Origin of the sequence: Streptomyces changchenzhani, assembly GCF_039766235.1 — a bacterium.
Classification (GTDB): domain Bacteria; phylum Actinomycetota; class Actinomycetes; order Streptomycetales; family Streptomycetaceae; genus Streptomyces.
In genome coordinates this window covers 1-229595 of record NZ_JBDHNH010000004.1, presented here as the reverse complement: position 1 = coordinate 229595, position 229595 = coordinate 1, and the positions used below count along the sequence as shown (strand labels likewise).

Here is a 229595-nt window from a genome sequence, read left to right as displayed (position 1 = left end):
GCGCGGCCGGGTCGGTGAAGTCCACCAGTGCCATGCCGGGCTGCCACAGGTCCCACTGCCAGATGTCGCCGTTGGGGCAGGTGACCAGGAAACCCCCGGCCACCGCCTCGTCGAACAGCGCGGATTTCTGGGCGATGTACGGGTTGATCCACATGCTGATCCTGAGGCCGCGCTCGCGGAGCCTGCGCAGCATGGCCTCCGGGTCGGAGAAGACCTCCGGGTCCCACTGGAAGTCCGACCACTGGTACTCACGCATCCAGAAACAGTCGAAGTGGAAGACGCTCAGCGGGATGCCGCGCTCCGCCATGCCGTCCACGAAGGACGTGACGGTCTCCTCGTCGTACGCCGTGCAGAACGAGGTCGTCAGCCACAGGCCGAAGGACCAGGCGGGCGGCAGCGCGGGGCGGCCGGTGAGCGCGGTGTAGCGAGTGAGTACGTCCTTGGGGGTCGGTCCCGCGACGACGTAGAACTCCAACGACTGGTCCTCGACACTGAACTGCACCTGCCCGACCGACTCGGAACCGATCTCGTAGGAGACCTTTCCCGGGTGGTTCACCAGCACGCCATAGCCGCGCGAGGAGAGATGGAAGGGGATGTTCTTGTAGGCCTGCTCGCTGCTGGTACCCCCGTCGGCCTGCCAGATGTCGACGCTCTGGCCGTTCCTGAGGAAGGGGGTGAACCGCTCACCGAGCCCGTAGATGTCCTCCCCCACCGCGAGCGCGAGTTGGCCGATCATATGGTGGGCGCCGTCAGCGGTGATGGCGAAGGCCGTGCCCTTGCTCTCGATCGCGGTCAGCCGCCGGCCGTCCGCGTCGAGGAATTCCAGGCCCCAGGGCCCGGCGGTGTCCAGGCGCACGGTGAGCGGGCCACTGATCAGTTCGGTGACGGTGCCCGTCCGCCGGACCTCCGCGCCTGCGGGTGCGGCGCCGGGCAGTTCGAAGTCGGGGCCGCGGTGGGCCCGGCCCGCATGATGGGTGGCACGGACGCCGATGACCCCCGGGGCCGGGGAGAAGCAGTCGACGGTGATGAGCGGTGTGTTGAGGGTGTCGCCCCGGTCCTGCACGTGCTTGACCGCCGCGTACGCGGTGAAGTGGTCCTCGGCCGTGCGCAGATCGCGTACCTCGGTCGCGTACGAGGCCCGCACACCGTCGCGCATGAGCCAGAAGCCGTCGGTGAACTTCATCGCGTGTGGTCCCTCGGGGTCGGTGCGGAGGTGAAGGTGAGCCGCGCCAGGCGGACTCGGCCGCGCAGTCGCACCCGCAGGTCGCGCACCCCGTCGACGGCGAAGGGGGCGCTGCGGGCCGTGTAGTCGTAAGGTCCGCCCGCCGGGGACACGGGGACGGTGGTGGCCGCGGCTCCCGAGACGAGCTCCACGGAGCCCTCCCCCGACACCTCGGCCGTAACGGACAAGACGCCGTCACCGAAGTCGCAGTCCCGGTAGAGAAGCAGCCCGCCGACGCCGCCGGCCGGGGTCATCGCGTCGCCTGCGGACCTGGTGCGGTCGACGATTGCGGTGCCGCTCTGCTCGTCGTACGCGACTGCCGCGAGCCCGGCCTCCCTCACCGGCCTGGCGGTGAGCGGATCACCCTCCACCTCGACGGACGCGGTGAGCCTGATGTCCGCACTGGAGGCCCCGACCAGCAGGTCGTACGTCCCGGGCGACGTGCTCCACCGGTCGTGGGTGACGTCCCAGAACCCCAGCTCCGAGAGCGGCAGCCGGAACTCGACGCGCTGTGCGGCTCCCGGCGCGAGGGGCAGGCGTCGGTGGGCCGCGAGCTGCCGGGACGGCCGGGCGACCGGTGCGTTCATGGCCCGGGTGTAGAGCTGCGCCACTTCGTCGGCGGCGACAGGCCCGGTGTTGGTGACCGTGAACGCGACCCTCAGTGTCTCCCCGTCGTGGTCGGCCGTCATGCCCTCGTACGCGAACGACGAGTACGCCAGGCCGTGCCCGAAGGGATACAGCGCGGCTCCGTCGAAGTACAGGTACGTCTGGCGGGAGCCGATGATGTCGTAGTCGAACAGGTCCGGCAGATCGGTGTCGGCCGCGTACCAGGTCTGCGGCAGCCGCCCGGCCGGCGAGACGTCCCCGGCCAGCACCCGGGCGAGCGCGGTGCCCGCGGCCTGACCGCCGTGCGCGGTCCACAGCAGGGCGGGCAGCGCCGTGTGGGCGTCCGCGACGGCGTACGGGTAAGCGGAGACCAGAGCCAGCGCGGTGCGCGGATTTGCGGCCCGGGCCGCACGCCACAGCCGTTCCTGGTGGGGAGGCAGAGCCAGGGTCGTGCGGTCCTGGGTCTCCCGGCCGTTGATGTGCGGGTCGTTTCCGGCGACGACGATCACCGCGTCGGCGGAGGCCGCCACCCGGGCCACGGTGTCTTCGCCGCGCTCCAGGAACTCGATCGCGAAAACTTCCCCGTCGGCGGCAACCTTCACGCCGTCGGCAGCAACAGACACGTAATCACCCGTTCCCAGGTGCCTGAGGAGGCAGCCGTCGACGCCGTCCCGGTTCTCCAGCGCGAAGACCTCCTGGACCACCCAGCCTCCCGGCCGGTCCGCCGACGCACGGACGAACCCGTCGTCGGCGACCGACAGATACCGGCCGTCGGGAGCGCGCAGAGTCCACGTGCCCTCGCCCCAGTCGACCAGGGCGAACTCGGTCGGTTCGACGCCCGTGGTCAGCGGCGGCAGATCCGTACGCCCGGTGAGCAGGGCCGGGTCCAGAGCCCCCTCGACGCCGCGCACCCGGCCGCCCCCGCCCGCCTCGGGCACCTGGAGCCACCCGGCGGCGGCCTTCAGGCGCACCCGGTCCACGCCTTCGGCGAAGGTGATGTGCGCGTCGCCGAAACGCTCTTGCAAGCCGTCGAGCACGGTGGAGCGGCGGATCGGGGTTCCGCTGTACCAGTCGGTCTTGCACTCGTCGGCGAGCAGCCCGGCCACCGCTATGCGTGTCCCCTGCGCGAGCGGCAGCATGCCGTCGTTCTTGAGCAGTACGACCGCCTGCTCGGCGGCCTCCTGGGCGAGGGCCCGGTGCTCGGGGGTGTCGAACTGCCGCAGGGACACATCCGCGTACGGGTCGAGGCCGGGGTCGAACTCCCCGAGCCTGAACCGTACGGACAGCTGGCGGCGTACCGCCCGGTCGATGTCGGTCTCGTCGATCAGGCCCTGCTCCAGGGCTCCGCGGAGCCGGCCGCGGACGACCGTCGCGTCGGTGCCGTGGTCGGTGAAACTGTCGACTCCGGCGACGAGCGCGGCGGCGGTCGCCTCCTCGTGGGTGTCGAAGTACTTCTCGGACTCGACGAGGTTGGTGGGCGCGCCCGCGTCGGAGCACACCAGCAGTTCCTCGTCGGTCCAGGTGCGCAAGTGGTCGCGCAGATGAGGCGATACGTGGTTGGGGCGGCCGTTGACCAGGTTGTACGCGGGCATCACGCCGGCGACGGCGCCCGCCTCGACGGCCCCCCGGAAAGCGCGCAGGTCGTACTCGTGCAGCACCCGCGGACGCACGGACGAGGACGAGGTGTCGCGGTGCGTCTCGTTGTTGTGGGCGAGCCAGTGCTTGAGCACCGGCGCGGTGCGCCAGTAGACCGGGTGCTCACCGCGCAGCCCGCGGGTGTACGCCACGGCGATGGCCGCGGTGAGCCCGGGGTCCTCCGAGTAGCCCTCTTCGTTGCGCCCCCACAGCGGATGACGCAGCAGGTTCACGGTCGGGGCCCAGACGTTGAGGCCGACGCGCTCGTCGCGGGAGCGCATGGCCCGCGCTTCGGTGCCGACCGCCGCTCCGACCCTGCGCACCAGGTCCTCGTTCCAGGTCGAGCCGAGCCCGACCGCCTGCGGAAATACGGTCGCAGGACCCATCCACGCGACGCCGTGCAGGGCTTCCTGTCCGGTGCGGAAGGCGGCGATGCCGAGCCGCTCCACGGCGGGCGCGAACTGGTGCAGCATCGCGATGCGTTCGTCGAGCGTCAGCCGGGCCAGCAGATCGTCGATGCGCTCACCGAAGGGCAACTCGGGGTCGCGGAACGGCGGTGGGCTTGTCGTCACGTGGCAGATCCCCTTGAAGTACTGGCCGAGTGAATCTTCGAAGCGCTTCGATGCTCCGCGCTGATGAGTTCACATGTCAAGGAGGTCGCCGAGACATCCCGGCAACAGCAAACAGCACCGGAAGACCCCCACATCCTTTCCATGGAAAGGAATATGAGGTGCGAGCCTTGTTACGTCGGACCCCTTCACTTAACCTCGCAGCAACATCGAAGCGCTTCGAAAGCCGACCGACGATTTCCGTCGTGTGTCCTGGCGCGCCACGAAGGGTTGACGCAATGACGCCGAACTTCCCCTCCCCCAGCTCTGCCCTGAGCCGGAGAGACCTCCTCTCCTCCACTGCGGTCGCCGCGCTGGCGGTGACCGGTGGAATGCCGCTGCTCGCCGCCTGCGGCAGCAGCGGCGGGGCGAAGAACGAGGGCACGACCACGGGGAAGAAGCTGAAGGACCTGCTCCCGACCCATGTGGCGTCCGCCCTGGTCGCCCCCGACTTCCCCAGCGAGAACGGCTCCGCGGCCGGCTTCATCACCGCGCTCCCCACGGACAGGCTCGCCGTGTCGGTGCCGAAGAAACTCGGCAAGGGCGGTGAACTCACCATCATGTCGCCGATCTACGGCACCGCCCCGAAGGCGGGCAACCCGTACTGGACGGCGATGGACGAGGGGGCCGGGGTCCGGGTCAAGTGGCAGAACCAGGACGGCGCCACCTACGGTCAGAAGCTGGGCGCGGTCCTCGCATCGAGTTCCATACCGGACGCGGTCGTCGTCCCCGGCTGGGAGCTGATGGGGAAGATCCCCAGCGCCGTCACCAACAAGTTCGCCGACCTCGGCCCGTATCTGACGGGTGACAAGGTCAAGGACTACCCGAACCTCGCCGCGATCCCCACCGCGGCCTGGCAGCGCGCGGTCTTCGGCGGCAAGCTGCGCGGCCTGCCGATGCCGGCTGCCGACACCCCGAACATCGCGCCTCTCTACCGCGCCGACCTCTTCCAGGAGAGGGGGCTGTCCGCTCCGTCGAGCACCAAGGAGTTCTTCGACCTCTGCAAGGAGCTCAACGCCCCGCGGAGCAAGGTGTGGGCCTGCGGTGACATGACCTGGGCGGCCTTCAACTTCTTCGGTGTGCTGCCGGAGAAGCCGCACTACTGGCAGCTCGACGGCGACAGGCTGGTCAACCGCTACGAGACCCCCGAGTATCTGGCGGCCCTGGACTGGTCGCGCTCGCTGTACTCGGCGGGATTCGTCCACCCGGACGCCAGGTCGGAGAGCGGTGACATCGGCAATCTCTTCGCCGGCGGCAAGGTCATGATGTACAACGCCGACATCTCCGACTGGTACGGGAAGACCGCGGTGCAGCGCGTGGAGAACAAAAAGTTCTCGATGGCGGCGATGGACTACTTCGCCCATGACGGCGGCAAGCCCACCCTCTACGCCGCGGCGCCCTCCAACATGTGGTGCTTCGTCAACAAGAAGGCCGACGCCGACACCGTCCGCGACCTCCTCGCGCTCGCCAACTTCAGCGCCGCACCGTACGGATCCAAGGAGCAGCGGCTGCGGCAGTTCGGTGTCGAAGGCGTCCACCACACCCTCGAGGAGGGCGTGCTCACCAAGAACGGCAAGGGCAACAACGAGGTCTTCGGGACCTACGAGTACATCGCCTCCCCCGCGGCCTTCCTCACCTATCCCGACCAGCCCGATGTGGTGAAGGGCATGACCGAGTGGCAGCGGCGCATGGGCGCGTTTCTCGAGAAGCCGCTCTTCTACGGCATGCAGATCCAGGAGCCCACCCGGTACACCGAGCTCAACAGCCAGTTCGAGGACCTGGAGAAGGACATCGTGCGCGGCCGCAAGAAGATCGGCGACATGCAGCGGGCGGTGTCCGACTGGAAGTCCGGCGGTGGCGACAAGCTGCGCGACTGGTACCGAAAGCTGCTCGACGAGACAGGCACCTCGGCCGGCTGATCAGCGCCGTACGCGGGACCGGGGAGAGACGATGGAGCACAGAAATTCGCCCGGAGGAACGAGAATCGGCTCTGCGGACAGCGGGGCGGGCCTGACCGGGGGCCCCGGGGAATCGGAGCAACCACCGCCGGACAGTACGGAACCGGTAAGGAGGGAACCGCCTCCCACCGGCAAAGCCCCGAACGGCATCCGCCTGCGGCACCGGCTTCGGCGTGACGGCGTCCTGCTCCTGATGGTGCTGCCCGCCATCGTGCTTCTGCTGGTCTTCAACTACGTACCGCTGATCGGCAACGCCGTCGCCTTCCAGGGCTACGACCCGTATGTCGCGGACAACGCCTTCCAGGCGATGATGCAGAGCCCCTGGGTCGGGTTCGAGCATTTCCGGCACATGGTCGAGGACCGCCTGTTCTGGCAGGCCCTGCGGAACACCCTCGCCATCTTCCTCATTCAACTGACGCTGTTCTTCCCGGTCCCGATCCTGCTCGCGCTGTTCATCAACAGTTTTGTACGCCCCCGGGTACGCGCGGTCGCCCAGGCGATTCTGTATCTGCCGCACTTCTTCTCCTGGGTCCTGGTCGTCACGATCTTCCAGCAGATGTTCGGCGGCGCCGGTCTGGTGGCGCAGACACTGCGTGACCACGGCCACGACGGGTTCGACCTGATGACCGACCCGGGGCTGTTCAAGTTCCTGATCACCTTCGAAATGGTCTGGAAGGACGCGGGCTGGGGGGTCATCGTCTTCCTCGCCGCACTGGCCGCCGTCAGCCCCGACCTGTACGAGGCGGCGGCCATGGACGGTGCGAACCGCCGGCGGCGTATGTGGCACATCACGCTGCCTGCCATGCGGCCGGTGGTGGCGCTGCTGCTGGTGCTCCAGGTCGGCAACGCGCTCACGGTCGGCTTCGAGCAGATCCTCCTGCAGCGCACCGCGGTCGGACCGACCGCCGCCGAGGTCCTGGACACCTACGTCTGGAACATCGGTATTCAGAACGGCAACTTCAGCTATGCGGCGGCCGTCGGGATCGTCAAGGGAATCTTCGGGCTCCTGCTGGTGCTCGCGGCCAACAAGGTCGCCCATCTGATGGGCGAGCAGGGGGTGTACAAGCGATGAGCGCGCTCACCGGAACCACCCGCAGCCGCTTCGTGCGCGGCCGGCCTCGCCCGGCCTGGGAGGAGGAGCCAACCCGGGCCGGGCTCGCCACCAAGGGTGTGACTCTGGCCCTGGTCTGCCTGGGTGTACTCTCCCCCGTCTGGGTGGTGCTCGTCACCAGCCTCTCCTCGGTGAGGACAATCACCGAGACCGGTGGGCTGGTGGTGATACCCCGGGGTGTCACCCTCGTCGCCTACCAGGAACTGCTGAGCGGCGGTCAGGTCACGCGGGCCGCGGTGGTCAGCGCCGGTGTCACCGTGGTGGGCACGCTCTTCAGCATGACGGTGTCCGTCCTGTGCGCCTTCGGGCTCTCACGTTCCGGGTCCGTGCTCCACCGGCCGATCCTGGTGTTCCTCGTCGCCACGATGTTCTTCGGGGCCGGGCTGATCCCGACGTATCTGGTGGTGCAGGGCCTCGGACTCACCAACACGTATCTGTCACTGATCCTGCCGAGCGCGCTCAATGTCTTCAACATCCTGGTCCTGCGTGCGTTCTTCATGAGTACCGCACAGGAACTGATCGAGAGCGCCCGGATCGACGGGGCAGGTGACCTCCGCATCCTGTGGCAGATCGTCATGCCGCTCTCGCGAGCGGTGATCGCTGTGATCACGCTGTTCTACGCGGTCGGCTACTGGAGCGCGTGGTTCAACGCCTCCATCTACATCAGCGATCCCGACATGCTGCCGCTGCAGAACATCATGCAGCAGCTGGTCATCAAGCAGACCCCGCCCACCGGCCTGGCGCAGGCCATGAACACCGGCCGACTGTCGCCACTCGCGGTCCAGATGGCCGTGATGGTGCTGGCCCTTATCCCTGTCGCCGTGCTGTCGCCCTTCGTGCAGAAGCACTTCAGGCAAGGCATGCTCACCGGCGCGATCAAGGGCTGACCCGCACGTCCCCACCTGCCTCGTCCGGTCCACCCGGCCGGACGCACAGACCGCCGTCGCGCGCGGACGGGCCTGACCCGTCCGCGCGCGACGGTCTCCCCGCCCAGCGCTCCTCCTCATCCCCCATCTGAAGGAGACCGCCATGTCCAGACCCGTCCCCACGCCCAGCAGACGCGCTGTGCTCGCCGGCGCCTCGGCCGCGGCAGCACTCACCGCGCTGCCCGCGCCGGCGGGCCCTGCCCACGCCGCGAGCGCCGGTCCCGCGGCCCGGGCGCCGTATCGCTGGCGCAATGTCGTCATCGGCGGGACCGGGTTCATCACCGGGGTGCTCTTCCACCCCCGGGTGAAGGGGCTCGCCTACGCCCGCACCGACATCGGCGGCGCATACCGCTGGTCCGACTCCACCGGTGTGTGGACCCCGCTGACCGACCACCTCGGCTGGGACGACTGGAATCTGCTGGGCGTCGAGGCGATGGCCGTGGACCCCGCCCACCCCGACCGGGTCTATCTCGCCCTCGGCACCTACGCCCAGCCCTGGGCCGGGAACGGCGCGGTACTGCGCTCCTCCGACCGGGGCGCCACCTGGTCCCGCACCGACCTGACCCTCAAGCTCGGTGCGAACGAGGACGGCAGGGGCACCGGCGAACGGCTGCTCGTGGACCCCAACAACAGCGACACACTCTGGCTGGGCACCCGCCACGACGGGCTCCTCACCTCCTCCGACCGGGGTGCGAGCTGGAGCGCGGCGCCCTTCCCCGCCATCCCGTCCACGTCCGGACAGGGCATCACCCTCCTCGTCGCGGCCGGGCGCATGCTCTACGCCGGCTGGGGCGACGGCGGGACCGCGAACCTGTACCGGAACTCGGGTTCCGGGTGGGAGGCCGTCCCCGGACAGCCGGCCGGCGCGAGCGCCAGGGTGCTGATCCGTGCCGCGTACGACACCAGCACCCGGGCGCTGTACGTCACGTACGCCGATGCCGCCGGGCCCAACGGCCAGACGGACGGTTCCGTCCACAGGCTCGACACCGCCACCGGCCGGTGGGCCACCGTCACCCCCGAACCGACCGGTGGCGCCTTCGGCTACGGCGGCGTGGCCGTCGACGCGAAGAAGCCAGGCACAGTCGTCGTCTCCACCAACAACCGCTGGTCGCAGATCGACACCCTGTTCCGCTCCACCGACGGCGGCGAGACCTGGACGTCCCTGAAGGACACGGCGGTGCTCGACGTCTCCGAGACTCCCTTCCTCAAGTGGGGCGAGGACAGGCCCAAGTTCGGCTGGTGGATCCAGACCGTCGCCGTCGATCCGTACGACTCGAAGCACATCGTGTACGCGACGGGCGCCACCCTCTACGGCACCCGTGATCTGGTGCGCTGGGCGCCGCAGATCCGGGGCCTGGAGGAGAGCGCCGTCCGCCAACTGATCTCACCTCCGGTCGGCGAGGCTCATCTGATCAGCGGCCTCGGGGACATCGGCGTGATGTACCACGAGCGGCTGACGGCCTCCCCCTCGCGGGGCATGGCGTCCCACCCCGTCATGGGTTCGTCCACCGGACTCGCCCAGGCCGCGCTCGGACCCTCGTACGTCGTGCGCACCGGCTGGGGCGACCACGGCAACGGCGCGTACTCCAACGACGGCGGACGGGCCTGGGCGCCGTTCGCCGCCCAGCCTCCGATCGCCAAGACCGCACCCGGCCCGATCGCCGTGAGCGCGGACGGCAGCACCCTGCTGTGGTCGTTCGTCCACTGGGACGGGACCAAGTACGCCGCGCACCGCTCCACCGACAGCGGCGCCTCCTGGAGCGAGGTGTCCTCCTTCCCGAAGGGCGCCACCCCGGTCGCCGACCCGCTGGCACCGGCCCGCTTCTACGCGTACGACACCGACGCGGGGACGCTGTACGCCAGTACCGACGGCGGTGTCTCCTTCACGGCTCGGGCGACCGGACTGCCTTCCAGCGACGCCCGGTTCAGGGTCGCGGCGACGCCCGGCCGCAGCGGTGAGCTGTGGCTCTCGGCGAAGGACAGCGGGCTGCACCGCTCGAAGGACGGCGGCGCCACATTCGGCAGAGTCACCAGCTGCGGGGCCTCGCACAGTCTCGGGTTCGGAAAGGCCGCCCCGGGCGCCACCCACCCGGTGATCTTCCAGGTCGGCTCGTTGGAGAACGTCACGGCGGTCTACCGTTCCGACGACGAGGCGAAAAGCTGGACCCGTATCAACGACGATGCCCACCAGTGGGGCTGGACCGGGGAGACGATCACCGGTGACCCACGCCTCCACGGCCGGGTCTACCTCTCCACCAACGGCCGCGGCATCCAGTACGGAGATCCACAGTGATCGGCGGCCGTATTCTCTTCGGCGGCGACTACAACCCCGAGCAGTGGCCCGAGGAGGTCTGGCCCGACGATGTACGCCTCATGAAGCAGGCCGGGGTCAACTCCGTCACTCTCGGGGTCTTCTCCTGGGCGAAGCTCGAACCTCGCCCAGGCGCCCGCGAGTTCGGGTGGCTGGACCGGCTGATGGATCTGATGCACGAGAACGGCATCGGTGTCGTCCTCGCGACCCCCACCGCGTCCCCACCGCCCTGGATGGGCAAGCTGCATCCGGAAACACTGCCGATCGACGAGGACGGCCGGACGGTGTGGTGGGGCTCGCGCCAGCAGTTCTCGCACTCGAGCGTGGTCTACCGGCAGTACGCCGCCGCCATCACCGAGGACCTCGCGGCCCGGTACGGCAGCCACCCCGCGCTCACCATGTGGCACATCAACAACGAATACTGCACCCACGACTGGGGTGAGGAAGCGGCCCGCGCCTTCCGCACCTGGCTGCGCGCCAGGTACATGTCGACCGACGCGCTCAACGAGGCCTGGGGCACCGCGTTCTGGAGCCAGCGCTACGACTCCTGGGACGAGATCATTCCGCCCCGCCGCGCCCAGTATCTGAAGAACCCCACTCAGGTACTGGACTTCAAGCGCTTCACATCCGCTGCGCTCATGGAGTGTTACCTCGCCGAGCGCGACATCGTCGTCCGGCACACCCCGCGCATCCCGGTCACCACCAACTTCATGCCGCTGTGGACGGGCCAGGACGCCTGGCAGTGGTCCCGCCACGAGGACATCGTCTCCGTCGACATCTACCCGGATCCCAAGGACCCGCTGGCCGGTCAGTACAACGCGATGATCGGCGACATGACGCGCTCACAGGCGCGCGGCCCCTGGATGCTGATGGAACAGGCGGCGGGTCCGGTCAATTTCCGCGGTGTCAACCACCCCAAACCACGCGGACTCAACCGCCTCCTGTCCCTCCAGTCCGTCGCACACGGCGCGGACGCCGTCTGCTACTTCCAGTGGCGGCAGTCCCGGCAGGGCGCGGAGAAGTTCCATTCCGGGATGGTGTCGCACGCGGGCGAGCACGGCCGTACGTACCAGGAGATCAAACAGCTCGGCGCCGAACTGGCCCTGCTGGCACCGGAGGTCGGCGGCACCCAGGTGTCTTCCCAGGTAGCGATCCTGCACGACTGGGAGTCCTGGTGGGCCGACCAGCAGGACGGCCGCCCGTCGACCGGGGTCGAGTACCCGGAGATCGTGCGGGCCTGGCACCGCGCCCTGTGGGAGGCGAAGATCCCGGCCGGCTTCGCCCATCCCGAGCACGACCTGGACTCGTACGCGCTTGTTCTCATCCCGCATCTGTACCTCCTCACCGACAGCGCGATCGACGCCCTGGTGGCGTATGTGCGCGACGGCGGCACCGTGGTCTGCGGCTTCCACACCGGCGTCGCCGACCGGGACGACCGCATCAGGGACGGTGGCATGGACGCGCGGCTCCGGGAGCTGTTCGGCATCCGCACGATCCATGAGTGGTGGCCGCTGGACGCGGGCGAGACAGTGGACTGCGGGGCGTTCCGCGGGCTGCTCTGGTCCGAGGAGATCGAGGCGTCCGAGACCGCGGAGACGCTCGCCGGCTACAAGGGCGGCGAGCTCGACGGGCTGCCGGCCGTACTGCGCAAGGGCCGTGCCCGGTACCTCTCCACCCTGCCCGAGCCCGACGCGCTGCGCGCGATCATCTCGGGCGTCGCCAGGGACGCGGGCGTGCGCCCCTCCCTGGAAAACCTCCCCGAGGCGGTGGAGGCGGTGCACCGCGGCGACCTGCTCTTCCTACTGAACCACAGCCGCGAAACGGTCACCTTCGACATCCCTGGCGACCGCCGCCACGACCTGCTCACCGGCACCGAGGTGAGCGGCCGGGTGGAGCTGGAACGGTACGGAGTGCGAGTGCTCCGGTCATGACCCGCTCGCGCCCCCAAGAACCCCCATGCACCCCACTGCGAACCACAATGGAGGGAACACCCATGGCACGTCGTACGCTCGCACGCACCCTCGCCACACCCGCTCTGGCCCTGGCGGGCCTGATCGGCCTCGCGTCGGCCCCCGCCCAGGCCGCGGTCTGGAACACCTGCGACCAATGGGGCAACACCAGCCTGAACGGCTACACGCTCTACAACAACATCTGGGGCTCCGGCGCCGGCCGCCAGTGCGTCTGGGCGAACTCCGGTACCAACTGGGGCGTCAACGCGAACCACCCGGCCACCAGCGGCATCAAGTCCTACCCCAACTCCAAGAAGGTGATCGGGAAGTCGATCACCTCGCTCTCCTCGCTCACCAGCAACTACAACGTCGCTGTCCCCTCGTCGGGCGACTACAACACGTCGTACGACATCTGGGACACCGACTACGACTACGAGATCATGCTCTGGGTCAACCGGAACGGGAACGTCGGCGCGCTCGGCACCCCCCAGGGCAACGCCACCCTCGGCGGTCACACCTGGGCCGTCTACAAGGGCAACAACGGCGCCAACGAGGTCTTCTCCTTCCTGCGCACCTCGGACTCGAACGCGGGCAGTGTGAACATCCTGCCGATCCTTAAGTGGATCAAGGACACCAAGGGCTGGATGGGCAACGAGACCATCGGTGACGTGCAGTTCGGTTTCGAGATCAGCGGCTCGCCCGGCGGCCTGGACTTCCGGACGAACAACCTCACGGTGTCGGGCGGCTGATCGAGCGGCCGGTGCCCCGCGGGGCACCGGCCGAAGTGGGCGCCGGCACGTCGGGGCCGCTGTTGGCTCGTCCCCGGGCACAGTCAACTGCCCCGCCGTCGAGCCGAGTCTGCCCGCCGTCCCCGCCTCCGCCCGGGCCGAGATCGACCGCAACCTCACCCTCCTCGACACCCAGATCGCCGAGGCCAACAAGCGCCTCATCGACACCGTCGGACAAGGCGGACCCAACTTCATCCAGAACGCCATCCTCGGCCCCCTGGAAGACAAACGCGTCGCCACCATCAACCGCATGGCCACCGCCATCGGCCGCACCGCCGCCAAACCCCAAGGCCTCGACAACCTCGCCCCCTGCACCCTGAACCCTGAACCCTGAACCAGTGACCCACTGACACCCCGAGAGGGGCGACGTGATCCGGGCCGTGCGGCAGCGGGGAGCGGTTTCCTCGTTTCGTCGGGCCGCTCGCCTGGCTGGGGATCCGAGCATGTCGGGATCGCGCCTCGGAACCAAGGTGTATGTCTGCATGAACATTTAACAGTTGAGGCCTGGGGGCGGCCAGTGAACAGACTGACCATTGCGACGAGGGCTCTTCACCCCTAAGTTGCTTTGCACCATGGCGCCTGACCCAAGGCGGTGTCTCCGACCACTGCCCGTGCCGCCTTGACTGGGCCCCAGCTGTTGGCATGTTCTGACAGACCCTCAAGGAGCTCCCCCACCATGCGAAAGTTCATCGGCGCCCTGGCCGCCGGCGTGATAGCGCTTGCCGGTATTGCCACCTCGGGCGCAACGCCCGCCGCCGCAGACGACACCTCCGGCACCCTCAATGTCCTCACGTACAACGTCGCCGGGCTTCCGCTCGGACTCGGCGACAGCAACCCGGAGAAGAACACCCCGCTGATCGGCCAGCGCCTCGGCTCGTACGACATCGTCAATGTCCAGGAGGACTTCAACTACCACGCCTCGCTGTACGCCAACGACAACCACCCCTACCGCACGGCCACCAGCGGGGGCGCGGGCTTCGGTGACGGCATGAACACCCTGTCCGACTACACCTTCGATGACTTCCAGCGCGTCGGCTGGAAGGACTGCACGAACGCCGACTGCCTCACCCCCAAGGGCTTCACCCTCGCCCGGGCGCAGCTCGCCGAAGGCATCTTCGTCGACCTCTACAACCTCCACACGAACGCCGACTCCACCGACGCCGCGATGGCGGCCCGGCGCAAGAACATCGAGCAGCTGTCGGACTTCATCCAGGCCAACAGCAGCGGCAACGCCGTCATCGTCATGGGCGACACCAACACCCGCTACACACGGATCGGCGACAACATCCGCACCCTCGTCAGCGAGAACGGACTCACCGACGCCTGGGTGCAGCTGGTCCGCGGCGGCTCCGCCCCGGCAGCCGGGAGCGACGCCCTGGTGTGCGACGCGGCTGCGCCGACCAACGTCTGCGAGGTCGTCGACAAGGTCCTCTACCGTCCCGGCCCGCTGGTGAACCTCACCGCCACCCACTACGACAACGAGTGGCACACGTTCCTCGACTCCAGTGGCAAGCACCTGTCGGACCACTTCCCGCACGCCGTGGACTTCAACTGGTCGCTGCCTTCCGACCGGCGCTCCAGCGACCACTTCGGCGGCCCGCACGGCACCGCCTTCAACGACGCCGACAGCCTTCCGGCCACCCCCGTCGCCCGGACCCTCACCCTGCGGGGCGGGTCCCGGCTGGACGCCGTCTCCCTCTCCCTCGACGGCGGTACCGTCCTCAGCCACGGTCGTACCGGCGGCACCCCTGTCTCCCTCACCCTGGCCTCCGGCGAACACCTCACGTCGGTCACGCTGACAAAGGGCAAGAAGGACGGGCGCACCAGGATCTTCTCCGCCGCCTTCTCCACCGATGCGGGCCGCACTCTCTCGGCCGGCAGCACCACCTCCGACGCCGTGACCTACACCGCGCCCGCCGGCTGGCAGATCATCGGCTTCACCGGCCGCTCCGGCGGCGAGATCGACAAACTCGGCGTCATCTACGCACCGAAGTAGCCCCACCACCGTGCCATGCGGGTGCGCCCGGACGTTCGCTATTCCGACCGATGGCCAGAATAGCGAACACCGTGCAAGCGCAGCCGCTCGCCGACAATCACCCTGCCGCACACTGGCGTTGCTCGTTCCGGAGATCACCCAACGCGCCCCATTGACACCACAGGTAGCACCTGTCTACATACCCGGGCCACAGGCCCTCAACACGACTCCGCTGCCACCGTTTTAGCTGGTCAACCGGGCCGTGAGTCGTGTACCACCAGCAGACGAAGAATCTTCTCGTGTCCTACTCGCCGAAGAAGCTCGGCTTCTTCTAGGAGCACCAAAAGGGCGCCTGAACTGGACCTTTTCCCGTCAGGCGCCCTTCGGTCCGCTCGCTCACGCACCAGAGAGATTTCCGCGGTTCCTCCCGATACATCCCATTCTTGCGTCACCTCCGACCAGCGGTTCCGAGGCATTTCCGGGCCGGATTGAGACTCAGCCGCCACCGGCCGCAATGGATCCTGCGCCCCAGCCGGGAACTTGACGTAGTGCTGGACAGAACCTGGATGCTCTGTCCAGCCCGGCGGGCGCACTCAGCCGGGTCGACTCCATAGGCCAGCCAGAAGGAAAAGCCGGCGTGGCGGCGGTCGTAGGGCCGTTTAGCCAGCACGCGAGCGCTGATCGCTCCCCGGAGTTGCCGCGGTCGTCAGTCGATCTTCCGAGCACTGCGCAGTAGTGCGTCAAAGTTCTGTTGATTGCGTGAACCGATCTGGGCCGATTTCCGTTTTCCACCCGAGAGGGTTCCGCAGCAGACTGGAACCCTCAGCCTTCGTGGCATCGCGGGCGCGAACGCGTGTGCGGTCCCACGTAGCGATCGAGAGGCAGCGATGATAGCGACGCGTTCACCTGTGCGGCGAAGAACTGTAATACCGGTCGTTGCGGCGCGGAGGGCGCTGTGGATGTTCGTCATCGTCAACGTGGCGATCGTCGAGTTCCTCTTCATCACCGTCGGAACCGGCAAGAACGGGATCCTCAGTGTCGCCAAATTCTTCGGCCTGCACGCCGCTCTACTGATCGTATTCCAGCTGCTGCTGGTGGCCAGGCTGCCGTGGCTGGATCGCCGCCTCGGCATGGACCGGTTGACGGTGTGGCATCGGTGGGTCGGATTCACCCTGCTGTGGACCATCCTCACGCACGCCGCTCTGGTCGTGCTCGGGTACGCCAGACTCGACGACGTGTCGATGGCGAAGACCTTCTTCGCGTTGAGCGGAGTGCCGGCCTCCCTGCTGGGCATGCTTGCTGCCACCATCGTCGTCATAGTTGGCACGGTCTCCGCCCGACCTCTCCGGCGGCGATTGCAGTACGAGACCTGGCATGGCCTGCACCTGCTTCTGTACGTGGCGCTGGGGCTGGCGTTCGTCCATCAGCTGCTGGAGACCACGACCTTCGGGTCCTCCGCGTTCGCGATGACCTACTGGTGGGCCCTGTGGTTGCTCTCCTTCGGCGCTCTCGTGGTCGGGCGGATTGCCGTCCCCGTGTGGCGCAACTACTATCATCAGTTCCGGGTCACGGCTGTGGTGTCGGAATCGGACAACGTGGTGTCGGTACACGTCACCGGCCGCCACCTTGAGCGGCTCCCCGCTCAGGCCGGACAATTCTTCATCTGGCGATTCCCCGGGCACAACCACTGGTGGCTGGCGAACCCGTTCTCCCTGTCTGCGGCACCCAACGCACACACACTGCGCCTGACGGCAAAGGCGTCTGGTGCCACCAGTGCCGGCCTGCGACAACTCCCGGTCGGGAACCGCGCGTTCATGGAGGGCCCCTATGGAGCGCTCACCTCATTGCACCGAACGCGGCCCGGTGCACTGCTGATCGCCGGCGGTATGGGCATCACGCCCATCCGGGCCCTCCTGGAGGAGGAACCGACCGGCGACGTCATTGTTCTCTACCGGGTGCGTACCGAGAAGGATGCCGTGCTGGGCGATGAGATGCGAGACCTCGTCGCGGCTCGCGGCGGGCGGCTCCACCTGCTTACCGGTCAGACGCGAAAGGGGGCAATGCCGTTCGAGCCGGACAACCTCCGTGTCCTGGCCCCCGACATCGTCGAACGCGACGTGTACGTCTGCGGCCCACCTGCCATGACCTCGGCCGTGCTCAAGAGCCTACGAACACTCAAAGTGCCCAACGGGCAAGTGCACGCCGAGAAGTTCAACCTGGCCTGACAAGCAATAGCTCCACACAGCATAGGAAGATCTCTCACCGCCAGTCAGCCCTACAGTCGGCCCGCCCACCACAAGCCAGGCGATCACAGCCATGGAAAGGAACCCGGAGAGCGCTGTTGCGCTCTCCGGACCGCGATCTTGAACGGCCTCACGCTGCGAGGGGAAGTCGCTCGGCCAAACCGAGCTGTTCGGGCCGGTGGCCGCTGATCCGACCATCCCGCGGCTGGTCGAGATCCTGGCTGGGGCTGGCCCTCGCGCACTGATGACGATCCGTCGGGCCATGGCTGAAGTCCGCTAGCAATGGTAGAAGTTGGCCGGTCCCACGCGTAGCAGACGGTGCCCGCCGACGTATGGCTGGCGGGCACCGTCGCCCGATTCCAGGGCGTCGCTGTACCGGCAAACCTCACGGCGACCAACGAAGACCGTATGCGTTATGCCAAGCCGTACAATCGGCATGCTACCGACAACAGGAAGGGAACCGTGCACCAGGCAAACCGCTGCACGCGAAGGTGGCAGAGGCGATAGATCTCTGTCGGACCTGTCCGCTCGTTAGCGCCTGCCTTGTCTGGTCGATAGCGAATCCAACCCGAGCCAATGACGGAAGCTGGGGCGCCACGACTCCTCCGCAGAGAAGAATACTGCGAAAAGAACTTGTCCGACGTGTCGGAGAAGGCAGTGTGGACCAAACTCTGCAAGAAGAGTAGCAAAATGTCAACGAAGGGACAGGAAAGAGATGACGCGACAGAGGAAAGAAAGTTCACTCAGTCTGCTACCTGGCGACACAACGGACGATACACTCGCACAGAATGCCTATGTAGCCGTCCTACCCATCGGAAGTTTCGAACAACACGGACAATTTCTGCCGCTGGCAACCGATACGCTCATCGCCTCTGCGATCGCGCACGAGATTGCGCAGGCATATCCCGTTCTGCGCCTGCCACCACTCACGGTTTCTTGTTCCCACGAACATGAGTCATGGCCCGGCACTGTCAGTATATCGGCAGCTACGCTTTACGCCGTGGTACGCGACATATCCCAGTCCCTACACCGGCGCGGGATAGACCGATTGGTTTTGCTGAACGCCCATGGCGGAAACTATGTGCTGCGAAATATTGTGCAGGAATCCGCGCCGGGCCCTGTCCGCATGGCCCTCTTCCCCGGCCCGGTCGACTGGGATACGGCGCGGAGCATATCAGGGGTGAAGACGTCGGCGCACAGTGATATGCACGCCGGTGAAGTTGAGACATCCATTCTATTGCATGCCTTTCCCGAAACCGTTCGCCCCGGCTACGAGAACGCAGATCACATCGAGGACGATCGTAAACACCTACTCACTCTAGGAATGGCGGCGTACAGCGCCTCCGGTGTGATTGGCCGGCCATCGTTGGCGTCTGCAGCCAAGGGCCGGGAAATGCTGGCTGCACTCGTCGAATCTTTCGGTGAATACATGACCCTGCTGGCGAACGAGGAGGACCGGTGAACAGCTCAGAAGAGGTACTGGATGAAGCAGCCGCCTGGAAGCGCCTCCTCACTGTTCGTTCGGCCGCGGATGCCGAAGCCGCCGGAATTGTCGTAAGCAGTAGTCGCACAGCAGGATGGCGAGGGCGTGCCTCGTCAGGCGCCGAACTGCTTGCACAGCTGTACTCGACACTCTGTATCGCCGGACCACAGCTGGCTTTCGCACAACTCGGGCAGAGCCTGGACGGCTTCATCGCAACCCGTACCGGAGACTCGGACTTCGTCACCGGCGAGGAGGACCGCCGTCACCTGCACCGGCTGCGCGCCCTCGCGGACGCCGTAGTCGTCGGGGCGGGTACCGCGGTGGCCGACGACCCACTGCTCACGGTGCGCGCCTGCGAGGGCGCCAATCCTGTACGGGTCGTCCTCGATCCGCGGGGCCGTGTGCCACTGGACCGTCAGGTGTTCAGCGACCCGTCCGCACCCACCCTGTGGTTGGTGGCAGCAGGCGAGGGCCGTCACAGGAGTTCCGCCGCCGCTGGGGTCGGCGGCCATGTCGAAGTACTGGAGCTGTCCGGACTCGACGATTTCGCGCCTGCTCAGTTGCTGAAGGTGCTTGCCGCACGCGGCCTGGGCCGCGTACTGGTCGAAGGAGGCGGTGTGACGGTGTCGCGTTTCCTGCACGACGGGGCACTGAGCCGCCTGTATGTCACCGTGGCGCCGGTCCTGATCGGTGACGGTGTTCCTGGACTCCGCTTCAACGGCACGACTGTCATGCGGGATGCGCTTCGACCACCGCTGCGTCGCTTCGAACTCGGCGCCGACAGCCTTTTCGAGTTCGAGCTGGGAAGTCCTTCCGCATGAAGAACTCGGCCAGCAGCACGACCATGCCCGGCAGGCTTGCGGCGAAGGTCAGAACGCCGTACATCACGGCCACAGTGAGCCCCTGACCTGCACCGAGCCCGGCCGCGCCGAAAGCCCAGGCGCTGGCCCCCTCACGGGGACCCCAGCCGCCGATGCTCAGCGGCAACGCCATGGCGAGCAGCACGATGAGCATCACGGGCGCCAGTTCGACGACGGGCGTCATGGTTCCTGCGGCTCTGGCAGCCAGCAGGAATACGCCCAGGTATCCGGTCAGAGCGATAAAGGACGCCAGGAGCACGCCGGGCCACGTGCGACGCCCCAGCAGCCCGAGTCGTACTTCCGCCAGCGCGGTGCGCACGGCCCGGCGAGAACGAGCGATGACGGCGCTACCGCGCGAAGGAATGACGGCCACCGCTCCAACACAGGCCGCTGCGCCGACTGCCAGCAGTACGACCGATGACAGCAGATACTCGCGGACCGGGGACGGACGCCCGAACAGGAACGCGCCTCCGACTGCGAGGAGTACGAGTTGGCCGGCAGCGCGTTCGAGGACCACGGCCTGAAGGCCGCGCCGAACGTCCCCCGCATCCCGCCCGTGTCTGGCCCCGCGGTAGACGTCGCCGAGCACACCGCCCGGCAGCGCCGCGTTCAGGAACAACGCCCTGTAGTAGCCCACGACAGCATGTCCGAGAGGCAGAGGGACCCCCAGACCGCGGGCCACCAGGCACCATCGCCAGGCGCTGAACACTGTGCTGAGCAATCCGAGCCCGAGCGCGCCCAGCAAGGTGGCGCCGTCGATGCGGCTCAGTCCGTCAAGGAGAGCCTCGGTCCCCAGCTGCCACAGCAGAGCCACCAGAATGATCGCGCCGGCGATCTTGCCGCCCTGAGACCGTATCTGCGCTCTCATGACGTGGTGATCCGCGTCCCGGGCAGCGCCAGCAGGTCGGTGTGGTGGACCACTACGTGCAGCTCCCCGGCGGCACACGTGGCCAGGCGCCGCCGCACATACGATGCGGCGTGCGGCACGAGATCGGGGCTCTGCTGACACGCCGCGTCCACCCAGCCGCGCAGCCACTGGGCAGTCAGTGCCCGCTCGTCATATCCGAGCTTCCAGGGACTCTCGAACGTGCTGACCGTGGCACCCTCACGTATGAAGGCCTCGGAGGCTACAGACACCGCATTGGGCCCCAGTAGTCCACCGCGTCGTTGATGGAGGTCGAAGGCGCTGCCGATCACCGAGTCCATGGGGTCGGCGGGGGTCAGATCGACCCGTCCCACCACTGACAGCGTCAGCAATGCCGGGACACCGGCATCGGTACAGGTCCGAACGAGCCCTTGCACGGCCTCCGCAGTCAGTACGTCGAGCAGCGCCGACGCCGTCACGAGTGTGGCTTCGGCAAGGTCGCCGGCCGTCAGTGACGCGAGATCACCGCATTCTGTGCTGACTTCCACCCGGCTGCCGCCGGGTGTATCGCGAGGTGCTCGCTCGGCGGCCAGGGCGAGCAGGTCGGCATCATGGTCGTGCAGTACCCACTTCTGTTTCCCGGGCAGTTGGGGAGCGAGCCAGCGCATCATCGAGCCCGTGCCGCAGCCCATGTCGTGGATGACCAGGGGTTTCTGATCCAGGTGCGGCAGAAGGGGGTGCAGGAGCTCGCTTGCCCGGGCGGCACCGTCCGCGGACTCGCGCAGATCCAACCATCCGGAAGCGAATCGCGGTACGTCAGTCATGGAGACACCCGGTCTTCCGCGCGGTGGACGGCATCGATTCCAGCGCGGCGGTCAGATGCCGCGCTGTCGTCCCCCACGGATCCAGCGTCTCGCGACGCGCGAGGGCAGCTTCCTTCAGGCGGCGGCGGAGTGGGGAATCGTCAAACCAGCGCCGCATCGCGGAGGCGATCTCAGCCGGGTCGCCGGTGGGGAGAAGCATGCCGGGAACGTGTCCGTCGGGCGCATGCCCAACAGCCTCCCGCACTCCGCCGACGTCGACCGCCAGGACGGGAATTGCCCGCGCGAGCGCTTCGGTGAGCGCCATCCCGTAGGTCTCGGCGTACGAGGTGAGAACCATCAGATCGGCGGCTGCGAACGCGGCCTGGAATTCCGGTCCGGTCCTGGCCCCCGTGAAGTGGACCCGGCCGCTCAGCCCGGACTTCTCCACCTCTGCTCTCAGCCCGGCCACGTATGCGGAGCTCTCATCGACGGCGCCCACGAAGAAGCACTCCCAGGGCAGATCGGCAACGGAACCCAGCGCCTGCACAAGCCGGTCGTGCCCCTTTCGCGGAGTTACCGATGCCACGCACAACAGGCGTGAAACGCCGTCAGTGCCGTGGGCGGGATCAGCGGGGTCGGTGCCTGGTGCGGCGACATGGACTCGTGCCGCGACGAGCCCATGGTGGGCGGCGATCTGCCGCGCCGTCCAGGTGCTGGTGGCGACGACGGCCGGCACGGCACGCAGCGTCTCGCGCTCCCGGGCGTCGAGCTGAGCTGCCTCGTGGGCACTGAGGCCGGTCTCGTCCGCAAGAGGCAGGTGCACCACGACGGCCACCCGCAGCCGTTCGACTGCGGGAACAATCAACTCGGGCACCGCGCACGCGACCAGCCCGTCCAGCAGCACCACGGAGTCATTGGGCAGGCTCGCGACAAGCTCTGCGAGTCGGGCTCGGTCCACCGGTCCTGGCTGCGGCCAGTCGCCGGGCACAGAGTGTCCGTGGACCTGCCACCCGGCTTCGGTCAGCTCACGGCAGAGCCGAAGGTCATAGAGGTTGCCGCCGCTCGGTGCGGCCGCGTCGTCCACTCCCCCGGGCATCACGAAGTGCACTGGCCTGCCGACGGGTTGCGTATGCGGAGCGGCCACGGGGTGCGTACGGGGAGCGGTCACAGCGTGCGCTCGTAACTGGCCCAGGCGATGTGGGACTCGTGCAAGGTCACCATGATCCCGGCAAGCCCCTGGGCATGCGGGCCCAACCCACCGCCATGTACTCGATCGGCAAGCCGATCCGCTATGACCTTCGCCAGCACCTCCGTGGATGTGTTGACGGCCGCGAAATCAGGCTCGTCGTCGAGGTTGCGGTAGTTCAGGGCGCCGACGATGACGCCCAACTCCCGTGTGGCCAGACCAATGTCCACGACGAGGTTGTCCGCATCCAGCTCGGCTCGGCGGAATGTGGCATCCACGATGTAGGTCGCGCCGTGCAAGCGCTGCGCGGGGCCGAAGATTTCCCCCTGGAAGCTGTGAGCGATCATGAAGTGGTCACGGACGGTGAGAGTGAACAACTGGCTAGGCCTCTCCGGTGCGGGCTTCTGGCTTTCCGAGAGACGCGATTCGTCCCTCATACAGATACGGACCGTCCATCGTCCCAGTTCATGGCGAGCGGATCACGACTCGTACCGAACACACAGGCAGAGCGCCGAGAGATCACCGGAGGCGAGCTGCCGCATGGCCGAGGGCAATGCGTCGAAGGAACACTCGTCCGTGATCAAGGCGTCGAAAACGGGGTCGGCCAGTAGCTCAAGAGCCAGCGAGAGCCGTCCGGAGAAAGTCCGCCGGGAGCGGCGGGCAGGAGAGACCATCCCGACCTGGCTACTGCGTATGACCAGGCGCCGGGAGTGGAACGCCTCACCCAGCGGCAGACTGACGCTCCGGTCGCCGTACCAGCTCATCTCCAGGACCGTCCCCTCGATGGCCAGGAGATCAAGCGAGCGGCGCAGTCCTTCCTCGCTGGCGCTGGCATGGATCACGAGATCGCAGTCACCCTCGGCATCTTCGGGTACGGCGAAACGCACCCCGAGAGCATCGGCGACATGCGCACGCCGGGGGTCGGTGTCGATCAGCTGTACACGGACACCGGGATAGCGCGCCACCAGGGCGGCGACCGTGGACCCGACCATGCCCGCCCCTACGACAGCCACCTTGTCCCCCAGCAGCGGCGCCGCGTCCCACAGCGCGTTCACGGCCGTTTCCACTGTGCCGGCCAGAATCGCCCGCTTCGCGGTGACACCGTCCGGCACCGGAGTCACGGCGGCCGCCGGAACGACATATCTGCTCTGGTGCGGGTAGAGACTGAAAACCGTGCGTCCAAGCAGGTGACGGGGGCCCTCCTCGACGACGCCGACGTTGAGGTATCCGTATTTGACCGGTCCGGGGAAATCACCCTCCTGGAAAGGGGCACGCATGGCCGCGTACTGACTTTCAGGCACACGCCCCTGAAACACGAGGGTCTCGGTCCCACGACTCACGCCGGAGTAGAGCGTACGAACCATCACCTCGTCCGCGGCAGGTTCCCGCAGCTCGACGTTCCTGATCTCACCGTGGCCGGCCGAGGCGATCCAAAAGGCACGCGCTTGCTGCATGAGCTGAACCTGAACCAATCATCTGAAATGTGCCCACACCTACCGCAGCGGACCGTAGGACCCTCTGTGCACTTTGTGGGCGTGGAAGCGTGGTTGCTGCCATCGCAATGTCTGCGCAGAGCGTGTCAGAACCTGGCCGGGGACGGCAGGCCATGCCCGGTGGGCCGCCCCGAACGTCGCGATGCGTACGACACCGGTCCGGCTCGCGATGTGGGTGAAGTCGGCCACGCGGCGCGTCGGACGGGGAGGATGGCGAAGCGGTGGGTGAACACGACTGAACTGGAGCCGCGCCCAATCCGTAGTGGAGAGAGTCGTGGCTGCCCGATCTCTACCCGGGTCCGCCACACCACCACTGAGCTTCACAAAGAAGGGCCCTCGGGTTGTCGCTCTGGACGCGGTCTCGCCGCCTGCCACACACGGACAATGAAGACATTGGCGAAATCCGCGCTCCGGACCGCCGAAAGGAGGCTACGCCCAACGCCCCCGCAGGTGACACCCCGCCGAGTCGGGCGACGCCGCACGACACCGGCAGTGGCTCCACCGCGGAGGACTGTGGTCTGCCCGCCGGGCGCCGGACTTCGATGCGGGCCCGAGCACAAGTGTCCAGCAGCCTGGCTGCTCTGCTCCTGCTCGGCGCCTTCCTCCTGCCCAACGAAGTCACTGGCCTGACGCCCGAAACGTTCGTCCGCATCCCTGTGGAAGCGCTGCTCGGGGTTGCGACACTGCTCATTCTGCCGTCGCGGGTGAGGCGGGTGGTGGCTGCGCTGGCCGGGTTGGGTGTGGGCCTGCTGACGGTTCTGAATCTCCTCGACATGGGCTTTCACTCAACACTCGACCGGCCGTTCGACCTTGCAGTCGACTGGGTTCTGCTCGATGACGCCAAGTCCTTCGCCGGAGACACGGTCGGCGATGTCGGCGCGCTCGCCGCAGTGATCGGAACATTGGTTCTGGTTGTCGTTCTGATCATCTTGATGACGCTGGCAGCTCTCAGGTTGAGTCAGGTGGTTGCCCGCCACAGCGCCGCAGCGACCCACAGCGTCATCGTGCTCGGAACCGTCTGGATCACGACCAGCGCCCTCGGCGCCCAGATCGCTGATGTGCCGGTCGCCTCCCGGAGCATGGTGGATCTCGTCCGCGACCACACGGGTCTGGTCAGAGCAGGGCTGGCGGACGAGCGAGCGTTCGCAGAAGAGACTGCCGACGATGCCTTCCGTGATACGACGCCGGAGCAGTTGCTGACAGGATTGCGCGGCAAGAAGGTCATTTTCGCGTTCATCGAGAGCTACGGCCGTAGCGCGCTTGAGGACCCTGAGATCGCGCCAGAAGTTGGCGAAGTGCTGGCGAACGGCACCAGCAGGTTGCGCAAGGCCGGCTTCTCTTCCCGAAGCGGCTTCCTCACGTCACCGGTGGCGGGAGCCGGGAGTTGGCTGGCGCACTCCACTTTCCTTTCCGGCACGTGGGTCAACACCCAACAGCGCTACGACCGCATCACGTCAAGCGACCGTCTCACTCTCACCGGCGCCTTCCAGCGAACCGGCGCTTGGCAGACGGTCGGCATCATGCCCGGCGTCACGCAGTCTTGGCCGGAGGGCGAGTTCTTTGGACTCGACCACATCTACGACTCTCGACAACTGGGTTACGAGGGGCCCAAGTTCGGCTGGTCCCCGGTGCCCGACCAGTACAGCCTGGCCGCCATGGAACGGATTGAGCAGGAAGGCTACGAGAAACCGTTGATGACGGAGATCGTCCTGACCTCCAGCCACAGCCCCTGGGCGCCCGTTCCCAAGATGATTGGCTGGGACAAAATCGGGGACGGCACCGTTTACAACAGCATCAAGGAGGCCGGGAAGCGTCCCGCCGACGTCTGGAAGGACGCCGCGAAAGTCCGTACCGAGTACGGGCGCGCCATCGCGTACTCGGTCAGCAGCCTCATCTCCTACGTGGAGGAATACGCAGACAAGGACACCGTGCTTGTCCTTCTCGGCGACCACCAGCCCAACTCGACTGTCACTGGCCCCCACCCCAGCCACGACGTACCGATCTCGATCGTCACCGATGATCCTGCCGTGCTGGACCGGATATCCAGCTGGGACTGGCAGGACGGTCTGAGACCCGGGCCGACAGCTCCAGTCTGGCGGATGGACACCTTTCGCGACCGTTTCCTGACCGCCTATGGTCCGCGTCCCGAAGCTGCCCCGACGTCAAAAGAAACACGGTGATCCATCCCCGGAGAGCACCATCGTCACAATGGAAAGGAAAAGTGCACCTTCTCCGGTGGACCGTGCGCCACATAGCCACACTCCTATACGGGCGACAGCAAGGCCCTTCTCCGCCAGAGCCACCGGATGTCCCGCCCGAACGACCACATCAGCATTCCAAGTGCTGACGCGGCCATCGCCGTCGCGGGTACCCGCGGGTATATCTCCGTAACCACAACGAGCAAGAGGATGCCTTGCAGAGCTGCCACCGACTTGCGGGCGGTACTCGATGGCAGCGGGTGACTCAGCCACGGAAAGAGGCGGGCCGCTCCCACAAACCCGTAGCGCATCAATCCGATCAGTAGCACCCATGCCCCCAGAGAAGCCGCAACATGCGCACTGAGTACAAGAATCAGGAACGCATCAACCTCCATATCGAAGCGCGCCCCAAGCGGGGACGACGTTCCCGTGCGCCGGGCAACCTTGCCGTCGACCGCATCGAGTATCAGTGCCGCTGCTGTAAGCACCACCAGCGCCATGACCGGCGGCGGGCTCTCAAACGAATCCGCGACCAGTGCGGTCACTCCGCCGACGAGCGTCGCCCTCACCAGCGTGACACGGTTGGCGGGGCCGAACGACGTGAGCCACGACCGGTGCAGAGCTCTGGTAAGTACGGCCCAGGTGGCGAGCACGAAGACAATCCCTGTCAACCATCCCGTCGGTCCCAGACCGAAACCAATAGCGAAGAGCGTCAACACCAATATCTGCGCTCCCGCTCCGACGCTTGGCTCGTGCCGGAGCAACCTCCCGCCATATACCTCGCTCAAGGCCATTGTGTGTGCTTCCTCCGGCTGTGACAGGTTCCAAAGGCCGCGCACCGTAGGCGCACAGCCATGCAGAGGTAACTACGGCGGCCGTTGGGCGATTGTTCACAGGACGTGCCGGCCCCCGCCGTGACCATGCCGTCCGACGGCCCGCGACACAGCACCCGTCGCCCGAGAAGATGCCGCCGGTGGTGATCCGGACCGCCGACGCCAGGCCTGGCGGTCGACACCGATGCGACGCCTGCCGCCCTGCGGTCTTCCCGCCCACGAGCCGGGAGAACAGCCTGGGGGACGTGTAGCGATGCAGCACAGGCGAGGAACACGCCGATCTGCCAGCTCTCCGTACGCCAAGAACTGCGGCTACCCGCTGACAGCAAGACGCTGTGCGCACGCCGTACCCCGGAGGCACGGCAGCCCGACGTCCGCTCACTGTGCTGCCCAATCGGACCGACAGCCCTTTCCCTGAAGATCCTGCTGCCCAGGACTGAACCAGACCCAACAGTACGGACGTAGTACACCGCAGGGCCCCGTATCAGTTCCACGGAAGGATTCGTTCCGCACCGGTGCAGGGAGTATGCGGGTCCGTGCACCGGTGCCGCAGGAGAGGCCGCGCCACAGCAATTCACTGGTCGATGTGTCATGGAGGCAGGGCAAGAGATGCTCGGCGCAGGAAGATCGAAGACTGGGCGGTCACGCCCTGTCACTACCCCGGATCAGCCACCAGGTCGGCCACCAGGTCGGCCACCGACGGGAAAAGTACGCCATACGAAAGCAGGACATCCCCTGGGAATGACGTCGACCTGCGATCACATCGCCGATGCGCCCTCTATCTACTCATGCCCGTCCGGGACTATCATTCGCACGATGAGGATCCAGCTATGACGAAGATTGACAGTTCGTTCGGCGAAGGCGTACGCCCTACGACTACTGAACGTGCGGTGAGCGTCAAACTCAGTACCACGCACGGAGAATTCCTGGCTATCGGTTACCTCGACCACAGGCGTGGCGACGAACAAATGGTGCTGGTTTATGGAGACATCGAGCAGGATGGTGTTCTCACTCGACTGCACTCGGAATGTTTGACCGGGGATGTTTTCGATTCTAAACACTGTGAATGCGGAAGTCAGCTGTCGGCCGCACTCGATGCAATCGTTAAGAGGGGAAGCGGCATCCTCATCTATCTTCAGGGGCACGAGGGGCGCGGCATCGGACTACTGGCCAAACTTCGGGCGATGAAGCTGCAGTCCGAGGGAATGGACACGGTCGAGGCAAACATCGCTCTCGGTCTCCCCGTCGATTCGCGCGACTACAGCGTAGCAGCGGAAATCTTGCACGATCTCGGCGTGCGTTCGGTGCAACTGCTCTCCAACAATCCCCGCAAAAGCGAATCGTTGCGGAGTAACGGCATAGGAATAGAATCCCTTGTGCCACTACTCATACCCCCCAGCGCGGAGAACAGGTTCTATCAATGGACCAAACGCGATCGTCTCAATCATCATCTGCCCCACCTGGACGTTATCGAAGACTGACCTGATGCACATGACGAAGGTTTACGTCCGGTGTTCTGACCGATCAGCACAGCAGCATCGGCGTACGACTTCGCAACCCAGCCGGGCAGTTCCTCCGCGAAGGCCGGCAGATTGGCTACGCCCCGGCGGGCCGGGCCACGTCCTTCGGCTGGACCGCGACCATGTAGGACCAGCCTCGTTTCTCCCAACGTCATCGCCAACATCCTGAACGAGACGTCCAGCGCCGAGGCAGCCGAAGTGCGACGATCACGCGATCACAGCAAGGGGGAACCGGGATGTGGCGGGACGTGACCAGGAAGATCGTTGGCGTACTGGGCGAGCTTGTTCGGCAGCCAGGCCAGTTGCGCTGATTCCTGAAACGGCCCGCCCCCCTCATGGTCGTTGAAGGCGTACACCTCTATCTCCTTATCGGCGTGGCTGTAGGCATTGAAGGCGGCGAACACCGTCGAAGGCGGGGAGGTCAGGTCTTCCAGCGCCACGGAGAACAGAGCGGGTACTTGTCCACGTGCGGCGAAATGCACCCCATCGAAGTAGGCGAGCGTACGGGCCACCTGTTCCACCCGCCCTCGATGCGCCTTCAGGTAGTGGCCTACCTCGCGGTACGGGATGCGCTCCGCGAGCGTCACTGCTCGCGGAAAGTCGCAGAGGAACGGCACGTCGGGCGCTACTGCTGCCAGGTCCGGCACCAGTTGTCGCCACCGGTGGAGGGGTGCAGGTCGATGCGGTAGCCGCCGACCCCGATCGAGTCGCGGTAGCGGGTGCCACCGCGCGGTCCGACGAGGTCGATGGCCACGTCGTGCTCGGTGATGGTCGTGACGGCCTTGATACGGCGTGACTCGCGCACGTAGGCGGACTTGGCCAGGCCGTCGGCGGTACCGGTGATGTCGGGGCGGATCCGCAGGCCCGGGAACCCCTTGCCGCCGTTCGCGCGGGGCGCCTCCGTCTGAAGCCAGTACAGCAGCGAGAGGGACAACTGCCGGGCTTCGTGCAGGGCTTGCGCCTCCTGGCCGATGTACGGCTTGAGCCAGTAGTCGTTGAGTGGCCAGTTCACGAGCGTGATGTCCGAGTCGAAGGCGCCGGGCCGGTGCATCTTGCGGGCGAGGATGCGGTGGAAGCCCCACAGTTCCTTGTCGCCGGCGTCGGTGCTCTGGTCGGCCGAGACGCCCAGTGGGTCGAGCTCAGGATTCGGGACCAGGGTGCGCGGCACCGATGCGAGCGAGCGCGGGTCCGGTGCCTGGAATCCGAGCAGCGGACCGGGCCAGAAGTCGGGACGGTAGGAGCGCCAGAAGTCGTAGTCGGCGGGGCGCGCGATGGTGTGGTCCTCGCCCTCGTGGTGCGAGAGTGCGAAACACACGGTGATGCCCTGCTGGTTGGCGGGGTCGGCCACCTCGGGCGCGTGCGGCTCGTTGAACTCCTCGCGTGCCTCTGCCCCCAAGGCGTACTCCACACCGGCGAGTTCGAGCAGTACACCCGTTTCCGTGGCGTCGATGACGTAACGGGCCCGGATCGTGCGCCCGTCGTCGAAGGTCACGCTCCGTACGAAGTCGCCCTCGACCGTTGCCGCGGTCGGGCGGACCTCCGTGACCAGGGTCAGCAGCCCGGCGGACCGATAGGGCGCGATCATGCCCTCCAGCACGGCGAGTGCGGCACGCGGCTCCGCGCACAGCTTGCTGACCTGGCCCGCGCCCGGATTGAGGTCGCCCAGGGCGAGTGCCTCCGAACGCATCGGGTACCACTGCCGGTAGTAGGTACGGATGCCCTCACGCAGGGCCCGGTACGAGGCGGTCGTGCCGAACTGCTCGACCCAGGGGTGCTCGTCCGGCGGCACGGCCTGGGAGGTGAGCTGGCCACCGATCCAGTCGGTCTCCTCGGTGAGCACCACCGTACGGCTGGCGCGGCAGGCGGCGAGCGCTGCGGCAACGCCGCCCAGGCCACCACCCACAATAAGAATGTCGGCTTCGGGTATCACGAAACTCCTTGCGCTGTGCTGTTGGCGGGCCCGGAAGTAGTACCGGGCCGGAAGGTGCAGGCCACCAGGGGTTCAGGGGCAGGATCGCCCGCGACCAGAGAGGCGAGCAGGCGTACCGCCGCAGCGCCCAACTCGCGCCTGGGGATGTCGAATCCAGTCGGAACCGGGTCCGCGGCGAGATCCGACGGCGGGCTGCCGAGCAGGGCGAGCGATACCTCGCCCGGCACATCGAGAGCGGCAGCACGCACCGCCGCGACCAGTCCGCGCCACGCGCCTCCCGTGTCGGTCTCCTCGGCCACGAAAGCAGTGACACCGTTGTCATGCCAGGCGCGCATACGCGCGGCAGTCAGCTCCTGGGCGAGGTCGTCCGTGCGGACGACCTCGCCGGTGAGACCTTCCGCCGCCAGGCCTTCCCGGAATCCGCGCTCACGATCGGTGGAGGCCGGGGCCTCGTCGTCCTCACGGACCAGCATGACCCTGCGGTGCCCCAGCCGGGCAAGGTGTGCGATGACGTCCTGGGTGGCGCTGGCGTAGTCCGCACCCACCCAGGACAGCCCCTCAAGCTCGTCCCGCCGTCCGATATGCACGGCGGGAAACCCCTCGGCGACGAAACGTCGTAGCTGATCGGTGGGAATGTGTCGGCCGAGGAAGAGGCAGCCGTCCGCCAGGCGCACACGCCCGAGCGCCTCGGGTGCGCCGGCACCGGCGCCCCCTGGACTCGAACCGGTGAAAAGCACCAGGTCGTAGCCGCGCGACGCCGCCTCCTGCTCGACGCCGACGAGGAACGGATAGTACGAGTGCTGCACTTCCGTCGGGAAGGTCGCGGTGAAACTGAAGACGCCCAGCAGGTTGTTGTGGGCGGCGGCCAGCCGGCTGGCCGCCGGGTCGGGGACGTAGCCCAGCTCGCGGGCGGCGGCCAGGACTTTGCGACGGGTTTCGTCCGAGATGGTGATGCTCTTCTGCTTCTTCGCCAGAACGAGCGAGACGGTCGCCTGGGAAACGCCCGCCAGCCTGGCCACCTCCGCCTGCCGAGGCCGGGCCGCGCGGCCGCGGGGGGCGACGGAACGGCCCCGCCGAGGTTGCGCATCGGGATGCTCCACCATTGACTCCTTACGAGCTAATGCGCATTACTGATGCGCATTAGTGGGTCGCTTTGAGGCCGTGACACGAGGAGGTCAAGAGTTTCAGCCAGATTCTCTCCGGCGAACAACCACTGCAGCCGCACGCCAGTCGGCCAGGAGTGGGCCTGGCCACGGTCCCCGACCCGACCCTGCCGGTCGAGCGCAAGCACGACTACGACGCCCGCCGCCGCTCCCCGGTCGACCGGCACACGCAGGCGCTTCTCGCCGAGGACGAGATTCCGCACCAGCGTGTGACCAGCGACCCGACAGCCAGGCCCGGGCGACGATCCTTTCCTGGTGTACGAATTGGGGCCGGGACGCGGGTCGTGCGTCCCGGCCGGCCAGGGTCGGTCAGAGGAGCCAGCGGTTGCGGCGGACGAACGGCAGTCGCTCCCATACCCTGCCCAGGCCCCAGGTGCGGCCGGCGTATACGACGGCGAGAGCGATCAGTACCGCGGCGTACACCAGGTGGTAGTCGAGCAAGGGGTTGGTCGACATGCTGGGGGCGCCGTCGGACAGGTGCTTGGCCGGCGGCCATTCGGCCGCCCACATCAACGCCATCATCGCGGTGCCCGCTACGGCGGCGAACCGCAGGGCGACGCCCGCCATGAGTGCGGTGCCGATGGCGAGAAGTCCGAGCATGAACAGCCAGTTGGCCCAGGCGTCGCCGGCCCAGGCGTGGAAAGTCGACTCCATCGGCCCAGCGGCAACGCCGCTCAAAAAGCCCTTGGTCGGTGAGCCGCCGTCGATCCACGCCTTCGCGGCGGGGGTCGCGTAGCCCCAGCCAAAGGCTTTGTCGAAGAACGCCCACAGGAAGACGCCACCGACGATCAGACGTATCGCAGCGAAGGTCCTCGCCGCGACTGTGGTCGCCACCGCCTGGGTGGCGTCGGCGGTGGTTGCCTTCTGACTCCTGTGCCACGGGCGGGAGTTCTGCAGCGGCGGGTGCGGGTGAACGGCCATGGTGCTCATCCCTTCAACGAATGCTGGTCATGCAGGGGCTGTGGTTGTTGGTTCAATATCCCGCCTACGCAGGTGGTCCCGCTGGTGACATACAGCCCCCATCAGTGGGCCGAACGTCCCTGCCTGAAGGGCCTGTTGGGCTGCTGCACTACAGGCGGTCCAGGTCCAGGCGCGACCCCACCGCCGTTCGCCTGCTGTTGAGGGCCTTCCCTGCACCGTGGCACCGGTGGGGCAGCGCGGTGAGGGCAGCGCGGCCCGTACCGGGGACCTTCGGCCCTGCCCCTGTGCCCCGAGCAGCCCCTGGGGCGGCCCGTCGGGCAGTCGGAGGCTGGAGGTGAAGAACCTTCACGGAAGGAACACAAATGTCCGAGTGCCCGCGACTGGTGCACGCACTGCTCCTGGATGGCGTCACCGTACCCATCCGGCCCGGCCGCCCCGCTGTCCATGGCGACACCGACGGTCGGCCCTCGGTTGCACGACCACACCGGGCGCTCCCCCACGAGGTCCACCCGGCTGACGCCGTGCACGGCCCCGGCCCTGCGCGGAGAAGGAAGGAACTGGCATGAAGCACACCCAGATCGGCACCGTCATGGTGAGCGATGTGATTACGGCCCGGGCGGACACCGGGTTCAAGGAAGTGGCCCGTCTGCTCGGTGAGAACCGCATCAGTGGCCTGCCGGTCGTGGACGACGACGACAAGGTCATCGGTGTCATCTCCGAAACCGACCTGATATTGCACCAGGCCGCCGAGCCGCTCCCCGGCGAGCGCGCGCCCCGGCGCCGCCCACTGTTCACCCGCGTCGCGCGGGCCAGTGCGGTCAAGGAGCGTGCCGAGACCGCGGGGGCACTGATGTCGACGCCGGCCGTCACCGTCCGCGCCGAGGAGACCATCGCCGCAGCCGCCCGCACCATGGCCCAGCAGCACATCGAACGGCTCCCCGTCGTCGACGAGGAGGACCGCCTGGTCGGCATCGTCACCCGCCGCGAGGTGCTGCGGGTCTTCCTCCGCCCGGACGAGGACCTGCGCCGGGAGGTCATCCGCGAAGTCATCGTGGGCGCCTTGTCGCTGGCCCCTCGGAGCATCGACGTCAGCGTCGGGGACGGGGTGGTGACCCTGAAGGGAGGGCTTGAGCGGCTGAGCGAGAAACCGATCGCCCTGCACCTGACGCGCCGAGTCGACGGTGTGGTCGCCGTCGTCGACCGGCTCACCTATCGCATGGACGACTCTCATCTGCAGCCGACCGAGCAGGCCTTGCACGGCATCGGCGAGCAGTGGCTGCACACGCGAAAGGACAAAAGGTCATGACCCTGGACGTGCTGGTCGCCCATGCCGGCAAGAACGGCTCCACCGCGGAGATCGCCCATTGGATCGCCGAAACCCTCAGGACCGACGGTGTGTGCGTACACACCCGGCCTGCCGCCCTGGAAGGCGCTCCGGAGCGGTACGACGCCGTCGTGCTGGGCAGCTCACTGTATGCGGGGCGCTGGCACCGTCAGGCTCGCCGCTTCGCGCACCGCCACGCCAGGGCGCTGGCCGTTCAACCGCTGTGGCTGTTCAGCAGCGGTCCGTTGGACACCTCCGCGGCCGACCGGGACCTGCCGCCGGTGCGCGGGGTCGCCCGACTGGCCTCGCACCTTCACGCACGCGGGCACGCCACCTTCGGCGGCCGGCTCACGCAGGACGCCGAGGGCCCGATCGCCCGGATGCTGCTCCGGCAGGGGCGGGGCGGGGACTTCCGCGATGAGCAGCAGATCCGGACCTGGGCACACGTGATCGCCAGGGAACTGACCGCCGCCCGGCCCGCCGGAGCGATCCGGCCATCCGCTGAGAGGACACCATGAACATCAGCCCGCACATCGTGAGCGACGTCATGACCCAGACCGTCGTCTCTGTCGGCCGCCAGGCCACGTTCAAGGAGATCGTCGAACTGCTCGGGCAGTGGAGAGTCAGCGCGCTACCCGTCACCGAAGGCGAAGGCGTGGTCGTCGGGGTGGTCTCGGAGGCCGATCTGCTGCCCAAGGAAGAATTCCGCGACAGCGACCCGGACCGCCACACCCAACTGCGGCGGCTGTCCGACATCGCCAAGGCGGGCGCGGTCACCGCCGAGGAACTGATGACCGCACCCGCAGTCACCATCCGTGGCGGCGCGACCCTCGCCGAAGCATGCCGTGTGATGGCCCACCATCAGGTCAAGCGTCTGCCCGTGGTGGACGCAGTGGGCCGTATGGAAGGCATCGTCAGCCGTGGCGACCTCCTCAAGGTCTTCCTGCGGTCCGACGAGGACATCGCCGAGGAAGTCCGGCGGACCATCGTCGCCTACCTCTTCGCCACCCCGGCCGAGCCGATCGTGGTGACCGTCACCGACGGCGTCGTCACACTCGCCGGAAAGATTCGCGACACCTCCCTGATACCGGTCGCGGCACGCCTGGTGCGGGCCGTCGAAGGCGTGGTGAGTTTCGAGTACGAGCTCCACGGCGCCGCCCACGGACAGGCGTGAGCACGGTCCTGCTGTGCGGCGTGGGGGTCTGCCGCGGTCATCCGGTCCCGCCGTCGGCCGGCGAGAAGGGTCCATCGGCTCTGATCGCGTGGGGCCCACCGGCACAACGCTGCGCCCGCTGACCGTGTTCAGGGCGGCGGTGGGGCCGAGCGGTGCGTCCGCGAGGCCGAACGGCCCCCTGCCGTCGGCGACCACTGCCGCGAGGGTGGAGGAAAGACGCAACAGGTGCGCGGTGTGCGCACCGCGAAGGAGAGGCTGGGCATGACTCGCACAATCGTGGTCGGGGTGGACGGATCCAAAGAGAGCCAGGTGGCGGCCGATTGGGCAGCCCAGGAAGCGGTACACCGCCAACTGCCGCTACGCCTTGTCCACGCGTGGCTCTGGCAACCCATCGACGTACCAGCCGTCCAGGACCGTGAGACACAGGCCCAGGCGGCCAAGAACATGCTGCAGAGCGTCGAGAACGAACTCACCGAGCGGTATCCGACGGTGCAGGTGTCGTCCGAAGTCGTCAGCGATGGCGCGGTATCCGCCCTCCTGCACGCCACTGAGCCGGCCGAGATGCTCGTGGTGGGCTCGCGGGGGCACGGCGCCCTGCTGGGCTTCCTGCTCGGTTCCTGCGGACTGCAGGTGATCAGCAGAGCTACCCGGCCGGTGATCGCGGTCCGCACCGGGGCCGGGGACCGCCCGGCGCGCGAGGAGGTCGTCGTGGGCCAGCAGGGCGGGGCCGAAGACAGCCACGCGACGCTGCAGTTCGCGTTCGAAGCGGCGGCCGCACGAGGAGCATCCCTGCGCGCGGTACGGGCGTGGAGTCTGCCGCCGGTCTTCGCCTACAATCCGGCCTCGGTGTTGCTCGCCAACGCTGCCGGAGGGCTACAACCGTTCGAGGAGGCCGCGCTGGAAGAAGCACTGGCCCCGTGGCGCGCACGCTTCCCCGATGTGCCGGTCACCGAGCATGTGGAGATCGGAACCGCGGGGCAGGTGCTGCTGTCGGCCTGCGGGGGAGCAGCCCTCCTCGTCGTCGGCCGCCATCGGCGCCACTCCCCCGTCGGCGCTCGCATCGGGTCGGTCGCCCATGCGGCCCTACATCACGCCCGGTGCCCGGTCGCCGTCATCCCGCACAACTGACACACGCCGGCCGGCACCTGGTGCGAGGGGCGGCTGTGGGACCGGCGCCGACCCCGGTCCCACAGCCGGCATGAAGGACAGACGCGATGCGCCGCGCAAGGGGGGAGGCGGGGGCGGAAGACGCGTCCAGTCGTGCGCTCCAGCACGCCTCGACGACATCCACCCGCCCTCCTCGGCCCGATCGGCTGCCCGGGGCCTGGGCCTGGGCCTGGGCCGTACAGCTTGTGGGCGGTTCAGCGCCGCGGCCGGCCGCCGTACCTGGAAGGCTGCGCGGGGTGGTGCTCATGCTGTGCGGCGAGCGCCTGGGTAGCGATCACGGCGGCTTGCACGCGGCGCTCCACGCCGAGCTTGGCCAACAGGCGCGAGATGTGATTCTTCACCGTCTTCTCGGCCAGGTAGAGCCGTTTACCGATCTCCCGGTCGGGCTCTCGGGGATGCGGCGCCGCAAGGGAGGCACACGCCCTGCGCGGGAGCACGCGGCGAAATGGGACCTTCGGCCCCGTGCTGAGGGCCTGCGGACCTCCCGCACGCAGACGCCCTACTGATGGTGTTGTCGCACCGCCCACACCGCGCGGTACTGCGGCCGTCCACCGCCCTGCGAGAGGCTGCCATGACCAACCCGATCTCTGTGACGATGCGCCCCTGGGAGCCGGTTCCGGTTGTTGCCCTGAGTGGTGAGCTCGATCTCGCGACCGTCGGGCAGGTCGAGCCCGCTCTTGTCGGACTCGCCCTGGACAGCGGCCACGACCTTGTGCTGGATCTGGCCGGTCTCACCTTCTGCGACAGCACGGGCGCTGCTCTCTTCCTGCGCCTGGACCGGCGCTGCGCGGATGTCGGCACCCGACTGCGGCTGCGCCAAGTACCTCGGATCCCGGCCCGTGTGCTGCGTGCTCTCGGCATTGACCGCTCCGTGACCTGCTCGTTTTCCTAACGCTGACGGTCTGCCGTCGGACTTCGGATCGAACATCCGCCATGGTGACGCCGCCCAGAAACCTGCTGAGGTCCATGGAGGACAACCTCGGGCCCAGTTGCCCCGCGCCGGGGTCCGTTCGGCCCTGTCGTCGGTGCGCTCCGGAAAGAGACGCTGGCAGTCTGGCAGCGATGGCCCTGCCCAGTGCAGGAGCGAGGGTGTACACCATGGGTGAGAATGTCAGAGGGCCGCTGGGCGGCCCCGTTGGGACCGACCCGCCGAGGCGGCGTATGCAACCTCTGGAGCGCGGAGAAGCCTTGCGGCTGCTGGGCTCCGTCTCCCTGGGGCGCTTGGTCTTCACCCAGCAGGCTCTGCCTGCCATACGTCCGGTCAACCATGTCCTGGACGGTGAGGACATCATCATCCGGCTCAGCGACGGGGCCGCTCTGGCCTCTTTGACTCGGCCCGCCGGCGGGCCGAAGGCCGTCGTCGCCTACGAAGCCGACGTCATCGACCCTGACCGGCACCTGGGCTGGAGTGTGGTGGCGACCGGCTACGCGCAGTTCGTTGACGACCCGGCCGACGTCGAGCGCTATGAGCACCTGCTGCGCCCCTGGGTGGCACGGTCCATGACGGCGGCCTTGCGCATCAGGCCGGAGCTGGTCACCGGCTTCCGCCTCACCGACGGGCCGACGGACGTCCCCTCGGTCGCCTCTCCTGAGTGACGTCCGGCAGCCCACCCGCCGTGGGCCGCCGGGCATTCCCCCCGGCCGTCACCTGGGCAGGTGAACCCGCGCGGCAGCAGACCACGCAGCAGGCAGGCCCGCGGTCCAGGCTCAGCGAATCAGCGGGGCACGCCACACCAGCCGGCTTCCGCCGTCGGCGGGTGTGCTGATGATGAACGAGCCGTTCACGCTTCTGGCTCGTTCGTCCAGGTTCTTCAGACCGCTGCGTCGGCCGTCGACGGGGATGCCGCGCCCATTGTCGCTGACCGTGAGGATGACTTCCTCGGGTGTGGCCTGGAGATTGATTTCCGCCCGGGTGGCATGGGCGTGCCGTGCGATGTTGCTGAGCATTTCCCCCAGGGCCGCCAGCACATGGTCGGCCACCGGCAGGGGCACGTCGGTGTCCAGAAGGCCTTCCATGCTCAGCCGGGGCGGGTAGCCGAGGGCCGGTGCGGCTTCGCCTGCCGCGCGGGCGGCGCGGGCGCGCAGGCTGGTTCCTGCCTCTTCGTCGCGGACTCTCAGGCCGAAGATCGTACTCCGGATGATCTTGATGGTTTCGTCCAGGTCGCTGACCGCACGGGTGACCCGCTCCGCGGCCCCGGCGTGTTCCACCAGGCGGGCCGCGCTCTGCAGGGTCATACCGGTGGCGAACAGTCTTTGGATCGCCAGGTCGTGCAGGTCGCGGGCGATACGGTCGCGCTCTTCCAGCAAGGTCAACTGCTCGGCGTCGCGGCGCCGTTCGGCGAGTTCCAGTGCCACGGCCGCCTGCCCGGCGAAGGCGAGGAGCGGCTCGATCTCCGTATCGGTGAATACCGGCTCCCCCACGGCCCGGACCAGCAGAAGCACGCCTCTGCCGTCCACGGCGGCCCCCAGGGGGACAGCGACGGCCGGTCCCAGACCATCGAAGTTGCAGGGTCCTGCGGTGTAGCGGTCGTCGTCGGTGAGGCCGGTGGTGGTGACGGGGGTGCCGGTGCGCTGGGCGGCGCCGGACAAAGTGCCGTCGACGGGGATGACCAGGCCCAGGCGCTTGTCCTCCTCGGCGCCGATGGCAAGGTCGACGACCAGGGTGTCGGTGCCGGGGACGGGGACGGACACATCGGCGAGTACGGCTCCGGTGATGTCGCGCGCCCGGCGGGCGATCAGGTCCAGAACGTCCAACCGCGGGCTGCCGGAGAGCAGACTGTTGGTGATCTCCGCATTGGCCTGCAGCCACTGCTGCTGACGCTGGGCTCCTTCATACAGGCGGGCGTTGTCGATGGCCACCCCGGCCGCCACCGACAAGGTCGAGATGACGCTCTCGTCCTCCGCGTCGAAGTCCTGCCCGCCTCGTTTGTCGGTCAAGTACAGGTTGCCGAACACTTCGTCACGGATGCGGATGGGCACGCCGAGAAACGTGTGCATCGGCGGGTGGTGGGGCGGGAAGCCGTAGGAGGCCGTGTGCTCGCCCAGGTCGGTGAGCCGCAGCGGTTCGGGATTGCGGATCAGCTCGCCGAGCAGGCCGTGCCCTTCCGGCAGGTGCCCGATCTTTGCGATGTCCTCGTCGCTCAGGCCGACGGTCAGGAACTGCGACAGGGTGCGCCCGTCCGGGCCGATCACTCCCAGAGCCGCGTACTGGGCCTCCACCAGCAAGGCTGCGGCCTCCACGATCCGGCGCAGCACCTGAGCGAGGTCCAGTTCCCGCCCGACGGATACCACGGCCTCCAGCAGGCTGTGGACCCGGTCGCGGGTGCCGCGGGCGGCGTTGATGCGGCCCTGCAGCTCTTCCAGCAGTTCGTCCAGACGCATCTTCGGGAACTGCGACAACGGCTTGTGCTCACCCACCGGGCACCTTCTCCGTGACGACGCTGATCCGCCCATCACCCTATCGGCCCGGACAGGCGCCCCGCTCCCGCTCGCGCGCGGGGCCGGGCGTGGGGCGGCGTCACCGGTCATGGCACAGCCCAGACGACCGGCCTCGCCAGGCCAGGTCAGCGGGCCAGGTCAGCGGGCCAGGTCAGCGGGCCGGGTCAGCGGGCCGGGTCACGGGAGGGTGCCGTCGCGGAGGTCGTACGGTCGAGCAGGCCGTGCCGGGCCGACTGCAGCCGGTGTGCGATCACTTCGGCGATGCAGCGGGTGAGTGCCTGCCCGAACACCGGGTCCTCCTCGCACAGGGCCAGCACCTGCGCGGCGTCGAACTCGACGGCGCGTACCGGGGTGGCTGCCTGGGCACCGAGGTGCCAGGTGTGCGGCGCGAAGAGCCAGGACCAGCCGAGCAGGGCACCGGGGCCCAGACTCTCGACAACGACGGCACGCTGCCCTGGGACATGCAGGTCGAGGTCGACGGCGCCGGTGCGGATGATCCAGAACTTCTTCGCCCGGTGGTCCTCCTCGAAGATGCGGGTTCCGGCCGTGAAGTCCCGCTCACGGGACAGGGCCATCAACCGCTCTCGTCCCTCGTCCGGCAGGGCCTTCAGCAACGGGCTCATGGTGCTCATGGTCGTCTCCGTCCCTTCACGGCCCCGGTCGCGGTCCGGGGCACCCCTAACCTTGTATGTCCACCCTGCCGCGGCCGCGCGGGGCACGGCAGGGGCCTGGCGGCTCTGGCACAGGGCCGGAGGGCCCTGTGCCTCAGTTCACTGTGGGCGCTGCGGCAGTGCCCGTCGCAGCGGTACGGCCCGACGGGCCCCGCCCAGGGGGTGTCGTTTTGGACGCGGCCAGGGACCTGTGACGGGATCGGGCAGGTCCTCGCCAGGGCCGGCCTGCGCTGCCCTGGACGGCTGCCTCCCGAAGCGGGCCCCGCCCTGCACCGGCCCACCGGGCGCCGCCGACTCACAGACCGACATCGCGGGCGCGGAAGTCGTCCAGCGTTTCGCGCCGTACGAGCAGCCGGGCGCGGCCCTCGTCCACCGCGACCACCGGGGGACGTCCCACCAGGTTGTAGCCGGATGCCATGGACAGCTGGTAGGCCCCGGCGACCGGGACGGCGAGCAGATCCCCTGGCCGGATGTCGCCCGGCAATTCTATGTCGGCCGCGAGGATGTCGCCCGCCTCGCAGTGCCGGCCGACGACTGTGGCCGTGCAGGCCTCGGCAGTCGAGTGGCGACCGATCAACCGGGGCGCGTAGCGGACTCCGTACAGAGCAGGTCTGGGATTGTCACTCATGCCCCCGTCCACCGCGATGAACGTCCGTTCGCCGGTGCGTTTCACCGCGAGCACACGGTAGAGCGCGACACCCGCGGGCCCTGCCACGGCGCGGCCCGGCTCGATGATGAGATGCGGAACGGGCAGTCCGGCGGCTGCGCAGCTCTCACTCAGTTCGGCACGCAGCCCGCGAGCGAGTGCGGTGACGTCCAGGGCGGCCTCTCCCGGCCGGTAGGCGATGCCATGGCCGCCGCCCATGTCCAGCTCGGCCAGGACGACACCATGCGTGTCCCGCACCTGGGCCATCAGCCCGACCATGCGCCGTGCGGCCACAATGTATGGCTCGACATCGGAGATCTGTGATCCGATGTGGCAGTGCAGGCCAGTCAGTTCAAGCTGCGGCTGCCCAAGGACGCGGGCGATCGCCTGGTGAGCCTGTCCGTCCGTGAGTGACAGGCCGAATTTCTGGTCGTCCGTTCCGGTACGGATCTTCGTGTGTCCACCGGCGGTTATCCCCGGCACGATACGGATCATGACTTTCTGGCTGCCGTTCCGTCCCACCGCGGCCGCCAGTCGGGGGATCTCGGACAGGCTGTCGATAACGATCCGTCCGACACCGAGCCGCAGCGCCGCATCAAGGTCGTGAGGTGACTTGGCGTTGCCGTGCAGCACGATCCGGTCGGCCGGGAACCCTGCCGTCACGGCGAGTTCGAGCTCCCCGGCCGAGCACACGTCCAGTCCGAGACCTTCCTCCTCCATCCAACGCACCATGGCGCGGGAGAGGAACGCCTTGGCGGCGTAGAGGACTTCGGTGTCCCGGAAGGCGCTCCGGTACGTCCGGCAACGCTCGCGCACCTCGCCCTGGTCCAGGACGTATGCAGGGGTGCCGAACCTCTCGGCGATCTCGGTCAGATCCACCCCGCCGACGGCGAGATGGCCGTGGGGGAGCCGGGTCGTTGAGCCGGGCCAGATGGACAGGTCGTCCCCGGCGGCTCGTTCGACGGCGAGAGCAATGGTCGTCATGATGTCGGCTTCCCTCTTACGCGGCACGGGTTGAGGTTTCGGGCGCCCCGAGCGGTGCCACGGCACTGGCCGCCGCGGTGGCCGTCCGGACCGCCGGAAGAGTGAGCATCGGGTCGAGCGTCAACCGGTTCACGCCGAGCGGTGCGGCCATCGCGCGCAGAGCGGGCTCGGAGAGCACGATCCAGTCCTGGTCGCGGCCCAGGGCCGCGGCGAGCATGGCGGGGTTGGTGAAGCCGACGGTGGTGCGAGCGCCCAGTGGGGTGCGGAACAGCCGGAGTGCGGCATGGGCGGGTCCCGGCCGGACCGGTACATACAGAGGTCCGGCCGGGACCCGTTCCTCGGGCTCAGGATCGTCGTCGTACAAGAACAAACACATGGGAATCTCCTGGAGGAACCACGAGTGGCGGGTGGTGCCCCGGGTGCGGGGAGGCACATGGGGACCTGGCGTCGAAGGTATTCCCCACCCACGCATCTACCGGCGCTCCATGATGCCCCTCTGACGTCGGTCGGCCGAGTCATGACGGATCACTGATGGCCGGCCCGTCATGGCATGGGGGCTATGTCTTGGCCTGTGGATCCGGTGTCAAAGGGACGTCAGCAACAACGCACCGTCGACGGCGACGGCGACGGCGATCTGCGGTGGGTTCTCCGCCTCCGACGCCACGCCTGTCGCCCCCGGCCGTGAAGTCCGTGAGCCGCCGCAATCGCACACGTACAGATCGGTTCCCGGTTCAGGGAACCCGACGCCCTCGCCATCCGACTACTGCCGGGTGGAAGCGCGGGTGCTGCGCCGTACCGGCGCGGCAACGTACCGATGAGGGGCGTGTGATGGGCGGGCTGGATGTACGCATGCGGGAGGTCGTCTGCCGCCATGGCCGGGTGGAGGCGGTCACCGACGTGGACCTGGTGATCGCGGCCGGCGAACGTGTCGCGCTGACCGGGACCAACGGTTCGGGCAAGACCACGCTGCTGCGCGCCGTCCTCGGCCTCCACCGGCAGTTCACGGGCTCGATCCTCGTCGGTGGCCGGGACACCCGTTCGCCCGCGGAATGGGCGTGGCGCCGGCAGGCCTGTGCCTGGGTCCCGCAGAAGCCCGCGGCCGGCCGGTTCCCGCTGCTGGGTGAGGAGTTGCTGGCCAGTAGCGCCGCGCCGCGGGAGGCCGTCGCGGCGGCGACCCGGCTCGGTGTCGGACCGCTGACCCAGCGGCCCCTGCACACCCTCTCCGGCGGGCAGTTGCAGCGCATGTACCTCGCCCGGGCGATCGGCTGCGTCGCCGCCGGAGCCGAAGTACTGCTGGCCGACGAGCCCACTGCTGCCCTCGACTTCAGCGGCCAGGAGGAGGCGGCGGAAGTCCTCACCTCCCTGCCGGTGACGCTCGTCGTGGTCACGCACGACCGGTCCCTCGCGGAACGTTGCGACCGGGTCCTGGAGATGGCCGCAGGCCGACTGCGGGAGGTCCGGTGACCCTGGCCACCGCCGACCTCGGGGAACTCCTTCAGCTGCTCCCCGTGCAGCGGGCAGGGCTCGCTCTGCTGCTGGCCGCGATCGGACTCCCGGTCATCGGTGTGATCATCGTCGGTCTCGACATCATGCCGGTGCGGTTCGCCATGATGCACGTCGCTCTGCTGGGCATCGCGATCGGCCTGCTGACCGGACTCGACCCGATGATGTGCGCCCTGCTGGCCTGCGCCCTGGCCGGCGCGGGAGTCGCCCCGCTCGCCCGTACCCCGGACGGCTTGTCCGGGGCGATGGGTCTGCTGATGAGTCTCGCGATCGCGGCAGCGCTGCTGGTTCTCGCGGTCTCGGGTATCAACGCCTCCGGGGCGTTCGCGCTGCTCTGGGGGTCGATCCTGTCCGTGGGCACCGCCGACCTGGTGGTGCTCGGCGCGCTCGCCGTGGCCGTACCGGCTCTGTTCTGGTGGCGGCGACGCGGTATCGCGCTGCTGCTGTACGACCGGGAACTCGCCCAGTGCTCGGGCGTCCCGGTCCGCGGACTGACCCTGGTGCTGCTGGTACTGGTCGCGGTCGCGGTCGCCGGAGCGATCAAGCTCACCGGCGCGCTGCTGGTCGACGCCCTGACCCTGCTGCCCGCCCTCGCGGCCCGCCGCCTGGGCACCTCACTGAAGTCGATCACCCTGTGGGCCGTCGGTATCGGCATCACCGTGAACCTGACCGGGTTCCTCATCGCACTGCGGCTGGACTGGCCGCCCGGGCCCGTCCTGGTCCTGACCGCGGGGGCAGCCGTCCTCGCCGTCCATCTCATCCCCGAACGGAGAATCAGCTCATGGCGCGCACCCGCGGCCGTATCACTCCCCTCCTCGCACTGAGCGCGGCACTGGCTCTGGTCACCGGCTGCGGAAGCGACTCCTCGTCAGGAGACGCCAAGCAACCACCCTCCGGGAAGCCGACGGTGGTCGTCACGACCACCTGGGAAGGCGCCCTCGCCAAGGCCGCGGGCGCCGAGAAGGTGAAAGTCATCGTCCCCCAGTCCGTGCAGCACGCGCCCGACTACGACCCGAAGCCCTCCGACCTGGCGGCCGTCGCCGACGCCGACTTCGTGCTGTACGCGCCCTTCGAACCGTACGCAGGGAAGATCAAGGAGGCGGCTGGTTCAAAGGCCGAGCTGGTCGAGGTGAATCTCGACAACGACGCCGACAACGTCAGGGCCGAGGTGACAAGGCTGGGGAAGCTGTTCGGCACCGCAAAGGCCGCCACGCAGTGGAAGACGGCTTTCACCACCGAGTACGCCAAGCTGTCGAAGGAGCTCAAGGCCGACTGGCCGGCCGGGAAGAGCCCGGCCGTCGTCAGCCAGGTCTTCACCACATGGGCCGCGAAACTCGCGGGCGCCACCAGCGCAGGCACCTTCGGGCCCGAGGCCGTCACCCCGGCCCAGCTGGCCGAGCTGTCCAAGAAGAAGCCTGCCCTGGTCCTGGACAACGCCCATATGTCGACCGGCACCGTCCTGCCCGATTCCGGTGCCAAGCAAGTCAAGATCGTCAACTATCCCGGTGAGGACCTCGATCTGCTGCCCGTGTACCGCAACGCGGCAGCCGAACTGACGAAGGCGATGCCCGCGTCCTGAACCGCTGGGTGCACAGGGGCCGGGCGGCCGGTACGACAGGCCGCCCGGCCTCTCCGCGTCCTGCGTCAGCCCGCCTTCACTCGCTGTACCGCTGTCGCCTCACTGGGGCCGCTGATCCCGCTCAGACGCTCACGCAGCGCCACCCGGTCGGGCTTGCCCGCCGGAGTCAGCGGCAGCTCGTCCAGCACCAGAAGGCGCTCGGGGTGCTTGCGCTGCTCCAGCCCCCGCCGTGTCAGGTGCTCGCACAGGGCCTCCAGGGTCAAGCTCTCCGTGGCGCGCGGCACCACGCACACCGCCAGCCGCTCCCCCATCACCTCGTCCGGGACCCCGACGCACACCGTGTCGCGTACCCAGGGGTGGGCGGCCAGCTCCCTTTCGACCTCGGCGGGGCTGATGTTGGCGCCGCCCCGGATGACGATGTCCTTGAGGCGCCCGACGATGTGCAGGAGGCCGTCGCCGTCGAGGAAGCCGAGATCTCCGGTACGGACCCAGCCGTCGGGGGTGCGGTAGCGCGCGTCGAGGTCCGGAGAGGCGACGTAGCACATGGGAGTCATCGGGCCGCGCGCGACGATCTCGCCGATCGCGCCGTCCGGCAGTGGCTCGTGGTGCTCGGCGTCGGCGATGCGTATGTCGGCGACCCGAGGGTCGGGACGCCCTGCCACCACGCCTTGGCCGTCCGCCTCCAGAGGGGCACCGTCCAGCCCGGTATGGCAGTTGACGCCGTCAGCCGACCCGTAGAGGTTGACGACCGGGCAGCCGAACGCATCGGCTGCCTGTTTCGCGGTGGTCGGGTCCAGGGCCGATCCGCCAAGCACCACAGCGGTGGGAGTGGGCAGTTCCTCCCCCGTTCTGTCCAGCTGTTCGAGCATCATGCGCACCATGGTGGGCACGCCCAGGATGTGGGTGGGCTCGTGCTCGCGCACCGCTGCGAGCGCGGCTTCTGGGGTGAAGTGGTCGAGGAGGATGAGGGTCCCGCCGTGCCGGGCGAGGGTGACCGCGGTGCCGTTGGAGCCGAAGGCGGAGGCGAGCGGCACCAGGAACAGGCAGCGGGGCGGGGTGTGGTCGGGCATCAGTGAGGCGAAGAAGTTGCCGCGCCCGCCGGCGAGTGCGTTGTGGGAGTACGCGACCATTTTCGGCTCCGCCTCGGAGCCGGACGAGACGAGGATACGGGCCGCGCTGTCGGGATCCGGCCGCGCGGGAACGAAATCGCTCGCGTCGCAGCGCAGCAACCCCGAGAACGGAACTGTTCCCTCCGGTGCGCTGCCTGGCCCGACGGCAATGACGTGGCGCAGAGCGGGAAGAGCCGCGGACAGGGCCTGGAGCCCCGCGGCGTGGTGGTTGTCCCGGTGCTCGATGGCGGCGATGACGGCGACGGCCTGCGCACGGCGGAGCAGGCCTTCGGCCTCCAGGCTGCCGCGGCCGACGGGGAAGGGCAGAGCCACCGCACCGAGGGCGGCCAGGGCGAGATCGGCGATGACGGCGTTGCGGCTGTTGGGCAGTTGAACGCCGACCACGTCTCCCGGGCGTACGCCGAGGTCTTTGAGTCCCATGGCCAGACATCGGACTTTGCGGTCGAGGGCGGTGTAACAGAGCTTGCCCTTGGCATCCAGGATCGCGGTGCGGTGCAGGTCTGCGATCTGGCGGGCCCGGAAGAGGCTGTAGAGATCGAGGTCGGGGCAGGTGCCGTCGATCACCCAGGAGCGGCGGAGGCCGGCGGGCAGCAGGTCGTGCAGGGCGACAGTCACGTAAAGCTCCAGGGGTCGGCAACAACGGGGGCACCGTGCGCGTCGCGGCTGATCAGGCCGGCGAAGCGTGGGTCGTGATGCAGGTCGGCCAGATCGGTGGTGACGGTGGTGGCGGCCAGGCCGGCCGAGCGCAGCTGCGCCAGCGCGTCCTCGGTGGGCAGAGCCCTGAGGTCGTGTGCTGCGGCGGCGGCAGCGCAGGCATCGGCGGGTGCGATCCAGCCGTCCGCCGTACGCACGGGGCGGCGGAACCCGGCAGGGCGCCTGGCACTGCCACCGGTCGCGGCCCGGCGCAGAGCGGTGGCTGTGAGGGTATCGGCGGCGCCCAGCAGCGAGGAGTCCACCCGCACCCCCTGGCCGGTGCGCTCGCGCAGCAGGAGTCCGGCGAGCACGGCCTCGGCTCCCAGGAGTCCCCCCAGGACGTCGAGCAAGGTCATCAGGGACGGTGCGGGCGCCTCGTCCGCCGGGCGGACCGCTTCCCCGACGCCGGTGCGTGCCTGGACCATGAAGTCGGTCCCCATGGGGGCGTTGGGCATCCGGCCGGCCCAGCCGCTGGTGTAGGCGTAGATCAGCGCGGGATTGACTGCGGCCAAATGGCTCGCGTCCAAGCCGAGTTGAGCGGCTTTGCCGGGGGCCCAGTTGTGCAGGAAGACATCGGCCTCAGCTGCCATCTCCCGCAGTCGGTGCCGGTCCGGCGCCGCTTTGATGTCCACCTCCACGGCCTTCTTGCCCCGGTTGAGCGCGAGCCAACGGGCCGAGATGCCGGAGCAGGTGGGCGGCATCCCGCGCAGCGGATCGCCGCCCGGTGGCTCGATGCGGATCACCTCCGCGCCGAGCAGGCCCAACAGGTGTGCGGTGAGCGGTGCCTGGATGCGACGGCCGGCTTCCAGTACGGTCAGCCCCGCCAGCGGCCTCGCGGCGGCCGGGACGGCCGGCTGCGCTCGGTGCCCGGATCCGTGGAGCGTGAGCGACCAGGGCGCAGCGCCCTCGTATTCGGCGGCGCGTTCGGCCAGTGTCCGCAGCGGGCAGACTTCGGCGCCGGAGACCGATGCCGCTCCTTGGATGCGCGGCCAGGAACGGGCGCGCGTCGTCGCGTGCAGAGCTTGCGGGAAGGGGGCGCAGGCCGTGGCGTAGCGGAATTGGAAGGGCCGCCAGCCCGCCCGTATCGCGTCATCAGGCGCTTCCAGGGCCCGCCAGAAGGCAGCCCATACCCCCGGGTCCAGGGTCTCCAGCTCGAAGAGTGTGCCGTCGGCATCGGTGAACGGCGGTCCGCCCGGGCCGATCTCGGCGGCCTCGCCCTCGTCGGCTCCGGCGGCGGCGAGGTACTGGGAGACGGCCAGCAGCCCGGCCCGGTCGGCGCTCGTGCTCACCCGTGCGGCCGGGACGCCGCGGATCTGCCCCAGCAGTCCGGCCAGGATGCCCTGGACGGTGAGTACGGAGGTGGCAGTGGCGGCGTAGTCGGCGGCCAGGCCGCGCGGCGCGCCGTCGCGTCGGCCGTGCACGGCCATGATGCCGGTGGCCGCCTGGACGGTGGCCTCGTCGGTGATCCCGCTCGCCGGATCCGCCCAGCTCGTTTCGGCTTCCAGCGGCCAAAAACCGCCGCCGGTCAGTGTGATCCGGGCGGTTCGTGCGATGTTCGGGTCGGCCTGGACCGTCCCCGTCCGGGCTCCCAGGAGCTGCAGATGTTCAGCGGCGAGCCCGGTGAGCGGGGGTGGTCCCGAGGTGTTCAGGTGCAGCCCGTCGAGCGGCCGGACCGTCTGTGTGGTGACTGGTGACGCCATGCCTCTCCTCTCCTGGCGCGGCGGTGGCCGGCGCCGGGAATGTGCCGAACGCGGGAACCAGGACACCGTTGCGCCCGACCAGTTCCACGGAGAGGCAGTCGGACTGCCGCTGCGACGGGTTCCCGACAGACTGGAGCAATGTGGTGGAGGACCGAGACCGGGTTCCTGAAGGTGGTACCGGCACCGCACAGTTGAGAGACCGGGTGGCGGATTTCGTACGTGCCCGGGTGATGCCCTGCGAATCAGTCCTGGACGCGGGCGGCCCGAGTGCCGCTGCCACCCTGCGTGACCTGCGCGCCCAGGCGAGAGAACGAGGGCTGTGGGCCATGCCGTTGCCCGTCGAACTCGGCGGTCAGGGTATTCCTCTGCTGCGGTACGCCCAACTGGCCGAGGCCGAAGGGGCGAGCGACCACGGGCCTGCCGCCCTGGGGTCCGCGCCACTGCTGGACATACGGATGCTGCAGCACCACGGCAGCGCGCGGACAGGCGACTTGTACCTCAGGCGACTCACCGCCGGGGAACTTCGTATCTGTTACGCGATGACCGAACCGGATGTCCCGGGATCCGAGCCCTTCATGACCCGTACCCATGCCGCGCAGGAGGCGGACGGCAGTTGGACCGTCAGTGGCCGCAAGTGGTTCACCTCGGGGGCCGCCGACGCCGACCTGGTCACGGTCCTCGCCCGCACCGACGGAGCGGCTCCGGACCGGGACGGGCTGTCGATGCTGCTGGTCCCCACCGACTCCCCCGGCTTCCGTGTCGTACGTGAGCTGTCGGTGCTCGGCGCGGGCGGCCAATGGGAGATCGAACTCGACCGGGTCACCGTCCCTGGCGACCATCTGCTCGGCGAGCGTGGCCAGGCTCTTGCCCTCGCGGGAGAACGGCTCCAACTGGGCCGTACCCTGCGCTGCTTGCGCTGGCTCGGCCAGGCCCAGAGAGCCTTCGACCTGATGTGTGAGCGCGCCAACACCCGTACCGGCTCGCGCGGCCCGCTCGCCGGCCACCAGCTGGTGCAGCAGCATGTCTTCGAGTCGCTGCTGGCCCTGCGTACCACCCGCCCCCTGGTCCACGAAGCCGTGGCCCTGCTCGATGCCGGGCGCGACGCCCATGTCGAAGTGGGGATGGCCAAGGTCGCCTCTGCCCGCATGCTCCAACAGGTCACGGACGCGGCCATTCAGGTCCACGGCGCGGCCGGCCTGGGGCCCGATACTCCGCTGCCCGCGCTCTTCCGTACGGGTCGCGCCGCCCGGATTCTGGACGGCCCGGACGAGCTGCACATCACGTCCGTCGCACGCCGCGTGCTGCGCACCTACAGCGTCTGAGCCGTCGGGGCCTGGTCTACACCCTCCGGATGTCGACCAGGCCCGTGAGAGCGGCCAGGCCTTGGGCCAGGAAGAAGTCGCCCCAGATCAGCTCGTGGCGCTCCGCGATCCCCCGTCCGGCGTCGTAGCAGCCGTCCAGCAGCATGCCGGCCGGCCGGGCCCCGTTCCGCCCGGTGAGATGCGCGGTGACCAGCGCCTTCAGAATCGCGACAGCTCTGGAGGAATACTCCGCGGCCCGCGGGCCCGGGAGGTGAGCGAGCTTCAGCAGGGCGACCGCCGTGATCGAGGCGGCCGATGTGTCGCGGGGACCATCGGGCCGAGCAGCATCGGCGAGGGGAACGAGCTGCGCGGCGGCCCCCGCCACTGGGACGGCCAACTGTGCCGCGACGTCCTCCAGCCGGTGCGCGCCGAGCGCAGCGACACCGGGGCGGTGCAGCGCGTCGGCCACGGCAAGGAGCAACCACGCGCTCCCCCTGCTCCAGCCGGGTGGCGGGTCGGCGCACGCCTGCCAGCCCCGGTCCGGCTCAAAGCACAGCGTGGGCGTCAGCGGGTGGCCGCCGTGGCACAGGTCGATGTGCCGGTGGAGATGCGACGCCGCGGCCCCGGCGCCCTCGGTGCCCGCCGAGGCGAGAAGCGGCACCATGCCGGGTACTGCGTCAACCCGGGCCAGCAGCCTGGGCCCGCCGAACGCGGATCCCCAGGGGACCAGGCCCAGTTCGGGGTCGAACGCGTCCAGGCAGGCCAGGGCGGCCCGGTTACGCAGCTCTTCCGCCCCGGCGTCGTCGACAGCGTGCCCGGTCCCGTACCAGAGGATCAGACCTCGGGTGGCGGTGTCGGCGTCCACCCAGGCGGCCAGCCGCGCCGTGCAGGCCGAGGCCGCCGCGCGGTCGGCCTCGGCACCGGTGTACCGGGCCCGGAGCCAGAGCAGACCCGCCCAGAAGCCGCCCGTCCACGCACCCCGCCCAGTGGTCTGCCAGCGGCCCGAGTCCGGGTCGGCGAACAGCGGGAACCGGCCGCCGACTTCGGCTCCGGTGACAGCGACCCGGCCCAGGATGTCCGCCAGCGCGTTGTCGGCCCACTCCTCCGAGGTCATGCGGCAACCACGGTGCGCTGCCTTCGCTCCCGCACGGCCCATACGAGAGCGACGGCACAGGCCGCCGCGAACTCCCCGGCGACCAGCAGCCACCCGGTCCCGTAACGGCCGGCTTCGGCGAGCACGCCGAAGGCCGGTGGGCCCAGGGCGAAGCCCGCGAAGAACCCGGCGGATACGAGCGCCGAGTCCTGTCCCGCACGGCCGGGAGCGGCACGCTGCATGACCAGCACCATGGACACCGCGTTGCCCGACACGGCGAACACACCTACAGCCACCGCAGCCACCCATACCAGCGGATGCACGGCCAGCGCGGCCGCCAGCAGCAGGGCCGCCCCGACGGCGCCGGCCGCGAGTACCCCGGGCAGCCATTCGGCGCGTCCCGGCCGGGCCGCCTTCGACCAGCCCACCCGGCCGACGATCCCCGCCACCCCCAGAACCGCCACCAGCGCGCCGGCCGCCGAGGGGCTCATCGCCAGCTCATGAGCGCCGAAGAGCGCCAGGTAGGTGTTGACCGAGGCGATGCCGCAGCCCAGCAGAACCGAGAAGCCCGCCAGCCAGGCGACAGCGCCCCTGGGTACCAGCGAGGATCTCGGCGTCGCCTCCTTGACCGGGGCATCGGCAGGCAGGGTGCGCACGGCCCAGCCGGCCACCGCCACCGCCACGGCGGCTGCTGTCCACATCGCGCCGCGCCAGCCCACTCCTGCGGCGAGCGCCGTCAGGGGCAACCCGGCCGCGAAAGCCCCGAGTTGTACGCCCGACTGCTTCAGCCCTGTCACCGCGCCCCTGCGGGCCGGCGAAACGGCGGCCAGAATCGCCTTGTTGGTCGCCGGGTTGGCCAGGGCCTGCGGCAGACCGCCCAGGGCAACCGCTCCGAGGAGGAATCCGGCACCGGGCGCCGCACCGATGAGCACCAGTGCGGCGGCGGACACCAGCAGAAGGGCAACGAGCGCGCGCCTCGGGCCGATCCGGTCCACGACCCGCCCGCTCATGGGGGAAAGAGCCGCAGCCGTACCGAACCCGATCGTCGTTGTCAGGCCGAGCACCGAAGGTGAGATCCCCAGGTCGTCCACCAGTCTCGGGCCGAAGGCGCCGAGCAGGAAGAGCTGCAGCATGGAGAATGCCATGGCGCAGGTGAGCAGCGCCGTCAGCCGGCCTTCCGCCCCTGCCTCCGACGCCATCTGCGCCCCCTGCTTCGTCCCCACCGATGTCTCCGTTCCACCCCATGGAAGCTGCTCGGGCCGGGTCAGAAGTCGGGCTGGACGGCGCGGGAGTTCCGCGCAGATGCTGTGCTGTGAGTCACACAGGCCGAGTTGAGGCCGTCACCGGAACATTTCGTACCCACCCCTGGCGATCACAAGGGGGATGCAAGGATGGGCCCGCCATGACTCCAGGCCGATGTTGTCGCGCGGTACGCGCTGCGGTGTTCGCAGCCGCCTGTGTGCTGCTCGCCGCCCTCGGCCACGTCCTCATGTCAGGAACGGCCGTCCCCTGGTGGGCCATGGCTGCCGCCGTCGCGACAACGGCCTCGACGGCCTGGTTCCTCGCTCACCGTCAACGCGGCGTTCTCACTGTGACCTCGATGACCGTCGCCGCCCAAGCGGCACTGCACACCGGGTTCTCCCTGGCGCAGGCAGCGGTCCACCCCGCGGTGACCGACGCCGCGTCCTTCGGCCGGCAATGGGCACAGTTCCTGCTGTGCGGCGCAGCCGGCTCCAACACGGTCACCTCTTCGCAGACCGTAGGCGTCGGCGCCCGGCCCGGCAGCAGTTCGCACCAACAACTCACCGGCGCAACGGATATGGCGGCGCCGGGGGGTACGCAGTACGCCCATGACGGCATGCAGGCGATGACGGACCACTCGGCGCTCATGCCCACCGGGCATGACATGGGGGGCATGTCTCCGGCCGGGATGCTGGCCGCCCACCTGCTGGCGGCGGCGCTGTGCGGCATCTGGCTCGCGTACGGAGAACAGGGCGCGTTCCGTCTGCTGCGCGCCTTCGCCGGGTGGATCATCGCCCCGCTGCGCCTGCCTCTGCGACTCCCCACGCCGTCCCACCAACCACGCGTCCGCCCTCGCCGGGGCCACCGCGCCCGCGTTCTGCGGCAGTTGCTCCTCGCCTACGCCATCGCCTCACGGGGACCACCTTCCGGGACCGCTGTCATCTGACAGCTGGATTCCCGACGCACCGGTGTTGCACCGAACGCGTCGGGCATCGGCATCCGCCATCGGCGGTGCCGTACCTCTCACCGGTCGGCGCACGCGCGGACCGGATCCCGGATCCCAGAAGGAACACAAGCGATGGCCCTTGCTCTGCCCTCACGCCCCGCCACCGCCACCGCCGAGAACGGCACCTCACGCCACATCCACGGCCCCGACGAGCCCGTGACGCGACTGGCACTGGCCGCACGCGACGGCGCCCCCGACGCCGTCGACCGGTTCATCCGTGCCCTGCACCGCGACGTCTGGCGCTACGTCGCCTACCTCAGCGCCGACCCCCAAGCAGCCGACGACCTCACGCAGGAAACCTTCTTGCGCGCACTCGGCAGCCTGCACCGCTTCGAGGGACGCTCCTCCGCCCGCACCTGGCTACTCTCGATTGCCCGCCGCACCGTCGTCGACAGCCTGCGCCACTCCGCCGCCCGGCCCAAGATCTCGGACAGGGACGACTGGCAGTCCGCCGCCGAGAGGAAACAACCGCGCGACCTACCCGGCTTCGAGGACGGAATCGCGCTCGCGGACCTCCTGGCGACCCTTCCAGCAGAACGCCGCGAATCCTTCGTGCTCACACAGCTCCTGGGGCTCCCCTACGCCGAGGCCGCAGCCGCCATTGGATGCCCCATAGGCACTATCCGCTCTCGTGTGGCCCGTGCCCGCAGCTCACTGATCGAACTACTGAAGGACGCGGAGGCCCCCGCCACTCACAGCGAAAGCGAATCAGCGCTGTCGATCCCCACTGATCCCAACCCCGCCAGAGGATCAAACCTCGTCCCCGCAGTCGCCTGAACAGCGGGGAAGCCCCCCATGCACGAGGGTGCCCGGCACAGGACCCCTGCTGCGCCAGGCACCCTTGACGACGGGACGGGCCCGCTCCGACGGATCGGTTCAGCAGGTCTTACGGACGTACTCGTTGTTCCCCGGGGCGGTGACGTCGAGATCACGCAGAACGACACTGACCCGGTCGCCGAACCCGGAGCAGGTCTTCCTGAAGGCCTGCTCCTTGTACTCGATCACGATCACGTTGTCACCGAATCCCTCGGTGTAGTCACCGCACTCGTCCCACTCGCCGCACTCTTCCGTGATGGCGAAGTCGAGACCCGTCTCCTCATGAGCGGTGGACAGGCCCAAGGTGTTCTTCTGCGCGATCGCCAGGCCCTTGCGGTGGGCGTGATCGGAGAGCAGCCTGATGAACGCCTTCGCGTTGGCCTCACTGATCAGATCGGTCCGCTCGAAGGTATCCAGGTTGTCCGGCTCGACAGCCTTGAAGCCCTTGTCCGCGCAGGTGTCGATCCAGGGGTTCACCTTGGCGGCGATCCGCTGCCGCTTGCTGTCGGTGCGGATGTCCAGGATGGCCTCGCCCCAGTCCTCGTCATAGACGATGTCCCGGCGCGCGTCCCGCAGCAGCAGATCACCCCACTCCTCTTCGGCTCCCGGCTGGGCCTGGAAGGCGTTGACGTAACAGATGTTGTACAGGCCCGCCGCCGGCGAGGCGGTGTAGTCACGGCTGACTACCTTCACACCGGGCGGGGGTGTGTAGGGCTTGCCGATCTGGTAGTCGAAATCGGCATGGGCCGGCGGGAGGGACACCGTCGGGGCCGTCGCGCACGCTGCGGAGAAGGCCAACAGTGGGACGACCACCGCCGCCGCCACGGAAACGTACCGACGAGACAGAACACGGTTGACGGAGAGCATCACAAGATCCAGGAGATGGGGGGCACGTCCCCGCCTCGGACTCCGCGGTCTTCGCGCGAGACCTGGCGACTCAGTCCGGACTTACGGCGCGTGGACCGCTTCACCGGCTGGGCGTACCTCTGGCGCCGGGTGATCAACTCTGGCGTTGTCCTGAGTAAAGCGAGCAAGTTTCGGCATGTCAACAAACCGGGGCGGTACTCTGCGGGGCGATGACAGCCAACTTCGTCCTGCGGCCCGGCGCCCCTCGGCCGTGGCCGTCCGCGTCGGCCTCGGACGTTTCGGCGGCCATGGGTTCCAACGGTCCGCCCGGATGAAGAACCGGTCGGCTCATCGAGCCGACCGGTTCTTCCGGCTGACCGGGCTGCCGCAGAGCAACACCCCTCAGATCTTCGCCTGTCTGGCCGTGTCTCATATCACGGTCCGGAATGTGAACAGTGGCGCGCGAGGAGCTGCACGCCCCTCTAACCTGGCGCGTGCAGCTGGTACGCCCTGTCCGCCAGACAGACGCGTCGTAAGAGGGAACCCGGTGGGAATCCGGGACTGCCCCGCAGCGGTAAGTGGGAACGACAGTCGTCATAAGCACTGGGTCCGGTCGGATCTGGGAAGCGACGGCCAGTAGGAGTCCGCCCCGGCGGATGTGCCCGCGAGTCCGAAGACCTGCCCGTTGCCCGTACGCGACCGATCGTGTGCGGAGATCCCGGTGACCTCGTGGGCGGGTCGGCGTACATACCAGACGGAATGCAGCGCCGATGGCGTGCATGGGATCCGTTCGGTTCGTCATCCCTTCGCGTCCGTGTCCCGTCTCCGGGATTTTCAGGAGTCATCTCGCGAAGGAGATTTCCGTGAACACCAAGCCCGCAGCCGCGGCAGCACGAGCCACCGTGTACGGCTACCCCCGCCAGGGCCAGAACCGCGAACTGAAGAAGGCCATCGAGGGCTACTGGAAGGGCCGCGTCACCGCGGACGCCCTGAAGGAGACCGCCGAGGGCCTGCGCCGTTCGAACTGGCAGCAGTTGGCAGACGCCGGCATCCACGAGGTGCCCACCGGCGACTTCTCCTACTACGACCACGTCCTGGACACCAGCGTCATGGTCGGCGCGATCCCCACCCGCCACCGCGCCGCCGTCAACACCGACGCGCTCGACGGCTACTTCGCCATGGCGCGCGGCAACCAGGACGTGGCTCCCCTTGAGATGACCAAGTGGTTCGACACCAACTACCACTACCTGGTGCCCGAGCTCGGCCCCGACACCGTCTTCGCGGCCGACTCCACCAAGCAGGTCGCCGAGCTGACGGAAGCCCTCTCGCTCGGCCACCCGGCGCGGCCCGTCCTCGTCGGCCCCGTCACCTACCTCCTGCTGGCCAAGCCCGCACCGGGCGTCGCCGCCGACTTCGAGCCGCTGACACTGCTCGACCGGCTGCTGCCCGTGTACGCGGAGGTCCTCGCCGATCTGCGGTCGGCCGGTGCCGACTGGGTACAGCTCGACGAGCCCGCCCTGGTCCAGGACCGCACCCCGGCCGAGCTGACCGCCGCCGCCCGCACCTACCGCGCCCTCGGCGCCCTCACCGACCGGCCCAAGATCCTCGTCGCCTCGTACTTCGACCGGCTCGGCGACGCCCTGCCGGTCCTGGCAAAAGCCCCGATCGAGGGCCTGGCGCTCGACTTCACCGACGCGGCAGCCGCCAACCTCGACGCGCTGGCCTCGGTGGGCGGACTCCCCGGCAAGCGGCTCATCGCCGGAGTGGTCAACGGCCGCAACATCTGGATCAACGACCTTGAGAAGTCCCTGTCCACCCTCGGCACGCTCCTCGGCCTCGCCGACCAGGTCGATGTGGCCGCCTCCTGCTCCCTCCTGCACGTTCCGGTCGACGCCTCGGCCGAACGCGACATCGACCCGCAGATCCTGCGCTGGCTCGCCTTCGCCCGGCAGAAGACCACGGAGATCGTCACCCTCGCCAAGGGACTGGCCCAGGGCACCGGCGTCATCACAGCGGAACTCGCCGCCAACCGGGCCGACCTCGCCTCCCGCGAGAACTCCCCGATCACCCGCAACCCGGCCGTACGAGCCCGCGCCGCCGCTGTCACCGACGCGGACGGCCGCCGCTCCCAGCCGTACGACGAGCGCACGGTGGCCCAGCGCGCCCACCTCAACCTGCCGCTGCTGCCCACCACCACCATCGGCTCGTTCCCGCAGACGACCGAACTGCGCACCGCCCGCGCCGATCTGCGCGCCGGCCGCATCAACACCGCCGCCTATGAGCAGCGCATCGAGAACGAGATCCGCGACGTACTCGCCTTCCAGGAGAAGGCCGGCATCGACGTCCTGGTGCACGGCGAGCCCGAACGCAACGACATGGTGCAGTACTTCGCCGAGCAGCTCACCGGCTACCTCGCCACCCAGCACGGCTGGGTCCAGTCCTACGGCACCCGCTATGTCCGCCCGCCGGTGCTCGCGGGCGACATCTCCCGGCCCCACCCGATGACGGTGCGCTGGACGTCGTACGCCAACTCCCTCACCGACCGCCCGGTCAAGGGCATGCTCACCGGCCCCGTCACCATGCTCGCCTGGTCCTTCGTGCGCGACGACCAGCCGCTCGGCGACACGGCCCGCCAGGTCGCGCTCGCCCTGCGCGACGAGGTCAACGACCTGGAAGCGGAGGGCACTTCGGTCATCCAGTCGACGAGCCCGCTCTGCGCGAGACCCTTCCGCTGCGCGCCGCCGACCACGCCGCGTACCTCGCCTGGGCCACCGAGTCCTTCCGCCTCACCACCAGCGGCGTACGCCCGGACACCCAGATCCACACCCACATGTGCTACGCCGAGTTCGGTGACATCGTCCAGGCCATCGACGACCTCGACGCCGACGTCATCAGTCTGGAGGCCGCCCGCTCCCACATGCAGGTCGCCCGCGAACTGGCCGCCCACGGCTACCCGCGCGAGGCCGGACCCGGCGTCTACGACATCCACTCCCCCCGCGTCCCGTCCGCCGAGGAGGCGGCCGCGCTCCTCCGGAAGGGACTCGAAGCCATCCCGGCCGAGCGTCTGTGGGTCAACCCCGACTGCGGCCTGAAGACCCGCGGCTGGCCCGAGACCCGTGCGTCGCTGGAGAACCTGGTCTCCGCGGCACGCACGGTTCGGGCGGAACTTCCGTAGCCCTGCGGTGAGTTGAGGTTATGGAGAGGGTCGAGAGAGGGTGTGGAAGCACCTGCCTCTCGGCCCTTTCCGCATGGGATCAGTTGCGGCGCTGTGGGGTGACGCGCCGATACGCGGCACGGGCATTCAGTACGCGGCCCGTCGCCGTACCGACGCAAGCGGCGGCGGGCAGCACGCCAATACTTTCCGACGGGCGAGTGAGCCTGCTGAACCGCTGCGACGCCCGCTGAACGGCCCGCTCGCCGGTGGCACGCATGCCTCGACGGGGCCTAACTTCCGCCCCCGCGACGAAGCTGCGCCGCGAGGTGGTGTTGCAGTGGCTGACCGACCGCCGCGAGGTCGTGGACGAAGTCGAGCGTGTCCCCGTCCGTCAGGGTGTAGCGGCGTCGGGTGGCGTCGACCTCCTTCGCGGTGGGAGCGAGAGCGACCTGATGGGTGGTGAGGTCGAGCGCGCCGTCGACCGCGCGGCCGATCGAGATCTCCGCGATACCGGTAGGCTGGGTGATCAATGCCTCGACGTATCCATCGGGTTGCAGCCGCCACCAGCCGCTCTCCCGGGCCGACGGCCGCAGCGGGGTGTCGGCGGCGTCGAGCAGCCAGGCGCGCGCCTCGTAGTGGAGGAAGGGCCGCCCGTCGTGGCTGAAGGTGACCTCCTGCGCGTACGTGAACTCCTCGGCGAGCGTCGGATACGTGCCGCGCCCCCGGCCGACCCAGGTACCCAGGAATCCGACCAGCGGCGTGAGCAGTGCGTGCGGCGCGGGTGCTTCGTCCGCCCGGAAGGCGTCGGGATACGGGTGTTTCTGGACGGGGTCGAACATGATGTGCGCTCCTGGATCGAGACTGCCGGTGCTGGGTGGCAGCCTAGGGCGTCGATCCACCGGCGCGGGGCAGCGGAGGGTGCGCCGACCGGCGACTCCGGAGACCGCGCCCCACGGCTCACATCGCGGCGGAAAACATGGGCCGGCGGGCCTGCCGCGGCTCGGGCGGCACCGCCGGGAGTTCCCCGGTCGGCGGCAACGGGTGCGGCGACGAGTGCGGCAACGGGCCTTCGGTCGATCCGGGGCAGTGCGCGCGTCCGGCGACCCCCGCAGGCACCCCCGGACAGGGAGAACCCGGAGACTCAAAGTAAGGTAAACCGGCGCTGCGACAGCTTCCACAACATCCTGTCCGCCACTGCCCGGCGGCCCTCCGCCGCTCGGGCGTGTGGTCGCCGGAGACGTGGGAGCGAACCGCCGAAGGGGTCCCGGCCTGAGTCGGGCCGGGACCCCTATGAATACCGATCACTCGTAGCCGGACGGTCGCGCTATCTCTCGGCCTTGGACCGCCAGAGCAGCCAGCCGAAGTAGGGGGCGCCGATCACGGCCGTGATGACTCCGACCGGGATCTGGGCGGGTGCGATGACCGTACGGCCGATCGTGTCGGCGACCACGACCAGCAGCGATCCCATCAGCGCGGCCACCGGGAGCACCCGTGTATGCCGCTGGCCCACCAGGGCGCGCGCCGCGTGCGGTGCCACGAGCCCGACGAAGCCGATGACGCCGACCGCCGCCACCGCGGCCGCGGTGAGCACGACGGCCATGGCGAGCAGTCCCAGACGCGTCGTACCGAGCCGGATCCCGAGCAATCGCGGTGTGTCGGCGTCCAGGCCGATGAGGTCGAGCTCGCGACGCTTCGCGGCGAGTATCGGCAGGATCACCGCCAGCGCGACGAGTACCGGGACGATCTCCGGGAACGAGCGCCCGTAGGTGGAACCCGAGAGCCAGATGAGCGCCTTCGTCTCGTTGAACGGATCGGTCAGCACGATGAGCAGGCTGATGAGCGCCGCCGCGCCCGCGGAGACGCCGATTCCGATCAGCACCAGCCGGTTCTGCTCCAGTCCGTGCCGTGCGGCCAGACCGAAGACCAGCGCGGCCGCGGTCGCGGCTCCGGCGAGCGCGGATCCGCCGACCGCCCAGAAACTCGCGAGCGGGACGACCGTCAGCGTGATGACGGCGCCGACGCCCGCTCCCCCGACGACTCCGAGGATGCCCGGCTCGGCGAGGGGGTTGCGTGAGACGGCCTGCACCCGGCCCCGCTACGGTCCCGTGACTGGAATCGAACCACCTGAACGAACCACCCGAGCCACCCGAACCACCCCTGTCACAGCGGCGGACGTCAGCCGATCCCGCCGGGCAACGGCACCTAGCGGCGAGCGGCGCTGTTTGAGAGTGCGACCCGCAGAAAGGCGGACAACTCCCGCCCATGGTGGGAGTCTTGAGGGAGGTTCCGGCCGGGAGAGTCGCGCCGGGCGGCCGCCGCCAAGCTGTGGCGGCGACCGCGGGCGCGAGGATGCGAGGCCCCCTCGCCGTGCCCCCCGGCGCCGCCGCGGGAGCGCGGATCGCCACCGGCTCCGCCCGCTACCCGCTCCGCGCCCCCAACGGCCGCCACCGGCCCCCGAGCCGCCTCAGCACGACCGCCCTGATCACCTAGACTCGGCGAATGGCGAAGTATTTCGACGTGCACCCCGAAAATCCCCAGCGACGCACCATCAGCAGTGTGGCCGACAGCATTCGGTCGGGCGCGCTCGTCGCGTACCCGACGGACTCCTGTTACGCACTCGGGTGCCAACTGGGCAGCCGTGACGGCATCAGCCGGATCCGGTCCATCCGGAACCTCGACGACCGTCACCACTTCACCCTCGTGTGCCAGAATTTCGCGCAGCTGGGTCAGTTCGTACACATCGACAACGATGTGTTCCGCGCGATCAAAGCAGCGACACCCGGCAGCTACACCTTCATCCTTCCCGCGACGAAGGAGGTGCCTCGCCAGCTGCTGCACCCGAAGAAGAAGACAGTCGGCGTCCGGATTCCCGATCATGTCGTCGCCCAGGCCCTGCTCGCCGACCTCGGTGAGCCGCTGCTCTCCAGCACCCTGCTCCTGCCCGACGAGGAAGAGCCCATGACCCAGGGCTGGGAGATCAAGGAGCGGCTCGACCACGTCGTGGACGTCGTGGTCGACGCGGGCGACTGCGGCACCGAGCCGACCACGGTCATCGACTTCTCCAACGGCGAGCTTGAGATCGTGCGCCGAGGGGCAGGCGACATCACGCGGTTCGAGTAGGCGCGCCAGGAGCGGCAGCCGCTGCCGCCACACCGCACCCGCAGACCCTCTGGGCCGGGCTCCTCGTCGTGCCGCGCACGATCGCGCGTCGAGACCCACCATCCGGGCTTCAACACCCCCGTTCGTTCCTGGTCCGGGCGCGGCGCCGGGAGTGAACAGGGCCACAGGGCCGCACGTATGGATGGAGGGCATCTCTTTCCGTGGGCCCCGCGCGCCAATGGCGCCGTGTCGAATCGACTGTGAGGGTGACGGATGAGGCACGCACGACGCAGCCTCCAGAGGATCGTGCGGCTGGCAGCTGTCGGCGGACTCCTCTGTGGCGGGCTGATGACGACGACCGCCATGGCGAGCGATCCGAGCGGCGAGCCATCCCCCGGGAGAGACACCAAAGGCACGGCTCGGCCCGCCGACCTGGGTGCGAGTCTCGTCGCACAGCTCGGCGCGTCCAGAACCGCGGGCAGTTGGATCGGCTCCGACGGGCGCCCGGTCGTCGCGGTGACCGACGCGGAGGCCGCCGCCGAGGTCGATCGGGCCGGCGCACGCGCCAAGGTCGTCCGCCACAGCATGGACCGGCTCCGCTCGGCCACCGACGCGCTGCGGGCCGCGCCCCGGGTGCCCGGCACCGCGTGGGCGATGGACTACGCGTCCAACGAGATCTCGGTGCGCGCCGACAGCACCGTGTCCGCCGGGGACTGGTCACGCATGTCCGGCCTCGCCGAGCGGATCGGCGGCTTCGTGGACATGCAACGGACCGCGGAGCCGTTCACCACCCGGCTCAGCGGCGGCGACGCGGTCTTCGCCCGCAGTGGGCGCTGTTCCGCCGGATTCAACGTCACCGACGGCCGGCGCAACTTCATCCTCACGGCCGGGCATTGCGGCGAGCTCGGCACCACCTGGTTCCGTGACACGCAGGGCACCGAACGGGTCGGCACCACAACGGCGGGCGAGTTCCCCGGCAGTGACTTCTCCCTCGTCGAGTACGAGAACCGCGACGCCTCCGAAGCACGGGGCGTGGTGGACATCGGTGACGGCCGGGCGGTACGGATCACCGCGGCGGCCGATCCCGTCGTGGGCCAGCAGGTCTTCCGCAGCGGCAGCACCACGGGGGTGCGCTCGGGCCGGGTGACCGCGCTCAACGCGACGGTGAACTACCCCGAGGGCACGGTGACCGGGCTGATCGAGACGACGATCTGCGCCGAGCAGGGGGACAGCGGCGGCCCGCTGTTCTCCCAAGGGCTCGCACTCGGCGTGACCTCGGGTGGCAACGGCGACTGCACCTCCGGTGGTCTCACCTACTTCCAACCGGCGACCACGGCCATCGCGGCCCTCGGGGTGCGCGTGACCGGCGCCACCACCGCCGCCGAAGTCGACCGTGGCGCGGCGCCCGCGCCGCCGGCGGCCGGAGGGGCCTCCGTACCGGATACGTCGCAAGGGCCGACCCTGACCGCCGGCATCCTCAGCAGCCGGACCCTCGCACCGGGGCTGCTGGTCATCGCCGCGAGTCTCCTCGTACTGATGGCCACCCACTGGATCCGGTCGGCGCACGACCGCAGGAGCTACCGCAGGTACTACTCCCGGAACTGGAGCTGAGCTCCACCGCCGGACACGGACGCGGGGCCCTCCTGAGGAGGGCCCCGCGTCCGTGTCCGGGTCCGGGTCAGCCCAGCGTCGCCGCGGCCCCTCTGAGCAGCAGTCCGCATCCCAGTACGAAGACCACGGCGGCCGTGCCGAACGGGGCCACCCGGTGTACCAGTGCGAAGAGTTGGCCCTGCGGACGCCGCGCGAGCCTGCGTGTGGTGCTCTCCCGCAGGCGCACCGCCGCGAACCCGGCTCCCGTGAGGGTGAGGGCCAGCCCGGCGCCGTAGGCCAGCACCAGCAGGAATCCGAACCAGGCCTGGCCGAGGGCCGCCGCGCCGACCAGGACCACTACGGCGGACGGGCTCGGGACCAGCCCGCCCGCGAAGCCGAGGAGGACGACGCCACGCAGTCCGGGGGCGGGCGGAACATGGCTGTGGTGGTGGGGATGGGGCGTTTGGTGCTGGGGCAGTTGGGGCCGGGACTGCGTCCGGGCCGCCGGCCGCTCGTGAAGGTGATCGCCCGCGTGGACGGGGGTGCGCGGGTGCGCCTGCGCGTGACCCTCCGCGTGGTGCTCGCCCGAGTGCGCGGCCACGAGGACGGGCACCCGTTCTTCGTCGTACGTGGCGCCGGGGCCTTCAGCGTGCGCTGGCTCGTGGGGATGGGTGTGCGGGTGGCTGTGGCTGTGCGCGCGACCGTGCTTGTGGCCGTCGTCGTGACCGTGACCGTGCCCGTGCGCGGAGCCATGCCCGTCGTCGTGGCCGTGACCGCCGTCGTGACCATGCCCGTGCGCGGCCCCGTGCCCGCCGTCGTGACTGTGGCTGTGACCGTGCACGGCATGGCGCCGCCGCCACGCCCTGCACAGCAGCATCGCCCCCGCGCCCGCCACCAAGGTGCCGCTCGCGATGCCCAGCCACGACACCACGGTGGGCGCCGCCGCCGAGCCCGCGGTGATCAGGGCGCCCAGGGCAAAGACGCCCAGCGTATGGGTGAGCGTCACCGAAGCCCCCAGGGCCAGTACGTCGCGCAGTGAGCTGCGGCCGCCCGCCGTGGCGGCGGCCGCCATCATGGTTTTGCCGTGTCCGGGGGCCAGGGCGTGCATGGCACCCAGCACCAGCGATACGCCGAGGGCGAGTGCCGCGAAGCCCACGGTCAGCTCGTGCCGGGCGACCAGCGCGGTCAGGGCCTGCGCCCAGCGGTCCGCGCCGCGCGGCAGCACGCCCGCCGTCGGTGAGCCGCCCCTCTCGTCCTCGCTCCCGGCGAGCGCCGGTCCGCCGGAGCGGGCGGTGAACCCCGCCGAGCGGAGTTCGGGCGGTGAGGAGAGCAGGTCCTGGGGATATGCCGTCAGCCGCCGGGAGACCGACTTCCCCGGTACGTCCGACGCCGACAGCGTCATCCGGTCGCCGCGCGCGGTGATCTCCCGCCACCCCGGTCCGGTCGCGGCACCCGCCGGGCGGTACGAGAGCCGGGTCTCTTCGTCACGCGGGAGCGGCGCCGTCAGCTCACAGGTGACACGCAGTGTCTGCAACCCGGCCTGCCCGGGAAGCGCCTGCGCCCTCGACTCGCCCACCGACAGGGGTACCGGCTTGCCACCCCCGACCTCGACCCGGGCGTTCCGAGCGGCCCCGTCGCAGCGGGTCCGGGCCCATGCCGACAGCTCGGCCGGCGCCAGCCGGTCGTCCCCGTCCGCATCGATACGCTTCCTCTGCTGCGCAGCCGGAATCTCCGCCAGATCTTCCACATGGTCCACATCCAGCTTCCCCGGAGCGACGACCAGGCCGTCGTACTGATTGACGGTGAAGTTGCCCAAGGGGTGCGCCTGCGCGGACTGGGCCGGGAGCAACGCGAGGGCCGCCCCGGCCGCGAGCGTGGCGACGGCCGAAGCGACGGTACGGCGGTTCATGACGTCCTCCGGATCCCGGACAGCGCGGACTTGGCTTCGCGGGCCCCGGTGGGTGAGAAGCCCGGGTTCAGCGCGAGTGCGGCGCCCAGGTTCCGGCGCGCGGCCCTGTCGTCGCCGAGGGCGCGCTCGATCATGCCCCGGTGGAAGAGGAACGAGGCGCTGCGAAAGCCGGGCGACGGCGCCGTCGCCTTCTTCGCATGGGTCAGCGCCTCGCGGTCCTTGCCGTTCGCGTGGAGCGCCCAGCCGAGCGCGTCCGCGGTGTGGACGCTTCTGCGACGGGACCATTCGGAGCGCGCCGATTTCAAAGCCTGGGCGGCGTCGCCGTGGTCCGCCTCGACGAGAGCGGACTCCAGGTCGGTCGCGACGCCGTTGGCACGGGCCAACCGGGTCCAGGTGCTGATGAGTTCGTACTGTTCCGCGGCCTCTTCACGCTGCCCGCCGGCCTCGCGCAGTTCGCCGAGTGCGGCGAGCTGGCCGGGCAGCGGGTAGCGTCGTACGACCTCTTCGAGATCACTGAGCGCGCGTTTGGTCCCGCCTTGCGCGGCATACGTACGCCCGCGGCCTTCCAGCGCCGGCACGTACTGCGGATCGGCGCGCAGGGCCTTTCCGAAATGGTCCAGCGCTCGCTCGTACTGGCCCTGATTCCAAGCCAGTTGGCCGAGCGAGGTGGCGACATAAGCCACGTCGGCGGGGCTGAGCGCGGAGTCCAGCGCACGCAGCAGCACCCGTCGGGCCCCCAACACGTCGCCGCGCAGCTCCAGTACATAGGCGTACCGCGTGGAGACCGGGATGCCGGGGCGCCGCCGGTCGGCGAGCCGTACCGCGCGCAACGCCTCTTCGTAGCGGCCGAGTTCGACCAGGGCGTCGACGCGGCTGGACAACGCGCGCTCGCTGTACGGGTTCACTCGCAGCGCCCGGTCGGCATGGCCGAGCGCCGCCCTGAAGTCGTGCCGGGCCGCGGCCAGTGCCGCACGCCCGGCGAGCGCCGCGTCGTTCTTGTCGACGGGCCGCAGCTTCAGCGAGCGCCCGAACGCCTTCTCCGCCTGCGGGTAGCGCGTCGGGTCACCGCTGGTCCGCGCCTGCTCGACGTACGCCGCACCCAGCGTCGCCCACCCCGTGGCGTCCTTGGGCTGCGCCCTGAGGTGCTTCTGCAGGGTGGTGATGCCGTGTGTGAGGTCCCCCGATGCCAGCTGCCCGCCGGCCATGTCCGCCGCGACGACGGGCGCGGCCGAACCGGACGGATCCGGGTCGCGGTCCGCCCCGATGACCACGGACGTCGCGGTGAGCGCCGCAGCCACCGCCACGACCGCGACGGTCCGCCACTGCCCCGGCCCGCCGCCTCCTTCACGCCGTCGCACGAACTGCGGCTTCCGTACGAGCATCGATTCTCGCCTTCCTCGGGGATCGTGCCGGTGGCCTGCCCGGCCGGGGTTCGGGGGCTCACATCGCCGGCCGTCGGCAGCTGCCGACGGCCGGCGATCGGTGGTCAGCCGAGCCAGGAGCTGCGGGCCGGGTGGCGGCGGGAGCGCAGCCAGGTCACGCCGAGGACGACCAGCAGCACGCCGGCGGCACCGGACGCCGCCGAGACGAGCATCACCGTGTTGTCGTCCCACGAGGCAGTGATCGAGGACATGCCGCCCGTCAGCCCCGTGGCGGACTTGGTGGCCTTGCCTGCCGCCTCCGTGTCGGAGCCCGCGGTGGGCAGGGCGACGTACGGGAAGGCCTTGCCGAACTCCTTGTCGTTGGCGTCGACCGCGTCGCCCAAGTCGTTCTTCGAGCCGACGAGTTCGCCCTCGACGACCTGCAGGGCGATGTCCAGTACGTCGTCCGTCAGCCGACGCCCGTTCGGGAAGCCCGCGTTGTCGCCGTCGAGTACGCCGAGGCGCTTCGGCTTGGCGACCGGCTTGATCCCGGTGTTGAGGCGCAGCATTTCCGATGCCTTGACGTTCGGCGGCTGGTTGAGGTCCTTGACGCCCGTCAGGAACACCCCGACGAGGTCGTCGCGCGGCTCCGCGGGGGCCTTGATCTTGTAGATGCCCTCGACGAGCTTGGGCAGTTCGGGTTCGGTGACGTTCTTCAGGAAGTCCCCGTCGTTCTCGGGCGAGGACGCGTTGAACTTGTCCTTGTCCTTGACCGGGTTGACGACCTCGTTGACCAGCGGCATGCCGAGCCGCGACACCCGGGTCCAGTCGCCCTCGGCGTTCTCGCGCTCCGTCGTCGAGTAGATGCCGACGACCGGCTGCTCCTTCGACTCCTGGATGTAGGTGTTCGGCACCTGGAGGGCGATGGTGTTGACGTTGTAGCCCTTGGTGGTGTCGTTGCCGACCTCCGAGAGGTCACCGCCGTACAGCAGGTCGAAGACGCGCAGGTCGACGAAGAACGGGTCGTCGGCCTGACCGGCGAAGGCCTTGAGTCCGCCGGGGACCTTCTGTACCGCCTGGTCGCGCAGCGCCTGGTAGTCGGGCATGGATGCCTTGCCGACGTTCGACGGGGCGACCGGCAGGTTCTCGGCCACTTTGTGCTCCGAGACAACCTTGTTGTGTTCCAGCCGCAGCAGTTCGATGTCGTAAGTCTGGGTGAAGTTGAGGTCCGGATCGTCGAGGGCCTCCACCGCACCCGTGTTGTAGAGGAAGGTGTTCTCGTTCTTGCGGTGGTCCTTGAACGTGAACCGGTACAGCAGGTCGTCCTGTGCGTCACCGTCGCTGTCGATGTGTATGTCGTAGCGCGCGTCGGTGGCGAAGGTGTAGAAGTTCGGGCCGCCCGCCGGTTCCTGGAACGGCAGCCAGTTCGCCACCACCGTTGTCGTGTCGGGGTGGTCGGGGCTGACGAACGCGTAGACGTCCGTGTTGTCAAACTGGGGCTGCCCCGAGATCAGTGGTGCTTCCCGGTGGCTGGAGGCGGTGGCACTCTGCGGCTCCAGCACGGCCACACCGGCGGCTGCGAGCCCAGCGGCGGCCAGCGCACCACAGGCGAGCAGTGCGACGCTCCCGCGCCCTCGCCCGGTCCGCCCAGTTCTGGTGATTGCGGTCATCTCGTCCGTCCTTGGTCCGTCGTGCCATCGGTTCCGGCTTGCTTGTACGTCAAGTACGTGCGCGGCAGCCGTCTTACTCGGTCTTTCGGAAACTTGGCCGCGCCAACCTGCTCGCGGAGGGTCAGACCCGGCCGACCAGGCGGTCGACCGCCGCGGTCCCCGAGGTGTAGCCGAGCCCCATCGCCCCGGGCAGCGCGGCGCTCGGGTACTGGCCCTGCGGCCGCACCGGGGCGAGGCCGCCGGCGGACGCCGCCCGCTGCCAGTTGGGGGTGGGCGTCACTGTCGGCGCGTACGCCTGCGCGGGCGGCCCGTACAGCACCTGCTCCAGCGCCGACTGGAGCAGGTCCACATCCTGCTGGGGCCGCACCACGAGCCGGAGGAACTGACTGGAGCTGCCGACCTTGTTGGCGCAGTCGCGCACCAGCACGCCGTGCTCGGTGAGCAGCCGGTCGCGCAGGACCGCACCGTCCGCGCCGTCCGGCAGCCGTACAAACACAAAGTTGCCCTGGGAGGGATAAACGGTCAGGCCCGGCAGGGTGGAGAGGCGCCAGGTCATCGCCGCCCGGTCGCGGCGTGCGGCGAGGAGGCTGTCGGTGTACTCCTGGCGGTGTTCCTTGAGCATGAACACCACTGTTTCCGCGAAGGAGTTGAGATTCCATTTGGGCAGTGCGGCGCGTACTTTCCCGGCGAGACTCGGGTTCGACACCAGGTATCCGAAGCGCACTCCGTGCAGTCCGAAGTTCTTGCCGAGACTGCGCAGCACGATCACATTGGTCCGCAGTACCGCTTCGGCGGCGACGCTCGGTGCGGGTTCGGCGTCGGCGAATTCCAGGAAGGACTCGTCGACGATCACCAGATCGAGGTCGGCGAGTGCGTCGAGCAGCCCGATGACCTGTTGTTTCGGCAGAAATCCGCCGTCGGGGTTGTTGGGGTTGCAGATGACCGCCACGCGGGAGCCACGGGTGCGGATGAACCGTACGAACGCCTCCGGATCGAGGCCGAAGCCGTGGTCCTCTCTCAGCAGGAACATGTCGACGCGCTTGCCGGTCTCCATGGGCTGGTCGGTCCACCGGCCGAAGGTGGGGACGGGTATGGCCAGTGACTCGTGGACGAGCAAATGGTCGATCCACGTGATGAGTTCCGTGGAGCCGTTTCCCATGGCGACGGTCTGTGGATTGAGACCGAGCACCTGGCACAGCTCGGCGGTGATGGTGTCCGCGCCGCTCGGGTAGTACGTCAGTATCTCGCGTATGCGGCTGCCGAGTTCGGCGAACATCGCGGGGGTGGGGAAGTACGGGTTGCAGGGAATGCAGAAGTCGGTGATTTGGCCGGCCTCGCCCGCCCCCGCCCGGTTCAAGGTGAAGTACGAGGGACTGTGCGCGGTGGACGCGCGGAAGAGTGCGGTGACATTGCTGCCGGCCATGAACATGCCTCCCCTGCCTGCGAGGCCCGTACATGTCCGCAGGGGCCGCCCAGGTATACGGGTGACAGTGGGGCGGTGTTCATCGCTCGGGGCGTGTGGGGCGGCGGTCGTGCGCGCAATACCTTGACAACCATATTGGTCTGGACCATCTTGAGCGCACCGTTCCCCCACGCCTCGGAGGCAACTGACCGGCTTCCCGGTCGCCGGAGACCAGAGCAAGGTCTTCCCGGCGCTGCGTCCCGAACAGGTCGCGATCGGGCCGCCGCCCTCCGAGTCCCGACCGGCGATGAGCGGGGTTCGCATCAGTGTGGTCATCGACTACTTCATCGCGCAGCCCCTGGGCATCGCGAAGGCCTCAGGAGCCCGTCCCCGCCCCTTGAGCAGGGGCCTCGTGCGCCCCGCCCCCCTGGAGACGCTCCAGGTCGGCGGGGCGCACCTGGATGACCAGCAGGGCGACCAGCGCGGCGACGACGGCGAAGATGGCGGCGACCACGAACGCGCTGGACACACCCGACGCCAGTACCTGATCGCCCCAGTGCGCCGGGAGCTGCCCGGTCCTGCGGAACTCAAGCAGCTGGGCCGGGCTCGCGTCCGCCATGAAGCGGGGGACCTGATCGGCCGCCTCGTTGCGGCTGGCCGTACCGAAGACCGTGACCAGGATGGACAGGCCGAGCGAACCACCCACCTGCTGGGTGGCGTTGAGGATCCCGGAGGCCGCTCCCGAGTCACTCAGCGAGACACCCGACACGGCCATCAGCGTCAGGGACACGAACTGCATGCCCATGCCGAAGCCGAAGACCAGCATCGGTCCGAGGATGCTTCCCAGGTAAGAGCTGTCAACATCGGTCAGCGTCAACCAGCCGAGTCCCACGGCTGCCAGGACCGCGCCCGCCACCATGAAGGGCTTCGGGCCCCACTTGGGCAGCAGCTGTGAGGCGACCCCCGCTCCCAGGGCGATGATCACGCTCACCGGGAGGAAGGCGAGACCGGCCCCCAACGGGCTGAAATTCAGGATGTTCTGCACGAAGAGCGTCAGGAAGAAGAACATCCCGAACATCGCCGCGGCCAGACTCAGCATCATCGCGTAGACACCGGCGCGGTTGCGGTCGCGGAACATCCACAACGGGGTGATGGGCTGCTTCGACCGGCTCTCGACCGCGATGAACACGCCGAGAAGCACCACGGCCGCCGCGAATGCCGCGACCGTCACGCTGTCGCTCCAGCCGTCCTCCGAGGCGCGGATGAAGCCGTACACGAGCAGCACCATGCCCAGGGTGGACGTGAGCGCGCCGACGATGTCGAAGTGCCCCGAGCGGCGTTCGGACTCCCGGATGTACCGGGGGGTCACCACCGCGATCAGCAGTCCGATGGGCACATTGACGAAGAGGATCCAGCGCCAGTCGAGCCATTCCACGAGCAGTCCGCCCGCGAGCAGACCGATCGCGCTGCCGCCGGCCGACACGGCGGCGAACACCCCGAACGCCCTGTTGCGCTCGGGTCCTTCGGGGAAGGTCGTGGTGATCAGCGCGAGGGCGGTGGGGGAAGCGATGGCGCCGCCGACGCCCTGCAGCGAACGCGCGGCGAGCAACTGCCACGATTCCTGCGAGAGGCCGCCGAGCAGCGAGGCGAAGACGAAGAGCAGGACACCGAAGATGAAGACCCGGCGACGGCCGAGGATGTCGCCCAGGCGCCCGCCGAGCAGCAGCAGACCGCCGAAGGTCAGGGTGTAGGCGTTGATCACCCAGGACAGGTTCTCGGTGGAGAAGCCGAGCGAGGTCTGGATGTGCGGGAGGGCGATGTTCACGATGGTGATGTCGAGGACCACCATCAGCTGACACGAAGCGATGACGAGAAGCGCGATTCCGCTGCCTCGCCGTCGCGTATCGGCGCTCGTCGAAGGGGTCGGATGAGATCCCGTCATGGGGTGCTCTCGTCTCCAGTCGGCCGTGAACGTGATCGTTCACTCCATCGACGCTAAACCCGGCCGTGCGGCCCCGCCAATCGATCAACGACTACGAGCGCGGCTCTACGGCGCCGGGGGAAAGCCCGTCCGTCCAGCGGGCGGCGAGCAGGAGCGCGATGTCGTCGGGGCGGTCGTCGGCCCGCTTCGCATCCCCGATCACCCGGTCCGCGATGTCGGCCAGCGGCGCCGGGCCCACCGAGGCGATCGTGCCGCGCAGCCGCTCGATGCCCAGATCGATGTCGACTCCGGCCTGCTCGACCAGTCCGTCGGTGAACAGGGCCAGCATCGCACCGGGGGCGAGGCGCAGTTCGGTGACCGGGTAGGACGCTGTGGCATCCACCCCGAGCACGATGCCGCCGGGCAGATCGAGCACCTCGACCGTGCCGTCGGGGTGGCGCAGTACGGGCTGCGGATGCCCGGCCCGCACGGCCTGCGCGATTCCCGTCGCGGGGTCGAGGACGATGTAGCAGCAGCTGGCGAACTGGCCGGGGTCGAGATCGATGAGCAGCCGGTTGGTGCCGCTCATCACCTCTTGCGGGTCGTGCCCGCTCAGGGCGAAAGCACGTACGGCGCTGCGCAGTTGACCCATGGTCGCGGCGGCCGGGACACCGTGCCCCTGGACGTCCCCGATGACCAGAGCCAGTCCCCGGCCGGTTTCAACAACGTCGTACCAGTCGCCGCCGACATCCATGCCCTGGGTGCCCGAGAGGTAGCGTCCGAGGGTGTCGACACCCTTGACCACGGGCAGCCGGTGCGGCAGCAGGGCGTCCTGAAGGCCGCGGGCCAGGGCGGCCTCGGTGTCGTAGCGCTGGGCCCGCTGGAGGGCCTGCGCGATGAGTCCGGCGAGGGCCGTGAGGACCGTGCGCTCCTCGGGGCTGAAGCCGCGCGGCTGGTCGAAGCCGAGGATGCACGTGCCGACGGGCCGTCCGGAGGCGATCAGCGGGAGGAAGGCCCGGGCGCCGACATCGGCGTCGATGGGAATGCCGGGGTACGCGGCGGCCAGGCGTTCCATGGACTCGAAGAAGATGGGGCGGCCCGAGGTGAGTGCCTCGACGCCGGGGATACGGGCGTCGAGGCCGACGCCGTCGAAGCCGTCCAGGAAGCCCTGCGGGAAGCCGGTCTCCCACGCCAGGTAGAGGTGTCGCTCGCTCAGCAGGTAGATCGCCAGCTGCCGGCCCCCGAAGGCGGGCAGCAGTTCCTCGGTGACCACGGCGGACACCTGGCGGGCGGTGACGGCCTCCGTCAGCGCGATGGCCAGGGCGACCGGCCGGTACAGCGCAGCGGACCGGTCGGCCGAGGAGCCCAGTCCCACGCCCGGGGTGACGACCGACCCCGGTGTGTAGGCGGGCCGGTCGGTGGCGGCGAGCGTGATCGTCACCCCGTCGTGGCCCGGGTACATGGACACCGACAGCCATTCCTTGGGGGTGCGGCGGGCGAGGAAGTGCACGGGCGCGTCGGAGAGCAGAGCGGCACGGTGGTGGTCCTCGTAGGCGGGGTGCCCGAACCACGGCAGGACCTCCCACAGGACCCGGCCGACGAGCTCCTCACGTACGCGGCCCAGTAGACGCTCCGCCAGGTGGTTGACGTAGGTGATCCGGCCGAGCCGGTCCAGCGAGAAAATGCCGCGCGGGAGCCGGTCGGCCGCCTCCACGACGATCGGCCCGGCGCCCAGGTCCACCAGGAAACCGGTCAGGTGGCTCGCCGCCCGGCCGCCGGAGTCGTCACCGGGCGAGTGGGCCCAGCGGCCCGTGAGTTCGAGCAGGTGGGACCGGCCGTCGGGGCCGCGCAGCCGCATCCTACGCACGACCGGCACCTGCGACCCCACTGCCGCCCTGGCCAGGGCCCACAGTCCGTACACGTCCTCCGGCGCCAGTCGCTCCGCCAGGGCGTCGATGGTGCCCGGGAAATCCGCGGGCCCGATGCCGAGGATCGCGTGCAGCTCTTCGTCCGCGGTGACGGCGCCGCTGTCGAGGTCCCAGTCGAAGTGGCCGATCCGTACCGGCATGGCGGTGACGGTCGGCAGCTGCACGGGCAGCGGGTCATCGTCCCATTCGGCCGGTGTACCGTCCGATCCCAGCTCCGCGAGGGCGGTGCCGAGCCGCTGGGCGATGTGCTGGAGCCGGTAGCGGTCGGGCGGGGCGACCGGCTCCCCGGGAGTGGCCGGGCGCAGCACGACCAGGACCCCCACCCGGTCGTTGCCGCTGACGATCGGCACATACATCGACCCGAAGGGGAACGGCAGGCCGGCCATCAGCTGCGGGAATCGGCGCATGGCCTCCTCGGCGTCGGCGAGGTTCACCGGGCGGCCCGAGCGGTAGGCCTCGGCCACCGGGAAAGGCCGGTTCACATGCATACGCCACCAGGGGCGGAACAGCCGGCCCGGCAGCCCTGCGAGCACCGCAAGACGCAGCAGGCCCGGTGTCCGGGAGCGCAGATAGATACCGCCGGCGTACCCTCCGGCGGATTCGGTCGCGCTCACCACGGCCTGCGCGAGCACCAGGGACAGTTCGTCCGGTACCCGTCCGCCGTCCGCTGCACCGGCCGCGGCCCCGGGCTCGCCGAGGGGGGTGGGCCGGGTCGCGCCGTGCCAGGTCACACCCTCAGGATGCTCACGGGCGGCGCACCGCGCGACTCAGCGGCGCCGGGCCGGCGTCATGAAGCGGGCGGGCTGTCCCGCTGCGGGGCGGCCGGCAGTGTCTGTTCCGTCCAGATGACCTTGCCGTCATTGGTGTAGCGCGTACCCCACCGGGCGGCGAACTGAGCGACGAGGAACAGCCCGCGGCCCCCCTCGTCCATGGTGGCCGCCTGGCGCAGATGCGGCGAGGTGCTGCTGTGGTCGGAGACCTCGCAGGTCAGCGAGCGGTCATGGATCAGCCGTACGCGGATGGGTCCGGTGGCGTAACGGATGGCGTTGGTGACGAGTTCGCTGAGGATCAGCTCCGTGGTGAATGCCTCGTCCGACAGACCCCACTCGGCCAGCTTGCGGGACACGTCGGCCCTTACCCGGGACACCGCCGCCGGCTCGGACGGCACGTCCCAGTCGGCCAAATCCGCGGCGGCCAGCCTGCGGGTGCGGCCGACGAGCAGCGCGATGTCGTCACGGGCGGGCTCGGGCACAAGAGCGCCGAGGACCGCCTCGCAGGTCTCCTCGGGTGCCCGCTCGGCGTGGTCGGCGAGGGTGCGGCGCAGCAGAGTCAGCCCCTCCCCGATGTCGCGGCGGGGGCCCTCGACGAGCCCGTCCGTGTAGAGCACCAGACGGCTGCCCTCGGCCAACTGCACCTGCAGGGTCTCGAAGGGCAGGCCGCCGAGCCCCAGCGGCGGGCCGCCGGGCACATCGGCGAATATCACGGTGCCGTCCGGGTGGACGATCACCGGCTGGGGGTGGCCTGCCCGTGCCATGGTGCAGCGCCCGGACGCCGGATCGTAGATCGCGTAGAGGCAAGTGGCCCCGGTGACTCCCGCTCCGGCGCTGTCGACCGCCTCGTCCTGGTCGATCCGGGCGACCAGCTCGTCGAGGTGCCAGAGGAGTTCGTCGGGCGGCAGGTCCAGGGTGGAGAAATTGTGGACCGCGGTGCGCAGCCGCCCCATGGTGGCGGCGGCGTGCAGCCCGTGCCCCACCACGTCGCCGACCACGAGCGCGACGCGGGCACCTGGCAGCGGGATGATGTCGAACCAGTCCCCGCCGACCCCGCCGAGCCCGCCGCGTCCGGCGTGCGCGGGCAGGTACCGGTAGGCGACGTCGATGGCGTTCTGCTCGGGAAGTACGCGGGGCAGCAGGCTGCGCTGGAGCGTCACCGCCATGGTGTGTTCCCGGGTGTAGCGGCGGGCGTTGTCGATGCTGACCGCCGCGCGGGAGACCAGTTCCTCGGCGAGGGACAGGTCCTCGTCCTCGAACGGCTCGGGCTTCGCCGAGCGCCACAGCATCGCCACGCCCAGGATCACGCCGCGGGCCCGCAGCGGAACCGCGATCATCGAGTGGATTCCGTACTCGACGAGCTGCCGGGCCCGTTCGGGGTGCTGCTGCTGCCAGCCGGAGAAGGTCACCAGATCCGCTTCGAGGACCGCCTCGCCCTTGAGCAGGCCGGATCCCATGGGGGTGGTCGACACAAAGCGGATCATCGAGTCGAGCGGGTAGAGGCCCGTGTCCTTCGGGGTGCCGCTGAAGGCCGTGCGCCGCATCTCGACGCCTGCGGTCATGACCGTCGGTTCCTCGCCGCGCAGCACGCTCTCCACCACGTCGACGGTGGCGAAGTCGGCGAAACGGGCGGCGGCGAATTCGGCGAGCTCCTCGCAGGTGCGCACCACGTCGAGGGTGGTGCCGATCTCGGTCCCGGCGTCGTACAGCAGCTTCAGGCGCCCCCTCGTCAGGTCGACGGTGCCGGTGAGCGCCTGGAGCTCGGTGGTGTCGCGCAGGGTCGTGACGCTGCCGGCCGGTCCGCCGCTCTGGTCCGTCGAGCGCTGGTTGAGGGCGAGCAGGCGGTCGCCGACGGGATGCACTTCGTCGGTCGCGATCCTCCCCGAGACCAGCAGTGCGGTGATGACCGGATCGAGCCCCAGATCGGTGACCGCCCGCCCTTCGACGTCGGCAGGCAGGCCGAGGAGCCGGCGTGCCTCGTCGTTGGCGAGCAGCAGCCGGCCGTCACCGCCGACGATGAGTACCCCCTCCCGCACGGCATGCAGGACGGCGTCGTGGTGCTCGTACATCCGGGTCATCTCGGTGGGGCCGAGACCGCGGGTCTGGCGGCGCAGCCTTCTGCTCACCAGCGCCGTGCCGCCCATGGTGAGGAGCAGGATCGCCCCGGCCGAGCCGAACAGCAGCGGGAACTGGTCCTCGACCACGCCGCTCACGCGCTCGATGGTGATCCCGGCGGACACCAGACCCACGACGGTGCCGTCCCGGCCGACGACGGGCACCACGGCCTGCACGAGGGGGCCGATAGTCCCGGTGATCTTCTCGGTGACGACGCCGCCGGCCAGCGCGCGCTTCAGCTCGCCGACGAACTTCTTTCCGATCCGGTCGGTCAGCGGGTGGGTGTAGCGGATTCCGTCCGGGTTCAGTACGACGATGAAGTCGACCTCGGAGCGTTTACGGGCCTCTTCGGCCCGGGGCTGGAGCACCTTCGTCGGGTCGGGGCTCTCCAGGGCTTCCTCGATGCCGGGTGCGTTCGCAAACGTCTCGGCCACGGCGACCGACCGGTTGCGGGCCTCTCTTTCGCTGTCGGCCCGCGACTGCAGCACGAGCGCGGCCATGGCGGCGGCGACGAGCAGCACCACGATCGCCAACTGCAGGAGGAAGACCTGGCCTGCGAGGGTTCTCATCCTCAGAACCGAGCGCGGGCGGCCGTTAAGTGCGGCCATGCCCTCTTCTTACACCCTCCGCATACGCCCGGCGAACCGTGTGGCACGCGTTGCGTTGCGGATGGGAGGGACAGGGAGGGTTTGTCCCCATGGGAGCCGCAGCGCATGCAACCGCATCGCAACCTTGCGGGGAGTCAGCTGGGTCACCACATCGTTTTTCGCCGGCCGAGAGGGACAAGACGTGTACCGACCTGAGAGCGGGCCGACGACCGACCCACCGCGCGTGGAGTTCACGGACGCGGCCGCCGACATGGTGCGCACGCTGCGGGCGGCCCACGGCCCCTTGATGTTCCACCAGTCGGGCGGCTGCTGCGACGGCAGCGCGCCCATGTGCTACCCGGACGGCGAGTTCCGTACGGGCGGCTCCGACGTCCTGCTGGAGTCGATCGCCTTCGACGGCGTTGATGAGGCCGTCCCGTTCTGGATGTCGGTCCCCCAGTACGAGGCGTGGAAGCACACCCGGCTGATCGTCGATGTCGTCGAGGGGCGCGGCAGCGGTTTCTCCCTGGAAGCCCCGGAGGGGGTGCGGTTCCTCATCAGATCCCGGCTGATCTGACGCGCGCCGGATCCGAAGCGCGCCGGTGGCCGGTCGCGGCGGTGCGCGACCCGGCCGTCAGTCCCGGTCGCGCACGGCCACGATGCCGTTGAAGACACCGGCGTAGGCGGTGCCGTCGGGGCCGATGGTGATGGGTGCCCAGTTGTTGTTGTACGCGGGTCCGGTGCCGGTGAGCTGCTTCCAACGGGTCTACCCAGTACGGAAGTCGACGGCTGTCAGGTACCAGGCGTCGATGCCGAGCCGGGTCACCCACCAGATGCGCCCCTGCCAGTCGGGTGATGGCCTCAACGGTCGGGGAGCGCTGCGGGCGGGCCCGGTCGGCGAACCGACAGCCCGTCAGACCGACAGCCCGTCAGCCCGGTGAAGCCATGCCCAGGAGCCAGGCGAACCAGACCAGCGCGGCCACCAGATTCAGGAACACACCCCAGCCCGCCATGCCGTGCCTGCACGCGGGACCGCAGCCCGCGCGGGCCAGGACCCGGGCCGCGCACACCAGACCCACGATCGCGACGGCTGCGGCGGTCAGCGCCACGGCCACCACGGGGGGCTTCGCCACTCCCTGTTCTGCGAGGTTGTAGAGGGCGGCGAAGAGCAGCGGGAATCCGGCCAGGCCCGCCCAGAAGGCGAATCGGGAGGCCCGACGCCCGTGCGGCTGTGGCGGGTACGGGCCCGGAGCCGTGGCGGCCGGGCGCGAGGAGGCGGCGATCCGCCCCCGCCGGACCGGCGCACCCGGTGCCACGGGGAGCGGGCCGGGCACCCCCGCGTCCACCCGGCGTTGTACGTCCGCCGTCACGGACTGCGTCCGCAGGCCGCCGCGTTCAAGGATCCGGTCGATCGCCACCGTCATGCGGTAGGCGTCCGCGAAGCGGTCCCTCGGGTCCGCGGCGAGCGCCCGGGTGATGACTTCCTGTACGGAGCGAGGCACGCGTACACCCACCTCGGCCAGGGTGGGCGCAGCCTCCCGCGGAGGCGCGTCCGCCGAGGTCCGCACGGCCGCTTCGCCGAAGGGTGTCCGACCGCTGAGCAGCTCGAAGAGGACGACGCCCACTGCGTAGACGTCCGTACGCCCGTCCGTCGCACCGCCGTTGACCTGCTCCGGCGCCAGATAGGAGGTGCAGCCGGTGACCCGGGCGGCGCCCGGTCCGGGTGATCCGTCACCCGGACGCGCGATCCCGACACCCAGGACCTTGCACCAACCGCCCGTTGTGATCATCACGTTGGCCGGTTTCACGCCCCGGTGCACGATGCCCTGCCCGTGGCTCGCGCCCAGGCCCTCCAGCATGTCCCCGGCGCAACGCAGGGCGTCGGCCGTGGGCAGTGGGCCCCGGCCGAGCCGGTCGAGCAGTGACTCCCCCTCGACGAACTCCATGACGAGGTACAGCAGGGGCTCCTGCCCGCCGGGCTCCCGCTGTTCGCCGATGTCGTGCACGGCCACCACATGCGGGTGGTTGAGCCCGGCGGCAAGCCTGGCCTCGCGGCGGAAGCGCTGCCGGAACGCCGGGTCCCTCGCCAGTTCGGGATGCATCACCTTGACCGCGACCGTACGGTCCAGGGCGTCGTCGTGCGCCCGGTAGACCCTGGCCGTACCGCCGGCACCCAGCTCGGTCTGCAAGCGGTAGCGGCCGGCGCCCAGTTCGGTTCCCTCGGTCAGGTCGTACACCGGCGTTCCTCCCGTGATCGCTGCCGCCGATCGTAGGAGACGCCTCGTCGCATGTCTGCCCCGAGGTACCCCGCGGTCCACGGGGTACCTCCCGGGGTCAGAACTTGATGCCGGCCACCATGTCGGTGGTGGCGGCGATGCCGTTCTGGATGGTCGGCGCCATGCTCGTGCCGGCGAGGAAGAAGCCAAGCAGTACGCAGACCACGGCGTGCGAGAGCTTCAGTCCCCCGCCCCGCAGGAAGACGACCGCCAGGATCAGCAGGAGCAGTAGCAGTGAGATCGAAATGGCCATGGCCAACCTCCTCCGCCGCGCGCACAATGCGGCATTCGGCCGCCAGTGTCGCGTAACGGATGGGTCGTCCGGGCTTAAGACGTGTACGCCGTACGGGTGTTGACTGGCTGTGACGGCCGGCTACTTGTGACGCGTACGCAGAAAGCGCTCCAGGCCTGCCAGGTCGTCGGTGTTGATGTGGTCCACGTCGGCGGCGAGCAGCTCGGCCCATACGGCGTCCCGCGCCGGTCCCGGCAGATCCGGCGTCGCCCAGAAGCGGACGCGCTGCCTCTGCGCGTGGGCGGCGGACACGACGGCGTGCAGTCGGGTGCGCTCGGCTGCGGGGAACGGGCCCACGCCCAGCCAGGTGAAACTCTGCGTCCAGTTGCTGCTGATCAGCGGGATGAGCGAGGCCGGGGCGTCCGTACCCAGATCATCCAGACGCCCGTCGTAGAACGCGTACCGGACGCGCTGTGCCTCCACAGGGACGCGGGCGGCGCGGTCCCCGGAGACGACCGGGATCACCGCTCCGTGCCGGACGCGCCCCTGTGCGTAGGTGCTCAGCATCCACTGGTAGCGCCGCAGGTGGCGGTGGAGTTCGAGGTAGGTGGCGGCGCCCTCGGTCTTGATGTCGACGAGCAGTTGCACGGGTCTGTGGTAACCGGGGTGGACGGTGCCGTGATTGGCCCTGACCCTGGCCATCAGCGGGTCCAGATAGAGCGATTCGAGGGTACGGGTGGGATCGAGGTCGACGGGGTCGTGGGCGACGAGCAGTTGTCCGTCGACGAGGTAAATGTCGGCTTCCACGCTGGTGAAGTGGTGGGAGAGCGCGTCCAGGAGCGGGCGCGGGTGTTCGTAGTCGTTGTGCGCGTGGGCACGGCGCAGCGGCCTCGGGTGTCTGGAGTGCTTCTGCGCATGCTCCGCCGCTGCCGGGGCGTGCTCGGCGGCCTGGGCGTACGCGGGCACGGCCGCAACTCCCGCCAGGGCGGCGGCCAGGGTGGTGACGGCTCTGCGGCGCGTGGGCGCGGGGACGGCCATGGGTGCCTCCGGAGGTGTACGGGGCGGTTGCGGACTCCGGGTGAGTATCCGCCCCGTAGCGCCGCGATGGGCAGGCCCCCGCCAAGAGTTCGGCCAACCGCCGCTCCCGGTTCAGGACGCGGCGACGTCCTCCCAGCGGATCGTGCGGTCGCACCAGCGCTCAAGGAGGACATGGTCGTGGCCGACGGCCAGCAGGCCGGCGCCGCGCTCGCGCCGGTACTCCTCGACCACCGCGACCAGGGCTGCCGTCGTCGAGGCGTCCAGCATCGCGGTCATCTCGTCGCAGACCAGCCAGCGCGGGCGCAGCACCAGCGCGCGGGCCAGGCAGGCGCGTTGCAGCTGGCCGTCGCTCACCTCGTGCGGGCGGCGGCCGAGCAGTTCCTCGCCGAGGCCCACGGTCGCCGCGAGTTCCCGTACGGCGGCTTCCGCGCCGGCGCGTTGTCCTGTCGCACGCAGTGGCTCCGCGATCAGGTCGCGCAGCCGCAGCCGGGGGTCCGCGGAAAGCCGGGGCTGCTGGAAGACGACACCGATGGCGGTGCGCTGTTCGCGCGGGGCCCGGTGGCGCCAGCCGTCGACGACGCGGCCGTCGAGGGTGACGGTCCCGGTGTCCGGGCGGTGCAGCAGGGCGGCGACCTTGGCGAGCGTGGACTTGCCGCAGCCGCTGGGGCCGAGCAGGCCGACCGATTCACCGGGCCTAACGGTCAGGCGCGCGTCCCGGACGACCGGCGCACCGCGCTCGTATCCCGCGGTGATCGCATGAAGCTCAAGCACGGGCGGTCTCCTCGTCCGGTACGGGAACGGACCCGGGCATCAGCGTCAGCGTCGGCGTCAGCGGGTGGTGGCAGGCGACGCCCCGCACCAGCTCCGGCCGCACGGCGCAGGCCTCGGTGGCGTGCGGGCACCGGGCCGCGAAGGCGCATCCGGAAGGCAGGTCGCCGAGCTCGGGCGGCATACCGCGAATCGGCGTGAACTCCCGCTCCGGCAGGGCGTTGAGCAGGCCTCGGGCATAGGGGTGGCGGGGGCCCGGGTCGCCGAAGAAGCTCGCGGCGTCGGTGAGTTCGACGATCCGCCCCGCGTACATCACGGCAACACGGTCGGCGATGCGCTCGGCCGCCGCGAGGTCGTGGGTGATCAGCAGGAGGGCGTGGCCGGCGTCGACATGGCGGCGGAGTTCGTCGACGGTGCGGTCGATGAGGTCGCGGTCGAGGCCGGTGGTCGGCTCGTCGGCAAGCAGCAGGGGCGCGTCGCCGACCAGTGCGAGCGCGGTCGCCGCACGCTGCGCCAGTCCGCCGGACAGCTCGTGCGGGTAGCGGTCGAGGTGGTCCACGGGGAACGCGGCGCGTTCGGCCGCCGCGTGGGCCGCCTCACGCACGTCCTGCTTGCGCGTCCCGGTCAGTTCGCGCAGCGTCTCCTCAAGTTGCGCCCCCACCGTCCGGACGGCGGTGAGGTGCGCGGCCGGACTCTGCGGTACGAGTCCGATGCGGCGGCCCCGCACCGTACGGGCGAGCGTGCGCTCGTCCGCGGTGAGCAGGTCGATGTCGCCGAGGCGCGCGGAGCCCGCCGTCTGCGCGTTGCCGGGGAGCAGCCCGAGGAGCGCGGAGGCGAGCACGGACTTGCCGCACCCGCTCTCGCCGACGAGGGCCAGGCACTCCCCCGCCGGCAGGTCGAAGTGCGCGTCGGCGACGGCGGCGATGTGCCGGTCGCCGCGCATCCGGAAGCGGACACTGAGCCCGCGCACGGACAGGACGGGCGCGGTGTCCGGGCCGGTCGGCGCCGTGTCCAGGCCGGTGTCCGGCGCCGTGTCCGGGCCCGTGCCCGGCGCGGGAGCCGCGCCGACCTCGACGGCGGCGTCGGCAGGGCCCGCGACCCGGGTGGCCGTGTTCCGGGGCGTGGTCACAGCATCAGCTCCGATCGGCGGCGGGGGTTGATCCGCTCCCGCCAGGCGCCGGCGAGGCCCGCGATGGCGAGGGTCGGGATGATCAGCAGGAGGCCGGGGAAGAGGGTGGGCCACCAGTCGCCCGCGAGCAGCGAACCGCGCGCCGACTGGATGAGGTTGCCGAGGCTCGCCTGATGGGTCGGCAGGCCGAGGCCCAGGAAGGACAGGGCCGACTCGTGCCACATGGCGTGCGGCACCATCAGCACCGCCGCGAGTCCCGCCTGTGGCAGTACGCCGGGCAGCAGGTGCCGCACGGCGACCCGCCACCGCGAGGCGCCGCCGGAGACGGCCGCATCGATGTACGGGCGCGAGCGCAGCGAGAGGACTTCGGAGCGGACGATCCGGGCCGTGGAGAACCAGTGCGTGAGCGCCACCGAGACGATGACGGGCCACACCCCCGGCCGGAACATCGCGACGATGAAGATGCCGAGCAACAGGTGCGGGACCGAGGAGAAGGTGTCGACGAGCCGCATTACGACGCGGTCGGTCCAGCCGCCGAACGCCGCGGCGGCCGCGCCGACCGCTGTTCCGATCACGGTGGCGACGACCGCCGCGACCAGGCCGACGAGCAGCGAGACACGCAGCCCGTAGACGCAGCGCAGCAGCAGATCGCGGCCGACGTCGTCGGTGCCGAAGGGGTGCGCGAGGGACGGCGCCCGGAGCTTCATCGACAAATCGACGGCCTGCTGGTCGAGATTGACCAGCGGCGGTACGACAAGGACGGCCAGCGCGACCACCACCACGATCACCGCGGAGGTACGCACCCGGACCGTGCGGGTGGAGCGGCGGGTGCGCCCGTGGGAACGCCACGCGGGGGCCGTGTGTGCGGCACCTTCGGTGCTCGAAACGCGTTCTGCCAGGTCAGCCTGGTCAGCCATCGAAGCCCACCCTCGGGTCGGCGAGTCCGTACAGGAGGTCGGAGAGCAGGTTCCCGGCGAGCACCGCGAGCGTGGCGAGCACGGTCAGCGCGGCCAGGAGCGGGAAGTCCACGGCGGTCGCGGCCTGCACGGTGGCGGCGGCGATGCCCGGCCAGCTGAAGACCGTCTCGACGAGCAGCGCGCCGGTGATCAGTTCGGGCACCCGCGAGCCTACGAGGGTGAGCGTCGGCAGCATCCCGGAGCGCAGGGCGTGACCGAGCAGCACCGTGCGTTCGTTCAGCCCACGCGCGCGTGCACCGCGCACGGGGTCCTGCTCCAGCGCGTCGGCGACACCCTGGCGTACGTAGAGGAAGAACCACGGCAGTTGCGAGATGCCGAGGACCGCCGCGGGCAGCACCAGATGCGAGGCGACCTGCCCGAAGGTGATCACGTCGCTTCCGGTGTCGGTGAGCCCACCGGCCGGCAGCACGCCCAGCTTGAGCGCGAACAGCCACATGGCGAGCAGGCCGAGCCAGAAGGCGGGCGCCGCTTCCAGGGTGTACGCCGCGGAGCTTGCCGCCCGGTCCAGCCAGCCGCCCTGCCTGCGCGCGGCCAGCACGCCCAGCGACGTACCGAGCAGGATCGCGACGAGGAACGCCGTGACGGCCAACAGCACGGACCAGCCGAGGCGTTCGCCGATCACGTCGGTGACGGGCTGGCGCATCACGCCGGAGTCGCCGAGGTCGCCGCCGAGCGCCGAGGTCAGCCAGTTCCACCAGCGTGCGACGAGCGGCTGGTCGACGCCGAGGTTGGCGCGGAGCTGGTCGAGGTTCTCCTGCGAGGCGGTGAGTCCCGCGTTTCCCGCGTAGGCCTTGACGGGGTCGAAGGGCGAGGCTGCGGCGACGGCGAACACGCCGAAGGTCACCACCAGCAGAACGGGGGCGGCGAACAGGATCCGCCGCCCCGCCATCCTCACCATCGGCCCCCAGGGGAGCTTCCGGTTCGGGGGTATCACTTCTTCGGGGTCCAGTCCTCGACGTTCCACCAGGGGCCGGAGGCCAGGCCGTGGTCGTGCGGCTCGATCTGCGTCGAAAGCCCGGTCCACTTGTCGTCCACGACGTACAGGTGGTCGATGTGGGTGAGGAAGGTGTAGCCCGGGTTCTTCACGAGTTCACGCTGGACGGTGTCGTACGCCGCCTTGCGCTCGGCCGGCTCGCCGCTCCGGCGGCCGTCCTTGAGGGCCTTGTCGACAGCCGGGTTGTCGTACTGCGCCATGTTGTTGAAGCCGTCACCGGCGAGCGTCGACTGCAACAGGCTGTACTGGTCGAAGTCCGGGTCGCCGGGGGCGCCGCCGCCCGCGAGCACCGCGTCGTGCTTCATGCGCGGCATGATGACCTCCCAGGTGCCTGCCTGGGTCCTGATGTCGATGCCGGCCTTCTTCGCGTCGGACGCGTAGGCGAGGGCGTGGTCCTGGCGGAGCTTGTCGCCGGAGAGGTACCAGAGCGGGAACGCGGCGGTGACGCCGTCCTTGACCCGGATGCCGTCCTTGCCGGGCTTCCAGCCCGCCTCGTCGAGGATCTTCTTCGCCGCGTTGAGGTCGTGCTTGCGTTCGGTGCCCTTGGCGAACCAAGGGCTGTCGGTCGGGACCGGTCCGTAGGCCGGCTTGCCCGCGCCTTCCAGGATCTGGTCGACCATGGCCTGGCGGTCGACGGCGACATCGAGGGCGCGGCGTACGGCGGTGTCGCCCGCGACCTTGTTGTGCGTCGGCAGGGTCACCGTGCGGTAGTCGAAGGACTTGGCGGCGTACGACTTCCTGCCTGCCTCGTCCTTGAAGGTCTTCGCCAGGTTTGGCGGCAGGATGGCGCCGTCGAGGTCGCCGGTGCGCAGCCGCGTCGCGCGCACGTCGTCGTCCTTGATGATGGCCATGGTGAACTTCTTCACCTTCGGCTCGCCGCCCCAGTAGCCGGGGTTGGACTTGAGGCTGAGCTTCTCGCCCTTGGACCAGTTGGTCAGGACGTACGGTCCGGTGCCGACGGGCCTGGTGGTGAAGGCGCCGGTGTTGACGTCCTGCTTGCCCGCGATGTGCTCGGGGGCGATCGGGAGGACGGTGCGCTCGGCGAACGGCGCGTACGGGTACTTGAGCGTGAAGACGACCGTGTGGTCACCGGCGGCCTTGACGTCCTTGATGGCGTCGAGCTCGGTCTTGGAGGCGTTGTTGGTCTTCTTGTCGAGGATGGTCCTGTAGGTGAAGACCACGTCCTTCGACGTGAAGGGCTTGCCGTCGCTGAACTTCACGCCCTGGCGCAGGGTGTACGTGTAGGTCCGGCCGTCGTCGGCGACCTTCGGCAGCTCGGCGGCGAGCGCGGGCCCCAGCTGCATCTCGTCGTCGAAGGTGAGCAGCCCGTCGAAGATCTTGGAGTTGCCGTCCTTGCCGTAGCCGAGGAGCGGGCTCAGGCTGTCCGGCTCGTAGGCGATGCCGACGACCGCGGAGTCCTTCGTACCGTTGCCTGCCGCGCCGCTGCCCGGGTTCGAGCAGGCAGCCGCGCCGAGGCTCAGCGCGGTGGCGAGGGCCGCGGCGGCCGGCACCCGTATCGATCGGGCCTTCATCCTCTGCACATCCCTTATTGAAGATCCACTGTTATTGCGATGACTGCGCAATTAAACAGCATGTAAAGGGTGCAGTGGGCCTGAGGGTAGTACTCGGAAGGGGGAGTAACGGGCGGGGCGGGATCCCCACGGACCCCGCCCCGCCCCCGTGCCCGAACTCCCTTACGGTGCGCGCAGATCCATCAGTTCCGCCAGGGTTTCCTTGTGCCGGCCAGGTGCGCCCAGCGCGATCGAGTCGGACTTGGCGCGCTTGAGGTACAGGTGCGCTGGGTGCTCCCAGGTCATCCCGATGCCGCCGTGCAGCTGTACGCACTCCTCGGCCGCGTGCACCGCGACCCGGGAGCAGTAGACCTGCGCGACGGCCACCGCGAGCCGTACATCGGCGCTTCCGGTGGCCAGGGCGTCGGCCGCGTTGCGGGCGGCGGCCCGCGCCGAGACGACCTCCAGCCACAGCTGCGCCATGCGGTGCTTGAGCGACTGGAAGGAGCCGACGGGCCGGTTGAACTGCTTACGGTCGCGGGTGTAGCGCACGACCTCCTCCAGGCACCATTCGGCGAGACCCAGTTGCTCGGAGGCGAGCAGTCCGGCCCCGGCGAGCAGCCCGCGCCGCACCGGCTCGGCGGCCGATTCCGCGAGCCGCTTGCCGCGTGCCCCGTCGAAGGTGACGGTGGCGAGCGGGCGGGTCAGGTCGAGCGGCGTCAGGGACGCGACGGTGACCCCGGCCGCACCGGCCTCCACCGCGTAGAGACCGTCCTGGGCCGGCACGAGCAGCACGGTGGCGGCGGCCGCGTCAGCGACGCCGGTGACGCGCCCGCTCAGCGCCCCGTCGGCGTCGGCCCGTACCGCACCGGACAGCGCGGTGTCCGGTGACGCGGCCAGCGGCGCGACGAGCACAACGACGGCCCGGCCGTCGGCGAGCGGGGCGAGCAGCTCGGCCACCGCCCCGTCCCGCGTGTCGCAGGCCAGCAGCGTCTCGGCGGCGACGACGGCGCTGGTGAGGTACGGGGCCGGGGCGACACTGCGCCCCAGCTCCTCCAGCACGACCGCGGCCTCGCGGTGCGTGGCGCCCTGGCCGCCCAGCTTCTCGGGCACGAGCAGCCCGGCCAGGCCCATCTCCGCGGTGAGGGAGACCCACAGCTGCGGGTCGTACGGAGTGTCCGACTCGGCGCGGGTCAGCACGGTCGGGGCGTCGCAGCGGTCGGCGAGCAGGGACCGTACGGCCGCCCGCAGGTCGTCCTCCGCCTCGGAGTACAGCAGGTCGGCCGGGGCCGCCGTGCCCGTGGTCTGTGTCGTCGGCTCCGTCATCGGGCGAGATCCTTCCAGGCGATGTCCTTGTCGCTGCGCGGCTCGGAGGGCAGCCCGAGGACGCGCTCGGCGACGATGTTGAGGAGCACCTCGCTCGTACCGCCTTCGATGCTGTTGCCCTTGGACCGCAGGTAGCGGTATCCGGCGTCACGCCCGGTGAAGTCGACAAGCTCGGGCCTGCGCATGGTCCAGTCGTCGTACAACAGACCTTCCTCGCCGCGCAGTTCGACCTCCAGGCCGCTGATCTCCTGGTTGAGCCGGGCGAAGGCGAGCTTCATGCCCGAGCCCTCCGGGCCCGGCTGTCCCGCCACCAGCTGCTGGCGCAGCCGCTCGCCCGCGAGGCGGGCTACCTCGGCGTCGATCCACAGGTCGAGCAGCCGCTGGTGCAGGTCGTGGGTGCGCAGTTCGGGCCGCTCGCGCCAGGTCCGTGCGATGGGGCCGATCATGCCGCCCTCGCGTGGGGTGCGGGAGCCGCCGATCGAGACGCGCTCGTTCATGAGGGTGGTCTGCGCGACCTTCCAGCCCTCGCCGACCGCGCCGAGCCTCCGGCTGTCGGGGATGCGCACATCGGTGAGGAAGACCTCGTTGAACTCGGCCTCGCCGGTGATCTGGCGCAGCGGTCGCACCTCGACGCCCGGGTCGGTCATGTCGCAGACGAAGTACGTGATGCCCTGGTGCTTGGGCAGGTCCGGGTCGGTGCGGGCGATGAGGATCGCCCAGCGGGCCACATGGGCGCTGGACGTCCAGACCTTCTGCCCGTTCACCACCCAATCGTCGCCGTCGCGCACCGCGCGGGTGCCGAGCGCGGCCAGGTCCGAGCCGGCGCCCGGCTCGCTGAACAGCTGGCACCAGACCTCTTCGCCGACCCACAGCGGTCGCAGCAGGCTGCGCTTCTGCTCGTCGGTGCCGAAGCGCAGGATGGTCGGCGCGGCCATGCCGAGACCGATGCCGATGCGCCGCGGGTCGTTGTCGGGCGCGTCGGCGGCAGTCAGTTCCTCGTCGACGACGGCCTGCAGGGAGCGCGGCGCGTCGAGCCCGCCGAGACCGACGGGGTAGTGCACCCAGGCCAGTCCGGCGTCGAAGCGGGCCTTGAGGAAGTCCGTGGGCGCTGTGGTCGCGGGCGGATTGGCCGCCAGCAACTCCCGCGCGAGGACGCGCACTTCGGCGTCGTCGGTCATCGGCTCTCTCCGTTGGTTACGACGGTGGGCGCGGCGTCGGGTGCCACATCGGGTATGACGACCACGCGTCCGGTGGTCGTGCCGTCCGCGACGCGCTGGACGGCGTCCGCGGCGTGCTTCATCGCGACGTGCTCACTGACGAGCGGCTTGATCGCACCCTCGGCGGCCAGCCTGGTCAGCTCCTGGTGGCAGGCGAGGATCGCGGCCGGGTCCTTCGCGTTGTACAGGCCCCAGTGCAGGCCGACGATCGAGTAGTTCTTGACGAGGGCGTGGTTGAGGCCGGGCGAGGGGATCTCACCGCTCGCGAATCCGACGATCACGATCCGGCCCTCGAAGGCGACGCACTTGACGGACTTGGCGTACGCGTCGCCGCCGACCGGGTCGTAGACGACGTCCGCGCCGCGACCGCCGGTGGCCTCCTTGACCTTGGCGACGATGTCATCGCCGCGCCGGTCGATGACCAGGTCGCAGCCGAGCTCGCGGGCGATGCGGGTCTTGTCCGGGCCGCCGACGACTCCGATGACGGTGGCGCCCGCCGCCTTGCCGAGCTGCACGGCGGCGCTGCCGACGCCGCCCGCCGCCGCGTGCACCAGCAGGGTCTCCCCCGCCTGGAGGTGCGCCCTGCGGTGCAGGCCGAACCAACCCGTCTGATAGCCGATGTGCAGGGCCGCGGCCTCGGCGTCGTCCAGCGAGTCGGGGGCGGGCAGCACGGTGGCCGCGTCCACGGTGACGTACTCGGCGAATCCGCCGTGCGGCAGCGCAGGGGTCGCGATGAGGCGACGACCGTCCTCGGACTCGCCGCAGACCTCGACGCCCGGGGTGAAGGGCAGCGGCGGCCGTACCTGGTACTGGCCGCGGCAGAGCAGGGCGTCGGGGAAGTTGATGTTCGCGGCAAGGACCCTGAGCAGGAGCTGCCCCTCGCCGGGCACCGGCTTCGCGACCTCTTCGAGCCGCATCACCTTGCCGGGCTCGCCGTTCTCGTGCACTCGCCATGCCCGCATCCGAGATCCTCCACAACACCGTAGGCAGTACCACGCTCGGAGCATACTAAGCGGTCGCTTGTCGCCAGGGGAACAGTTTCGCGGCCATCAGCCCGCACCCACTCCCGGTCGCCCCTTCTCAGCCCTCTTCTCAGCCCTGGGTCGGCTTGGCCCGTACGTGCATGCGCTCCCCCTGCGGCCCGAAGAGGCTCAGAAACTCCACGGGTGCCTCGGTCGCGGGCCCGAACCAGTGCGGAACCCGGGTGTCGAACTCCGCCGCTTCCCCGGGCCCGATCTCCAGATCGTGCGGCCCGAGCACCAGACGCAGCCTGCCCGACAGGACGTACAGCCACTCATAACCCTCGTGGGTACGCGGCTCCGGATCGATCCGCATCTGCCTGGCCACCACCTTGAAGGCCTGCAGGCCGCCGGGCTGCTGGGTGAGCGGGAAGAAGGTCTGACCGTGCCGCTCGATGGGCTTCTTCGCCCGCACCCGCGGGTCACCCACCGGGGGCGCGCCGACCAGCTCGTCCAGCGGCACCTGGTGCGCGCGGGCGATCGGCAGCAGCAGTTCGAGGCTCGGCCGCCGACCACCCGACTCCAGCCGGGACAGGGTGCTCACCGAGATCCCGGTCGCCTCGGCGAGCGCGGCCAGCGTGGACCCGCGGTCCTTGCGGAGTTCGCGGAGCCGTGGACCCACCCCGTTCAGTACGTCGTCCAGCTCGTCATCGCTCTCGTCGCGCCCCGTGCCGGTGCCCATGTTCTTACCCATGCGGACATTGCAGGATCGGCAACGAGGTTTGTCAATCCCGGCCGGCCGGGCGGGCCCGGAAACGACCGTGGCCACCGGGCGGTCCGCCCGGTGGCCACGGTCGCTGAAGGCCAGGTCAGCGGACGACCACCTCCGCGATCCGCGGGGCGGTCGTGCCGTCGCGCCAGAGCAGACGTACCGCGGAGAAGGCCGCGTTGCTCACCTTGATCTCCTGGTAGCCACGCACCAGCTGCCCCACCGTGCGCCAGGTGCCGTTCGCCGCGCGCACCTGGACGGCGGCCCGTGCGGCGGCGGCGCCCTCCGGCTGGAGCACGACGACGGACTTCGCCGTCCGGGCCCCGGCTAGATTCACCTGGAGCGCCTCGCCCGACTGCGGCTTGCGCGCCGCCCGGTAGACGCTTCCGACGTCACCGTCGGCCGCGGCGCGCAGGCTGCTGCCGGTGACGGCGGGCGGGCCGCCGCTCACGGCCGAGTCCCGGGTCTTGACACTGAATTCGCGCACGACCAGCCAGTTGGTCTGGCGCGCAGTGGCCCTCGCCCGTACATAGCGGGCCTTGGTGCCCGCCGGGGCCGTCACGGTGACGTCCGGCGTGGCCGTGACGGCAGTCAGCTGCTGCCAGTTGGTGCCGTCCGACGAATACTCAAGCACTCCCTGGCGCAGATAGTCGTTGACGTTGCCCGGCTTGGCCATCGCGAGGCGGATGTCGCCGATCTCGCGCTCCTTGCGCAGGTCGACCGTGACATGGTCGCCGACGGCCACGGCGCGGCTGCTCCAGAAGAACGTCGTGTCGCTGCCGTCGAGCATCCGGTCGATGCCGTTGCCCTGGTAGACGGGCAGATTGGTGAGGCCCTTGATCCGGCCGGTCGCCCCGAGCAGCCGGTCGTGCTCGGCCGCCGCGTCCTCGACGAACTTGTCGAGCACACCCTCGCCGACCGTCACCGGGATCCTGTCCCCTTCGAGGTCGACGTAGACGTAGGACTTCGCCTTCGCGACGAGGGCGGGCAGCCGCTGTCGCAGCTTCCATGCCTCCTCGCCCTTACCGTCGCGGGCCTCCTCGACCAGTTTCAGCGCGGCGCGCGTCGCGACGCCCCAGGCCTCGGCGGAGTCGAGCCAGGGACCGCTGTCGTTGATGAACTCCTGCTCGGGGAGGCGCTCACGCAGCATGTCCGGGGACCGCTGGAGGTTCGCCAGGGCGCCGTCGAGCGGGACCTCGTTCCCCGACTGCCAGAACCGCGCGATCTCGGCGGCCAGCTCGGGGGCCTGCTGGGACTGGATCCGGGAGCTGTAGTTGACGTCCGAGAAGACCCGCAGGGCAGCCACGGTCCGCGCGTCCCCGCCCGCGTACTCGTCGATGGCGGTCAGCCAGGACCGGCGCGGGTCGTACGCCGCGTCGTTCCAGCTGTAGTCGGCGACGGTGATCAGCGGGATCTTGGAGGCGTACGCCTGGTTCATCGGGTTGGCGGTGATGCCGGCGCCCAGCTCCGCGGGCATCCCCTTCTCGCGGCCGTTGTACGGGCCGAGGAGCAGCCGGTTGGTGACGTAGTCGTTCACCGGGTAGTTGTCCCAGAGCAGGATCGGGTGCGCGAAGACCCGACGGGCGGTCCTCGCCTGCGCCACGGTGATCACCGGCGCGATGACGCCGACGCCGGTCCACTCGACGACGATGTCCGGGTCGAGCTGTGCGGCGATCGCCTGCTTGTAGGGCGACGCGTTGATGCTGGCGTACTCCGTCGGCACCATTTGGAGGGGCTTGGCGCCCGGGTGGGTGGCGATGAAGTCCCCGTTCACCCGGTTCAGGAAGTACGACTGGGCGGCGCCGGCGGCGGCCGCTCCCGTTCCCCACTTGTCACGGTCCGCCTGACAGTTCCAGGTGGTGTGGTTGATGTCGTCCAGCGGCACGACGAAGGTCCGCGCGCCGAGGGCCCAGACCGTCTGGAACTTGTCGGTGAGCGCCTTGATGTCGGCCTCTGAGCTGTAGCAGGCGGAGAGTCCCGGCGAGAGCGCGTAGGTGAACTCCACATGGCGTGCGCGGGAGCGGTCGACGAGCTGGCGGATCTTCGCGAGCTGCGCCTCGGGGTAGGGCTCGCGCCACTGCTCGCGCAGATACGGGTCGTCCTTGGGCGAGTACACGAAGATGTTCATCTTGTGCTCGCCGTAGAAGTCGAGCTGGTCGAGTCGGGCCGCGTGGGTCCACGGGATGCCGTAGAACCCTTCGATGACCCCGCGGATCGGGGTGGTCGGCCAGTCGCGGACCTCGATGCCGTCGACCCTGGAGCCGGACTGGCTGCTCTCGGGCAGCACCTGACGCAGCGACTGGGCCGCGTAGTACGTGCCGGTGGCGTCCTTGCCCGCGAGCACCATCGCGCGGTCGCCGATGCCCAGGACATATCCCTCGGCGGGCAGTGCGGTGGGCCCTGCGATACCGAGGGCGGTCAGTGCCGCCGCGCTCTGCGGGGTCTCGGCGGGGCCGCCCACGTAGACGGTGAGCCTGTCCTGGACGGGGAGCGCGCCGCGTACGACCTTGGTGGCCCCTGCGTCGCGCAGGGCCTTCTGGGCCACGGCCAGGGCGCCGGCGTCGGCCTTCGCGCCGGCGACGAGCGTCACCGTGGCGGTGACGGTGGCCCGGTCGGTGCGTGCTTCGCGGTCCTGCGGGGTCGGGGTGATGACTGAGGTGGATCTTCGGACGTTGCCGTCCGGTGGATCGGCGACCGCCGAGACCGCCGGAACACCGAGTACGAGGGCAAGAGCGGTGGCGAGCGTGGCGAGTCGGCGCCGTCGGAGCATCACACGTCCTCCAGGGTTCCCATTGAGCACCGTGGTCATTCGCGCATCACAACTTCACAGAATCCATCAGGCGCCTGACAGACTGTCAATGGCGCGCGCGGCGATTGCGGACGATTCGGCAGATGCATTCAACTTTCGGCCGGATAGCGGTATCGATACGGCCATGACAGAGCCAGCGAAGACGCACGCGCGGCCCGCCGGGCTGCCGGGTCCGCCGCCGGCGGGCGCGAGCGCGCTGCCCCCCGGTACGTACGACGGCAGCACGGTCCTGGTCACGGGCGGTGGGACCGGTCTGGGCAAGGCCATCGCGGCGGAGTTCGCGCGGCTCGGGGCCAGTCTGGTGATCGCGAGCCGCAAGGCCGAGCATCTGAAGGCCGCTCAGGACGAGCTGGCGGCCATCGGCTGCGGCCGGGTCATGACCGCGCAGTGCGACATCCGGGACCCGGAGCGGATCGCCGAGGTCTTCGACGCGGCCACGGCGGCGTCGGGGCTGCCGGACGTCCTCGTGAACAACGCGGCGGCAAACTTCCCCGTACCGGCCGAAGACATGTCGCCCAACGCGTGGCGGGCGGTCGTGGACATCACCCTCACCGGCACCTGGTTCATGACGCGTGAGTTCGCCCGCCGCCATCTGTCGGCCGGGACGCCCGGTTCCGTCGTCAACATCGGCGCGTCGTACGCCTGGACGGGCGGCCCCGGCTTCGCGCACAGCGCCGCCGCCAAGGCCGGCGTGAAGAGCCTCGTCGAGACGCTGGCCGTGGAGTGGGGCCCGTACGGCATCCAGGTCAACGGCCTGGTGCCGGGGCTCGTCCCGCACGAGGACATGACCGACGACATCCGCGGCCACCTCGACCGGCAGCGGGAGAAGGCCGGCCGGCAGCCCGCGCTCAGGGTGGGGCTGCCGCGCGAGGTGGGCTGGGCCGCGACCTTCCTCGCCTCCCCGTACGCGCGGTTCATCACCGGCCACACGCTGGTCGTCGACGGTGCGAACTGGCAGCGGCGCGCACTGGTGAGCCCACCGGTGACGACCGTACGCGAGCAACTGGGGCGGGGGGCGTTCGGGGACGGGGCGGGGTAGGCGGGGGCGCCGCCCGGCGGGGCAGGGCAGGCGGGGCGCCCGCCCCTACTTGCCCTCGAAGACCGGCTTCCGGCGGGCCGCCTTCGCCCCGTACCCCTCGCTCGCGTCCTCGGAGGCGAGGGTGAGGGCCGCCGTCATCGCCGTGCGCTCCAACGCGCCCGCCATCGCCGCGTCGGCGTACGCGTCGATGGAGCGCTTGATGCCCTGGACGGCGAGCGGCGCGTTCGCCGCGATCTCCGCCGCCACCCCGCGCGCCGCCTTCTCCAGCTCGTCCACGGGGACCACGGATTGGAGCAGCCCCAGGCGTTCGGCCGTCGCCGCGTCGATACGGCGCCCGGTCAGCGCCAGGAGCTTGGCCCAGCCCGCGCCCGCGTCACGCGCGATCCGCAGATCGCCGCCCGCGTCGACCGCGACCCCGAGCTGCGCCTCGGGCAGTGCGCAGACGGCGTCGTCCGCGGCGATGCGCAGATCGGCCATCAGGGCCAGCTCGAAGCCGAAGCCCAGGCAGTAGCCCTGGACGGCGGCTACGACGGGCTGTGGGAGACGGGCGAAGGCGGCGAACCTCTCGTGGGCCCAGCGCAGGCCCTCGTGATAGTTGCGGGTCCGCTCGGCCGTCGAGCGGCCGGTGATCGCACCGCCCGGCGCGGTGAAGTCGATGCCCGCGCAGAAGGCCCGTCCTTCGGCCCGCAGCAGCACCACACGCACCTCGGGGTCGAAGCGGATCCGGTCCGCCATCAGCCCGAGCTGGCGGGTGGACTCCCAGCTCCAGGCGTTGAGCTTCGCCGGGCGGCAGAGGGTGAGGGTGCCGATGCCGTCCTCGATGTCGAGGCGTATCCGCTCCTCGCCATCGGCGACCTCCGTGCCGATCGTGTCGATCATCGTCCCCGTACCCCTCTCAGCCATCTGAGATCTGACGTTGCGTCAGAGTACGGGTCGGGGCTCAGCGGTTGAAGACCTCGAAGGTGGGTGGGTGACGAATGACCCATTCCGGCCGCTGTCAGCCACGCTGCCTGCCGCCCGTCACCCGTCGCCGCGGGCGAGGGCGAGCAGCCGGTCGAGGACCCGCGGTCCGCTCGCGCGCAGCCCGTCGTGCTCGTACTCGTCGGTGACCCAGGTGCGCAGCCCCTTGATGCTGCGGGCCGTGGCCAGTGCGTGCTCGGTGTCGACGTACATGTCGTCGTGGTAAATCGCGGCGGCCACCGGCACCTCGTTGGCGGCGAGGCGGTCCGCGTCGTACAGGGCGGGCCAGTCGGTGCGGTCGGCGAGCAGCCCGGCGGTGTCACGCAGCGGGCGCAGCGCGGGGTCGCAGTCGAAGTGCCAGGGGTGGATGCTCTCCCCGCTGAAGAGCACGGGCCTGTTCCCGGCGAGCGATGCGGCGGCGTCGAACTGCGGGAACTCGGCGCGGACCCGCTCGGCGCCCCAGGCGGTGGGGTGCACGCCCTGCGCGTAGATCGCCTCGTGCAGGACGGCGTACAGCGGGTGGCCCGCGTAGGACAGTTCGGCCTGCACCGCTTCCAGGAAGGCGTCACTGGGCGCGGGCCCCTGCGGGGTGCGGAGGAAGGCGTCCTCCAGGAGGTAGTGCAGGCGGTGGCTGCCGTCGCCGGAGCCGAGCAGGATACCGAGCGACTGGAACGCCTCGGGGGTGAGTGTGTAGCCGCCGGGCAGCACCGCCCTGTGCTCGGCCAGGTGGGCGGCGATCCGGGCGGCCCGCTCAATGTCCTGGGGGTAGCGCGCGTAGTGGGCCGCGTTCTTGCGCTCGATACGGGCGAACGCGGCGCGGTAGACGTCCTCCACGCATGCGTGCAGCGAGGGCAGGCCGCCGGTGATGAGGACCGTACTCAGCCCTTCGGGGGCGGCGCTGAGGTAGTGGACGGCGCAGAAGCCGCCGAAGCTCTGGCCCAGTACGGTCCAGGGCGCGTCGCCGGTCAGCCGGGGGCGGATGGTCTCGCAGTCCCGGACGATCGCGTCGGCGCGGAAGTGCGCGAGGTAGTCGGCCTGTTCGCGCGGTCCGCCGCGCAGTGGCAGGGTCTGCCGGTTGGCGGGGGTGGAGCGCCCGGTGCCGCGCTGGTCGACGAGCAGGACCCGGAACTCCTGGAGGGCCCTTCCCAGCCAGGCCTGCTGCCCGACGAAACGCCGGGCGCCGAAGCCGGGGCCGCCCTCCAGGTAGACCAGCCACGGCAGGTTCGCTTCGGCCTGGGAGCTCGCCACGACCTCGCGCGCGAACAACTCGATGCGCTCCCCCGAGGGGTTCGCGTGGTCGAGTGGCACGGAGAACCTGTGGTCGGTGAGGACGGTCCCGGGCTGGCGATAACTACTCAAGTCTGCTCCCTTTTTGATCACTCCTGAATAGTTCAGCACACTCGTACAGTCGCGGCCCGTGTGCGAGAAGACTCCGGCGCTTCTAGCGTGGCGTACATGATCCGGTTCGAGCAGGTCAACAAGGTCTACCCGGACGGCACTGCCGCCTGCACGACCTGTCCTTCCAGGTGGCGGAGGGCGAGCTGGTCACGCTCGTCGGCCCCTCGGGCTGCGGCAAGACGACCACCATGATGATGGTGAACCGGCTGATCGAGCCGACCTCGGGCCGGATCCTCATGGACGGCGAGGACATCGCGGGCGTGGACCCCCGTGAAGCTACGTCGCCGCATCGGTTACGTCATCCAGCAGGTGGGCCTCTTCCCGCACCGCACCATCCTCGACAACACCGCTACCGTCCCCTTCCTCACCGGCTGGAAGAAGGCCAAGGCAAGGGACCGGGGCGAAGCGGGCGGGGACGGAGCCGACGGGGTCGCCCCCGTCGGCACGCCTCTCGATCAGGGCCAGGCGACGTTACGACGCTTCACCGGACGGCGAGCGCCTCGGTCGAAATCAGGACCGGGGCCGGTGCCCAGGCCGCCGGTTCGGTCCCGGCGGCCTGCCCCTGCGGCCGCGCCGCGACCGTGTCGGTGGGCAGGACGACGAGCCCATCGAGCGGCAGACCGGCGGCGATCTCGGTCCGGAGGGTGAACCAGACAACCTTGCCCTCGGGCGTCCGGTGGGTCCCCCAACTGTCGCTGAGACTCGCCACCATGGCCAGACCCCGCCCCCGGGCCCGGGCCGCCTCCGGCTGATCAGTGCGCAGCTGCGGGAGGCGCCGGTCCTGGTCCAGCACGGCGGTGGTCAGACTCCGGCCGGTCCAGCGCAGTTCGAGCGTGCACCGCTTGTCGCCGGCCGCGTGCCGCTGGACGTTGGTGAGCAGTTCGCACACGCCGAGGCTGACGGGCTGGATGAGGGTTTCGAGCCCCCAGTGGCGCAGGTGTGCGGCGACGATCCTGCGGGCCTGGGGAACTCGGGCCGATACGGCCTCCATGTCCAGCGTGTACTCACGATCCGCCTGAGTGCTCACGACGAAAGCTCCTGGTGTGTGCGGTGACCCCTGGCCTACTTTCCACGCCCGACCGGACACCCCGGACGAACAGAAAGTAGCCGGGAGATCACATACGGACGCCTTCAGGTTCACCCCGAATGGCGCAACCCGCAACACAGGGCGGGATCCGGGGACGCGCCCCGCGCTGAGTCAGGCCGAGCCGCGCCGCACCAGTTCGGTGGGGAGGATCACCGCGGACGGCTGCTCCCCCGCGATCCGGGCGAGCAGTGTCCGTACCATCTCGGTGCTGATCCGGTCCCAGGGCTGACGGATCGTGGTGAGCTGAGGGCGTGCCGACAGTGCGGCCGGTGAGTCGTCGAAGCCGCCCACGGCCACGTCCTCGGGCACCCGCCGGCCGGCCCGCCCCAGGGTGTCGAGGACCCCCTGCGCCATCAGGTCCGACGCCACGAAGACGGCGTCGACATCCGGGGCCCGTTCAAGCAGCAGCTCGGCCGCCGTCTCACCGCTCGCCCTGCTGTAGTCGCCGGGCACGATCAGTGATTCGTCGACGGGCAGGCCGCATTCGGCCAGTACGTCGCGGTAGCCCTCCAGGCGCTCGACGCCGCCGGGGGTGTCCGGCGGGCCGGTCACCGTGGCGATCCGGCGGCGCCCGGACTCGTACAGGTAGCGGACTATCGTCCGGGCCCCGTCCCGGTCGTCGGCCGCGACATAGCCGACCTTCGCACTGCGCCCGAGGGGTTTGCCGCAGGCGACCACGGGGACGCCGGCCGCGTCCAGTTCGCTGCCCACGGGGTCCCCGGAGTGGCTGGAGACCAGGAGCACTCCGTCGACATGGCCGGCCTCGATGTAGCGCAGATTGCGCCGGCGTTCGGCCTCCGTGCCCGCGATCATGAGCAGCAGCGGGATGTCCTGGGCGGCGAGGGCCTGGGTGCAGGCCCTCAGCAGCACATTGAAGTTGGGGTCTTCGAAGAACCGCTCCTGCGGCTCGGTCAGCAGGAACGCCACCGAGTCGGACTTCCCGGTGATCAGCGAGCGGGCGTGCCGGTTGACGATATAGCCCGTCCGGCGGATCGCGGCGTCTACGGCCGTCTTCGACTGCGGGCTGACGTAGTGCCCGCCGTTGAGCACGCGTGAGACGGTGCCGCGCGAGACGCCCGCCTCGCGGGCCACGTCGTGGATCGTCACCGACCGACGCTTGCCGTCCGTTCCGCGGTTCATGATCTGTCCCCTCGTGTTTCTGCGTTCAGGACTTTACGGCCCCGGAGAGCAGATCGAGGCTCCAGAACCGTTGGATGACGAGGAACAGGGCGATCAGCGGCACGATCGCGAGGAGGGCGCCGGTGATCACCAGGGTGTAGAGGGCCGGGGTGTTTGAGCCCTGGGCGAGCAGCGTGAACAGGCCGACGGTCATGGGGAACTTCGTGTCGTCGCCGAGCATGATGTACGGCAGCAGGAAGTTGTTCCAGATCGCCACGAACTGGAACAGGAAGATCGTCACGAGGCCCGGGGACATCATCGGGACGGCGATCCGCAGGAAGATCCGCCACTCGCCGGCGCCGTCCATCCGGCCGGCTTCGACCAGTTCGGTGGGGACGGCGGCGTCGGCGTAGATACGGCCGAGGTAGACGCCGTACGGGGAGAGGATCAGCGGCAGCAGCACGGACAGGTGAGTGTCCGTCATATCTGCCTGCGCCATCAGCAGATACTACGGAATGGCGAGGATGACGGGCGGCACGAGGACGCCCGCGAGGATCACATGGAAGACGGTTTCCCGGCCCCGGAACCGGTAGAGGGCCAGCGCGTAACCGGCGAATGCCGACACCACCGTGGACAGGATCGCGCCCACGCCCGCGTAGAGCAGGGAGTTGGCCATCCACTGCCAGTAGATGCCGTCGCGGTAGGCGCCGAGGTCCGCGACGTTGTCGGTGAAACCGCTGCCGGGCAGGAAGGTGAAGGTGGAGAACAGCTCCGTGCCGGACTTCGTGGATGCCACCAGCACCCAGGCCACCGGCAGCAGACAGTAGACCGCGCCGAGCACCAGGGCCGCGGTGGGCAGCAGGGCGGTCCGGCGGGGACGCGGCGGCCCCTGGGCGGTGCCCGGTGTGGTGCCCGCGGCCGGTGGGCGCCGCCGCGACGACGCGGGGGTGGTGAGCGTGCTCATCGCTTTCCTCCTTGCGTACCGCGGGAGTTGAACACCTTCAGCAGGGTGAAGGACAGGACGAAGGTGGCTGCGGCGAGGAGCACGGCGGTGGCGGAGGCCCCGTACGCGTTCCCGCTCACGAAGGCGTCGTTGTAGACCTTCATCAAGGGGCTCCACGTGGTGGAGATGCCGTTGGTCAGGGGCTTGAGGGTGGTCGGTTCGCTGAAGACCTGGAGGGTCGCGATGACCGAGAAGAAGAAGGTCAGCACCAGGGAGGGCGCCACCATGGGGATCTTGACGCGCAGGGCGATCTGCAGCGGTGTGGCGCCGTCGAGCTTCGCCGCCTCGATGACCTCGGCCGGGATGGACCGCAGCGAGGTGTAGATGACGATCATGTTGAAGCCGGTGCCGCCCCAGACGGCGATGTTCGCCAGGGACAGGAAGAGCGGTCCGCCGTCGAGGAGGTCGGGGTGGGGCAGCCCCAGCCGGTCGAGGACCTGGAGGAAGGGGCTGACGTCCGGCAGGTAGAGGAAGCCCCACAGCAGGGCCGCGATGACGCCGGGGATGGCGTACGGAAGGAAGATCGCGAGCCGGGAGAAGGCGCGCGCGCGGACCCGCTCGGTGTCCAGGAGCAGCGCGAACAGCAGCGCGAGGCCGAGCATGACGGGGACGACGATCGCGCCGTAGCCGAGGATGCGCAGGGCGCCGTGGCCAAGCTCGGTGTCGGTGAGGGCGGCGGTGTAGTTCTCCAGACCGGCCCAGACCTCGGAACGGGCCCCCTTGCCGAGCCCGAGGCCCTTCACCTCGACCTTGTGGAGGCTGAGCCAGAGCGCGTATCCGACGGGCAGGGCGAAGAAGAGCGCGAAGAGAACGGCGGCCGGCGCGAGGAAGCCGTACGGGGCGGCCTTGACCCGGTACGTCGTCCCCCGGCCCCGGCCGCTCGCCGTTCTGTGGGTCCTGCTCACGGGGCGACCTCGAAGCCCTGCTTCTTCAGGTCGGCGACGGTGGCGTCCTGCATTCCGGTGAGGGCCGCGCCGAAACCCGACCTGGCCTTGGCCTTGGCAGCCTTGCCGAAGCGGTCCTTGAACGCCGAGTACGCGACGTTCACATTGGGGCCCCAGGCGGCGGGAGCCGTGGTCTTGGAGATCTCGGCGGCGAGGGTGTAGAAGTCCGGCTGATTGGCGAAGTAGTCGGGGGCCTCGGCCAGTGCGCCACTGGTCTGGGCGGCGGTGGCGGCCGGGTAGATGCCACCCTCCTTGACCAATGCGGCCAGCGCCTTGAGGTCGGTGTTGAGCCAGGTCGCGAACTTCGCCGCAGCCGCCTTGTGCTTCGAGTCGGTGGTGACTGCGGTGGTGGAGCCGCCCCAACTGCCGGTGGACTTACCGCCCTTCGACCACTGCGGAAGCGGCGCCATGGCCCACTTGCCCTTGGTCGCGGGGGCGGCGGTGGTCAGGGTGCCGGGCGCCCAGACGGCGCTCACCCAGGCAATCTGCTTGCCGGTGTTCAGCGCCTTGTTCCAGGCGGGCGTGTACATCGGCTGGTTGTCGACGGCGCCCGAGTCGACCAGGTCGCCCCAGAAGTCGGTGACCTTCCTGGTGGCCGCGTCGTCGATGCCGACCTTCCACTTCTCGCCCTCGACGGTCCACCACTTGGCGCCGGCCTGCTGGGCCAGCCCCGCGAAGAGACCGGAGTCGTTGGAGGAGAAGGTCGTCAGCGACTTGTCGGGGGCCTTCTTCTTCAGCGCGGGGGCCGTGTCGGCGAACTCGTCCCAGGTGGCCGGGGGCGTCAGGCCGTACTCCTTGAAGAGGTCGGCCCGGTAGAAGAACATCATCGGCCCGGAGTCCTACGGCACCGCGTAGACGGCGTCGGTGCCGAGGGTGGTCTGCTGACAGACGCCGGGGGCAAACTTCTTCTCGGCGTCGCCGACCTCCTCGGATATGTCGGCGAGCGCGTCATTGCTGACGAGGGTGGGCAGCGCCTGATACTCGGCCTGGACCAGGTCGGGGGCCTTGTGCGCCTTGGCCGCCGTGATGATTTTGGTGACCAGGTCGTCGCCGGACGCCTGCTTCTGCACCGTCACCCTGATGTCCGGGTTCTGCTTGTTCCAGAGGTCCGCCACCTTGTCCATGCCGGGCGCCCAGGCCCAGTAGTTGAGCGAGACGGGGCCGGATCCGGCGCTGTCGTCGCCGGACGATCCGCAGGCGGTGAGCGCGGTCGCGCCCAGGGCGACGGCTGTTGCGGTGACCGCGAGGCGGCGGTGGAGCGTGTGGGACATGAGGGCTTCTCCCTGACCGAAGGGGCCTCCGTTCCGACACGGAGACCGACCACGCATCTGTTCATGCGTCTGTGAGCGTTCACAGTAGAGAAACGTTCCAGACACTTGTCATCTGCGCCGCTATGTCGAGAACGGCGGCACCCTCGTTGTCTCCTACTTCTCCGGGATCGTCGACGAGCACGACGCCGTGCACCCCGGCGCGCACCCGGGCGCCCTGCGCGAAGTGCTCGGCCTGACCGTCGAGGAGTGGTCACCGCTGGGTGAGGGCGAGAGCGTACGGATCAGCGGCCCGGGAGGGTCGTCGCTCACCGGTGACGTGTGGACCGAGTTTGTGGTGCCGCGCGGGGCGGAGACCGTCTGGTCGTACGCCGACGGGCCGGCCGCGGGCGGCCCCGCCGTCACCCGGCACCGGCTGGGCCGGGGCACCGCCTGGTACGTCTCCTCCCGGCTGGACCCGGTCGCCCTGGCCACGATCCTCGACGCCGCCTGTGAGGACGCCGGTGTCGCGCCCCGCGCCGAACTGCCCTGCGACGTCGAGGTGGTGCGCCGCACCGGCGACGGCGGCACCTACCTCTTCGCCATCAACCACACCGCGCACCCCGCGAAGGTGCCGCTGGACGCGCCGGGCACCGAACTGCTCAGCGGTGAGCGTGCCGCCGGACAGCTCGCCGTTCCGGCGGGCGCCGTTCGGGTCGTACGACTCGACGCCTGACCCCAACAGGACTGCCCGGGGTGGTTGTCGAGCCGACGGCCGCCCCGGGTGCACCGAATCGAACCGCCACCCAACCGCACCACCCGTCTCCGCCCTCCACCGTCGAAGGGACCCGACGATGTATGCCCTGCCACGACGCACCCCCCTCACCCTGCTCAGAGCCGCCGCTGTCCCCCTCATCGGCGCTCTGCTGATCACCGCGCTTCCCGGCCAGATGGCTCAAGCCGCCTCCACCCTCACCAACACCGGTTTCGAATCCGGCACTTCGGGCTGGTCCACCTACTCCGCCACGGGTCAGGACGCGGCGGCGTACGCCGAGGCGGGCGGGCACAGCGGCAGCAGCCGGCTGACCCACTGGTCCGCGTCGGCCTACAAGGTGGAGACGTTGCAGTACCTGTCCGGGCTGGCCAACGGCACGTACACGCTGAGCGCCCGGGTCCGTTCGAGCGGTGGCCAGAACGCCGCGTATCTGGCGCTGCGCAACTGCGGTTCGCCGGAGCAGCGCACCGACCTGCCGCCCACGTCCGACGGGAAGTGGCTGCGGATCGTGACCTCGGTCAAGGTGACCGGTGGTCAGTGCACGATCAGCATCAACTCCGATGCCAGGGCAGGTAATTGGCTCAACGCCGACGACCTCGCCTTCGCCCCGGGCGCGACCGGAGTGCCGGTCAAGGGCGTCGACGTATCGACGCTGAAGAAGAGCGAGGACCTCGGCGGTGTGTACCGCACGACCGGCGGTACTGCCGGTGACGGGCTGGGCATCCTGCGGTCCGCGGGCGCCAACTACGGGCGGCTCAAGGTGTGGGTGGACCCGGCCGACGGCTACAACAACAAGGCGCGCGTACTGGAGATGGCCAAGCGCATCAAGGGCCAGGGCATGAAGCTCCTGGTCGACTTCCACTACTCCGACATCTGGGCCGACCCGGGGGCGCAATCCAAGCCCGCCGCGTGGGCCTCGCATTCGTACACTCAGCTGAAGAAGGACGTGTACGACCACACGCACGAGGTACTGGGCGCGCTGAAGGCGCAGGGCACCACGGCCGACATGGTGCAGATCGGCAACGAGATCAACACCGGCATGCTCTGGCCGGAGGGCTCCACGACCAACTGGGAGCAGACCGCCGGTCTGCTCAAGTCCGGCATCTCCGCGGCCAGGGCCGTCTCCTCGACCACCCGCGTCGCCCTGCACCTGGCGCACGGCGGCGACAACAGCCTGTACCGCTGGTGGTTCGACAACGCGATCGCGCAGGGGGTCGACTTCGACGTCATCGCCCTGTCCTTCTACGGTTACTGGCACGGGCAGTTGTCGGATCTCCAGGCCAACCTCGACGACATCTCCGCCCGCTACGGCAAGCAGGTCCTGATCGCCGAGACCGCGTACGCCTTCCGGCTGGACAGCAAGGACAGCAAGGACAGCCACGAGAACATCATTGACACCACGGCCGAACTACTCCCCGGCTACCCGGCGAACACGACGGGACAGGCGGCCTGGCTCCGCGACCTGACGAGCATCGTCGAGGCCGTACCGAACGGCCGCGGCCTGGGCGTCGTCTACTGGGAGCCCACCTGGACGGCCGTCACCGGCAACGGCTGGGACCCGGCCGACCCCTCGTCCGGCAACGGCTGGGAGAACCAGGCCCTGTTCGGCTACGACGACAGGCTTCTCCCGTCGGCGGCGAGCTGGTTCGGCCACCGCTGAGCCAATGGCCTCGGCCGTCGCGAACCACGCCTGCCCGTCAGCGGATCAACGCACCCGTCCCCGCGGTTTCAGGACCACCGGCGGGAGTTCGGGGGCGGGCAGGCGGTCGCCGTCGTAGCCGTGCACCTCGCCGAAGCGGTCGCCCTCCATCCAGGCCTTGCGGGCCTCTTCGATGTCCTGCTGGGAACGGCCCACGAAGTTCCACCACATGACCAGCTCCTCCTCGAAGGGCTCGCCACCCAGAAGCATCAGGCCCGCGTCCGTCCCGGCGCGCAACGGGAGTTCGGTGCGGCCGCAGCCGAGGTAGAGCATCGAGCCGGGCAGCACCGGCACGCCGTCGACGTACGCCTCGCCGGACATCGAGAGCACGGCGTACTCGAAGTCCGGGTCGAGCGGGAGCCTGGCCTCGGCGCCGCTCGCGAGTGCCAGGTCCGCGCCGACGATGGGGGTGTACGTCGTCCCGGGCGACGCCGCGCCGTCGAGTCCGCCGAGGATGACGGTGGCGGTGAGGCCGGGGGCGGTGACGGCGGGCAGGTCCGCGTGATGCTGGAAGTGCGGCTCGGCGTCGCGGTGGGCGTCGGGCAGTGCGACCCACAGCTGGGCTCCGTGCAGATACCGGGCGTGCGGGCGCGGGCTCTCCTCGGAGTGGCTGATGGCGCGACCGGAGGTCATCAGGCCCAGTTCATGGGGCCTGATGGTCTGGAGGCTGCCGAGGCTGTCGCGGTGCAGGACCTCTCCGTCGTGCAGCCAGCTGACGGTCTGCAGGCCGAGGTGCGGATGGGGAGCCACCTGCATGCCGGACCGGTCGGCGATGTCGTCGGGCCCGTAGTGGTCGACGAAGCACCATGCGCCGACCATGCGACGGCCGAGGTTCGGCAGGAGGCGGCGTACCTCGGTGGACTCGCCGAGCTTGACGCGTCGGGGGCTGAGGAGTTCGCGTACAGGCTCCGCGACGACGAATCCGCGGCCGCCGCAGAGGGAAGGCACGGCCTGGCGCTCGAGATTGCTCATGGTGCTCAGCCTATTTGCGAGCCGTTGAGACCCGTCGGCATTCCGCGCCCGGACTCCACGGAATGTTTATCCTGGCGCACGACGACCGGCTCGTCGTGGAGGACCTCGACCTGACGGTCCCGCCGGGAAAAATCACCGCCATCGTCGGCGCGAACGCCTGCGGCAAGTCCACCCTGCTGCGCGCCCCGGCCTGGCTGATGGCGCCCAAGCGCGGCGCGGCCACCGTCGAGGACGTCTTCGGCCTGCGCTGCCGGATCACCACGGCCCCGGTCAGTGGCACCCCGTGGGTCATCCCGGTCGGCCGCCACCGCGGACTCTTAAGTCGTCCGTGAACGCACCCGGCACCGGAATCCGGACGAACACCACCGCATAAGCCGCCCTTTGGGAATCACATAGCTCCAATATGGGAGCAAATCACGTCAGATGCCGGGCACTTGCTCGCTGCGTATGCCCGACGTTCCCAAGGCCACGAAGGTGCGCATCCTCGCGTAAAGCACTTTTCCGGCCCATCACCAATATCGGCACCTTGCGGTGACCGCATAGCGAGAAGACGATCGCCTCGTTCCGGCGTGCCACCCGGCGAACTCCCCGGGTCACGCCCGTCTTCGAGGAGGCCTCAGTGAACGATCGACTCGCTCTCAGTCCGGATGCGGCACGGCAACTCGCCAGCGCCACCAAGACCACTCCGCAGATGCGCGGCATCACCCCGCGCTATCTGCTGCGCGCCCTGCCCTGGGTGGACGTCGAATCGGGTGTCTTCCGCGTCAACCGGCGCCGCACGTACGTGCTGGGCGACGACCGCATCAGTACGCACGAGCAGAACGGCAGCCCGAGCATCGTCCCGGGCGACTTACGTGAGGTGGCTTATCTGCGCGACGCCGACGACGCGTCGCTCGCCCGACTCGCCGACTCCTTCACGGAAGTGACCTTCGAGCCCGGTCAGGTGCTGCTCCAGTCCGGCGAGCCGGCCGACCGGCTGTGGGTGCTCGTGCAGGGGCGGGCCGAGAAGCGCGTGTCCGGCCGTCATGGCGAGGACGAGCTGCTCGAAGTGGTGGGTGACGGCCAGTTCTTCGACCTCGAATCCTGGACCCGCTCCGAGCCCATGCCGTACCGCGTCCAGGCCCTCACCCGCGGTGTGGCTCTCTGCGCCGACCGCAGCGCGCTGGGCGAGCTCGCGGACCGGGACGAGAACCTGCGTGCGGCGATGGACGCGTACGCCGCCGGGGACAACACCGTGCCTGGCGGTGAGGTGCCGGTGGAGCTCCGCGACGGGCACGTGGGTGAACCCGACCTGCCGGGAACGTACGTCGACTACGAGGACGCACCCCGCGAGTACCACATGACGCTCGCCCAGACCGTGCTGCGCGTGCACACACGCGTCGCGGACCTCTACAACGGTTCCATCGACCAGACCCGCGCCCAGGCGAACCTGACCATCCAGGCGCTGCGGGAGCGGCAGGAGGCCGCGCTGCTGAACCACCCGGGCTTCGGGCTTTTCAACAGTGTCCCCGCCGGGCAGCGGGTGCAGGCGCGCACCGGTGCACCGACCCCCGACGACCTGGACGAGCTGCTCACGAAGGTCTGGAAGCAGCCGGGCTTCTTCCTCGCGCACCCCCGGGCGATAGCCGCGTTCGGCCGCGAATGTACCCGCCGGGGGGTCCCCCCGGTGATGGACACCCGGTTCGGCAGTCCGCTGCTGACCTGGCGCGGAGTGCCGCTGCTGCCCTCGGACAAGGTGCGGTTCACGGGCGCGGGCCTCGGCACCACCGAGATCCTGCTGATGCGCATGGGCGAGGCCGAGCAGGGGGTGGTGGGGCTGCGCCCGTCGGCCGTCCCGGACGAGGTCGAGCCCGGCCTGTCCATGCGGAACATGGGGGTCGACCAGAAGGGCATCACCTCGTACCTGATGACGGCGTACTTCAACACCGCGGTCCTTGTGGAGGACGCGATCGCGGTTCTCCAGAACGTCGAGGTGGGCAAGTACCATGATTACTCCTGACGTTGCGCGGCTGACGGCGACACCGGCGACACCGGTGAAGACGGTGACCGACGCGGTGGCACCGGTCACGGCGGCACCGGGCACAGTGTCATCGGCCACGGCGGCTCCCGGTGCCGCGGCACCGGCGGTGGGCACCGTGGCACCTGGTGCCGCACCACCGGCAGCCGGCACTGCGGCGCCTGGCATGGGTGCACCGAGTACGGCCGCGGCCGTACCGAACACGGCCACCCCCGTCGCCGCCGCCCCTGGCGCCTTCTCGCCCGAGCTCGTGCGGCAGGACTTTCCGATCCTGCACCGGACCGTCAACGGGCACCCGCTGGTCTGGCTGGACAACGGGGCCACCACCCAGAAGCCGCGTCAGGTGATCGAGGCACTGGCCGCCTTCTACAGCGCCGCCAACTCCAACATCCACCGCGGCGCACACACCATGGCGCGGGAAGCCACCGAGATGTACGAGGCGGGCCGGGCCGCCGTCGCGCAGTTCCTGGGCGCACCGGCCCCGGAGAACATCGTCTTCGTACGCGGCACGACCGAGGCGATCAACCTCGTCGCGCAGAGCTGGGGGCGGGCCAATCTCGGCCCCGGCGACGACATCCTGGTGCCCGTCCTTGAGCACCATTCCAACATCGTGCCGTGGCAGCTGATCGCCAAGGAGACCCGGGCCCGGGTGGTCCCGGTCCCACTGACGGCCGACGGCGCGATCGATCAGGACGCGTACGCCGACCTGCTCTCCTCACGCACCCAACTCGTCGCGATCAGCCATGCGTCGAACGTCCTCGGCACCGTTCCTCCGGTGCGCGAGATGACGGCACTGGCACACCGCTACGGGGCCAAGGTGCTGGTGGACGGGGCTCAGGCCGTCGCTCATTTCCCGGTCGACGTAGAGGAGTTGGACGCCGACTTCTACGCGTTCTCCGGGCACAAGCTGTTCGGTCCCACGGGCATCGGCGCCCTGTACGGGAAGCCGGAGCTGCTGGAGCGCATGGCGCCCTGGCAGGGCGGCGGCAACATGATCGAGTCGGTCGACTTCGCCCGGACCACCTTCGCGCCAGTGCCCCACCGCCTGGAGGCGGGCACGGGTCATATCTCCGGGGTGGTCGGTCTGCTGGCCGCGCTGAACTGGCTGATGTCGTTCGACCGGGGCGCCGTCACCGCGTACGAGCAGGCCCTGATGGCGTACGCGCAACAAGCCATGGCCACCGTCCCCGGCCTCGATCTGGTGGGCTCGGCGCCGGACAGGATCGCCGTACTGACCTTCACCCTCGCGGGCCAGGATCCGGCCACGATCGCCGACTGGCTGGACCGCGACGGCATCGCCATCAGGGCCGGCCATCACTGCGCCCAGCCGGCGCTGGCCCACTACGGTCTCGAAACGGCGGCGCGCGCGTCGCTCGCCCTCTACAACACGTCCGGGGAGGTGGACCAACTGGTCGCGTCCCTGCGCCGACTCGCCGAGAGCTAGGGCGTTGGCGACGCTACCCCCGGCGGCCGGACAGCCTCCTCGCCGGGCCGGTCCAGCCGGGCTACGACGAGGGTGCCCCGCCCGCCGCTGCTGAGGGCGAACGCATCGGCCAGCGCCTCGACCAGCCGCAGGCCACGCCCGTGCTCCGCACTCGGCGACACGGCCCGCGCCGAGGGCGTCAGCGGCAGGGTGCCCGCGTCGTGCACGGCGACGGTCAGCGCGGCGTCGCCCTCACGGTCCAGGCGCAGGAGGATCGGTGCGGCGCCGTGCTGGACGGCGTTGGTCACGAGTTCGGTGACCAGCAGGGCGACGGTGTCCACCGCCTCGGCGGCACACTGCCAGCGACTCAGACAGGCGAGGACAAGATGTCGCGCGACCGTGGCGGCCTTCGGCGAGGCGGGCAGATGCCACACGGCGTGGTCGGCGTACTCGACCCGGTCGACGGCCGCCAGGTCGGGCGCCTCGGCAGGCAGGGGCAGGACGGGGCGGCGAAATGCAGACGCGGGGTGGAGGTGCATGCGGCTCTCTTCCCGATCGAGGGGAGGCCCAAGGCGAGGAGATGCCCTTCACGCACGCCGTCCGGCCCCTTCGGTGACGAGACCGCCCGAAACACATGTCCCGCAGCGCCCCTGGGGAAGCACTGCGGCGCCGGGCCGTCCCGATCCGTACTCACTACGGAACACGCAGATGGTGCGGCAAATACTCATACGGCAGCGATCCGAGTCGCAGGGGTGGCCTCGGTCCGGGGCACGTCAGTTCGACGCCCTCATCTGTTGCACGAGGCGTGACGCACGGCTCGGGCCCCGTGCGTCACGCCTGCTGCTCCTGCTCCTGCTCCTGCTTCTACTTCGCCGTCTCCGCGCGGTACGTCTCCAGCAGCCGCAGCCACACCTCGCTGATCGTCGGATAGGCCGGAACCGCGTGCCACAGGCGGTCGATCGGCACCTCGCCGGCGACCGCCACCGTGGCGGAGTGCAGCAGTTCACCGACCGCTGGTCCCACGAACGTGGCGCCGATCACGATCTCGCGGTCCAGGTCGACGACCATGCGGGCACGGCCCCGATAGCCATCGGCGTACAGGCCGGAGCCCGCCACCGACGCCAGGTCGTAGTCGACCGCGCGCACCCGGCGCCCCGCCGCCTCGGCCTCCGCGAGGCTGAGGCCGACGGCGGCCGCCTCCGGGTCGGTGAAGACCACCTGGGGGACGGCGGCGTGGTCGGCGGTCGCCGCGTGCGCGCCCCACGGACCGGTGGCCAGGGGCTCGCCCTGCGCCCTGGCGACGATGGCGGCGCCCGCGATCCGGGCCTGATACTTGCCCTGATGGGTCATCAGGGCCCGGTGGTTGACGTCACCCACGCCGTACAGCCAGTCGCTGCCCCGGACCAGACAGCTGTCGTCGACGTCCAGCCAGTCACTGGCCGTCAGGCCGACCGTCTCCAGGCCGATGTCGTCGGTGCGCGGGGCGCGGCCGGTGGCGAAGAGGATCTCGTCCGCCTCGATCCGCTCGCCGTCCTTGAGCACCACGGTGACCGGTCCGGTCCCGCCGTCGCGTTCGACGGAGGCCACCGAGACGCCGGTACGTACCGTCGCGCCGCTCTCGATGAGCCCTTCGGCGACCAGCTCGCCGGCGAAGGGCTCCATCTTGGCCAGCAGGCCCTCTCCCCGTACGAGCACGGTCACCCGCGACCCGAGCGCCTGCCATGCCGTCGCCATCTCCACGGCGACCACTCCCCCGCCGACGACCACGAGGCGCCCGGGTACCTGCTGGGCGCTGGTCGCCTCGCGGCTCGTCCAGGGCTTCGCGTCCGCCGCGCCGGGCAGGCCGGGGACGACGGCCCGGGTGCCGGTGCACACGGCGACGGCGTGCCTGGCGGTCAGTGTGTGCCGTTCGCCGCCGGAGCCCTCGACGGTGACCTGCTTGGGTCCGGCGAGCCGGCCCTGGCCGCGGTAGATGTGTGCGCCGACCGACTCCAGCCAGTCCACCTGGCCGTCGTCCTTCCAGTGCGAGGCGTACGCATCGCGATGGGCGAGCACCGCCCGCACATCGAGCGGGCCCTGCACGGACTGCCGCAGCCCGGGGACTCGGCGCGCGTCGGCGCGTGCGGTCACCGGGCGCAGCAGGGCCTTGCTGGGCATGCACGCCCAGTACGAGCACTCGCCGCCGATCAGTTCGCTCTCCACGACCGCCACGCTCAGCCCGGCCGCCCTCGCACCGTCCGTCACGTTCTCGCCCACCGGCCCGGCACCAACCACCACGACGTCGTACTCAACAGCGTCCACAGCGTCCACAGCACCCGTCGCAACCACAGAATCCACAGAATCCACACGTCCAGTCATAGGGTGCAGTCTGGTCGGGGGTGTGCGCCGTGGCCACCCGGGCAGGCGGAATAGGTCGGACCCGTGCGTCGTTGTGCGGGACGGCTACGCCCGTTGTGCCAGGAAGAGGAGCGCCGCATGTCCACCGTTGAGCTCACCAAGGAAAACTTCGATCAGGTCGTCTCGGAAAATGAATTCATCCTGATCGATTTCTGGGCTTCCTGGTGCGGTCCGTGCCGCCAGTTCGCACCCGTCTACGAGAGCGCCTCCGAGCGCCACCAGGATCTGGTCTTCGCCAAGGTCGACACGGAGGCTCAGCAGGAGCTGGCCGCGGCCTTCGAGATCCGTTCGATTCCGACTCTGATGATCGTGCGCGAGAACGTAGCGGTGTTCGCCCAGCCCGGCGCGCTGCCGGAGGCCGCCCTGGAAGACGTCATCGGGCAGGCCCGCAAGCTCGACATGGACGAGGTCCGCAAGTCCGTCGACGACGCGAAGGAAGCCGGCGAGGCGGGCGGGGCGAATGAGTCGAGCGGGGCGGCGAACGAGACCAAGGACGCGGGCTGACACCACAGTCCGCGTGCGGGGCCCGGCCGCGCCCGCCGTTGTTGGGGCGCCCGGCGGCACCCGGGGGCCGGGTCAGTCGAGGGGCAGTCCCGTGTAGTTCTCGGCGAGCTCGGCGGCGGGCCCGGGGGCCACGAGGCGGTGCAGCCGCGCCAGCTGGACACGTTCGTCGAAGGCGTCGTCGTCCGGCCGGCTGTGCAGCATCGTCGTCATCTCGTACGAGAACCGGGTGGCTTGCCACACCCGTCGCAGGCACAGGTCGGAGTAGCCGTCGAGGAGTTCCGCCGATCCGGTGCGCCGGTGGTGCCCGAAGGCGCGGGCCAGGATTCGCACGTCGGACACGGCCAGATTCAGCCCCTTGGCCCCGGTGGGCGGCACGATGTGCGCGGCGTCCCCCGCCAGGAAGACCCGCCCGTACCGCATCGGCTCGGTGACATGACTCCGCATCGGTGTCACGGACTTGGCGGTGACCGGGCCGCGCGCCAGGCTCCAGCCCCCGTCGACGGCGAATCGCCGGTCCAGCTCGTCCCAGATCCGCCCGTCGGGCCAGTCCGCCGGGTCGGTGCCGTTCGGGACCTGGAGGTAGAACCGGGAGACGGTGGGCGAGCGCATGCTGTGCAGGGCGAAGCCGCCCTCGCCCCGCGCGTAGATCAACTCGTTGCAGGAGGGCGGGACATCGGCCAGGATGCCGAGCCAGGAGTACGGATAGGAGCGCTCGTACGTACGGCGTACGGCGGCCGGGATCGCGGAGCGGGCGATGCCGTGGAAGCCGTCGCAGCCGATGACGTAGTCGCACTCCAGGGTCTGCTCCCGGCCACCGTGGGAGAAACGGACCACGGGGTGATCGGACTCCGGCTTCTCGATGGCCAGGGCTTCGGCCTCGAAGAACAGCGGTGGCCCTTCGGTGAGTTGGAGCGCGACGAGGTCCTTGACCACCTCCGTCTGCGCGTACACCGTCACGGATCGCCCGCCGGTCGCCGCCGGGAAGTCGATGCGGTGGCTCTGCCGGTCGAAGCGCAGCTCGATGCCGTGGTGTACCAGACCTTCGGCGTCCATGCGGGCGCCCGCGCCGCAGGCACGCAGCGCGTCGACGGTGCCCTGTTCGAGAATCCCGGCGCGCTGGCGCTGTTCGACGTAGTCGCGCGTGCGGCTCTCCAGGACGACGCAGTCGATTCCCGCGATGTGCAGCAGTCGCGCGAGCAGCAGTCCGGCCGGGCCGCCCCCGATGATCCCCACCGTGGTCCGCATACGGTCAGCGCTCCAGTACGAGGGCGAGGCCCTGGCCGACCCCGATGCACAGCGCGGCGAGGCCCGTACCGGAGCCGGCGGCGGCCAGCTGGTGGGCGACGGACCCGGCGAGGCGGGCTCCGGACGCGCCGAGCGGATGGCCGATGGCGATGGCCCCACCGCGCGGATTGACGACGGCGGGGTCGAGGTCCGGCCATTCGGCGAGGCAGCCCAACGACTGGGCGGCGAAGGCCTCGTTGAGCTCGAAGGTGGTGAGGTCGGCGAAGGACCGGCCGGCCTTGGCCAGTGCCCGCCGGACCGCCTCGACCGGGCCGAGCCCGAAGAGCTGCGGCTCGATGCCGGTGACTGCGGAGGCACGGATCCGGGCCAGCGGCTCACGGCCGGTGGCGCGCAGCCCCTCGTCGTCGACGAGCAGCAGCGCGGCGGCGCCGTCGTTGAGCGGTGAGGCATTGCCCGCCGTGACGCTGCCGTCCTTACGGAAGGCGGGCTTCAGCCTGGCGAGGGCCTCCATGGTCGAGCCCTCGCGGATGCACTCGTCCCGTTCGAGATCCACTCCGGTGTACGGCGCGACCTCGCCGTCGTAGAGTCCCGCGGCCCAGGCCTCGGCCGCCTTGCGGTGGCTGGCGAGCGCGAAGGCGTCCTGCTGCTCGCGCGTGATGCCGTGCTTGTCGGCGATCAGCTCGGCGCCCTCACCGAGCGGCACCGTCCACTCGTCGGGCAGCCGCGGGTTGGTCATGCGCCAGCCCAAGGTCGTCGAGTGGAGCTGCTGGTGCCCGGCGGGAAAAGCGCGCTCGGGCTTCTGGAGCACCCAGGGCGCGCGGGACATCGACTCGACGCCGCCCGCGACGGCCACCGAGGCGTCGCCGAGCGCGACGGCGCGCGCCGCCTGGATGACGGCTTCCAGGCCCGAGCCGCAGAGCCGGTTCACCGTGACGCCCGGGACGCTCGCGGGGAGCCCGGCGAGCAGCACGGCCATCCGGGCCACGTCGCGGTTGTCCTCGCCCGCGCCGTTGGCGTCGCCGAAGTAGACGTCGTCGATGCGGGAGGGGTCGAGGTCGGGGGTGCGGTCGACGAGCGACTTGACGACGTGTGCGGCGAGGTCGTCGGGGCGTACACCGGAGAGCGCACCGCCGAACTTGCCGATCGGGGTGCGGACGGCGTCGACGATGTAGACGTCGCGGATGCTCATCGAATTCTCTCCCGCAGTGGTGATGTGTTCGCCGAGTGAACTATCGTTCATATTTGACTTCGCCCGAGTCTCTGCCGGGCGCCGCCCGCTGTCAACGATGTCCAACGGCGTCAGCGCCCTGCCAGGAGGAATCCCATGACGCGTCCCGCGCCGAACAGCGCGACGCATGCCCCGCCGCCCGCCGAGTCCGTGGGCCCGCTGGAGCGCGGGCTCGCCGTGCTGCGCGCGCTGGCCGCGCCCGGCGCCGACGACCGGACGCGGCACAGCGATCTCGTACGGTCGACGGGCCTGGCGCGTTCCACCGTCGACCGGGTGGTGTCCACCCTGGAGCGGCTCGGCCTCGCGCGCGGCGACGGACGTGAAGTGGCCCTGGCACCAAGGGTGTTGGAGCTGTCCGGGGCCTATCTGGCGGCCTGTGGGATCCCGGCGGCGCTCGGTCCTGCGGCGGAGCGGCTCGCGGACGAGTTCGACGAGTCGGTATCGGTGGCGGTGCCGGACGCCGACGGCGCGGGGGCGCGGTTCGCCCTCCAGACCACCCGGCGGCGCACCATGTCCCTCGCCCTGCGGATCGGCGATCTGCTGCCCGCCGAACGGTGCGCCCCCGGCGCACTGTTCGCGGCGGGGTGGGACGCGGCCGGGTGGGCGGCCTGGCGCGCACGGAGGGAAGCGGCTGCGCCTGCCGCGGACTTCACCGCCCTGCCGACGCCCGCCCGGCCGCAGGACCCTGGCTCCTTCGAGGAGCGGGCCGCGCGGGCGGCGAGTGACGGCTGGGCGGGCGACGACCAGCTGGTCGAGCCGGGGTTGGTCGCGGTCGCGGTTCCGGTGCGCGACGCGGCGGGCCGGACGGTATGTGCGATGAGCGTCGTCAGCCACACCAGCAGGCACACCCTGGACTCGCTGCGGGATGCCGTACTCCCCAGGCTGCGCGCGGTGCGCGGCGAGTTGGAGGCGGCGCTCGCGGCGCCCCGCCCCACGCCGGGAACCACAGCCGGGGAGGCAGGCGCTTCGCCCGTCGCGGCGCCGGACAGCGCGGCGGACCCCTCGTCGGCGGCCAAGCGCGAGCTCGGGCCCGGCTTTCTGCAGTCCCTGGCGCGCGGCCTCGCCGTGCTTGCCGCGCTCGGCGCGGACCGGGGCAACGGAATGACCTTGACGGAGGTCGCCGGGGCGACCGGGCTGGCCAGGGCGACCGCCCGGCGCTCCCTGCTCACCCTGGAGCACCTGGGGTACGTGGGGTACGCCGCGGCGGACCGGCGGCGGTTCCGGTTGCTGCCACGGGTGCTGGAACTGGGCTGCGCCCGCCTCTCGGGCCTGGGCCTCGCCGAGATCGCACAGCCCCATCTGGCCGCACTGGCAGGGCTCGTGCACGAGTCCGCGTCGCTCGCGGTGCTCGACGGATCCGACATCCACTATGTGGCGCGCGTCCCGACGGTACGCATCATGAGCGTCAACATCACGGTGGGGACGCGCTTTCCGGCGTACGCCACCTCCATGGGCCGGGTGCTGCTGGCCGGGCTCGCCCCCGGGTCCCGGCCCGTTCTGCCGGACGCGCTGCCCGCGCTGACCCGGCACACCGTAACGTCGCGCGCCGCGCTCGGCCGGATCATCGAGCGGGCTGCCGCCGATGAACACGCGCTGGTGGACCAGGAGTTGGAGGAGGGGCTGCGTTCCATCGCGGTGCCGGTGCGGGACGGGAGCGGGCGGGTGGTGGCCGCTGTCAACGTGGCCGAGCACGCGGGGCACGGCACCCCGGAGGAGATGCGCGCGGCGCTGCTGCCGGCGCTCCACGAGACGGCGAGGCTCATCGAGGCGGACCTGCGCGCGGCATCCTCGATCGCCGGACGGGGCTGAGCGCAGGGTCGCCCCCTTCACCCCACGCGTCCCGTCCGGCCCGTCAGCTGGACTCGCGGGGAACGGCTTCGGCGCCCATCAGGTCATGCCGTTCCGGCTCCGCGCCCGGCGTCCGTACCACCCGGTCCAGGAAGTCCGCCAGGTACTGCCCGGTCGTCATCTCCACATGCACCGTGCTCAGTCGGGGCCGCAGCAATTTGCCGAGCAGCAGATCGTCCGCGCCCATCACCGCCGCCTCCCCCGGTACGTCGATCCCCTCGTCCTGCAGGGCCCGCATCAGCAGTTGGGCGTACTCGTCGTTGTACGCGAACACCGCGTCGAGACCGAGCGTGCGCCAGCGCCCGGCGAGCTCCGCCGCGGACTCCTCGTCGTACCCCATCTCCAGCTGCTCCACGCGCACTTCGCTGCCCGCCACGGCTCCCCGGACGCCCGCGAGGCGCGGCTTCGAGAAGAGTTCGAGGCCCGGCTCCCTGGGCATCACAACGCCGATGCCCCGGTATCCGCGCTCCCGCAGATGCGCTCCGGCGACCCTGCCCACCTCCCGCTGGTCCATGACCAGCGCGTGCGCCCCCTCCACCCGCTGGGGGCCGAGCGTTATCACGGCTTTGGCGCCCGAGCGCTTGAGCACCTGGACCCCCTGGACCGTGAGGGCGATCTCGCCGAGCGAGAGGACCGCGACCGGGCGCAACTCGGCCCAGGCGCGGGCCGCCTCGTCACCGCCGAGGCCGAGGCTGGCGTACTGGACGACGGTGTAGTCGAGCCGGCGCAGCGCCCACTGGAGCTCGTTGAAGAACTTGCTGTAGAGCGGGCCGACCGGGACGTGCGCCGTGGGCAGGAGCACGATCCGGGTGTGCCCGGCGCGCAGGCTCCGGGCCGCCGCGTGCGGCACATACCCCAGCTCCTCCGCGGCCTCCCGGACGCGGCGGCGAGTGGGCTCACTGATCCGCACGGCCGAGGTGTTGTTCAGAACGTACGAAACCGTCGCGCGCGATACGCCGGCCAGGCGCGCGACATCGGTGCTGGTCGGGACAGGTTGTTCCGCGGTCTTCTTCGGTGTCTGACTCATCGCGTTCGGCATCTTTCCAGACCGGTGCGGCTCAGGGTCTGGCGGATGGCCTGAATTGAGTGCTACACAGTGCCTACACGCGTCACTGACACGTGTAACCACCTCTGGATCACTCCATTCGCTCGTCTCCGTTCCTGTCCCCCGGAGACACTCCCCTGGAGGGCAATGTGGCCCTTTCCTCCCCCGGCGCCGGCACCACCGATGCCGGCTCCCCCGTCTCCCCGCGGCCCGGCCGCGGGCTGCTGCCGCTGCTCCTGGTCGGCAACACCGCCATGTACGCCCTGTACATCGGGGTCGGCGGTGTACTGCTCGCCCTTCAGGTCGAGGCTGTCGACCCGGCCGACAAGGTGACCAATCTCGGCCTCGTCGCCGGTGTCTCCGCGATCTTCGCGACGGTCTTCAACCCGGTGGCGGGTGCGCTCTCCGACCGCTCGGGGCGGCGCAACCCGTGGATTCTCGGCGGCGGCCTGCTCGCCGTCCCCGCGATGTTCCTGCTGGGCAGCGTGCACACCATCCTGCTGATCACCATCGCCTGGTGTGTGGGCCAAGCCGTGATGAACGTCTACCAGGCCGCGATCACCTCGGTCGTCCCCGACCGCGTCCCGATGACCGCACGCGGCAAAGCCTCGGCCGCCGTCGGCCTCGGGCTGCCCTTCGGCAGCACCCTCGGCGCACTCATCGGCGCGGCCTTCTCCGACGACTACCGCACGGGCTACCTCATCTTCGGCGCACTCGTCGCAGCTGCGGCCGTCCTGTTCACCACCTGCACCCGCGAGCAGCGCATACCGGCCCGCGAGTCCCTGCCGCTCCGCAAGCAGCTGGCCGCGTTCGCCGGCGCGCTGAAGTCCCACGACTTCCGCTGGGCCTTCATCGGCCGCGCGCTGCTGGTCCTCGGCTACTTCGCGGTGAACGGTTTCCTGCTCTACATCATCAAGGACCACACCGTGCTGCCCGCCGGGCTGAGGGCCGAGGAGGCGGTGGCGATCCTGATGCCGGTCAGCAGCGTGGCCATGGTCGTCTCGACCGTCCTCGGCGGCTACCTCTCGGACCGGTTCGACCGGCGCAAGCTGTTCGTGGGCGCGTCGGCGGCGCTGTCCGCCGTCGCGCTGGTCATTCCGGCGGTGTCGACGAGCTGGACCGCGATGCTCGCTTTCGCCACCGTCAACGGCCTGGCCTTCGGCTGCTACATGGCAGTGGACACGGCGCTGGTGACGATGGTGCTGCCGAAAGCGGAGAACGCCGCCCGCGACATGGGCGTACTCAACATCGCCAACGCGGGGCCGCAGATCGTCGCCCCGTTCATCGCCTCGGTGGTCGTGAGCGTCGGCGGCTACACCAGCCTCTTCCTGGTCGCTGCGGCGCTGGCGGTACTGGGCGCACTGGCCGTACGCCCGATCCGCACCGTCCGCTGACCCGGGCGGCGACCGGCGATACCCGCACCGTCCGCCGACCCGGCAGCGCCCCCGTTTCCCGTACCGCAAGCACCAGACACCAACAAGCACCAACCAACACCACAGGAAAGGCACTCACCGTGCAGCTCCACACCCGCACCTGGGGCGAGGGCGACCGCCTCGCGCTCCTGATCCACGGCATGATGGCGGACCACCGCACCTGGCGTCGCGTCGGTCCGGCCCTCGCCGACAGGGGCTACCGGGTCGTCGCCGTCGACCTGCGCGGCCACGGCGCCAGCGAGCGGGGCGCGTACAGCCCCGAGCTCTTCGCCGACGATGTCGTCGAGACCGTGCCGGCCGGCGCCGAACTGGCCATCGGCCACTCCCTGGGCGGCCTCACCCTGTCGCTCGCCGTGGACCGGCTGCGCCCTGAGCGGGCGGTCTTCTCCGACCCGGCGTGGCACCTCGCCGCGCCGGGCGAGGGGTTCGGTCCCGATGTGTTCGCGCAGTTCAAGACGGCTCCCCGGGAGCGGATCGCCGCGATGAACCCGCGTTGGGACGAGGAGGACATCGACATCGAGCTGGAGACGGTGCGGATGTGGGACGAGGCCTCGGCGCTCGGTCTCGCGTCGCTGTCCGGCGTCGATCTGCTGCCCGCGAAGCCCGTGGTGCCCTCGCTGGTGCAGCTCGCCGACCCGAGCTTCCTGATCGACGCGGCGAAGGCCGCGCTGCTGGCGGAGCGCGGGTTCGAGGTCCGTACGGTCCGGGGCGCGGGTCACACGATCCACCGTGACGACTTCGACGCGTTCATGGCGTCGCTCGACGGCTGGGTCTGACCCGGCGGGAGGCGACCGAGCCGGATCCGGCCGAAGCAGGCGGGCGGGCCGTTCCCCCTTCCCCGGGAGAGAGCGCGGCCCGCCCGTCCGGCCGCTCAGCCCTTCAGCTGCGCGAGTTCCTTCCAGAGCCCCGGATCCTCGAAGTTCAGCGCCCAGAGCCCAGTGTTCTTGATCCCGTACCGCTTCAGCACCGGCAGATGGGCCGCGACCCCCCGCGCGTCCTGGTACCAGACCACGCGCTGCTGCTTGCCGTCCAGATAGGTGAAGTACGGCGTTTTGGACACCGGATCGAACTGGTACGCCGCCTTGGTCCTGAGCCGCAGCGCCTCCGCCTCCCTCCAGGTCACATGCTTCGCCCGGCCCCCCGTGCCGTCGGCCGCCCAGTCCCAGCCGTACGCCGGAAGCGTCAGCTCGATCTTGTCGCGCGGGACTTCGGCGACGGCGTGGCGCAGCATCTCGTCGTACCAGGCCACAGAGGCCAGCGGGCCCGGTTTCCCGCTCGCCCAGTGCAGGTTGTACGCCATGATGCGCAGCCGGTCCGTGGCGCGGCCGAGCGCGGTGTAGTCCCAGATCCGGCCGGTGGTCGCCGTCTTGGGGAAGACCGTGATCACGCATTTCTTGCGCAGCGCGTGCAGGCCGTCGCAGAGGCCGTCGACCAGCTTCGAGAAGCCGTCGCGCACCTGCTGGTACGTCGCGTCGCCGGTCGCGGCGATGCTCTCGTAGTCGAGGTCGAGACCGTCGTAGTCGCGGCTCTTCGCAAGGGCCAGGAGCGTGCGGATGTGGGTGGCGCGATGCTCGGGGGTGGTGACGATCGCCGCCAGGGCGCCGGGCTTCATGGTCTCCATGACGGTCGGTACGACGGCGATGCGGGCCCGGTGCAGCCCGTCGATGACGCGCTTGTCCCCCGCGCCCGGATGGGAGTCGACACGCCCTGCCGAAACGGCCTGGTACCAGAAGGGGCTGACGGTGTGCAGCTGGTCGGCGTGGCGCAGCGCGTCCTGGTAGGCGCCCTCCTGGTCCCAGTAGGGGAGCCAGGCGGAGACGGTACGCGGGACGGGAGCGGGTTCCGCTCGCGGGGCCGGTCGGGGGGCACCGCCGGAGACGTGCGGAGACGTCACCGCCGTGCCCATCAGCGCGGCCGCGACAAGAATGCCCAGAAGTCTTGGTGCCATGGGCCGATCCTGGCCTCCGACCGGCCGGGCCGCCCCGTGGACTGGGCCGTTTACCCCCTACCCTCGTCCGGATGACGACACTTCATGATCCGGCCGACTCCTCCGCCGACCTGCCCGGACGCGGTGGTCCCACCGCGACGACCGAGGCCGGACCCCGCGACATCGGCCCTGTGCGCACCAGCTACGCCCCGGACCGCGACGGGGACCCCGACCCCGGCGAGATCGTCTGGACCTGGGTCCCCTACGAGGAGAACGACGGGCGGGGCAAGGACCGGCCGGTGCTCGTCGTCGCCCGGGAGGCCGCGGGCACGCTGCTCGCCGTGCAGCTCTCCAGCAAGCGGCACGACCGGGACCACGAGTGGGTGCCGATCGGCGTCGGGCCCTGGGACGCGGCCAGGCGCGAGTCCTGGGTCGATGTGGACCGGGTGCTGCGGGTCCACGAGGACGGCATGCGGCGCGAGGCGTGCGCCCTGGACCTGCCTCGCTTCGACCGGGTCGTCCAGCGGCTCAGGGAGCGCTACGGCTGGAGCTGAGCGGCTCGGGGGTGTGCGGTTGCCGTCCGTGGGCACATGTGCGCGCGTGACCCACCGCGCCACGAAGATCCACCGGACACCCTCCTGCAGTGGCTGCTTCTCCGCCGGAGGGGCACTCTTGTGCGAGGCGATCGCAGTGGCTTAGGTGGTGTGCAGTGCCCGTCCCGGATCCGGGACGGGCTCAGGCACGCTCTCCCACAAGGAGGAAAAATCCATGCCCACAGGGCCCACAGGGGATTTCAGCGAGGGCGACCCGCCTGTCACGGAGACAGAGGCCGAGGCGTTCCTGCGCGGCATCTGTTTCAAGACGGGTCCACCTCGCGCCGTCGGCGTCGAACTCGAATGGCTCGTCCACGAGCTGCATCTCCCCCAGCTCCCCGTAGAGCCCGCCCGCATCGAAGCGGCCCATGCCGCTCTGCGGGCACTGCCGCTGGATTCGCCCCTCACCTTCGAGCCGGGCGGCCAGGTAGAGCTCAGCTCGCTCCCGGCCTCGTCACTGATGGCGTGCATCGACTCGGTCGCCGCCGACCTGGACGCCGTACGCGCCGAGCTGCGGGCCCGCGATCTCACCCTCAGCGGCGTCGGAACCGACCCCTGGCATCCGCCGCAGCGGCTGCTGTACGAGCCCCGCTACGACGCGATGGAGTCGTATCTCGACCGGGCGGGGCCTGAGGGGCGCGCCATGATGTGCTCGTCCGCCTCCGTGCAGGTCTGCCTGGACGCGGGCCACGAGGAGCCCGGTCCGCTCGGGTACGGGCGGCGCTGGCTGCTCGCTCATCTGCTGGGCGCGGTGCTGCTGGCGGCCTTCGCGAATTCTCCGTTCCACCATGGGCGGCGCACCGGCTGGCGCTCCACGCGCCAGGCCCTGTGGACGGAGATCGAGCCCGGCCGTTCGCTGGCGCCGCCACCGGATCTGGAGCCGCGTCGCGCGTGGACACAGCATGCGCTGGACGCTCCGGTGATGTGCGTCCGGGGCGAGAACGGGAAGCCCTGGGACGTGCCGGAGGGGCTGTCGTTCCGCTCCTGGATACGCTCCGGCACGCCGAGGCCGCCGACCCGCGAGGACCTCGAATACCACCTGACCACACTCTTTCCGCCGGTACGGCCGCACGGTCACATTGAGCTGCGGATGATCGACGCGCAGCCGGGCGAGAGCGGCTGGATCGTTCCGCTTGCGGTGACCACCGCGCTCTTCGACGACCCGCAGGCGTCGGAGATCGCGTACCGGACCGTGAAGCCACTGCAGGAGACGGCCGGGTCGATGCCCGCGCCGCGCAATCCGCTGTGGCTGAACGCCGCCAGGTACGGGCTGGCCGACGCCGAGTTGCGGGCCGCCGCCGAGATCTGCTTCGAAGCGGCTCTCGACGCGCTGCCGCGGCTCGGCGCGTCCACCGCCGTGCAGTGCGCCGTCGCCGAGTTCACCGAGCGCTACGTCGTCCGCGGTCGATGTCCCGCCGACGATCTGCTCGACTCCGCTCCCGGGAAGGACATCCGCACATGAGCGACCCCACCGGCCCCACGGAATCCGACGGCCAGGGCGGCCCGGACGGCCTTCGGGCCCGCGCCGTCGATGCGCTGCTCGCGGCCCGCGAGCGCACCGCAGTCCTCACCTCGTGCGTCGACGACGGCGAACTGGCCGCCCAGCACTCGCCGTTGATGTCGCCGCTGGTCTGGGACCTGGCGCACATCGGCAATCAGGAAGAGCTGTGGCTGCTGCGGAACGTGGCGGGGCGCGAGCCGATGCACCCCGAGATCGACTCCGTGTACGACGCCTTCGAGCATCCCCGGGCCGCTCGCCCCTCGCTGCCGCTGCTGGCTCCCGCAGATGCCCGGCGGTACGCCTCGGACGTACGCGGGCGGGTGCTCGACGTCCTGGAGCGCACCCCGCTGGAGGGCACCCCGCTGCTGGACGCCGGCTTCGCGTTCGGGATGGTCGCGCAGCACGAGCAGCAGCACGACGAGACCATGCTGATCACCCACCAGCTGCGGCGCGGACCCGCCGCCCTCACCGCTCCCCGTCCGCCGGGCCCGGCGGACGGGACGACTGCGGGCAAGCCGGATGAAGTACTGATCCCCGGCGGCCCGTTCACGATGGGCACCTCCACAGAGCCGTGGGCGCTCGACAACGAGCGGCCCGCGCACCACCGCTTCGTCCCGGCGTTCCACATCGACACGGTACCGGTGAGCAACGGGGCGTATCTGCACTTCATCGAGGACGGCGCGTACACCGAAGGGCGCTGGTGGACCGACGAGGGCTGGGCCCAGGTCCGGACGAACAGGCTGGCTGCGCCGCTGTTCTGGCACCGCGAGGGCAGGCAGTGGCTGCGAAGGCGCTTCGGTGTCGTGGAGCCCGTGCCGGAGGACGAGCCGGTCATGCATGTGAGCTGGTACGAGGCCGACGCGTACGCCAAGTGGGCGGGGCGGCGGCTGCCTTCGGAGGCCGAGTGGGAGAAGGCGGCCCGCTACGACCCGGTGTCGGGGCGCTCGCTGCGCTATCCGTGGGGCGACGCGGACCCCAATCCCCGACGCGCCAACCTCGGCCAGCGCCACCTCCAGCCGGCCCCGGTCGGGTCCTACGCCGACGGCGAATCCCCCTTGGGTGTGCGGCAGTTGATGGGTGACGTCTGGGAGTGGACGTCCAGCGACTTCCTGCCGTACCCCGGTTTCACGGCCTTCCCGTACCCCGAGTACTCCGAGGTCTTCTTCGGCAGCGCGCACAAGGTGCTGCGCGGCGGTTCCTTCGCCGTCGACCCGGTGGCCTGCCGCGGCACCTTCCGCAACTGGGACCTGCCGATGCGCCGCCAGATCTTCTCCGGGTTCCGTACGGCACGTGACGCGGACGGCATCTGATGTGCCGTCATTTCGCGTGCCTGGGCCCCGAGGTGCCGCTGGGCGACCTCCTGGTGAAGCCCGTGCACGGCCTGTACCGCCAGGCGTGGGAGCCGCGCCTCCAGCGGTACGGGACGGTCAACGCGGACGGCTTCGGCGTGGGCTGGTACGCCGAGGGCGACCCGGTGCCGGCCCGCTACCGGCGCTCGGGGCCCATGTGGGCCGACGCGCCCTTCGCCGACCTGGCCCGGGTCGTTCGCTCCGGGGCGCTGCTCGCCGCCGTCCGCGACGCCACCGAGGCGAGCCCGGACGGGGAGGCCGCGGCGGCGCCGTTCGCCGCCGGACCCTGGCTGTTCAGCCACAACGGGGCGCTCAAGGGCTGGCCCGGGTCCGCGGCGGCGCTTGCCTCGGCCCTGCCCGCAGAGGAGTTGCTGGCCCTGGAGGCGCGCTGCGATTCGGCGCTCGTGTGGGCGCTCGTACTGCACCGGCTGCGCGACGGTGACGAGTTGGGGCAGGCCCTGGCCGACACCGTCGTCGAGCTGGCCGCCGCCGCCCCGGGGTCGCGGCTGAACCTGCTGCTCACCGACGGCGAGACGGTCGCGGCGACCACCTGGGGCGACACCCTGTGGTACTTCGCCGAGCCCGGCCGCCGCACCATCGTGGCCTCCGAGCCCTACGACGACGATCCGCACTGGGTGGAGGTCCCCGACCACCACCTCCTCGCCGCCACCCGCACCGATGTCCTGCTGACCCCGCTCAAGGAGCCCACTGCGTGAGCCCGTTCCTGCTGACCCGCACCCTGCCCGAGGACGCGACGGACGCCGATCTGCGCGCCGACGTGCTGCACGGACTGACCCGTACGCCCAAGGAGCTGCAGCCCAAGTGGTTCTACGACGCGCGCGGCAGTGAGCTGTTCGAGGAGATCACGCGGCTTCCCGAGTACTACCCGACGCGGGCGGAGCGGGAGATCCTGATCGCCCGCGCGCCGGAGATCGCGGCGGCCACGGGTGCGCGCACCCTGATCGAGCTGGGTTCCGGGTCCTCGGAGAAGACCCGGCACCTGCTGGACGCGCTGCCCGAGCTGCACAGTTATGTGCCGGTGGATGTGAGCGAGAGCGCGCTGACCTCGGCCGCCGAGTCGCTGCTCACCGAGCGTCCCGCCCTGTCCGTGCACGCGCTGATCGCGGACTTCACCCGGGGCCTGGCCCTGCCCGGCACGCCGGGGCCGCGGCTGGTGGTCTTCCTCGGCGGCACGATCGGCAATCTGCTGCCCGGCGAGCGCACGGCGTTCCTGGCGTCCGTACGCTCCCTCCTGTCACCCGGGGACGCGCTGCTGATGGGCACGGACCTGGTGAAGGACGAGGCCACGCTCGTCGCCGCGTACGACGACGGGCAGGGCGTGACCGCGGCCTTCAACAAGAACGTCCTGTCCGTCATCGACCGTGAGCTCGGCGCGGACTTCGACGCGGCCGACTTCGACCATGTCGCGGTGTGGAACAGCGAGAACGAGTGGGTCGAGATGCGGCTGCGGGCCCGCAGGGCGCACACCGTGAAGATCCCGGAGCTGGACATCGCGGTGTCCTTCGAGGCGGGCGAGGAGATCCGCACGGAGATCTCGGCGAAGTTCCGCCGCGAGGGGGTACGCGGCGAACTCGCGGCGGCGGGAATGGAGTTGCGGCATTGGTGGACCGACGAAGCGGGGCGTTTCGCGCTCTCGCTCGCAATGGCCTCCTAGAGGTACGGGTCAACGGGCGGCCGGCATCCGGGTGATCTCCTCGGATGCCGGCCCTCGCGGCCCGCGCCGGGTCGCCGCCGGTCAGGACCTCCGGCAGGGAACCACCCTTTTCCCACCGGTTCCCCATCTCGCGCACAGGCAGCGGGTGGGGCACGGTGGGTACGAGCATCGGCGGAAGGGCCCCTCGGGGCAGGAGCAGCAGAAGCAGAGGGAGAGCCGCATGACCGACCACACCTACCGGGTCACGGAGATCGTCGGCACCTCGCACGAGGGCGTCGACCAGGCCATTCGCAACGGCATCGGCCGGGCGTCGCAGACCGTGCGCAATCTTGACTGGTTCGAAGTGACGCAGGTCCGCGGCCATATCGTGGACGGCGAGATCGAGCACTACCAGGTGGGCCTGAAGGTCGGCTTCCGCCTGGAGGCGGGCGACGACGCGGGCGAGGGCACCGACGCCTGACAGCGAAAGCTCGACAACTGCCGATCGGGTGCGCCCTGCGATCGGGAACGCCCCTGATCAGGTACGCCCCTCACGCTCCTGCGCGTCCTTGAGGGCCGCCGACGCGGCGCCCCACTGGGCGCGCACGACCGTGAAGCCCGCCTGTCGTGCGGCGTCGCAGACCAGTTCGTCGTCGTCGACGAGCACCCGGATCTCCCGGTCGCGGGCCAGCCGCTTGAGAACCTCCAGCTTGGTTTGCCGGGCGGGCCGCCGGTCGTTGTCGCGGCGCATCCAGATCCGCCCCTTGGGCAGCCCCTGCTCGCCGAGCCAGGCGAGGGTGTCGCGGCGGCACCGCTCGGGGCGGCCCGTGAGGTAGACGACCTCGCACTCCTCGGCGCTGTCCAGGGCCATCCGCACCCCCTCGGGCAGCGGCGGATCCTCGGAGGCGGCGCCGAAGAAGCCGTCCCAGTCGCGCGGCTTGCGGTCCAGGAAGCGCTGGCGGTGCGCCGTGTCCGCGAGTGTTCCGTCCAGGTCGAATACGGCCAGGGGCCTGCTGCTCAGCTTCACCCGGCCACCCTAATCCGCGTACAGGACAGTCCCGGCCCCGCCCCGGACGCGCGCTCCGGGAATCCTGCGGCGCGAAACGCGTTGGACCAGGTGTGAGCTCAGTGATCGCGCAGACCCGGTTTTCCGTACTCGACCGTTCCCGTACCCGTGAGGGGTACGACGGCCCGCAGGCGCTGCGGGACACCGTGGAGCTCGCCCGGCGGATCGAGGGCCTGGGCTATCACCGCTTCTGGGTGTCGGAGCACCACAGCGTGCCCGGCGTGGCGGGCTCCGCGCCCACCGTGCTCGCCGCCGCCGTCGCCGCGGCGACGTCCACGATCCGGGTGGGTACCGGCGGCGTGATGCTCCCCAACCACCAACCCCTGGTCGTGGCGGAGCAGTTCGGGGTGCTGGAGTCGCTCTTCCCGGGCCGGATCGACATGGGTCTGGGCCGCTCGGTGGGGTTCACCGACGGGATACGCAGGGCGCTGGGCCGCGACAAGGAGGCCGCCGGCGACTTCGCCTCGCAGCTCACGGAGCTGCTCGGCTATTTCACCGGCGACCAGAGCGCACACCCGCAGGTCCACGCCCATCCCGCCGAGGGCCTGCTGCCGCCCGCGTTCGTGCTGGCCACCGGCGCCGGGGCGCAGGTCGCGGCGGCGGCCGGGCTGCCGCTGGTGATCGCCGCGGCGCGCGGCGACGAGGAGATGCTGCGGGCCATCGACGGCTACCGCGATGCGTTCCGGCCGTCCGCCTGGGGTGAGCGGCCGTACGTCGTGATCTCGGGCTCGGTCACCGTCGCGGAAACCACCGAGGAGGCCGAGCGGCTGCTGGTGCCCGAGGCGTGGGCATCGGCGTACTCCCGCACCCGCGGCGCGTTCCCGCCGCTCGCGCCCGTCGACAAGATCCTCGCCCTGCCGATGAACGACCGCGAGTGGGAGCTCTTCGATGAGGCCGGGCGCGGCCATCTGCACGGCACCGCGGACGAGGTCGCGGACGGTCTGGAGAAGCTGCTCGGCCGCAGCGGCGCCGACGAGTATCTGGTCGCGAACAGTACGTACGAGCGCGACGCCCTGCTCGACTCCTACCGGCGGCTGGCCGCCCTGGTGGGGCTCCCGCACCCGGGTGCGTAGCCGCCTGGAATCGGGGCGTTTGTCCCCCATGCCTCCTCCATGTCGACGTCGACACCACCCGTGACGCGCTCGTCGTGTTCACCCTGTCTCCCGCACAGGGCGGCGTACGGCGCAATCCCCGTCGTCCCGAAGGCCGGTCAGCGCCGGGACTTCATGGTCGCCCGCAGCCACTCCTTGTTCATCGCGGCGATGGACGGCAACGGAATACCCTTGGGGCAGGCGGTGGCGCATTCGCCGGCCAGGGTGCAGCCGCCGAACCCTTCGTCGTCCATGCTCGCAACCATGTCCAGGACCCGCGTCTCGCGCTCGGGCGCACCCTGCGGCAGCACATTGAGGTGGTTGATCTTCGCGGAGGTGAACAGCATCGCGGAGCCGTTCGGGCAGGCCGCGACACAAGCGCCGCAGCCGATGCACTCGGCGTGCTCGAAGGCGAAGTCCGCGTCGGCCTTGGGGACCGGGGTGGCGTGTGCGTCGGGGGCGGCGCCGGTGGGGACGCTGATGTAGCCGCCGGCTCCGATGATCCTGTCGAACGCGGACCGGTCCACCACCAGGTCCTTCACCACCGGGAACGCCCCGGCGCGCCACGGCTCGACATCGACGGTGTCACCGTCGTTGAAGTGCCGCATGTGCAGCTGGCAGGTGGTGGTGCGTTCGGGGCCGTGCGCGTCGCCGTTGATGACGACGCCACAGGCCCCGCAGATGCCCTCACGGCAGTCGTGGTCGAAGGCGACGGGCTCGTCGCCCTTGAGGATCAGGTCCTCGTTGAGGGTGTCGAGCATCTCCAGGAACGACATGTCCTCGGAGATGCCGTCGATGTCGTACGTGACCATGGCGCCGGTGGCGTCGGCGTTGCGCTGGCGCCAGACGCGCAGGGTGAGCCTCATGCGTAACTCCGCTGGGTGGGGTGGACGTAGGCGAATTCCAGGGCTTCCCTGTGCAGGACGGGCGCGGTGCCCGTACCGGTGAACTCCCAGGCGGCGGCGTACGAGAACTCCTCGTCCTTGCGGGCCGCCTCGCCGCCCTCGGTACGGCTCTCGTCGCGGAAGTGGCCGCCGCAGGACTCGGTGCGGTGCAGGGCGTCGAGGCAGAGCAGCTCGGCCAGTTCCAGGTAGTCGACGACGCGGTTGGCCTTCTCCAGGGACTGGTTGAACTCCTCGCCGGTGCCCGGCACCTTGATCCGGCGCCAGAACTCCTCGCGGATCTCCGGGATCCGGCCGAGTACCTTGCGCAGGCCCGCCTCGTTGCGGGCCATCCCGCAGTGCTCCCACAGGAGTTCACCGATCTCCTTGTGGAAGAAGTCGGGGGTGCGGTCGCCGTCGACGGCCAGCAGCCGCTCCAGGCGGTCGGTGGTCTCGGCGACCGCGCGGACCGCGTCGGGGTGGCTCGCGTCGATCTCCTCGTGGTGCGGGTTGCGGGCCAGGTAGTCGTTGATGGTGGACGGCAGCACGAAGTAGCCGTCGGCGAGGCCCTGCATGAGCGCGGACGCGCCAAGACGGTTCGCTCCGTGGTCGGAGAAGTTGGCCTCGCCGATCGCGAACAGGCCGGGCACGGTGGTCTGCAGGTCGTAGTCGACCCACAGTCCGCCCATCGTGTAGTGGATCGCCGGGTAGATGCGCATGGGCACCTCGTACGGGTCCTCGGCGGTGATCCGCTCGTACATCTCGAAGAGGTTGCCGTACTTCTCATCAACGGCCTGCCGGCCCAGGCGGCCGATCGCGTCGGCGAAGTCGAGGTAGACACCCTGCCCGCCGGGGCCCACACCTCGTCCCTCGTCGCAGACGTTCTTCGCGGCGCGCGAGGCGATGTCGCGCGGCACGAGGTTGCCGTAGGACGGGTAGATCCGCTCCAGGTAGTAGTCGCGCTCGTCCTCGGGGATATCGGCCGCCGTACGGGTGTCGCCGTGCGCCTTCGGGACCCAGATCCGGCCGTCGTTGCGCAGCGACTCGCTCATCAGGGTGAGCTTCGACTGGTGTTCCCCGGAGCGCGGGATGCAGGTGGGGTGGATCTGGGTGAAGCAGGGGTTGGCGAAGTGCGCGCCGCGCCGGTGCGCCCGCCAGATCGCCGTCGCGTTGGAGTTCTTCGCATTGGTCGACAGATAGAAGACATTGCCGTAACCGCCGCTGGCGAGCACCACCGCGTCCGCGAAATGGGTGTCGATGCGGCCGGTGACCAGGTCACGGGCGACGATGCCGCGGGCGCGGCCGTCCACGACGATCAGGTCGAGCATCTCGGTGCGTGCGTGCATCTCGACACTCCCGGCGGCGATCTGCCGCGACAGTGCCTGGTAGGCGCCGAGCAGCAGTTGCTGGCCGGTCTGGCCACGGGCGTAGAAGGTGCGGGAGACCTGGACGCCGCCGAAGGAGCGGGTGTCGAGGAGTCCGCCGTACTCGCGGGCGAAGGGCACGCCCTGGGCCACGCACTGGTCGATGATCTCGACGGAGATCTGGGCGAGCCGGTGCACATTGGACTCCCTGGCCCGGAAGTCGCCGCCCTTGACGGTGTCGTAGAAGAGCCGGTGGATCGAGTCGCCGTCGTTGCGGTAGTTCTTGGCGGCGTTGATGCCGCCCTGCGCGGCGATGGAGTGGGCGCGGCGCGGCGAGTCCTGGTAGCAGAACTGCACGACGTGGTAGCCCTGTTCGGCGAGGGTGGCGCCGGCGGCGCCGCCCGCCAGGCCGGTTCCGACGACGATGACGGTGTGCTTGCGGCGGTTGGCCGGGTTGACCAGCTTGGCCTCGAAGCGGCGGGTGTCCCAGCGCTCGGCGACGGGTCCGGCCGGCGCCTTGGTGTCGGCGATCGGCTCGCCGGTCGTGTAGTCGGCGTACTCGCTCATGTCAGTTCACCACTCCAGTCATGACGGCGACCGGCACGGAGATGAATCCGGCGGTCAGCACCAGCGCGAGGACGTTCGCCGTGATCTTGAGGCTCCGCTCGCGGGCCGCGCTGCCCACGCCCAGCGTCTGCGCCGCGCTCCAGAACCCGTGCTGGATGTGCAGTCCGACGGCCAGCATCGCGACGATGTAGATGACGTTGCCGTACCAGGTGGAGAAGGTCGCGACGACGTTCTCGTACGGCCGGCCGTGCTGCGCGTTCTCGTTCACGGTGAGCGTGGTCAGGTCGAGCAGGTGCCAGACGATGAACAGGGCGAGGATGATCCCGCCCCACCGCATGGTGTGCGTCGCATAGCTCGCGCGGCGCCGCTTGTGCACGTACTTGCTGGGCCGCGCCCCGAGGTCGCGCCTGCTGAGCTGGTACGCGGCCACACCGTGCAGCACCACCGCGGCGAGCAGCACCACGCGCACGACCCACAGCCCCCACTCGTAGTGCAGGACGGGCGCCCCGAGGGTCCGCAGCCAGTGGGCGTAGCCGTTGAACTCCCCCGCGCCGAAGAAGATCTTGAGATTGCCCGCCATATGGGCCACCAGGTACATGAGCATGATCAGACCGCTCACGGCCATCACCGTCTTCTTGCCGACGGTCGATGCCCAGAGCGAGCGCGTGAGGGACGGCCTTCGATCCGTCCGCGTAGCCAGTGCCATGGTCACGACGCTAGGGCCGAACGACCCCATTGGTCCAAGACATGGTCCAGCTCATGTCGATAGCCATGCCCTATCGTGAGGTCTATCGTGGTGGGTATGCAGTTCCAGCAGCTCCGCTACTTCGTGGCCGTCGCCGAGACCCTGCACTTCACCCGGGCCGCCGAGGAGGTGCATGTCGCCCAGCCCTCCCTCTCGCAGCAGATCCGTTCCCTGGAGAAGGAGTTGGGCGCCGATCTGTTCACCAGGGCCCGCGGCAATATCGCCCTCACCGAGGCGGGCGAGGCACTGCTGCCACTGGCCCGCCGCATCCTCGCCGACGCCGACACCGCCCGCCACGAGGTGCAGGAGCTGGCGCAGCTGCGCCGCGGCCGGGTCCGCCTGGGTGCGACACCGAGCGTGTGCACCGGGCTGCTGCCGGACGTCCTGCGCACCTTCCACGATCTGCATCCGGGCATCCAGCTGCTCATTGAGGAGGGCGGCTCGCACGATCTCGTACGGGAGCTGGCCCGCGGCGGCCTCGATCTGGCCCTGGTGGTGCTGCCGCTGCCCAGCCCCTCCCCCGCGCTGACCACCGTCGAGCTGCTGCACGAGGACCTGGTGGTGGTCTCGGCGGCCTCGGCCCCGCGCCCGGGTCGCGGCAGGTCGGTGCGCATCGCCGAGCTGCAGGGCGCGCCGATGGTGATGTTCCGGCACGGCTACGACCTGCGGGAGCTGACCGTGGCGGCCTGCCGGGCCGAGGGCTTCGAGCCAACCTTCACGGTGGAGGGTGGCGAGATGGACGCCGTCCTCGGCTTCGTCCGGGCGGGCCTGGGCCTCGCGGTCGTACCGCGCATGGTGGCCGCCCGTGCGGGGCGCGACCTGCGGGTCACGCCCCTGGCCCGGCCGGGCCTCAGCCGTACGATCGCCCTCGCGCACCGCAGCGACGTGGCTCCGCCGCGCGCGGCACGCGAGCTGCAGAGGGTGCTCCTCGCTTCCCACGCGGCTCCTGCAGGCTCTGCTCCTCAGACCGTGTCGGCCAGCAGCAGGGAGTGAATCCGGTCCGGCGCGCCCGGCCTGGCGTAGTACCAGCCCTGGGCGGTGTCACAGCCCAGCTCGCGCAGCTGCGCGGCCTGCGCACCCGTCTCCACTCCCTCCACCGTCACGGACAGCTTGAGGCTGTGCGCGAGCGAGACGATCCCCTCGACGATGAGCAGGTCGACGGGGTCCGCCGGGTGGCGCTGCATGGACTGGGTGAAGGAACGGTCCAGCTTGAGGACGCTCACCGGCAGCCGGCGCAGATTCGCGAGGTTGGAGTAGCCGGTGCCGAAGTCGTCGAGGGCGATGTCCACCCCCATCTCGGCGAGCTGGCGCAGCGGCTTGAGCAGATCGTCGTCCGCGCCGATCAGCGCCGACTCGGTGACCTCCAGGCACAGCGCGCCCGGTTCGAGCCCCGCCTTCTCCAGCACGTTGACCGTTTCGGCGACCAGGCCCGGGTGGTAGAGCTGGGTCGGCGAGAGGTTGACATTGATCCGCAGCGGGCCGCCGTCCGCGTGCCTCTCCTGCCAGAACCTCGCCTGGCGTACGGACTCTTCGAGCACCCAGCGGCCCAGCGGCACGATCAGCCCGGTGTGCTCGGCCAGCGGTATGAAGTGGTCGGGCCCGAGCACTCCGTGCTGCGGATGGCACCAGCGCACCAAGGCCTCGGCGCCGTGCACACTGCCGTCGCCCAGATGCACCAGCGGCTGGTACTCGATGAAGAACTCGCCGCGCGCCAGCGCCGCAGGCAGGGCGTTGGTGAGCCCGTGCCTGGTGATGGCGCGGGCGTCCGACTCCGGGTCGGCGAGCTCGCAGCGATTACCACCCGCCGACTTGGCCCGGTACATGGTGATGTCGGCGCTGCGCAGCACCTCGGCGGGTCCGCGCTCGCCCGCCGGACCCTCGACGATGCCGATACTGCCGCGCACCGTCAGGTCCTTGCCGTCCAGGCTGATCGGCGAGGACAGCGCGGACAGGATGCGCGCGGCGAGCTCGTCCACCTCCTGGCGGGTGTTGGGCCCGGTGGTCAGCGCCACGAACTCGTCGCCGCCGAGCCGGGCGACCATCTCGCCCGGCGCGGTCGCGCAGCTCTCCAGCCGGTCGGCGACCTCCACCAGAAGACGGTCACCGACGGAGTGGCCGAGGCTGTCGTTGATCGCCTTGAAGCCGTCGAGGTCGAGGTAGCACAGGCCGAAGCGCATACCGTCGCCCGCTGAGAGCGCCTTCTCCAGGCGCTCGAAGAACAGCGTGCGGTTGGGCAGCCCGGTCAGAGCGTCGTGGGTGGCTTCGTAGCGCAGCCGCAGATTGAACAGCCTGCGCTCGGTGGTGTCCTCCATGAGGGCCAGCTGATACTGCGGATTGCCCTCCGTGTCGCGCAGCAACGAGACCGTCAGATTGGTCCACACGACGGTGCCGTCATTGCGGTAGTACGGCTTCTCGGTGCGGTAGCTTTCCCGCTCGCCCCGCACCAACTCCGCGTACAGCCGCCACACATGGGGGCTGTCCTCGGGGTGGACCCACTCGCTCACCTTCTTGCCGCGCGTGTACTGGTCGAGCCCGCCGAACATCTGGGTGAGCGCTTCGTTGACCTCCAGCACATTGCCGTCGAGATCGGCGATGCCGATGCCGATGGCGGCGCCCTCGAAGACCGCGCGGAAGCGGGCCTCGGTGGTGTGCAGGGCCTTCTGCGCATCGGATCGTGCCGTGAGCGCGGAGCGGGCGATGGCCTCCTGCTCGACGAGGGTGCGTTCGCGCAGCGCCTGCGCGAAGCCGGCGGCCATCGCGTGCTGGAGCCGGGCGCAGTGCGCCCGGTTCTCCTCGGCGTCGGCGGGAGTGTCCTCCTCGGCCGCGCAGTACAGCACCAGGTACGAGTCGACGACTCCGAGCGTACGGACGAGGGCGTCCGGGTCGGTGCAGTGCGCGGCGATCAGGGCCACGCCGACCTCGTGCCCGGGAGCCGGGTCGAAGGGCCGCCGGTGCAGTGCCTCGCCCAGGCGGTGGGCGAGCGGCAGCAGTCGCTGCTCGAACTCCGGGCGGGTGAGGGAGGTGGCGGTGGCGGGGAAGATGGCGCGGCTCCAGATCGTTGCGAACCGCCCGAGTCTGTCCTCGATGCTGCTCGTCGCCGAGTCGGTGGCCGTGGCTGTCCGCCCGGCGCTCCGTGCGGAACCGGACCTCGGTGCCCGCGATGGCACGTTCACGCCTTGCGCCCCACCCCTGCGAAGCCCGAGAAGGCGAATGGATCCTCCTGGGCTACGGGCGCCTCCGGCCGCCAGTGCGGCATCGACACCAGGCCGGGCTCGACCATCTCGAATCCGTCGAAGAACCGCGAGACCGCTTCACGCGGGCGCATGACCAGCGGGTTCTTGATGTCCTTGTAGACCTCGACCGTGCCGCCCGCCCGTTCCTCCGTCAGCGGGATCCCCTCGAACGAGGCGTGAGTAAGGATCACGATGCTGCCGGGCGCGAGGGCTTCGCGCAGGGTGGCGACGGCGGCGTGCGGTTCGTCGGCGTCCTCGATGAAGTGGAGTACGGCGACGAGCAGCAGCGCCACCGGCCGGTCCAGGTCGAGGAGCCTGGTTATCTCCGGGTTGTCGAGGATCTCCTGCGGCTTGCGCAGGTCGGCCGCGGCTATGACGGCCCGGTCGTTGCCCGCGAGCACGGCCTCGCTGTGGGCGACAGCCACCGAATCGTGGTCGACGTACGCCACTTTGGCCTCGGGGCTGGCGGCCTGCGCGACCTCATGGACGTTCCCGAAGGTGGGGATGCCCGATCCGATGTCCAGGAACTGGGTGATTCCCTGATCCGCGGCGAAGCGCACGGCCCGGCGCATGAAGGCCCGGTTCGCCTGCATGATCTTGGGGAGTCCCGGCATGAACTCCATGGCCCTGCGGGCTGCTTCCCTGTCGACCTCGAAGTTGTGCGAACCGCCCAGGTAGTAGTCGTAAATACGGGACACACTCGGCACCGAGATGTCGATGCCCTGCGGGGCCCAGGCGGGACGCTCCATCAATGTCTCCAACTCATCGCCACGGGACGTGCGGTCCTGACCAAGACCGGTGTTCGAGCAGAGGCTACTGACCCACTGGCAACAGAGCGAGCAAAAACGGAAATTGGGCGTCCGTTCTCGGTCACACGCCTGAGGAATGTGCCACTCAATAAGGTATGACGCATACGAACGGCCCGTCCCTCCCGCACGAGGCGGAGAGGACGGGCCGGCCGGGCCGGAGCGCCGCAGCGTGGGGACGCCGCTGATGCTGCGTACTACTTGGTCGCTCCCACCATCTTGCCCTCGGGCGAAACCGCGTACCAGGTACCGCCGACACCCTGTCCGTTGGTGTCACCCGGCTTCGCGTCACCCGAGAAGGTGTAGACGGGCCAGCAGTCGATCGTCTGCTGCTTGATGCCGTCGGGGCGGTCGAAGACGACGAAGCCCTTCTTCAGGATGCCCTCGGTGTCGTTCTTCTCGACCGGCGGGACCGCCGGCCACTTCTCCAGGCAGGCGCCGGTGCAGGCGGTCTTCATGGGCCAGGCGGAGTCCTTGTTGAAGCGGTAGACCGTCATGCCGTTGGAGTCGACCACCACATCGCCGAGCTTGGCGTCCTTGCGTACGGACATCCCGGCGAGGTCGGCAGGAGCGCCGGCCTCGGCACCCGCGCCTTCCTCCTCGGCGCCGCCCGGAGCGGCCTTCTTGCCGTCGGCCGCCGAGGCGAACCAGGTGCCACCCACGCCCTGGCCCTTGGCGTCGCCGGCCTTGGTGTCCTTGGCGTAGCGGTACATCGGCCAGCCGCCGAGCGTCAGTTGCTTGCTGCCGTCGGCCCTTTCGACCTCGCCGACCATTGAGGAGTCGGTGCCGGGGGCGGCGGTGGCGCCGCTCGCCGGCACGACGGGCCAGGCATTCGCACAGTCACCGTCGCAATTCGACTTGGGCGGTTCGGCGGTGTCCTTGTCGAACCGGTAGAGGGTGAATCCCGCGCTGTCCGTCACGACTTTGCCGAGCTTCTTGCTGTCCCAGACCGCGAGTTGCCCCGCGGCCTTGGGGGCGGCCTGGGCGGCGGCTTCGTCGCCGTATCCCTTGTCTGCCGAACCGTAGCCGTTGTCCGCGGGCTGCTCCGCGGGGTTGGCAGCGCCCACGGACTGGCCGTTGGGGGACTGGGAGCCGCTGTCCTGACCGCACGCCGTCGTCAGCGCCATCACAGCCGCCGCCGTCACCGCGAGCGAGGCGTTCCGCCAGGTCTTCATGTCAACTCCTGTGTACCGAAGGATGATGTCGACGCCGTAGTGCGTCGCTCATGGCCCTAGGTACGGGCGGGAGGTGCGCCCGTGTTCAATGCGGCCGAAGAAATTTCCCCCGCCCCCTGTCGACCGGCGTCAACGTCTCAACCGCAAACGGGTCGAAGTCCCACTCATTCAGGGGAATCAGAGGCAGTCACGGGCGCCGCCGGACACCCCCGGGTCATGATCCCCACCGTGTACTCTCCGCCACTCGGCCGCCTACTGGCGGCCTCCACTCTGCTCTGGCTGCTGCTGGGCCCGGTGCCGGCGACAGCCGACGCCTGTGCGTACGCCTCGATCTCCAACGGGGAAGTGGCGGACTCGGCAGTCGCCACCGCCGGAGGCGCGGACTGCACGGCGGGCCCGAAACCCGAACCACTACCGCCCCCGGAGCCGCCGCCCCCGCCACCTCCACCACCACCGCTCCCTCCGACGCCGCCCCCGCCACCTCTTCCGCCGCCGCCGCCTGAGCGAGCACGGCCCGCGCCCCCGGCGCCACCGACTCCCCCACCACCCCCGCCGCCGGCTCGCACCTTCACTCCGCCGCCTCCACCACCGCCGCCACCCCCGGCATCGCCCCCGCCCCCCTCACGGCCCCCGGTGGCCCACCCCGGGCCGAAGGGCACAGCGGTCGCTCTCCCCACCTACCGGCGGGCCACCCGCGAGGAACCCCAGGGCGGCCCGTCCCTGGTGTCCCTCACCCTGCTGGTCACCGCCCCCGCCGTATTCGCCGCAGCCGTGCTGCGCCCCCGCTCCCGCTAGCCGACGGAGGATCCCGTGTCGGAATGGCTTGTTCTGAGCATTGCAATGGCGTCCGCCTGCGCGGTCGTCCTCACCATCACCGTCATCAACCACCGCCGCGTGGGCGATGACGACGACCCGTCCGAGACCCCGGACGTCATCGAGTACATGGCGATGATGATCGGCGTGATCTACGCGATCGTCCTGGGCCTCGCCATCGCCGGCGTCTGGGAGGGCCGCAGCGCCGCCCAGGAATCGGTACGCCAGGAGGCCCAGGCCCTGCACGAGGTCAGCACCCGGGCCGAGGTCTACCCGCCCGAGGTCCGCGACCGTATCCGCGCCGACGTCGATGCCTACGTCACGTACGTCATCGACACCGAGTGGAACTACATGAGCGACAACGGCTCCCTCGCCCCGCGCGGGACCGCGCTCCTTGAGCAGGTACGCCGCGACGTCACCGACTACGAGCCGAAGACCGACCACGAGGGCCAGGCGTACCAGCCCCTGGTCGACCAGGTGGCCCAGGCCGACGACGCACGCGGCGCCCGGGGCCAGGGCGCCTCCGCCACGATGCCGGGCGTCGTCTGGTTCGGGCTCATCATCGGAGCCGCGATCGCGGTCGGCCTGATCTTCACCCTCCAGATCCGCCGCACCCCGCGCGAACTCCTCCTGGCGGGCTTCTACAGCGCCCTCATCGCCTTTCTGCTCTTCCTCATCTGGGACTTCGACGCCCCCTTCGGCCGAGGCATCTCCGCCACCGCGGGCCCCTTCCTGGACCTCTTCCCGAACGCCCACAAGTGACACCGGACGGTCCGGGGGGCCCGATGCCCCCGGACCGTCTCAGCTCATGTCGGCGCCCAGGAGGTGCCCATGAGGTGCCCATGACTACCCGAATAGCAGTCGAACACCCTGAAAACACCCTCCCGACGCGGCAGACTGGTGCGGTCCGCAAGGGGAGGGGTTCCTCATGTCCGTGTTCCAAATCTCTTGCCCAGCAAGGGTGTTGTTTCTCGACAGCGAGCTCGCCGAGCTGCATCGCATCGAGGGCGGCGGCTTCGAGGTCGAATCCGCGCTGTACTGCTCGCTCCAAGCCGGTCACGCCGGTCTGCACCACGCGTACACGCAGGGAATCAGGGGCACGAGCGAAGTGCCGCCCCAGAATCTCTGGACCCGCTGGTCGTCCCAGGACGAATACGGCCCGCTGCGCGAGACGCTCGTACTGCCCCGCTGCCCGGCCTCTTTCCTGGAGGGCACCATCGCCGCCGAGTGCTGCGGGCTGCCCCTGGAGCACGAGGGCAGGCACGGGTTCGAATACGGTCCACCCATCACCGAGGCCGACCTGCTGCCCGACTGGCTCTTCAGGCTCTTCTTCCCACCGGAGGAGTAGACGGGAGCCGTCACGGTGAGCCGAGTGGGGGACATCGATGCCCCATTCGCGCGACTGTGATCGCGCGTCGGCGCCACCGCTCCTAGCGTTCCGGGTATCGAGGTGCATTTCCCGCTATGTGTGGATATAAGTTCCGCCGCTGCTCCTCGGGGACCCGGAGGATTGACCATGCGCGCGATACGTCTCGCATCCGCCGCCGCGCTCGGCATTGCCGCTCTCTCGCTCACCGCTCCCGCCGCCTCGGCCGACGGTCACAAGGCCGCGGCCGCGGTGGCGCCGGTCGGCACCGTCACTCCCTCCACCATCGCGGCGGGCGGGCAGGTCACGCTGGCTGTGCCCGGCTGCGCCGTAACCGCCAGCGCCGACTCGGGGGTGTTCGACACCACGTCCATCCCCACGGGAACGACCAGAGCGGCCACCGTCTTCACGGACGCCAGGCCCGGCGCCGTGTACACGGTGACGTTCACCTGCAACGGCGTGACGAGCACCGCTGATCTCACGATCGCCGGCGGCGCCCCGACCACCAGCTCCACCATCATCCCCATCACCCCCATCACCCCCACGACCACCCCGACCGGCCCCGCCACCGGCGGTCTCGGTGGCAGTGTCAGCGGAATGGACGCCAAGGAGATCGCCGCCGGTGCGGCGATGGTCGCCGTGGCCGCCGGTGCCACCATCTACGTGGTGCGCCGTCGCAGCGGCAGCCGGAAGCACTGAAGTCGAACCCGCCCCACACGCCCGTCGCCCCGAATCCGGACCAGGATTCGGGGCGACGGGCGTTATGGCGGGTGGCGCGGTACCGGGCGCGATCAGATGCCCGCACCGTTCAGGCGACGGCGGCGCGCGATGAACAGGCTGCCGCCGAGGGCCGCCGTGGCGACCAGGCCTGCGCCGGCCAGCATCTCGGTGTCGGACGGGCCGACCGATCCACCCAGACCACCCTGCGCGCCACGCCCCGCGAGCACGGTGAACTGGTGGGTGGAGACCATCGAGTTGTCGCTGCACTTGACGGCCAGGTTGTAGTGGCCCGGCGTGGCGTTGTGCTTGATCCTCGCGGTGGCGTACCCGGTGGCGCCCGCCGACAGGTGCGCCTGGGGGAAGGCGTTGGACGTGACCATGCCGCCGTGACCGCACCCGGCGGCGCTGACCTGCATCGTGCTGCCCTGGTGGACCGAGTACGGGTTGACGGTGACATTGCTCGGGCCGTTGGTCGCGGCGGCCGTGGGAGCAGCGAGAGCGACGGCCGCACAAGCCGCCGCAGTCACCGCAAAGGCGCGTGAAGTACGCATCGTAAAACCTCCATGGGACGACGCCCCGGAGCGGTGCCCCGGGAAGATCGACGAGAACGCCTCCCATGACGAACACTCACCGGACCCCGCAAATACCGCATTTCGGGACTGGTCCACCCCGGTGAGGCGACACGCCGGTGCAACGGGTCCGAATCTGACGGACCCGCAGGTCACAGACCGCCAGATAGTTTGTACGATGAGCTACCCGGATGGGTCACTGCGGGCTCCCGCACCACCCGTTCGCCCTCCACGTCTCGCCGCCCCCGGGCCCCGCGCATAGCGTCCCTAGAGACGCGACGAAGGGAGCACCATGGGCCAGGAGTACAGCGGCTCCGCGCCGAGGAGACGCTCGCCGTGGGGAGCCGTTGCCCTCGTGATGCTCACCGGCCTCGCGCTGATGCGAAACGGCGTCGATGTGTCGCTCGGCCCACCGCAGCCCGCGTCCGCCGCGGCCCTGGACAGTCGGGCCGACACCACCGCGGTCGCCGCCGCGCCGCGCGCCGTCGTCGAGCCGCTGCCGTTTGCCCCTGCCGCACGGGTGCGCCTGCCCGACATTCGGGTCGACGCCTCCGTCGTGGATGTGGGCCTCGACGCGAACGGGTGGATCGACGCACCGCCGCCGCAGGACCCAAACCTGGCCGGCTGGTACCAGAACGGCATCTCCCCGGGCCAGCAGGGCACCTCGATCATCGTCGGCCATGTCGACAACGCCGCCGGGCCCGCGGTCTTCTTCGGGCTCGGCTCGCTCAAGAAGGGTCACCGCATCGAGGTGACCCGCTACGACGGCAGTGTGGCTGTCTTCGAGGTCTACGGCGTCGAGGTCTTCTCCAAGGAGCAGTTCCCGGGCGCCCGGGTGTACGGCGACACCGGGCAACCGGAGCTGCGGGTCCTCACCTGCGGCGGCGGCTACTCCAAGGCGGGCGGCTACGCCGGGAACGTCGTCGTCTTCGCCAGGCTGGTCGCCACCCGCTGACGAGCACGGCCGCCGTACCGGATCCCCCGCCTCAGGCCCGGGGCATCCCCCGTGGCACGGAGCTCGGCACCGTGATCCGGTACCCCGCGTCGAGCAGCTCCGGCAGATACGTGCGCAGCGCCACCACGCTCTGCCCCCGGTTGCCGCCCGCGTCGTGCGAGAGCACCACCACACCGGGCCCCGCCCCGCCCCGCACCCTGCGGATGATGGTGCCGGTGCCCGGCTCCTTCCAGTCCAGGGTGTCCACGGTCCAGCCGAGCGGCTCCATGCCGAGCTCCGCGCCGATCTGGAAGGAGGCCCGGTTCCAGGCTCCGTACGGGGCGCGGTACCAGGTCGGAGCGTCGCCCAGGGCCTTTTCGATGACCTCGCTGGTGCCACCCAGCTGATCGCGGATCCCGGCCCGCGACAGGCTCGGGATCAGCGGATGGGACCAGGTGTGGTTGCCGACGACATGCCCGTCGGCGGCCATCTCACGCAGCAGGTCCCCGTGGTGGACGGCCATCTCCCCGCACACGAAGAACATCGCCCGCACGTCGTAGCGCCGCAGCGTGCGCAGGATGTCCGGGGTGTAGCGCGGGTCGGGCCCGTCGTCGAAGGTCAGCACCATGGCGTGGCCCAGCTCCGGCATCCGCAGGAACGGCCGCCGTCGCACCGGGGGCCGCGCGGGCCGGAAGGAGGGCGGGGCGTTCGCCGTCATGGGCTGCAGCCGGTACGCCGAGGACTTCACGGGGGTGCTCGCCTGGGGGCCGGCCGCCGGGGGCGGACCTCCCGCGGGGAAGCGTCCGGGGGTCTGCGCCGGGTCCGTGTTCAGCCCCCGCAGGACGGTGGCGGCTCCCAGACAGGCGGTGAACCGCAGCATGGCCCGGCGCCCCGGCAGGATCTGATCCCTTTTCATGACCAATAGCTCGCACGGCGGCAGGCCCAAGTGGCTGATCAACACCGGCAACGGGCCACGAAGTACCCGATGGGACGAGCCAATGTGCGCTTCACTGACGGCGCACCAGCAGGAACGGCAGCGTTTCCCCCGACGGTCTGCCCGGTACGGAACATGACGAGCCGGTCTCCGCCGACACCCAGGCCCCTGGTCCGACACCCAGACCCCCGGTCGGCGGCATCGCGTACTCCAGGGAGGGGGCCGCCGCGGCGCCTGTCGGGCCCGATAGCCTCGATGCTGTGACAGATCAGCGAGGACACCAGTTCGAGCGCGGCACCGACGGGCCCAAGGTGATCGTCGCCGGCCTGGACGGATCCGACTCCTCGATGCGCGCGGTGGCATACGCGGCAGGCCTCGCCCGGCGGCAGAACGCGCTCCTCGCCCTGGTGTACGTCCAGCCGGTGATGGCGGCCGGGGCCGCGCTCGGAGTGCCGGTCGCCGGGACCACCGAGGAGATCGCCGAGGAGCTGATGACCGAGATCCGCACGGCGGCGCACCGGGTGAAGGACACCTTCGAGGTCCGCTGGGAGTTCCACACCTTCCGCGGCGACCCGTACAACGGCCTGGTCACCGCCGCCGACGAACTCAAGGCGGACGCGGTGGTCGTCGGGGCGTCGGAGTCGGCGGGCCACCGGTTCATCGGTTCGGTGGCGTTGCGGCTGGTGAAGGCCGGACGCTGGCCCGTCACGGTCGTACCGTAAACCGGGTACACCGCGAACCGCGCGAGCTCCTCAGTCCGCGAGTCGAGTCGTCTTCTTCATCCACTTCGGCGTACCCGTACCGCGAGTCGGAGCCGGCGAAGCGCTGCCGCACAACGCCCCATGGCGCGAAAGCGGGCTACTCGCCCATGAGCAGGCCGTCCTTGGCCGCGCCGCGGCTGAGGACGACATTGCGGATACGGTCGCGTACGCCCTTGTAGTCGGCGCCGCGGGACATCGCGGCGTTGAGGATCACCGCCCGGCCCTCCTCGGTGTCGAACCACTGCGGGATGAACTCCGCCTTCTTCACCACCCAGCGCTCTCCGGGCCGGGCGGGCGGCGCGAAGGTGAAGCGGCCGAGGGTGCCCTGGTTGCCCCGCGCGTCGTTCTCACCCGAGTAGTTGATCATTGAGCCTGCGATCTGGTCGCCCATGCCGTAGATGACCCAGGTGCCGTTCACCTTCTCGTACGCCTGCGGGACATGGGCGTGTGTACCGAGGATCAGGTCAATGTCGGGGCGTCCGCCGGTCTTCGACGCGGTGAGCGCCTTGCCGAGGCGCAGCTGCTGACCGTCGGGGGCGTCCTGCCACTCCGTGCCCCAGTGCAGCGAGACCACCACGACGTCGGCGCCCGCCTTTCTGGCCGCCCGGGCGTCGGCGAGGATCTTCCGCTCGTCGATCAGATTCACCGCCCACGGCCGGCCCTTGGGCAGCGGGTAGCCGTTGGTGCCGTAGGTGTACGCGAGCTGGGCGACCTTGGCGCTGCCGGCCTCCAGCAGGGCGGGCCGCCGGGCCTCGGGCGCGGAACGGGCCGAGCCCACGTGCTTGATGCCCGCCTTGTCGAGCGCGGCCAGGGTCCTGTCGATGCCTTCGGTGCCCGCGTCCAGGGTGTGGTTGGACGCGGTGGAGCAGGCGTCGTAGCCGGTGGCGCGCAGCCCCTCGGCCACCTGCGGAGGGGACTTGAAGTCGGGGTAACCGGTGTACGGGCCGCCCTTGGCGCCGTACACCGTCTCCATATGACAGATCGCCAGGTCGGCCCGGGAGACGACGGGCTTGACCCCGGCGAGCATGGGCGCGAAGTCGTAGCCGTTGCCCCCCGCGTCCGCGCTCGCCTGCCGGATGATCGACGCGTGCGGCAGTACGTCCCCGGAGGCGACGAGGGTGAAGCCGCGCCCGGCGGACGCCGCGCCGCCCGCGGCCGAGGGGGCCGCCGGGCGCTCGGAGTCCTGGGGCGGGACCGGCGTGGGGGCCGCCGCCCGCTGTCCGGCGCAGCCCGTGACACTCCCGATGAGCAGGGCGGCCACGGCAACCGCGCCCTGCAGCTTGCGCTTCGTCATGGAACCGACTTCCGTATGAGGATTAATACGTATATATGAATCCATACATGGGTCGGCTCGATGTCAAGGATCAGGGCCGCCGCGGTCGCTGGAACGGACGCGATGAAGGGCCGCGGCGAAGGACCCGGCGTCGGACGCGGTGACGGACCCGGTGACGGACGTCAAGACGGACGCGGTGACGGGACCGTTCGTCGTGCCACTCGTCGCACCGTTCGACCGCTCACCGCACGCCCCTGCCGCCCGTTCGGCCGCGCGGCGCCGCACCGCCGCATTCCCGCCAGGTGGCGGATATCTTCGCGGCCGTCCGGCCAACGGCCAACCGGTCTCGCGAAGGAGCGTTTACGGTGACTTCCTCCCTCCTCCAGCAGCAGCACACCGACGAACGAGAGCTGGCCGATCTCCAGCGTGAGCACGGCAAGGCGCTCTACGGTTTCCTGCTCGGCCTCACCTACGGGGACAGGCAGCGGGCGGAGGATCTGCTGCAGGAGACGCTGGTACGGGCCTGGCAGCATCCCGAGGCGCTGGCGAGCGACCACGACTCGATGCGCCCCTGGCTGTTCACCGTGGGCCGCAGGCTCGCGATCGACGCCCGGCGCGCCCGCCGGGCCCGGCCCCACGAGGTCACCGCCGACGTTCTTGAGCAGTCCTCGATACCCGGCTGCGACGACCACACCGAGCGTTCGGTCACCGCTCTCGATGTGCGGGAGGCCGTCAAGGCACTGCGGGGCGAGTACCGCGAGGTGCTGACCCAGGTCTACTTCCGCGGCCGGTCCGTGGCGGAGGCATCCGAAGCTCTCGGCATCCCGGCGGGGACCGTCAAGTCCCGTACGTATTACGCTCTGCGCGCGTTGAAGAAAGTTCTGCCGGGCTACGGTCTGGATACCGCCTGAGGCTCGCACGTCCCAACTGCACCGCTGACCCCCTGTTTTCCCTCCAGCACCCGTGCAGACCAGGCCGAATTCGAAACCAGAGCGCCAAGTTGAGTAAAGACACCCCGCTGTGCGTCTGTGAGAGTGAAGGCTCGAAGATGTCTCGAAATGCGGATTAGGACTGGGAGAAGGTGGGAAGCCGTGCGGCCCGAAAGTACGAATGGCACCAGTGGAGGCAGGCTCGCGGTACCGATGGCTTGGCTGTACGCCGAGTACATCGCCGACGAGGTGCTCCGCACGGGCAATCTGATTCCGCACGGGACGCTGGAGTTCCGGGCCGGCCGGGAGACGCTGGCGCTCACCATCTACCTGTCCGACAGCTCCGACGAACTGTCCGGCATCCGGGTCGTGGCCGGCCTCGACGAGTGGCTTTCCCTCACGACGTACGGCCATCCCTGGGAGGAGTGGGTACGTGAGCGGATCGCGGAGCGCACCGCCCGCGCCGACGAACTCACCACGGGAAACCCGGACCTGGAGCTCGCCCTGGCCTCCTGGCAGTGGCTCAGCACCACCGAATTACTCGCCACCGACCTCGGCGGCGCGACGCCCTGGCACCAGGCGGAGGATCTCGGCGTGGACGAGAGCGAACAGGTGTGGACCCCTGCCTGGCAGCTGGGACTGCCGCTCGGTCATCTCGCCATCCACCTCTTCTGATCACGCCCGGCGGGCGTCGAGGAATGCACTCCTGCCCGGTACTTGGGGAATCTCAGGGTGATCTTCATACCTGCGCCCGCGCCCGTCTCGATGACCAGGCCGTAGTCGTCGCCGTACACCTGGCGCAGCCGGTCGTCGACGTTGGAAAGACCGATGCCGGAGGACGCGGTGTGCTCACCCGCGAGAATCCTCCGCAGCAGGGCCGGGTCCATACCGACGCCGTTGTCCTCGATGACGACCACCGCCTCGGCGCCCGCGTCCTGGGCCGAGATGGTCACCTTGAACGCTTCCCTGGAGTCCTCAAGACCGTGCTTGACCGCGTTCTCGACGAGCGGCTGAAGGCACAGGAAGGGCAGCGCCACCGGCAGGACCTCCGGGGCGACCTGCAGTGTCACCGCGAGCCGGTCCCCGAAGCGGGCACCCGCCAGCGCCAAGTACTGCTCGATGCACCGCAGTTCGTCGGCGAGGGTGGTGAAGTCGCCGTGCCTGCGGAAGGAGTAGCGGGTGAAGTCGGCGAACTCCAGAAGCAGTTCACGGGCGCGCTCGGGGTCGGTGCGGACGAACGAGGCTATGGCGGCAAGCGAGTTGAAGATGAAGTGCGGCGAGATCTGGGCGCGCAGGGCGCGGATCTCCGCCTCGATGAGCCGGGTGCGTGAACGGTCCAGCTCCGCCAGCTCCAGCTGTACGGAAACCCAGCGGGCCACCTCGGTGGCGGCCCTGACCAGGACCGCCGACTCCCGTGACCCGTACGCCACCAGTGCGCCGAGCACCCCCTCCTCGCCGGTCAGCGGCGCGATCACCACCCAGCGCAGCGGGCACTGGAGGTCCTCGCAGCCGGTCCGCACGCTCTGGCTGCGCCCGGACTCCAGCACCTGCCCGACCTGGCGCATCACCGCTTCCCCGTGGTGGTCACCGCCCGGCCCGTCCCAGGCCAGGAGCGCCTCGCGGTCGGTGAGGCACAGTGCCTCGGTGCCAAGCAGGGAACGCAGCCGACGGGCGGCCTTGCGGGCGGTGTCCTCGGTGAGGCCGGCCCGCAGCGGCGGCGCGGCGAGCGACGCGGTGTGCAGGGTGTGGAAAGTGGCACGCTCGACGGGCGTACCGAGGTCGAGGTCCTCGCTGCGCCCGCGCCGGGCGGTGACCCGGCCCAGGGCGATGCCCACGGCGAGGAGCACGGCGCCCGCGGCGGCCAGTGCCGCCAGTTCCATCCCGGTCATCGTTCCACTCCCCCCGGTCGGCCGGGGCCGGCCTTCGCCATCAGGTCCTCGGGCAGATGCAGCCGCGCCAGGGTCGCGGCGGTCCCGGCGGGTATCCGGTCGCGGGTCGCCAGCGACACCAGCACCATCGTCAGGAAGCCGAGCGGTACCGACCAGACTGCGGGCCAGGCCAGCAGGGTGTGCGCCCAGCCGCTCGCGGACAGCCCGGCCCTGGTCACCATCACCGCGGTCAGCGCGGCCCCGCCACCGACGACAAGACCGGCCATCGCGCCCGGCGGAGTGAGCCCCCGCCACCAGATGCCGAGTACCAGCAGCGGGCAGAAGGAGGACGCGGAGACGGCGAAGGCGAGCCCGACCGCGTCGGCCACCGGCACATTGACTGTCACGATGCTCAGCGCCAACGGCACCGCCATGGCCAGAACGGTCGCGAGCCTGAAGTGGCGTACGCCGCGGGCCGGCAGCACGTCCTGGGTCAGTACGCCCGCGACCGACATGGTCAGCCCGGACGCGGTGGACAGGAACGCCGCGAAGGCCCCGCCCGCGAGCAGCGCGCCGAGCAGTTCGCCGCCGACGCCGCCGACGAGCCGCGCGGGGAGCACCAGGACGGCGGCGTCCGCCTCCCCGGTCAGGGACAGCTCGGGGGCGTAGATCCGGCCGAGCGCGCCGTAGATGGGGGGCAGCAGGTAGAAGGCGCCCACCAGGCCGAGCACCACGAGGGTGGTACGGCGGGCGGCGGTGCCGTTGGGGCTGGTGTAGAAGCGCACGGCGACGTGCGGCAGCCCCATGGTGCCGAGGAAGGTGGCGAGGATCAGCCCGTACGTCGCGTACAGCGGGTGCTCCTCCCTGCTGCTGGACAGCGGCTGGGACCAGCTCGAAGCGCCCGCCCCCGGCGTGGCGGCCTTCTCCGGGACCTGCGCGTGGGCGGGGAAGCCGAGGGTCGTGCCGGCGCCGATGCGGTGGGGGCCCGCGTCGAGGGAGACCGGCTCCTTCTCGTACCGCCGCTTGTCGACCAGACCGCTGACGGTGACGCGCAGCGGCTCGGCCAGGTCGATCCGTACCGTGTCGTCGATCCGTACGGCGGTGTGCTCACGGAAGGTCGCGGGCTCGTCGAACCGGGCGCGCGGTGCGTCGTCCCCCAGCCAGGCCACGACCAGGAAGAGCGCGGGAACGAGCAGCGCGGTGAGCTTGAGCCAGTACTGGAAGGCCTGGACGAAGGTGATGCTGCGCATCCCGCCGGCCGCCACCGTCCCGGTCACCACGACCGCGACGACGAGACCGCCGACCCAGTCGGGCGCGCCGGTGAGGATCTCCAGCGTCAGGCCAGCGCCCTGGAGCTGCGGCAGCAGGTAGAGCCAGCCGATGCCGACGACGAAGAGGCTCGCGAGCCTGCGGACGTGCGGGGATTCGAGCCGGGCCTCGGCGAAGTCGGAAAGGGTGTACGCGCCGGAACGGCGCAGCGGGGCGGCGACCAGCACCAGCAGAACGAGGTACCCGGCGGTGTAGCCGACCGGGTACCAGAGCATCTCCGGGCCCTGGAGCAGGACCAGGCCCGCGACGCCGAGGAAGGAGGCTGCGGAGAGGTACTCGCCGCTGATCGCGGCGGCGTTGAGGCCCGGCTTGACGCTGCGGGAGGCGACGTAGAAGTCCGAGGTGGTACGCGATATGCGCAGGCCGAGCGCGCCGATGAGGACGGTGGCGAGCACGACGACGGTGACGGCCGCCACCGCGTACGCCTGGTTCAAGGAGGTCAGCGCCCTTCGACGAGCTTGCTGAAAGCACGCTCGTTGCGCTCGGCGCGCCGGACCTGCCAGAACGCGATCAGCCACATGACCGGGTAGACGGCGATGCCGAGCACGGCCCACACGAAGGGTGCGGGTGAGGGGAGGTCGGAGTCGGTGAAGACCTGCGGGAGCGCGAACAGCAGCGGCAGGGAGCCGACGAGCAGCGCCAGGGCGCCGAGGGAGATCAGCGCGGTCCGCAGCTGGCTGCGCATGAGTGAGCGCACATAGGTGGCACCCAGTGTGGTCTGCTCGGTGATCTCGGACCGGGCCGGGGCGTGGCCCGGGGGCCGCCGGGTACCGCGGGGCACTCCGGTGACGACTTCGCGGCGGGGCGGCTGCTGAGCGGACATCGGTGGACTCTACCTTTGGTCTTGGCCAGTGCTCCGCCGTTTGCCGCGGAGGTGAGGCCATCCTCGAATTGGCGCGGGGTGCCGGAGTTCGCCAGGGTCTTGGGTGACCTCAGCGACAGCCGAACTGGAGTCGCTGAAGTACAGCATGACGTGGGTGAGTCTTGCACTCGCCGCGGCGGCCGGGAGGGTCGTCGTCGGACAGGCATAGCCTGTCAAACCCGTCATCGCAAGGTACGAGGGAATCTCCCGGCTTCTTCAGCCGGGAGAGAGCTTCAAGCAGCAACGATTACCGACCCTAGGGCCTGAGGCCGAACCCCGGCCCTAGGGTCGGGGGCCTGCCGGTCCGCCGCAGTCGGCGAGCGCGAATTCCAGCTCGACGTACGACTCCTCGGCCCGGCGGCAGGCGGTCTCCAGGGCGGCCGAGGTACGCGGCCCCGCAAGGCTCCGGGCGGAATCCTGCACCTCGTAGAGCACATCGGCCCAGCGCCCGGCCGCGCTCTTCACCTTGGTCAGGAGCTTTTCGAGGTCGTGCGCATCGGACGGCCGGGTCGGCGGCAGGCTGCGGAGTTCCGCCAGCAGTGCGTCGAGTTCGGACATCCGGGCTCCTTCGGGTGGGCGCGTCCTCCGCCGCGATCGAGTGACCCGGCCGAGCCTAGGGGGCGGTGCACGGCGGCACGGCCCGTTCGAGGGGCCGGTCGCCGGGCGGCGGTTGTACGGCGGCGAACGGCACGCCGGGAACGATCAGCGGTCGGGGGCCTGGCGGCGTGCCCCCGCACCCCGCCTCCCCCGGGGCCTGGGGGCACGCCCCTGCACACCACCGCCTCCGGGGGTCTGGGGGCGTGCCCCCAGTTTCGGGAAGGGACGGGGAGGGGACAGCCCCGCGCAGCGGCCCACCCGCACCCGCACCCAGCCCTGACCCGCCCCGCCCCGCAACAGCCCAGGCAGCAGCCCCGGAGGCACAGGGCCGGAGATCAGCCGCGTGCCTGCCGCATCAGCAGGTCGCGGAGTTCGCGGGCATGGCGGCGACTGACCGCGAGTTCCGCCTCGCCGATCCGTACGGTCGTCGCCCCCGCGTCCAGCCGCAGTTCGTCGATGCGGCTCAGGGCGACCAGATGGCGACGGTGTATGCGGACGAATCCGCGGGTGGCCCAGCGCTCCTCAAGGGTGGAGAGCGGGATACGGACGAGGTGGCTGCCCGCGCCCGTGTGCAGCCGGGCGTAGTCGCCCTGCGCCTCGACGTACGCGATGTCGTCGATCGGGACAAAGCGGGTGACTCCGCCCAGCTCAACGGCGATCTGGTCGGCGGTGCCGGTCTGCGGTGCGAGGGCGGCGGCGGGCGCAGGGGGCTGCGCGGCGGTGGAGGCCGCTTCGACCTGGTCGCAGACGCGACGTACGGCCTCGGCGAGGCGCTCCCTGCGGACCGGCTTCAGTACGTAGTCGACGGCCTTGAGGTCGAAGGCCTGCACGGCGAAGCCCTCGTGGGCGGTGACGAAGACAATGTGCGGCGGCCTGGCGAACCCGGCGAGCAGCCGGGCGACGTCGAGGCCGGTGAGCCCGGCCATGTGGATGTCGAGGAAGACGACGTCGATGGCGTCCGCGCCGTCCGGGCCCGAGTCGAGCGCGCGGTTGATCCGGCGCAGTGTCGCGGTGGCGTCGGTGGCCCCTTCCGCGCTGCGCACCCGGGGGTCGGCGCGCAGCAGGTAGAGGAGTTCCTCCAGCGCCGGTCGTTCGTCGTCGACAGCCAGTGCACGCAACATGCCCCGGAGTTTAGGGGGTGTCATTCGTCGCGGTCCGGCGCCAGGTCGTCCTCGGAGAACAGGGCGAGCAGCGCGGGGGCGTCGGCCACTTCCAGGTAGGCGGCGCGGCACACGTCGCACCGGCCGAGGTGGAACGCGACCTCGGCGTCCTCGCCCGGCGACAACGCGTCCAGCACGTACGCACCCAGCTGCAACCGGACATGCGCGCCCCCCGAGGGCGACGGCACCGTCATGCGGGGTTCGTCTCGCGGGCTGTCACCCGCCCAGTGTGCGGGCCCCGCCCCGTGGCCACAAGAACGTCCGGACTGTGGGGAATCCGGTGGGATTACCGCACACCCTGAGCAGAATCCGGGTCAAGTCCGTACCTGGTGGAGACCCACCCATCACGCCCCGTGCATCGCGCGAGACCCACGAGGAATTGCCCCATGAGTCCGAAGCAACGGCATCAGGACGTCGGCGCGTACGCGCTCGGCGTCCTGGATCCAGCAGATACGTTCCGCTTCGAGGAACACCTGTCCGACTGTCCCATGTGTGCCGTGCGGCTCAGCGAATTCGCCGGACTCGAATCGATGCTGGCCACCTTCGCCCACCCCGGCGGGGGCCCCGGCGTCCTCCTGCCCCAGCCGCCCGTGCCCGAACTGCTCGACCGGCTGCTCGACCGCGTCGAGGTGACCCGGCGGCGCAGTGGCAGACGCCGTATCCGGCTGGTCGCGGCGGCGGCGGCCCTGATCATTGGCGGGCCCGCTGCGGTGCTCGGCCTGCAGCTCCAGGGTGGGGGCGGTGACGGGGGTGGCGCGGTGCGCCGGCTGGCCGCCACCGACTCGGCCACCGGGGTCTCGGCGACCGTGGCGCTGCGAGAACGCGGCTGGGGGTCGGGGGTCGGGCTCGAACTCGCCCGCGTCGACGGGCCGTTGGCCTGCAAGCTGATCGCGGTGGGCAAGGACGGCGAGGAGCAGACGGTGACCACCTGGGCGGTGCCTCCGGGGGGCTACGGCAATCCGGGCGTGGCGGGGCACGAGGAGCCGTTGCGCACGGAGGGTGGGGCAGCGCTGAGCGGGAACGAGATCGACCGCTTCGAGGTCCGCACACTGGACGGGAAGCGGCTGGTCACCATCAAGGCCTAGGCAGTGTCTGATGGCTCTTGTCCGGGCGGTGGATCTATCGCTGTTCAGGGCAGGAGTCGGTCATGGTGCGTCGGCATGAACTGACAAATGCTCAGTGGGAGCGGATAGCTCCGCTGCTGCCGGAAATCGGCGGGCCGGGTGGACGGTGGGCCGATCACCGCACCGTGGTCAACGGTGTGTTCTACCGGACACGGACCGGGATTCCCTGGCGTGACCTGCCTGAACGCTACGGAACCTGGCAGACCGCCTACGAGCGACACCGCCGTTGGTCGGCCGACGGCACCTGGTCAAAGATCCTGCGTGCCTTACAGGCCGGCGCGGATGCCACCGCTTTGGATACAGACGGCGAGTGGGCGGTGAACGTCGACTCAACGACATGCCGGGCCCACCAGCACGCGGCTGGAGCCCGGCATACTCCTCCGACCGACCATCCTGAAAAAGGGGCGGCATTCGTGTGGACGAAGATGGGCGTGAGGCCCTGGGACGCTCCCGGGGCGGACTGACCAGCAAGATCCACCTGCTGGCCGACGACCGCTGCCGGCCTCTGGTCTGGCTGACCTCGCCCGGTCAGCGCGGGGACAGCCCGATGTTCATCCCGCTCATGCACGCCCTGAACGTGCCCCGCACCGGGACCGGGCGTCCCCGCACCCGACCGGACCGGGCCCGCGGCGACAAGGCGTACTCCAGCCGCGCCAACCGCGTCTACCTGCGCAGACGCGGGATCAAAGCAACGATCTCGCAGCCCGACGACCAGCGCGCGAACCGCCACCGACGCGGCCGGGCCGGCGGACGTCCACCAGCCTTCGACCGCGACCAGTACCGCCGACGCAACACCGTCGAACGCACCATCGGCAAACTGAAACAACACCGGGCCGTCGCCACTCGGTACGACAAACGCGACTACATCTTCAACGGCACCCTGGCCACCGCAGCCATCGTCATCTGGCTCCGCGACCTCATCAAAGAGCCATCAGACACTGCCTAGGCCTGGGCCCAGGTCCGGGCGCAGATCTACGCGTAGGGCGGGCCCCGCACCGGCCCGATCGGCCCGGCCCGATCCGCCGGCCTACTTGAGCAGGCGCGACATCCGCCGGTCGGCGAGCGGCTTTCCGCCCGTCTGGCACGTGGGGCAGTACTGCAGCGCGGAATCGCTGAAGGACACCTCAAGGATCGTGTCGCCGCAGACAGGACAGATCTCACCGGCCCGGCCGTGGACTCTCAGCCCGCTCTTCTTCTCCGCCTTCAACCGGCCCGCGGCGACCCCGCGCGAGCGCTCGACGGCCTCCTTCAGGGTGGTCCGCAAGGCCTCGTACAGCGTCGTGGTCTCGGCCCCGGTCAGGTTCGCGGTCGGTTTGAAGGGTGACATCTCCGCGGCGTGCAGGATCTCGTCGCTGTACGCGTTGCCGATCCCCGCGATCAGGCTCTGGTCACGCAGCGCGCCCTTGATCTGGCGGCGTTCCCCGGTGAGCAGCGCCGCGAACTCCTCGCGGCCGAAGCCATCGGCGAGCGGGTCGGGGCCCAGCCTTGCGATGCCGGGCACCTGCGCCGGGTCGCGCACCACGTACACCGCGAGCCGTTTCTTCGTACCCGCCTCGGTGAGGTCGAAGCCCGCGCCGCCGTCCAGTGCGACGCGCAGCGCGAGCGGACCCTTGCCCGGGCGGGGCGGCTCGGTCGGCAGGTCGTCCTTCCAGCGCAGCCAGCCCGCGCGGGCCAGATGGGTGACCAGGTGCAGGTCCCCGGCGGTGATGTCGAGGAACTTGCCGCGGCGGTCCACGGCCGTGACGGTGGCGCCTTCGAGTGCGGAGGGCGGCGGGTCGTATGTCTTGAGGACGTTGATCGCGACGGGGAACACCCGGCCGATCTCGCGGCGGACCAGCTGTCCGTCAAGGAACTCTCGCAGCGCTTCGACCTCCGGCAGCTCAGGCATACCTCCAGCGTGCCTCAGGCCGCGGCGGCCCGCAGCAGCTCGGCCAGCTCGTCGGACATGCCACGGGCCAGCGGGTCCAGGTCGGGCACGGCCTTGGCGTCGGCGACGAGGCCGACATGGACCTGTCCGCCGTACGTCGACAGCGCCACGGCCAGGGACTGGCCGCGGGCCAGGGGCGCCATCGGGTAGATCTCGCGCAGCGGGCAGCCGCCCAGCGAGAGGGTGGAGCGGGGCAGCGGCACGCTCGTGACAAGGACGTCGAAGAGTATCCGGGCCGCGCTGCCCGCGAGCGGGGCACCGAACCGGTGGGCGAGCGAAGGCAGTTGGTCGGCCAGTACGGCGACCGCGCCCGCGCCGCGTCCCGGCCCGCCGGCCTTGTTGCGGTCCATGGCCGCGCGGACCGCGGTGAGCCGCGCCCAGGGATCGGGTTCGGACACGGGCAGGCTCAGGAGGTAGGCGGAGAGCTTGTTGCCGGAGCCCGCGGGGCTGCCGGGGCGGCGCCGGGAGACCGGCACCAGGGCGCGCGGGTCCGTGCCGGGCAGTGGTTCGCCGCACTCCAGCATCCAGCGGCGCAGCGCACCGGCGACGACGGCGAGCAGCACGTCGTTGGCCGTGCCACCGGCCACCCTGCGCACCTTCAGTACGTCGCCCTGGTCGAGCACGGCGGTGCCGAGCCGCCGCGTGCCGCTGGAACCCGCCGCGAGGGCGCTGGCGCCCCACAGGTCCAAGCGTCCGGCCCGCATCACGGACGCGCCGATGCCGACGGCCCGGCCCAGCTCCTCGATGCGGTCGCGGGCGAAGCCGACGGCCTGCCGGGGTCCTGGCAGCCAGGAGCGGGGCGGCACAGTGCGCTCACGCCCGGCGCCGGCCTCACGGGCGCCGGCGATCTGGTCGAAGATGCCCGCGCCGATGCTGACCGCGCGCATGCCGTCGGCCAGGGCGTGGTGAAGCTTGACCAGGATGGCGAAGGGGCCGCCGGGGGCGCCGGCCAGGACGTACATCTTCCAGGGCGGCAGGCCGCGTTCGAGCGGTCGCTCCATCAGTTCCCCGGCGTGGTGGACGGCGTGGGCGGCGAGGTCGTCCTCGGGCAGCCGGATCTGCTGGACATGGCGGCGTACGTCGAAGTCCTTGGCGGCGACCCAGGCCGCGCCGCCCACCGGCAGCCAGACGTCACGTACGCGCATGCGCAGCCGTGGGATGGCGGCGGCCCGCTGGGCGAGCAGTTCCGCGATCGCGGTCGGGTTCGTGTCGGCCGGGTCGCCGCCGTCGAACAGGGCGAGCGCGCCGAGGTGCATGGGGTGTTCGGTGGATTCGAGGTGCCAGAACGCCAGATCAAGAGGTGCCAGAAGCTCGGTGCTCAAGAAGCCCTCACGTCATCGGATGCGGTGGAAGTGCAAGGGAAGAGCGCAGTCAATCCCGAACGTTGGTTACGGTCAAGTGCGTTCACATGACGGACAGTTACTGTCCGGTATGATCAGGCCTGCCGGTCAAACCGGTCAGGGATGTCAAATTCGCACCACACACACTTGCCGCTGCCCCGCGACTCCACACCCCAGCCGACCGCCAGCAGATCCACCAGCATCAGTCCACGCCCGGAGACCCCGGACTCCCCCGCCTCCCGGCGCCGCGGCAGCACGCTGGAGGTGTCCTCCACCTCGATGCGCAGGCGCCGCCGGTCCCCGGTCAGCACCCGGGCCGTGACGACCGCCCCGCCGTCGGTGTGCATCAGCGCGTTGGTCATCAGCTCACCGGCGGCCAGCTCGATCTCGTCCTCGCGCTCCTCGGCACCCCAGGCCCGTACCGCCGCACGGATCATGTGCCGCGCCGAACTCAGCGCCTCCGGGTCGTTCTGCGCGACATGCTGCTGAAGACGCCCGCCGCCTTGCGGTACGTCCACGCCCCGGCGGCGCAGGAGCAGCAGCGCCACATCGTCCTCGCCGCCCCGCTCGTCGACCACCTCGCACAGCCGGTCGGCCAGCTGCTGCAGGTCGCTGGGGCCGGTACGGACCAGCGCGGCCAGCTTCTGCATGCCGTCGTCGAGGTCGGCGCCCGGCTGCTCCACCAGACCGTCGGTGCACAGCAGCAGGGTCTGTCCGGGGTCCAGCTCGATGGTGGTGACCGGGTAGTCGAGCCGCCCGAACTCAGCGGAGAGCCCCAGCGGCAGGCCGCCTTCGACGGACACCCGGCGGCAGGATCCGTCGGTGTGGCGCACCATCGGGTCGATGTGCCCGGCCCGGACCAGCTGGACGACTCCGGTGGTCAGGTCCACCTCGGCGTAGGTGCAGGTGGCGAATCGTTCGGTGTCCAGCTCGTGGAGGAAACCGGAGGCGCGGGCCATGACGGTGGCGGGGGTGTGGCCCTCGGCGGCGTACGCGCGCAGCACAATGCGCAGCTGGCCCATGACGGCGGCGGCGTGGGTGTCGTGGCCCTGCACATCTCCGATGACCGCGCCGACCCGGCCGCCCGGCAGCAGGATCACGTCGTACCAGTCGCCGCCTATGTCGCGGCCGAGACGGGCCGACCGGTAGCGGACGGCAATCTGCGCCCTGGGGACGGCGGGTATCCGACGCGGCAGCATGGCCTGCTGAAGCCCCTGCGCGAGGTCCTTGTCCTGCTCGTAGAGCATCGCCCGCTGGAGGCTCTGCGCGATGCTGCTGCCGAGGGCGATCAGCACATTGCGTTCGTCGGCGGTGAACCCGACCCGGTCGCTGTAGAGCAGGCCGAGCGCGCCGATGGGGCGGGCCTGGGCGATCAGCGGCAGATAGGCCGCGGAAGTGATGCCGAGGCGGCTGATGTGCGGCCACAGGACCGGGTAGGAACCGGCGAAGTCCTCGCGCGACTCGATGAAGCGCGGCGCGAGGGTGCGGACCACCTCGCTCATCGGGTACTGCTCGTCGATCCGGGTGTAGCGGGTGCCCGGCACGAAGGAGCCCTCGGGCCCTTCGGCGACGAGGTGGATGCGCCCGGACTCGACCAGGCCCATCACCAGGCTGGTGGCGCCGAGGTTCTCCAGGCCGTGGGAGTCGTTGAGCACGTCGATGACGTCCCGCACGGTGCGCGCGTGCGCCAGAGCCGCCGTGGCGCTCTCCACGACGCTGGTCCTGCGCCGCCGCGCGTCGTCCCCTTCGATCCGGGCGCTCGTGTCGGAGAGCTCCTGAGTGGCGTCGCGCACGATGCCGATGATGCGGTGCGGCCTGCCGCTGCTGTCGCGTCGTACGAAGCCCTGCGTATGGGTCCAGCGCAGGGAGCCGTCCCGGCAGCGGATGCGGAAGTACGCGCCGTAGGTGGTACTGCCGTTCTTGAGGGCTTCGGAGACCATGGCGTCCAGCCGGGTGCCCTCGGCGCTCGGCACCCGCGCGGCCAGGTCCTCCGGGCGGCCCTGATACTCCTCCCGGCGCAGCTCGAAGACGTCGAGCGCGGCCTGATCCATGTGCATCAGCCCGCTGCCGAGGTCCCAGTCGAAGCTGCCCATCCGGTTGAGGGAAAGGGTCAGATCCGAGTGGGCCGGCCAGTCGTCCGGAAGCGACAGGGCACGCACTCCCCGATCAGCCATGCCGCCACTCTGCCACCATTCGCCTTATTCCTCGACCGGTCAGGGCTGATCGACGGACGGCGCGGACGAGGTCACGGTGGGCGGCGGGGGCGGCGTCGGACAGCCCGGCGGGACGACCGACGGGACCGCTGTCGCGGGACGTCCCGGCGCGAGGGAGCTGAGGGAGGGACAGGGCGGGGAGGCGGGGTCGGTGGTGGTACCGGTAGTGGTACCGGTACCGGTACCGGTAGTGGGGGTGTCGGTGCTGGTGGTGTCGGTGCTTGTGCTTGTGCCCGGGTCCGTACTCGACTCGTCGGCGCTCTCCGATGCGGACTCGGACTCCGATTCCGTCGCCGGGTCGGACTCGGTTTCGGTTTCGGTTTCGGGGTCGTCCGGGTCGGGACTCCCGGTATCCGGGTCGTAGCCGGAGTCGGTCGGCGTGGGCGTGACGTCGGGTGTCCTGTCCCGGTCGCCGTCGTCGCCCGTCTTCCGCTCGATCCAGGTGTTGTTGACGATGTTCACGATGACCAGATTGGTGATCACCTGCGTCACGGGCCTGATGACGACGACCTGGCCGGGCCGGTATCCGGACCACGGCTGTCCCCGGTGCGCCACCGTCCCCCCGGCGACTTTCGGCGGCAGCAGCGGGTTGCCGCAGGCGCACCGTACGCGCGGCGCGCCGTGACTGTCCACGAGGACGGCGGTGCCTGCCTGCAGTACGGACTGGAAGCTGGTGGCGGAGCCGTCGCGATAGCCGTGGTTCGTCACACGCGAGTCGGCCCGCAGGAGCACCGGGGTGAGGCCGCGCAGATAACCGGCGACGGCACCCTGGTCGATGCCGCTCACGCGGGCGAAGGCCCGGCCTTTCGCCCGGTCCGCGGTGAGGAAGCGCACCTGCTGGTCGACATCGCAGCTGGCGACGGAATGCGTACCGCCGTACAGACCGGGCTCGGCGCCCGAGACGCTGCGCATCGCCTGCGTCGTGGCGGACGGGCTGCCGGTGACGCTCGGGCTCCTGGTCGCGTCCGAGGGGAGCGCGGCGGCGCTCTTGGCCGTCGATTTGGTGAACGGGTCGGGGCCCTGAGCTGCGACCGGCTGGAGCAGGACGTCCTGGGATCCGGTGACGTCCTTGCCGTCGCTGCCAGCACAGCCCGCGGCGACGAGTCCGACAGTGAGGGCCGCCGCGGTCAGCGCGTACCGGCCTGTGGGTGAGCGCACCAGGATCTCCCGCCTGTTGACCCCGAGGTGTCGCGTGGAGGTATCGCGTGTCCCATTGTTTGCCGCACCCCCGGGAACACCGCTACTTGAACGCGTTCAAAAAAGGCCATAGGGTCAGCGTGGACTTGAACATGTTCAAAAAATCAGGGGGTGGGTCGTGTTCGTACTGGTCAACCTGATCGTCATGCTCGGCATGCTGGTCGTCGTGCCGATGGGGCTGCGCCTCATCGGCTCACCGCACCTCAACCGGATCCGGCGCCTGTGGCCACTGCTGGCAGCGCCGGGAGCCGTCGCGCTGTGGCTGCCGCGCGGTACGGTCGCGACCGCGCTCGCCGCGGTCTACGCCCTGGGCACCCTTGCCCTCGCCCTGCATGCCCCGGGGCGGCTGGCCCGTACACGCTCGCTCGTCCCGGCCGAGATCGCGGTGCTCACCGCGCTGGTGGCACCCTCGGTCGCCGGGCTCGCACTGGTCGCCGAGCGCGGGGGCCACCAGCTCTTCGGCTTCGACCTGGACATCCTGGCGCTCACCGTGCCGCACTTCCACTTCGCCGGTTTCGCCGCGGCGCTGGTGGCCGGGCTCGTCTGCCGGGCCGCCGACGGGCCGACGGGGCGGTTCGCCGCACTGAGCGTGCCGCTCGGCACGCTGCTCGTCCTCGCCGGCTACTTCGTCGACGACTGGGCCGAACTGGCGGGGGCGCTCGTCCTGACCGCGGGCATGTGGGCGGTGGCGCTGCTGACCTGGCGGGACGTCCGCGACGACGGGCAGGACAGGACCACCCGGTTCCTGCTCGCGGTCTCGGCCTCCGTGCTGGTCGCGACCATGCTGCTCGCCCTGAGCTGGGCACTCGGCGAGGCCACCGGAATCCCGCACCCCAACCTGACCTGGATGGCCGCCACCCACGGCCTGGGCAACGCCCTCGGCTTCGCACTCTGCGCGGTGCTGGCCTGGCGACGACTTGAGGAGACTGCCGCATGAGCACGCTCAACTACCCCGAGGTCGGGGCCACCCGGCAGGAGCTTCTGCCCGCCGGGTACAACCACCTCCACCACCGCGCCCTGATCGGCCGGGGCCGCGCGTCCTTCGAGGCGGCGGGCCGGGCGGTGACCACCTGGCGGCTGCACCGCGCGTCGGGCGTACGCGTGCGGTCGGACGCGGAGCGGGCCGACCCCGGCGTGACGGTCGAGTGCGCGATCGGCATCGGGCCGCTGCGGGTGCCGGCGCCGTGCGAAGTCGTCTGGACGGCGTACGAGAACGACCGGATCGGTTTCGCCTACGGGACGACCGGTCGTCACCCGGAGCGTGGCGAGGAGTCCTTCGTCGTCGAGCTGGCGGCCGACGGGGCCGTGTGGTTCACCGTCACCGCCTTCAGCCGAGCGGGCCGCTGGTACACACGGCTGGCGGGGCCCTGCGTGCCTGTCGTCCAGCGGTGGTACGCCCGGCGGCTCGGGCGGACGTTGCGGAGGATTGTGGGGTAGGGCGGGGGTGCGGGTGAACGGGGGCGAGGGTGGTTGCGGCGCGGGTGCGGGTTGCCTGTGCGGGTTGCCTGCGGCGCTTTCCCCCTACCCGCCCCGTCCCACAACTGGGGCTCCGCCCCAGACCCCGGTCCTCAAACGCCGGACGGGCTGAATTTCAGCCCGTCCGGCGTTTGAGGACACGCCCGCAGGGCGTCCCGGGGGCGAGGGGGCGGTACGCGCTTTCCGGCCACCCCCCGCCCCCTCGACGCGCGCCAGCGCGACAGGCACAGTTGCGCAGGTGACGAACTGGACCGGCCTGACCGCCCATGAAATAGCCGCCGCCGTGCGGGACAAGCGTGTGACGCCGAGGGAGGTGGTGGCGGCGCATCTCGCCCGGATCGCCGAGGGCGATGCCCGTGTCGGGGCATTCCGCACCGTACGCACGCAAGCCGCTCTCCAGGAGGCGGAGGAGCTGGCTGCCCACCCCGACCTGGCCGAACTGCCCCTCGCGGGCGTGCCTGTGGCCGTCAAGGACAACCTCGCTGTGCGGGGCGAGGCCACCCGCAACGGCACCGGGGCCTCCTCGGCGGCACCCGCCACGGCCGACCACGAGACGGTGGCCAGGCTGCGCGCCGCCGGAGCCGTGGTCGTCGGCCTCACCAACGTCCCGGAGCTGTGCGTCTTCGGCACCACCGAGGGCGTGCACGGCACCGCGCGCAACCCCTGGGACCCGACGCGCACCGCCGGTGGCTCCTCGGGCGGCAGCGCGGCCGCCGTCGCGGCGGGGCTGGTCCCGATCGCGCTGGGCAACGACGGCATGGGCTCACTGCGCATCCCGGCCGCCAACTGCGGGGTGCTCGGCCTGAAGCCGGGGTACGGCCGGGTGTTCGCCGGGATCGGGAACGGCGACTGGTTCGGCATGGCCGAGAACGGTCCGCTCACCACAACGGTGGCCGACGCCCGGCTGATGTTCTCGGTGCTGGCCGGGGAGCAGCCCCAGTCCCCCACCGGTTCGCTGCGGATCGCCGCCTCCTCGTGCAGCCCGCTCGTCGGCGCCGGCATCTCCCGCCCGTACGCCGACGCGGTCCGTGCGGCGACCCGGCTGCTCATCGACGACGGGCAGGACGTGGAGCACGCCGACCCGCCGTATCCGCTGAGCCTGGGGCCCGCCTCGCTGGCCCGCTGGACGGCGGGCACCGCGAAGGACGCCGAGGGCATCGATCCCCGGCGGCTCGCCCCGCGCACACGCCGGCATGCCGCGGCCGGCCGGCTGTTCGCCCGTACACCGCTGATGCGCACCGATCACCGGTCGCTGCTGCGCGAGCGGCTGGCGCCGTTCTTCGAGCGGTACGACGTGCTCATCATGCCCGCGCTCGCACGGCGCGGGCCCGCTGCCGCGCCCTGGGACGAGCGCGGCTGGCTGCACAATGTGCTGGTCAACACCGCCTACGCGCCGACGACTCCGCCGTGGAACCTCACCGGGTGGCCCGCGCTCTCGATGCCGTTCGGGTCCTTGCCCGGCGGCGCCCCCTGCTCCATACAGCTGGTGGCCGCGCCCGGTGGCGAGTACCGGCTGCTGGCGCTGGCGGAGCGGATCGAGGCGCTCCGCCCGTGGCAGCGAACCGCTCCTGCCGGGTCGGCGGCCCGGTAGCCCGCCGGGGAGGGCGCCGGATGACGGCCGTACGCGCTGTGCGCAGGCCGGTTGTCAGAGCCGGCTGACAGAATTGGCCCTCCTGGATCCGGGAGGCGGTGATGACGATGACGGCCGGAGCATTCACGGCGGCCACCGGTGACGGGCCGGCGCCCATCGCGCCGGCCCGCGAGCGGGCCGCCGAGGTCCGGGTCGCGTTCGAGGGGCTGATGCAGATCCGGCGCCTGACGAACACGGACGCCGGGGACCCGCGGGCGATACCGGCGCTCTGGGAGCGCAATCAGGTGGCGCGCTCGGTCGCCCTGACGCTGGAGGCGGCGGGCATCGCGGACTCCGCGGTCGATGCGGCGGGGCTGCGGACCGCGACGGGGTATCGCGTCGGTCCGGGCGAGCGGCCCGGGACGGTGCGGGTGGAGTGGCTGGGGCCGCCCGGCGGCGGCGCGGCGCACGAGGAGCAGGACGCCCTGACCGGGTGCGCCGACGCGCTGGAGCGGGTGGGCTGGACGGCGCTGCTGTACATCGGGCCGCGACGCAGACGCTTCCTGGAGGTCGAGCCGCCGGCCGCGCCTGTCGGGCGCTGACGACGGCGGCTCCCCCGGCCCGTACGGCCTCAGTGAATGACGTGGACCAGCTGCGAGTTGAGCTCGTAGCGGGCCCCGACGATGGCCAGTGCCCCGGTGGCGACCTTGGCCGCGAGGTCCGGCTCCGCGGCCAGCTGCCTGCGGACGAGGCCGACATTGCGGTTGACGGTGGAGTCGACGCGGGCGGCGCCGTGCTGGCTGTGGTCTATGGCCGGGCGTATACGGTCGGCCAAGTACTCGATGTGCGCCGGGAGTTCCTCACCGGTCTCGTCCGCGTGGACCGCCGCGGCCACCGCGCCGCAGGACTGGTGCCCGAGGACCATGATCAGGGGAACGCCCAGCTCCAGGACACCGTACGCGATGCTCCCGAGGACGGCTTCGTCCAGGACCTCACCGGCCGAGCGCACGGTCATCAGGTCGCCGAGGCCCTGGTCGAAGACCAGCTCGGGAGGTACGCGCGAGTCGATGCAGCCCAGGATGACGGCGAAGGGGTGCTGGCCGGTCACCAGTGCGTTCCGCACGGAAGGGGACTCGTCGGGGTGCTGCTGCTGGAACGTCCGCCAGCGCCGATTGCCCACGCTCAGCTCGTGCAGGGCCTGCGCGGGGGTGGTGGGCCGGGTGCGGGAGATCATCGACGGCGGGGCGGCCGATGCCGGGATCGCCCCGAGGGCCAGACCGCCGGTGGCCACCGCACTGCCGGCGACCGCCACCCGGAGCAACGTACGACGTCCTGTGCCGGCCAGTGGATCCTTTTGAGGTCTCAACTTCAGCTTCACGGACGGGAAAGTATCCCCCGCACGCGACGCGGTGAACATTCTTGTACATGATTTGCAGAATGTTGAACAAATTCGCACCGCTCCATGAACAAGCCTTTGGTGTGGGGCGAGTTCACCGACTAGCCCCGGCTCGGAGTGCGAGGAGACGGACGCCGTCCGCCACCCACGGTCGGCCGCACAGAACGGTGGGGCGGTGGCGTCGTGCGCCACCGCCCCACCGGGCAGTCGTTCAGCCGTCGGCCGGCGGGCCGGTCAGTCGATACCAGGCAGGATGTGCGGCTCCGCCAGATCGTCCTCGTAGCCCGCCAGCCGGATCGGCGCGGACCTGGACCAGACCTCCAGGCTGCCGAGTTCGCCGGGCCGACGACGTCTGGCCTGACCGGCCATGTCGCCACGCTCATGCGACCGATTGTCCTGCTTCGCCAAATTTGGTGTCACCGCGCACTCCTTTATGTCGCGTAACCCTTCGGACCTGATCACCACGGCTCTCGCCGGCAGCGACCTGTCGCCCGACAGGTCAGGAAAAATGGGGCAGTTCGGTCGCGGTGGCGCCGGTGTTCACTCTGGATTGGCCTTGGTGGGGCTGTCCGTGAGCAACAGAGTACCCATATGAGCGGGCTTCCGCTCGATGGATTTCGTCGTCTTTAAGCCTGCCTCCCTTCGCGCCCCGTTCAGCCGGAAGTCGACGCCTCCGTGATCTGCTCGGGAGTACGCACCTCAGGTCCGGGAAACGACAGCGAGGAACAGGGATGGAACTGCGCAGCGTCGAGGAACTGATGTCCCTGCTGCACGCCTGCCGGGGCGCCTGGGACGCCCCCGACCGCAGCGGCGATCCGGTGGACCTGCACGACCACGCCCTGCAGACGGCGCACCTGCTGCGCCGCTCGCACCCCAGCGACAAGGAACTCCAGGTGGCGGGCCTGGTGCACGACCTGGGGCACTTGCTGCACCCGGGTGACGACGCAGGTCACGCGCACCACGCGGCCATCGCCGTGCACCCGCTGCTCGGCGACCGGGTGGCCCGGCTCGTACAGCTGCACGTACCGGCAAAGCGCTATCTGGCGACGGCCGAGCCGGGGCGTCCCCTGTCGCCGCAGAGCGCGCTGACCCTCGGGCTGCAGGGCGGGACGATGACCCCGCGGGAGGCGGACGCCTTCGCACGCGACCCGCTCGCCGAAGCGGCGGTGACGCTGCGCCAGGCGGATGACGCGGGGAAGGTCGTCGGTCTCGACGCCGGGGTGATGGACGACTGGCGGCCGGTGCTGGAACTGGTGGCAGCCGCACACACGTCCGGCGGGTGACCAGGGCGAACAGCGCGCAAAGCGCTCCGCGGAACCGCTACCCCGACCGTGCATCCTGCCCGTACTGGCTACGGACGGAACGTCGAGTTTGCCGCCGAGGTTTGTGCACGGTGGAGCAGGACCCCGTGTACGTCCGCCCCTAGCCTCGCCGCAACAGCACCAACGAGGGGCGGCACCGGTGAATTGGCTCATCCACGACTACCGCGAGAGTGATCTCGCAGCGGTGGTCCACCTGATCGACACGACGGCCGAACTGGGGCAGGAGTCGGTCTTCTCGCTCGCCGAGTGCATCGGCGCGCTCACGTCCCGCCAGCCCGCCGTCGTCGCGGTCCACCAGGGCGTCCCCATCGGGGCGGCGCTCGCGGGAGTGGCCGGGGAACGCGCCTGGGTGATGCGGATCGCCATCGCGTCGGCCTGGCGCGGCCGGGGGCTGGCCAGCGCGCTCCTGGTCGAACTGGAGCGGCGGCTCGTCGCGGCCCGGGTGGGGCGCATCGCGTACGTACTGCCCGAGGAGGACCTGTTCGGCGAGGGGCTGCTCAACGCGGGGTACACGCGACAGCCCGCAGTGGCCTACTTCGAGAAGGTCGAGCCGCTGCACGGCCCCGTGGCCAGTCTCCTTGAGGACCTCGGCGGGCGGTTCCTGCCCAGCGACCTGTGGGCCAAGGTGGCCGGCATGGAGGCCGAGAAGGACCTCATCGAGCGCCGGATCGTACTGCCGCTGGCGGAGCCCGAGCGCGCCGCGAGACACGGGGTGCGGCCACCGCGGGCCGTCGCGCTGTTCGGCCCGCCCGGCACCGGCAAGACCACGTTCGCCCGGGGCATCGCCTCCAAGCTCGGCTGGCCGTTCGTCGAGCTGCTGCCCTCCCGGCTGGCGGACGAGGGGAACCTGGCGGCGGCGCTGCGCAGCGCGTTCGCCCGGATCGCCGAGCTCGAACGGGTGCTGGTCTTCATCGACGAGGTCGAGGAGATCGCCCCGGTCCGCACCGAGCCCGCGCAGCCCGGCGGAATGCACGGGGTGACCAATGAGCTGCTCAAGCTCATACCGGGCTTCCGGGAGCGCGACGAGCGGCTGCTGGTGTGCGCCACCAACTCCATCCGCTCGCTCGACCCGGCGTTCCTGCGGCCGGGCCGATTCGACTATCTGATCCCGATCGGCACACCGGACACGGCCGCGCGCACCGCGATCTGGTCCCGCTACACCGAGGGCCGCTCCGATGTGGACGTGGCGGTGCTGGTGGCGGCCAGCGAACTGTTCACTCCCGCCGACATCGAACACGCGGCCCGCAGCGCGGCCCAGGCCGCGTTCGAGCGGGACCTGGAGGAGGTCGGCGCGGTGCCGGACGGCCGGCGGCTGCCCGGCGCGGGCACGGAGGACTATCTGGCGGCGATCGCCCAGTGCAGGCCCACGGTGACGCCCGCGATGATCGACCAGTTCGGCGCGGACATCACCGCGCACGCACGGTTCTGAGGCGCCTTTTCGATGAAGTGCCCGCCGCCGCCTACCAGTTGGCGGGCGCGTAGTCCTTGAGGAAGACCCCGTACAGGTCTTCGCCGTCCTCGCCGCGCACGATCGGGTCGTAGACGCGGGCCGCGCCGTCGATCAGGTCGAGCGGGGCGTGGAAGCCCTCCTCGGCGAGGCGCATCTTGTCCGGGTGCGGGCGCTCGTCGGTGATCCAGCCGGTGTCGATGGCGGTCATCAGGATGCCGTCGGACTCCAGCATCTCCTGGGCGCTGGTGCGGGTGAGCATGTTCAGCGCGGCCTTGGCCATGTTGGTGTGCGGGTGGCCCGCGCCCTTGTAACCGCGGCTGAAGACGCCCTCCATCGCCGAGACGTTCACGACGTACTTGCGCTTGGCGGCCGACGCCGCCATGGACGCGCGGAGCCGGCTGATGAGGATGAACGGCGCGGTCGAATTGCACAGCTGTACTTCGAGCAGCTCGACCGGGTCGACCTCGGAGACCGTCTGGATCCAGCTGTTGGTGTGGTCCAGGTCGGGGACCAGACCGCCGGCGTCGATCGCCGTGCCCGCCTCGATCCGGGCGAGCGAGGTGGAGCCGGTCACCAGCGCCAGGTCGGTGACCTGCTGGGCGGTGAGGCCCTCCGGGCGGGCGGTGGGCAGCGTGAGCTGGGCGCCGGAGCCGAAGGCGCCGATGACCTCGGAGGCGGGCAGCTCACCGGCGGGCAGCGGGGCGGACTCGGCGCCGAGCAGCTCGCTGTACGCGCGCGGGGAGCGGCGTACGGTCTGCGCGGCGTTGTTGATCAGGATGTCGAGCGGGCCGTCGGCCGCGACCGAGTCGGCGAGCGCGACGACCTGCGCCGGGTCGCGCAGGTCGATGCCGACGATCTTCAGGCGGTGGATCCAGTCGGCGCTGTCCTCCATCGCCTTGAAGCGGCGGATCGCGTCACCGGGGAAGCGGGTGGTGATGGTGGTGTGGGCGCCGTCGCGCAGCAGTCGCAGCGCGATGTACATGCCGATCTTGGCGCGGCCTCCGGTGAGCAGGGCGCGCTTGCCGCTCAGGTCGGTGCGGGCGTCGCGGCGGGCGCGGTTCTCGGCGGCGCAGCTCTGGCAGAGCTGGTGGTAGAACGCGTCGACCTCGACGTACCGGGTCTTGCAGATGTAGCAGGAGCGGGGGCGCTTGAGTATCCCGGCGATCTCGGCGGTGGCCGACGAGGACGGCAGGACGCCCTGCGTCTCGTCGTCGATGCGCTCCGCGGAGCCGGTCGCGGTGGCGTGCGTGACGGCCTGGTCGTGGGCGGTCTTGGCGGCGCGGCGCTCCTGGCGGCGGCGCTGCTTCACGGTCCGGTAGACGCCGGCGGTGGCGCGCCGTACCGCAATGGCGTCGGGGTGGTCGACGTCGAGCTTGTCCAGCTCGTCGAGCACGCCCAGGCAGACGGCCATGCGCTCCGGATCGATGCCCGGGCCGTACACCAGGGTGTCCGGGTTCTCGTCGTACCCAGGACTGTCCTCTGTCACCGTCATCGCCGCTGCCGTTTCTCGTTCACTCGTGCCGCTGAAAGTCCTCAAAAGCAGAACTTTAATTGGCCCTGGTCCTCCCAGCCAAACCGCCCGCCCCCGGAGCGGGGGCGGGCGGCGGGCCGGACGGATTCTCCTGGGGATTCAGCGCAGGGCGGGCGGGGCCGCCGAGGCCGCTGTTCCCCAGCCCGACGGCTTGTCGCCGACGGTGAAGGAGAGCGAGCGGCCGGACCGGATCTCCTCGGTTGTGAGATACGTCGCTGCGTGATTCTTGCCGTCGATCCGGGCCGACTGGATGTAACGGTCGGTGTCCGAGGTGCCCGGCGCTGTCACCGTGAACTTCCCGCTCGGGTAGTAGCGCCGGTCGAGCTTGAGGTCCACGCGCTCGAAGACGGGCGTGGACAGGCCCCAGGTGTCGGTGCCGGGCTGGATCGGGAAGACACCGATGGACGACAGGACGTTCCAGGCGGACATGGTGCCCAGGTCGTCGTTGCCGGTCATGCCGGTGGGGGTGTCGGTGAAGAGGGTGAGCGCGGCGTGCACCACGTCGGTGGACTTCCATGGCTGCCCGGTGGAGAGGTAGGTGTACGGGGCGATCAGGTCGGGCTCGTTCTGCGGGTTGTACTTGTCTGCGTTGTAGTAGTCGTACGGGCCGTTGACCCACACCTCGCGGGCCGTCTTCGCCGGGTCGGCGAGCAGCTTGTCGTAGGCGAAGAAGGAGTCGAGGCGCTCGTTGGCCGCGGCCTTGCCGCCGATCAGGCCGACCATGCCGGGCAGGTCCTGCGGCACCAGCCACTGGTACTGCCAGGCAGTGCCCTCATGGAAGCCCTCGCTCTTCGCGGGGTCGGCGGGTCCGGTGAAGGCGCCTGCCGCGTCACGGGCCCGGAAGAAGCCGGTCGACTCGTCGAAGATCTTGCGGTAGTTCTGCGCGCGGCCCGCGTAGCGCTCGGCGTCCTTGTCGTGGCCCAGGTCGCGGGCCATCTCGCCGAGCATGGCGTCCGACAGGGCGTACTCCAGGGTGGCGGACGCCCCGTGGTCGTAGTCGGAGTCTCCGGGCTTGGCGTGCGGACGGCCCTTGATGTACGGGGCGTAACCGTCCTTCAGATAGGGGACGTTGGCCTCGCGGCCGACCGCGGCGGACTCGGCGGGCGGGACGCCGTCGGCGTTCTTCTTCAGCGCCCGGTACGTCCGCTCCTCGTGCCCCTTGAGCAGTCCCTGCTGGTAGGCGTTGGTGAGGAACGGCGTGACCGGGTCGCCGGTCATGATGTTCGTCTCGACCGTGCCGTAACCCCACTTGGGCAGCCAGCCGCTCTCCTCGTCGATCTTCAGGACCGAGAGGGCCATGTCACGGGACTCGTGCGGGGCGAGGAGCGACAGGAGCTGCGCCTGGGTGCGGTAGGTGTCCCACAGGGACCAGTTCTGGTAGTACGTGAAGCCCTTGGCCCGATGGGTCTTCTGGTCCCAGCCGGTGTAGCGGCCGTCGGTGTCGCTGCCGATGTTCGGGGCGAGGAAGGACCGGTAGAGGGACGAGTAGAACGTCCGGCGCAGGTCCTCGCTGCCGCCCTTGGCCTGTACGTCGCCGAGCCTGTCCTCCCAGGTGGCGCGCGCGGCGTCCGCGGTGCGGTCGAAGCCGTGGCGGCCCTCGGCGCGCAGGTTGCCTGCGGCGCCTCGGGCGTCGACGTAACTGAGCGCTGTGGTGGCTTCGACGGTGCGGTCGCCTGTGGTGTCGAAGCGCAGCCAGGCGCCGTTGCGGCCGGTGCCGGTGGATGCCTTGGAGCCCTCGGTGACCTTGTCGCCGTTCCAGGTCCCCGACGTCTTGAAGGGCCGGTCGAAGCGGGTGATCGTGTAGACCGTGTACGGCTTGGTGTCCTGGCAGAAGCCCCGGCCGGTGATGGCGGTTCGTACCGTGCGGGAGTCGAGGATCTCCACGCTGGTGGAGACGGCGCTGTGCAGCGACTGGCCGGCGTTCAGCAGGACGTTGGCCTTGCCGGTGGCGGGGAAGGTGTAGCGCTGGACGCCGGTGCGCTGGGTGGCGGTGAGCTCGGCGGTGACGCCGTACGTCTTCAGGCCGACCTTGTAGTAGCCGGGGCTCGCCTTCTCGTCGTCGTGGCTGAACTCCGAGGCGTACTGCGCGTAGTCGGTGGTGGTGATGTCGCCGGTGGTGGGCAGCACGGGCAGGTCACCGCCGAGGCCGCAGCCGACGCCGGACAGATGCACGCTGCTGAAGCCGCGGATCTGCTTGTCCTCGTAGTCGTAGCCGGTGTTGTGCCCGGTGTCCGGGGAGAGCTGGACCATGCCGAACGGCACGGACGCGCCGGGGTAGGTGTTGCCCTCGTTCTGGGTGCCGATGAACGGGTTGACCAGGTCGGTGAGTCGCTCATTGCGGGGCCCGGCCTGCGCCGTCGGCCCGGAGAGGACGCCGCCGAGGAGTGCGGCGGCGGCGACGGCCGCAGCGGGTCCGCGTGCTCCCAGCAGTCGGTTCCAGTGCATGGATCAAGACCTCCGGAGAGTGGGGCAGCGATGTCCCGGGCGCATCCGCTTGGACAACGTTGTCAGAGCGCGCTCATTCTTGGTCCGCGAGCCGCCCCCGTCAAGGGTCCGGACGTGGCCGCCGCTGCCTTGAGCCGCGGTGCCGGTGCGGCGCTGTTCCCCACCCCGCCCCTTCCCGATGTTCAGAAGTACGTGTTCTACGGGGAGCCCGTCCGGCATCCGGTCCGGGCGGGGCGCGCGCTCGCTCCACCCCGGTACGCCCACGCCGCACCGGGGCTGACCCATGTTTGGGCGGGCAGCGCCCGCCCCTGGTGAGTTCGGGGCGGCGCGGTACCGAGCGCGGCGGGTGGGGCCTACGGGGCGCCTCCAACCCGCCAGGACTGACGCCACAATGAGTGGCAGGATGGTCACGCATAGCCCAATCGAGTCAAGTGAGCTTGGGCTCTACGGGTCATGCTCGGGAGTGCGATCGCAAGCCAAGATGGAGGGCGGCAGCGCCGGACTCTCCAACTGCTCTGCCTTCCCCTTGCCATCCGGAAAGGCCGGCTGTGTCGAAAACCCCTGAAGAAGCACCCTTCTTTGAGCTGCGGGTGGGCGGTTTGCACGTCGTGGTGCAAAGAGTCCCAACACGGTTCCTCTCTGTGGCGGCGGCGTTGGGATGTTCGTCTTTCACCGCGTGGTGGATGGCCCGGTAGTCAGGCCGCGTTGAAGTCCTCGCCCACATGTGCGAACGCTGCGCATGGTCCACGTCCGCGAGGGCGAGCGAACCGCGCCGGGCACCACCACGGGCGCCGGCCAAAGCACGGAATCGCCCCCGAGAAGACCCGGACTACGCATCGACTGAATCCCGCGCGGCCTCACGGTCCCGCCGTCCGGATTCCCGTTCGGCAGCCGCACAAGGACACGGCGTGAAGGGGCGGGTGGGGGACCAGCCCGCCGCAGGCGCCTGTCGCCCCCGGCCCCCTAAGGCACCAACTGGCCCTTCCCCAGCGCGATGACCCCGTTCCGGGACATCGTGTAGAGCTCGCCGTCCCGCTCCGGATTCACCCCGACCGTCGCCCCCGGCGGCACCTCCACGTTCTTGTCCAGGATCGCCCCCCGGACCACCGCCCCCCGCCCGATCCGCACATTGTCGTGGAGCACGGACCCCTGCACCACCGCACCCTCCTCCACGATCACCCCCGGCGACAGCACGGAGCGGGTGACCTGGCCGCGGATGATGCAGCCCGCGCTGACGACCGACTCGCCCGCGATGCCGCCGGCCACGAAGCGCGCCGGGGGCAGCTGCCCGGGGTGGGTGTAGACGGGCCAGCGGCGGTTGTAGAGGTTGAACTGCGGCTGGTCCGAGATGAGGTCCATGTGCGCGTCGTAGTACGTGTCGAGCGTCCCAACGTCACGCCAGTAGCCGTGGTCGCGCGGCGTCTCCCCCGGCACATGGTTCTCGTCGAAGTCGTACACCTGGGCCACCCCCCGCTCAGTGAGCATCGGCAGGATGGAACCACCCATGTCGTGCACCGAGTTGTCGTCCTCGGCGTCCTGCAGGAGCGCGTCAACGAGGGTTTTGGTGCTGAACATGTAGTTGCCCATGGAGGCGAAGACCCGGCGCGGGTCGCCGGGCAGCCCCGGCGGGTCGGTGGGCTTCTCCAGGAACTCCTCGATCCTGGTTCCGTCGGAGGCCGGTGTGATGATGCCGAAGGACGACGCCTCGGCGCGCTGCACCCGGATACCGGCGACCGTCACCCCCGCGCCGCTCTCGATGTGACGTTGCAGCATCTGCCGCGGGTCCATGCGGTACACGTGGTCCGCGCCGAACACCGCTATGTAGTCGGGCTGTTCGTCGTGGACGAGGTTGAGGGACTACAGGATCGCGTCGGCGCTGCCCAGGTACCAGCGCGGGCCGAGCCGCTGTTGGGCCGGCACGGGCGTGACGTAGTTGCCGAGCAGGCTGGACATGCGCCAGGTGGTGGTCACATGACGGTCGAGCGAGTGCGATTTGTACTGGGTGAGCACGCAGTTGCGCAGGATGTCACCGTTCACCAGGTTCGACAGGACGAAGTCGACGAGCCGGTAGGTCCCGCCGAAAGTCACCGCCGGTTTGGCCCGGTCGGCGGTCAGCGGCATCAGCCGCTTACCCTCCCCACCTGCGAGTACGATCCCGAGGACTGAAGGTCCACCGCGCATCTGCCGCCCCTTGCACGCTAGTTGGCGTCTCGAATCTCCTCGTACACCTCGACCGTGCGGCGGGCGACGGCATCCCAGCCGAACTCCCGCACGGCACGCTCGCGGCCCGCCTCGCCCATCCGGTTCGCGGTGTGCCGGTCGCCGGTGAGCCGGTTGAGCGCGTCCGCGATGCCCGCCTCGAAGGCCCCGGCGTCCGACGCGTCGTATGCGACGAGCAGTCCGGTCCCGCCGTCCTCGACGACCTCCGGGATGCCGCCGACCGCGGAGGCGACGACCGGCGTGCCGCAGGCCATCGCTTCCAGGTTGACGATGCCCAGCGGCTCGTACACCGACGGGCAGACGAACACGGCCGCGTGGGTGAGAAGTTGGATGACCTCCGGGCGCGGCAGCATCTCGGGGATCCAGTGCACTCCGTCGCGAGTGCGGCGCAGCTCGTCGACGAGCTCGCGGAACTCCCGCTCGATCTCCGGGGTGTCGGGGGCGCCTGCGCACAGGACGAGTTGTGTGGCCGGGTCCAGCCGGCGTGCCGCACGCAACAGATGGGGGACGCCCTTCTGGCGGGTGATGCGGCCGACGAACAGGACGTACGGGCGCTCCTGATCGACGCCGACGCGCTTCAGCACATCCGTGCCGGGGTCCGGCCGGTAGAGCGAGGTGTCGATGCCGTTGTGCACGACCCGGACCCGGTCGGGGGCGAGCGTCGGATAGCTGCTGAGGATGTCGGCGCGCATGCCGTGCGACACGGCGATCACTGCGTCGGCCGATTCGATCGCCGTACGTTCGGCCCAGCCGGACAGGGCGTATCCGCCGCCCAGTTGCTCGGCCTTCCAGGGGCGCAGGGGCTCCAGCGAGTGTGAGGTCATCACGTGCGGGATGCCGTGCAGCAGCTTCGCGAAGTGGCCCGCGAGGTTGGCGTACCAGGTGTGCGAATGGACCAGCTCGCGCCCTTCGAGCGCGGCGGCCATCGACAGGTCGACGGAGAAGGTGCGCAGGGCGTCGTTGGCGCCTTCGAGTGCGGTGTCGGGCCGGTGGCGGTGGACACCGGGGGAAGCGTCGCCCGTGCCCCAGCAGTGCACGTCGATGTCGACCAGGGACCTCAACTCGTGGGCGAGGAACTCCACATGGACGCCGGCTCCGCCGTATACGTCCGGCGGGAACTCCCGGGTGAGCAGCCCGACCTTCACCGTCGTCCCCCGTCGTCGCCCGTCGTCGCCCGTGACCTGCCGTCCCATGATGGTCACTCAGATCCGGGCTGCGCGGTAGACCGCGATGGCCGGTGGTCGAATACGCAGTCGCCGCACAGGCCTCCGGACGGGCAGCGGTAGTACAGGCAGCAGCTCCGGCGGCGGAAGGCGGCGCCGTGCAGTGTGCCGGTGCCTCGCAGGTCCGGGTGGCGGAAGAGTTCGCCGGCCAGCCGCTGGGCCCGCTCCCCCACCTCGGGGCGGCCGTTCTTCCGTGCCCAGGTGCGCAGCTCGCGGGTGGCGCCGGCCAGGGCGGAGCCCGCGTTGCCCCACAGCAGTGCGGGCGAGATCGCGCCGTCCCGGCGCAGCGCGTCGGCCAGCGGGACCAGATGGCCGGTCTGGACCACCTCACGGATGCGGTCGGCGGTGCCGGGCAGGGTGCGTGACGCGGCCAGCCACAGGTCGTCCGGGGAAGTCAGATCGGCGTCCCAGTGCAGGTCGGCGGCCGGGAGGTCGAGGAATTCCCCGTACAGGGCGGCCGGGCCGATGGCGACCGACCAGAGCCGGGCGGCGAGCCCCAGATGCGCGATGGACGCGGCCACCCTGCGCTCGGGGGCCCGGAGCCGCGCCGCGACCTTCTCGACCCGGAACGTCAGCGGGCCGCCCTCGCCCGCGTAGATCCGCGCCAGCGGGACGTGGGCGCCGGCGGGCGCCTCGGTCCGCAGGGCGAAGAACCCGCCCACCGATGCCACTTCCGCCAGGTCCATCCGTTGCCCACCCACCGCAGCTCTCCTGCGTGCGGCATGTCCGCACCGTGCTCACCGTAGCCAAGGCGCCGGACCTGTGCCCGGCCGCCCGGCGCCCCGGACGACCCCCGGGAGTAGGACCTTGGGCGTACTCGCGTACTACGTCAGCAGTACGCCGGAATGCCTGCTCAAGGACGACGACGCGGCATCATCGAAGAGACATCGTGGGGTACATGAGTGCACTCGCCCTGTCCGTGCTGCTGGCGCTGGTCTCCGCGGTCGCCTACGCGGCCGGGGCCATCGTGCAGGAGCGCGTTGCCTCCGCCGCCCCGCACCGGCCGTACGCCCCGCTGCGCCACGGCGGCTGGTGGGCCGCCGTGGCACTCAGCGGGGTCGGTGCGCTGCTGCATGTCGGGGCGTTGGCGTACGGGCCGCTGAGCCTGGTCCAGCCGCTCGGTGCGCTGACCATTGTCTTCGCGCTGCCGATGGCCGCGGTGTTCGTACGGCGCAGGGCGGGCGCCACCGCCTGGCGCGGCGTGATCATGGCGTCGGCCGGGCTCGCGGGGCTGCTGTCGCTGACCGGTACGGCCGACGCACAGTCGCTGAACGGCGGCGAGCGGCTGACGGTGGCGCTGGTGGCCTTCGGGGCGGTGGCGGTGTTGTTCGTGGTCGCCCAGCGCGTGCACCGTACGGCCGTGCGCAGCATTCTGCTGGCCACGGCGGCCGGCGCCGCCTTCGGTATCGCCTCGGTGTTCACCAAGACCGTCGCCGTGGACTGGACGTCCTCCGCGGCACTGGCAGGACAGCTGCCGAATCTGCTGGTCATCGCCGTGCTCGCGGCGGCGGGGCTGCTGCTTTCGCAGGCCTCCTACCGGGGCGCCGGATTGGCCGCCCCGCTGGCTGCGGTCACTGTGATCAACCCGGTGGTGGCCGCCGCTGTTGGAATCACCCTGTTCGGCGAGCACTTCCGGTACGGCGCGACGGGCACCGCCCTGGCGCTGGGCTGCGGAGCCGTAGCGGCCGGCGGGCTGATCCTGCTGACGACGGAGCGGCTCGCCGCACAGGCGGAGACCTACGCGGATGCGGACAGGCCGCGGCTGCCCGCAGTGCCGTCACAGACGCCCCAGCGGGCATCCCACCAGCCGTCGGCGCCCCGTACCCGGCCGATGCCCGTGATGGCGCAGCGGCCCCCTCGCCCGTACCCGCCGGAGAAGACCCGCTCCAGGGATCAGACGGCGACGCCACCTGCCCTGAGGTAGGCCAGCGGGTCGATGTCCGAGCCGTAGCCGGGGCCGCTGCGCACCTCGAAGTGGAGGTGCGGCCCCGTGCTGTTGCCGGTGGATCCGGAGCGGCCGATGCGCTGGCCGCCGCCGACCTGCTGGCCCTCGCGGACGGTGAGCGCCGAGAGGTGCGCGTACTGGCTGTACTTCCCGTCGTTGTGCTGCACGACGACCTGGTAGCCGTACGCCCCGCCCCAGCCGGCCGAGACGACACGGCCCGCGGCGACGGACTTTACGGCGGTTCCGGTGCCGACCGGGAAGTCGACGCCCGTGTGGTAGCCCTTGGCCCAGGAGGCACCGGCGGCGCGGTAGGGGGTGCTGGGTCCGGCTTCCACGGGGGCGAACAGCCCTGATGTCTTGGGCGCGCTCGGTGTTTTCCGTGGAGCCTTCTGCTGCGTCTTCTGTGCTGTGTTCTCGGTCTTCCGCGCCGCCGGGGCCTTCTTGGCCGGTGCGGTGGCCGAGGCGTGTTCGGCGTCGGTGGCCCTGTCCCTGACCGCGCGCTTCTTCGCCCCGTCGAGGGCCAGCCGCTGGCCGGGGAGGATGAAGTCGGGGTCGACGCCGACGACTTGGCGGTTGGCCTCGTACAGCCGCTGCCAGCCGCCCTTGACCTGCTCGGTGTCCGCGATGGTGGAGAGGGTGTCGCCACCGGCGACGGTGTACATCTGCCCCTTGGCGGGCGCGGTCGCGGGCTTGGCCGGAGCGGCCTTGGCTCGGACGGGCTTGGCGGGCAACGGGGTTGAGACCTTCTTGGTCTGGGTCCTGGGCGGCGCGGCCTTCGGTCCGGTGCCGATGTCGGGGGCGTCGCCGCCGCGGGTGAGGCCCGCGCGTACCGAGCACAGCGGCCAGGCTGTCGGCCCCTGCCCCTTGAGCACCTTCTCGGCGACGGTGATCTGCTGGCCCTTGGTGGCCAGGTCGGCGCGCGGGGCATGGGCCGTGCCGCCGTACGCCTGCCAGGTGGACTGCTTGAACTGCAGGCCGCCGTAGTAGCCGTTGCCCGAGTTGATGTCCCAGTTGCTGGTCGATTCGCAGGCCGCGACCTTCTCCCAGATGTCCACGGAGGCGGCGCCGGCCGACCCGGTGGCGACCAGCGGGAGAGCCATTCCGGCCCCTCCGGCTGTGACGGTCAGCGAGGCACGGTTGATGCGGCTGGGCTGGTACCGCCGGTGACGACCGGATGAGGCCATGACTGGAATCCCCCACTTACGCTTCGGACACGTCGCAATCGGCAAAAGTACGGGCCCGAACAGGCCATGACAAGGGCCGGGTACGGGAAGGCCTCCGTGCGCGTCGAACTCGCGCCGGTGGTACGGGAGTCAGCCCGAGCTTCGGCCCACCCCGTACGCGCGCCAGCCGTCCTCCGCCACCAAGGCCGCCTGGCCGGGCCCCGCTTCGCCCGGGCTCAGTTGTCTGCGGCGGCCGCCGCGCGCGAAGAAGTCGGCCAGGGGGAGGGTGGCCGCCCCCACGGTCACCGCGTCGGGGCCGAGTCTGCCCAGCTCGATGACGGTGCGTTCGGCGGGGTAGCGCAGGGCGTACTGGGCCGCGTAACCGCGTACGGCGGGCAGCAGTGCGGGGCCGAGCATCAAGCCGGCCCAGCCACCGAGGAGGATGCGCTCGGGGTGGAAGAGGTTCACCAGATCGGCGATGCCCGCTCCGAGGAACTCGGCTGTCTCGTCCAAGAGTTGAACGGCGTCGGGGTCGGGCGGCGGACCGTCGTCGCCGGGGCGCGCCGCCAGCAGCAGGGCGGCCAGCGCGGTCTCCTCGTCGGCCCCCTCCGACAGCGGCCCGCCGACTTCCAGCCAGCGCTCGCGCAACGCCTGCGCCCCCGCGTACGCCTCCAGGCAGCCCAGGGACCCGCAGCGGCAGCGCCGACCGCCGACCCGCAGTGTGGTGTGCCCCCATTCGACGGCGCTGCTGTGCGCGCCGCCGTAGAGGGCGCCGTTGACGACGACGCAGGCGCCCACACCGGAGCCGATCAGGGCGATGACGGCGTCCCGTGCCCCGCGTCCGCCGCCGAACCACATCTCGGCCTGGCCCAGTGTCTTGGCGCCGTTGTCGATGAAGAACGGCACCTCGGTGGGCAGACCGGCCGCTTCGCACAGCAGGGCTTCCAGGGGGACGGCGTCCCAGCCGATGGTCTGGCCGTGCACGACCGCACCGCCCAAGCCCCCGGCCGCACCCGCGTCCGCACCCGCGGCGCCGCCCGTCACACCGCCCGTCACACCGCCCGCCGAACCGTCCGCGGCGCCGCCGACGACGATGCCGGGGACGCCGATTCCGACGCCGAGAAGCCTGTCGGCCGGGACCTGCGAGTCGCGCAGGACGTCGGCCACGGCGCGGCGGATGTGGTCGACGATGCGCTCGACGTCGTAACCGTGCCGCCCCAGGGGGCGCTCGGAGCGGGCGAGCTCGGTGAAGGAGAGGTCGAAGAGCTCGGTCCTGACCCGGGTCTCGCCGACGTCGATGCCGATGAGGTAGCCGCTGCCCGGCGCGACCCGCAGCAGCGTGCGCGGGCGCCCGCCGTCGGAGTCGACGATGCCGGCCTCTTCGAGGAGTCCCTCCGCTGCGAGCTCCGAGACGACATTGCTGATGGACCCCGAACTGAGTCCGGTGCCGGACCCCAGCTCCTGGCGGCTCGAAGGCCCTTCGAAATACAACCGTTGCAACACGGCGGAGCGATTGCCCCGTCGCAGGTCACGCACTGTCCGTCTGTTCCGCTCGACCATGTGGCTCCTTCCCCCAGCAACATACCGCTGTCCAAGCCTTTGACGCACACTTCTTTCACTACTTAAATCACGCTCTAAATTGAGACATGAAGGCCGTTCGACCATTGAACGCAGCCTCCCCCCGGGAAGGGGCCCCCGAACATGCACAGACCCGCACCCTCGCCGTGGGCCTCCAGGGGTACTCCACCCAGAACGACGTCTACTGGAACCAGATCATGGCCGCCTCGCTCGTCGTCAGCGTCCCGGTCGTCGTCGGATTCCTCCTCCTCCAGCGCTACCTCGTCGCCGGCCTCACCGCCGGCGCCGTCAAGTAGCCGTGCCAGAAAGGCAGTCCGTGAACGACCTCAATGCCCTGCCCGCCGACTTCACCTGGGGTGTGGCCACTTCGGCCTACCAGATCGAGGGCGCGGTGTCCGAGGACGGCCGCTCGCCGTCCATCTGGGACACCTTCTCCCATACCCCCGGAGCCATCGACAACGGCGACCACGGCGACATCGCCTGCGACCACTACCACCGCTGGCGCGAGGACATCGCGCTGATGAAGCAGCTGGGCGTCGACGCGTACCGCTTCTCGATCGCCTGGCCGCGCGTCGTACCGGGCGGCAGCGGGCAGGTCAACGAGGCGGGCCTGGGCTTCTACGACCGCCTGGTCGACGGGCTCCTGGAAGCGGGCATCACCCCGTTCCCCACCCTCTACCACTGGGACCTGCCGCAGGCCCTGCAGGACCGCGGCGGCTGGGCGGTCAGGGAGACCTCGGAGCACTTCGCCGCGTACGCCGCCGTGGTGGCGGACCGGCTCGGCGACCGGGTGCGCGACTGGGCGACCCTCAACGAACCGCTGTGCTCCGCGTGGATCGGTCACCTCGAAGGCCGGATGGCGCCCGGCCTGACCGACCTGACGGCAGCCGTCAACGCCTCGTACCACCTGCACCTGGGCCACGGCCTCGCCACCCGGGCGATCCGAGCCGCCGTCCCCGGCGCACAGGTCGGCATCGTGAACAACCTCAGCCCCTGCGAGCCCGCCACCGACAGCGACGCCGACCGGGCCGCAGCGGTGCGCGCGGACGGGCACACCAACCGCTGGTGGCTCGACCCGATCCACGGCCGCGGCTACCCGCAGGACATGCTGGACCTGTACGGCGTGGACCTCCCCGAGCGCCCCGGCGACCTGGAGACGATCGCCGCGCCGCTCGACTGGCTCGGTCTCAACTACTACTTCCGCAATGTGGTGGCCGACGACCCGTCGGGCCCGCTGCCGCACGCCAAGCAGGTGGCAGCACCCGGCCGGCGCACCGCCATGGACTGGGAGGTGTGCGCCGACGGCCTGGAGCAGCTCATCCTGCGCCTGACGGACGACTACGGCGCGCAGCGCATCTACGTCACGGAGAACGGCTCCGCGTATCCGGACGTCGTCAAGCCCGACGGCACCGTCGACGACCCCGAGCGCGCCCGCTACCTGGATGAGCATCTCGCGGCGTGCGCGCGGGCCGCGGGCAAGGGCGCGCCGCTCGCCGGTTACTTCGCCTGGTCGCTCCTGGACAACTTCGAGTGGGCGTACGGCTACGACAAGCGCTTCGGCCTGATCCACGTCGACTACGAGACCCAGCGCCGCACCGTCAAGGGCAGCGGGCACCACTACGCGGACATCATCAGGGCCTCGGCGCGCGGGGCACGCAGGGCGGCCTGAGCCTGCCAGGGCGAAACCGGATGGACCGGCTCGACGATCGAGCTGGTCCATCCGTTCACCACAGGTCCCGGGTCAGCCCTGGGCCCCCAGCGGCAGCGAAGGCTCCGTACCGGCGTGCCCGCACACCGAGGCCGCGACCTGCGCGGCGAAGGTGAGCATCGCCCTGACCTGCTCGGGCGCGAGCGTCGCCACGGCTTCGGCCCGGTGCGCGCCCAGCTCGGTGAGCCGGCTGAGCACGGCAGCCGTGAAGGCGTCCCCGGCGCCGATCGTGTTGACGACGTCGACCGGCGCCGCCGGCACCGAGAGCGGCGGTCCGGACGCGGTATACGCCGTACTGCCGTGCGCGCCGCGCGTCAGCACCACCAGGCGGCCCTCGGCGGCCAGTCTCCGGCAGGTGGTGTCCGGGTCGGTGTCCGGCCAGAGCCCGGCCAGGTCCTCGTCGCTGGCCTTGACCACATGCGCCAGGGCGCAGAGTTCACGCAGCCGGGCGTGGCCGTGGTCCGGGCCGAGGGTGCGGTCCTGGCGGACATTGGGGTCCACCACCAGGAGGGTGCGTCCGGCCGCCGCGCGGGCGGTCGCCGCGACGGCCTCGGCCGCCGGGGCGACGACGGCGGCGAGCCCGCCGACGTACACCGCTCCGAAGCGGGACACCTCCGCCGTGCGTTCGGGCAGCCGGAAGGTGGCGGTGTCTTGGAGGTGGAAGTGGTAGCCGGTGCCGTCCTTGCCGGGGTCGGCTACCGCCAGTGCCGTGGGCTGCGCGGAGTGCGCCGTGAGGGCCAGGCCGACGCCTGCCGACTTCAGCCGCGCCTCGATGGTCCGTGCGAAACCGTCGCCGCCGAGCGCCCCGGCGAAGGACACCGCCCTGCCGAGCCGGGCCAGCGCGACGGCGACATTGGCCGGCGCCCCGCCCGGCTGGGCACGCCGCAGATCCGTCGTGGCCGCGGTTTCGCCCGCGGCCGGCGCCGGTACCAGGTCGATGAGTGCTTCACCCATCACCAGGACGGCGTCGGGACCGCCGGTCACGGCTGCACCACGATCTTGCGGCCCTTGCCCGCCTTGAACCGGTCGATGGCCTGCGGGTACTGCTCCAGCGGCAGCCGGTCGCTGATGAAGACCGCCGGGTCGAGTACCCCGGCGGCGAACAGCGCCGCTGCCCGCTCGAAGCTGTGCAGGACGGCCATGGAGCCGGTGATGGTGATTTCCTGGTTGTAGATCTTGTACGGCTCGATGACCGCCGTGGTGGCGTAGTCGGCGACGCCGAACTGCAGGAAGGTCCCGCCCTTGGCGACGCGTCCGATGCCGTCCTGGATGGCGCCCGCGTTGCCCGTCGCGTCGATGACGACATCCCAGCCGTGCGGCCGGTCCAGCTCGTCGGCGGCGGAGGCCGACCGTGAGCAGCCGAGCAGGTCGGCCGTGGCCAGCCGGTCCGGGTTGATGTCGAGGATGTCCACGCCTGCGGCGCCGGTGCGTTTGGCCAGCTCCAGCATCATCAGGCCCATCGTTCCCGAGCCGTAGATCAGCACTTCGGCGCCGAGGTTGCCGCGCAGGACGTCGTAGCCGCGTACGGCGCAGGACAGCGGCTCGATCAGTGCCGCGTCCCTGACGTCGACGTGCTCGGGCAGCTTTACGCAGTTGGCGACCGGCGCGACGGCGAACTCCGCGGCGCCGCCCTGCACCGTGACGCCGATGGCGGCCCACCGGTCGCAGAGATTGCCGCGCCCGGAGCGGCAGTAGCGGCATTCGTGGCAGTGCAGGGAGGGGTCGACGGCCACGCGGTCGCCGATGGCCAGTTCGGTCACGTCGGCCCCGATGCCGACGATCTCGCCGGCGAACTCATGACCGGGGACGAGGGGCAGGCTCGGCGCGAACTCGCCCTGCAGGATGTGCAGATCGGTGCCGCACAGACCGCAGGAGGCGACGGACACGACGACCTCGCGGGGTCCTGGCGTCGGGTCCGGGACGGTCGTGACGGACACCTTGCCGGGGGCTTCGACGATCGCTGCCCTCATTTGACGGCTCCAAGAGAGAGGCCCTGGACCAGTTTGTCCTGGGCGGCGAAGCCGGCGGCGAGCACCGGCAGGGATACGACGACGGACGCGGCGCACAGCTGGGCGAGGAAGAGCCCCTGGCTGGTGACGAAGCCCGTCAGGAAGACGGGGGCGGTCTGGGCGACCACCCCGGTGAGGACCCGGGCGAACAGCAGCTCGTTCCAGCTGAAGATGAAGCAGATCAGCGCGGTGGCCGCGATCCCGGGTGCCGCGATCGGGGCCACCACCCGGAAGAGGATCGTCGGCAGCCTGGCTCCGTCGACCTGGGCGGCCTCGATGATGGAGACGGGCACGTCCGCGAGGAACGACTGCATCATCCACACCGCGATCGGCAGGTTCATCGAGGTGTAGAGGATGACGAGCAGCCAGATGTTGTCCAGCATCCCGACGTTCTTGGCGAACAGGTAGACGGGCAGCAGGCCCGCGACGACCGGGAGCATCTTGGTGGACAGGAAGAAGAACATCACGTCGGTCCACTTGCGGACCCGCCTGATGGACAGGGCGTACGCCGCGGGCAGCGCCAGGACCAGCACGAAGAGCGTGGAGAAGAGGCTGGCGGTGACGGAGTTGATCAGCGGCGGCCAGGGGCTGGCCCCGGCGCTGAAGAACTCGCGGTAGCCGTCGAGCGTCAGTGGCGCCAGGACCGACGGCGGGTTGGTCGCCGCGTCGGACTCCGAGTGCAGCGAGGTGAGCAGCATCCAGAGCGCGGGCAGGCAGAAGCCGATGCCCGCCACCCAGGCGAGCAGGCCGAGTCCGCCGGAGCGCCACTTGGCGCGGCGGATCGCGGGCGCGGGGGATGTGGAGGACGCGGTGGGTGCGGGTGGGGCGGCCAGAGCGGTCATGCGCGGTTCGCCTCCTCGTTGAAGAGCGACGAGACGACGCGCAGTGCGAAGGTGGCGATCACGATCGTGCCGAGCACGACGACGACTCCAGCGGCTGACGCCAGCCCGTACTCGTGGGCCTGGTAGAAGGTCTGGTAGATGGTGTACGGGAGGTTGGCGGTACCGAGTCCGCCCGAGGTGATGGTGAACACCGCGTCGAAGTTCTGCACGATGTACACCGAGCCCAGCAGTACGCCCAGTTCGAGGTAGCGGCGCAGGTGCGGCAGGGTCAGATACCGGAAGGTCTGCCAGGGGGTCGCGCCGTCCAGCCGGGCCGCCTCCATCATGTCGACGGGCCTGCTCTGCAGTCCGGCGAGCAGGATCAGCATCATGAACGGCGTCCACTGCCAGATGAGGGCGATCTCGACCGCGGCGAGCGGCATCTGTGACGTCCACTCCGGCTGGGCCGGTGAGGAGTCGCCGAACAGCCCGGCGATCCAGGACCACGCCCCGTTGAGCAGCCCGTACTCCGGGTTGTAGAGCGCGTGCTTCCACAGCAGTGCGGCGGAGACCGGCACGATCAGGAAGGGCGTGATGAGCAGGGTGCGTACGAAGCCCCGGCCGAAGAAGGTCCGGTCGAGCAGCAGGGCGAGCAGCAGGCCCGCCACCACGCTGACGATCACCACGGTCACGGTGAGCATCACGGTGGTGAGCACCGATTCGCGCAGCGCCCCGTCGGTCGCCACGGACTGGTAGTTGGACAGGCCGGTGAAGGCGCGGTCCTTGGGGTCGAGCGAGTTCCAGTCGAAGAGTGAGATCACCAGCGTCGCCACGAAGGGCAGTTGAGTGACGACGATCAGGAAGACGAGTGCGGGCATGAGGGGCGCCCTGGTGGCCCAGGCGCGGGCCCGGCCGGAGCGTGCGCGCCCCGATGTGCCGGGCTCGGTGGCGCGCACCGTGCTCGCGGGTGACTGTGGCGGCGTACCGACGGGGGCGCTCATCGGTACTCCTCGGCGACCTTCTCGGCCAGCTTCTGGGAGTTCTTCAGGGCCTTGTCGACCGACTGGCGCCCCGCGATGGCCTCGCTGATCTCCTGCGCGACCTTGGTTCCGAGGTCCGTGAACTCGGGCACTCCGACGAACTGGATGCCGGCCGTGGGGCGCGGCTGGGTGCCGGGGTTGACCGGGTCGGCGCTCGAAATGGCCTGGTGGGTGACCTCGGCGAACGCCGAAGCGGCCTTGCGGTACTCGGGGTTGGTGTAGGTCGAAGCCCGTTTGCCGGCCGGCACGTTGGCCCAGCCCGCCTTCTGCCCGGCCAGCGTCTCGTACTCCTTGCCGGACGCCCAGGAGATGAACTCCCAGGCCTTGTCGTTCTTCTTGGAGGCCTTCTGCATGCCCCAGGCCCAGGTGTAGAGCCAGCCGGAGCTCTTGGTCTTGTCCACGGGCGCCGGTACGTACCCGATCTTGCCCTTCACCGGTGATCCGGCGGCCTCCAGCGATCCGGCGCCGGCTGTGGCGTCGTACCACATAGCCGACTTGCCCTGCGTCATGTTGTTGAGGCACTCGGCGTACCCGGCCTGCGGCGCTCCGGCCTCGCCGTGCTCGCGTACGAGGTCGACGTAGAACTTGGTGGCCTTCTTGAACTCCGGGGAGGTGAGCTGTGGTTCCCAGTCCTTGGTGAACCAGGTGCCACCCATGGTGTTGACGACGGTGGTGAGCGGCGCTATGACCTCGCCCCAGCCGGGGAGGCCGCGCAGGCAGATGCCCTTCATGCCGCTCTCGGCGCCGTCCGCCTCGGCCGCGAGGGCGGCGACCTGCTGCCAGGTAGGTTTCTGAGGCATCGTCAGTCCCTTCTCGGCGAAGACGTCCTTGCGGTACATCAGGAAAGAGGACTCGCCGTAGAACGGCTCGGCGTAGAGCTTGCCGTCCTCGGCGGTGAGCGAGTCCCGCAGGGGTTTGAGGATGTCGCTCTGGTCGAACGCGGTGTCCTTGGCGGCATATTGGTCGAGGTCCCGCAGCCAGCCGTTCTTGGCGAAGAACGGCACTTCGAAGTTGCTGATGGTGGCCACGTCGTACTGGCCCGCCTGGTTGGAGAAGTCCTGACTGATCTTGTCGCGTACGTCGTTCTCCGGCAGCACGGTGAAGTTGACCTTGATGCCGGTGTCCTTGGTGAAGTGCTCGGCGGTGAGCTTCTGCAGCTCGACCATCTGCGGGTTGTTCACCATGAGTACGTTCAGTGCGTCACCCCCGCCGAAGGAGGTGCCGCCGGCTCCGGCGCACCCGGTGATGAGCGCCATCGCCGCGGTGACGGCTGTGTCCGCGCCGACACGCACGCGAGTGCCACGTTGTCGTTGCTTGGGGGGCATGGGTTCTCCTGATGGGTCGTTAGGCATGGCGGACTTGCCCCCGGCGCCGGGGCAATGTGCTGATGAAATAGGAGAGTTGGAGTGGGGAAACGGGCTGGGGGAGCGGGCTCAGACGCGTATGACCTGCGGACCGAGCAGTGAGTAGCGCTGCGCCTCGGCCGACGACAGCCCGGCGTCGGTGACGATCGCCTCGAAGTCGCCGACCTCGGCGAAGCGGCAGAAGCTCACCGCGCCGAACTTGGTGTGGATACCGGCGAAGACCCGCCGTCGCGCGCTGCGCATGGCCTGCGCCTTGACCTCGCCGACGGCCGGATCGGGGGTGGTCAGGCCATACTCGCGGGAGATGCCGTTCGCGCCGATGTACGCCAGGTCGATGACGAAGTCGGCGAGCATTTTGGTTGCCCAGTGGTCGACGGTGGCCATGGTTGAGCCACGCAGTCGGCCACCGAGCAGAAGTACGCCGATCTTCTCGGCGTCGGCCAGCGCCGTCGCCACGGCGAGGGAGGCGGTCACCACGGTCAGCGGCCGGTCGCGCGGCAGCGCCTCGACGACGAGCTGCGGGGTGAAGCCCTCGTCGACGAACACGGTCTCGGCGTCACCGAGCAGATCGGCGGCAGCCGCACCGATCCTGCCCTTCTGCGGCACAAGGCGGGTGGTGCGGGCGGCGAGCGTGGTCTCGAATCCGGCGCTCTCCACCGGATAGGCGCCGCCGTGTGTGCGCCGTACCAGGCCGTGCTCCTCCAGTGCGCGCAGGTCGCGACGGACCGTCTCCTTCGCCACCTGAAGTTCCGCCGCCAGCGGAGTGACGTCGACGGACCCGTCGCGTCTGGCGATTTCGAGGATGGCTCGTCGGCGTTCGTCGGTGTCCACGACACACTTCCCTGTTTTTGCTGCCCGCACTTGCGACCCGGCGTCCGTTCGGGCCCATGCGTCGTTTGTACAAGCAGGCGACCCGGCGCGACCAGCGTCTTCACAAGTCGTACTGTGCCCGTTCCTGCCCGTTTCACAATCATCGTCGTCGCTGGTCAGGTGGGCGGGCCCGTGGTGGGCCGCCGGGCCGCTGCCCGTTTGGACGCCGATACGGGCCCGTTTCGTGCCCGATGAGGTGTGACCGGTTCCGCGCAACGCGGGAATCATGGCCCACTCGTATGACTTGATGACCCTTGAACGGCGGGACCACCCGGTCCGTATCCATACTGATTCTTACGTCTGATTTTTTGGCGCACCCGACGGAATCCAGGAGCACAGGCATGACTGGTACAGCCCAGATCGGTGTAACGGGACTGGCGGTAATGGGCCGCAATCTCGCCCGTAACTTCGCCCGCAACGGCCTCACGGTCGCGCTGCACAACCGCACGGCCGCCAAGACGCACGACCTCGTCAAGGAGTTCGGCGAGGAGGGCATCTTCGTCCCCGCCGACAGCGCGGCCGACTTCGTCGCCTCACTGGAGCGCCCCCGCCGACTGGTGATCATGGTCAAGGCCGGCGAGCCGACCGATGCCGTGATCCAGGAGTTCGCGGAGCTGCTTGAGCCCGGCGATGTCATCATCGACGGCGGAAACGCGCACTTCGAGGACACCAGGCGCCGCGAGAAGGAGCTGCGCGAGCGCGGCATCCACTTCGTCGGCACGGGCGTCTCGGGCGGCGAGGAGGGTGCGCTGCACGGGCCCAGCATCATGCCGGGCGGATCGGCGGAGTCCTACAAGTCCCTCGGGCCGCTCCTGGAGAAGATCGCCGCGAAGGCGAAGGACGGCACGCCGTGTGTCGCCCACATCGGTCCTGACGGCGCGGGCCACTTCGTGAAGATGGTGCACAACGGCATCGAGTACGCCGACATGCAGCTGATCGCCGAGGCGTACGACCTGCTGCGTACCGTCGCGGGCTACAGCCCCGAGAAGATCGCCGAGACCTTCCGCTCCTGGAACACCGGACGGCTCGACTCGTATCTGATCGAGATCACCGCGGAGGTGCTCGCCCACAAGGACGCAGCCACCGGGAAGCCCTTTGTCGACATTGTGGCCGACGAGGCCGAGCAGAAGGGCACGGGGCGCTGGACCGTGCAGATCGCGCTCGATCTGGGGGTGCCCGTATCGGGCATCGCGGAGGCCGTCTTCGCCCGCTCGCTGTCCGGCCACGCGGACCTGCGCAAGGCCTCGCACGCGCTGCCCGGACCGACGGCCGCGCCGCTCGGTGAGGCCGAGGCCGCGGCCTTCGCCGACCGGGTGGAGCAGGCGCTCTACGCGTCGAAGATCGTGTCGTACACGCAGGGCTTCCACCAGGTCCAGGCCGGCAGCGAGAAGTACGACTGGAACATCGACCTCGGCGCGGTGGCCGCCCTCTGGCGCGCGGGCTGCATCATCCGCGCGGCCTTCCTGGACCGGATCAGGGCCGCGTACGACGCCCAGCCCGAGCTGCCGAGCCTGCTCTCCGACAAGGGGTTCACCGAGGAGATCGGTACGGCCCAGGACGACTGGCGTGCGGTGGTGGCAGCCGCCGCGCAGCAGGGCGTGCCCACGCCCGGCTTCTCGGCCGCGCTCGCGTACTACGACGCGCTGCGCGCGGAGCGGCTGCCCGCGGCCCTGACTCAGGGCCAGCGTGACTTCTTCGGGGCGCACACCTACCGGCGCACCGACCGCGAGGGCTCGTTCCACACCCTCTGGGGCGGCGACCGCTCAGAGGTGAACACCGGCTGACCGAGGCCGGTCAGATCCCCGACATCGGGCCCGGCGCAGGTTCCGGGTCCGGTACGGGGTTGGGCCCCGGCGGCTGCGGGATCGGGTCCGGGTCCGGTACGGGGTTGGGCCCCGGCGGCTGCGGAATCGGGTCCGGGGACGGCCCCGGCGGGATGGGCGACGGGCCGGGCAGCGGTCCGGGCGGGGGGCCCGGCTTCGGGCCGGGCGGGCCGGGCATCGGGCCGGGCGGGCCCGGCATCGGGGTCGGGGACGGCGGCACGGGGTCGGGGTAGGGCTGGGTCACAGCTGACCTCCTGACGATCGTAGTACTGGTCAAGACCCACTTTCTCCCCGTCCGGCTGCCCCCGCCCGGCGGGGTCACACGTCCCGGGCGGACCTTTCGGCGTCCCCCGCAGCAGCTGCGACCGCGGCCCGCAGTCCGGGGGCGGGGCTGGAGAGCACGGGCAGGGCGGTGCCCGTACGGTCGGCCGCAGCCGCCATCGAGGCCTGCGCCAGCACCACCACATCCACCCCGGTGATCGCGTCGACGGCCCGCGCGACGAGGTCCAGGTAGCCGTCCCTGTCGCCACCCTCGAAGCGGTCCCACGCGCCGTCGGCCCACACCGTGCGCAGGTCGGCCCGCCGCCCGGCCGCAGCCGCCTCTTCCCTGATGAGGTCGGTGGTCGGCGCCAGGGTGCTGCGCAGCGCCGCGACCACCGCGATCCGGACCGTGTCGCGCTCCGGCGCCGCGGCGCCGGCCGCCGCGGCCATCGGGCGGTCGACACGCAGCACGGGCACACCGAGCCGCGCCGTGTACGCCTGGGCCGCGCCGCCGATGGTGGAGCGGGTGCACAGCACGACCGTGGCGCCGTCCGCGACCGCCTCGGTGAGCACGACGCCGAGCGCGGAGTCCATCGCACCGGGGCCGTCGGAGCGGGCCGCCGCGAGCAATTCCTCGTGCACCAGATGGCGCAGTTCGAGGCCGGGATGATGCCGGTCCCTGAGCGCGTCGAAGACCGGGACGTGGACCGGTGAGGTGTGCAGCAGCGTGAGCATGCCCGCGATGCTAGGGGGTGTTGTCCGGATCAGGTCGGGCTCGCCGTCGCATCAAGCGGGCCATCGGCCGACGGCCAGGTGGCGTAGGACCGGCGCGGCGGCGAGCCGGCCCTGCCGGGCCGCCGTGGTGGCCGCTTCGACGCCGTGCAGCACGCTGCCGACGGCGAACACCCCCGGCCGGGACGTGCGGAACCCGGTGTCGACCGCGGGACCCTTGGTGGCGGGGTCGAGCGTGATTCCGCCGCGCCTGGCCAGTTCGTGGTCGGGGATCCGGTCGCCGGTGAGGACGACGGTGTCGCAGCCGACGGTGAAGGTGCTGCCGTCGTCGCGGCGCAGCTCCACCCCGGTCAGCCGGCCCCGGCCGAACACCTCGGTCACGGTGACGCCGGTGAGCACCGGCACGCCGAGGCCGTGGGCCCGGTGCCACCGGCTGCCCGACAGCTCGCCCTGCGGGTCGCCGACCAGCGCGGCGACGGCGACCCCGGCGCGGCGCAGCGTGCGTACCGCCTGCAGGCCGATGGGCTGCGCGCCGACGACGACCGCGCGCGTGCCGACATGCTGATGGTGGAGGTGGACGGCCTGCTGGAGCTCCCCGGTGGTGAGGACGCCCGCGGGCCGGGTGCCCGGTATCAGCCGGGCGCTGCGCGGGCGTTCGCGGGCGCCGGTGGCGAGGACGACGGCGCGGGCGGTGACACGCTCCAGGCCGGTCGGGCCGGTGATGTCCACGGTGAGTGGCCCCGCCCAGCCGGTGACGGTGACGCCCACCCGCACCGAAGCCCCGGCGTGGCGTGCCGCGTTGACCGCGCGCCGCGCGAACTCGGTTCCGCTCATGGGGAATCCGTTGTGGGCGCAGTGCCGGGGGATGCCACCGGCCCGCTGTTCGCGGTCGAGGATCTCGACCGTGCCCGCGCCCCCGGCCGCCAGGCGCGCGCCGGCGGCGAGACCGGCGGGGCCCGCACCGACGACGAGGACGTCTACCGTACGCGGCGAGCGGCTCACTGTCCGGCCTCGAAGAGTGCCCGCACCGTCGCACCGCAGTAGAAGCCCTGGCACCGGCCGCCACGGGCGCGCGTGCGGCGGCGCAGCCCGTCGAGCGAGCGGGCCGGGACGGTGCTGGTGAGGGCGTCGCGGATCTCGCCCCGGGAGACCCGCTCGCAGTGGCAGACGAGGGTGCCGTACTCGGGGTCGACGGCGATGAGACCGGAGCGCTCGTAGGGGCGCGGGAAGGCCTCACCGAGGTTCGGCATCGATACGGGCTCGGGCTCGTGCGCGGCGCCGAGGTCCAGACCGGCGGCTTCGAGCAGCTCCGTGACGTACCCGGCGATGGCCATCGAGGCCGTCAGGCCGGTGGAGCGGATGCCGCCCACGGTGATGTACCGCTGTTGGGGGTGGGCGCTGATCCGGTAGTCGTCGTGCTCGGTTGCCGCGCGCAGCCCGGCGTACACGGCGGTGACCTCCTCGTCGATGAGTACGGGCAGGATCCGGCGGCCCTTGTCCCGCAGCAGGGCCACCCCTTCGGCCGTCGACCTGGTGGCCGACTTGTCGTCCAGGTCCTCGGCGGTGGGGCCGAGCAGCACATTGCCGTACACGGTCGGTGTCACCAGGACGCCCTTGCCGAGTGCCGTGGGCACCGGCAGGAGGATGTGCCGGACGAGGTCGCGGGCGAGCTTGTCGAAGACCATGAGCTGGCCGCGGCGCGGCGTCACCGTGAAGTCGCTGTGGCCGAGCATCCGGTCGATCTCGTCGGCGTACAGGCCCGCCGCGTTGACCAGATGCCGGGTGTGCAGCGGGCCGCGGCCGGTGGTGAGCTCGTGCGTGAATCCGTTCCCGCCGTCCGGCACCCCGCGGTCGACGGCCTCCACCCGGCAGTTCAGGTGCAGGTCCACCCCGGCGCGGACGGCCTGGGTGGCGTACGCGAGCGTGGTCGTCCAGGGGCAGATGATGCTCTCGCCGGGAACTTCGAGTGCGCCGAGCGCGCCGGGGCCCAGGTGCGGTTCGCGGGTGCGCAGCTCGTCGGGGCCGATGATCCGGGTGTCGTGGCAGCCGTTGCGTTCGGCCTTCTCGACCAGCCGGGGCAGGGTGGCGAGCTGTTCCTCGTCCCAGGCGACGAGCAGGGCGCCGATCCGCTCCACCGGAATGCCGGTCTCGGCGGCGTACGCGGCCAGCATCCTGCTGCCTTCGCGTACCAGCCGGGACTCCAGGGAGCCGGGCACCGCGTCGAAACCGGTGTGCAGGATCGCCGTGTTGGCCTTCGACGTGCCGTTGCCCACGTCGTCGGAGGCGTCCACGAGCGCGATACGCAGCCGGTGGCGGGACAGTTCGCGGGCGATGGCTGCGCCGACCACTCCGGCTCCGACGACGGTCACGTCGTACACCTCGGGCGGCGGGCTGCCGACGGTGGTCACGCTCATGCCGCTGCCAGCAGCCCGGCCACAGCCGTGCGGAAACGGGCGAGCTGCTCGGCGGCCTGCGCCGCCGAGATGCGCGGCTCGTAGACGGCGGCCGGCTTCCAGACGGGGATCACACCGCTCAGCGTGAGGCCGGGGTCGAGGCCGAGGCGGGCGACGGCGCCCACTCCCAGCGCGGTGACATCGGGCAAGGCGGACACCTCGACCGGGAGTTGCAGCAGGTCGGCCTGGGTCTGCATGAGCAGGGCCGAGCGGGTCAGGCCGCCGTCCACCCGCAGAACGGTGAGCGGCGCGCCGAAGTCGGCGGCGACCGCGTCGGCCAGCTCGACGACCTGGGCGGCGATGCCCTCGCACAGCGCGCGCACCAGATGCCCGGCGGTGGTGTCCAGGCCGAGCCCGGTCACTGAGCCGCGCAGGTCGCTGCGCCACCAGGGCGCGGCGAGTCCGGCGAGCGCCGGTACGAAGGTCACTCCCCCGGAGTCGGGCACCGCGGAGCCGACCGGGTCGAGGTCCTCGGCGCCGCCGATCACCCCGAGGTCGGTGAGCCAGCGGACGGCGGACGCGGCGGTGTAGACCTGCCCGTCGAGGCAGTAGCTGGTGCGTCCGGCGATCCGCCAGGCGACGCAGCTGACGAGGCCGGTGGTGGTGCGCCGGGGGCTGGGTCCGGTCTGGGCGAGGAGGAAGGCGCCGGTGCCGTAGGTGCATTTGGCGGCGCCCGGTTCGGTGGCGCCCTGCGCGAGCAGGGCGGCCTGCTGGTCGACGAGCAGGCCGGTCAGCGGTATCCGGGGGCCGAACGCGGCCGTGGTGCCCACCGGTCCGGCCGCGTCGACGATGCGCGGCAGACGCTCGTCGGCGAGGCCGAAGATGTCCAGGGCCCGCGGTGACCAGTCGACGCGGTCGAGGTCCAGGAGCTGGGTGCGTCCCGCCGTCGCCGCGTCCGTGACGAATTCCCCGGTCAGTTGGTGGACCAGCCACGCGTCGGTGGTGGTGACAACGCCCTCGCGGGTCAGATGGCGGCGTATCCACGCCATCTTGGGCGCGGCGAAGTACGGGTCGATGGGCAGCCCCGTCAGCTCGCGCAGCTGCTCGTCGTGGGCCGCGAGTTCCGCGCAGAGCTCTTCGGCGCGCCGGTCCTGCCACACGATGGCGTCGGTCAGCGGTGCGCCCGTGGCAGGGTCCCAGGCCAGCACCGTTTCGCCCTGGTTGGCGAGACCGAGGGCTGCCACCGGTTCCCCGGCCTCCAGGATCGCCCGGCGTCCGGCCTCGATCACCGAGGAGAGCAGCGCGGCCGGGTCGACCTCCACCCGGCCGCCGGCGGTGTAGCGGGGGCGCACCGGTGCGGAGCCGGATCCGATCACTCCCCGGTCCGGGCAGATGACCAGGGCCTTAGTGCCCGATGTGCCCTGGTCGACGGCAAGCACTGGGCCTGTCATCGCCCACCCCGTTCTTCGTTCGGCGCCCGGATTCTTGATCGAAATCGTGCGGCAGGGCCGGTCCTTCGTCAAGGGCCGTCCCTTTTTGCGCCCATCGGATTGAATTGAGGTCAAACACGCTGCTGTTATCAAGGTTTGAGAAAGATCGAGGGAAGTGGAACGGGGACCTTCTGTTCGATCTACACTGTCCGCCGAGTAACAGCGGTACGCCAACGAATAGTTCGGGATGCCACTGACCAGGGCATGCCCGCCCACCCCCACGGTCCCAGAGGACCCATGACGACCACAGCAATCGCCGCGTCCGGCCGCGCGATGGCGGGAATGACCCATGCCCCACGATGAGTTCCGCCCCGTCTACCACCCGGCGGGCCACGACAGCGCCCTGCGCGTCGCCGTCCAGGAGCTGCGTACCGGCCGCTGGGTGTCCATGCGCGACCTGCTGGCAGCGACCCCCGACTGGGGCCTGTGGACCCAGCGCACCCAGGTACTGGCGACCGTGGCCGCCGGGTCCGACGCCGTACAGGCCTGGCGCAACGAGGAGCCGCACAGCGTCGCCGCGACGGTGATGCACACCCGTGTGGTGGTGGAGCGTGCCGTGCGGGCCCACCGCGAGGGGCACCCGCGTACGCAGGAATTGTGGCGGGCCGCCTGGGAGGCATGTCAGCTGGCCTCCAGCGCCTCCCCCGCGGACCCGGTGCCCTGGGTGTGCCTGCTGGCGCTGGCCCAGCTCGACGAGCGGCAGCGGTGGGACGACCACCGGATGCCCCCGCCGGGTCCGATGCTCTCCCCGGGGCCGTGGGGTCTGTTGGCCGAAGCCGACAAGCGCGACCCGTGCAACCGCGAGGCGTACCACCGGATGCTGCAGTTCATCTACGCGCGCCAGCCCGTGGGACCGCTGTCCGAGGGCGTCAACTTCGTCCAGTGGGCCGCTTCCGCCGCGCCCGAGGGGTCGGCGCTCCAGGCGCTTCCGCTGTACGTCCGGGTGGAGCGCTACCGCCGCGACCGCGGTCACGAGAAAGCGCTGGACCTGCACTGGGTGACGGAGGACGCCACCCGGGACGCCTTGCGGGCCCTGCGCATCTGGTTCGACAATTCCGCGCCGGCCGACCGGTCCCTGCTGGACCTCAACTATCTGGCACACGCCCTGTGGGGCGCGCAGCAGTTCGACGACGCGGCCAGGGTGTTCGAGGCGTTGGGGCCGCTCTACACCACCCTGCCGTGGGCGTACCGCACCCGCGGTCCCGGTGACGCCTCGCTGGCCGAAGAGCTGTTCCTCCGCGCCCGGGGCCGATGCCTCCCCTCGTCCTCTCCCCCGTAACCTCCCGCTCCTTGAATTTCCCGCGGACTCCCATGTCCGCTCCGCTCTGTCCGTTCCACTCAGTCACCTCCACATCGACCGGTCCACCCCACCCGCCCCACACGTCCCCTCTCCCCCGGAGGCATCCCCATGTCCATATCCCCACCCAAGTGGTCGAGTTCGACCCCTGTTCCACAGAAGGACGAAGAGGAGCGGTTGCGGGAGCTCGGCTATCAGCCGGTGCTGGCTCGCCGGATGGGCGGCTTCGGCAACTTCGCCATCAGCTTCTCGGTGATCTCGGTCCTCTCCGGCTGCATGACCCTGTACGGCTTCGGCCTGGGCGCCGGCGGCCCCGCGGTGATGATGTGGGGCTGGATCGGCGTCGGCCTGTTCGTCCTGTGCGTCGGCATGGCACTGGCCGAGGTGACCAGCGCCTACCCCACATCCGGCGCCCTCTACTACATGGCCGACCGGCTCGGCGGCCGCAAGTGGGGCTGGTACACCGGCTGGCTCAACCTGCTCGGTCTGCTCGGTGCCATCGCCGGAATCGACTACGGCGCGGCCCTGTTCACCGGCGCCTTTCTGAATCTGCAGTGGGGTTTCACCCCCACCCCCGGCTCCACCATGGTCATTTTCCTGTGCATTCTCCTGCTGCACGCGGTACTGAACCTCTTCGGCGTACGCCTGGTCAGTGTGCTCAACTCGATCAGCGTGTGGTGGCACCTCGGCGGTGTCGCCCTGATCGTCGGCGCGCTGGCGATCGTGCCCTCCGACCACCAGTCGCCGTCGTTCGTCTTCACCGAGTTCGTCAATGACACCGGCTGGTCGAATCCGATCTATGTGGCCGCGATCGGCCTGCTCCTCGCGCAGTACACCTTCTCCGGTTACGACGCCTCCGCCCACCTCTCCGAGGAGACCTCCAACGCATCGGTCTCGGCCGCCCGCGGCATCGTGCGCGCCATCTGGGTGTCCTGGATCGCCGGCTTCGCCCTGCTGGCCGGCCTGACCTTCGCCATCCAGGACTACGCGGGAACGCAGAACAGCGCCACGGGGGTACCGCCGGCACAGATCCTGCTGGACGCGCTGGGAACGGGCGGCGCGACCGCCCTGCTGCTCGTCGTGATCACCGCGCAGCTGTTCTGCGGCAACGCGGAGGTGGCCGCGGCCAGCCGCATGGTGTTCGCCTTCAGCCGCGACGGCGCGCTGCCGGGCTCCAAGATCTGGCGCCGGGTCAGCCGCCGCACGCAGACGCCGGTTCCCGCGGTGTGGCTGTCGGTCGGCGTCGCCGCCCTGCTCGCCCTGCCCTCGCTGTACTCAGCGACGGCGTACGGAGCGGTGACGGCGATCAATGTCATCGGCATCACCCCCGCGTACGCGATCCCCATCTACCTGCGCCTGCGGGCCGGCGACAACTTCGAGCCCGGCCCCTGGAACCTGGGCCGCTGGAGCAAGCCGATCGGCTGGACCGCCGTGACCTGGGTGGCCGTCATCACTGTGGTCTTCCTGTTGCCGCAGTCGTACCCGGTCACCGTCTCGTCCATGAACTACGCGTCGATCGCGCTGATCACGGTGCTGACCCTGGCCACCGTGTGGTGGTTCGTCGCCCGCCGGACCTACAGCACCCCGTCGTCGTACGGAACCGCCCGCGAAGAGGCGGAAATCGCCGAGGGCATCGTCTGACCGAGCCCGCCCCGGGTCCTGGGCCGGGCTGGAGCGCACCTACGCTTCCCAGCCCGGCCCGGGGCTCGGTCCGGCTCAGCGCAGCAGCAGTTGAAGGCCGCCCAGCACGGTCGCCCCGATCACCAGCCGCTCGAAGACCAGCTGGTTGATCCGGCCCACACACTTGCGGCCCAGGTACGCGCCGGGGACGACGAAGACCAGCAACGCGGCGTCGAGCAGCAGGGACTGCCGGTCGATCAGGCCGAGGCCCACGCTGAAGGGCACCTTCGAGGTGTTGACGATCAGGAAGAACCACGCGGAGGTCCCCAGGAAGCCGAGCTTCTGGAAGCCCGCGGAGATCAGATAGAGCGACATGACGGGGCCGCCCGCGTTGGCGACCATCGTGGTGAATCCGCCGAGCACACCGTACGAACGCGCCTTGGCCCGACCGCCGCGCACCACTTCCCCGCCCGGCCCCCCGCCTGGCCCCTGACCCGCGCCGTCGCCGTCGCTGTCGCTGTCGCTGTCGCTGTCACTGTCACTGTCACTGTCACTGTCACTGTCACTGTCACTGTCACTGTCACTGTCACTGTCACTGTCACTGTCACCGCCGTTGTCGGCCTGCGCCCGGCGGCGCCACAGCGTGACGCCCGCCATCAGCAGCAGGATCGCGCCGATCGAGGTGCGTACGTCGTCGTCGTCGGCCCACAGCATGAACACCGCACCCAGCACCACACCCACGGCCACCGCCGGGAACAGCCGCAGCAGGGTCGGCCAGTGGGCGTGCCGCCGGTAGACGAACACGGCGAGCAGGTCTCCCGCGATCAGGATCGGCAGCAGCACACCGGTCGACTCGCGGGCCGGGAGCACCGCCGCGAAAACCGCGAGGCTGATCGTATTGGCACCGCTCACGGCGGTCTTCGAGAAGCCGACCAGCGCCGACGCCGCTGCGAGCACGGCCAGTTCCCACAGGGTCACGGAGTCCATATCGGGGACCGATGCTATGCCATGCCCCCTTCAAGTCACCTTGACGATAATGGCGTTGCGTCATATCGTCTAACTGACGAGAAAGAGGGGCCCCACCATGGCCGACATCACCAGGCGCCTCGGCCGGCGCCATCTGCGTTCCGCGCCCACCGCCCACGTCCGCCACCACAGGCGCGGCAGGCTGGTCCACGACGGCCCGGGACTGAGCTTCTGGTTCCGGTCGTTGACGGCCGCCCTCTCCGAAGTACCGGTCGACGACCGCGAGCTGGCCATGGCCTTCCACGCCCGTACGTCCGACTTCCAGGACGTGAGCGTGCAGGCCACCGTGACGTACCGGATCAGCGACCCGGCCACCGCGGCCGCCCGTCTCGACTTCTCCATCGACCCGGACACCGGCGCCTGGCGAGGGGCCCCGCTGGAGCAGATCTCCACCCTGCTCACCGAGACCGCCCAGCAGCACGCCCTCGACGTCCTGGCCCGCACCCCGCTGGCGGCGGCCCTGGTCAACGGTGTCGCGTCCGTACGGGAGCGGATCTCCGCCGGTCTCGCCGGCGAGCCGCGGCTGCCCGCCACCGGCATCGAGGTGGTGACCGCACGCGTGGTCGCCATCCGCCCCGAGCCGGACGTCGAACGGGCCCTGCGCACACCCGCGCGCGAACTGATCCAGCAGGAGGCCGACCGCGCGACGTACGAGCGGCGGGCCGTCGCCGTGCAGCGCGAGCGCGCCATCGCCGAGAATGAACTCGGCAGCAAGATCGAACTGGCCCGTCAGGAGGAGCAGTTGGTCGAGCAGCGCGGCACCAACGCCCGCCGCGAGGCCGAGGAGAACGCGGCGGCGGACGGCGTACGGGCCGAGGCCGAGGCGGCCCGTGCGGTGCGCCTCGCGCGGGCCGAGGCCGAGGCGGCGCGCGAGGTCGGCGCCGCACGGGCCGAGTCCCAGGCCGCCTGGCTGCGGGTGCACGCCGAGGTGGACTCCGCGACGCTGCACGCTCTGGCCGTCACCCGGCTCGCCGAGAATCTGCCCCGCATCGACAGCGTCACGCTCTCCCCCGACGTGCTCACGGGGCTGCTCGCCAGGCTCGGCCGCAGCGACGGGGAGGGGGCGTGAGCCTCGCGCCGCGCGCGGTGCTGGTGCATCGCACCACCGAGTACGAGGCGTTGCTCGCCCGGCACGGCACTCATGGCCAGGCCGCGTTCTTTCTGTCCTCGCGCGGCCGGGGCATCGAGGAGGTGCGCGAGCGGCACCGCCGTACGCGGCAGGCGCTCGTCGAGGTGGCCGCGGCCGTGCCGCTCCAGTGGAGGCAGACACGGGTGGAGCGGGCCGACCTCGACCGGTTCCTCTTCGCACCCGAGGACGTGGTGGTCGTGGTCGGCCAGGACGGGCTGGTCGCCAATGCCGCCAAGTACCTGTCGGGCCAGCCGGTGGTCGGCATCAACACCGATCCCGGCCGCAACCCCGGCGTCCTGGTGCGCCACCGTGCGGCCGACGCGCCCGCGCTGCTCGGGGCCGCCGCGGCGGGCGCGGGCAGCGTCGACGAACTCACCATGGTGGAGGCCGTCGCCGACGACACCCAGCGTCTTCTCGCCCTCAACGAGATCTACTTCGGCCCGCCGGGCCACCAGACCGCCCGCTACCAACTGGGCCACGACGACGAGGCGGCCCCCGCCGAGGCGCAGGCCTCCTCCGGTGTCCTGGTCGGCACCGGCACCGGCGCCACCGGCTGGCTGCGCTCCCTGTGGCAGGAACGCGGCGCCGCCCTGCCGCTCCCCGGGCCGGCCGATCCCCGGCTGATCTGGTTCGTACGGGAGGCCTGGCCCTCCCCCGCCACCGGCACCTCGCTGGTCGCGGGGGCACTCACCGGCGAGCAGCGGCTTCGCCTCACCGTGGAGTCCGACCGCCTGATCGCCTTCGGCGACGGCATGGAGTCCGACGCCCTGGAACTGACCTGGGGCCAGACGATCCGCATCGGCAGGTCCGCCACCGCTCTGCGTCTGCTCGGCTGAGGCACTCGCACTCGCACTCGCCCCCGCTCAGCGGGCAGTGAGGGCGAAGGCGAGCAGGGCGCGAGCTGCGGGTCGTCCTCAAGGATCAGTACGCGCATGATCCGCATCGTGCCGTACCTGACGGCTCCGGGAAACCGAAAGGCCGCATCGGATGATCCCGATGCGGCCTGCGACCTGCGTAAAACGCTGGTCGGGACGACAGGATTTGAACCTGCGACCCCTTGACCCCCAGTCAAGTGCGCTACCAAGCTGCGCCACGTCCCGGCACCCGCTGACCTGGGGTTTCCCCCGGCTGAGCGTGCACCAGAACCATACCTCACTCCACGGGTGCTCCTCACGGCGCTGCGTCGACCTTCGCCGTACTGGTGGCGGGCGGGGGCGCGTTCAGGGGGGCGGGGGGCGCCCGCGCGGCACCCGCCCCAAGGCCCCGGGAGGGACAATGGGCAGGTGGACGATAGGCAGCACGACCGCAGGGACCGCGACCCCGAGGGGCGGGCACGCAACGCGCGACCGCGGGACGGCCTCGGCCGGCCGCTGCCCTACGGCGAAGCGGGCGTGGAGCGCCAGCCCGAGGGTGTGGTGCGTACCGGCGACGACACCGTCGAGGAGGCGCAGCGGCTGCTCGACGCCGGAATGCCCTTCCACGCGCACGAGGTCTTCGAGGACGCCTGGAAGTCGGGCCCGGAGTCGGAGCGCGCCCTGTGGCGGGCCCTGGCCCAGCTGGCCGTCGGCCTCACGCATGCCGCCCGGGGCAACAGGAGCGGCGGCGCGACACTGCTGCGGCGCGGCGCCACCGTCATCGCCGAGTACCCCGAGGCCCGCCCGTACGGCATCGACCTGGCCCACCTGATCTCCTGGGCGCGGGAGTTGGTGGACCGTGTCGTACAGCAGGAGAAGCCGGTGCAGGCCGCCGAGAGCGCTCCGCGCCTGCGGGGCTGACCGGCCGGTCACCCGTACGGCAGACTCGGGGCGTGAGAAAGATCTATGTCATCGGCATCGGGGCGGGCGACCCCGACCATCTGACGCTCCAGGCCGTCAAGGCGCTCAACGCGGTGGACGTCTTCTTCCTGCTCGACAAGGGCGAGGAGAAGTCCGACCTGATCCGGCTGCGCCACGACATCCTCGACCGGCACATCGCGGACGGCCGGGCGTACCGGCTCGTCGAGGGTCGCGATCCGGACCGCGACCGCAAGGCGGGCGGCGCCGACTACTCCCCCGCCGTCGGTGACTGGCGCAGCCGCCGGGCCGACATCTTCGAGCGGATGATCACCGACGAGCTGGCCGAGGACGGGACCGGGGCGTTCCTGGTCTGGGGCGACCCTGCGCTGTACGACAGCACCCTCGGCATCCTGGAGGAGATCCTGGAGCGGGGCACGGTGGCCTTCGACCATGAGGTCGTGCCGGGCGTCAGCAGTGTCTCCGCGCTCGTCGCACGCCACCGCACCGGGCTGAACCGGGTCGGGCGGCCCGTACAGATCACCACCGGACGGCGGCTCGCCGAGGGCTGGCCCGAGGGCACGGACGACGTGGTGGTGATGCTCGACGCCCACCAGGTGTTCCAGCGGTACGCGCGGGAGGACCCGTACATCTACTGGGGGGCGTACATCGGGACCGCCGACGAGATCCTGGTCTCCGGCAGGCTCTCCGAGGTCTCGGAACGGATCCTGGAGCTGCGCGCCGAGGCCCGTGCCCGAAAGGGCTGGATCATGGACACGTACCTGCTGCGCCGCGACTGACACTCGGGTCCTCCACACCCAAACGGGCCAGCGCCCCTGCTACGTCCGACACCACGGGCACCCCGGGCGGCGGGGGCGGGCGGCGTACGACGACGACCGGCAGGCCGAGGTCGCGGGCGGCCGTGAGCTTGGCGGCGGTGGCCCGGCCGCCGCTGTCCTTGGTGACCAGGACATCGATGGCATGTGCACGCAGCAGAGCCGTCTCGCCCTCGACGGTGTACGGCCCCCGGTCGAGCAGCACCTCGGTGCGGCGGGGCAGTGGCGGCTCGGGGGCTTCCACCGAACGTACGAGGAAGTGCAGCTCGTCCAGGCCCGCGAAGGCCGCCAGTCCGAGTCGGCCGGTGGTGAGGAAGATCCGCGTGCCGAGCGCGGGGAGCAGGGCGGCGGCTTCGGCGAGATCGGCGGCCCCGTGCCAGTGGTCGCCGGGGCCCGCGTGCCAGCCGGGGCGGCGCAGCGCGAACAGGGTGACGCCCGTGTCGGCGGCCGCCCGCGCCGCGTTGGCGCTGATTTCGGCGGCGAAGGGGTGAGTGGCGTCAATCACAGTGTCCACCCGGTGTTCACGCAGCCAGGCGGCCATTCCCGCAGGACCGCCGAAGCCGCCGACTCTGACGTCCCCGGTCGGCGTCCTGGGGTGCGCGACGCGCCCGGCGAACGAGGTGGTGACCCGGAATGCGGGGCGCGGAGCCAGTGTTTCCGCAAGTTGGCGGGCCTGTGTCGTACCGCCGAGAATCAGTACATGGGCGCTGCCGTCGGTCATGTCGTCACGCTATCCGCAGGGCTCCCACCGGGCCGTTTCAGGAAAGTGGCCCAGGTCACTCCATTCAAGGCGTAACGAAATGGCGCGGGCGTGCGATGAACCCACAGGTGTCGTCGCGCTGCCCGTTACGTCATGCGACGTTACCCAGTCATCATTTTTTGCTACGAGAGGCTCCTCGTGTCGGTCAGTCCGTCCCGCCCGTTTCCACAGGAGATTGCGGAATCCCCTTCCTTGATCACGCTCATTGAGCGTGGCAAGGAGCAGGGTCACATCAACGGCGACGACGTACGCCACGCCTTCGAGGCGGACAGCATCCCCGCGGACCAGTGGAAGCGGGTGCTGCGCAGCCTCAACCAGATCCTCGACGAGGAGGGCGTGACGCTGATGGTGACGGCGGCCGCCGCTGCCGCCAAGGCTCCCGTCAAGCGTGCGCGCAAGACGGTCGCGCGGGACGAGGAGAAGCGTCCGGCCAAGAAGGCCGCAGTCAAGAAGACGACGGTCAAGAAGACCGCCGCGGCAGCCTCCACGGCGTCCTCCGCGTCAATACCGGTAGGCGACGGCGCGGACGGGGCTCCGGCCCCGGCCCCGGCGAAGCGCGCGGCGAAGAAGACTGCCGCGAAGAAGACCGCTGCCAAGAAGGCCGCAGCCACCGAGGACACGCAGCCCGACGCGTGGGCCGACGACGCGGACGACAAGGACTCGGACGACAAGCCGACGAAGCCTGCGCAGCAGGGTGACGGCTATGTCCTGTCCGACGAGGACGAGGACGACGCACCCGCGCAGCAGGTCATGGTCGCCGGCGCCACCGCCGACCCGGTCAAGGACTACCTGAAGCTGATCGGCAAGGTGCCGCTGCTCAACGCCGAGCAGGAGGTGGAGCTCGCCAAGCGCATCGAGGCGGGTCTCTTCTCCGAGCACAAGCTGGAGGACGAGAGCGAGGGAACCGCGGTCTTCCGCCGTGAGCTGGAGATCCTCGTCGAGGACGGCCGCCGGGCCAAGAACCACCTCCTGGAGGCCAACCTCCGTCTGGTGGTGTCGCTGGCCAAGCGCTACACCGGCCGCGGGATGCTCTTCCTGGACCTCATCCAGGAGGGCAATGTCGGTCTGATCCGCGCGGTGGAGAAGTTCGACTACACCAAGGGCTTCAAGTTCTCGACGTACGCGACGTGGTGGATCCGGCAGGCGATCACCCGCGCGATGGCCGACCAGGCCCGCACCATCCGTATCCCGGTGCACATGGTCGAGGTCATCAACAAGCTGGCGCGCGTACAGCGCCAGATGCTCCAGGACCTGGGCCGCGAGCCCACCCCGGAGGAGCTCGCCAAGGAGCTCGACATGACCCCCGAGAAGGTCATCGAGGTCCAGAAGTACGGCCGCGAGCCCATCTCCCTGCACACCCCCCTGGGTGAAGAGGGCGACAGCGAGTTCGGTGACCTCATCGAGGACTCCGAAGCGGTCGTCCCCGCCGACGCGGTCAGCTTCACGTTCCTCCAGGAGCAGCTGCACTCAGTCCTCGACACCCTCTCCGAGCGCGAGGCGGGCGTCGTGTCGATGCGTTTCGGTCTGGCCGACGGCCAGCCCAAGACGCTGGACGAGATCGGCAAGGTCTACGGCGTGACGCGCGAGCGCATCCGGCAGATCGAGTCGAAGACCATGTCCAAGCTCCGTCACCCGTCGCGCTCGCAGGTCCTGCGCGACTACCTGGATTAAGAAACAAGATGCAGCGCCTCGGGCGAGCGGTGGATCAGGGTCGGTCGCCAGACGACTTCCTGGTCCGCCGCGAGGCGCAGTCCGGGCAGCCTGCGGGTGAACGGTTCGAGGGTGAGGCGGATCTGCTCCCGGCCGAGCTGTGACCCGGGACAAGCGTGCACGCCGCGGCCGAAGGACAGATGGCGGGCCGGTGTCCGCGCGATGTCGAAGGTGTCGGGTCGCTCATGGCGCTCCGCGTCGGAATCCCTTGACCGCGGTGTCGTAGCGGGCGGCTTCCTCGATCGCCGCGGGGATCAGCTCCGGCCGCGCGCACAGCAGCTCCCACTGGTCGTCGAGCAGCTGCTGCAGCGCGACGACGGCGCGGGCGCGCGCGTAGTGGGGGTAGTGGGGGTAGAGGTCGCGTTGCAGGGCGTCGAGTGCGGCTCGCGCGTCTGTGTCCACTGTGTCCACGCCGCCATCGTGCCCGAGCCGGCGGCCCGGGAGTAGTGGGCGTCGCCCGGCCATGGCTCTCAGAGCGTGAACCCGGCCGGGAACGGATCGGTGGGATCGAGCAGATACTGGCCCATCCCGGTGATCCAGGCGCTGCCGGTCACCGTCGGTACGACGGCGGGCAGTCCGCCGACGGTCGTGTCGCCGATCAGCCGTCCGGTGAATCGGGTGCCGAGCAGGGATTCGTTCACGAAGTCCTGGTGCAGGGGCAGTTGGCCGCGCGCGTGCAGCAGGGCCATCCTCGCCGAAGTGCCTGTGCCGCACGGGGAGCGGTCGAACCAGCCGGGGTGGATGGCCATCGCGTTGCGGGCGTCGCTGCCGCCTTCGGTGCCGGGTGCAACGAACTGGACGTGCTTGCAGCCGCCGATGCCCGGATCGGCCGGGTGTACGGGCCGGTTGTGGGTGTTGATCACGTCCATGAGGGCCAGACCCGCGTCGAGCATCCGGTTCTTCGCTGCCTTGTCGAAGCCGATGCCCAGGTCGGCGAGGGGCAGTACGGCGTAGAAGTTGCCGCCGTACGCCATGTCGTAGCGGACCCGGCCGAGGCCGGGCACATCGGCCTCGGCGTCCAGTTCCAGTGCGAAGGCGGGGACGTTCTGGAAGGTCACCGAGGTGGCCCGGCCGTCCTTGACGGCGACATCGGCGACCACAAGGCCTGCCGGGGTGTCGATCCGTACCTGGGTGACCGGTTCCGTCACCTCGACCATTCCCGTCTCCACGAGCACAGTCGCCACACCGATGGTGCCGTGGCCGCACATCGGCAGGCAGCCCGAGACCTCGATGTAGAGGACGCCCCAGTCGGCGTCCGGCCGGGTCGGCGGCTGGAGGACGGCGCCGCTCATCGCGGAGTGTCCGCGCGGCTCATTGACCAGCAACTCCCTTATGTGGTCGAGGTGTTTGACGAAGTACTCGCGGCGGGCCGCCATGGTGTCGCCGGGGATCACGCCGATGCCGCCCGTGATGACCCGGGTCGGCATGCCCTCGGTGTGCGAGTCGACCGCGGAGAAGTACTTCGACGCGCGCATCTCAGGCGCCCAGCGGGTGCGCGGCGAGGTGGTCGGTGGCGCGGCGCAGGTCCGCGGCGAGCGCGGCGAGCTGTCCGGCGCTCAGCGGGCCGCGGGGCGGGCGGCACGGACCTCCGTAGCGGCCGACGGTGTCCATGCTGTGCTTGATGGCCTGGACGAACTCGGTGCGCGAGTCCCAGCGGAAGGCCGCGACCAGGGGTTCGTACAGGGCGCGGGCCTCGGCGGTCCTGCCCTGCGCGGCGAGGTCGAAGAGCCGTACGGACGCGGCGGGGAAGACATTGGGGAATCCCGCGAACCAGCCGGTCGCTCCCATCAGCAGCGACTCCAGGGCCACGTCGTCGGCTCCGGCGACGACGGTCAGCCCGGGTGACAGCTCGGCGATCTCCGTGACCCGGCGTACGTCACCGGAGAATTCCTTCACGGCGACGACGTTGTCCAGTTTGGCGATCTCCGCGACGACGGCCGGGGTCAGGTCGATCTTGGTGTCGATGGGGTTGTTGTAGACCATGACGGGCAGGCCGACGCTCGCGACCTGCTCGAAGTGGCGGATCACCTCGGAGACGTTCGCGCGGTACATCGTCGGCGGTAGACAGAGCACTCCGTGCGCGCCGTCCTCGGCGGCCTTCTCGGCCCACGCACGGGCCTGGTGCGAGCCGACGCCGTGCACGCCGACCACCACGATCCCGTCGTCGCCGACCGCCTCGACAGCGGTACGGGCGACCGCGCGGCGCTCCTCGTCGGTGAGCGAGGAGTACTCGCCGAGCGAGCCGTTGGGGCCGACGCCGCGACAGCCGTTGTCGATGAGCCAGCGGCAGTGCGCGGCGTACTGGTCGAGGTCGACGCGCAGACCGGCGGGTGCGGTTCGGTCCTCCCGGTAGGGCAGTGCGGTGGCGACGATGACTCCGTCGAGCTTCTCCTGCGTCATTCCTGCTCCTCGTGGGTGCCCGGCTCGTGGGTGGTCCGGGCGTGGGTGTCCTGGGCTTGGGTGCCCGGCTCGTGGGTGCTCAGGTCATGGGCGCCCAGGGCGAGTTCGCCGAGCCGTACGGGCGCGGCGATCGGGCGGCGGGCGAAGGCGGTCGCGGGGTCGGGCAGGCCCGCGAGCTCGGCGGCGTTGCGTCCGCAGACGCGGCCCTGGCACAGGCCGAGCCCTGCCCTGCTGACCAGCTTCAGCGACCGCACTCCGCAGGCTTCGCGGTCCTCGACGGCGCGGCGCAGCTCGCCGAGGGTGACCTCCTCGCAGCGGCACACGAGCGTGTCCTCGCGCGGCCAGCTCCGCCAGCCCGGCCGGACGGGGTACGCCCTGTCCAGCGCGGCGGCGAACCGGCGCCCTTCGCGGACCCTGCGCAGCGCGCGGACCGGGGCCCGGGTGCGGGCACCGAGGATGCGGGCCGCGGCCGTTCCGGCGACGGTGCCTTGGTCGGCGGCCAGGGCGGCGCCGCCGATGCCGGTCAGTTCACCGGCGGCGAAGACGCCGGGCACGGAGGTGGCTTGGGCGGCGTCGACGGTGACGAAGCCACCCCGGGTCGAACACCCCGCGGCCACGGCCAGTTCGAGCTGGGGCGTGAAGCCGAAGCCGACGCACACCGCGTCGGCCTCGATGCGCCGCGCGCTGCCCGGCAGCACGTTCCAGTGGTGGTCGAGGCGGACCGTGGTCAGCGCTTCGACCCGGTCCTTCCCGTGGGCCTCGACGACGGCGTGGCGGCGCCGGTACGGGATGCGGTGGCGGGCGAGCAGGGCGGCGTACCCGGCGAGTTCGCCCGCCTTGCCGCGCCCCGCCAGCAGTCCGGCGGGCTGCGAAAGCCAGCCGGTGAGCGGGTCGTTCGCCTCCAGTACGCCGACCACGCGCGCCCCGACGCCGATCAGGGACGCGGCGACCGGCAGCAGGAAGGGGCCGGTCCCGGCGAGCAGGACCCGCTCCCCCACGGCAACCCCCTGCCCCTTCGCCAGCGCCTGGGCGGCGCCCGCGGTGTACACCCCTGGCCGGTCCCAGCCGGGGAAGGGCAGCGCCCGGTCGTACGCGCCGGTGGCCAGGACCAGGGCCTCGGTGTCGACGCTGCGGCCGCGCAGCGCGGGGCCGTCGGCGGGGCCGGTCCGCAGGTGGAGTCGGTGGCCGCCGCCGGGTGCGGGCTCCAGTGCCCAGACGACGGTGTGCCCGAGGTGCTCGACGCGGGCCGGGAGTGCGAGTGCGGCGGCGGTGCGGCGGGTGCCGCCCGCAGAACCGCCGGCCGCGCGCCGGGAGTTCTGCCGGTGGTACTGGCCGCCGGGTGCCGCAGCCGAGTCGATCAGCAGGACCTCCGCGCCCGCAGCCGCGGCGGCCCGCGCCGCGTTGATGCCCGCAGGGCCGGCCCCCACCACGACGACCCGGCTCATGACGGCAGCTCCGCGCCGTACTGGGTGCGGATCTCGTCGCCGTCCTCGACGAGCCGCTGACAGGCACGCACGTCCGGGATGTTGTTCACGACGACCAGGCAGTCGTAGCAGACGCCGATCCCGCAGAAGATCCCGCGCGGCCGGCCGTCGCCCCTCGTCGTACGCCAGGACACCCGTCCGGCGCCGATCAGCACCCCCGCGACGCTCTGCCCGAGCTCCGCGGGCGTCTCCTCCCCGTCCACCCGCACCTTCACGCCGGTACCTCCTCCATGACGGCCGGGCGGTCCACCCGGAACGGGCCGGGGTCGACGGCCGGTGTCCGGCCCGTCCACAGATCGGCGATCAACTGCCCGGTGGCGGCGGCCAGTCCGATCCCGGCACCCTCGTGCCCCGTCGCGTGCCACAGGCCGGGCAGCCTGGGGTCCTCCCCGATGACGGGCAGATGGTCGGGGGCGTACGGCCGAAATCCGCCGTACGCCCGCATGACCGGGACTTCGGCGAGCACCGGGAACAATCCGACGGCCTTGCAGGCCAGTTGGCGCAGCACCTCGACCCGCAGTGTCTCGTCGAAGCCGACGCGCTCGCGGCTCGATCCGATGAGGACGGTGCCCGCGCGGGTCGACTCGACGACGGTCGAGGTCTGGAGGTCCGCTTCGCCGCTGGCGACCGCGCCGACGTAATCGGCGTCGTACACCTTGTGCCGCACGGTGGCAGGCGGCAGCGGCCCGGTGACGAGCACCACGCCGCGCCGGGGCAGCACGGCGATGCCCGCGCCGGCCGCGGCCGCGAACCGGCCGGCCCAGGGGCCGCACGCGTTGATCACCGCGCCACAGCCGATCGGTCCTCGGTCCGTGCGCACGCCGTCGACCGCGCCGCCCGCGTCCCTGGTCACGCCGAGCGCCGTGACACCGGCCAGGACCCGGCCGCCCCTGGCCCGTACGGCGGCGAGCAGGGCGGTCGCGGCGAGCACGGGCTGGAGCTGGGCGTCCTCGGGGTAGTGGACGGCGGCCGTGACGTCGGGCGTCAGGTGCGGTTCCCGTTCGGCCGCTTCGGCCGGGCTCAGCGCGTACGCCAGGACGCCGGCCGTGCGCTGCGCCGCGGCGAACGCGGCGAGCGGCGCGAGGGCGGTCCCGGTGGTGGCGACGACGAGGCCGCCCTTGGGCTCCCACTCGGCTTCGGCGAGCGAGGGTCCGAGCAACTCCGCCAGCTCGGCGAGGAGTTGGGGCCAGCGACGGCGTGAGGCCTGCGCGAGGGCCAGTTCGGGGCCCGGCGCCTTGTCGGACAGCAGTATGTTGCCCTCGCCCGCGGCGGTGGTTCCGCTCGCGGGGGCGCCCCGGTCGAGGACGGTGACCCGCAGCCCTTCGGCGGCGAGCGCCTCGGCGCACGCGGCGCCGATCATGCCCGCGCCGACCACCACGACGTCCGGAAGAACCACCCGTCCCACCTCCGTTCATTTAAATGAACGGTCGTGACACTAGGGAGCACCCTCCAGGCGCGTCAACCCCTCGTGCGCACTCAGCAGTTGTCCGGCCGGGTACTCCAGCATCAGTACCGAGGTCACCGGCCCGTCGACGGTCTCGTAGATGTGCGGCGCCCGTGCCGGAAAGGACACGTAGTCGCCGGGCCCGAGCTCGTGCGGCGCGTCCGGCGGACCGACCCGCAGCCGCCCGGCCGTGACCACCACGTGCTCGCGCCCTGCATGTCCGCCGGAGCGCTGCACCTCGCCGGGGCGCACCCGCTGGTCGTACAGCTCGATGACCCGGTCGGTCAGGTCCATCCTGCGCAGCAGCCGCAGGTCCACCGCGTTGCTGCTGAGCACTTCGAGGCCGTCCGAGCGCACAAGCACCACGTCCGGGTCGGTCCGCTCGGTGAGCAGCGAGGAAACCGGAACCCCCAGGGCGTTCGACAAACTGAACACCGTCTCGATGGTGGGGTTCCCGGTACCCGACTCCAGCTGCGAGAGCGTGCCCTTCGCGATCCCGGACTGCCGCGCCAGCCCGGAAAGCGAGACCCCGGCCCTTTCCCGCAGCGCCCGCAGATTCGCCGCGAGCACTCGTCCCGCCTGTTCCCGGACCACCGGACCCCTCCTCGGTTGTGTTGCGGGGAGGCTAGCGGGGAATCGGGGTCTCAGGGAGCCCAGGCGTGTCCGGGGGAGGGCAAGGCATGTCCGGGGGTCAAGGAATCAGGAACCGGTCCGCGGCCAGCGCCGCCAGCAGGCCCATACCCAGCAGCCAGCTGCCCAGCCGCGTGCGCCCGCGCCGACTGAGTTCGATCACCACTCCGCACAGGATCAGGGCGAGCCCGTACACCCCCACGACCAGGACCGACGACCGGCTCGCCAGCCGCACCACCAGCACCACGGCCAGCGCCACCATCAGCAACGAGGCCGCGGCGATCCGCAGCCGCCGGGCCTGACTCGGCGCGAGCCCGGGACGCGCGGACCCGGGACTGTCAGCAGCCTCCGCCGGGGCCCCCGGCTGGTCCGCCGGGGTCCCTGCCTGGTCCACGGGGGTGCCCACCCGGTCCGTCGCAGGGGTCTCGGCCTGGACCGCCGGGGTCTCCGCCGGGTCCGCCGCGGTCTCTGCCCGGTCCCCTGCCGGGGTCCCCGCCTGGGCTTCCAGGGTCTCTTCCTGGTCCGATCCGCTCATGATCCGGAGCGTAACTGCTCGCGACAGTCCGGGTGCGGCCGCCCCGGACACGCCGCCGGGCCGACGACCGGCGCCCGCCACCCGCCTTCCACCCGCACCTTCGCACCAGCACGCCCGTGCGATAGATTTCGCCTCGCCTCGACCACGATCAACTTGACCCGCGGAGACTAGACTTTCATGGAAGACATCGTCAACGGACTTGGCCGCGCGGCCGCTTACGGCGCCCTCGGCGTGGTGCTGCTGACCCTCGGCATCTTCCTGGTGGACGCCCTGACCCCCGGCAAGCTCGACCGGCAGATCTGGGAGGAGCGCAACCGCAACGCCGCGCTCCTGCTCAGCTCGGCGCTCCTGGGCATCGGCGGCATCGTCTTCACGTCGATCTGGACGACGTACAACGACTTCGGCAAGGGACTCGCGTCGACGGCCGCCTTCGGGGTGCTCGGTCTTGTCATGATGGCGGTGGCGTTCCTGGTGGTCGATCTGGTCACGCCGGGCAAGCTGGGCAAGACGCTCGTCGAGAGCGAGCCGCACCCGGCGGTCTGGGTGACCGCGTCCTGCAACATCGCGGTGGCCGCGATCATTTCGGCGTCCATCGCCTGACATCCGGCCGGGCACGAGCAGACCGGCAACCGAGCACCACAACGCAGAAGGCCGCCCCCGGCACCACGGGGGCGGCCTTCTGCGTGCGTCGTCCGCGAACACCAGACCCAGCCGTCACCCGTTTAGTTACTCCCCGCACACACCCATGAGCCGAGTGTGCAAAATTGGCGATTCTAAACCCGCGCGAAGGTCCGTGCAGAGGGTTGCGTGAATATGCCGTCACGCTGATCCGATCTGGCTAAGCTCGCTCAAAGCGCGCCAAGTTGATATGAAATCAGGCACTTGTTCCCAAGTGCCCTGATGATTCGAAATCATCCCCGCATCGACCGCCAGAAGGTTTAAATGGTTCGTGTTGAATCGTCTCCGACCGACCGAGAATCCAACTTCGCCCGCGCACTCCTGCCGCCCGTCCTCCTGATGGCCACGGCCACCGCCGTCGCCCTGGCGCTCGTGCCAGAGCCCGCCCGGATACCTGTTGCCTGGTTCGGGGCACTGGCCACCGTCGTGGTGACCGCGTTCGCCGCGGAAGTGACCCGCCGCGGCCGGGCCGTACGAACGCTGCGCATCGAGTACGAGCAGCGACTCGCCCATCTCGAACAGCGCATCGTCGGCCACGACAAGGAAACCCTGCGACTCAGCCAGGTCCTGCTGCCGGCGGCGATCCACCGGCTGCGCCGGGGCGAATCACCTGCGGAGGTGATCCGTGCGGTGGTGGACGGTGACCCGACGTACCGCGATCTCCCCGAACCGCAGCGCGATCTGCTGCGTTCCGTCCTCGACATCGTCGACACCGAGGAGGCCATGCGTGAGTCCGCGCAGCGCGCCTTCGTCAACATCGCACGCCGTGTACAGGCCATCGTGCATCAACAGGCCAGCGAACTGCGGGAGATGGAAGAGGCGCACGGGCGCAACCCCGAAGTCTTCGACGACCTGCTGCGCATCGACCACGGCACCGCGCTGATCGGCCGGCTCGCCGACTCCATCGCCGTACTCGGCGGCGCCCGGCCCGGCCGCCAATGGCCCAAGCCCGTACCGCTGTTCAGTGTGCTGCGTGGCGCGATGTCCCGGATCCTGGAGTACCAGCGCGTCGATCTGCACTCGATCGCCAAGGTCGCCATCGTCGGCACGGCCGTCGAGCCGCTGATCCACGCCTGCGCCGAACTCCTCGACAACGCAGCCCGCTACTCGCCCCCGCAGACCCGGGTGCACGTCACCGCGGTGGAGGTGCAGACCGGCATCGCCATCGAGATCGAGGACGGCGGGGTCAGCCTCAGCGAGGAGGCACGGACCCGGGCCGAGCGCATGCTGGCGCAGGCGCAGGCGGGCATCGACCTCAATGACCTCGGTGAGACCCCGCGGCTCGGCATGGCCGTGGTCGGCAGGCTCTCCCAGATGTACGACCTTCAGGTCTCGCTGCGCCAGTCCGCGTACGGCGGGGTCCGCGCGGTGCTCATCGTCCCGCGCGACGTGGTCACCACGGGCCCGGCCCCCGGCATCGCCCACGGCATCGGTGCCTCCGCGGTTCCCCGGCAGGGCTCGTCCGGGCTGCCGTCCCCGGAGACGCTGCGGGTGCCGATGCGTACCACCGCACGGCCGCCCCGACCGGTCGCAGGGCCGCCCAGGCCGACGCCCACAGCGGCGGCCATGGAGGAGGACATCCCCGTGGTGACCGAGTGGACACCGGGCGGGCTGCCGCAGCGCCGCAGCCGAATCCGCGCACCGTACGGCTCCCATGCGGCGCCGGCCGCAGCCGAGGAACTGTCCGCACCGACGCACAACGGAACACACAACGGCCGGAGCACCAACGGCCACAGTCCGGAGAAGGAACCCGAGCCGGGCATCTGGCTCGAGGCATTCACCAAAGCGGCCAACGGGACACCGCGGGGCTCGTCGACCGACGAAGAACCCGACGATGCGTTGGACAAGGGAGATCTCAAGTGATCCAGCAGCGGGCCAATATGGACTGGATGCTCAAGGAGCTGGCCGACGGGGTACCGCAGGTCCAGCAGATCGTGGTCCTCTCCGCGGACGGCCTGCGCATCGCACGGCACGGCGGCGACCCCGATGTCGCCGACCGGCTCGCGGCGGCATGTGCGGGACTGCAGAGCCTGGCCGCCGCGGTCGCCTCCGAGATCCCGGACAGCGACGGCCGCATGCGACTGGTCGTCATCGAGGTCAGCGGCGGCTTCTTCTACCTGATGGCGGCCGGAGCCGGCGCGTATCTCGCGGTGCTCGCGGACGAGACGGTGGACGCGGGCCTGGTGGGGGCCCGGATGCGGGACATGGTCGTCCGTATCGGCGCCCACCTGACCAGCCCGCCTCGGCACGACGGGCAGGCCGGATGACTTCTCCTCGACGAGAACGACGAGAACCCGAGTCGGGGCCCGGCGATCCGGAACGGCTGTACGTGATCACGGGGGGCCCGGACGGAGCGGCCCGGGCCCCGCTCGACCTGGTCACGATGGTCGTCTCGTGCACCGAACCGACCCCGACGGTCCAGCCGGAACAGGCCGCCATCCTGCGGCTGTGCCGGGCGCCGCTGTCCGTGGCCGAGATCTCGGCGTATCTCAGCCTGCCGTTCAGCGTGGTGACCGCGCTGCTGACCGAACTCCTCTCGACCGAGCTGGTCGAATCGCGGGCGCCGGTCGTTCGCGCCGCGATGCCCGACCGGTCCCTCCTCGAAGCGGTGATGCATGGACTTCAGAAGCTCTGACACGGTCGTCGGCCCCCGCAGCGAGGACGTTCTCCCCACCACCGCCACAGCGGCGGTGAAGGTCGTCATCGTGGGCGGGTTCGGGGTCGGCAAGACCACCATGGTGGGTTCGGTGAGCGAGATCCGTCCGCTGACCACCGAAGAGACCATGACCCAGGCCGGGGTCGGGGTCGACGACAACTCCGGGGTGGAGAGCAAGACCGCCACCACCGTGGCCATGGACTTCGGCCGGATCAGTCTCAGCGACGAGCTGGTCCTCTACCTCTTCGGCACCCCCGGACAAGAACGCTTCTGGTTCCTCTGGAACGGCCTGTTCGAAGGCGCCCTGGGCGCGGTCGTCCTGATCGACACCCGCCGCCTGGAAGTCAGCTTCGACGTGATCGGCCGCCTTGAGGAGCGCGGTGTGCCGTTCGTCGTCGCCATCAACACCTTCCCGGACGCGCCCCAGCACCCCGTCGAGGCGCTGCGTACGGCCCTGGACCTGCCCCCCGAGGTGCCGATAGTGGACTGCGACGCGCGCGGGCGCGGGTCCAGCCGCGATGTCCTCATGACCCTGATGCGCTATCTGCACACCCTGGCCGTGCCGCTCGGCTGACCGATCCGGCGTCCGCTGTCTCCTCTCTCCCCGTACCTGCCACCTCTCTGGAGTGACCGTGACAACCCCTGATCCCCATCTGCCCGGAGCGGACGACGGGGCGGTACCGCCCCCCGGGTGCCCGGCCCACGGGCTCGGTGACGTCGGCGGCGTCGGCCCCGGCGGTCTGCGCCGGCTGTACGGGTCCGAGCACGAGAGCGACCCGATGGGTCTCTACGAGAAGCTGCGCGCCGAACACGGCCCGGTGGCACCGGTGTTGCTGACCGGCGACGTACCGGCGTGGCTGGTGCTCGGCCACAGCGAGAACCTGCACATGACCCGTACCCCGTCGCAGTTCTCCCGAGACTCGCGGCGCTGGCGCCACATCCTGGACGGCACGGTGCCGCCGGACCACGCCCTCGCGCCCGTCTTCACCTGGCAGCCCCTGTGCGTCTTCGCGGACGGCGCGGACCACGAGCGGCTGCGCGGCGCGGTCACCGACAGCATGGCGCGCATCGACAGCCGCGGGGTGCGCCGCTACATCAACCGGTTCAGCAACCGGCTGGTCAACGACTTCTGCCAGGACGGCCACACCGACCTGGTGAGCCGGTTCGCGGAGCATCTGCCGATGATGGTGCTGTGCCAGATCCTCGGCATGCCCGAGGAGTACAACGAGCGCATGGTGCAGTCCGCGCGGGACATGATCAAGGGCACCGCGACGGCGAACGCCAGCAACGCGTATGTGATGGGCGTCCTGACCAGGCTGGTGGACCGACGCCGGGTCAAGCCCGAGGAGGACTTCACCAGCTGGCTCGTCGAACACCCGGCCGGGCTCACCGACGCCGAGGTGAGCCAGCATCTGCGGCTGGTGCTCATCGCGGCGTACGAGACCACCGCCAACCTCATCGCCAACGTGGTGCGCATGGTGCTCACCGACCCGCGGTTCCGGGCGCAGCTCAGCGGCGGTCATATGACGCTGCCCGAGGCGGTCGAGCAGACCCTGTGGGACGAGCCGCCGTTCACCACGATCCTGGGCCGCTGGGCGGTCGGTGACACGGAGTTCGGCGGCCAGCAGATCAAGAAGGGCGATGCCCTGCTCGTGGGAATGGCCGCCGCCAACGCCGACCCGGTGGTGCGGCCCGACCCGCAGGCCTCCATGCAGGGCAACCGCTCCCACCTGGCCTTCAGTGGCGGCCCGCACGAGTGCCCGGGGCAGGACATCGGCCGCGCCATCGCCGACACCGGCATCGACGCCCTGCTGATGCGCCTGCCCGACCTTCAACTCTCGGTCGACGAGCATGAGTTGCACTGGCGCAGCTCGCTCATGTCCCGGCATCTGATCGAGCTCCCGGTGGAGTTCGCCGCGCGTCCGCCGCAGGACGTGAGCGGCCCCCCGACCACGGCGTCGACCACAGCGCCCCGGCCGGATTGGCAGGTGGACTCGCCGCCCAGGGCGACCGTGCCGCCGCCCGCCACGGCCCCGGTGCCCGCCTGCCCACCGGGCGCGCCCACGGTCGGCGCCGGCATTCCGGCGCAGCGCGGACCCGGGGCGCCCAAGCGGCTGTGGCAGTCGCTCACCCGGTGGTGGCGCGGCTACTGACCACGAGCTGGTCCCACCACCAGGCGATCGTCGGGAGGCGAAGCGGTTCCAGGCTGTCGTCGGCCGGGCGCTGCTTCCACCACCCCTCCGGTCGCGCCTCCGCGCTCGGGGCGCCTGGGACGACGTAACGCGGGCAGGCGGACGCCCAGTCGAGGTGACCGCGGATGAACTGGCCGAGGCCCTGGAGGTAGCGGCGCAGTCCGCCGTCGGCGTCCCTCAGCACCTGCTCGCGCAGACGGAGGAAGAGCACCATGACGCGGTCGCGCATCACCACTGCCTCCAGGAGGGCGTCCGGCGGTTCGCAGCCGAGTTCCTGGCACAGGACGTCGATCAGATTGAGGTTGTCGTCGGCGCGCAGCAGTTCCTTGTTGCGGGAGTAGAGGTCGTTGTCCCAGCTGACCAGCGTCCAGGTGATCTCGGTGAGGGCGCGCACCCGCGGGTCCTCAAGGTCGTGGTCGGGCACGGAGTAGCCGGCCACCACTTCGATCATCGCGGTGGAGGGGGCCATCCCTATGGCCCGCATCCACAGCGTGACGTAGTCGTTCAGCGAGGGAAGCCCGGGACTGCTGCGCCAGGACGCCTCCCACACCAGGCCCGAAGTGTAGATCCGCATGGCGTCGGTCCAGCGGCGGATCTGCTGCCTGGACGCGTAACGCTCCAGCTCCAGCCGCAGGAGGCGCAGCGCCCCGGTGTGCGGCGAATCGCCCGGCGAATGGCTGGCCGGTGCCTCGACGGCCCGCAATATGCGTGAGGTCTCCTGCGCCAGCACGTCGGCGGTGACTAAGGCCTCGTCGCACACCCCGTCGTCGAGCGAGAACAGCACGGCATGGAATTTGGCCATCAGCGTGAGCGGTTCGAGCTGCCCGTAGGACATGGTCGAGGCCGTAAGACCGCCGAAATCGCAGAGGGCCAGGCGCTTGCGCTGCTGCTCATCGGTGTCGAGGTGCTGCTGGAGCATCCAGCGGACGGTCGTCTCGTTGAGGGCCTGGGCGGAGGGGTGCACGGCGGAGGGGACGGGACAGTAGAAGGGGACTGCCGGCAGTTGCTGGGCCTGACGATGTGGTGAGACAACGGTCATGGTCGGCCTCCTCTGGTGCGCCCCGCGTGCACTGGGACGTATATGCCCATGTCCGATCATCAATAACGATGCAACTGGCCACCGCTTGAACCAAGTTGATCGGTTGCTGTACGGACTCTTCAGTTTCAGAGGGGAGTGTACGTACCGCCTGCGACTCGGCACTGCACCGAAAGATCCGGATACTGCGCATGACTGATGCTTCAGTCAGCATCGCACCATCCGGATCAAACCTTATAGACGCTGACCACTGCACTCCATAGCCGTTGCGATAATCTCAACGGTCAGATATGGTCCGGGCATGCTGGAAGAGCCTGGAAGCCGAGTCGGAGACGCCCGTGGCGAGGTGGCCGAGCGCGTGCGGAAAGTGATCGGCACCGTCGGTGTCAGCCAGCGGGAGTTCGCCCGACGAATCGTCATGGACCCTTCCAAACTCTCCCGTTCACTCGGTGGAGCCCGCAGGTTTACCGTGGCCGAATTGGCCCGCATCGCCGACACCGCGGAGGTGGACGCGGCCTGGCTGCTCGGGTCACGCAGCGAACCCACTGCCACGATCTCCGCCGTACGTCGCCACCGCACCGCGTCCGTCGCAGCGCCGGAGGGCGGCAGGCCGCTGCAGATCGTGCGCGAGACGGTACGGCTCATCGCGGAGCGCGGCTTCCATGCCGTACGGGTCGCCGACATCGCCGAGGCGTGCGCCACCAGCAGCGCCGCCATCCACTACCACTTCCCCGGCCGGGACGAGCTGCTCGAAGCGGCCGTGCGCTGGTGCATGGACGAGGACACCGCCCGCCGGGCCGCCCGCACTGCCGAGGCCGGTGACGCGGCGGACGAGCTGCGCCAGCTCATCGAGCTCCAGACGCCGTACACCGTGCAGCAGCGGTGGCAGTGGAGCGTGTGGCTCGACCTGTGGGCGGAGGCGGCCCGCTCGACCGCTGTCGGGAAGTTGCACGCCGAGTACTACCGGCAGTGGCGCACGACGGTCGCCGACGTCGTGCGGCGCGGCGTCGCTCAAGGGGTCTTCAGCGCCACGGATCCTGAGGCCGCCGCGCTGCGGCTCACCGCGCTGATCGACGGGCTGGCCACCCAGGTCCTCGCGACCGCGCCCGGCGACGCGGGCACCGGCCCCGACGACATGCGGGCCGCGCTGCTCGGTTATGTGGACGCCACACTGACCGCCCGCCCCTGACTCCGTACACCACCACATCACCCCGTCCCCCGCCCCCAACTCCCAACTCCCCGAGGAGCGGATTCCCCATGCCCATGAACCAGGACGTCATCATCACCTGCGCCCTCACCGGCGCCGGCGACACGGTCCGCAAGAGCCCCCATGTCCCGGTCTCCCCCGAGCAGATAGCCCGCTCCGCCGTCGAGGCGGCCGAGGCCGGCGCCGCCGTGGTGCACATCCACGTCCGTGACCCCGCGACCGGCGCCCCCTCCCGCGACCCGCTGCTCTACCGCGAGGTCGTCGAGCGGATCAAGGAGACCGGCACCGACGTCGTCATCAACCTCACCGCCGGCATGGGCGGCGACCTGGTCATCGACCCCGACGAGCCGCTGAAGCAGCTGCCGGGCACCGACCTGGTGAGCGGCCTGGAGCGGCTGCCGCACGTCGAGGAGCTGCTGCCCGACATCTGCACCCTGGACTGCGGTTCGCTCAACTTCGGCGACGGCAGCAACCTGTACGTCTCCACCCCCGACATGCTGCGTACGGGTGCCAGGCGCATCCAGGAGCTGGGCGTGCGGCCCGAGTTGGAGGTCTTCGACACCGGGCAGCTGTGGTTCGCCAAGCAGCTCATCGCCGAGGGCCTCCTCGACGATCCGACCGTCTTCCAGCTGTGCATGGGCATCCCGTGGGGCGCCCCCGCCGACCCGGGCGTTCTGCAGTCGATGGTCCACATGCTGCCCGAGGGCGCCCAGTGGGCCAGCTTCTCGCTCGGCCGGATGCAGATGCCGTGGGTCGCCCAGTCGATCCTGCTCGGCGGGCATGTCCGGGTCGGCCTGGAGGACAACCTCTACCTGGGCAAGGGCAACAAGGCCACCAACGCCCAGCTGGTGGAACGCGCCGTGACGATCACCGAGGCGCTGGGCGCCAGGGTCGCCACCCCGGACGAGGCCCGGAGCAAGCTCGGACTGAAGCCGCGCGCCTGACCTCCCCGCCCCGGCCGTACGCACCTGCTGAAGGACCCCCATCATGACTGTCACCACGCCCCCCGCCCCCTGCGCCCCCGAGGATGTACGCCGAGTCGCCTGCGTCGGCGCCGGTGTGATCGGCGGCGGCTGGGTCGCCCACTACCTGGCCCGTGGCTACGACGTCACGGCCTGGGACCCCGCCCCCGACGCCGAGCCGAAGCTGCGCCGGCTGGTGGCCGCCGCCTGGCCCGCCCTGGTCGAGCTCGGCCTGGCCGACGGCGCGTCGCAGGACCGGCTCACGGTCACCGCGACCCTCGAAGAGGCCGTCGCCGAAGCCCAGTTCGTGCAGGAGAGCGCCCCGGAGAAGCTGGAGCTCAAGCGCGATCTGCTGACCCGGCTCGACGCGGCCGCGCCCGCCGGGGTCGTCATCGCGTCCTCGACCTCCGGCTACCCGATGACCGACATGCAGACCGACGCCGCCGATCCCGGCCGACTCGTCGTGGGGCATCCGTTCAACCCGCCGTACCTGATCCCCCTCGTCGAGGTCGTCGGCGGCGAACGCACCACGGCCTCCACCGTCGCCTGGGCCTCGCGCTTCTACGAGGTGGCGGGCAAGTCCGTCATCACGATGAAGCGCGAAGTGCCCGGGTTCATCGCCAACCGCCTCCAGGAGGCCCTGTGGCGCGAGGCGCTGCACATGGTCGCCAACGGTGAGGCGACGGTCCGGGAGATCGACGACTCGATCACCGAGGGCCCCGGCCTGCGCTGGGCGTTCATGGGCCCCATGCTCACCTTCGCGCTCGCGGGCGGCGAGGGCGGCATGGCGCACATGCTGGACCACTTCGGCCCCTCACTGAAATCGCCGTGGACCCGCCTGGAAGCACCCGAACTGGACAAGAGGCTGTACGACGCGGTGGTCGCCGGGTGCGAGGACGCGGCCGACGGCCGCACCATCGCGGACCTCGTCGCGGAGCGCGACCAGGGCGTCATCGACGTGCTGCGGGCGACTGGCCGCCTGCCGCAGCAGCGCACGCGGGAGCAGGAGGAAACCAAGTGACGACCGAGCCCCTGCCGCTGGTGCGGCACTCCGTACGGCCCGAGTGGATCGACTACAACGGCCATATGAGCGAGGCGTTCTACGTCCTCGTCTTCGGCTACGCCACGGACGCCATGATGATCGAGACCGGGCTGCACGCCGGGTACCGGGAGAGCACCGGCTGCTCCCTGTACACGGTCGAGGCGCACATCCACTATCTGCGCGATGTCAGCGAGGGCGCCCAACTCGTCGTCCGTACACGGCTGTTGGGTGCGGACGCCAAGAAGGCCCGCTTCACCCATGAGTTGCACGTCGTCGACTCGGCGGACGCGGAGCCGGAGCCGGACGCGGAGCCGGTGGCAACGACCGAGCTGCTGGCCATCCATGTCGATCAGCGGGTGGGGCGCGCCGCGCCGTTCCCGGAGGCGATCCGGGAACGACTGACGGCGCTGGTGGAGGTGGCGCCCGAGTGGGCGGGACGCTCCATCACCCAGGTCCCCCGCCCGGGTCGCTGATCACGCAGGTCGCCTCACCCATAGGGCCGCAACCAGCGCCCCGAGGGTGAGCGCGCCGAGCGCCAGGGCAGTGCCCGGGTAACCCGCGAGGCCCAGGCCGATGCCGCCGAGCCCGGCGCCCGCGAAGACGCCGAAGCTCATGCCGGCGGCATTGATGCTCAGCGCCGTACCGCGCAGGGTGGCGCAGCGCCGGACGAGCAGGGTGATGACGCAGGCCGCGACCGTCGCGTGCGCGGCGGCGGTCACGGCCGTCAGCAGCAGGGCGAGCCACAGCGTATGGGTGAAGAAGAAGCCCACGAGCGACCCGAGCCCCACCACCAGGGCGAAGGTCATCATCCGCTCCGCGGTGATCCGCGGTGCGGCGGCGCTCATGGCCCGGCCGGTGAAGAGGTTGCTGAGGAAGAAGGCGGCGCCGCTCAGTGTCCATACCAGCGCGAACGGCCCCGGGGACAGGGCGAAGCGCTCGTCGTAGAACGCCGCGAGGTAGGCGAGGTAGCCCATGAACGCGGCCGTCCGCAGCAGGGCGACGAGCAGGAGCGGGACCGCGCCCGGCACGGCCGCCAGCGCCTTGAACGACGCGCCGTAGCCCAGGCGGGGTGTGCCGCGCGCCGGGTCCCGGTGCGAGCGCCGGCCGTACACGTAGAACACCGCGGTCAGCAGCGCCGCGGCGATGGACACGGCAAGGAGGTTGCCCTGCCAGCCCCACAGCAGCGCGGGCAGGGCGACCAGCGGCGCCGCCATCAGCGCGGTGAACGACTGGGTCGCGGTGACGAGAGTCGCCGCCCGGCCGGCCGCGGCGCCGTTGCCGAAGCGGTCGGCCGCCGCGGCGGTGAGCGCCGGGTTGAGTACGGCCGTACCGGCGCCGACGAGCAGGCAGAACGCCGCGAGGAACAGGAACTCCCCCGTCGCGCCCAGCAGCGCGGAGACCGCGAGCAGGGCGAGGCCGCCCGCCGCCGCCCACTCCTTGCGTACCCGGTCGATGAACGGGGCGAGCGCGGTGCCGACGGCCAGCGCGGCGAGGCCGCCGAGGCCGCGCAGCTGCCCCATGGCGGCGACGCCGGTGTCCGCCGCGTCCGCGATGGGGACGAGGTAGGTGCTGAAGACCGTGAAGGGCAGCAGGCCGACGGCGGAGGCCAGCATGACCGGCCACAGCACCCGGGCCATCCGCAGGTCCCCGGGCACTTCTTCGGCACGATCGGGCGCCGCGCTCTCCTTCGGGGGGGCAGTATCCGCGGTCACTCCGCCGCCTCCCGGTAGCGGTGGAGGGCGGTCTCGTCGGCGCTGAACTGCGAGAAGGGGAAGGGCTCCGCGGACAGTGCGCTCACTCCCGCACCAAGGAAGGCGCGGGCGACGGCGCTGCCCGACTGGGCGTACACGACCAGCGGAATCCCGCGCGTACGGCAGTGCTCGACGATCAGGTCGAAGCTGCCGTTGCTCAGGGTCATACCGGTCGCCACGACCGCGTCGGCGGCCTCCAGCACCTCGGCCATGCTCTCGGCGACGGGGTCGCCCCACTGTGTGGTGCGGAGGTTGAGGTCGCAGGGCAGGCATACGCCGCCCCGCTCGCGTATCGCCGCGACCAGCGGGTTGACGACGCCGATCAGGGCGACCCTGGCGCCCGGGGTGATGTCGAGCAGCCCGGCGATGGCGGCGTCGCGGGCGTGGGCCCGGACCTCGGGCGTACCGGTCGGCAGGGTAACGGGATCGGAGGCAGGGTGACCGCGGTGCGGCTCGACCCGGGCCAGGTAGGCGTCGAGGGCCGCGATGCGCACCGGGAGGGAGCCGTGGCGGATGAGGGTGTCGAGGGGGTGCCCGGAGGCGTTCTCGCAGAAATCGGGGGCGAGCTCACCGGCCTCGAAGGAGCAGGCGCCGAAGGCGTCCCCGGTGCGCAGCAGGAGGTAGTGGTTTCGGTAGGTGACCTCGCTGCCGGCCAGCCGGGTGGTGTTGCGGAGCCAGAACGCGCTGGTGACGGCCAGGTCCTGGGGCGGCGGCCCGTAGGAGCCGGCCAGCACGGCCCGGCCGAGTTCGGCCACGGTCTGCGGTTGTACGGCTTGTGGTTGTGCGGCGCGCATCTCAGACTCTTCCATTGCCAACAGGGCTTGCGGGGTAAGGAGGTTCATCGCACGGTCTCTGCCAGCAGGACGGACGAGTCGGCGTAGGAGTGCGTGATGTCGTCCCGGGGCGGCGGCCAGGGCATCGCCGACCACGGGTGCGACAGATCGGCGCACGAGGTGACCTCGTGCGGACGCATCGACCCCAGACCGTGGGCCTGGGCGTGGTTGGCGTACGCGCTGTCGACGTAGCGGTGGCCGGTGTCGGCGGCGATGAAGACGTACGTACGGGAGTCGTCGCGTTCGCGCTCGGCCAGGGTGGCCAGATAGGCCGCTCCCGCCGACAGGCCGGCGAAAATGCCGCTGGCGCGCAGGAGTTCGACGGCGCCGGACATCGCGTAGTCGAAGTTGACCCAGTGGATGCGGTCGTACAACTCCTGGCGGACATTGTCGAACGGGATGGAGCTGCCGATCCCCGCGATGATCATGTCAGGGTCCTGGACGTGCTCGGCGCCGAAGGTGACGCTGCCGAACGGCTGGATGCCGACCAGGTTCACATCGCGGCCCGCTTCGCGCAGGTAGGTGGCGATGGCGCCGGTCGACGCCCCGGTGCCAACCGCGCCCACCAGGCTCAACGGCCCCTCCGGGACCTCCTTTTGGACCAGGTCGGCGACATCGCGATAGCCGAGGTAGTGGATGGAGTCGTGGTACTGACGCATCCAGTGGTAATCGGGCTTCTCCCGCAGCAGTTCGGCGATGCGCCGCACCCGCAGGTTCTGGTCGAGCCGCAGGTTCTGCGAGGGCCGGACCTGTTCCAGCGTGGCCCCCAGGATCTCCAGCTGTACGCGCAGAGTGCGGTCGACGGTCGTCGAGCCGACGATGTGGCACTTCATTCCGTAGCGGTGGCAGGCGAGCGCCAGCGCGTGGGCGTAGATGCCGCTTGAGCTGTCGACGAGGGTGTCGCCGGGGGTGATCTGTCCGGTGTCGAGGAGATGGCGTACCGCGCCCAGCGCCGAGTAGATCTTCATCGTCTCGAAGCGCAGACAGACCGCGCCGGGCGGGACGGCCACCACGTCCGGTTCCTTGATGGCTTCCGCTATGTGCTCATACATGGAGTGTTGGTCCTTCAGTTGGCGACGCGGTGGGAGACGGGCGCGGTGATGTGCTCGGAGTCGCGGGGTGCGAGTGTGAACGTGAAGAGGAAGGCCCGGCAGTTGTCGCCCTCCCAGCTCTGGCGATGGGCGACGGCGGGCTCGAATCCCGCTTCGACGGCGTACGCGACGATGGTGCGCAGTTCGGCGGTGTTGGACGCGACCAGGTGGATCTCGCCGTCCGGTGCGAGCAGCCCACGGTCAGTGATCTGGTCGAAGAAGCGCGTCACAATCCCGGCGCCCACGCACACGTTGCGGACGACGGTCGGATCCTCGCTGGTCCGGGTGGAGACGGCGGGCGGGTTGAACGTGATGACGTCGAGCCGCGCCGAGTCGGGGAACTCCTCGAAGAGGTTGGAGACCAGCGGACGGAAGTCGGTGCCCGGCCGTTCGCCGACCAGGCGCCGGTAGTGGTCGGCGGCGGTGGCGACGGAGTCGGGGTGGATGTCGGCGGCCCAGATCTCGCGGGCCCCCCGGGCGCCCGCGAGCACGGCCTCGACGCCGAGTCCGGCGCCGATCGCCGCGTACGAGCGTCCGGCCACGGCGATGGTGCCGTCCAGCAGCCGGTCGTGGATGATCCGGCTGGTGTCGCCCGGCCTGAACACACCGGGCGGCAGCTCGAAATCCCAGCCGTTGTAGGTGTACGTGCGGTGCGTGTGGATGTCGGAGGGGGCGCTGTTGATGGCGAGGATCTCCTCGCGGGGCAGGGTGTCGGGCAGTTCTGCGAGCAGGTCGCCGGCTGTGGTCCGGTCGGACATGAGGCCTCCGAAGAAGTACGTCGGGCAGGTGGTCGGTCCGCTGTCAGGGCCCTGGAACGGGCTCCGGGGTGGCGCCGAGGCGCATGGCGTGGACGAGTTGGCGGGTCATGGCCGCGCGCGGCGCGGCGAGCACTTCGGCCGGTACGCCGCTCTCGACGATGTGTCCGGCGTCGATGACCACCAGGTGGTGCGCGATCACGGAGAGCAGCTCCAGGTCGTGGCTCACCCACAGCAGCGCCGTGCCGAACTCCCGCCGCATCCGGGCGAGTTCGGCGAGAACGGCGTCGGTGGCCACCGGGTCGAGGCCGGTGGTGATCTCGTCGCAGATCAGTACGTCGGGTTCGGCGAGCGCGGCGCGGGCCAGGGCGGCGCGCTGGAGCTGGCCCCCGGACAGACCGCCGGGACGTCGCTCGGCGGTGTCCGCGTCGACGCCGAGCCTGGCCAGCAGCGCGAGAGCTTCCCGCCGCGCGTCGCGAGGCGCCCGGCCGCGCAGTCGTACGGCGGTACGGGCGACCTGCTCGGCCACCGGTCGCCGCTCGTCGAAGGAGCCGCGCACCTCTTGCCATACGTATTGCACGCGCCGCTTCTGTTCCACGGTGCGACGGCGCAGCACCGGCAACGGCTGCCCGTCCAGCAGGACTTGGCCGCGCATGCGTTCATGGAGGCCGGCGACGCAGCGGGCCAGGGTCGTCTTTCCGCTGCCGGAGAGCCCGGCGACTGCGACGCAGGCCCCGGCGGCGAGTTCGAGGTCCACGCCGTGCAGTACCGGCCCGCGTCCTCGGCTGTGCAGTGCGGCGGAGAGGTCCCGTACCTCCAGGACGCGGGGCCCCACGGGGTCGTGCCGGGCAGCGGTGGGGGTGCGCCGGTCGGGCAGTTCGTCGGCGGTCACCTTGCCCCGCTCCAGTACGACAACGTGGTCCGCCAGGGCCCGCACCAGGTCCTGGTCGTGGCTGAGCAGCAGGATCGCGAGCCCGCCGCGGGCAAGGGCGGCCAGTTCCCCGGCGAGCCGCAGCCGGGTCACCGTGTCGAGTCCGGTGCTCGGCTCGTCGAGTATCAGCAGCCTGGGCCGGCAGGCCAAGGTCTGGGCGAGCGCGACGCGTTGGCGCTGGCCGCCGGAGAACTGGTGCGGGAAGCGTCGTGCCGTGTCGCGGTCGGCGGGCAGTTGCGCGGCTTCGAGTGCCCCGGTCGCCGATCCGCCGTGCAGGGAGGCGAGTTCGGCGAGGACCGCGCCGGTGCGGCGGGCCGGGTTGAGCGCACTGCCGGGGTGCTGAGGCATATAGGCGACCGTGCGCCCACGCAGCTGCGCCGCCCCGGTCGTGACCGCGTCACCGTCACCATCACCGTCGCCGTCGCCGTCGCCGTCGCCGTCGCCGTCGCCGTCGCCGTCGCCGTCAACCACGGTGATGCCGCCGACCTCCACGCGCCCTCCGAGCCGGATGCCGGGCCCGCACTCACCGATGAGCGCCAGTGCGGCGGTGGTCTTGCCGCTGCCCGAAGGGCCGACGAGCGCGGTGACTTGGCCCTCGTACACCTCGAAGTCGATCGCGTCGACGAGGACGGTGTCCCCGGCCCGCGCGGTGAGCCCGCGCACACTGGCGATGCTGACGTGGGTGGTGGTCATCGGGCCTCCGTTGCGGGGGTGCGGGAGCGGGCCAGCGCACGGTCGGCGAGCAGGTTGAGTCCCACGGTGAACATGACGAGCAGCGCGGCGGGCGCCAGCACGGCCCAGGGTTGGAGCAACAGCCCCTCGCGACTGCGGGAGATGCTCACGGCCCAGTCCGGGGCGGTCGGGCTCAGCCCGAGGCCGAGGAAGTTCGCCGAGCCGACGAGGAAGACGGCGAGGGTGATCCGGGTGCCGATGTCGGCGGCGACCGGTGCGAGCGCGGCGCGTGCGATGTGACCGAGCTGGATACGGGACCGGGACTCGCCCTGCACCCGCAGCGCCTCGGTGACGGGGCTGCTCGCCGCGTCGAGCGCCGCAGCCCGGACCAGCCGCGCCACGGGCGGGACGTTGACGGCGGCGACGGCGAGGGTGATCGCGGTGGGTGAGCCGCGCCAGCCCACTGCCACCACGCTGATCACGAGCAGGGACGGCAGCGGAAGGAGTACGTCGAGGGGGCGGATCAGCAGCTCGTCGGCCCAGCGGCGGCGACTGGAGGCCGCGAGCAGCCCGATCGCGCCACCGACCAGATAGGCGGCGGCGACAGCGCCGAGCGCCATGCCGAGCGTGCTACGGCCCCCGTGCAGCAGCAGGGCGAGCACATCGCGCCCCAACCCGTCGGTACCCAGGGGATGTTCACCACTGCGGCCGGCGTATGGTGCGGCGGCGCCCGGAACAACGGCGTCGGCGAACAGCGGACCGAGCAGGGCTGCCGCGACGGGCAGCGCCGCCAGCAGCCCGGCGACGTACAGCGGTGTACGGGACAGTTTCGCGCGGCCGGCCGGGCGCTTCACGAGGCGGTTCACCGCAGGATCTCCGTCCGGGGTACGAGGCGGTGGCAGACCAGGTCAGCCGCCAGGCTGAACAGCAGGGCCGCCGCCGCTACGACCAGCGCCAGGCCCTGCACCGTGGGTATGTCCCTGGCTTCCACAGCCCGTACGAGCGCGGTCGCAACCCCGGGGATCGCGAACACCGCCTCGACGACGAGGACACCGCCGACGAGGTTGTCGCCGACCCTGGCGAGTTCCTGGATGCCGGGGACGGCGGCGTTCGGCAGGACATGGCGCAGCAGCAGGGCCCGGCGCGGCACCCCGAGGCGGCGCGCCTGTACGACGTATCCGGCGCCCAGCGTCGTCACCGTCCCGGCCCGGATCTGCCGGGACAGCAGGCAGACCATCCGGACCGCGACCACGGCCACGGGCAGCACCAACAGCGCAGGCTGGCCGAGCAGTTCACCCGCGCCCACCCCGACCCAAGTCGCGGGCAGCCAGCCCAGTTTCAGCGAAAGCCCCGCGACGAGCAGCAGCGCCAGCAGGAAGTCGGGGACGGCGTTCAGGGCAAGTGTCACCGAGCTGAAGACCCGGTCCGTGCGGCCGCCTTCACGCGTTCCCGAGACAAGGCCGAGCAGCAGCGCGAGCGGCACCACGACGACCAGGGTCACCGCGGTCAGGACCAGGGTGGGGCCGGCCGAATCGGCCAGGATGCCGGTGACGGGGCCGCCGCTGACCAGTGAGGTGCCGAGGTCGCCGGTGAGGGCTCCGCCCGCCCAGTCGGTGAAACGTTCCAGGGCCGGCCGGTCGAGGCCGAGCTGCTCGCGCAGCGCCGCCACCTGCGTGTCGGTGGCGTCCCCGTCGTAGCGCACGGCTGCCGCGTCGCCGGGCAGCAGCGAGGTGAGAGCGAACACCAGTCCTGCGAGCAGGGCGAGTTGGACCAGCCCGAGGACGAGCCGGTGCAGGAGGTAGCCACGCATCCTCAGGCCAGCCACACCTTGTCGAAGCGGGCCGAGTCGAGCGTGTTGGGCGGCGCGGCGGCCACGCCGCGCACCCGGGCGGCCGTGGCGTTCAACCAGTCGGGGTGCCCCCACATCAGCAACCCGCCCTCGTCGTGGATGCTGCGCTGCAACTGGCCGTAGAGCGCGACACGTTCGGCCTCGTCGGTGGTGGCCTGCGCCTTGGCGAAGGTGGCATCGAAGCCCTTGCGACGCCAGCCGGAGGCGTTGAAGTTCGAACCGGTGAGCAGCCGGTCGTTGATGTAGGTGGGGATCGTCATCGCCCCGGAGCGGTGGCTTCCCATGACGCCCTTGGTCAGCTGGTCCTTGAAGTACGTGTCGGAGGAGCCCGTGGTGACCTTCACCCGCAGTCCGGCGTCGGCGGCCTGCTCGGCGAAGAGCGTCGCCGCCTCGACAAACCCCGGGGCGACGGACGAGGTGTAGATGGACAGCGTCTTGTTGAGCGCCCCGGCCTTGCGCAGCAGCAGGCGGGCCTCGGCGACATCGCGCTCACGCTGCGGGATGCCCTCGGGGTAGTACTGATATCCCTTGCCGAACATGTCGTTGCCGACCGTCCCCCTCCCGGCGAGCACCACGTCGACGAGCTTTCCGCGGTCGGCGAGCAGCTTGAAGGCGAGGGTCACATCGGGGTTGTCGAAGGGCTCCTGGTCGCACTTGAGCACGATCGCGTGGGCGGTACTGCCCTTGGCCGCGACGATACGCACCGCCCGATCGGCCTCGGCGGTACGCGCGAAGGTGGGTGTCATCTCGTACGCGTACTCCGCCTCGCCGCCGCGCAGCGCGTTGCCCCGGGCGTCGGTGTCGGCGGCCAGGATGCGCAGCTCGTCGATGTACGCACCGCCGTCCCAGTGGTCGTCGAAGCGCTCGGCGACGAAGGCCTGGCCGGCCGCGAAGGACTTCAGCCGGAACGCGCCCGTGCCGACGGGGTCGGCCGGGTTCCGGTAGCGCGAACTCACCATGGCCGTACCGAGGGTGGCGAGGAGGGCGGGGAACTCGGCGCTGGGCCGCTTGAGCGCCAGCTCGACCGTGCGCGGTCCGACGCCCCGGCTCTTCTTGAGGTCGACCACGGCCAGCAGGCCCTGCGCGAAGTGGTTGGCGGCCTTGGGGTCGAGTATCCGGCCGAGGCTGAAGAGGACGTCCTCGGGCGTGAACTTTTTGCCGTCGTGGAAGAGCGCGTCGCGCAGCGTGAACCGCCACAGGGTCGCGTCCGTGTTGGACTCCCACTTCTCGGCGAGGCGCGGTACCGGTGCCATGTTCGCGTCCAGATCGACGAGCCGGTCGAACAGCGCCTTCGTCCGGGCCATGTCGATGGCCAGGGCTTCGGCGTGCGGGTCAATGGTTTCCTGGTCCCCGCCGCCGGTGAACAGCGCCCGCAGCTGTCCCCCGCGCCGCGCCCCGGACTTGCCGTCGGCAGCCGCGCCGCCGCTTCCGGCAGCGCCTCCACAACCGGTGAGCGCCAAAGCCCCGCCCGCACCGGCGGCGCCGGCCAGGGCAAGGAACTCTCTGCGGTTTCGGGCTGTAGACATACTGCTCCCCTGAATCACAAACCGTGGGCCGGGCACAGCTGTTGACCCCGACGGGCGGGGGTGTGCGCGGCAAGGATGGCCGAGACGGCAGTGGAAGCATCACACTTATTGAAAACGAATGTCAACACCACTTGGCGTGGCTCTGCGCTGAGGGGCAGGCGGCGTCAGTCGCCCGAGCCGGGGTCGGGGCGGACCGGCTCGGTGATACCGGCGCGGGCGGCTTCGAGCTGGGCGGCGAACGCAATGCCCAGGAACAGTGCGATGCCCGTGAGATTCGCCCAGAGCAGCAGGGCCACGAAGGCGGTCAGCGGCCCGTAAACAGCGCCGAAGGAGCCACTCTCGGCGACGTAGAGGGCCAGCAGCCAGGTCGCCACCACCCAGAGCAGGAGGTGCACGGCCGAGCCGACGGCGAGCCACGTGTAGCCGGGCTGGTCACGACGGGGCGCCCAGCGGAATATCACTGCGGAGGCGACCCAGGCCAACAGGACGCCGACCGGTATCTCCAGCGGCCCCCACACATCCAGCAGGGACGCGGACCACCCCAGAGCCTCGACGAGGGAACTGCCCACCGCCTCGCCGGCCACGAGCACCAGGAAGCCCAGCACCATGGGCACGCCGGCCCCCAGGGCAAGGAGGAGGCTCCGCCCGTACTTCACATGGAAGGGCCGGTCCCGCTCGATGCCGTAGATGCGGTTACTGCCCCGCTCGATCTGCCCCATGGCAGAGGTCAGGTTCAGCACGGCGAAGCCGAGCCCGAGCCACATCGCGAATGCGCTGGAGGTGCTGCCGCCCACACTCCGCCGGGTGTCGTCAAGAGCCTCTTCGACCAGCTCCGCGCTCGCGCCGGGCACGATACGCCCGAGTGTCAGCTCCACGACACGGCCCACGCTGTCGGTGTGCACGGCCGCGGCGACGCCCACCAGGGCGATGGCGAACGGCACGGTGCCCAGGACCACCTGGAAGGCCAGAGACCGCGCATGGCTGAAGCCGTCCGCGTACCGGAAACGGGAGAAGGCATCGAGCAGCAGCTTGCGCCCGCCGTAGTGCCGCAGCGCGGTGAGTGCCTCATCGCCGGAGAGTTCTTCCCCGATCATGTCCCGCGTCTGCGGAACATGCGTCACGGTTCCCATCGGGTACTCATCTCCACTCAGCCAAAGTTTCCAGTTCCCAGGCCCGAGAATACGGTCCGGGAACGCAAAAAAGCCCCGGCTCCTGGACATAAGTCCAGGAGCCGGGGCATAAAAATTGTTCGGCGGCGTCCTACTCTCCCACAGGGTCCCCCCTGCAGTACCATCGGCGCTGAAAGGCTTAGCTTCCGGGTTCGAAATGTAACCGGGCGTTTCCCTAACGCTATGACCACCGAAACACTATGAAGTTAACCAACCGGTGTATACACAGTTCGTTACTTCAGAACTAACACAGTGGACGCGAGCAACTGAGGACAAGCCCTCGGCCTATTAGTACCAGTCAGCTCCACCCGTTACCGGGCTTCCACATCTGGCCTATCAACCCAGTCGTCTACTGGGAGCCTTAACCACTCAAGGTGGTGGGAATACTCATCTCGAAGCAGGCTTCCCGCTTAGATGCTTTCAGCGGTTATCCTTTCCGAACGTAGCCAACCAGCCGTGCCCTTGGCAGGACAACTGGCACACCAGAGGTTCGTCCGTCCCGGTCCTCTCGTACTAGGGACAGCCCTTCTCAATATTCCTACGCGCGCAGAGGATAGGGACCGAACTGTCTCACGACGTTCTAAACCCAGCTCGCGTACCGCTTTAATGGGCGAACAGCCCAACCCTTGGGACCGACTCCAGCCCCAGGATGCGACGAGCCGACATCGAGGTGCCAAACCATCCCGTCGATATGGACTCTTGGGGAAGATCAGCCTGTTATCCCCGGGGTACCTTTTATCCGTTGAGCGACAGCGCTTCCACAAGCCACTGCCGGATCACTAGTCCCGACTTTCGTCCCTGCTCGACCCGTCGGTCTCACAGTCAAGCTCCCTTGTGCACTTACACTCAACACCTGATTGCCAACCAGGCTGAGGGAACCTTTGGGCGCCTCCGTTACTCTTTAGGAGGCAACCGCCCCAGTTAAACTACCCATCAGACACTGTCCCTGATCCGGATCACGGACCGAGGTTAGACATCCAGCACGACCAGAGTGGTATTTCAAGATTGACTCCACACACACTGGCGTGCATGCTTCAACGTCTCCCACCTATCCTACACAAGCCGAACCGAACACCAATATCAAACTATAGTAAAGGTCCCGGGGTCTTT

The 229595-nt window shown here is 70.4% G+C and carries 190 protein-coding genes, 1 tRNA gene, 2 rRNA genes, 16 pseudogenes and 1 riboswitch (1 of these 210 running past the window's edge); of the genes and pseudogenes, 88 read left to right on the top strand and 121 right to left on the bottom strand.

Going from position 1 to position 229595, the window contains the following annotated elements; all coding sequences use genetic code 11:
* Together yicI and ABCR94_RS15290 are read right to left on the bottom strand one after the other, a co-directional pair.
* A protein-coding gene (yicI, locus tag ABCR94_RS15295; protein WP_347119835.1) for an alpha-xylosidase crosses the window boundary here: on the bottom strand, positions 1-1183 show its 5' portion. The gene continues 1073 nt to the left of window position 1, outside the view; only the first 1183 of its 2256 coding nucleotides appear in the window; its start codon is at positions 1181-1183; the stop codon falls past the left edge of the window.
* The gene (locus ABCR94_RS15290; protein ID WP_347119834.1) at positions 1180-4035 is read right to left on the bottom strand and encodes a glycoside hydrolase family 3 C-terminal domain-containing protein; all 2856 of its coding nucleotides are present in this window, start codon (positions 4033-4035) and stop codon (positions 1180-1182) included. The genes yicI and ABCR94_RS15290 overlap by 4 nt, the downstream gene beginning before the upstream one ends.
* 275 nt (positions 4036-4310) lie before the next feature.
* On the opposite strand from ABCR94_RS15290, the gene ABCR94_RS15285 reads away from it, so the two are divergent.
* The 12 genes and pseudogenes from ABCR94_RS15285 to ABCR94_RS15235 all read left to right on the top strand — a co-directional run bounded on the left by ABCR94_RS15285 (position 4311) and on the right by ABCR94_RS15235 (position 19636).
* Entirely contained in the window at positions 4311-5990 is a 1680-nt protein-coding gene (locus ABCR94_RS15285) for an extracellular solute-binding protein (protein WP_347119833.1), read from the top strand.
* A gap of 31 nt (positions 5991-6021) precedes the next feature.
* Positions 6022-7101, top strand: a complete 1080-nt coding sequence (locus ABCR94_RS15280) for an ABC transporter permease (RefSeq protein WP_521977025.1) — start codon at positions 6022-6024, stop codon at positions 7099-7101.
* Positions 7098-8027 (top strand): carbohydrate ABC transporter permease, encoded by a 930-nt coding sequence (locus ABCR94_RS15275; RefSeq protein ID WP_347119832.1) that lies wholly within the window; start codon positions 7098-7100, stop codon positions 8025-8027. The genes ABCR94_RS15280 and ABCR94_RS15275 overlap by 4 nt, the downstream gene beginning before the upstream one ends.
* Positions 8028-8169: 142 nt before the next feature.
* Positions 8170-10359, top strand: coding sequence for a 1,4-beta-glucanase (locus ABCR94_RS15270; RefSeq protein WP_347119831.1), 2190 nt, complete (start codon positions 8170-8172; stop codon positions 10357-10359).
* Positions 10356-12308 (top strand): beta-galactosidase, encoded by a 1953-nt coding sequence (locus ABCR94_RS15265; RefSeq protein ID WP_347119830.1) that lies wholly within the window; start codon positions 10356-10358, stop codon positions 12306-12308. Before ABCR94_RS15270 ends, ABCR94_RS15265 begins: the two co-directional genes overlap by 4 nt.
* 62 nt (positions 12309-12370) lie before the next feature.
* Positions 12371-13075, top strand: a complete 705-nt coding sequence (locus ABCR94_RS15260) for a glycoside hydrolase family 12 protein (protein WP_347119829.1) — start codon at positions 12371-12373, stop codon at positions 13073-13075.
* Between the two features lie 67 nt (positions 13076-13142).
* Positions 13143-13436, top strand: a pseudogene (locus ABCR94_RS15255) (hypothetical protein); the annotation flags it as partial.
* A gap of 354 nt (positions 13437-13790) precedes the next feature.
* Positions 13791-15110, top strand: a complete 1320-nt coding sequence (locus ABCR94_RS15250; RefSeq protein ID WP_347119828.1) for a jacalin-like lectin — start codon at positions 13791-13793, stop codon at positions 15108-15110.
* An 866-nt stretch (positions 15111-15976) separates the two neighbouring features.
* Positions 15977-17314, top strand: coding sequence for a ferredoxin reductase family protein (locus ABCR94_RS15245; RefSeq protein ID WP_521977021.1), 1338 nt, complete (start codon positions 15977-15979; stop codon positions 17312-17314).
* A gap of 350 nt (positions 17315-17664) precedes the next feature.
* Positions 17665-18018 carry a WhiB family transcriptional regulator gene (locus ABCR94_RS39065; RefSeq protein WP_521977019.1) on the top strand — a complete coding sequence of 118 codons (354 nt, stop codon included), beginning with the start codon at positions 17665-17667 and terminating at the stop codon, positions 18016-18018.
* A 29-nt stretch (positions 18019-18047) separates the two neighbouring features.
* Complete coding sequence (locus ABCR94_RS15240) at positions 18048-18794, top strand: creatininase family protein (protein ID WP_347119826.1); 747 nt, start codon at positions 18048-18050, stop codon at positions 18792-18794.
* Positions 18791-19636, top strand: coding sequence for a RibD family protein (locus ABCR94_RS15235; RefSeq protein WP_347119825.1), 846 nt, complete (start codon positions 18791-18793; stop codon positions 19634-19636). Before ABCR94_RS15240 ends, ABCR94_RS15235 begins: the two co-directional genes overlap by 4 nt.
* Here ABCR94_RS15235 and ABCR94_RS15230 read toward each other — a convergent pair.
* From ABCR94_RS15230 to ABCR94_RS15210, 5 genes are all read right to left on the bottom strand, one after another.
* Positions 19545-20543 (bottom strand): lysylphosphatidylglycerol synthase transmembrane domain-containing protein, encoded by a 999-nt coding sequence (locus ABCR94_RS15230; RefSeq protein WP_347119824.1) that lies wholly within the window; start codon positions 20541-20543, stop codon positions 19545-19547. The genes ABCR94_RS15235 and ABCR94_RS15230 overlap by 92 nt on opposite strands.
* Positions 20540-21364, bottom strand: a complete 825-nt coding sequence (locus tag ABCR94_RS15225; protein WP_347119823.1) for a methyltransferase domain-containing protein — start codon at positions 21362-21364, stop codon at positions 20540-20542. Before ABCR94_RS15225 ends, ABCR94_RS15230 begins: the two co-directional genes overlap by 4 nt.
* The gene (locus tag ABCR94_RS15220) at positions 21357-22511 is read right to left on the bottom strand and encodes a glycosyltransferase family 4 protein (protein WP_521977016.1); all 1155 of its coding nucleotides are present in this window, start codon (positions 22509-22511) and stop codon (positions 21357-21359) included. The genes ABCR94_RS15225 and ABCR94_RS15220 overlap by 8 nt, the downstream gene beginning before the upstream one ends.
* Positions 22508-22906 (bottom strand): 6-pyruvoyl trahydropterin synthase family protein, encoded by a 399-nt coding sequence (locus tag ABCR94_RS15215; RefSeq protein ID WP_347120138.1) that lies wholly within the window; start codon positions 22904-22906, stop codon positions 22508-22510. Before ABCR94_RS15215 ends, ABCR94_RS15220 begins: the two co-directional genes overlap by 4 nt.
* A 102-nt stretch (positions 22907-23008) precedes the next feature.
* Positions 23009-23983, bottom strand: a complete 975-nt coding sequence (locus tag ABCR94_RS15210; RefSeq protein ID WP_347119822.1) for a zinc-dependent alcohol dehydrogenase — start codon at positions 23981-23983, stop codon at positions 23009-23011.
* Positions 23984-24582: 599 nt separating this feature from the next.
* On the opposite strand from ABCR94_RS15210, the gene ABCR94_RS15205 reads away from it, so the two are divergent.
* Positions 24583-26202 carry an alkaline phosphatase family protein gene (locus ABCR94_RS15205; protein WP_347119820.1) on the top strand — a complete coding sequence of 540 codons (1620 nt, stop codon included), beginning with the start codon at positions 24583-24585 and terminating at the stop codon, positions 26200-26202.
* Between the two features lie 83 nt (positions 26203-26285).
* On the opposite strand, the gene ABCR94_RS15200 is transcribed toward ABCR94_RS15205, so the two are convergent.
* Positions 26286-27014, bottom strand: a complete 729-nt coding sequence (locus ABCR94_RS15200; RefSeq protein ID WP_347119819.1) for a CDP-alcohol phosphatidyltransferase family protein — start codon at positions 27012-27014, stop codon at positions 26286-26288.
* Between the two features lie 869 nt (positions 27015-27883).
* Here ABCR94_RS15200 and ABCR94_RS15195 point away from each other — a divergent pair.
* Positions 27884-28534 (top strand): GTP cyclohydrolase II, encoded by a 651-nt coding sequence (locus ABCR94_RS15195; RefSeq protein WP_347119818.1) that lies wholly within the window; start codon positions 27884-27886, stop codon positions 28532-28534.
* Positions 28535-28788: 254 nt separating this feature from the next.
* On the opposite strand, the pseudogene ABCR94_RS15185 reads toward ABCR94_RS15195, so the two are convergent.
* The 3 genes and pseudogenes from ABCR94_RS15185 to ABCR94_RS15175 all read right to left on the bottom strand — a co-directional run bounded on the left by ABCR94_RS15185 (position 28789) and on the right by ABCR94_RS15175 (position 32587).
* A pseudogene (locus ABCR94_RS15185) lies at positions 28789-30503 on the bottom strand (FAD-dependent oxidoreductase).
* Positions 30500-31606 carry a LacI family DNA-binding transcriptional regulator gene (locus ABCR94_RS15180; RefSeq protein ID WP_521977012.1) on the bottom strand — a complete coding sequence of 369 codons (1107 nt, stop codon included), beginning with the start codon at positions 31604-31606 and terminating at the stop codon, positions 30500-30502. The pseudogene ABCR94_RS15185 and the gene ABCR94_RS15180 overlap by 4 nt, the downstream one beginning before the upstream one ends.
* 369 nt (positions 31607-31975) lie before the next feature.
* Positions 31976-32587, bottom strand: a complete 612-nt coding sequence (locus ABCR94_RS15175) for a hypothetical protein (protein WP_347119816.1) — start codon at positions 32585-32587, stop codon at positions 31976-31978.
* 562 nt (positions 32588-33149) lie between these two features.
* On the opposite strand from ABCR94_RS15175, the gene ABCR94_RS15170 reads away from it, so the two are divergent.
* The 4 genes from ABCR94_RS15170 to ABCR94_RS15155 all read left to right on the top strand — a co-directional run bounded on the left by ABCR94_RS15170 (position 33150) and on the right by ABCR94_RS15155 (position 36213).
* Positions 33150-33893, top strand: a complete 744-nt coding sequence (locus ABCR94_RS15170; RefSeq protein ID WP_347119815.1) for a CBS domain-containing protein — start codon at positions 33150-33152, stop codon at positions 33891-33893.
* Positions 33890-34429 carry a flavodoxin domain-containing protein gene (locus ABCR94_RS15165; RefSeq protein ID WP_347119814.1) on the top strand — a complete coding sequence of 180 codons (540 nt, stop codon included), beginning with the start codon at positions 33890-33892 and terminating at the stop codon, positions 34427-34429. Before ABCR94_RS15170 ends, ABCR94_RS15165 begins: the two co-directional genes overlap by 4 nt.
* The gene (locus ABCR94_RS15160) at positions 34426-35085 is read left to right on the top strand and encodes a CBS domain-containing protein (RefSeq protein WP_347119813.1); all 660 of its coding nucleotides are present in this window, start codon (positions 34426-34428) and stop codon (positions 35083-35085) included. Before ABCR94_RS15165 ends, ABCR94_RS15160 begins: the two co-directional genes overlap by 4 nt.
* 261 nt (positions 35086-35346) lie before the next feature.
* On the top strand, positions 35347-36213 hold the full coding sequence (locus ABCR94_RS15155; protein WP_347119812.1) for a universal stress protein: 867 nt from the start codon (positions 35347-35349) through the stop codon (positions 36211-36213).
* A 233-nt stretch (positions 36214-36446) separates the two neighbouring features.
* On the opposite strand, the pseudogene ABCR94_RS15150 reads toward ABCR94_RS15155, so the two are convergent.
* Positions 36447-36632, bottom strand: a pseudogene (locus ABCR94_RS15150) (response regulator transcription factor); the annotation flags it as partial.
* A gap of 191 nt (positions 36633-36823) precedes the next feature.
* On the opposite strand from ABCR94_RS15150, the gene ABCR94_RS15145 reads away from it, so the two are divergent.
* Positions 36824-37144 (top strand): STAS domain-containing protein, encoded by a 321-nt coding sequence (locus ABCR94_RS15145; RefSeq protein WP_347119811.1) that lies wholly within the window; start codon positions 36824-36826, stop codon positions 37142-37144.
* A gap of 269 nt (positions 37145-37413) precedes the next feature.
* A complete protein-coding gene (locus ABCR94_RS15140; RefSeq protein ID WP_347119810.1) occupies positions 37414-37848 on the top strand; it encodes a pyridoxamine 5'-phosphate oxidase family protein in 435 nt (144 codons plus the stop codon).
* Between the two features lie 111 nt (positions 37849-37959).
* Here ABCR94_RS15140 and ABCR94_RS15135 read toward each other — a convergent pair whose 3' ends face one another.
* The 4 genes from ABCR94_RS15135 to ABCR94_RS15120 form a co-directional block, all read right to left on the bottom strand.
* Positions 37960-39633, bottom strand: a complete 1674-nt coding sequence (locus tag ABCR94_RS15135) for a sensor histidine kinase (protein ID WP_347120136.1) — start codon at positions 39631-39633, stop codon at positions 37960-37962.
* Positions 39634-39854: 221 nt separating this feature from the next.
* On the bottom strand, positions 39855-40322 hold the full coding sequence (locus ABCR94_RS15130) for a cyclic nucleotide-binding domain-containing protein (RefSeq protein WP_347119809.1): 468 nt from the start codon (positions 40320-40322) through the stop codon (positions 39855-39857).
* Between the two features lie 334 nt (positions 40323-40656).
* Positions 40657-41991: a diaminopimelate decarboxylase gene (gene lysA / locus ABCR94_RS15125; RefSeq protein WP_347119808.1), complete on the bottom strand. Its 1335-nt coding sequence runs from the start codon at positions 41989-41991 to the stop codon at positions 40657-40659.
* 16 nt (positions 41992-42007) lie between these two features.
* On the bottom strand, positions 42008-42367 hold the full coding sequence (locus ABCR94_RS15120; RefSeq protein WP_347119807.1) for an SAV_915 family protein: 360 nt from the start codon (positions 42365-42367) through the stop codon (positions 42008-42010).
* Between the two features lie 452 nt (positions 42368-42819).
* Here ABCR94_RS15120 and ABCR94_RS15115 point away from each other — a divergent pair, with 452 nt between their 5' ends.
* The 3 genes from ABCR94_RS15115 to ABCR94_RS15105 are packed head-to-tail and all read left to right on the top strand — an operon-like array spanning position 42820 to position 45073.
* Complete coding sequence (locus ABCR94_RS15115; RefSeq protein ID WP_347119806.1) at positions 42820-43455, top strand: ATP-binding cassette domain-containing protein; 636 nt, start codon at positions 42820-42822, stop codon at positions 43453-43455.
* Entirely contained in the window at positions 43452-44318 is an 867-nt protein-coding gene (locus tag ABCR94_RS15110) for a metal ABC transporter permease (protein WP_347119804.1), read from the top strand. The genes ABCR94_RS15115 and ABCR94_RS15110 overlap by 4 nt, the downstream gene beginning before the upstream one ends.
* Complete coding sequence (locus ABCR94_RS15105) at positions 44276-45073, top strand: metal ABC transporter solute-binding protein, Zn/Mn family (protein WP_347119803.1); 798 nt, start codon at positions 44276-44278, stop codon at positions 45071-45073. The genes ABCR94_RS15110 and ABCR94_RS15105 overlap by 43 nt, the downstream gene beginning before the upstream one ends.
* A gap of 65 nt (positions 45074-45138) precedes the next feature.
* On the opposite strand, the gene ABCR94_RS15100 is transcribed toward ABCR94_RS15105, so the two are convergent.
* Both ABCR94_RS15100 and ABCR94_RS15095 read right to left on the bottom strand, forming a co-directional pair.
* Positions 45139-46818: a class I adenylate-forming enzyme family protein gene (locus ABCR94_RS15100; protein WP_347119802.1), complete on the bottom strand. Its 1680-nt coding sequence runs from the start codon at positions 46816-46818 to the stop codon at positions 45139-45141.
* Complete coding sequence (locus tag ABCR94_RS15095) at positions 46815-48596, bottom strand: CoA transferase (RefSeq protein ID WP_347119801.1); 1782 nt, start codon at positions 48594-48596, stop codon at positions 46815-46817. The genes ABCR94_RS15100 and ABCR94_RS15095 overlap by 4 nt, the downstream gene beginning before the upstream one ends.
* Before the next feature lie 191 nt (positions 48597-48787).
* Here ABCR94_RS15095 and ABCR94_RS15090 point away from each other — a divergent pair, with 191 nt between their 5' ends.
* A complete protein-coding gene (locus ABCR94_RS15090) occupies positions 48788-49918 on the top strand; it encodes an acyl-CoA dehydrogenase family protein (protein WP_521977136.1) in 1131 nt (376 codons plus the stop codon).
* 16 nt (positions 49919-49934) lie between these two features.
* Here ABCR94_RS15090 and ABCR94_RS15085 read toward each other — a convergent pair whose 3' ends face one another.
* Together ABCR94_RS15085 and ABCR94_RS15080 are read right to left on the bottom strand one after the other, a co-directional pair.
* Positions 49935-51011, bottom strand: a complete 1077-nt coding sequence (locus ABCR94_RS15085) for a sugar ABC transporter permease (RefSeq protein WP_347119798.1) — start codon at positions 51009-51011, stop codon at positions 49935-49937.
* Positions 51008-52189: an MFS transporter gene (locus ABCR94_RS15080; protein WP_347120135.1), complete on the bottom strand. Its 1182-nt coding sequence runs from the start codon at positions 52187-52189 to the stop codon at positions 51008-51010. Before ABCR94_RS15080 ends, ABCR94_RS15085 begins: the two co-directional genes overlap by 4 nt.
* Before the next feature lie 203 nt (positions 52190-52392).
* On the opposite strand from ABCR94_RS15080, the gene ABCR94_RS15075 reads away from it, so the two are divergent.
* Together ABCR94_RS15075 and ABCR94_RS15070 are read left to right on the top strand one after the other, a co-directional pair.
* A complete protein-coding gene (locus tag ABCR94_RS15075; RefSeq protein ID WP_347119797.1) occupies positions 52393-53178 on the top strand; it encodes a hypothetical protein in 786 nt (261 codons plus the stop codon).
* A gap of 132 nt (positions 53179-53310) precedes the next feature.
* Positions 53311-54015 (top strand): sigma-70 family RNA polymerase sigma factor, encoded by a 705-nt coding sequence (locus ABCR94_RS15070; protein WP_347119796.1) that lies wholly within the window; start codon positions 53311-53313, stop codon positions 54013-54015.
* 99 nt (positions 54016-54114) lie between these two features.
* Here the strand turns inward: ABCR94_RS15070 and ABCR94_RS15065 are convergent, their stop codons facing one another.
* Positions 54115-54921: an endo alpha-1,4 polygalactosaminidase gene (locus ABCR94_RS15065; RefSeq protein WP_347119795.1), complete on the bottom strand. Its 807-nt coding sequence runs from the start codon at positions 54919-54921 to the stop codon at positions 54115-54117.
* Positions 54922-55384: 463 nt separating this feature from the next.
* Positions 55385-55600, top strand: a riboswitch (cobalamin riboswitch).
* Positions 55601-55763: 163 nt separating this feature from the next.
* Here ABCR94_RS15065 and metE point away from each other — a divergent pair.
* Positions 55764-58075: pseudogene (metE, locus tag ABCR94_RS15060) on the top strand (5-methyltetrahydropteroyltriglutamate--homocysteine S-methyltransferase).
* Between the two features lie 269 nt (positions 58076-58344).
* Here metE and ABCR94_RS15055 read toward each other — a convergent pair.
* Together ABCR94_RS15055 and ABCR94_RS15050 are read right to left on the bottom strand one after the other, a co-directional pair.
* Entirely contained in the window at positions 58345-58893 is a 549-nt protein-coding gene (locus ABCR94_RS15055) for a nitrobindin family protein (RefSeq protein WP_347119794.1), read from the bottom strand.
* Positions 58894-59378: 485 nt separating this feature from the next.
* A pseudogene (locus tag ABCR94_RS15050) lies at positions 59379-60140 on the bottom strand (iron chelate uptake ABC transporter family permease subunit); the annotation flags it as partial.
* Between the two features lie 188 nt (positions 60141-60328).
* Between ABCR94_RS15050 and ABCR94_RS15045 the strand changes: the two are divergent.
* The 3 genes from ABCR94_RS15045 (at position 60329) to ABCR94_RS15035 (ending at position 62764) form a co-directional block, all read left to right on the top strand.
* Positions 60329-60544 carry a hypothetical protein gene (locus ABCR94_RS15045; RefSeq protein WP_347119793.1) on the top strand — a complete coding sequence of 72 codons (216 nt, stop codon included), beginning with the start codon at positions 60329-60331 and terminating at the stop codon, positions 60542-60544.
* Positions 60545-60553: 9 nt separating this feature from the next.
* Positions 60554-61174, top strand: a complete 621-nt coding sequence (locus ABCR94_RS15040) for an L-threonylcarbamoyladenylate synthase (RefSeq protein ID WP_347119792.1) — start codon at positions 60554-60556, stop codon at positions 61172-61174.
* 252 nt (positions 61175-61426) lie between these two features.
* Complete coding sequence (locus ABCR94_RS15035) at positions 61427-62764, top strand: S1 family peptidase (protein WP_347119791.1); 1338 nt, start codon at positions 61427-61429, stop codon at positions 62762-62764.
* 67 nt (positions 62765-62831) lie between these two features.
* On the opposite strand, the gene ABCR94_RS15030 is transcribed toward ABCR94_RS15035, so the two are convergent.
* From ABCR94_RS15030 to ABCR94_RS15000, 7 genes and pseudogenes are all read right to left on the bottom strand, one after another.
* Positions 62832-64652, bottom strand: coding sequence for an urease accessory protein UreH domain-containing protein (locus ABCR94_RS15030; RefSeq protein ID WP_347119790.1), 1821 nt, complete (start codon positions 64650-64652; stop codon positions 62832-62834).
* Positions 64649-66034 carry a tetratricopeptide repeat protein gene (locus ABCR94_RS15025; RefSeq protein ID WP_347119789.1) on the bottom strand — a complete coding sequence of 462 codons (1386 nt, stop codon included), beginning with the start codon at positions 66032-66034 and terminating at the stop codon, positions 64649-64651. The genes ABCR94_RS15030 and ABCR94_RS15025 overlap by 4 nt, the downstream gene beginning before the upstream one ends.
* Before the next feature lie 104 nt (positions 66035-66138).
* A complete protein-coding gene (locus tag ABCR94_RS15020; RefSeq protein WP_347119788.1) occupies positions 66139-67683 on the bottom strand; it encodes a DUF4331 domain-containing protein in 1545 nt (514 codons plus the stop codon).
* A gap of 300 nt (positions 67684-67983) precedes the next feature.
* Positions 67984-69106 (bottom strand): annotated as a pseudogene (locus ABCR94_RS15015) (pyridoxal phosphate-dependent aminotransferase); the annotation flags it as partial.
* Between the two features lie 355 nt (positions 69107-69461).
* Positions 69462-71027, bottom strand: coding sequence for an MFS transporter (locus ABCR94_RS15010; protein ID WP_347119786.1), 1566 nt, complete (start codon positions 71025-71027; stop codon positions 69462-69464).
* Positions 71028-71118: 91 nt separating this feature from the next.
* The gene (locus ABCR94_RS15005) at positions 71119-73665 is read right to left on the bottom strand and encodes a SpoIIE family protein phosphatase (protein WP_347119785.1); all 2547 of its coding nucleotides are present in this window, start codon (positions 73663-73665) and stop codon (positions 71119-71121) included.
* Between the two features lie 56 nt (positions 73666-73721).
* The gene (locus tag ABCR94_RS15000; RefSeq protein WP_347119784.1) at positions 73722-76427 is read right to left on the bottom strand and encodes a SpoIIE family protein phosphatase; all 2706 of its coding nucleotides are present in this window, start codon (positions 76425-76427) and stop codon (positions 73722-73724) included.
* A gap of 250 nt (positions 76428-76677) precedes the next feature.
* Between ABCR94_RS15000 and ABCR94_RS14995 the strand changes: the two genes are divergently transcribed.
* The gene (locus tag ABCR94_RS14995) at positions 76678-76983 is read left to right on the top strand and encodes a DUF779 domain-containing protein (protein ID WP_347120134.1); all 306 of its coding nucleotides are present in this window, start codon (positions 76678-76680) and stop codon (positions 76981-76983) included.
* 57 nt (positions 76984-77040) lie between these two features.
* On the opposite strand, the pseudogene ABCR94_RS14990 reads toward ABCR94_RS14995, so the two are convergent.
* The 14 genes and pseudogenes from ABCR94_RS14990 to ABCR94_RS14925 form a co-directional block, all read right to left on the bottom strand.
* A pseudogene (locus tag ABCR94_RS14990) lies at positions 77041-77223 on the bottom strand (hypothetical protein); the annotation flags it as partial.
* Between the two features lie 112 nt (positions 77224-77335).
* Positions 77336-78643, bottom strand: a complete 1308-nt coding sequence (locus ABCR94_RS14985; protein WP_347119783.1) for a protein kinase domain-containing protein — start codon at positions 78641-78643, stop codon at positions 77336-77338.
* Between the two features lie 97 nt (positions 78644-78740).
* On the bottom strand, positions 78741-78935 hold the full coding sequence (locus ABCR94_RS14980) for a hypothetical protein (RefSeq protein ID WP_347119782.1): 195 nt from the start codon (positions 78933-78935) through the stop codon (positions 78741-78743).
* Between the two features lie 120 nt (positions 78936-79055).
* The gene (locus ABCR94_RS14975; RefSeq protein ID WP_347119781.1) at positions 79056-79952 is read right to left on the bottom strand and encodes a phosphatidylinositol-specific phospholipase C/glycerophosphodiester phosphodiesterase family protein; all 897 of its coding nucleotides are present in this window, start codon (positions 79950-79952) and stop codon (positions 79056-79058) included.
* Between the two features lie 111 nt (positions 79953-80063).
* Positions 80064-80723 (bottom strand): ABC transporter ATP-binding protein, encoded by a 660-nt coding sequence (locus ABCR94_RS14970; protein WP_347119780.1) that lies wholly within the window; start codon positions 80721-80723, stop codon positions 80064-80066.
* Positions 80716-81849 (bottom strand): ABC transporter ATP-binding protein, encoded by a 1134-nt coding sequence (locus tag ABCR94_RS14965; protein WP_347119779.1) that lies wholly within the window; start codon positions 81847-81849, stop codon positions 80716-80718. The genes ABCR94_RS14970 and ABCR94_RS14965 overlap by 8 nt, the downstream gene beginning before the upstream one ends.
* On the bottom strand, positions 81846-82766 hold the full coding sequence (locus ABCR94_RS14960; RefSeq protein WP_347119778.1) for an ABC transporter permease: 921 nt from the start codon (positions 82764-82766) through the stop codon (positions 81846-81848). The genes ABCR94_RS14965 and ABCR94_RS14960 overlap by 4 nt, the downstream gene beginning before the upstream one ends.
* Entirely contained in the window at positions 82759-83724 is a 966-nt protein-coding gene (locus ABCR94_RS14955) for an ABC transporter permease (protein WP_347119777.1), read from the bottom strand. Before ABCR94_RS14955 ends, ABCR94_RS14960 begins: the two co-directional genes overlap by 8 nt.
* A gap of 32 nt (positions 83725-83756) precedes the next feature.
* On the bottom strand, positions 83757-85352 hold the full coding sequence (locus ABCR94_RS14950; RefSeq protein WP_347119776.1) for an ABC transporter substrate-binding protein: 1596 nt from the start codon (positions 85350-85352) through the stop codon (positions 83757-83759).
* 162 nt (positions 85353-85514) lie between these two features.
* Positions 85515-86657, bottom strand: coding sequence for an acyl-CoA dehydrogenase family protein (locus ABCR94_RS14945; RefSeq protein ID WP_347119774.1), 1143 nt, complete (start codon positions 86655-86657; stop codon positions 85515-85517).
* On the bottom strand, positions 86654-87835 hold the full coding sequence (locus ABCR94_RS14940; RefSeq protein ID WP_347119773.1) for an acyl-CoA dehydrogenase family protein: 1182 nt from the start codon (positions 87833-87835) through the stop codon (positions 86654-86656). The genes ABCR94_RS14945 and ABCR94_RS14940 overlap by 4 nt, the downstream gene beginning before the upstream one ends.
* A complete protein-coding gene (locus ABCR94_RS14935) occupies positions 87832-88836 on the bottom strand; it encodes an NADPH:quinone oxidoreductase family protein (RefSeq protein WP_347119772.1) in 1005 nt (334 codons plus the stop codon). The genes ABCR94_RS14940 and ABCR94_RS14935 overlap by 4 nt, the downstream gene beginning before the upstream one ends.
* Positions 88837-88966: 130 nt before the next feature.
* Positions 88967-89587, bottom strand: a complete 621-nt coding sequence (locus ABCR94_RS14930) for a helix-turn-helix domain-containing protein (protein ID WP_347119770.1) — start codon at positions 89585-89587, stop codon at positions 88967-88969.
* A 115-nt stretch (positions 89588-89702) separates the two neighbouring features.
* Positions 89703-92372 carry a glycoside hydrolase family 84 protein gene (locus tag ABCR94_RS14925; RefSeq protein WP_347119768.1) on the bottom strand — a complete coding sequence of 890 codons (2670 nt, stop codon included), beginning with the start codon at positions 92370-92372 and terminating at the stop codon, positions 89703-89705.
* Positions 92373-92535: 163 nt separating this feature from the next.
* Between ABCR94_RS14925 and ABCR94_RS14920 the strand changes: the two genes are divergently transcribed.
* Complete coding sequence (locus tag ABCR94_RS14920) at positions 92536-93450, top strand: SDR family oxidoreductase (RefSeq protein WP_347119766.1); 915 nt, start codon at positions 92536-92538, stop codon at positions 93448-93450.
* Positions 93451-93495: 45 nt separating this feature from the next.
* Here ABCR94_RS14920 and ABCR94_RS14915 read toward each other — a convergent pair whose 3' ends face one another.
* Together ABCR94_RS14915 and ABCR94_RS14910 are read right to left on the bottom strand one after the other, a co-directional pair.
* Positions 93496-94329 carry an enoyl-CoA hydratase/isomerase family protein gene (locus ABCR94_RS14915; RefSeq protein ID WP_347119765.1) on the bottom strand — a complete coding sequence of 278 codons (834 nt, stop codon included), beginning with the start codon at positions 94327-94329 and terminating at the stop codon, positions 93496-93498.
* 141 nt (positions 94330-94470) lie between these two features.
* Positions 94471-95769: an alpha/beta fold hydrolase gene (locus tag ABCR94_RS14910; protein ID WP_347119764.1), complete on the bottom strand. Its 1299-nt coding sequence runs from the start codon at positions 95767-95769 to the stop codon at positions 94471-94473.
* 96 nt (positions 95770-95865) lie between these two features.
* On the opposite strand from ABCR94_RS14910, the pseudogene ABCR94_RS14905 reads away from it, so the two are divergent.
* Positions 95866-96207 (top strand): annotated as a pseudogene (locus ABCR94_RS14905) (ATP-binding cassette domain-containing protein); the annotation flags it as partial.
* Between the two features lie 82 nt (positions 96208-96289).
* On the opposite strand, the gene ABCR94_RS14900 reads toward ABCR94_RS14905, so the two are convergent.
* The 5 genes and pseudogenes from ABCR94_RS14900 to ABCR94_RS14880 all read right to left on the bottom strand — a co-directional run bounded on the left by ABCR94_RS14900 (position 96290) and on the right by ABCR94_RS14880 (position 101232).
* A complete protein-coding gene (locus ABCR94_RS14900) occupies positions 96290-96835 on the bottom strand; it encodes an ATP-binding protein (RefSeq protein ID WP_347119763.1) in 546 nt (181 codons plus the stop codon).
* A gap of 171 nt (positions 96836-97006) precedes the next feature.
* Positions 97007-98035, bottom strand: a complete 1029-nt coding sequence (locus ABCR94_RS14895) for a LacI family DNA-binding transcriptional regulator (protein WP_347119762.1) — start codon at positions 98033-98035, stop codon at positions 97007-97009.
* Between the two features lie 25 nt (positions 98036-98060).
* A pseudogene (locus ABCR94_RS14890) lies at positions 98061-98978 on the bottom strand (carbohydrate ABC transporter permease).
* Positions 98975-99922, bottom strand: a complete 948-nt coding sequence (locus ABCR94_RS14885) for a carbohydrate ABC transporter permease (protein ID WP_347119761.1) — start codon at positions 99920-99922, stop codon at positions 98975-98977. Before ABCR94_RS14885 ends, ABCR94_RS14890 begins: the two are co-directional and overlap by 4 nt.
* Positions 99919-101232: pseudogene (locus ABCR94_RS14880) on the bottom strand (ABC transporter substrate-binding protein). The gene ABCR94_RS14885 and the pseudogene ABCR94_RS14880 overlap by 4 nt, the downstream one beginning before the upstream one ends.
* Before the next feature lie 109 nt (positions 101233-101341).
* Here ABCR94_RS14880 and ABCR94_RS14875 point away from each other — a divergent pair.
* Together ABCR94_RS14875 and ABCR94_RS14870 are read left to right on the top strand one after the other, a co-directional pair.
* Positions 101342-101944: pseudogene (locus tag ABCR94_RS14875) on the top strand (beta-galactosidase); the annotation flags it as partial.
* Positions 101945-102062: 118 nt separating this feature from the next.
* Positions 102063-103643 (top strand): glycosyl hydrolase 53 family protein, encoded by a 1581-nt coding sequence (locus ABCR94_RS14870; RefSeq protein ID WP_347119760.1) that lies wholly within the window; start codon positions 102063-102065, stop codon positions 103641-103643.
* A 45-nt stretch (positions 103644-103688) separates the two neighbouring features.
* On the opposite strand, the gene ABCR94_RS14865 is transcribed toward ABCR94_RS14870, so the two are convergent.
* Positions 103689-104654, bottom strand: a complete 966-nt coding sequence (locus ABCR94_RS14865) for a pirin family protein (RefSeq protein ID WP_347119759.1) — start codon at positions 104652-104654, stop codon at positions 103689-103691.
* Between the two features lie 62 nt (positions 104655-104716).
* On the opposite strand from ABCR94_RS14865, the pseudogene ABCR94_RS14860 reads away from it, so the two are divergent.
* The 3 genes and pseudogenes from ABCR94_RS14860 to ABCR94_RS14850 all read left to right on the top strand — a co-directional run.
* A pseudogene (locus tag ABCR94_RS14860) lies at positions 104717-104884 on the top strand (ATP-binding cassette domain-containing protein); the annotation flags it as partial.
* A gap of 389 nt (positions 104885-105273) precedes the next feature.
* Positions 105274-106653: a family 2B encapsulin nanocompartment shell protein gene (locus ABCR94_RS14855; protein WP_347119758.1), complete on the top strand. Its 1380-nt coding sequence runs from the start codon at positions 105274-105276 to the stop codon at positions 106651-106653.
* A gap of 184 nt (positions 106654-106837) precedes the next feature.
* Positions 106838-108115, top strand: a complete 1278-nt coding sequence (locus tag ABCR94_RS14850) for a SufS family cysteine desulfurase (protein ID WP_521976994.1) — start codon at positions 106838-106840, stop codon at positions 108113-108115.
* On the opposite strand, the gene ABCR94_RS14845 is transcribed toward ABCR94_RS14850, so the two are convergent.
* Both ABCR94_RS14845 and ABCR94_RS14840 read right to left on the bottom strand, forming a co-directional pair.
* The gene (locus ABCR94_RS14845) at positions 108112-108633 is read right to left on the bottom strand and encodes an ATP-binding protein (protein ID WP_347119757.1); all 522 of its coding nucleotides are present in this window, start codon (positions 108631-108633) and stop codon (positions 108112-108114) included. The genes ABCR94_RS14850 and ABCR94_RS14845 overlap by 4 nt on opposite strands.
* A gap of 325 nt (positions 108634-108958) precedes the next feature.
* Positions 108959-110395, bottom strand: coding sequence for a dihydrolipoyl dehydrogenase family protein (locus ABCR94_RS14840; protein ID WP_347119756.1), 1437 nt, complete (start codon positions 110393-110395; stop codon positions 108959-108961).
* Positions 110396-110569: 174 nt separating this feature from the next.
* On the opposite strand from ABCR94_RS14840, the gene trxA reads away from it, so the two are divergent.
* Positions 110570-110995: a thioredoxin gene (gene trxA, locus ABCR94_RS14835; protein ID WP_347119755.1), complete on the top strand. Its 426-nt coding sequence runs from the start codon at positions 110570-110572 to the stop codon at positions 110993-110995.
* A 72-nt stretch (positions 110996-111067) separates the two neighbouring features.
* Here the strand turns inward: trxA and ABCR94_RS14830 are convergent, their stop codons facing one another.
* Both ABCR94_RS14830 and ABCR94_RS14825 read right to left on the bottom strand, forming a co-directional pair.
* Positions 111068-112240: a 4-hydroxybenzoate 3-monooxygenase gene (locus ABCR94_RS14830; protein WP_347119754.1), complete on the bottom strand. Its 1173-nt coding sequence runs from the start codon at positions 112238-112240 to the stop codon at positions 111068-111070.
* Positions 112241-112244: 4 nt separating this feature from the next.
* Positions 112245-113429: a thiolase family protein gene (locus ABCR94_RS14825; protein ID WP_347119753.1), complete on the bottom strand. Its 1185-nt coding sequence runs from the start codon at positions 113427-113429 to the stop codon at positions 112245-112247.
* A 135-nt stretch (positions 113430-113564) separates the two neighbouring features.
* On the opposite strand from ABCR94_RS14825, the gene ABCR94_RS14820 reads away from it, so the two are divergent.
* The gene (locus tag ABCR94_RS14820) at positions 113565-115277 is read left to right on the top strand and encodes an IclR family transcriptional regulator domain-containing protein (protein ID WP_347119752.1); all 1713 of its coding nucleotides are present in this window, start codon (positions 113565-113567) and stop codon (positions 115275-115277) included.
* A 43-nt stretch (positions 115278-115320) separates the two neighbouring features.
* On the opposite strand, the gene ABCR94_RS14815 is transcribed toward ABCR94_RS14820, so the two are convergent.
* Positions 115321-116343, bottom strand: a complete 1023-nt coding sequence (locus ABCR94_RS14815) for a LacI family DNA-binding transcriptional regulator (protein WP_347119751.1) — start codon at positions 116341-116343, stop codon at positions 115321-115323.
* Positions 116344-116510: 167 nt separating this feature from the next.
* On the opposite strand from ABCR94_RS14815, the gene ABCR94_RS14810 reads away from it, so the two are divergent.
* Complete coding sequence (locus ABCR94_RS14810; protein WP_347119750.1) at positions 116511-117755, top strand: MFS transporter; 1245 nt, start codon at positions 116511-116513, stop codon at positions 117753-117755.
* A 119-nt stretch (positions 117756-117874) separates the two neighbouring features.
* The gene (locus tag ABCR94_RS14805; protein ID WP_347119749.1) at positions 117875-118570 is read left to right on the top strand and encodes an alpha/beta fold hydrolase; all 696 of its coding nucleotides are present in this window, start codon (positions 117875-117877) and stop codon (positions 118568-118570) included.
* 95 nt (positions 118571-118665) lie between these two features.
* Here ABCR94_RS14805 and ABCR94_RS14800 read toward each other — a convergent pair whose 3' ends face one another.
* The gene (locus tag ABCR94_RS14800; RefSeq protein ID WP_347119748.1) at positions 118666-119742 is read right to left on the bottom strand and encodes a glycosyl hydrolase family 18 protein; all 1077 of its coding nucleotides are present in this window, start codon (positions 119740-119742) and stop codon (positions 118666-118668) included.
* 71 nt (positions 119743-119813) lie between these two features.
* Here ABCR94_RS14800 and ABCR94_RS14795 point away from each other — a divergent pair, with 71 nt between their 5' ends.
* From ABCR94_RS14795 to ABCR94_RS14770, 6 genes are all read left to right on the top strand, one after another.
* Entirely contained in the window at positions 119814-120275 is a 462-nt protein-coding gene (locus ABCR94_RS14795; RefSeq protein ID WP_347119747.1) for a type II toxin-antitoxin system PemK/MazF family toxin, read from the top strand.
* Positions 120276-120489: 214 nt separating this feature from the next.
* The gene (egtA, locus tag ABCR94_RS14790) at positions 120490-121776 is read left to right on the top strand and encodes an ergothioneine biosynthesis glutamate--cysteine ligase EgtA (RefSeq protein ID WP_347119746.1); all 1287 of its coding nucleotides are present in this window, start codon (positions 120490-120492) and stop codon (positions 121774-121776) included.
* Positions 121773-123125 (top strand): ergothioneine biosynthesis protein EgtB, encoded by a 1353-nt coding sequence (egtB, locus tag ABCR94_RS14785; RefSeq protein WP_347119745.1) that lies wholly within the window; start codon positions 121773-121775, stop codon positions 123123-123125. The genes egtA and egtB overlap by 4 nt, the downstream gene beginning before the upstream one ends.
* Positions 123125-123880 carry an ergothioneine biosynthesis protein EgtC gene (egtC, locus tag ABCR94_RS14780; RefSeq protein ID WP_347119744.1) on the top strand — a complete coding sequence of 252 codons (756 nt, stop codon included), beginning with the start codon at positions 123125-123127 and terminating at the stop codon, positions 123878-123880. The genes egtB and egtC overlap by 1 nt, the downstream gene beginning before the upstream one ends.
* On the top strand, positions 123877-124839 hold the full coding sequence (egtD, locus tag ABCR94_RS14775) for an L-histidine N(alpha)-methyltransferase (RefSeq protein WP_347119743.1): 963 nt from the start codon (positions 123877-123879) through the stop codon (positions 124837-124839). Before egtC ends, egtD begins: the two co-directional genes overlap by 4 nt.
* A 220-nt stretch (positions 124840-125059) precedes the next feature.
* Positions 125060-125299, top strand: a complete 240-nt coding sequence (locus tag ABCR94_RS14770; protein WP_283517665.1) for a dodecin — start codon at positions 125060-125062, stop codon at positions 125297-125299.
* A gap of 57 nt (positions 125300-125356) precedes the next feature.
* On the opposite strand, the gene ABCR94_RS14765 is transcribed toward ABCR94_RS14770, so the two are convergent.
* On the bottom strand, positions 125357-125845 hold the full coding sequence (locus ABCR94_RS14765; protein WP_347119742.1) for a phosphatase domain-containing protein: 489 nt from the start codon (positions 125843-125845) through the stop codon (positions 125357-125359).
* 92 nt (positions 125846-125937) lie between these two features.
* Here ABCR94_RS14765 and ABCR94_RS14760 point away from each other — a divergent pair, with 92 nt between their 5' ends.
* Complete coding sequence (locus tag ABCR94_RS14760; RefSeq protein ID WP_347119741.1) at positions 125938-126957, top strand: MsnO8 family LLM class oxidoreductase; 1020 nt, start codon at positions 125938-125940, stop codon at positions 126955-126957.
* Between the two features lie 137 nt (positions 126958-127094).
* On the opposite strand, the gene ABCR94_RS14755 is transcribed toward ABCR94_RS14760, so the two are convergent.
* From ABCR94_RS14755 to ABCR94_RS14745, 3 genes are read right to left on the bottom strand one after another with little or no spacing between them, the layout of a single operon-like run.
* A complete protein-coding gene (locus ABCR94_RS14755) occupies positions 127095-127841 on the bottom strand; it encodes a succinate dehydrogenase/fumarate reductase iron-sulfur subunit (protein ID WP_347119740.1) in 747 nt (248 codons plus the stop codon).
* The gene (locus ABCR94_RS14750; protein WP_347119739.1) at positions 127838-129787 is read right to left on the bottom strand and encodes a fumarate reductase/succinate dehydrogenase flavoprotein subunit; all 1950 of its coding nucleotides are present in this window, start codon (positions 129785-129787) and stop codon (positions 127838-127840) included. Before ABCR94_RS14750 ends, ABCR94_RS14755 begins: the two co-directional genes overlap by 4 nt.
* A gap of 1 nt (position 129788) precedes the next feature.
* Positions 129789-130493 carry a succinate dehydrogenase gene (locus ABCR94_RS14745; protein ID WP_347119738.1) on the bottom strand — a complete coding sequence of 235 codons (705 nt, stop codon included), beginning with the start codon at positions 130491-130493 and terminating at the stop codon, positions 129789-129791.
* A 96-nt stretch (positions 130494-130589) separates the two neighbouring features.
* Here ABCR94_RS14745 and ABCR94_RS14740 point away from each other — a divergent pair, with 96 nt between their 5' ends.
* Positions 130590-131525 (top strand): LysR family transcriptional regulator, encoded by a 936-nt coding sequence (locus tag ABCR94_RS14740; protein ID WP_347119737.1) that lies wholly within the window; start codon positions 130590-130592, stop codon positions 131523-131525.
* Here ABCR94_RS14740 and ABCR94_RS14735 read toward each other — a convergent pair.
* From ABCR94_RS14735 to ABCR94_RS14725, 3 genes are all read right to left on the bottom strand, one after another.
* Positions 131495-133618: a putative bifunctional diguanylate cyclase/phosphodiesterase gene (locus ABCR94_RS14735; RefSeq protein ID WP_347120132.1), complete on the bottom strand. Its 2124-nt coding sequence runs from the start codon at positions 133616-133618 to the stop codon at positions 131495-131497. The genes ABCR94_RS14740 and ABCR94_RS14735 overlap by 31 nt on opposite strands.
* Positions 133619-133701: 83 nt before the next feature.
* The gene (locus ABCR94_RS14730; RefSeq protein ID WP_347119736.1) at positions 133702-134514 is read right to left on the bottom strand and encodes an SAM-dependent methyltransferase; all 813 of its coding nucleotides are present in this window, start codon (positions 134512-134514) and stop codon (positions 133702-133704) included.
* 254 nt (positions 134515-134768) lie between these two features.
* Positions 134769-135746 carry an SCO0930 family lipoprotein gene (locus ABCR94_RS14725; protein WP_347119735.1) on the bottom strand — a complete coding sequence of 326 codons (978 nt, stop codon included), beginning with the start codon at positions 135744-135746 and terminating at the stop codon, positions 134769-134771.
* Between the two features lie 633 nt (positions 135747-136379).
* On the opposite strand from ABCR94_RS14725, the gene ABCR94_RS14720 reads away from it, so the two are divergent.
* From ABCR94_RS14720 to ABCR94_RS14705, 4 genes are all read left to right on the top strand, one after another.
* A complete protein-coding gene (locus ABCR94_RS14720) occupies positions 136380-136541 on the top strand; it encodes a hypothetical protein (protein WP_347119734.1) in 162 nt (53 codons plus the stop codon).
* Positions 136542-136556: 15 nt separating this feature from the next.
* The gene (locus ABCR94_RS14715; RefSeq protein WP_347119733.1) at positions 136557-137321 is read left to right on the top strand and encodes a bestrophin-like domain; all 765 of its coding nucleotides are present in this window, start codon (positions 136557-136559) and stop codon (positions 137319-137321) included.
* 199 nt (positions 137322-137520) lie between these two features.
* Positions 137521-137907, top strand: a complete 387-nt coding sequence (locus ABCR94_RS14710) for a hypothetical protein (protein WP_347119732.1) — start codon at positions 137521-137523, stop codon at positions 137905-137907.
* Positions 137908-138075: 168 nt separating this feature from the next.
* Positions 138076-138624, top strand: coding sequence for a hypothetical protein (locus ABCR94_RS14705; protein WP_347119731.1), 549 nt, complete (start codon positions 138076-138078; stop codon positions 138622-138624).
* Positions 138625-138716: 92 nt separating this feature from the next.
* Here ABCR94_RS14705 and ABCR94_RS14700 read toward each other — a convergent pair whose 3' ends face one another.
* Complete coding sequence (locus tag ABCR94_RS14700) at positions 138717-139196, bottom strand: hypothetical protein (protein WP_347119730.1); 480 nt, start codon at positions 139194-139196, stop codon at positions 138717-138719.
* 310 nt (positions 139197-139506) lie between these two features.
* On the opposite strand from ABCR94_RS14700, the gene ABCR94_RS14695 reads away from it, so the two are divergent.
* Positions 139507-140169 carry a class F sortase gene (locus ABCR94_RS14695; RefSeq protein ID WP_347119729.1) on the top strand — a complete coding sequence of 221 codons (663 nt, stop codon included), beginning with the start codon at positions 139507-139509 and terminating at the stop codon, positions 140167-140169.
* Positions 140170-140200: 31 nt separating this feature from the next.
* Here the strand turns inward: ABCR94_RS14695 and ABCR94_RS14690 are convergent, their stop codons facing one another.
* Positions 140201-141064: a polysaccharide deacetylase family protein gene (locus ABCR94_RS14690; protein WP_347119728.1), complete on the bottom strand. Its 864-nt coding sequence runs from the start codon at positions 141062-141064 to the stop codon at positions 140201-140203.
* A 278-nt stretch (positions 141065-141342) separates the two neighbouring features.
* Here ABCR94_RS14690 and ABCR94_RS14685 point away from each other — a divergent pair, with 278 nt between their 5' ends.
* The gene (locus tag ABCR94_RS14685) at positions 141343-141804 is read left to right on the top strand and encodes a universal stress protein (RefSeq protein ID WP_347119727.1); all 462 of its coding nucleotides are present in this window, start codon (positions 141343-141345) and stop codon (positions 141802-141804) included.
* A 136-nt stretch (positions 141805-141940) separates the two neighbouring features.
* Here ABCR94_RS14685 and ABCR94_RS14680 read toward each other — a convergent pair whose 3' ends face one another.
* Entirely contained in the window at positions 141941-143137 is a 1197-nt protein-coding gene (locus ABCR94_RS14680) for a CapA family protein (protein WP_347119726.1), read from the bottom strand.
* Positions 143138-143481: 344 nt separating this feature from the next.
* Here ABCR94_RS14680 and ABCR94_RS14675 point away from each other — a divergent pair, with 344 nt between their 5' ends.
* Positions 143482-144027, top strand: coding sequence for a sigma-70 family RNA polymerase sigma factor (locus ABCR94_RS14675; RefSeq protein ID WP_347119725.1), 546 nt, complete (start codon positions 143482-143484; stop codon positions 144025-144027).
* A gap of 147 nt (positions 144028-144174) precedes the next feature.
* Positions 144175-144720: a hypothetical protein gene (locus tag ABCR94_RS14670; RefSeq protein ID WP_347119724.1), complete on the top strand. Its 546-nt coding sequence runs from the start codon at positions 144175-144177 to the stop codon at positions 144718-144720.
* On the opposite strand, the gene ABCR94_RS14665 is transcribed toward ABCR94_RS14670, so the two are convergent.
* The 6 genes from ABCR94_RS14665 to ABCR94_RS14640 all read right to left on the bottom strand — a co-directional run bounded on the left by ABCR94_RS14665 (position 144696) and on the right by ABCR94_RS14640 (position 150055).
* Positions 144696-145934 carry a histidine kinase gene (locus ABCR94_RS14665; RefSeq protein ID WP_347119722.1) on the bottom strand — a complete coding sequence of 413 codons (1239 nt, stop codon included), beginning with the start codon at positions 145932-145934 and terminating at the stop codon, positions 144696-144698. The genes ABCR94_RS14670 and ABCR94_RS14665 overlap by 25 nt on opposite strands.
* Entirely contained in the window at positions 145931-147676 is a 1746-nt protein-coding gene (locus ABCR94_RS14660) for a sodium/solute symporter (RefSeq protein WP_347119721.1), read from the bottom strand. The genes ABCR94_RS14665 and ABCR94_RS14660 overlap by 4 nt, the downstream gene beginning before the upstream one ends.
* Before the next feature lie 5 nt (positions 147677-147681).
* Entirely contained in the window at positions 147682-148065 is a 384-nt protein-coding gene (locus ABCR94_RS14655; RefSeq protein ID WP_347119720.1) for a hypothetical protein, read from the bottom strand.
* A gap of 321 nt (positions 148066-148386) precedes the next feature.
* On the bottom strand, positions 148387-148662 hold the full coding sequence (locus ABCR94_RS14650; protein WP_347119719.1) for a hypothetical protein: 276 nt from the start codon (positions 148660-148662) through the stop codon (positions 148387-148389).
* Positions 148663-149036: 374 nt separating this feature from the next.
* Positions 149037-149822, bottom strand: a complete 786-nt coding sequence (locus ABCR94_RS14645) for a LytR/AlgR family response regulator transcription factor (RefSeq protein WP_347119718.1) — start codon at positions 149820-149822, stop codon at positions 149037-149039.
* A 20-nt stretch (positions 149823-149842) separates the two neighbouring features.
* Positions 149843-150055, bottom strand: a complete 213-nt coding sequence (locus ABCR94_RS14640; protein WP_347119717.1) for a zf-HC2 domain-containing protein — start codon at positions 150053-150055, stop codon at positions 149843-149845.
* A gap of 192 nt (positions 150056-150247) precedes the next feature.
* Between ABCR94_RS14640 and ABCR94_RS14635 the strand changes: the two genes are divergently transcribed.
* Positions 150248-150946: an anti-sigma factor family protein gene (locus ABCR94_RS14635; protein ID WP_347119716.1), complete on the top strand. Its 699-nt coding sequence runs from the start codon at positions 150248-150250 to the stop codon at positions 150944-150946.
* Between the two features lie 62 nt (positions 150947-151008).
* A protein-coding gene (locus ABCR94_RS14630) for an IS5 family transposase (protein WP_521976869.1) occupies positions 151009-151931 on the top strand; the annotation gives its coding sequence in 2 pieces (ribosomal slippage) (positions 151009-151395 and positions 151398-151931; 921 coding nt in all).
* An 81-nt stretch (positions 151932-152012) separates the two neighbouring features.
* Here the strand turns inward: ABCR94_RS14630 and ABCR94_RS14625 are convergent.
* The 4 genes from ABCR94_RS14625 to ABCR94_RS14610 form a co-directional block, all read right to left on the bottom strand.
* The gene (locus ABCR94_RS14625) at positions 152013-152873 is read right to left on the bottom strand and encodes an Fpg/Nei family DNA glycosylase (protein WP_347119715.1); all 861 of its coding nucleotides are present in this window, start codon (positions 152871-152873) and stop codon (positions 152013-152015) included.
* A gap of 14 nt (positions 152874-152887) precedes the next feature.
* Positions 152888-154234: a wax ester/triacylglycerol synthase family O-acyltransferase gene (locus tag ABCR94_RS14620; RefSeq protein ID WP_347119714.1), complete on the bottom strand. Its 1347-nt coding sequence runs from the start codon at positions 154232-154234 to the stop codon at positions 152888-152890.
* 113 nt (positions 154235-154347) lie between these two features.
* Positions 154348-156426 carry a SpoIIE family protein phosphatase gene (locus tag ABCR94_RS14615; RefSeq protein WP_347119713.1) on the bottom strand — a complete coding sequence of 693 codons (2079 nt, stop codon included), beginning with the start codon at positions 156424-156426 and terminating at the stop codon, positions 154348-154350.
* A 39-nt stretch (positions 156427-156465) separates the two neighbouring features.
* The gene (locus tag ABCR94_RS14610) at positions 156466-157623 is read right to left on the bottom strand and encodes a DUF6777 domain-containing protein (RefSeq protein WP_347119712.1); all 1158 of its coding nucleotides are present in this window, start codon (positions 157621-157623) and stop codon (positions 156466-156468) included.
* 157 nt (positions 157624-157780) lie between these two features.
* Here ABCR94_RS14610 and ABCR94_RS14605 point away from each other — a divergent pair, with 157 nt between their 5' ends.
* The 4 genes from ABCR94_RS14605 (at position 157781) to ABCR94_RS14590 (ending at position 161310) form a co-directional block, all read left to right on the top strand.
* Entirely contained in the window at positions 157781-158599 is an 819-nt protein-coding gene (locus tag ABCR94_RS14605) for a YndJ family protein (RefSeq protein WP_347119711.1), read from the top strand.
* Entirely contained in the window at positions 158596-159099 is a 504-nt protein-coding gene (locus ABCR94_RS14600) for a DUF1990 domain-containing protein (protein ID WP_347119710.1), read from the top strand. The genes ABCR94_RS14605 and ABCR94_RS14600 overlap by 4 nt, the downstream gene beginning before the upstream one ends.
* Before the next feature lie 277 nt (positions 159100-159376).
* Complete coding sequence (locus tag ABCR94_RS14595) at positions 159377-160729, top strand: amidase (RefSeq protein WP_347119709.1); 1353 nt, start codon at positions 159377-159379, stop codon at positions 160727-160729.
* 101 nt (positions 160730-160830) lie between these two features.
* Positions 160831-161310, top strand: coding sequence for a hypothetical protein (locus ABCR94_RS14590; RefSeq protein ID WP_347119708.1), 480 nt, complete (start codon positions 160831-160833; stop codon positions 161308-161310).
* Positions 161311-161339: 29 nt separating this feature from the next.
* Here the strand turns inward: ABCR94_RS14590 and ABCR94_RS14585 are convergent, their stop codons facing one another.
* Entirely contained in the window at positions 161340-162086 is a 747-nt protein-coding gene (locus ABCR94_RS14585) for a carbonic anhydrase (protein WP_347119707.1), read from the bottom strand.
* Between the two features lie 252 nt (positions 162087-162338).
* Positions 162339-162524 carry a hypothetical protein gene (locus ABCR94_RS14580; protein WP_347120165.1) on the bottom strand — a complete coding sequence of 62 codons (186 nt, stop codon included), beginning with the start codon at positions 162522-162524 and terminating at the stop codon, positions 162339-162341.
* A 311-nt stretch (positions 162525-162835) separates the two neighbouring features.
* On the opposite strand from ABCR94_RS14580, the gene ABCR94_RS14575 reads away from it, so the two are divergent.
* Both ABCR94_RS14575 and ABCR94_RS14570 read left to right on the top strand, forming a co-directional pair.
* Complete coding sequence (locus ABCR94_RS14575; protein ID WP_347119706.1) at positions 162836-163387, top strand: inositol oxygenase family protein; 552 nt, start codon at positions 162836-162838, stop codon at positions 163385-163387.
* Positions 163388-163565: 178 nt separating this feature from the next.
* Positions 163566-164855, top strand: coding sequence for an ATP-binding protein (locus tag ABCR94_RS14570; protein ID WP_347119705.1), 1290 nt, complete (start codon positions 163566-163568; stop codon positions 164853-164855).
* A 31-nt stretch (positions 164856-164886) separates the two neighbouring features.
* Here ABCR94_RS14570 and ABCR94_RS14565 read toward each other — a convergent pair whose 3' ends face one another.
* From ABCR94_RS14565 to ABCR94_RS14545, 5 genes and pseudogenes are all read right to left on the bottom strand, one after another.
* Positions 164887-166368, bottom strand: a complete 1482-nt coding sequence (locus ABCR94_RS14565) for an SDR family NAD(P)-dependent oxidoreductase (protein WP_347119704.1) — start codon at positions 166366-166368, stop codon at positions 164887-164889.
* Positions 166369-166506: 138 nt separating this feature from the next.
* Positions 166507-168852, bottom strand: coding sequence for a GH92 family glycosyl hydrolase (locus tag ABCR94_RS14560; protein ID WP_347119703.1), 2346 nt, complete (start codon positions 168850-168852; stop codon positions 166507-166509).
* 963 nt (positions 168853-169815) lie between these two features.
* Positions 169816-171033: pseudogene (gene glgC, locus ABCR94_RS14555) on the bottom strand (glucose-1-phosphate adenylyltransferase).
* A 17-nt stretch (positions 171034-171050) separates the two neighbouring features.
* Positions 171051-172217, bottom strand: coding sequence for a glycogen synthase (gene glgA / locus ABCR94_RS14550; protein WP_347120131.1), 1167 nt, complete (start codon positions 172215-172217; stop codon positions 171051-171053).
* 53 nt (positions 172218-172270) lie between these two features.
* Positions 172271-172981 (bottom strand): (2Fe-2S)-binding protein, encoded by a 711-nt coding sequence (locus ABCR94_RS14545; protein ID WP_347120130.1) that lies wholly within the window; start codon positions 172979-172981, stop codon positions 172271-172273.
* Between the two features lie 212 nt (positions 172982-173193).
* On the opposite strand from ABCR94_RS14545, the gene ABCR94_RS14540 reads away from it, so the two are divergent.
* Positions 173194-174219 (top strand): DMT family transporter, encoded by a 1026-nt coding sequence (locus tag ABCR94_RS14540; protein ID WP_347119702.1) that lies wholly within the window; start codon positions 173194-173196, stop codon positions 174217-174219.
* On the opposite strand, the gene ABCR94_RS14535 is transcribed toward ABCR94_RS14540, so the two are convergent.
* Together ABCR94_RS14535 and ABCR94_RS14530 are read right to left on the bottom strand one after the other, a co-directional pair.
* Entirely contained in the window at positions 174189-175424 is a 1236-nt protein-coding gene (locus ABCR94_RS14535; protein WP_347119701.1) for a transglycosylase family protein, read from the bottom strand. The two genes, ABCR94_RS14540 and ABCR94_RS14535, sit on opposite strands and share 31 nt — an antisense overlap.
* Positions 175425-175553: 129 nt before the next feature.
* Positions 175554-176963 carry an ROK family protein gene (locus tag ABCR94_RS14530; RefSeq protein ID WP_347119700.1) on the bottom strand — a complete coding sequence of 470 codons (1410 nt, stop codon included), beginning with the start codon at positions 176961-176963 and terminating at the stop codon, positions 175554-175556.
* A 149-nt stretch (positions 176964-177112) separates the two neighbouring features.
* Between ABCR94_RS14530 and ABCR94_RS14525 the strand changes: the two are divergent.
* Both ABCR94_RS14525 and ABCR94_RS14520 read left to right on the top strand, forming a co-directional pair.
* A pseudogene (locus ABCR94_RS14525) lies at positions 177113-177277 on the top strand (carbohydrate ABC transporter permease); the annotation flags it as partial.
* A gap of 20 nt (positions 177278-177297) precedes the next feature.
* Positions 177298-178650: a GH1 family beta-glucosidase gene (locus ABCR94_RS14520; RefSeq protein ID WP_347119699.1), complete on the top strand. Its 1353-nt coding sequence runs from the start codon at positions 177298-177300 to the stop codon at positions 178648-178650.
* 72 nt (positions 178651-178722) lie between these two features.
* Here the strand turns inward: ABCR94_RS14520 and ABCR94_RS14515 are convergent, their stop codons facing one another.
* The 6 genes from ABCR94_RS14515 to ABCR94_RS14490 form a co-directional block, all read right to left on the bottom strand.
* Positions 178723-179673 carry a PfkB family carbohydrate kinase gene (locus tag ABCR94_RS14515; RefSeq protein WP_347119698.1) on the bottom strand — a complete coding sequence of 317 codons (951 nt, stop codon included), beginning with the start codon at positions 179671-179673 and terminating at the stop codon, positions 178723-178725.
* On the bottom strand, positions 179670-180659 hold the full coding sequence (locus ABCR94_RS14510) for a zinc-dependent alcohol dehydrogenase family protein (protein WP_347119697.1): 990 nt from the start codon (positions 180657-180659) through the stop codon (positions 179670-179672). Before ABCR94_RS14510 ends, ABCR94_RS14515 begins: the two co-directional genes overlap by 4 nt.
* Positions 180656-181540, bottom strand: coding sequence for a carbohydrate ABC transporter permease (locus tag ABCR94_RS14505; protein WP_347119696.1), 885 nt, complete (start codon positions 181538-181540; stop codon positions 180656-180658). Before ABCR94_RS14505 ends, ABCR94_RS14510 begins: the two co-directional genes overlap by 4 nt.
* Complete coding sequence (locus ABCR94_RS14500; protein ID WP_347119695.1) at positions 181537-182520, bottom strand: carbohydrate ABC transporter permease; 984 nt, start codon at positions 182518-182520, stop codon at positions 181537-181539. The genes ABCR94_RS14505 and ABCR94_RS14500 overlap by 4 nt, the downstream gene beginning before the upstream one ends.
* Positions 182517-183884 (bottom strand): ABC transporter substrate-binding protein, encoded by a 1368-nt coding sequence (locus ABCR94_RS14495; RefSeq protein WP_347119694.1) that lies wholly within the window; start codon positions 183882-183884, stop codon positions 182517-182519. Before ABCR94_RS14495 ends, ABCR94_RS14500 begins: the two co-directional genes overlap by 4 nt.
* A 108-nt stretch (positions 183885-183992) precedes the next feature.
* Positions 183993-184754, bottom strand: a complete 762-nt coding sequence (locus tag ABCR94_RS14490) for a DeoR/GlpR family DNA-binding transcription regulator (RefSeq protein WP_347119693.1) — start codon at positions 184752-184754, stop codon at positions 183993-183995.
* A 380-nt stretch (positions 184755-185134) separates the two neighbouring features.
* On the opposite strand from ABCR94_RS14490, the gene gnd reads away from it, so the two are divergent.
* Entirely contained in the window at positions 185135-186577 is a 1443-nt protein-coding gene (gene gnd / locus ABCR94_RS14485; RefSeq protein WP_347119692.1) for an NADP-dependent phosphogluconate dehydrogenase, read from the top strand.
* A gap of 10 nt (positions 186578-186587) precedes the next feature.
* On the opposite strand, the gene ABCR94_RS14480 is transcribed toward gnd, so the two are convergent.
* The 5 genes and pseudogenes from ABCR94_RS14480 to ABCR94_RS14460 form a co-directional block, all read right to left on the bottom strand.
* Positions 186588-186860, bottom strand: coding sequence for a hypothetical protein (locus ABCR94_RS14480; protein ID WP_347119691.1), 273 nt, complete (start codon positions 186858-186860; stop codon positions 186588-186590).
* A 74-nt stretch (positions 186861-186934) separates the two neighbouring features.
* Positions 186935-187612 (bottom strand): arylsulfatase, encoded by a 678-nt coding sequence (locus ABCR94_RS14475; RefSeq protein WP_347119690.1) that lies wholly within the window; start codon positions 187610-187612, stop codon positions 186935-186937.
* A gap of 57 nt (positions 187613-187669) precedes the next feature.
* A pseudogene (locus ABCR94_RS14470) lies at positions 187670-188611 on the bottom strand (NAD(P)/FAD-dependent oxidoreductase); the annotation flags it as partial.
* A complete protein-coding gene (locus tag ABCR94_RS14465) occupies positions 188608-190023 on the bottom strand; it encodes an FAD-dependent oxidoreductase (protein WP_347119689.1) in 1416 nt (471 codons plus the stop codon). The pseudogene ABCR94_RS14470 and the gene ABCR94_RS14465, both read right to left, overlap by 4 nt.
* Positions 190020-191453 (bottom strand): FGGY family carbohydrate kinase, encoded by a 1434-nt coding sequence (locus ABCR94_RS14460; protein ID WP_347119688.1) that lies wholly within the window; start codon positions 191451-191453, stop codon positions 190020-190022. The genes ABCR94_RS14465 and ABCR94_RS14460 overlap by 4 nt, the downstream gene beginning before the upstream one ends.
* A gap of 328 nt (positions 191454-191781) precedes the next feature.
* Between ABCR94_RS14460 and ABCR94_RS14455 the strand changes: the two genes are divergently transcribed.
* Positions 191782-192771 carry a hypothetical protein gene (locus ABCR94_RS14455; RefSeq protein WP_347119687.1) on the top strand — a complete coding sequence of 330 codons (990 nt, stop codon included), beginning with the start codon at positions 191782-191784 and terminating at the stop codon, positions 192769-192771.
* A gap of 129 nt (positions 192772-192900) precedes the next feature.
* The gene (locus tag ABCR94_RS14450; RefSeq protein ID WP_347119686.1) at positions 192901-194430 is read left to right on the top strand and encodes an amino acid permease; all 1530 of its coding nucleotides are present in this window, start codon (positions 192901-192903) and stop codon (positions 194428-194430) included.
* Between the two features lie 75 nt (positions 194431-194505).
* On the opposite strand, the gene ABCR94_RS14445 is transcribed toward ABCR94_RS14450, so the two are convergent.
* Positions 194506-195396 (bottom strand): sulfite exporter TauE/SafE family protein, encoded by an 891-nt coding sequence (locus ABCR94_RS14445; RefSeq protein ID WP_347119685.1) that lies wholly within the window; start codon positions 195394-195396, stop codon positions 194506-194508.
* 97 nt (positions 195397-195493) lie between these two features.
* Between ABCR94_RS14445 and ABCR94_RS14440 the strand changes: the two genes are divergently transcribed.
* From ABCR94_RS14440 to ABCR94_RS14430, 3 genes are all read left to right on the top strand, one after another.
* Positions 195494-196504: an SPFH domain-containing protein gene (locus ABCR94_RS14440; RefSeq protein ID WP_347119684.1), complete on the top strand. Its 1011-nt coding sequence runs from the start codon at positions 195494-195496 to the stop codon at positions 196502-196504.
* Positions 196501-197400 carry a hypothetical protein gene (locus ABCR94_RS14435; protein ID WP_347119683.1) on the top strand — a complete coding sequence of 300 codons (900 nt, stop codon included), beginning with the start codon at positions 196501-196503 and terminating at the stop codon, positions 197398-197400. The genes ABCR94_RS14440 and ABCR94_RS14435 overlap by 4 nt, the downstream gene beginning before the upstream one ends.
* Positions 197401-197496: 96 nt before the next feature.
* Positions 197497-197625, top strand: coding sequence for a hypothetical protein (locus ABCR94_RS14430; protein WP_347119681.1), 129 nt, complete (start codon positions 197497-197499; stop codon positions 197623-197625).
* On the opposite strand, the gene ABCR94_RS14425 is transcribed toward ABCR94_RS14430, so the two are convergent.
* Positions 197588-197664: transfer RNA gene (locus ABCR94_RS14425), tRNA-Pro, on the bottom strand. The genes ABCR94_RS14430 and ABCR94_RS14425 overlap by 38 nt on opposite strands.
* 183 nt (positions 197665-197847) lie before the next feature.
* Here ABCR94_RS14425 and ABCR94_RS14420 point away from each other — a divergent pair.
* Both ABCR94_RS14420 and cobF read left to right on the top strand, forming a co-directional pair.
* Positions 197848-198339, top strand: coding sequence for a DUF309 domain-containing protein (locus ABCR94_RS14420; RefSeq protein ID WP_347119680.1), 492 nt, complete (start codon positions 197848-197850; stop codon positions 198337-198339).
* A gap of 32 nt (positions 198340-198371) precedes the next feature.
* Entirely contained in the window at positions 198372-199136 is a 765-nt protein-coding gene (gene cobF, locus ABCR94_RS14415; RefSeq protein WP_347119679.1) for a precorrin-6A synthase (deacetylating), read from the top strand.
* Here the strand turns inward: cobF and ABCR94_RS14410 are convergent.
* Positions 199105-199893 carry a cobalt-precorrin-6A reductase gene (locus ABCR94_RS14410; protein WP_347119678.1) on the bottom strand — a complete coding sequence of 263 codons (789 nt, stop codon included), beginning with the start codon at positions 199891-199893 and terminating at the stop codon, positions 199105-199107. The two genes, cobF and ABCR94_RS14410, sit on opposite strands and share 32 nt — an antisense overlap.
* Positions 199894-200070: 177 nt before the next feature.
* On the opposite strand from ABCR94_RS14410, the gene ABCR94_RS14405 reads away from it, so the two are divergent.
* A complete protein-coding gene (locus ABCR94_RS14405; protein WP_347119677.1) occupies positions 200071-201603 on the top strand; it encodes an RNA polymerase sigma factor in 1533 nt (510 codons plus the stop codon).
* Here ABCR94_RS14405 and ABCR94_RS14400 read toward each other — a convergent pair.
* From ABCR94_RS14400 to ABCR94_RS14365, 8 genes and pseudogenes are all read right to left on the bottom strand, one after another.
* Positions 201600-201930: pseudogene (locus tag ABCR94_RS14400) on the bottom strand (cytochrome P450); the annotation flags it as partial. The gene ABCR94_RS14405 and the pseudogene ABCR94_RS14400 overlap by 4 nt on opposite strands.
* Before the next feature lie 182 nt (positions 201931-202112).
* Positions 202113-203117 (bottom strand): proline racemase family protein, encoded by a 1005-nt coding sequence (locus ABCR94_RS14395; RefSeq protein WP_347119676.1) that lies wholly within the window; start codon positions 203115-203117, stop codon positions 202113-202115.
* A gap of 1 nt (position 203118) precedes the next feature.
* Positions 203119-204042: a dihydrodipicolinate synthase family protein gene (locus ABCR94_RS14390; RefSeq protein ID WP_347119675.1), complete on the bottom strand. Its 924-nt coding sequence runs from the start codon at positions 204040-204042 to the stop codon at positions 203119-203121.
* Positions 204039-205487 (bottom strand): FAD-dependent oxidoreductase, encoded by a 1449-nt coding sequence (locus tag ABCR94_RS14385; protein ID WP_347119674.1) that lies wholly within the window; start codon positions 205485-205487, stop codon positions 204039-204041. Before ABCR94_RS14385 ends, ABCR94_RS14390 begins: the two co-directional genes overlap by 4 nt.
* Positions 205484-205741: a (2Fe-2S)-binding protein gene (locus ABCR94_RS14380; RefSeq protein WP_347119673.1), complete on the bottom strand. Its 258-nt coding sequence runs from the start codon at positions 205739-205741 to the stop codon at positions 205484-205486. Before ABCR94_RS14380 ends, ABCR94_RS14385 begins: the two co-directional genes overlap by 4 nt.
* Positions 205738-206886, bottom strand: coding sequence for an NAD(P)/FAD-dependent oxidoreductase (locus ABCR94_RS14375; protein ID WP_521977132.1), 1149 nt, complete (start codon positions 206884-206886; stop codon positions 205738-205740). The genes ABCR94_RS14380 and ABCR94_RS14375 overlap by 4 nt, the downstream gene beginning before the upstream one ends.
* A 75-nt stretch (positions 206887-206961) precedes the next feature.
* Complete coding sequence (locus tag ABCR94_RS14370; RefSeq protein ID WP_347119671.1) at positions 206962-207564, bottom strand: helix-turn-helix domain-containing protein; 603 nt, start codon at positions 207562-207564, stop codon at positions 206962-206964.
* A gap of 97 nt (positions 207565-207661) precedes the next feature.
* Positions 207662-208135: a hypothetical protein gene (locus ABCR94_RS14365; protein WP_347119670.1), complete on the bottom strand. Its 474-nt coding sequence runs from the start codon at positions 208133-208135 to the stop codon at positions 207662-207664.
* 177 nt (positions 208136-208312) lie between these two features.
* Between ABCR94_RS14365 and ABCR94_RS14360 the strand changes: the two genes are divergently transcribed.
* From ABCR94_RS14360 to ABCR94_RS14335, 6 genes are all read left to right on the top strand, one after another.
* Complete coding sequence (locus ABCR94_RS14360; RefSeq protein ID WP_347119669.1) at positions 208313-208735, top strand: DUF350 domain-containing protein; 423 nt, start codon at positions 208313-208315, stop codon at positions 208733-208735.
* Positions 208736-209077: 342 nt separating this feature from the next.
* Positions 209078-210676 (top strand): ATP-binding protein, encoded by a 1599-nt coding sequence (locus ABCR94_RS14355; RefSeq protein ID WP_347119668.1) that lies wholly within the window; start codon positions 209078-209080, stop codon positions 210674-210676.
* A complete protein-coding gene (locus ABCR94_RS14350) occupies positions 210673-211080 on the top strand; it encodes a roadblock/LC7 domain-containing protein (protein ID WP_347119667.1) in 408 nt (135 codons plus the stop codon). Before ABCR94_RS14355 ends, ABCR94_RS14350 begins: the two co-directional genes overlap by 4 nt.
* On the top strand, positions 211077-211448 hold the full coding sequence (locus ABCR94_RS14345) for a DUF742 domain-containing protein (protein WP_347119666.1): 372 nt from the start codon (positions 211077-211079) through the stop codon (positions 211446-211448). Before ABCR94_RS14350 ends, ABCR94_RS14345 begins: the two co-directional genes overlap by 4 nt.
* The gene (locus ABCR94_RS14340; protein ID WP_347119665.1) at positions 211429-212043 is read left to right on the top strand and encodes a GTP-binding protein; all 615 of its coding nucleotides are present in this window, start codon (positions 211429-211431) and stop codon (positions 212041-212043) included. The genes ABCR94_RS14345 and ABCR94_RS14340 overlap by 20 nt, the downstream gene beginning before the upstream one ends.
* Before the next feature lie 58 nt (positions 212044-212101).
* Positions 212102-213622: a cytochrome P450 gene (locus tag ABCR94_RS14335; RefSeq protein WP_347119664.1), complete on the top strand. Its 1521-nt coding sequence runs from the start codon at positions 212102-212104 to the stop codon at positions 213620-213622.
* Here ABCR94_RS14335 and ABCR94_RS14330 read toward each other — a convergent pair.
* Entirely contained in the window at positions 213597-214700 is a 1104-nt protein-coding gene (locus tag ABCR94_RS14330; RefSeq protein WP_347119663.1) for a terpene synthase family protein, read from the bottom strand. The genes ABCR94_RS14335 and ABCR94_RS14330 overlap by 26 nt on opposite strands.
* A gap of 298 nt (positions 214701-214998) precedes the next feature.
* Here ABCR94_RS14330 and ABCR94_RS14325 point away from each other — a divergent pair, with 298 nt between their 5' ends.
* The 4 genes from ABCR94_RS14325 (at position 214999) to ABCR94_RS14310 (ending at position 218381) form a co-directional block, all read left to right on the top strand.
* The gene (locus ABCR94_RS14325) at positions 214999-215886 is read left to right on the top strand and encodes a TetR/AcrR family transcriptional regulator (protein ID WP_347119662.1); all 888 of its coding nucleotides are present in this window, start codon (positions 214999-215001) and stop codon (positions 215884-215886) included.
* A gap of 68 nt (positions 215887-215954) precedes the next feature.
* Positions 215955-216848: a beta-keto acid cleavage family enzyme gene (locus ABCR94_RS14320; RefSeq protein WP_347119661.1), complete on the top strand. Its 894-nt coding sequence runs from the start codon at positions 215955-215957 to the stop codon at positions 216846-216848.
* Between the two features lie 43 nt (positions 216849-216891).
* On the top strand, positions 216892-217887 hold the full coding sequence (locus ABCR94_RS14315; RefSeq protein ID WP_347119660.1) for a 3-hydroxyacyl-CoA dehydrogenase NAD-binding domain-containing protein: 996 nt from the start codon (positions 216892-216894) through the stop codon (positions 217885-217887).
* Complete coding sequence (locus tag ABCR94_RS14310) at positions 217884-218381, top strand: thioesterase family protein (protein ID WP_347119659.1); 498 nt, start codon at positions 217884-217886, stop codon at positions 218379-218381. Before ABCR94_RS14315 ends, ABCR94_RS14310 begins: the two co-directional genes overlap by 4 nt.
* Here ABCR94_RS14310 and ABCR94_RS14305 read toward each other — a convergent pair whose 3' ends face one another.
* The 11 genes from ABCR94_RS14305 to ABCR94_RS14255 form a co-directional block, all read right to left on the bottom strand.
* On the bottom strand, positions 218382-219620 hold the full coding sequence (locus ABCR94_RS14305) for an MFS transporter (protein WP_347119658.1): 1239 nt from the start codon (positions 219618-219620) through the stop codon (positions 218382-218384).
* The gene (locus ABCR94_RS14300) at positions 219617-220453 is read right to left on the bottom strand and encodes a Rossmann-like domain-containing protein (RefSeq protein WP_347119657.1); all 837 of its coding nucleotides are present in this window, start codon (positions 220451-220453) and stop codon (positions 219617-219619) included. The genes ABCR94_RS14305 and ABCR94_RS14300 overlap by 4 nt, the downstream gene beginning before the upstream one ends.
* A gap of 44 nt (positions 220454-220497) precedes the next feature.
* A complete protein-coding gene (locus ABCR94_RS14295; RefSeq protein WP_347119656.1) occupies positions 220498-221544 on the bottom strand; it encodes a pyridoxal-phosphate dependent enzyme in 1047 nt (348 codons plus the stop codon).
* A 14-nt stretch (positions 221545-221558) separates the two neighbouring features.
* Positions 221559-222341, bottom strand: a complete 783-nt coding sequence (locus ABCR94_RS14290; RefSeq protein WP_347119655.1) for a class I SAM-dependent methyltransferase — start codon at positions 222339-222341, stop codon at positions 221559-221561.
* Between the two features lie 43 nt (positions 222342-222384).
* Positions 222385-223962, bottom strand: a complete 1578-nt coding sequence (locus tag ABCR94_RS14285) for an ABC transporter ATP-binding protein (RefSeq protein WP_347119654.1) — start codon at positions 223960-223962, stop codon at positions 222385-222387.
* Positions 223959-224807 carry an ABC transporter permease gene (locus ABCR94_RS14280; protein WP_347119652.1) on the bottom strand — a complete coding sequence of 283 codons (849 nt, stop codon included), beginning with the start codon at positions 224805-224807 and terminating at the stop codon, positions 223959-223961. Before ABCR94_RS14280 ends, ABCR94_RS14285 begins: the two co-directional genes overlap by 4 nt.
* Positions 224804-225751 carry an ABC transporter permease gene (locus ABCR94_RS14275; RefSeq protein ID WP_347119651.1) on the bottom strand — a complete coding sequence of 316 codons (948 nt, stop codon included), beginning with the start codon at positions 225749-225751 and terminating at the stop codon, positions 224804-224806. The genes ABCR94_RS14280 and ABCR94_RS14275 overlap by 4 nt, the downstream gene beginning before the upstream one ends.
* A gap of 2 nt (positions 225752-225753) precedes the next feature.
* Positions 225754-227316, bottom strand: coding sequence for an ABC transporter substrate-binding protein (locus ABCR94_RS14270; protein ID WP_347119650.1), 1563 nt, complete (start codon positions 227314-227316; stop codon positions 225754-225756).
* Positions 227317-227480: 164 nt separating this feature from the next.
* Entirely contained in the window at positions 227481-228446 is a 966-nt protein-coding gene (locus tag ABCR94_RS14265; protein ID WP_347119649.1) for a YihY/virulence factor BrkB family protein, read from the bottom strand.
* 117 nt (positions 228447-228563) lie between these two features.
* A 5S ribosomal RNA gene (gene rrf / locus ABCR94_RS14260) occupies positions 228564-228680 on the bottom strand.
* Positions 228681-228753: 73 nt separating this feature from the next.
* Positions 228754-229595: ribosomal RNA gene (locus ABCR94_RS14255) — 23S ribosomal RNA — on the bottom strand; the annotation flags it as partial.

Bases quoted from the DNA above. Each gene is read 5' to 3' on its own strand.
- ABCR94_RS14920 (WP_347119766.1), top strand. From the start codon at position 92,536: ATGACAGAGCCAGCGAAGACGCACGCGCGGCCCGCCGGGCTGCCGGGT.
- ABCR94_RS15115 (WP_347119806.1), top strand. From the start codon at position 42,820: ATGGGCGGGCTGGATGTACGCATGCGGGAGGTCGTCTGCCGCCATGGC.
- ABCR94_RS14565 (WP_347119704.1), bottom strand. From the start codon at position 166,368: ATGACGGTGACAGAGGACAGTCCTGGGTACGACGAGAACCCGGACACC.
- ABCR94_RS14670 (WP_347119724.1), top strand. From the start codon at position 144,175: ATGCGGATTAGGACTGGGAGAAGGTGGGAAGCCGTGCGGCCCGAAAGT.
- ABCR94_RS14590 (WP_347119708.1), top strand. From the start codon at position 160,831: ATGACGATGACGGCCGGAGCATTCACGGCGGCCACCGGTGACGGGCCG.
- ABCR94_RS14325 (WP_347119662.1), top strand. From the start codon at position 214,999: ATGCTGGAAGAGCCTGGAAGCCGAGTCGGAGACGCCCGTGGCGAGGTG.
- egtA (WP_347119746.1), top strand. From the start codon at position 120,490: ATGCCCACAGGGCCCACAGGGGATTTCAGCGAGGGCGACCCGCCTGTC.
- ABCR94_RS15280 (WP_521977025.1), top strand. From the start codon at position 6,022: ATGGAGCACAGAAATTCGCCCGGAGGAACGAGAATCGGCTCTGCGGAC.
- ABCR94_RS15155 (WP_347119812.1), top strand. From the start codon at position 35,347: ATGACTCGCACAATCGTGGTCGGGGTGGACGGATCCAAAGAGAGCCAG.
- ABCR94_RS14755 (WP_347119740.1), bottom strand. From the start codon at position 127,841: ATGAGGCTCACCCTGCGCGTCTGGCGCCAGCGCAACGCCGACGCCACC.
- ABCR94_RS14745 (WP_347119738.1), bottom strand. From the start codon at position 130,493: ATGGCACTGGCTACGCGGACGGATCGAAGGCCGTCCCTCACGCGCTCG.
- ABCR94_RS14430 (WP_347119681.1), top strand. From the start codon at position 197,497: ATGATCCGCATCGTGCCGTACCTGACGGCTCCGGGAAACCGAAAGGCC.
- ABCR94_RS15230 (WP_347119824.1), bottom strand. From the start codon at position 20,543: ATGAGAGCGCAGATACGGTCTCAGGGCGGCAAGATCGCCGGCGCGATC.
- ABCR94_RS14450 (WP_347119686.1), top strand. From the start codon at position 192,901: ATGTCCATATCCCCACCCAAGTGGTCGAGTTCGACCCCTGTTCCACAG.
- ABCR94_RS14795 (WP_347119747.1), top strand. From the start codon at position 119,814: ATGACGACACTTCATGATCCGGCCGACTCCTCCGCCGACCTGCCCGGA.
- ABCR94_RS14395 (WP_347119676.1), bottom strand. From the start codon at position 203,117: ATGCGCGCGTCGAAGTACTTCTCCGCGGTCGACTCGCACACCGAGGGC.
- ABCR94_RS14940 (WP_347119773.1), bottom strand. From the start codon at position 87,835: ATGACCGACGACGCCGAAGTGCGCGTCCTCGCGCGGGAGTTGCTGGCG.
- ABCR94_RS14295 (WP_347119656.1), bottom strand. From the start codon at position 221,544: ATGTATGAGCACATAGCGGAAGCCATCAAGGAACCGGACGTGGTGGCC.
- ABCR94_RS14815 (WP_347119751.1), bottom strand. From the start codon at position 116,343: ATGAGTCAGACACCGAAGAAGACCGCGGAACAACCTGTCCCGACCAGC.
- ABCR94_RS15000 (WP_347119784.1), bottom strand. From the start codon at position 76,427: ATGGCCGCACTTAACGGCCGCCCGCGCTCGGTTCTGAGGATGAGAACC.
- ABCR94_RS14575 (WP_347119706.1), top strand. From the start codon at position 162,836: ATGGAACTGCGCAGCGTCGAGGAACTGATGTCCCTGCTGCACGCCTGC.
- ABCR94_RS14500 (WP_347119695.1), bottom strand. From the start codon at position 182,520: ATGAGCGCCCCCGTCGGTACGCCGCCACAGTCACCCGCGAGCACGGTG.
- ABCR94_RS14655 (WP_347119720.1), bottom strand. From the start codon at position 148,065: ATGTCCGCTCAGCAGCCGCCCCGCCGCGAAGTCGTCACCGGAGTGCCC.
- ABCR94_RS14945 (WP_347119774.1), bottom strand. From the start codon at position 86,657: ATGACGGAGCCGACGACACAGACCACGGGCACGGCGGCCCCGGCCGAC.
- ABCR94_RS14545 (WP_347120130.1), bottom strand. From the start codon at position 172,981: ATGGACCTGGCGGAAGTGGCATCGGTGGGCGGGTTCTTCGCCCTGCGG.
- ABCR94_RS14385 (WP_347119674.1), bottom strand. From the start codon at position 205,487: ATGAGCCGGGTCGTCGTGGTGGGGGCCGGCCCTGCGGGCATCAACGCG.
- ABCR94_RS14750 (WP_347119739.1), bottom strand. From the start codon at position 129,787: ATGAGCGAGTACGCCGACTACACGACCGGCGAGCCGATCGCCGACACC.
- egtB (WP_347119745.1), top strand. From the start codon at position 121,773: ATGAGCGACCCCACCGGCCCCACGGAATCCGACGGCCAGGGCGGCCCG.
- ABCR94_RS14680 (WP_347119726.1), bottom strand. From the start codon at position 143,137: ATGACGAAGCGCAAGCTGCAGGGCGCGGTTGCCGTGGCCGCCCTGCTC.
- ABCR94_RS15070 (WP_347119796.1), top strand. From the start codon at position 53,311: ATGGCCCTTGCTCTGCCCTCACGCCCCGCCACCGCCACCGCCGAGAAC.
- ABCR94_RS14390 (WP_347119675.1), bottom strand. From the start codon at position 204,042: ATGACGCAGGAGAAGCTCGACGGAGTCATCGTCGCCACCGCACTGCCC.
- ABCR94_RS14915 (WP_347119765.1), bottom strand. From the start codon at position 94,329: ATGATCGACACGATCGGCACGGAGGTCGCCGATGGCGAGGAGCGGATA.
- ABCR94_RS14340 (WP_347119665.1), top strand. From the start codon at position 211,429: ATGGACTTCAGAAGCTCTGACACGGTCGTCGGCCCCCGCAGCGAGGAC.
- ABCR94_RS14770 (WP_283517665.1), top strand. From the start codon at position 125,060: ATGACCGACCACACCTACCGGGTCACGGAGATCGTCGGCACCTCGCAC.
- ABCR94_RS14705 (WP_347119731.1), top strand. From the start codon at position 138,076: ATGCGCGCGATACGTCTCGCATCCGCCGCCGCGCTCGGCATTGCCGCT.
- ABCR94_RS14740 (WP_347119737.1), top strand. From the start codon at position 130,590: ATGCAGTTCCAGCAGCTCCGCTACTTCGTGGCCGTCGCCGAGACCCTG.
- ABCR94_RS14535 (WP_347119701.1), bottom strand. From the start codon at position 175,424: ATGGCCTCATCCGGTCGTCACCGGCGGTACCAGCCCAGCCGCATCAAC.
- ABCR94_RS14445 (WP_347119685.1), bottom strand. From the start codon at position 195,396: ATGGACTCCGTGACCCTGTGGGAACTGGCCGTGCTCGCAGCGGCGTCG.
- ABCR94_RS14270 (WP_347119650.1), bottom strand. From the start codon at position 227,316: ATGTCTACAGCCCGAAACCGCAGAGAGTTCCTTGCCCTGGCCGGCGCC.
- ABCR94_RS14690 (WP_347119728.1), bottom strand. From the start codon at position 141,064: ATGAAAAGGGATCAGATCCTGCCGGGGCGCCGGGCCATGCTGCGGTTC.
- ABCR94_RS14830 (WP_347119754.1), bottom strand. From the start codon at position 112,240: ATGCGGACCACGGTGGGGATCATCGGGGGCGGCCCGGCCGGACTGCTG.
- ABCR94_RS15010 (WP_347119786.1), bottom strand. From the start codon at position 71,027: ATGACGGGATCTCATCCGACCCCTTCGACGAGCGCCGATACGCGACGG.
- ABCR94_RS15040 (WP_347119792.1), top strand. From the start codon at position 60,554: ATGGCGAAGTATTTCGACGTGCACCCCGAAAATCCCCAGCGACGCACC.
- ABCR94_RS14540 (WP_347119702.1), top strand. From the start codon at position 173,194: ATGAGTGCACTCGCCCTGTCCGTGCTGCTGGCGCTGGTCTCCGCGGTC.
- ABCR94_RS15105 (WP_347119803.1), top strand. From the start codon at position 44,276: ATGGCGCGCACCCGCGGCCGTATCACTCCCCTCCTCGCACTGAGCGCG.
- ABCR94_RS14925 (WP_347119768.1), bottom strand. From the start codon at position 92,372: ATGCTCCGACGGCGCCGACTCGCCACGCTCGCCACCGCTCTTGCCCTC.
- ABCR94_RS14845 (WP_347119757.1), bottom strand. From the start codon at position 108,633: ATGCACCTCCACCCCGCGTCTGCATTTCGCCGCCCCGTCCTGCCCCTG.
- ABCR94_RS14650 (WP_347119719.1), bottom strand. From the start codon at position 148,662: ATGTCCGAACTCGACGCACTGCTGGCGGAACTCCGCAGCCTGCCGCCG.
- ABCR94_RS15080 (WP_347120135.1), bottom strand. From the start codon at position 52,189: ATGGCGTCGGAGGCAGGGGCGGAAGGCCGGCTGACGGCGCTGCTCACC.
- ABCR94_RS14615 (WP_347119713.1), bottom strand. From the start codon at position 156,426: ATGGCTGATCGGGGAGTGCGTGCCCTGTCGCTTCCGGACGACTGGCCG.
- ABCR94_RS15175 (WP_347119816.1), bottom strand. From the start codon at position 32,587: ATGGCCGTTCACCCGCACCCGCCGCTGCAGAACTCCCGCCCGTGGCAC.
- ABCR94_RS15055 (WP_347119794.1), bottom strand. From the start codon at position 58,893: ATGTTCGACCCCGTCCAGAAACACCCGTATCCCGACGCCTTCCGGGCG.
- ABCR94_RS15035 (WP_347119791.1), top strand. From the start codon at position 61,427: ATGAGGCACGCACGACGCAGCCTCCAGAGGATCGTGCGGCTGGCAGCT.
- ABCR94_RS14510 (WP_347119697.1), bottom strand. From the start codon at position 180,659: ATGAGGGCAGCGATCGTCGAAGCCCCCGGCAAGGTGTCCGTCACGACC.
- ABCR94_RS15120 (WP_347119807.1), bottom strand. From the start codon at position 42,367: ATGTGTTTGTTCTTGTACGACGACGATCCTGAGCCCGAGGAACGGGTC.
- ABCR94_RS14475 (WP_347119690.1), bottom strand. From the start codon at position 187,612: ATGCTCACGCTGCTGCACACCTCACCGGTCCACGTCCCGGTCTTCGAC.
- ABCR94_RS14375 (WP_521977132.1), bottom strand. From the start codon at position 206,886: ATGATCGGCGCCGCGTGCGCCGAGGCGCTCGCCGCCGAAGGGCTGCGG.
- ABCR94_RS14330 (WP_347119663.1), bottom strand. From the start codon at position 214,700: ATGACCGTTGTCTCACCACATCGTCAGGCCCAGCAACTGCCGGCAGTC.
- ABCR94_RS15025 (WP_347119789.1), bottom strand. From the start codon at position 66,034: ATGCTCGTACGGAAGCCGCAGTTCGTGCGACGGCGTGAAGGAGGCGGC.
- ABCR94_RS15240 (WP_347119826.1), top strand. From the start codon at position 18,048: ATGACGCGACAGAGGAAAGAAAGTTCACTCAGTCTGCTACCTGGCGAC.
- ABCR94_RS14465 (WP_347119689.1), bottom strand. From the start codon at position 190,023: ATGAGCGTGACCACCGTCGGCAGCCCGCCGCCCGAGGTGTACGACGTG.
- ABCR94_RS14410 (WP_347119678.1), bottom strand. From the start codon at position 199,893: ATGACCGACGGCAGCGCCCATGTACTGATTCTCGGCGGTACGACACAG.
- ABCR94_RS14895 (WP_347119762.1), bottom strand. From the start codon at position 98,035: ATGAACCGCGGAACGGACGGCAAGCGTCGGTCGGTGACGATCCACGAC.
- ABCR94_RS14315 (WP_347119660.1), top strand. From the start codon at position 216,892: ATGACTGTCACCACGCCCCCCGCCCCCTGCGCCCCCGAGGATGTACGC.
- ABCR94_RS15065 (WP_347119795.1), bottom strand. From the start codon at position 54,921: ATGCTCTCCGTCAACCGTGTTCTGTCTCGTCGGTACGTTTCCGTGGCG.
- ABCR94_RS14870 (WP_347119760.1), top strand. From the start codon at position 102,063: ATGTATGCCCTGCCACGACGCACCCCCCTCACCCTGCTCAGAGCCGCC.
- ABCR94_RS14935 (WP_347119772.1), bottom strand. From the start codon at position 88,836: ATGCGGGCATGGCGAGTGCACGAGAACGGCGAGCCCGGCAAGGTGATG.
- ABCR94_RS15210 (WP_347119822.1), bottom strand. From the start codon at position 23,983: ATGCAGCAAGCGCGTGCCTTTTGGATCGCCTCGGCCGGCCACGGTGAG.
- trxA (WP_347119755.1), top strand. From the start codon at position 110,570: ATGTCCACCGTTGAGCTCACCAAGGAAAACTTCGATCAGGTCGTCTCG.
- ABCR94_RS14285 (WP_347119654.1), bottom strand. From the start codon at position 223,962: ATGACCACCACCCACGTCAGCATCGCCAGTGTGCGCGGGCTCACCGCG.
- ABCR94_RS14365 (WP_347119670.1), bottom strand. From the start codon at position 208,135: ATGAGCGGATCGGACCAGGAAGAGACCCTGGAAGCCCAGGCGGGGACC.
- ABCR94_RS15225 (WP_347119823.1), bottom strand. From the start codon at position 21,364: ATGACTGACGTACCGCGATTCGCTTCCGGATGGTTGGATCTGCGCGAG.
- ABCR94_RS14530 (WP_347119700.1), bottom strand. From the start codon at position 176,963: ATGGTCGAGCGGAACAGACGGACAGTGCGTGACCTGCGACGGGGCAAT.
- ABCR94_RS14300 (WP_347119657.1), bottom strand. From the start codon at position 220,453: ATGCGCGCCGCACAACCACAAGCCGTACAACCGCAGACCGTGGCCGAA.
- ABCR94_RS15145 (WP_347119811.1), top strand. From the start codon at position 36,824: ATGACCAACCCGATCTCTGTGACGATGCGCCCCTGGGAGCCGGTTCCG.
- ABCR94_RS14265 (WP_347119649.1), bottom strand. From the start codon at position 228,446: ATGGGAACCGTGACGCATGTTCCGCAGACGCGGGACATGATCGGGGAA.
- ABCR94_RS15075 (WP_347119797.1), top strand. From the start codon at position 52,393: ATGACTCCAGGCCGATGTTGTCGCGCGGTACGCGCTGCGGTGTTCGCA.
- ABCR94_RS39065 (WP_521977019.1), top strand. From the start codon at position 17,665: ATGGCTGGCGGGCACCGTCGCCCGATTCCAGGGCGTCGCTGTACCGGC.
- ABCR94_RS14695 (WP_347119729.1), top strand. From the start codon at position 139,507: ATGGGCCAGGAGTACAGCGGCTCCGCGCCGAGGAGACGCTCGCCGTGG.
- ABCR94_RS15275 (WP_347119832.1), top strand. From the start codon at position 7,098: ATGAGCGCGCTCACCGGAACCACCCGCAGCCGCTTCGTGCGCGGCCGG.
- ABCR94_RS14955 (WP_347119777.1), bottom strand. From the start codon at position 83,724: ATGGTGAGGATGGCGGGGCGGCGGATCCTGTTCGCCGCCCCCGTTCTG.
- ABCR94_RS14505 (WP_347119696.1), bottom strand. From the start codon at position 181,540: ATGACCGCTCTGGCCGCCCCACCCGCACCCACCGCGTCCTCCACATCC.
- ABCR94_RS14975 (WP_347119781.1), bottom strand. From the start codon at position 79,952: ATGGCCGTCCCCGCGCCCACGCGCCGCAGAGCCGTCACCACCCTGGCC.
- ABCR94_RS14455 (WP_347119687.1), top strand. From the start codon at position 191,782: ATGCCCCACGATGAGTTCCGCCCCGTCTACCACCCGGCGGGCCACGAC.
- ABCR94_RS14645 (WP_347119718.1), bottom strand. From the start codon at position 149,822: ATGTTGCGTGCACTGGCTGTCGACGACGAACGACCGGCGCTGGAGGAA.
- ABCR94_RS14800 (WP_347119748.1), bottom strand. From the start codon at position 119,742: ATGGCACCAAGACTTCTGGGCATTCTTGTCGCGGCCGCGCTGATGGGC.
- ABCR94_RS15195 (WP_347119818.1), top strand. From the start codon at position 27,884: ATGACGAAGATTGACAGTTCGTTCGGCGAAGGCGTACGCCCTACGACT.
- ABCR94_RS15160 (WP_347119813.1), top strand. From the start codon at position 34,426: ATGAACATCAGCCCGCACATCGTGAGCGACGTCATGACCCAGACCGTC.
- ABCR94_RS15095 (WP_347119801.1), bottom strand. From the start codon at position 48,596: ATGGCGTCACCAGTCACCACACAGACGGTCCGGCCGCTCGACGGGCTG.
- ABCR94_RS14360 (WP_347119669.1), top strand. From the start codon at position 208,313: ATGGAAGACATCGTCAACGGACTTGGCCGCGCGGCCGCTTACGGCGCC.
- ABCR94_RS14995 (WP_347120134.1), top strand. From the start codon at position 76,678: ATGGTGCGCACGCTGCGGGCGGCCCACGGCCCCTTGATGTTCCACCAG.
- ABCR94_RS15270 (WP_347119831.1), top strand. From the start codon at position 8,170: ATGTCCAGACCCGTCCCCACGCCCAGCAGACGCGCTGTGCTCGCCGGC.
- ABCR94_RS14275 (WP_347119651.1), bottom strand. From the start codon at position 225,751: ATGCGTGGCTACCTCCTGCACCGGCTCGTCCTCGGGCTGGTCCAACTC.
- ABCR94_RS14460 (WP_347119688.1), bottom strand. From the start codon at position 191,453: ATGACAGGCCCAGTGCTTGCCGTCGACCAGGGCACATCGGGCACTAAG.
- ABCR94_RS14320 (WP_347119661.1), top strand. From the start codon at position 215,955: ATGCCCATGAACCAGGACGTCATCATCACCTGCGCCCTCACCGGCGCC.
- ABCR94_RS15165 (WP_347119814.1), top strand. From the start codon at position 33,890: ATGACCCTGGACGTGCTGGTCGCCCATGCCGGCAAGAACGGCTCCACC.
- ABCR94_RS15245 (WP_521977021.1), top strand. From the start codon at position 15,977: ATGATAGCGACGCGTTCACCTGTGCGGCGAAGAACTGTAATACCGGTC.
- ABCR94_RS14825 (WP_347119753.1), bottom strand. From the start codon at position 113,429: ATGAGCATCCGCGACGTCTACATCGTCGACGCCGTCCGCACCCCGATC.
- ABCR94_RS14730 (WP_347119736.1), bottom strand. From the start codon at position 134,514: ATGGAGCGTCCCGCCTGGGCCCCGCAGGGCATCGACATCTCGGTGCCG.
- gnd (WP_347119692.1), top strand. From the start codon at position 185,135: ATGACTGGTACAGCCCAGATCGGTGTAACGGGACTGGCGGTAATGGGC.
- ABCR94_RS14950 (WP_347119776.1), bottom strand. From the start codon at position 85,352: ATGAAGGCCCGATCGATACGGGTGCCGGCCGCCGCGGCCCTCGCCACC.
- ABCR94_RS15130 (WP_347119809.1), bottom strand. From the start codon at position 40,322: ATGAGCACCATGAGCCCGTTGCTGAAGGCCCTGCCGGACGAGGGACGA.
- ABCR94_RS14345 (WP_347119666.1), top strand. From the start codon at position 211,077: ATGACTTCTCCTCGACGAGAACGACGAGAACCCGAGTCGGGGCCCGGC.
- ABCR94_RS14600 (WP_347119710.1), top strand. From the start codon at position 158,596: ATGAGCACGCTCAACTACCCCGAGGTCGGGGCCACCCGGCAGGAGCTT.
- ABCR94_RS14440 (WP_347119684.1), top strand. From the start codon at position 195,494: ATGGCCGACATCACCAGGCGCCTCGGCCGGCGCCATCTGCGTTCCGCG.
- ABCR94_RS14560 (WP_347119703.1), bottom strand. From the start codon at position 168,852: ATGCACTGGAACCGACTGCTGGGAGCACGCGGACCCGCTGCGGCCGTC.
- ABCR94_RS14850 (WP_521976994.1), top strand. From the start codon at position 106,838: ATGGGTGCACCGAGTACGGCCGCGGCCGTACCGAACACGGCCACCCCC.
- ABCR94_RS15200 (WP_347119819.1), bottom strand. From the start codon at position 27,014: ATGGCCTTGAGCGAGGTATATGGCGGGAGGTTGCTCCGGCACGAGCCA.
- ABCR94_RS14640 (WP_347119717.1), bottom strand. From the start codon at position 150,055: ATGACGGTGCCGTCGCCCTCGGGGGGCGCGCATGTCCGGTTGCAGCTG.
- ABCR94_RS14355 (WP_347119668.1), top strand. From the start codon at position 209,078: ATGGTTCGTGTTGAATCGTCTCCGACCGACCGAGAATCCAACTTCGCC.
- ABCR94_RS15170 (WP_347119815.1), top strand. From the start codon at position 33,150: ATGAAGCACACCCAGATCGGCACCGTCATGGTGAGCGATGTGATTACG.
- ABCR94_RS14495 (WP_347119694.1), bottom strand. From the start codon at position 183,884: ATGCCCCCCAAGCAACGACAACGTGGCACTCGCGTGCGTGTCGGCGCG.
- ABCR94_RS14290 (WP_347119655.1), bottom strand. From the start codon at position 222,341: ATGTCCGACCGGACCACAGCCGGCGACCTGCTCGCAGAACTGCCCGAC.
- ABCR94_RS15285 (WP_347119833.1), top strand. From the start codon at position 4,311: ATGACGCCGAACTTCCCCTCCCCCAGCTCTGCCCTGAGCCGGAGAGAC.
- ABCR94_RS14625 (WP_347119715.1), bottom strand. From the start codon at position 152,873: ATGCCTGAGCTGCCGGAGGTCGAAGCGCTGCGAGAGTTCCTTGACGGA.
- ABCR94_RS14725 (WP_347119735.1), bottom strand. From the start codon at position 135,746: ATGAAGACCTGGCGGAACGCCTCGCTCGCGGTGACGGCGGCGGCTGTG.
- ABCR94_RS14930 (WP_347119770.1), bottom strand. From the start codon at position 89,587: ATGGGTAAGAACATGGGCACCGGCACGGGGCGCGACGAGAGCGATGAC.
- ABCR94_RS14865 (WP_347119759.1), bottom strand. From the start codon at position 104,654: ATGAGCAATCTCGAGCGCCAGGCCGTGCCTTCCCTCTGCGGCGGCCGC.
- ABCR94_RS14960 (WP_347119778.1), bottom strand. From the start codon at position 82,766: ATGGCTGACCAGGCTGACCTGGCAGAACGCGTTTCGAGCACCGAAGGT.
- ABCR94_RS15140 (WP_347119810.1), top strand. From the start codon at position 37,414: ATGCAACCTCTGGAGCGCGGAGAAGCCTTGCGGCTGCTGGGCTCCGTC.
- lysA (WP_347119808.1), bottom strand. From the start codon at position 41,991: ATGACGACCATTGCTCTCGCCGTCGAACGAGCCGCCGGGGACGACCTG.
- ABCR94_RS15250 (WP_347119828.1), top strand. From the start codon at position 13,791: ATGCGAAAGTTCATCGGCGCCCTGGCCGCCGGCGTGATAGCGCTTGCC.
- ABCR94_RS14820 (WP_347119752.1), top strand. From the start codon at position 113,565: ATGACGCGTCCCGCGCCGAACAGCGCGACGCATGCCCCGCCGCCCGCC.
- ABCR94_RS15020 (WP_347119788.1), bottom strand. From the start codon at position 67,683: ATGACCGCAATCACCAGAACTGGGCGGACCGGGCGAGGGCGCGGGAGC.
- ABCR94_RS14980 (WP_347119782.1), bottom strand. From the start codon at position 78,935: ATGGCCATTTCGATCTCACTGCTACTGCTCCTGCTGATCCTGGCGGTC.
- egtC (WP_347119744.1), top strand. From the start codon at position 123,125: ATGTGCCGTCATTTCGCGTGCCTGGGCCCCGAGGTGCCGCTGGGCGAC.
- ABCR94_RS15030 (WP_347119790.1), bottom strand. From the start codon at position 64,652: ATGAACCGCCGTACCGTCGCTTCGGCCGTCGCCACGCTCGCGGCCGGG.
- ABCR94_RS15260 (WP_347119829.1), top strand. From the start codon at position 12,371: ATGGCACGTCGTACGCTCGCACGCACCCTCGCCACACCCGCTCTGGCC.
- ABCR94_RS15135 (WP_347120136.1), bottom strand. From the start codon at position 39,633: ATGCGTCTGGACGAACTGCTGGAAGAGCTGCAGGGCCGCATCAACGCC.
- ABCR94_RS15085 (WP_347119798.1), bottom strand. From the start codon at position 51,011: ATGACCTCGGAGGAGTGGGCCGACAACGCGCTGGCGGACATCCTGGGC.
- ABCR94_RS14635 (WP_347119716.1), top strand. From the start codon at position 150,248: ATGAGTCCGAAGCAACGGCATCAGGACGTCGGCGCGTACGCGCTCGGC.
- ABCR94_RS14700 (WP_347119730.1), bottom strand. From the start codon at position 139,196: ATGCGTACTTCACGCGCCTTTGCGGTGACTGCGGCGGCTTGTGCGGCC.
- ABCR94_RS15180 (WP_521977012.1), bottom strand. From the start codon at position 31,606: ATGGTGGAGCATCCCGATGCGCAACCTCGGCGGGGCCGTTCCGTCGCC.
- ABCR94_RS14665 (WP_347119722.1), bottom strand. From the start codon at position 145,934: ATGACCGGGATGGAACTGGCGGCACTGGCCGCCGCGGGCGCCGTGCTC.